The following is a 228116-nucleotide window of genomic DNA, read 5'->3' on the forward strand; positions in this document are numbered from 1 at the left end:
TGGTTCGGTCATAGTCTAACCAAAACCCAACATTTTCAGATGCAAGCCGACTTGCAATGATTGAATTCGGAACGAACATAATCACTCCATACTGTATTAGGTCCAATGCTCATGTGCATCATTTGTACAAAATAACCCCCCTCCTGCGCAAGCAGTCAGCAAAGGCTCTCAAATCGATTTTAAGGGCTTATCTACTTTGATTGACGCGTGATGGCATTGATGCCCTATCGCCTGCCTCGGTGCAGCACGCGGCACCTGCGCATACATGTTTGCCCCCCTCGCGCGCAATGCTATCCCCGCCACGCCTGCCCGCTTCGTAGGCCAGTTTTAATGCAGATGCATGAACCATTAAAAACGGGGCCAGCACTGGCCCCGTAGTGTGTTTTTCGCTGTGTTAAATGTATTCAAATCCATGCACCTTATGCATGCATGGCTTACTCAAGCTTAAAATCGTCCACTGACTCATGCTTAAAAGCGAACATCCCTTCTAACCTATCCATGAATTCCATACCCTGCCTGAGTGAAACGGGATAAGGTATCTCAAGCATAAAAACAAAATCGTAGGTACGTCCGAGCCAGTAACCACCACCGCACTCTTTCGGCCTTTGGAAAAATACCCACTCGCCGGGCTTGTAGTAGGTCAGCACCTCACCTCGGTACACTATCTGGAATTTTTCAGGACTTTTAGCCATAACCTAACGCCTCGCGGTGCTCGTTGTTCAACCTTGCTTACGCCAAAATCAAGATTTTGACGCCAGCAACGTTTACTCAATGCATCCAGCTATCATCTTCCCAGACGTTTTGCAGTAGATCATGCAGGCGGCGCTTGTCTTCATCGAGCGTGAAACCCAGCATTTCAATGTTTGTATTACTACCCTGACGAACCCGCACAATGGTTTCAGGAAATAGCGCGAGAACTCGCTTGCTGACTTCGTCTTGGAAAGCACTCAAAATTGATTGGCTTAGCTTTTGATTTTTATCGAGCATGATTTCAATTCGCATCGCAGCAACCTCAAGGATTATTTATCAAGTGGCACAGCCGAAAACACGACTGAAAATTGTTTATTAGCCATCGCGGTGTTACTCGCGATCTCAGCGATAAGACTGAGCGCAATCTCCCTGTCTCGTTCTTTGCAAATCCCTTCACTAGTTAGCCGAGCAATCAACTCGACACGCTCAAGCATTACCCGCTCTTGTAAGTCGTTATCCACGCGCCCTCCCCATCAAAATCACTGTACATCTATACAGTAGCATAGCATTCAGATTAAGCGGAAGAAAAATGTGGTAGTTGAGAGGGGTTTTTATCTTCATGATATGACACGGCTTTATCTGCATTAACCCAGCGGCTAACAACCACCTAAAATCACTTAATTTTGACTAACAAAATTCTCCGCTTGGTTAACCTTGGCCCATTAATGAGCGTTTTTTGCTCTAACTGAATCAGCCAATCGGTTAAATCTGGCTAATACTCCAGTCCTGCCAGCTTCATTTTTTGGCCTTAACAAGTCGCCATAAGCAGAGCTTCGGATAATTTTTCCTGCGATTTCAGTTTGCGTGCCGCCAATGAGACGCACAGCCAATCCGCGGCTTATTGTTTCGCCGCATAAATCTTTCACCTGGCTGATTACGTTGTCGCAAGCTGCCTCAACCTTGTCTGATCTCCTCAACTTAAGGTGTCGCTTTTTAGGTTGCTCCGCCCTTATTCGGGCCAGAAGTTGCCGCCGCTCTTTCGCACTCAGGCTGTTGATGTCGATTTTTTTGAAACTTTCCGGTGGGTTCGAATCCTCAGATCTCAAAGCCCCCGTACAGTTATTGACAGAACTCCGAGAGGACGCAGACGCGTCCAAAAATTCAAAGGCCAAATCAAGGTCAACATCCAGTACTGAAAGCGGCTTCGGCGCGCTTTCAAAGACGGCATCAAGCGAGCGCTTTGGAACAATTTTCCACTGTGCCAGACGAGTTAAAATTGGCGTGTCTGCCCCAACCTCGGTAGCAAAGACGCCCTTAATGCGCACGGTCTCTTCGCCATACTCATTAACGTCTTCGCCTGGCTGATACCACGTGCGCACCGCCAGATCGTCACGGCGTACAAAGGGCCCACCCTGCGCGTTAACGTAACCAGCCCAATCACCGGCATCTGCTGCATCATGCGCAGCTGCAAATTCAACGCTCAGACCATGGGCGGTTTCGCTGTCGGCCATACGGCGCAGCTCGCGATAAACCGTCACCGGCGCGCCGCCCACAAACTGGAACTGGCGAATGTGCCAGCGTGCAGCCCAAGCGGAAACGGCTGGCGCAGTCTCTTTCAGCTCTTTGCCGCTTTCATCATCCAGCTCGCCATCGAGAGCGTAGCCGTCGATGTTCTTTGAAATATATTTAGCTACGTACCCCGTAGCACTGCCTTTCTCCGGGTCAATAGCTTCTGCATGAAAGCGTGCTTTGCGCGCTTTATCTGTTGTCAGCTCGCCGCTGTCTTCCTGATATGCGTAATCGCGAATTATCTGCCGTACCTGATCCACATTCTCAGGACGCATAAACATCAGCATATGCCAGTGGGGTGTGCCATCGTGATGTGGCTCGGCAACCCGGATGCCGAATATGCGAATTTCTTCGCGGTGTAATTTGGCGCGGATTTTCTGCCAGACGTTGCATAGATAGCGCTGCGTGTCAGCCGGGCTTGCACCGTTCCATTTGCGGTTGCGATGGCCGGTCTTAATCGTTGCGTGATAGCGTGACGGAGCGGTAATCGTGTAGAACTCACCGACGAATCCCATTTCATTGCAGATATTTTCAAAGCCACGGATGCGCGTCATAAGCTCGCAACGACGGATTGCAGGGTTAGCAACGCTTCCGTCATATTTGTCGATCAGGCTGATGCGGTTGCCTTCTTCGTCTTCCAGCTCAAGCGACTTTAGAAATTCACGCGTGCGGCGCTTTTGCTCGCGCCATTCCGCAACGTTCATGCTGCTGGCGTAAGGGGTATGTTTTTTGCTGACGTTTGCCAGCGCGATCTGCAAATGTTCGCGCCATGAAGCTGCAACGCGGCGCAGTCTACCTTTCCACCACTTTTCGGTTTGCATGCGCCTAATCGCCGGGGTGACTTCTTCCGGGTCAAAGAGACGGGAAGTAACTTTTTCCCACAGTGGTGGCGTTTGGCTGAATTCCCGCGTGATGGTGGCAGCGGTCATATATACACGGTGGGTGTACTTATAATCTGACTCTTCCCTTGCTTGCTGATGTGCTTGCACCAGTTCAGCAAGGATAAGATTAGCAATATCGCCAGCAAGCAAATCAACATCAGCGCGCGCCATGTCTGGAAGGCGATTAAAGCGTCGCCTCAAATTAAATAATTGCCCGCCAGCAACAGCGGTGTTTTCCCGGTCAGTGGTATTTTCACCCAGCATATTCAGGGTGCTACCTTTCATTACGCCAAGACGATATTGAGCGCTGACAATCTCAACGCGTGGCAATGTGCGTTCTACGAAAGTCTTCGTAAAATACGCATTGGCACGGGCTAAACCCTGTGTTTTTTCAAGCTCACTGATGCGGCGCTTAACGTCGAGCTGTACCAGCGTCGGCTGCTGCTCAAGTAACTCATGCGCACGCACTAAAGCCGCAATCATTTGATTGCGGCTGTGCATCTCCTCATATGTGGGATAAGGGCTTGCGATGACTTCCCGTGGAGCATTCCACGGGTAAGCAAACTGTTCTAGCATGCCAGTCCCTTAGTTCCAGCAACGGGGCTTATCCCATGACTCACCGCGATAATCTCTGCACCACGCTTTGAAATTCCGGCTTTGCTGCCTATGCTACGGGGCGCATTTACTTGAGATTTATGAAACCCGCTGTAAAGCTGACGGGTGAACTCGTTATCGCTATTCGAGCAAACAACCGCATTCGTTTCGGCAATCCCGGATAACATTGATGACAGTTGGCTGTGCTGTTCTTTGCCGAATCCCTCTCCGAAGTACTGACTGAATGTGCCGTCATACGGAGGATCGCAATAAACAACATCACCACCTTCAACCATTTGAAGGGTTTCTTTGAAGTCGGCACAGATGAAGGTCGCGCGCTGCGCTTTTTCTGCAAAAGCTTCGATTTCAGCCAGCGGAAAATATGCGGTATCGTTTTTGGCGAATGGAGTATTAAATCCGCCTTTCTGGTTGTAGCGGCAAAGCCCTCGGTATCCATGACGATTCAGGTACAGGAAATAAACAGCACGCTGCAAAAGCGTCAGTGAGAGGCAAAGATTAAACTCCGCGCGGATGCGGTAATAATCCTCAAAGTTGGCATTCTGATTAAACATTTGCGTCGCCATAACAATAAACGGGCGCGTATGCTCTTTAACCTGACGATAGAGATTAATAAGATCGGGGTTAATATCAGCGATTAAATATTGCGGATAATCAGTGTTCATCATTACCGCACACGAACCCGCGAACGGCTCAACTAAACGCTCACCCTGCGGCAGATGAACAGAAAGAGTGGGCATAATACCCGCTTTGCTGCCAGCCCATTTCAGAATGGTGTTCATAACGCCGCCCCTTTGTAATGAGTGCTTTTCAGCTCGCTGATCTCTTTGCAGGTAACGCAGAAAGAAACGCCCGGCAGCGCACGGCGGCGGGCTTCAGGAATTTCGGCATCACATGAAAGGCAGAAAAATTCACTTGCGCCGGTAGGGTGCTGCTTTGCATTTGCCAGATTGCGCGCTAGTTCTTCTTCAACACGCTGCTGTACAAGATCCATTGAGTCGGCCATTAGTGCAGCTCCCGTGCTTGGTTCTCATAACGTTCGGCCTCTCTGTCCAGCAGGTCGATAATTTCCGCAGCGTTCATCTCCTTTTTGCGGGCGTGTATTGCCAGTGCGGCAATGTGGATTGATACGGCCAGCGCATCATCACTACGCTGTTCTTTTTTGGCCTTGCTAAGCATTGTGTTTAGCGCATCAGCATCAGCTTTGAAATTACGGGTTTCAGTATTTCGCATATCTAAATCTCCAGAAATTTGGCAAAAGTATGCCCGGCGGGTTTACGCCATTAATTTTTTGAGTCTTATTTATTCAGGTAAAAAACAGTCGGCAGTTGAAAACTGGCGAGGTAATATTCGGCCCCAGCGTGCAACTTTATTCATCGCGATGATTATTAATTCACGGCGGTGCTCATCGAAATATTCAAAAGGCTTTCCTATTTCCTCGGGTTTAAATGACTTCGGATTCTCGCGATTAGCCAGAGTCATTACGCAGAACTTAAATTCATCATTCTGATGATTGAAATAACGCAGTGCCGGGTTTGCGTTGTTATCACGCATCTGGCGCCATTTTTTGCGAAATTCATCAAACGTCATTGGCTGAATTTTATCAACACGCGCGCCCATCAAATGAATTTTGGAAAAACTGGCGGGTTCGTGTTGCTTTGGAACTTCCCATAAAACGCGAGTCATATTAACCACCGATAATTTTACGTAGACGGTTTATTAAACTGGTGCGCTTAGTTGTCAGGTCGCGTAAAAGAGGCCTCTGATCAGCGCATGGATGCCAGCGCTTGCCGTTCACGCCCATAATCCAGCCATTGCCATATGACATTGATGGGCTTTGACGCTTTAATAATGGGGCCACTGAGATTGCCATTTATTAAACCACCCCTAATGATGCGCCAATGCTCGAAAGCACATCAGCAGTGCCTGCCATAGCCGGATTTGCATGTACACGCGCCTGGACGGCTATTGCTGCAAGAGTGAGACAACGGATCCCGGCATTAACGTTCTGAACAAACCCACGACGGCAGGCGGTAGAAAATTTATCCTGGCTGAGCACCCCAGCGGCTAACTGACCAACCTCAGCGGTGGCCTTTAACACATAAGCGGGCAACTTCTCCGCTGCAACCTCATTCACTGGCACACATGGCAAGCACTGCAACTGAGACAATGCGCCATCAATGAGCGTTGCATCTTCGGTCAGATCGGTTAGTAACAGCATTTCCGCAACGGTTAGCTGGTGAATCTGGTCAGGATTCAATTTATTGCGCAGCGTCTGCACCTTCATGCCAGCTTGGTTTGCAAGCAATGACATATTGTGTGCCAGCGCAAACTTGCGGCAAGCCTCGTCAAAATGGTTATGGGTGGAAACCTTAAAATCAAACATGACCTAGTTCCTTCATTCACTTATTGTGAATTATATGCCCACGACAATTTGAAAACGGGAATGGCCTAATGCCTTTCGAACCTGCTGTTCTTTCCACTGCAAATAGAGAATTCGAACTTTGCCCCCAGCCCTTTGACGACCAGGCTTTATTACGCGGCGCTCAATTGGCAAGCAAGGGCAATCACCAGTTGTCCAACGGTAGACTGTTGCCATCGATACGCGTTCCAATTGGGCAAATTCTTTGGGATAGACGATTTCTGAGGGAATCTTGATGATTGTAATTTCGTTAGCCATGTAGGATGATTTCCAGTTTGTTGAACTTCACCATCAATGCTCAAGGTTTATCAGGCGTTGTCATAGATGGTTATCAAGAAATTGGAACTCTACTTAAATTATTGGTAGCGGTCAACAGGACTAATACAAAAATGAGTAATAGCAATGACGACTTCGACCCATTGTCCATCCTGGAAAGGGTTTGCCTTGTTTACGGATTCACTCAAAAAATACAGTTAGCTAACCACTTCAAAATGTCGGCCAGCTCGCTTTCAAACCGCTATACACGCGGAAATGTCTCTTATGACCTCGTCGTTCATTGCTCCCTGGAAACAGGTGCAAATGTTAAATGGCTCATGACTGGTGAGGGGGAACGAAATTCAGATCTAAAGACTGTCGATAAGGAGCATTACGAAGCTATCAAGCTAGAAAAATTCACAATAAGTGAAGGTGAAATGCCGTTAGCTGGATATTTCTATCTAGACGCACAAGTCTTGGCGAACCGCACTACCGATGTTTTTATCCTGCAGGAAGATGATACTTATACAATTGTTGAACGGACTTCAGCTTTAACCGATGGGTGGAAAATTCTTGATATTGATGGCTACATCAGTGCACGAGAAGTTTTGGTTCTACCTGGTAGGAAGTTACGTATCTATGGTGGAAAAGAACCATTTGAGTGCTCAGTTGATGACGTCAAGATTCTCGGCCATTTAACCATAGTCATCAACGAGCTCTCCTCTTAATGACTGTACGAAAACTTCCGGCAGGTGGTTGGCTCAGCGAGCTCTATCCAAACGGTGCTAAAGGTAAGCGCATTCGTAAAAAGTTCGCGACCAAGGGTGAGGCACTTGCTTATGAACAGCATGCAATTCAATTGCCGTGGCATGAAGGTAAAGAAGACAAACGTACGCTGAAAGATTTAATTGATTCATGGTACGGTGCACATGGCATAACCTTGCGGGATGGACTTAGACGGCAGCAGGCGATGACACATGCTTATGAGTGTCTAGGTGAACCATTGGCAAGAGATTTTGACGCACAAATGTTCTCGCGCTATCGAGAACGCAGGCTTAAAGGTGATTATGCACGCTCAAATCGCGTCAAGTTGGTGTCTCCGAGAACGCTAAATTTAGAGTTAGCATACTTCCGTGCGGTATTTAATGAATTAAACAGATTGGGGGAATGGGCTGGAGAAAATCCTTTAAAAAATATCCGTCCTTTCCGAACTGAAGAGTCAGAAATGGCTTGGCTTACACATCATCAGATAAATCTTCTGATGGCTGAGTGCCAAAACAGCGAATACGCAGATCTGAAGGCAATAGTAACAATTTGCCTTGCTACAGGTGCTCGATGGTCTGAAGCAGAAGGGCTAAAAAGAAGTCAGATAGCTAATAATAAAATAACTTTTACTAAAACCAAAGGTAGAAAAAACAGAACAGTTCCTATTACTGCCGATGTTTTTAAAGTTATTCCGAGTGAAAAATCAGGTCGTCTATTCACGGATTGCTACGGCGCTTTTCGTTCAGCTCTTGAAAGAACCGGTATTGAACTTCCTGCAGGCCAGCTGACGCATGTTCTGCGCCATACTTTCGCAAGTCACTTCATGATGAATGGTGGCAACTTATTAGTCTTGCAGCGAGTTCTTGGGCATACAGATATAAAGATGACGATGCGTTATGCGCACTTTGCACCTGACCATCTTGAAGAGGCCGCTAAGCTAAACCCATTAGCAATAAGTGGCGATGAAATGGCGATGAAGATTGATAAGATTGATAATCCTTGATAAAAAAAGACAATCTATCCTATTGAAATAAAACGTAAACCATTGTTTTCTCGATGCGATTCATGATTCTCACAATCGCTTGGTCGCTGGTTCAAACCCAGCAGGGGCCACCAAATTTATCAATAAGTTAGCTTCAACTCTACACCACTCCAAAATATCCGGGGATACCTCGGGGATACTTCAAAATACTCATCTTCTCGCTTGAACCTTGCTTTCCATTTGAATATTGGCAGCCGATGATCGTAGAAAAAATTTAAAATCGGTCAAATTCATTGTATTCATCGCCCTTGCTGCCTGAGCCGCTTCGCAATGAACTGAGCGGATCAAGCCCAAGCATTGAGCCTGCAGGAATGAGTTGACTGAAAGCAATATTTCTAGCGGCGAAGACTCGATTGGTTTTCTCACCACCACTTCCGCCCTCTCCAGCAAGCCCACGGCTTGCCGTCATCACTTTAGCCTTCTCCGCGATGGATCTGTCGGCTTCTACAATGTAATGCCAAGCATTGCAGTAAAGAATCAGCATTAGATGATGTTCAGACTCGAACGTACCGCGTTCAGAGAGAATCCTGGCTTGTTCCACACCTCTTCCGCGACCGGGCTGAGTAATCCTGTTGGCGGATCAATTTGGATTACTCGCTTATTAACTATTGGAACAACATTTTTCTTACGCCCAGCCCCACTTGCTCGTATAGACATATAACCCCCAATCGATAGGTAGAACTTAAGAATTGATTATAATTACGGGGAGAAAGCTAGGATAAAAATTTGATCCTTAATTCGTGTGAAAAAAAACGATGAGGCGGGCAGTCCAATGAATTCCAGGTCAAAAGCTCTCATCCTACCCTACCACGCCAATACCCATAGGAGATAGTTCATAACTTTAGGAATAATAATAAATAGATTATTAGAATATCTGTCTACTTTTGGAAATAACTAATAAATCTCAATAAAAATCAAAAATAACATTTCATAATTTATCCGAGCCGCTCTTCAACTAGAACGGCTCAAGAAAGTTTTACCCTACTTGTTAATTTATAATTTTCTTATTAGCTTTCCTTCATCTTTGTTAAAGGAAACAATTGTATACTCGTAACCGTCTAAAGCATCCACAAGAACACTTTCGTCTTCTGATGTAGCAAAAATAATTTGCCCATCAATTTTTGTGGATTCAGCAGCATCTTTAAGCAATTCTGCGAAGCTAACCTTGTTCGCCTCTTGTTGCCTTGGTTCATCAAATATAATAATTCCAGGATGATTAGTATTGAATGCCTGACCTAAAGTAAACAAACTAATCAAATACCCCCAGATAATTCTAATGCCATCACTAGCAGAGGTATCAAAACCGATATCATAACCTTCTCTATTAGGTAAGTAGTTATCTTCTGAGATACCAATTAATTCCGAGTCAAAACTAGTGAAGTTGTATTTTTTCAACCGATCAACAACACCATTTTTCAAATGATGTAATTTTTTTGCATCTTCTTTTGAAAGAATTCGCTCAGGAAAGGAACGTCTTTCTGATGTTAGCCTTTTATATTTTTTATGTAGTGAATCTAATTCCAGACGAATATTCGTGATATCCCTTACCGCATCATCAATATCATCAATTGAATTCTCTAAATTTATCTTATGTCTCAAATACTCCTCTTGTATTGCTAAGGTTGGGTAATCTGTATTTTTTAATTTATTTATCTCGCTTTTAAGAGTTGCAATTTTAGACTCAGTTCGTCTTTGCTCCGCTTCCTTGAATTTCAACTGACCATTACAATCTGACAATACAAAGTCAAACGCTTTTATCTGCTCTTTAATAAAGACCAAACTACTTTCGTATGTCATAAGATTTTCTTGAGATGAGAAATCTAAGAGATTATCATTATATTGCCCTCCACACGTAGGGCATTCGTTTGATAGTAATCTGGTAGACTCGTACACTGATGAGTCTGAAATTTTCTTTAAGTCTTCATATTTTTTCTTATCATCTAAAAGATTTTCCAGTCTCTTTTGTGTAGACAGTATCTGATAATTTATATAGCTTTTGTGATCACTAATATCTTGTAGAATCTGCTCTAAAGAGTGAACTTCGTCAACTTTAGAGCTAATTTTTCTTTGTACTGACAATTGCAAAGCTTCATCATCAATATTGCTCAACGCATGATTTTCTAAGAGATTTAATTCACTCGAATATTCCGTCCTCAATTCAACTAACGACCTTATTTTGTCACCTTCTTTTATGACAAGATCAATCTTATAATTATCAAATTTTGATTCAGGTTGTTCAGGTATTCCAGTGACTACTGCTGATACTTTTGAAGCAATTATTTCAGCATTACGCCGAATCAGCTTCCAATGATTTGATATATCATCAATGCTATTTTTTAATGCACTTCTCTTCAAAATATTTTCATTAACATTGAGAGCCATCAAAAATTCCAGCGCTCTTTTTTTAGCCTCTTTAATACCAAACTGTGTTGGTATTGTGGCCATTATCGATGCCCATCCTTTCTTTTGCTCTACATACCAAGCAGGGAAAAGTACAGAGGGGTAAAGGATGGTATCTTTGCCACTATGGTTGGGTACCAGAGGAAGCTCCCAACCAATAAATTTTGACAGCCACTTATAAAACCCCATATCACGGTCAGTATCTCCTTCACGATGAAGGAAATATGAGCCACTCTTTATGGAATTATCGTCCTCATTAACTTTATCAATGTAGACTATATTGTCACTTTCAAATCCTATTATGTTGCGCTTTAGAGAACGGATAATACCATCATGATTTTTTATTTTTAACAATACATATGATGATATTACTTTTACTTCTTTCCCATCAGCTGTAGTTAAAGCTCTTGTAAGTGAGGGAGGAAATGGAATTTTCGCAGCACCGACTCCTAACGCTTTTTCCATGCCTAATGCGTAGGCGATCGCGTTCATGCAAGTGGATTTACCATGAGAGTTTTCCACTCTAAGTAAAAATAAACCCTTTGAAAACGGGATGGATACGCCGTAGCATCCATCAGTAGTATTGGCAACAATTTCTAATGAAATTATCTCTAATGACATATCATCCTACCTGAAATATTTTATTAATGTTAGTTTCGGATAACTCTTTTTTATACTTTATAAGTTTAAAACGTTCATCCTTGAATACTTCAATTGCTAGAAGTTTAGCTACGCACAATTCACCTTTCTCGGAAATCTTGAACTTGTCATTATCTCTTATAATAAAACCTTCATCCAATAACAATTCAATTGCTCTATCAAGAGTGGGATCCATACGAACTTCAGGCCTAATACTTTCTTTATTTAACGTCCAAATCTCATAGCTCGTACTATTTTGATCGGATTTTAATGCCCAATTAACCACATGAAGTTTCTTCAAAGAGCAGCAACCGGAACGTCCAACCAGAGAAAAAATTATTAGTATTAAACTACAACGCCACAATGGTCTCATGTCACAAGGCAGAAGCTCAGGCCTTTTTGTAAAAGTAAAAGGTTTATTGATAACCTCTTCAATTGTAATGTTCATATGATTATCCACCTTAAAAATCTAATGGGCAACGTATAAGCCAGTCAGAAATAACGCCCCACGTAATTTTTTCAAGATCTGCCTGTTTGAAAGTTGGAACTTCTTCTTCAATGCATTTCTTAAGCGATTCAATGTGTTCAGTCATAATTCCAGATGGTTGTGCGTCTGAAGGCGCAAGCATGAACATACCAACTAAGTTATTCTCTCGTTGTTGTATGCACTTATAAACTACTTCATAGATATCAACCCAATTTGTCTTGAGCGTATCTAATAAGTTTTGATAGTCGAGAAATTTTTGAATTAAAAAATTCCTAATTTGCTCTTGCTTTGAAATTGAATCATTTATTTTTGGTAGTTTTAAATTTAATTTCTCAAGAAAAGAACTATTACTACTGATGAAATCAATTGCACCTTCAATTGTCGTATCATTAAGTTCTAAACTCAGTTGATAAGACTCTTTGCGTAAAGCAAATGACTCTTGAATGTAATTCTTCTCAGTCTGAACAATTATTTGAAAATCATCAGTTACATATGAAAGTCCTAAATCTCTAACTTTCAATGATTTATTAGTACAATACTGACTGAGTTTAGATGATTTGTTGAAAGGTGTAGCCAAAATCCAACGACTTATTTTTAGGTTACCAAAAAGTTCTTTAAGATCTTTAACATTAGTTTTAGAGAACTTTTCAATATCGTTGTAGATTTTCTTGCGTTGTGCTTTATAAAGCTTATCAATATCACTCGATTGTTCAGGTAAATAACATTGAAAAACGTGTCCTTCCATAGTGTAGCATTCAAGACCAAAATCTCCGCCATGCGAGTCGGGTAGGTCACAACAGTTTGCGGGTTTATAGTGAAGCCAGATAATGCTTTTGAAATATGATTCCCATGCTTTGGGGTCGCTGTGAGGGTCAGTTCGCATTTCCAAGTCCATTGAAAAAATTTTACGCCAGTATAACCCCTTGTTCTTAAGGGCGTAAATAAATGTGGCTATAAATTCGTCACATATGGAAAAGGATTTTAAAACACTAAAGGAGCTGAACTGCTCATCAAAAGCATCAATTTGGCTTACTGAAGATTCCTGATGCAGCATAAAACTTACCCCACGGGTTGATCAGCGGCATTGATGGCACTTGATAGATTAATGATCAATCTCATGCTACTTATCTATCTAAACCTAGCGGAATGCCCTCACCGATCTTTTAAATCAAAGAAATTTTCAAGCGGGTTTAAGTGTCAAGTCACCACATTGAATGCCGCTCATCATATCAAATACTGTATATAAATACAGTTTAAATTTTAATTACTTAGACCGATTAAATTCACACCACAGTTTCATCCATATGATAATTAAGGTAATTTAATGATAAGTTTCCATTCATGCCTCCCAGGACATTTGAGAGTTTGTGACTTACCTCTGACAAAAGATTGGTTATAAAAGCCAATGTGTGATGTAAATTTGACCAATTAACTCTAAAAATTTTCAACTAACCACACAAATACTCGCAACTCATTTGCGCAAAATGTAATCACTAAAATTGATTTTGTTCAGTTGTTAAAAGGTAGTTAGTTTCAAAATATCTATCATTAGGAGCTGTTCCAATGGTCGATTTCGCCGCTTGGAAGAAGAGGATTTAAATTACATTTAGGTGGCTTCGTACAGTTATTGTCAGAACTCCAAGAGGTCGCATTCGCGTCCAGAAGGTCAACTTCAAGACCAACGGCCTGCTTCGGCACAAACTTCCACTTTCTTACACGAGTGAGAATGTGGGAATCACCACCAGCAGTGAAAGTTAGTAAGCCCTTCAGACGCATAACCTCTTCACAAGACTCATTCAGGCAATCCATCAGGTTGATACCAAGGCCGCACCAGCAGCCCATCACGATGCACAAACGGGCCACCTTGTGCTTTGATATAGCCAGCTCAATCGCCTGCATCAGCCGCATCATGTGCCTTAGCAAATTCCGGGCTGATGCGTTGAGCGGCTGCGCTATCAGCCATGCGTCTTAGCTCACGATAAACGGTAACCGGCGCACCACCGATGAACTGAAACTGCCGGATGTGCCAAAGTGAAGCCCATGCCGAAACAGCTGATGCGGTATCCTTCAACGGTTTCCCGCTTTCATCGTCCAACTCGTCATCAAGCGCATAGCCATCAATGTTTTTGGCGATGTATTTAGCGATATAGCCCGTTGCACTTCCTTTACTGGGATCGATGTTCTCAGCATGAAAGCGAGCCTTGCGAGCTTTATCCGTTACTAACTCCTCGGCGTGCTCCTGATATGCGTATTCACGCATGATCATGCGCAAGCGTTCTACATCAGTTGGCAGCATGAACAGCAGCAAGTGCTAGTGCGGCGTTGCATCGTTGACCTGCCCCCAGTATTAGATACAACCTTCAGTTAGTAATGTCGGTTGGTTTTTCTTCATGTTTCCCGTTTCGCCAGCATGCTGCAAATTCAAACGGCGTCTGGTGATTCAGGGATGAATGAGGTCTGGACTCGTTATAGTCCTGCCGCCAGTCATTAATGATCTTCCGGGCATGAAGAATATCGCTGAACCAGTGCTCATTAAGGCATTCATCCCGAAAGCGTCTGTTAAAACTCTCAATAAATCCGTTCTGTGTTGGCTTACCCGGCTCGAGCGCACGGCAGGTAAATTCCGGGCCCTGGTCGGTTCTTATCGTGAGCAGAGGCTAAGCGGCAAGATCACCCGCTCCAGTCGAGTTAAAACGGTCACGCCGCACACGGTAAATCTAGAGCTGGCGTATTTCAGGGCGATGTTTAACGAGCTGCGCCGGTTGGATGAATGGACCGCACCGAACCCGTTAGAGAACGTGCGTGAGTTTAAAATCAGTGAATCGGAGATGGCGTATCTCACCATTGAGGAAATTAGAACCCTCCTCGCCGAATGTGAGAACAGCCGATCTAAAGACCTAACTACCATTGTGAAAATCTGCCTGGCAACTGGCGCACGATGGAGTGAGGCCGAAGGAATGAAGGGAAACCAAATCCGCGCCGGTCAGATCATTTATGTGAAAACTAAAGGCAAGAAAAACCGCGCGGTGCCGATAACTGAAAAATTACAGGCTGATCTGCCATCCAGCAGGAAAGCGCAGGTGCTCTTTAAACCATGCTATTCAGCATTTAGAAAGGCTATGCAACGCGCCGGTATCGAAACACCTGCCGGGCAGTTAACGCACGTTTTGCGACACACCTTCGCGTCTCATTTCATGATGAACGGGGGGAATATTCTTGTACTTCAGCGAATTTTGGGGCACACGGATATTAAGGTAACGATGCGTTATGCACACTTTGCACCAGATCATTTAGCTGAGGCATTGTTACTTAATCCTTTAAATAGAATGGAGTCATAACGAGTGAATAACTCTGAAGAAGGTAAAAAAACTCTAGGTCGAGACCTTATTGAAAGACCAAATATTCTTAAATTAATACTAAGACCAAAAGTATTACTTTCCATCACTTTTATCTATGTGGGCATTGGGGTTCCAGTACTAATGAAATTTGGGCTGGGCTTTTCATATGTCGTTGAAAGTGTTGGACCAGCCACACTTGGTATATGTGTTGCTATTGCAGGACTTGCAATGCTTTCGGGAGAAATGAGCAATTTCACTAAGTTAAAAAAAGAAGAGCGGTTCATTGATGTTGATGATAAGAGAGATAATGAAGATCAGACATTTCAAAAGAACATACTCAAAGAACTCAACTCTCTTAAAGCAAATACAAATAATTTCTCCGAGCAGAACATAGAAGAGATAGTTTCTAAAGTAATTGAATCTAAAACTTTAGAACAGGGGAATATGTTTGATTCATTTGAAAATTATTTCAACGAAATACGCCGCGTATTATTGGACCAAGCTTATACATCAGATAAAAAAGCCTCAATACTTTTAGATAAAGGCACTTCATATTCAAAAGGCGGGATAACATTCTTTGTAATTTCAATCGTTGTGTGGCAAACACTTTCGTGGCTTACAGGTTTTAAGGAACAATATATATATGGAATGGTATCTTGCTCACTGTTATTCATCTTTATAGAGTTCTTATCTGCTTGGTTTCTAAAACAATATCGTCATTTCGTTGATACCTCGACTTACCATATAAAAGTTAAATCCATTTTTGATAAATATATGATGTCATATTTGGCTATTAAAAGCTTTAGTGATGAAAGTAGTAGTAAAGAGATAAAATATCAAGCTATGCTTAAAATACTTGAAGAAGAATTGAAATGGCCAGAGTCTTACCTGTTAAAAAAATCCGAAGTTAGTTTTGCTAAGGAGGCAATCGAAACAATGTCTCACTTTGCGAAAGCAATCAAGTCAGAGGCTAAGAATAAAGGAAACGATTAGAAATCGCTTTTAGCGTGGATAATTTATGGGGAACTTACAAAGCGAGGGCTAAGTTCCCTGACCTTGAGCAATCATCTAAACTCAAATGAAGTATCATGCTTAATCAGTTAAAGCATGAGTCATGCTGATGGTGTCTAATTGAAATGGCAGCAAAGTGGCAGCAGAGCTTAACGCTATGTGTCACTTTTCATCACTATTCGGCCTAAATAAAACATAAAAATCAGTAACTTAATGATTTCACTCGCTTCGAATTGGGGTTGATAATCGCTCAGTCGCTGGTTCAAACCCAGCAGGGGCCACCAAATTTTACCTTTAAAATCATATCAATAAGCCACCTTGCATGAGGTGGCTTTTTTGTTTTTAAGCATCAGCGACGCTTGAGATTTTCATCATAAGCGTTGGAAAATGTACGTAATCCCTCACTTAATCATTAAGAACTAGACAACAGATGTGTCATTTTGTAAACATGTAGCTTCAGATGTTGGGCCAACTCCAGGGAATGCACTGTGATTTACGACTGTTTCTTATATTATGATGAAGATATGCTATTAGATATCAGGCTCAATACTCTTAATGATGTCGTAGATCGCTTTGTGATTGTGGAATCAACCCATACATTCACCGGAAAGCCTAAAAAGTTAAATTTTGATATTAGTAAGTTTGAAAAATTTAAAGATAAAATAATTTATGTAATCTTTAATGAACGACCTATATTTAAGCAGGAACACCCAGGCCAATATGATGCATGGGCGAATGAAGCCGCGACTAGAAATGCAATCATGCGGGGTTTAAAAGATGCTAGCGACACTGATCTTATTTTGATTTCTGATGTTGATGAAATATTTAAGCCAGCAATTATTAAGAAAATAAACCCTAAGCAGCTATGTACAATACTGCATATGCCTTTTTATAATTATCAATTTAACCTTCAGGTTTTCAATCCTGATGGTTCTGCACGTCAGTGCAGACTGCCACGCGCAACCAGCATGCGCAACTTACGAGATCATTTTGATAGCAAGCCAGAAACCTTCAGGAACATCAAAAAATCAGGTTTATTTGACGATTTTATTGCCAGAAATTGGTTTAAATTTCGTAGCAAGGTTATCAAAGATGCTGGCTGGCACTTTTCATGGATTATGACACCAGAAAGAATTTCTGAGAAAATGTCGTCAATTTCACATACCGAATATGATCTGCCGCATTTAAACAATAAAGAGCACATCATTAAATCTTTAATCGATGGAAAGGATTTGTGGAATAGAGATAGAAATCTCGTCAAACAAAAACTATCAGACGACAAGTTTCCAGCCTATTTGGTTTCGAATAAAGATAAATATAAAAAGTTTATTCTATAATGGTTTTAGATAATTCATAACACCAAAAAATAATAATATTAAAATCATATCAAAAAGCCACCTCGCTCAAGGTGGCTTTTTGTTTACTCAATCCAAAAAAACTGGCGTGCAATGATTCAATCGCGCTCCATCTCACTCACCTGCCACCTTACAGAACTCACGCCTTTCTCGAGGCTGATGCGGCTTACCAGGCTTTCCAACTGATCGGTCAGTGTGGGATTCCCCATCACCTCCGCATTGACTTCCATGCGATGCGGCGGATCCAGGTCTTCGCTGTGCAGCGATTGCAGGCGCAGACCGCTGCCGCCCAGCGTATGCAGCATCAGGCTGCGTACCTGTACTTCATCCTGCGCGAGACAGATGATTTGTACTTTGTAGTGCTGGATAGCCTCGGCAGCGGAGACAATGGTTTGGCGATTGATGCCCAGCGCCAGCTCACGCAACAGGATATTGGCGCAAAGGATCACCATGCAGCCAATCGCGGCTTCGAGCAGTAATCCCATGCTGCACAGTACGCCAATCGCGGCGGTGCACCACAAGGTCGCGGCGGTATTCAGCCCGCGAATGTTTAGGCCATCACGCATGATCACGCCGCCGCCCAGGAAGCCGATACCGGAGACCACATAAGCGGCAACGCGTGAGGCATCGCTAGCAATGCCTGGCACGCTTTGCGTCATCAAAACAAACAGGCAAGCGCCGGTGCTCACCAGCGCATTAGTGCGTAAACCGGTCATGCGCTGGCGGAGCTGGCGCTCACAGCCAATTAATGCGCCCAACACCAGCGCGACGGTAACGCGCAGTAAAAAGATTTTCCAATCCATAATAGACCTCACTCCGCCGTGCTTTTGCCTGCGGAACAACGGGGTTAATAATTGGATTACAGCTAAAGCCATTACCGCTGTGGATCAGCAGCAAAACGCTAATGAGAAAGGGAGATTCTGGAAGGAAGTCCGCTGTCTTAACGCGCGGTTAAGACAGCGTGATAGCTATCTTACCGCAAGGGCCTGTTGTAATCGTTCGGGACAAGTGTCCAATGTCGTGATCCTCTTGGGTAAAAATTCGCCGCGATTTTAAAGCGCTCGCCGCCGCGTTGCCAACCGCAAAATCCACTTTGTTTAAGTTGGGTTATGACAACGCCAGCCCGCCACGGCTAATTTAGCGTCCCGTCATCAACCAGTGGCTCAGCGTGCCGGCGTTGGCATAACCGTTAATAATGGCGGCATAGCTATCGAAACGGTTACTGACTTCATTAACCTGATTGTTATAGAGATCGCTTTCTGCACTCAACACATCCAGTAATGAACGACGACCTAAGTGATACCACTGATCAAAAAAGTCTTTACGGATGCGATCGGATTCCACAATCAGGTTTTTATACAGTGCGGCACGTTCTGCGGTGGAATGTGCGTTCTGATTGGCCGTCCGCACGCGGTTTTCCAACTCACGCCGCTGTTCCTGCACCTGCTCGCGATTCGCTTCGGCACGCTTAATGGCGGCAATTTCCTGTGCGGTGGTTGAGCCGCCACGGAATAAACCCCAGCTAACGTTCAAACCGGTTTGCCAGGCTTGCTGACGGCCTAACTGATCTTCACGCGTGTTTTTACTGACCGTCCAGTTGAGCTTCGGCAGGCCCGAGGCTTTGATGGCTTCGGCTTCCTTAAAAGCCGCACGTTCTTCAGCGCTGGCGCGCAAGATCAGCGGATGCCCATCCAGACTCGAAAGCTGGCGATTTACGTCCGCAAAGGGAAGCGCCCACTTGTCGCTGGCCGGCAGAATTACCCGGCTATCACCCAATAGACGATGCAGAGTGATCTCTACATCACGCGCGCGTGATTCCGCGTTTTCCAGATAGCTCTGCGCCTGCAGTAGCCGTCCTTTTGCCTGTGTGAGTTCACTGCGGCGGCCCGCATCCAACTGAACAATGCCGTTGAGCATTTTGGTCAGTTCTGCCATGCGCGCCAGATATTGCTTGCTGATGGCGATAACGTGCTGCTGTTTATCCCATTCAATCAATGCATTACTTACCTGCATGGCGAGCTCTTCGCGCTGAGCCTGTACCGTTTGCCGCGCAGAGGTAACACGTTCCTGACGGCTTTCAATGGTGCTGCGGGTTTGGCCAAAATCGTACAAATTGGTTGCGACTGACAAGCCTAAAGAGGGGGTACTGTCCTGATATTGATAGTTTTTAACGCCGTTACCAAACTCTTTAGTGGCTGATGAGGCCGTAACGTCCACCTGCGGCCAACGCTGCCCCTTCGCATCTTCGACGTTGGCTTCGGCCGCCTCGCCCTGCGCCATATACGCCTTCAACGTCGGACTCAGGCTCCAGCTAATACGCGCAGCGGCAAGGAATTTTTGGCGCAGCTCACTTGCTGCGACCGTTTCATTCTCCGGTCCGCTCAGGCTCACCCGAGCCCCCTCCAGCGAGATATCGCTGGATTCCGCCAACACATTCACTGCGGGAGTCAACAAGGCGGCGATACAAACCGCGCACACGGAGAAGTAACGCACCATCGCACGGTGCATCGTATTCTTTATTTTCATAATTTTAACGCTCGCGGAATGCTTCTTTAGCCTTCAGAACTGGCTTCAACAGATAATCGAGAATGGTTTTCTCACCGGTGCGGATCTCGACGGTGGCGATCATGCCTGGAATGATCGGCAGATCTTTATTGCCGGCGTGCAGCGTGCTTTTATCCGTCAGGATCAGAACGCGATAGTAGGTATCATCCGGGCGGCCACTGGCGGCTTTTTGCTCGTCTTTCAACGTATCAGGGCTGATGTACTCCACATGCCCATCAAGCCCGCCGTAAATGGCAAAGTCGTAGGCGGTGATCTTCACCTTGGCCGGTAAACCGGGATGGAGAAATGCCACGTCAGACGGACGGATTTTTCCTTCAACCAGCAGCTGTTCTTCCAATGGAACGATTTCGAGGATGTGTTCGCCCGGCTGGATCACGCCGCCGATGGTGTTAACGCGCACATTTTTCACCGTGCCGCGCACGGGCGCAGTCAGGGTAGTTCGCTCTACCACATCGGCGCGCCCCACCAGGTTTTCACTGACCTGGCTCAGCTCTAGCTCCAGCCGCGTCAGCTCTGCATGCGCTTCAGATTGATAGCGATTGCGACGTTCAACGATTTGCGCCTGGATGTCATTCGCCTGACGCTGCATGCGCAGCAGCTCGACTTCAGACAACAGCCCTTTTGCAGCCAGCGGCTCCGCCAGGTGAATCTCGCGCAGAGATAAGGCGTAACTACGCTGCAGCGAGGTAATGCTGTCATTAAGCGCGCGCTTACGCGATTCGTAGGCCTGGGTCTCTTGCGCAACGATGGCAGGATCGCTCTTCACCTGCTCATCAAACGCCAGCGGCAGCGAATAAGCCTCGGCGCGCAAACGCGCAATGCTGCCCTTCAGACCCACCACTTTACTCAGGACTTCGCGGTAGCTGGACTGCGCGCGAGTGGGATCGATCTTCAGTAATACATCACCGCGATTTACCACCGAACCCTCATGCACGTTCATCTCCGCCAGAATGCCGCCTTCCAGACTTTGAATGACCTGTTCGCGGCTGCGCGAGATGACTTTGCCATCGCCTTTGGTAATCTCTTCAACCCGGGCGAAGTTGGCCCAGAGAAGCCCTATACCTAACACCGCAATAATCAGCCACATCACCAGCCTGGAACCGGGTGTGGTTTGCGACAGCAGTGAAGCCTGCACATCGTTCATAAACTCAGCGTCAGCAGCAGACAGAGGCTTGACGCGGTTACGCCATGGCAGCAACTTGCTCATACGGCTGCCTCCTGCCCGGCGGCCACCGGCGTGGAAGGCGCTAGCGCCTGGCGCGGCTGCGCTTTATTTTTCCCCTCCAGCGTGGCCAGCACCCGATCTTTGGGACCGTCCGCAACCACTTTTCCCTCTTCCACCACGATGATGCGATCGACCAGCGCCAAAATGGAGGGACGATGTGTCACCACAATCAACGTATGTCCTTCGCTGGCGTGGCGGAGATGCGTAAGAAACTGATTTTCAGTCATGCTATCCATGGCGCTGGTTGGCTCATCCATCAGCACAATTTTGGGACGCGTTAACAAGGTGCGCGCCAGCGAAACCAGCTGTCGCTGCCCGCCGGATAATCCTTCTCCGCCCTCGCCCACCATCAGGTTGATACCGCTCGGATGGCGCGCAGCCACCTGATCCAGGCCGGTAAGTTTTAGTACGCGCAGCAGCTCATTGGCGGTGGCATCCGGGCGGCCAATCATCACATTTTCACGCAGCGTGCCGTAAAACAGACGCGCATCCTGGCTAACAAACCCGACGGCTTTGCGCCAGTCCGCCGGATCGATCTGGTTAACGTCCAGGCCATCCGCCGCCAGCTGGCCTTTAATCGGCTGATAAAGCCGCGCCATCACGCGTAACAAGGTAGATTTACCGCTGCCAATACGGCCAAGAATGGCGACGCGTTCACCCGCGTTAATGCTCAGCGAGATGTCCTGCAAAATCTCTGGATTGGGCTTCATTGGCGGAGCCGGATAAGAGAAGCTCACATTGCGCAGTGAGATCGCACCGCTCAGAGGGGGATCGGTCAGATAGGTTTTGCTGCTATCGCGATCGACAGGCATCTCCATTAATTTGTTCAAGGACATCATCGCGGCTTTCGCCTGTTGATAGCGCACCGCCAGACCCACCACCTGCCCCAGCGGACCGGTTGCGCGGCTGGCTAGCATCACGGTGGCGATCATGGCCCCCATGGTGAACGTGCCGGCATTAATCAGATAGACGCCCGCCACCACCAGCATCACCGTCTGAAACTGTTGCAGGAACGTCACCACGCCGGTTGCCAGCGTCGAATAGCGTTTAGATTTCATGGCATTGGCTGATTGCAGCGCGCTGAAATTTTCCCACCGACGCTGCATATGCGCTTCGCCGCCCACCGCTTTCAGCGTCTCCATGCCTTCGATAGATTCGATCAGCACGCCCTGCTTCAATGAGGCATCGCGCAAGTTCTCTTTCATGATGCGCGCCAGCGGCCACTGGATCGCAGCGCTGACGATGATGATCATCGGGATCATCATCAGCGGAATGATGGCCAGCGGACCGCTAATAAAGAAGATCACGCCAACAAACATCAGGATGAAGGGTAAATCGGAGATAGCCGCGAGGGTTGCTGAGGCCACAAAATCGCGTACGGATTCATATTCGCGAATCTGGTTAGCAAAGGTGCCCGACGATGCCGGCTTATGCTCCATCTGAATCGACAGAGCCTGACGAAACAGCATACTGCCCAGCACCAAATCGGCCTTCTTACCGGCCATATCCAGCAGGTACGCGCGCACAAAGCGCGTTATCGCTTCGAAGATCATCGCAATCGTGACGCCAATCGCCAGCGACCACAGCGTAACGAACGCCTGGTTGGGGACTACGCGATCGTAGACATTCATGGTGAAGAAAATGCTGGAGAGTGCCAGCACATTGATTAATACCGCGGCGATCGCGGCACTGCGATAGTAGCGGCGATAGCGCCACAGCGTGGTAAACAGCCAATGTCCTTTGACCTCCGGCAGTATGGCACTGGCGCGCTCGTCCAGTACCGCTGCCGGTTTGGACAGCACGGCAAAGCCGGCATAGATCTCATTGAGCTCCGCGAGTGTCATCTCCACGGCTTTTTCGCTGACATCTGGCATCACCAGCTGGAAGCGCAGTTCGCGTTGATTCTCCGCATTGGTCTGTATTCGACGCGAAAGCACAATGCAGCCGCCGTAGCCTTTGCGCAGCAAAATCATCGGCATTAACGGCTCTGGCAGCTCTTGCAGGCGGCGTTCAACCATGCCGCCCGTGATGCCGGCGTTTTCCAGCGCAGTCATGGCCTGCGAGGGGCTAAGAAATGTCGCTTTGGGCAAACCCGCCACCAGCGCATCTTCACTTTTTTCACGGTTGTAATGTTTGCAGATCCACGCCACGCTTTTTAACAGCGTGTCATCTACGGTGGTTTCTATTCGAGCAACAGAACGCGCATCCCGCTCCACAGCATCCTGCTTCTGGTCGACCATTTCCCGACTCCTTTAAACCTGACAAAAAAACGGCGGGCACATTGCCCACCGTTTCATCTGTTTGAAGGGGCAAAATTTTGACAGATGTCAGGTTTCAGAAAGTCTAAGGCTTGTCTCAAAGGGATATAACGATTTGTTTAACATTGGGAAGATGGCGTTTTGCAGGGCGAAAACCGGGGACTGTTGATGCTCCTCATCTGCGTGTTATCTTACTGACTCGCTTGATAGCAATCGGAAAATAGCAATGGCAAAACAGCGCGTAGGTATCGTATTTGGTGGCAAATCGGCCGAACATGAAGTGTCGTTACAATCAGCCAAAAATATCCTTGAAGCCATTGATAAGAATAAATATGAAGTGGTGTTACTGGGGATTGATAAACAGGGCGAATGGCATCTGAATGATGCGTCGGGTTTTTTACTCAACGCAGAAAATCCGGCGTTGATTGCCCTCAATCGGTCTGGCGAAAATATCGCGCTGGTACCCGGCAGCGCCTCGCAGCAGTTGATAACACGCCAGCAGGCGCAGCCGCTGTCACAGCTGGATGTGATTTTCCCCATCGTACACGGCACGCTGGGTGAAGATGGCTCGCTGCAAGGTCTACTGCGCATGGCTAATCTGCCGTTTGTCGGTTCAGATGTACTGGGTTCCGCCGTGAGCATGGATAAAGATTTTACCAAACGTCTGTTGCGCGATGCCGGACTCAATGTCGCGCCGTGGCTGAGCGTTACGCAGGCACAGCGCGCCAAGGTCGATGCTCAAGCGGTGATCGCGCGCTTTGGCCTGCCGCTGTTTATCAAACCCGCTAACCAAGGCTCGTCGGTGGGCGTGAGTAAAGTTGATAGCCTGGAACAGTTTGATGCAGCGCTGGATCTCGCCTTTACTTTCGATCGCAAGGTGTTGATTGAGCAAGGCATTAAAGGTCGTGAGATTGAGTGTGCGGTGCTGGGTAATGACACGCCGGAAGCCAGTCCGTGCGGCGAAGTGGTGGTACACGATGCGTTCTACTCGTATGACACCAAGTACATCAGCGAAAGCGGTGCCCACGTGGAGGTGCCGGCGGCAATCAGCGATCAAGAAAGTGATGCCATTCGCGCAGTGGCGATAACCGCTTTCCAGGCGCTGGAGTGTTTTGGTATGGCGCGCGTCGATGTGTTCCTGACGGACGCCGGGGAGATTATTGTCAATGAGGTGAATACGTTACCGGGTTTCACCAATATCAGCATGTATCCGAAGCTCTGGCAGGCAGCAGGCTTGAGCTACAGCGATTTAATATCGCGTCTGATCGTGCTGGCGCAGCAGCGCCATCAGCTCACCAGCCAGCTTAAAAGCAGCGTATAACCGGCATGGACGTGGATCAGGCCACGTCCATGATATTGCGCGGCTCCGTCGCCGGTGAGGTTTGATTGCGGCCGTTGCGCTTGGCGAGGTAGAGATTCTTATCCGCTGCCGATACTAAGCGGTTGATAACCGCCGGCCATTCCCGTTCGCTCTGGGCGCTGCCGCGCGCCAGACCTAAACTGGCCGTCACCGTTACCGTGTTGCCCTGAATCCAGAACTTCTCCTTCACCATAGCCTGACGCACGGTTTCGGCCAGCTGATACAGCTGGCTGTGATTGCAGTCAAATACCACCACCACAAATTCTTCGCCGCCAAAACGACACACCAGACCACGATTGCCAACCACCTGCTGAATACGGCGCGCAATCTCCTCCAGCACACTATCGCCAGCATCGTGGCCGAAGTTGTCATTAATCGCTTTGAAATAGTCGACATCCAGCAGCACAACCCCCGCTTCGCGCTGCAGTGAAAAGGGTTCATTCTTCAGGCTTTCATACAGGCCGGAACGGGAGAGCAATTGGGTGAGGAAATCATAATTAGCGCGCAGTGAAAGACGGTGATTGAGCTGCCTGATCGCATCCATACTCACCGCCACCAGCAACGGGCTGATCGCAACGGTGGCAACGCCAAGGCGTGCTGAGGTGAGATGGCTAATAGGCAACAGCGCATCGTCGCCCTGAATATTCATAACGCCATGCGAAACCAAGACGATCTCGGTGATCCCTGTGATCAGAATAACCAGGCTGGTCAGCGGAATCGGCAACACAATGGCGCACCAGATCAGCGCCGGTACCGGGAAGGTCAGGCTGCCGGCACCACCAATTAATGCCCCAACGATCAACGACACAATGACCGCCGCCAGCGGCAGCAGTTTGCCGGGATGCAGTAAGGTGCGCGGCGCTACCGTGCGCAGCGGGCGCGCCAGCATCACCGGGAGCAACATCAGTGAAGTCGAAAACTGCTCGCTAAACCAGTCGCCCCACGCCACGATAAAGCGCGCGTTGAAGTCGACATCCTGCGCCCAGGCACCCCAGGTGGCGCAGGCCGCCGCGCCGAGGAAACAGGCAGGAAAAATGCGCATGGCATTAAACACCTGGCTATGCGCCGAAGGGCGCTGCAGATGTTTGATCAGCATGCTGACCGCCACGAGAATAAACAAAATATTGGCGAAATTGACGGTGAGCGCAGGCAACGCCCAGCCGGAAAATACCATGTCGTTAAAGACCATGGCACTGAAACACACCAGATAACTGGAGGTGGTGTGCAAAAACGGGTTACGCACCATTAAACCGGCCACCAACGCATTTACCGGCCAGAACAGTGAAAACTCTTCGGGGATGCGTAAATGGCTACCGATAAAACAGAAAAACAGCGTAATGAAGAACAGCGTGAGAGCATTCTTTTTTAAATTATTCTCTTCAAACAGCATAACGCGCATACGTCTGAATCCTGTAACCTGGAAATCGCTGCCATCAGCCATGGGCATCAGCAAGCATTAAACCTGAAATAACCGTGCGATGATTCGGTAATTAAGCAAGTGTTCGTCATCCTACTCTGCGGCTGGATGGCGCTCAATCTGCCATGAAAGCAGGATAGGGGCCAGGTGGTATTGCGGTAACGTCAGAGAAAAAGGATGCAACTGTGGCAATTATGCCCTGTAAATAAAAAAATCGGATATCCGAGATATCCGATTTTAGGGTGAAAAAATGACTTTCCCGCCGGGGATTGTTGCTATTTAACCGCAACGGGCCACTGGCTTAGCCGAATGCCACGTTCAGGGGCGCTTTCACCAAAATCCTGTAATACCGCTTTTACATCCGGATCCATATATTCGGCATTATCGTGTTCGACAATCACTACGCTATTTTCCGGAATCTCCGCCAGTAATCCCTGCAATTTGGGATTATGCATAAAAGTGAGGTTTTGCTGGAAGCGCAATACATAGTGATCGTCATAACGCGTGAGCTGCAAAGCATTACGATGACTTTTATAGATGCTGCAAAGGACCTGGGTGGCGATGCCAATCCCAATCCCCGCGAGCATGCCAAATACGATAATGCCTCCGATGGTGGCAAGGAAAGGCACATATTGCTGCGCGCCCATGCGCATCTGTTCAATGAACAGACGCGGCGTCGCCAGCTTATAACCGGTGTAAAGCAACACCGCTGCCAGGCTGGCAAGAGGGATGGCGTTTAGCAGATGGCTAAACCACAGGCCGCAAATCAGCAGCAGCACACCATGAATCAGAATGGAGAGCTTGGTTTGTGCGCCCGAGCTGACGTTCACCGAGCTACGCACGATCACTGCGGTAATGGGCATCGCACCAAGAAAACCGGCAGTGAGATTACCAATGCCCTGCGCAAACATCTCTTTATTCGGTGACGGCGCAGGATGCTGTGGGCGCAGCTTTTTCAGTGCTTCCTGACTCAGCAAGGTTTCAAGGCTCGCCACTAATGCCAGCGTTAGCGCCACCATCCACACGGAAGGATTTTGCCATGCCTGCCAGTCTGGCGTTTCAAGCTCTGCCGCCAGCGCGGATAGGCTATCGAATGCGGGCAGCGCAATACGCGGTAAACCTTCGGCCAGAGCGGGAAAGAGGCGATCGCCAAACACCGTCGCGACACAACCTATCAGCACGGCGACCAGCGGCCCGGGGATCCAGTTCAGCGCTTTAACTGATTTGATCAGCGGCGTGGTCCACAGCCATAAAATAGTCAGACCCGTGCCAGCCACCAGCATTGCACTGGCTGAGAACGCAAACTCGCCATTCACCAGCGAGATCAGCTCCGCATCACCCTTTGCGCCAAAGGCCACAGGGATTTGCTGCATGATCAGTAAAATACCAATCGCTGCCAGCATGCCTTTAATAACACTTCCCGGTACCAATGAGATGAAGCGCCCGGCGCGTAACACGCCCAACACACACTGCAGCACGCCCGCCAAAATCAGCGCGGTGAGAAAGGCAGAAAAGCTGCCCAGCGTGGCGATGGATGCCACCACAATGGTGACTAATCCAGCGGCAGGTCCACTCACCGCAAAGCGGGATGGGCTGAGCGCAGTGACCAGCAATCCACCGATTACGCCGGTAAGTAAACCCGCAAACGGCGGCAGTCCGCTGGCTTGCGCGATACCAAGACAGAGCGGCAGCGCAACCAGAAATACCACTAAACCCGCGGGAATATCCTGACGAAGGGTGCTCAGATTCATGGCGTAAATTCCTCTGCAGATTGCTGGATTAACTCTTTCAAATGGCCGGATTGCAAATCGTAGACGCAGCCAAAAACGTCCAGCGCTTGTCCGGCTTGCCACGCCTGCCGAACCGGCTCGCTGGCCACGAGCTGCGCATATTGTGCCAGCACATTGGCTTCCACCAACCTGTTGAGCCTGGTCCCCTCTTCCCCGGCATTGCTGGCGTGATACTCCACCAGCCCTTGCTGTAAACTCCTGCGCAGTGCAGCGATACGCCGCGCCAACGCCGAGTTCTCTGTGGCCAGCGGGCTGGCAGGTAAGCCCAGGGCAGCCTGCACGCCGCCACAGCCGTAATGGCCACATAGCACGATGCGCTGCACGCCCAGATAGAAAATGGCGTACTGCATAACACTCATCAGATTATCGTCATCCGGTACCACCATATTGGCGATATTACGGTGCACAAACAGTTCGCCCGGGTGCGAACCGGTGAGCACTTCCGCCGGCACGCGACTATCTGAACAGCCAATCCACAACGAGTGTGGTTTTTGCTGATGCAGGTATTTTTCGAAGTAATGGGGATTGCGCTCGCGGCGCTGCAAAGCCCAGCTGCGATTTTTCGCTAATAAGGGTTTCAGTGTCGTCACAATAATCTTCTCTCTACGTTTAAAATATCGCTTTCAGGCAAATAGCGTCGCTATTAAACGCGGCTATGGAGAATAATTGAGGACGAAAGCAGAACTTCCTCACAGAAATTGTTTATAGACGCTTAAGCATGGCGTTGCATCATGAATATTTTCATGGATGACAAATCGAGACTATTTGTAAAATAAAATTCAGCAAACGTATGTAGCGAGTAAATTTACGCAAGCATCAGGAAAAAGAGAGCGTGAAGTAAAAACGAGGCACAACAAAGCATTAAGCATCTAACTTATTAATATATTCTTAATACCATTACAAAAATATACACGCAATTGCGGCAAGCCTTTAGCCGGGGTGGGAAATTTAAACCATTCGGGCTGGGAAGATTCCTAATTATAAAATTTATGATTAGAACGATTCACTGCTTTTATATTTATTCAGCGCTATTTTTCACTCAGTTCATACGAATAATTAAGCAAGAGATCAGGAATATAATGAGGAGAATAATAGTTTCGCAGAAAAGTAAATAAAGGTGGATCTAAAAAAGACGTTAACGCGCCTGCATTAGCAGGCGCTATTTCGCTTGACGAATTATTTACCGTTCCAGGCTTTCATACGCGCATCGCGCACCTGTAACTGCTGTTCCGGGGAGAGTTTGTTGTAATTCTCTGCCATACCGCTTTCCCAATCGCCATACAGTGGATTCGGCAGCACGATAAATTGCGTACCAAAATGCTGATGGTTAAGGCTGACGAATTGCTGACGCTGGGCATTCCCCTGATGCCAGGTGGCACCACCGAAGTCGTTCAGGTTGTCACCCACATACAACACCACGTTGTAACCCGCATTTTTCACCGCGTCGAAGCGCTCTTGCTTATTAGAATTACCGCTGCTTAAGCGCACGGTTTTGTCGTTCACGCCGGAAAAGCCCAACCTGGTGAGGTTCTCAACGGTCGCGGCATAATCCTTCCGATCGCGATTAGAGATATAGAACATGGTGCCGCCATGGCTGTTCACGTAATTGGCAAATTCCACCGCGCCCGGCACCGCCGTAGCCTGGCGCGCCTGGGTCCACGCTGACCAGGTTTTAGCGGAGAAGGGCTGCCCATTTTTCGCCTGCCACGCGCTATAAGCGCTGTTATCGATCATCGTTTCATCCAGATCGACGATCACCGCTTTCGGTTTTCCTGCCAGGGAGGGCGCCTGATCAAACGCCATGCGCGCGGTGTTAAATGCTTGCCAGCTCAATGCCTGATATTCGCCGGATTGCTGGAACCAGTTCACCGCCAGCACGGATTGCTGGCCGAGCTGCTGTTGGGCCTGCTGTTTTGACGGCTGGGCACAGCCCGCCAGGGCCAGCACGATGAAGCCAGACGCGGCCAGCCAGGTGGTGTTTTTCATCATTTCATCCTTAAGTGATTATGGTCAGGTTTTGTAAAGCTTTAAAAATGTAGCAGTTAACGTAAGCTGTGGGCAGCAGAATACGGCATTCAGGTTATAGGAGACACTTATGGTTCAGCACCTGCACCGCGGTCCACGTTCAGCGCTGTTAGAGGGCCTTACGTGGCTGGAATATGCGTTCCAGCCGGCGGGCCAACCGGCTCCGGCCAATGCGGCGTACGGTCAGCAGCGTCACAGCGCCAACGTGGTGCTGGCGAGTCAAAACCAGCCGCCGAAAAGTTGTGAATCTGATGGAGTGATTGGCGAACATCATCTGCCGGTCGCGGTATATACCGCCGATTGTTTACCGGTATTGTTTGCCGATCCGCAACAGCAGCAGGTTGCAGCGGTGCATGCAGGGCTGAAAGGTACGCTAGGTGGCGTATTAAATAACGCCGTGGATCGTTTGCTGGAACGGGGTGCCAGCCGCGAAACGCTGCGTGTCGCTATCGGCCCAGCCATTGGTCCCTGCTGTTATGAACTGGGCAACGATCTTGTCACACAGATGCGGGATCGTAACGATCTGCCACCGCTACAGTGGTCTACGCAGCAGCCACACAACGCGCAGGCAATTCGCCCACAGGCGCGTGCGCAGCAGCAAGGGATTTGGTTTGATCTGCCACATCTGGCTCGGAGTTTACTGTTACAACGCGGTATTCAGGCGGAACATATTGAGGTCGTGAAGGTTTGTACTTACTGCATGGCGGAGCCGGGATCCAGCTATCGCTATAACACCCATTTTGCCAGCGGCTATCAGTCGCGCTTCTCGTGGATCCGTACCCGCGGCTAGCGGCTTCACGTCCTTGTGAAGCCGGTCGGTCAGTGAATCACTGCATTAAGGGCCAGCACGCCCGCCAAGCCGAGAATCGAGATCAGCGTTTCCATTACCGTCCAGGTCTTCAGGGTTTCCACCACGCTCAGGTTGAAGTAGCCCTTAAACAGCCAGAAGCCGGGATCGTTAACGTGCGATGCGATAACACTGCCGGAGCCCACAGCCAGCACCATCAGTGCGGGATCGGCATGTGTCGCAGCGATAATCGGCGTGACAATACCAGCGGTGGTGATAGCAGCCACCGTGGCCGAGCCCAGCGCCACGCGCAGCATGGCGGCCACTGTCCAGCACATCAACAGCGGCGACAGTGACGATCCCTTCATCATATCGGCAATATAGTTACCCACGCCGCTGTCCACCAACACCTGTTTGAATGCGCCACCGCCGGCGATGATAAAGATGATCATGGCGATGGCAGCAATCGACTCGCCGCACATATCCATCACTTCTTCCATCTTCCGGCCATTACGCAAACCGAGGGTCAGCACCGCAATCACCACCGCAATAAACAGCGCCACCGCCGGGTTGCCGATGAACTCGAAGAACTGGCGCAACGCGTTTTCTTTTGGCGTGGTCAATTCAAAAACAGCGGCAATCGCCATCAGCACCACCGGAATAACGGCGGCAAAGATGCTGATACCGAAGCCCGGCATCTCGTCTTCGGTGAAGATTTTCGGGTTATACAGGCCTTCTGGCGGCGACTTCTCAAAGCTCTTGAGGAATTTGGAGAACACCGGCCCGGCAATGATCACCGTCGGAATGGTGATGATCATGCCGTACAGCAGGGTGGTACCGAGATTGGCGCCAAAGATGGTGGCTATCGCCGTTGGACCCGGATGTGGCGGCAGGAAGCAGTGAGTCACCGACAACGCGGCAACCATCGGCACGCCGACGTACAACAGCGGTAAGCCCGCCGCCGCCACAATGGTGAACACCAGCGGCAGCAGCAGCACGAAGCCGACTTCATAGAACATGGCTAAACCGACAATCAGTCCGGTGACCACCAGCGCCCATTGCAGCCGCTCTTTACCGAAGGCAGCGATGAGCGTGGTGGCAACGCGCTGTGCCGCACCGGTATCGGAAACCAGCCGGCCGAGCATAGCACCAAAGCCGAGAATCATCGCTAATCCGCCCAGCGTCGAACCGATACCTTTTTGAATGGAGGCCATCACATTGAGTGGCGTCATACCTTCGGCAATACCCACCACCGCCGACACAAACACCAACGCAATGAAGCCGTTGACCTTAAATACAATCATCAACACCAGCAGCAGTATCACACCCAGCACAATGATAGTGATTGGCATTTTTTATTATCCTTAGGAATACAGAGGGGTGATTAAGGTTTAGGCGCGAGCTGACGATAATGCCAGCCGCGCCCCAGGCATCACACGGCGACGCGCATGCCACCATCAACGAACAGCAGATGTCCATTAACGAAGTTTGATGCCCCCGAAGCCAGGAACACCGCCGCACCAATCAGCTCTTCTGGCTTGCCCCAGCGCGCAGCAGGCGTACGCTTGGTTAGCCAGCCGGTAAAGGCGGGATCGTCCGCCAGCGCCTGCGTCATCTCGGTAACGAAATAACCCGGCGCGATGGCGTTTACCTGAATGTTGTGACGTGCTAACTCCACGCACATTCCGCGCGTCAGCATGGTGACCGCCCCTTTTGAGGCCGCATAAGGCGTGATGGTGTCGCGTCCTAATTCGCTCTGCATCGAACCAATGTTGATGATTTTACCCTGCTGACGCGCCACCATTTTTTTTGCCACGGTTTGCGAAACCAGAAAGACCGCTGTCTGGTTTACGGCGATGACGTCATTCCAGTCCTGCTCCGGGAATTCGAGGAAGGGGCGACGGCGCTGGATGCCCGCATTGTTTACCAGTACATCAATTGCACCCCACTCGGCTTCAATCTCCTCAACCGCCTGCTTAACCTGCGCTGATTGCGTCACGTCGAACGCTTTGGCATGCGCACGCAGTCCGCGCTCACGCAGCTGTGCCGCGCCCTTCTCAGCACCTTCACGGGTTGTGGCATTGATGATCACTTCGGCACCGGCTTCCGCCAGGCCTTGCGCCAGTAAAAATCCAATGCCACGCGCCGAACCGGTGAGCAGCACACGCTTACCTTCCAGGGAAAATAACTGACTCATCACAACTCCTTAAAAGGTTAACTGGACTTTAGCGGCGCGGGTTTTATCGCCGGCAAACTGCAATGCAGCATCAATGTCCTGCAAGGCATACTCCGCGCTGAACAGCGGCAATGGATCGACCACGCCGTTAGCCAGCCACTCAACGGCGGTGTTGAATTCATGGGTAAAGCGGAAAGAGCCAACCAAATTAATCTCTTTGGCAATCAACGCCATGATCGGGAAATCGGGGATAGTGCCGCCCATGCCAACCTGCACCAGCGTGCCTTTGGCGCACACCACATCCAGGCAACGCTGCAGCGATGCAGGATGACCAGAGGCTTCAAACGCCACGTCGAAATAACCTTTATCGGCGAGATAAGGTGCAAAATCACCTTCGGCGGCATGAATGACCTGCGTCGCGCCCATTTGTTGCGCCATTTGAAGTGAACGCTCGCTGATATCACTGCAGACGATTGAGGCTGCACCGCGCGCTTTCGCAGCTGCCGCAATCAGGCAGCCAATCGGTCCTACGCCAGAGATAAACACGTTTTTACCGCTAAGGTCGCCGGCTTGCTGCGTCGCATGAATGCATACAGCCAGCGGCTCGGCAAACACCATCACCGTTTCATCCGCCGTTTGCGGGAAAGGTACGCATTGCGCGCTATCCACCACTTTGTACTGGGTAAAACCGCCGTCAACGTGTGGAACATACATGGCGCTGCCGAAAAAGCGCATTGAGGTGCACTGATTGCTCTGGTCGCGCTGGCAATATTTGCATTCGCCGCAGGGTCTGGAGGGATTAATGGCCACTTTTTGCCTGGGCTGCAATGCCGGATCATCGCTCTCAACGACATAGCCAATGACTTCATGACCAAGCACCATCGGCATTTTTATGGCAAAACTGCCGACTTTACCTTCCTGATAGTAATGCAGATCGGAGCCGCAAATGCCGCCGCGCGTAATGCGTACCAGCGTGCCCTTTCCGTCCCATTTCACCTGCTGCTGTGCCACGCTGACTTGTTTTTTTCCGGTGATCACGCAGGATTGCGTTTCAATATCCATAACATCCCCCTAAGTGCTGTAACAATAGGGTCATCAGACCGGGTTCTGCGGGTTAGAACTGTGATAAAGATCACTCTAAAACATGTTACGGCAGAGCTGTTACCGAGAACGTGATGTACACGCAGCGAAAGTGGGAAAAGGCGGTCATGGAGTGCCGCCCGGCGAGAAAATCAGTAACCTGACAACAGATCCTGGCTGTACTTGAATAGCTCTGAATCTGAGCGCAAACCGAGTTTTTTCAGCGCAGATTGTTTTTGCCCGCTGACGGTTTTACGACTGCGTTTAAATTTTACCGCGATTTGCGACACGCTGAGGCCATCAAGAAAACAGCGCACCACTTCCATTTCGCGTGGGCTGAGGGTCTTAACCCGTTCATAGATATTGCCTTTGCTACACGTTTCGAGGCTAGTATCCAGCGCGTCTTCACTCATTACATAAAGATTTTCGACTTCGTAAGCCACTTCCTTAGATAAAAACAATCGTCCCAGCGCGACCTGACGAATCGCATGAACAATCTCCGGCATATTGTGGCTCTTGCCGATAAAACCTTTTACGCCTGCGCTCAACACCATTTTGATAATGGCTGGACTTTCCATTGAAGAGGAGATCAAAATCTTTTGCTGAGGATAGTGATTACGCAGTTGCTTAACTAACGCCAGACCATCCAGTTCCCGCTCGCCCAAGAGAAAATCCAGTACCAACACATCAACAACGGTACTTTTTAACTGATTAAAGAGCTCATTACTCGAAGCCCAGGCGCCCACTAGTTGAATGTCGGGCTCATGTTTTAAACATAACTCGAAAACAGTACGGACCATTGGGTGGTCATCAAGGACAGCGACACGCACCTGTTTATTATGTGCATATACCATTTATTCGTTCCTTTATTACTGCATTAACTTTGTCCAATTCTGACTACCTCCTTATTTCAGATGAGCGGGTGAGATTTATAAATCAAAACCGTCATAGCTTTTTATTACCTGCTCACGTAAAAATGCGAAAAGTCTGACGTAACTCATCCAGAAGACCACACAAGAATCGTCTCAAAAAGGCATGATGAAGGTAACCAATTTAATAAGTTAAGTAATCACCTTACGGGTTTCTGACTCATCACTTTAGCTTCCTGTGCATTAATTAATGGCAAGTAAAAAAACACGTAAAGTATTAGCGCGTTATGATATTGCGCATTCCGTCTGGTAATGATGCGCAGGGAAAGAAAAATCAAGACCGTTCTTGGGGATTAATCAGGTTTGTACATGGCATGATGTGCTTCGTCCTCACCCGGGACTGTGTTTAAAAAGGTTGAGTTTTACGAAATTAATAACCATAGAGCTAATTAATTAGCCCCCAACTTCATGCTATTACAGGGCGAGCAAGTTTCTTCCCGTGCCTGGCGAGAGAAATCCACACTTTCGTCTGCGACTTGCCGCCCTGCTTTTTTTTGATGTTTCTCACAGGCTGAACGCCGCACACTTTCTTCCCCGCAAAATCCCGCTAGAGTTCACTCATCCGACCACTTTCAGAGTATGTGATCATGTCTGAGCATTATGCCCATCTCTTCGCCCCGCTCGATCTGGGCTTTACCCAACTCAAAAACCGTTTCCTGATGGGTTCTATGCATACCGGACTGGAAGAACATGCTGATGGCGCAGAGCGTCTGGCTGCCTTCTACGCTGAGCGCGCACGTGAAGGCGTGGCGCTCATCGTTACCGGCGGCATCGCGCCTAACCCACAAGGCGTGGTGGCGCAGGGCGGCGCGATACTCAATCAGGAAAGCCAGTGCGAGTGGCATCGCATCATTACCGATGCCGTGCACGCGGAGGGAGGGAAAATTGCGCTGCAGATCCTGCATGCCGGACGCTACAGCTATCAGCGGGATCTGGTTGCACCTTCGGCATTGCAGGCCCCCATCAATCCCTTTACCCCGCAAGCGCTCAGCGATGCCGATATCCGACAAACCATTCAGGACTTTGCGCGCTGTGCCAAACTGGCGCAGCAGGCCGGCTATGATGGCGTCGAGATCATGGGCTCGGAAGGTTATCTGATTAACCAGTTCCTGGTCGCGCATACCAATCAGCGTGACGATAATTGGGGCGGCGACGTGGCACGACGCCGACGCTTTGCGCTGGGGATCACTCAGGCGGTGCGTGACGCCGTGGGTGGCGATTTCATCATTATTTTCCGTCTTTCGATGCTGGATTTGGTCAACAACGGTAGCTCACTGGAAGAGACGCTAACGCTGGCAGAAGCCCTGGCGCAGCGCGGCGTTACGCTGTTTAACAGCGGCATTGGCTGGCATGAAGCGCGTATTCCTACCATTGCAACCTGTGTGCCGCGCGCCGGTTTTGCCTGGGTCACCCAACATCTACGCGAACGCGTATCGGTACCGGTTATCGCCACCAATCGCATTAACCATCCCGAAGTTGCGGAGCAGCTGTTGCGCGATGGCATTGCCGACATGGTCTCGATGGCGCGCCCCTTTCTTGCCGATGCCGCTTTCGTCACTAAAGCAATGCGCGGCCAGCCCGATGCAATCAACACCTGTATTGCCTGCAATCAGGCGTGTCTCGACCAGATTTTTCTCGGCAAAGTCACCTCATGCCTGGTGAATCCGCGCGCCTGCCACGAAACGCAGATGCCGGTGATCCCGACCGAACAGCCGAAAAAACTGGCGGTAGTGGGCGCCGGACCAGCAGGTATGGCATTTGCCCTTCAGGCGGCACAGCGCGGTCATCAGGTCACGCTCTACGAAGCGGATGCGCAGATTGGCGGACAGTTTACTATCGCCCGGCAGATCCCCGGCAAAGCCGAATTTAGCGAAACGCTGCGCTATTTCCGTCACCAGCTCGCCGCAGCAGGGGTGACGATAAAAACGGAACATCGGGTGAGCGCCGATGAGTTAATCACGGCGGACGACGTGATCATCGCCACCGGCATCGTACCGCGCCAGCTGGCAATCCCCGGCATCGACCATCCCAGCGTGCTGAGCTACCTCGACGTGATACGCGATAAAAAACCGGTGGGAAAACGCGTAGCGATTATCGGTGCTGGCGGCATTGGCTTTGATACCGCGGAGTATCTGCTGCATCAATCCGACCACGAGGATTTTTATCAAAGCTGGGGCATCGATCGCAGCTTGCAGGCACGCGGCGGTTTGATTGCACCGCAGCCGCTGCCTGCCGACCGGCAAATCTGGCTGCTGCAACGTAAATCAGGCAAACCGGGCGCAGGTCTGGCAAAAACCACCGGCTGGATCCACCGCGCCAGTTTGCAGGCGCACGGCGTGCAGTTGTGGGGTGACGTTGAGTATCTGAAGATTGACGATGCTGGGCTGCATTTGCGTCATCAGGGCGAAGATATGACGTTGGCGGTAGATAATGTGGTGATTTGTGCCGGTCAGGAGCCGCTGCGTCAGCTCGCGGACGAGCTTAGCGCGCGAGGTAAAGCGGTGCGGGTGATTGGTGGGGCGGATGTGGCGCAGGAGCTGGATGCTCGCCGCGCCATTGCTCAGGCAACAGAACTGGCGCTGAGCGTATGATCAGCGCAGTTTGACCGAACGCAACACCACAAACTTGGCATTGGACGCCACCAGTTCACAGTTGCCAAACAGCTTTTTCATTTTGACGTGATAACCGAGGTGGCGGTTGCCGACGATGCGCAATTCGCCACCGTACTGCAGGCAGCGCTTGGCATCACGCAGCATTTGCCATGCCAGATGATCGGTCACCGCGTGCTGCTGGTGGAACGGCGGATTACACAGTACCGCATGCAGGCGATCCGACGGGAAACCGCTCAACACGTTGTTAACGCGGAACTGGCAGCGCGCCATATCCTGCGGGCGGTTGACTTCCACATTCAGCTTGCTCGATGCCACTGCCATGTAAGATTCGTCATAAAACAGCACATCGGCGTTAGGGTTTTGTTCCAGCGCCAGTAAGCCAATCACGCCATTACCGCAGCCCAAATCAAGAATCTCACCTTCAATATCATGAGGCAGATGCTGCATAAAGAAGCGCGCGCCCACATCCAGCGAGGCGCGGGAGAAGACGTTGGCATGGTTATGGATCTGATATGGCGAGTCGTCGAGCGGCCAAACGGTGGTCGCAGCCTGTTCCGCTAACGCAGGTGCGCTGTAATGGCTATAAATCAGACGCGCCTTTTTCCACGCCAGCGAGGTTTTACTTTCACCAAGGATGCGCTCAAACAGCTGCAGCGTGGAGTTATGAATATCTTTGGCTTTCGCTGCCGCTAAAATCAGCGTCTCCGGCGTCACCACTTCGCGCAGGGCGCGCAGTTGATGCTCAAGCAGCGCCAGCGCTTTCGGGATTTTGATCATCACCACCGCTGGCGCAGCGGGTAACGGCGCCAGGCTGTCGATAAAGTGCACCTGATCTTCATCCATGTCGTTGAGACGCAGGTTCTGCTTTGCCGCCTGTTCGCTCAGCAGCGAATCGCTCACGTGCCATACCGGACGCGCACCCAGACCGCAGGTCAGTGCACCAAAGCTGTCGTTGAACACCAGCACCGGTCCCTCTGGCAGTTCTTGCTGCAACAGGTATTCATCGGCGGAATCCCACGCCTGTAGCGGGCTTTCCTCGCGCATAGGCGGGAAGCGGTGCAGCGTCAGCGTGCGATTGGTCAGTTCAAGTTGGCTCATGGAATCTCCGGCGTGGTACACTTTGCGCGATTTTCGCCCTAAAAAGGGGGCGCAGTATACTGTCTTTCGTCGGGAATCCCAATGTCATTAATCTATCTGCAGGGTTACCCTGAAAACATCCTCGAACAGGTGCAGACGCTGATCGATCATCAGCGATTAGGCACCTTTCTCCAGCAGCGCTATCCCGATACCCATAATATCGTCAGCGACCGCGCGCTTTATGACTACACGCAAGCGCTTAAAAACCGCTATATGCGCAGCGCGCCGCCGGTAAGCAAAGTGATTTGGGATAATAAAATCAAGGTGATGAAGCACGCACTTGGGCTACACACCGCGATTTCACGCGTGCAGGGCGGTAATCTAAAAGCCAAAGCCGAGATCCGCATCTCGACCTTTTTCCGTCTCGCACCGGAAGCCTTTTTGCGCATGATCGTGGTGCACGAGCTGGCGCATCTTAAAGAGAAAGAGCACGACAAAGCCTTTTATCAACTCTGCTGCCACATGGAGCCGGATTACCACCAGCTGGAGTTCGATGCCCGCTTATGGATGACCGACCAGGCGATGCGCGGCAACGCGGCTTAAAGAAACTCCTGCGCTTTTTGAATCAGGCTGGTTTTCGTCAGTGCGCCCATAAAACGGCGCTCCTGCGGATTATGCAGCACCGGCAAGCGCTCAAGCGTGACGCGGGCAAAAGCCTCCCACCCTTCACGCATGCTTTGATTCTGATAAATACAGGGAAAGTTGTTGTCCATCACCTGACTTACCGGTGAATGCAGGGTGATCTCCTGTGCCAGCACCTTGCGCGAGATGTCATGAATCGACACCACGCCGAGAAATTGCCCTTCACTATTTATGACGTAGACATAACGCTCACGTTTGAGTGAACTCACCGCCAGCGCCTGCCCCACCGACTCTTCCGGCTGCAGCGCCGCGCCGGGAATGATCAGCTGATCAACCCGCATATTATCGAAATCATATTTGGCTTCGGCGCGGCTGAAATGCGTGCTCACCACCGGATAAGTGCTGGAAGACTGCAGGCGATACACCACCATTGATGCCAGCACCGAGGCAATCATCACCGGGAACAAGAGACTACTGTTGAGCGTCATCTCCAGCACCATCAGCATCGCCATCAACGGTGCCTGGCTTACCGCCGCCAGCACGGCCGCCATGCCGATGGCCGCATACAGCAGGGTATCGCCTACCGGTAAATGCAGCATCGCGCCAATCTGGGCTAGCGCCACGCCAAGCAGTGCACCTATCAATAATGAAGGGGTAAACAGCCCGCCGACCGCGCTTGAGCCGACCGAAAGCGTCGTTGCCAGCGTTTTCAGCACCAGCAATCCTAACAACCCCATTAAGACATAGTGACCATCAATGATGTTAACGATCACTTCATAACCGTTACCGAGAATATCGGTGGAAATAAGCGCCAGATAACCCACGGCTAACCCACCCGCGCCTAAACGCAGCGGCAGCGATCGCACGCGACTAAACAACACCTTGCTGCGCGCAATCAGTTTGATCAGTATCCAACCGGCAAATCCGGCAACCAGACCAATCAGCAGCGTCATCAGCAAGCTGCTGATATCCATCTGGAACAGCGCTTCAGATAAGGGATAAAGCGCGCTGCGGAATCCCAGTGACCACATGGTCATTACCGCGACCGCCGAGGAGACAATCAACGGGATCAGCCGTTGCAGCGCCGAGATGCCGAAGGCGATTTCGGCAACAAAAATCGCCGATGCGAGTGGCGCGTGATACACCGAAGAGAGGCCTGCGGCGGCGGCCATCGCCACGATATCGCTATGGCGTAAATTGAGCGATGCGGGCAACCAGCGTCCGATTAAACTGCCGCTTAGCGCCGACAGCTGCACCATCGGCCCCTCTTTACCAATCGACGCCCCGCTGCCGATACTGGCAATTGAGGAAAGCGCACGAAACAGTGAGGTTTTGGTCGGCACCGCATCGAGGCGCGCATTGATCACTTCCAGATAATCGGTTTTTACCGTTTCCTGCTGCTCTATCGCCACCGCATAGCGCAGAAACCAGCCGGCCAGCACGCCGCCTGATCCCACCAGCAGTGGCCAGAAGATCCACGGCCAAACGTGCATCGCCACGGTGATTTCATTATCACTGTTGAACAGCAGGTGGTTGATCAACTCAATCACACCGCGAAATGCCAGCGTGACCAGCGACGCGACGAATCCCACGGGAATGGCGATCAGCAATGTGGTCCAGTTCAGAGCATGTTTACTTCCACTCACCGCGCGTCCCCGCTTAGTCGGTTAAAAAATTGTGCGACATCATCATATTGGAATGCGGATCTCAGGATCAAATTTCGCCTGCCTGCCGATTCGCTGAACATGCTACTCTGCCGCTTTACTTTAGCAGGAGAACAGCTCGTGATTCGTTTCGCTATTGTGGGAACCAATTGGATTACCTGTCAGTTTATCGATGCCGCACATGAAACCGGCAAGATGAAGCTGAGCGGCGTCTATTCGCGTAACCAGCAGCAGGCCGAGGCTTTTGCAGAGGATTATCCCTGCAAGCTCACCTTCACTTCCCTTGAAGCGCTCGCTAGCAGCCGTGAAATCGATGCGGTGTATATCGCCAGCCCCAATGCGTTGCACAGCGAGCAGGCAATACTGTTCATGTCGCACGGCAAGCATGTGATTTGCGAGAAGCCGATGGCGTCCAATCTGCGTGAAGCCGAGGCGATGATTGCCTGCGCACGCCAGCATCAGGTGGTGCTGTTCGAGGCCTTTAAAACCGCCAGCTTGCCCACCTTCCTGCAACTACAAAGCACCTTGCCGCAGCTGGGTAAACTGCGCAAAGCGCTGTTTAACTATTGCCAGTATTCGTCGCGTTATCAGCGCTATCTTGATGGTGAGAACCCTAACACCTTCAATCCGCGCTGGTCGAACGGTTCCATCATGGATATTGGGTATTACTGCCTCGCCGCAGCGGTTACGTTATGGGGCGCGCCGCAGCAGGTTAAAGCGCAGGCTTCGCTGCTGGAAAGCGGCGTTGATGCGCATGGCGTGGTGGTGCTGGGCTATGGTGATTTTGATGTCACCCTGCTGCACTCCAAAGTGAGTGATTCAGTGATCCCGAGTGAGATTCAGGGCGAAGCGGGCGCGCTTGTCGTGGAAAAGATCTCCGAATGCCAGCAGCTGCGCTTTATCCCGCGCGGTGGTGAAAGCCAAAATCTAACGCAGCCCCAGCACATCAACACCATGCTGTACGAAGCAGAGACCTTTGCCAGCCTGGTGGAGGCCGGTGAAGTAGACCATCCGGCGTTAGAAACCTCGCGCATCACCGCCCAGCTGCTCACCGAAATTCGCCGCCAGACGGGCGTCGTGTTTCCGGCAGACCAGGCTGGTGTGTAAATATTGCAGAATATTTCACGTTGCCTCTTGAAACCGCACGCCATACTCCGTATGTTTGCCGCTGCAAAGGGGAGTAACTTGTAAGCTGATTGATCGTCATTACGATGCGTAACGCATCCGGTCGTCAGGCAACCCGGAATCTATTCTGAGTTGTAAGTGAGACCTTGCCGGAAGGCGAGGTTTGCTTGCAGCACGATCAAAGCGGCTGACGTCTTCTGACTTCAGCCGTTTTTTTATGTTCAGAAAAGGATACGCCATGCACTCTGTAGGCACACCGTTACTTTGGGGCAGCTTCGCTGTCGTTGTGCTCGTCATGCTCGCGATCGACCTGCTATTACAGGGCCGACGCGGCGCGCAAACCATGTCATTCAAACAAGCGGCTGTGTGGTCGCTGGTTTGGGTTTCCGTTTCGCTGCTATTCAGTGCGGCCTTTTGGTGGTATCTCGAAGGCACGGCTGGACGTGAAGTCGCTACCGCACAAACCCTCGCTTTCCTCACCGGCTACGTATTAGAGAAAGCGCTGGCGGTCGATAACGTCTTCGTCTGGTTAATGCTGTTTAGCTACTTCGCCGTTCCGGCCAATCTGCAACGTCGCGTGCTGATTTATGGGGTATTAGGCGCGATTGTGTTACGTACTATCATGATCTTCGCCGGTAGCTGGCTGGTGGTACAGTTCAGCTGGATTTTGTATATCTTTGGCGCTTTCCTGCTGTTCACCGGTATCAAAATGGCGCTGGCCAAAGAAGAAGAGGATAGTGCGGTAGGCGATAAGCCAGTGGTGCGCTGGCTGCGCAAGCATCTGCGCATGACGGATAGCCTTGAAGGCGAGAAGTTTTTCACTCGTAAAAATGGCGTACTGTTTGCGACACCGCTGCTGCTGGTGCTGATTATGGTGGAGCTAAGCGATGTGATTTTCGCCGTGGATAGCATTCCCGCCATCTTCGCGGTCACCACCGATCCGTTCATCGTATTAACTTCCAACCTGTTTGCCATTCTCGGCCTGCGCGCCATGTACTTCCTGCTGGCAAATGTGGCGGAGCGTTTCTCAATGTTGAAATACGGTTTGGCTATCGTGCTGGTGTTTATCGGTATCAAGATGCTGATCGTCGAGTTTTATCATATTCCGGTGGCGATCTCGCTGGCCGTTGTCGGTGTGATTCTTGGCGGTACGCTGCTGATCAATGCCTGGGTGAACCACAGAAACGACCAGAAGAAGATCTCACAATAATCGTCTGCAGGGGCGCTAATCGCCCCTGCTTTGTTTCGCCAGTCGCAATCTTCGCCTTTTATATGTCTGTCACACTTCCTATCATCAGCAGATCAAAAAACCGATCTGCTGCGCACGCACAGAATTATCTCTTTCCTCGATAGCTCTTTTCCTTATACTCCGCCGGGCAAACCGTTATGCGCGGCAGAACCGCGCACAACACTCATGACCACAATAAAAAGACCGTACTATGCAAAACAACGTTATTGGACGTCTGGGCGCGCTGTTCGCAGGAAGCCTGGTAAAACAAATCATGATCGGCCTAGTGGCCGGCGTCGCGCTGGCGTGGTTCTCACCCGATGCCGCGCTAGCCGTTGGCCTGCTGGGCGAGCTGTTCGTTCGCGCGCTAAAAGCCGTCGCGCCGCTGCTGGTTCTGGTGCTGGTGATCTCCTCCATCGCTAACCATCAGCAAGGGCAGAAAACCAACATTCGCCCAATTATCATGCTCTATCTGCTCAGCACCTTCTTTGCGGCGGTCGTTGCGGTGATCTTCAGCCATCTGTTCCCACAGACGCTGTCGATGAACGTGGGCGCCACGCAGATCACCCCACCGTCGGGCATTGGCGAAGTGCTGCACGGCTTGCTGATCAGCATGGTGTCGAATCCGATTGAGGCACTGATAAATGCCAACTACATCGGCATTCTGGTGTGGGCATTGGGCTTAGGGTTGGCGTTTCGTCATGCCAGCCCAGGCAGCAAAGCGTTTCTCAATGATGCATCCAGTGCCGCAACCTGGGTGGTGCGCTGTGTGATTCGCTGTGCGCCGCTGGGGATTTTTGGTCTGGTGGCGTCGATCCTCGCTTCCACCGGTTTTGATGCCATTTGGGAGTACGCCAATCTGCTGACGCTGCTGCTCGGCTGCATGCTGATCATGGCGCTGGTGATCAACCCCATGCTGGTGTTGCAGAAGATCCGTCGTAATCCTTATCCGCTGGTGTTTACCTGCCTGCGTGAAAGCGGCGTTACTGCGTTCTTCACCCGCAGTTCGGCGGCCAATATTCCAGTGAATATGGCGCTGGCTAAGCGTCTCAATCTTGATGAAGATACCTATTCCGTGTCGATTCCGCTGGGCGCCACCATCAGCATGGCCGGTGCATCGATCACCATTACCGTACTGACGCTGGCCGCGGTGCATACGCTGGGCATTTCGGTGGATGTGCCAACCGCTATTCTGCTGAGCCTGGTCGCATCGCTATGCGCCTGCGGTGCATCAGGCGTCGCCGGCGGTTCGCTGCTGCTGATTCCGGTAGCCTGTAATATGTTTGGTATTCCAAACGATCTGGCGATGCAGGTAGTTGCGGTGGGCTTTATTATCGGCGTGCTGCAGGATTCCGCCGAGACCGCGCTGAACTCATCGACAGATATTCTGTTTACTGCGGCCGTTTGCCAGGCGGAAGCCGAGCGCGCGCCGCGTCGTACGGTTTCAGAATAACCATTGCTCCAGGTCGCCATACATGGCGACCCTACGTGAATCCGTAGGGTGCGCATTCATGCGCACCTGATTTTAGAGCGTTACACCACTTTTAAAAATCGCCAACTCGCGAAAATCATTGGTTTCATTCCGCGCCGGTTGGCCATTGGCAATCGCCACAATCATATCGACGAAATCTGCCAGCATTTCCGCCATGCTCATGCCTTCAATTAAACGTCCGGCATTAAAATCGATCCAGTGCGGTTTTTTCTCGGCCAACTGCGTATTGGTGGCAATCTTCACCGTGGGTACAAACCCGCCATAGGGCGTGCCGCGCCCGGTAGTAAACAGCACCATATGACAACCTGCGCCCGCCAGCGCGCTGGTCGCCACCGCATCGTTACCCGGCGCACTCAACAGATTGAGTCCCGGCGTGTGCAAGCGCTCACCGTACTTCAACACATCCACCACCTGGCTTTGGCCGGCTTTCTGCGTACAGCCGAGCGACTTCTCTTCCAGCGTCGTGATGCCGCCCGCTTTGTTGCCGGGCGATGGATTTTCGTAAATCGGTTGCTGATGATCGATAAAGTAACGCTTAAAGTCGTTGATCATCGCCACGGTTTTTTCGAAGGTGGCCTCATCGCGGCAGCGGCTCATCAGAATACGCTCCGCACCAAACATTTCAGGCACTTCCGTCAGCACGGTCGTACCGCCGTTGGCAATCATCTGATCGGAGAAACAGCCCAGCATCGGATTGGCGGTGATGCCGGAAAAACCATCGGAACCGCCGCACTCCAGACCAAACTTCAGCTCGCTGAGTTTGCCTGGCTGACGTCGATCTGCACGCATCACCTGGTAGAGCGCGTGCAGACGTTCCAGCCCCGCTTCCACTTCATCATCCTGCTTCTGACACTCCATAAACTGCACGCGATCGCTGTCGAAACCGCCAAGCGTGTCGCGGAATACATCAACCTGATTGTTCTCACAGCCAAGACCAATCACCAGCACCGCACCGGCATTAGGATGGCGCACCATATTTTGCAGCATGGTGCGGGTGTTTTCATGATCCTGACCGAGCTGCGAGCAGCCGAACGGATGGCTGAACAGGTGTACGCCGTCAATACCTTCGGCATCATTGCTCTCTTTCATAAAGCGCGTGAGGATTTGCCGCGCGATTCCATTGACGCAACCAACGGTAGGCAGGATCCACAGCTCATTTCGTATCCCCACTTCGCCGCTGGCGCGACGGTAGATCTGTACCTCACGATCGCCCGCTTGTGGCGGCAATTCGAGGAACTCGGGCCGATAGTCGTACTCATCCACATCGCTCAGATTGGTGCGCGCATTGCTGGAGTGAATCATCTCTCCAGCAGCAATCGGCTGCGTAGCATGGGCAATCGGCAAGCCGTATTTGATCACCAGCGCCTCGCTGGGCAACGGCTGCAGAGCAAACTTATGGCCACGCCCAACGTCCTGTTGCAGGGTAATCAGTTGGTGATTGATTTCGACCTGGGTATTGGCGGGCAAATCGCGCAGCGCCACGGCAACGTTGTCGCGTGAATGTATTCTTATCGCATCTTGCATAGCGTTATCTCAGTTGGGTCAACGCCGTCCGCATCCCGTGGACGATGATGTTTTGCAGGTGTTGGCTTACTGCGGCCACTAATCCTGGCCGCTGGGTGAGATCTTCGCCCCAGTGATGGGCATCGCTAAGTACCGCGCGCACCAATTGTTCCGGGGTCTGTTTATCGTGCTGCACGGCGGGCCACAGCTCAGCGAAACGCTGCAGCCAGTGTTCGTCGTCCTGAAGCGGCCAGTGACGATCGCCCTCTTCACCGCGGTAAAACGCCAGCAGCGCGGCAAAGGCGAAGGTCAGGCGTGCAGGCCATTGCCCATTTTGCTGCTGCGCCAGCAACAGCTGCGGCAGCAAACGGGTGCGGAATTTGGTCATGCCGTTGAGTGCGATAGAGAGCAGCGCATGACGAATAAAGGGATTGCGGAAACGCCGCTGCACCGCATCAGCGAAGGCGTGCAGCTCATCGCGCGGCAGATCCAGCGTTGGGATCACCTCGTCACGCAGCAGGTCATCCACAAAGCCAGCAATCTGCGCGTCTTCCATCGCGTCACCCACGCTTTCCAGCCCGCACTGAAACGCCACCGGCACCAGCGCAGTATGTGCGCCGTTGAGGATCGCCACCTTCTGCGCTTTGTACGGCGTGATGTCATCCACCCGCTTCACTTCCGGCGCCAGCGTGTTGAGCTTCAGCTCCTGCGCTAACGCGGCTGGCCCCTGAATCACAAATTGGTAATAGACTTCGCCCGCCACCAGATAGCGATCCTCATAGCCAAGCTGCGCCTCGATCGCCGCGCTGTCGGCGGGATAACCGGTAACAATGCGATCCACCAGCGTGTTGTAGAAAGCGCAGTGATCCAACACCCAGCGCGCAAACTCCGGCGGCAGCTGCCAATGTTTGATGTAGTGCAGCACCAACTCACGCAGCGTGTCGCCGTTATAGTCAATCAGCTCGCACGGCACGATAAGCCAGCCTTTATCGCTGGCACCGGCAAAGTGGTTAAAGCGCGTCCACAGCAGCTGCGTCAGCTTTCCGGGAAACGAGGATGCTGGCGCATCGTCCAGCCGATCCTGCTCAACAAAAACAATGCCGGCTTCGGTGGTATTAGAGAACACAAAACGCATCTGCGGCGCGCGGGCCAGCGCAAGGAAATCGTCAACCTGTTGATACGGCTGAATTTCACGATTCAGGCTGCGGATCAGGCGGGTTTCACTCACCTGTTCACCTGCCGCGTTGAGACCACGTATCAGCGTAGTGTATAAGCCATCTTGCTGATTCAACGTCTCTTTCACCACGCGGTTGCGGGGCCGTACCACCACCACGCCAGCATCCGTACCTTGATGCTGATTAAGCCAGTCGAGCTGCCAATCGATAAAGGCGCGCAGAAAGTTGCCTTCACCAAACTGAATAACGCGATCGCTATACTGCGCGCCCGGAAAATTGTGACGATTGAGTCGCTGCATCATCAGGCTCCCAGCTCAATGCCGAAGTAATCGCGCGCATTGTTAAAGCTGATGTTCTGTACCATCTGGCCTAATAACGCCTCGTCAGCGGGCGCTTCACCCCGCGCTACCCAGTTGCCGATCATTTGACACAGCAGGCGGCGGAAATATTCGTGGCGGGTGTAGGAGAGGAAACTGCGGCTGTCGGTTAACATGCCAACAAAGCGGCTCAGCAAACCAATTTGTGCCAGCTGCGTCATCTGACGCTGCATGCCATCCAGCTGATCGTTGAACCACCATGCCGAACCGAACTGCATCTTGCCCGGTTCGCCTTCGCCCTGGAAATTGCCCGCCATGGTGGCCAGTACTTCGTTGTCGCGCGGGTTGAGGCAATAGAGGATGGTTTTGGGCAGGGCATTCTGACGGTTTTGCGCATCCAGCAGGCGTGCCAGCGGCATCGCTAGCGGCGCATCATTAATCGAATCGAAGCCAACATCCGGACCGAGGATATCGAACTGGCGGCGATTGGCATTGCGCAGCGCGCCAATGTGATACTGCTGCGCCCAGCCACGGCGTGCGTATTCGCTGCCAAGCCATACCAGCACCGCGGTTTTAAATTGCGCCGTTTCTTCTGCTGAAGGTGCAGCACCTTGCAGGCGACGTGCCAGAATGCCGTCCAGCGTGGCGTCATCGGCCTCGGCAAACACCACCACATCCAGCGCGTGATCGGAGATTTTGCAGCCATGGGCAGCGAAATGATCGAGCCGCTGACTCAGGGCGCGTCGTAAATCTTCAAAGCGTTGCACGCTAACATCCGCCACTTGTTCAAGGCGCTGAATCCATGGCAGGAAGCTCTCCAGCTCAATGTTGAACGCCTTGTCCGGACGCCAGCTCGGCAGCACTTTCACGTTAAAACGGCTGTCTTCAGCCACCGTGCGGTGATGCTGCAAGTCATCAAGCGGGTCATCCGTGGTGCCGACCATCTTTACGTTCATCTGCTGCATGATGCCGCGCGCGCTAAACGCGTCCTGCGCCAGCAATTCATTGCACTGCTGCCAGATACGCTCGGCGCTCTGTTCATTTAGCAGTACATCGGTAATGCCAAAAGGCCGACGCAGTTCGAGGTGCGTCCAGTGATAAAGCGGGTTGCCGATGGTATGCGGCACGGTGCGCGCCCAGGCAGCAAATTTATCCCGGTCGCTGGCATCACCGGTACAGAGCGCTTCCGCGACGCCGTTGGCTCGCATCGCACGCCATTTGTAGTGATCGCCTTTTAACCAGATGTCATAGAGGTTGCTGAAGCGGTAATTTTCGGCAATTTGCTGCGGCGGCAAGTGGCAGTGATAGTCAAAAATCGGCTGATCTTTTGCGTAGTCATGGTACAGACGACGGGCGAACTCGGTGTCGAGAAGGAAATCTTCACTCATAAAACGCGACATACCTGCTTCCTCATTTTGGAGCCATCCGGCTTTTACTAAAAGTTATCATACCAATTTAAGCGACCGGAAAAATTGTTTGCGATCTCACTCACAATAATCACTGTTTTACTGTGGACATATGGACATTCTTGTTGCGGATATTGTGTTAAATGGCTGTTTTATCGATCTTTAACGCTAACACACACTACGGACATGGTTTATGTGATGGCATTCAACTTTTCAAGATGTATAACAAGTTAACCTCTCGCTCCGTTGTAAACGAACTTATGGCACAGGCAAGGAAATGCGGGGGTGAGAAGTACGTTTCACACTATCCCGCTCCAGATAACTACAGCGGCAAACCGCAACGACAAACTGGACGAGGTTAATAATGCGTAAGATCAAAGGGCTACGCTGGTACATGATTGGGCTGGTGACGCTGGGCACCGTGCTCGGTTACCTGACGCGCAATACCATTGCCGTTGCGGCGCCGACGCTGGAAACCCAGCTAGGCATTACCACCCAGCAATATTCCTACATCGTGGCCGCCTATTCGGCGTGCTACACCATCATGCAGCCGGTGGCCGGTTATGTGCTGGACATGCTCGGCACCAAAATCGGCTATGCAGTCTTTGCCATACTTTGGGCGATCTTCTGTGCCGCGACGGCGATGGCCGGCAGCTGGGGCGGTTTTGCCCTGGCGCGCGGTGCCGTGGGCGCAGCCGAAGCCGCAATGATTCCCGCAGGCCTGAAAGCCAGTAGCGAATGGTTCCCCGCCAAAGAGCGTTCGGTCGCGGTGGGCTATTTCAACGTAGGATCGTCAATTGGTGCGATGCTGGCGCCCCCGCTCGTGGTGTGGGCGATCGTGGCACACAGCTGGCAAATGGCATTTATCATCACCGGCGTGCTGAGTATGGTGTGGGCGATCTGCTGGCTGGTGTTTTACAAACATCCTAAGCAGCAAACCAAGCTGAGCGATGAGGAGCGCCACTACATCATTGCAGGACAAGAGTTGCAGCATCAAACCGGCAACAACAAGAAAATGTCGGCCCGCCAGATCTTGCGCAACCGTCAGTTTTGGGGCATCGCGTTGCCGCGTTTCCTCGCCGAACCGGCCTGGGGAACGTTTAACGCGTGGATTCCGCTGTTTATGTTCAAAGTTTATGGCTTCAACCTGAAAGAGATCGCCATGTTTGCGTGGATGCCGATGCTGTTCGCCGATCTTGGCTGCATCGTTGGCGGTTATCTGCCGCCGCTGTTCCAGCGCTGGTTTGGCGTCAATCTGATCGTTTCGCGCAAGCTGGTGGTCACGATGGGCGCGGTATTGATGATTGCGCCAGGCACCATCGGTTTATTCACCAGTCCATATGTAGCAATTGCGCTGCTGTGCGTGGGTGGCTTCGCTCACCAGGCGCTCTCTGGCGCATTGATCACCCTCTCTTCTGATGTATTTGGCCGTAACGAAGTCGCCACTGCCAACGGATTGACCGGCATGGCGGCATGGACGGCGAGCACCATGTTTGCCCTGGTGGTGGGCGCGCTTGCCGATACGCTGGGCTTCAGCCCACTGTTCGCGGCGCTGGCGGTGTTTGATCTGTTAGGTGCGGTTGTCATTTGGACGGTACTGAAAAACCAACCGGTTTCCGAGCTGGATGAGCAGCCTGCCGGACAGGCAGCTCCGGCACGATCCTGATCTCTTCGGGCTGGCGCAGGCCAGCCCATTTCCTCTACGCGGCTGAAGTGGTATAACAACTCAACTTTGATCCCACAGCGGACCCCGTAATGGACCTGACCGAATCTCGTCGCCTGTATCAACAGCTCGCCAGTGAACTCAAACGCCGCATAGAAGCCGGTGACTACGCCGTTGGCGATAAGCTGCCTGCAGAACGTCTGATCGCCGAAGAGATGCAGGTAAGCCGTACCGTGGTGCGTGAGGCGATCATCATGCTGGAAGTGGAAGGTTACGTGGAGGTGCGCAAAGGCTCCGGCATTCATGTCATGAGCAACCAGCAGCAGAACCGCGTGATGACATCCAGCCAACTGGAGTTTGCCAATTTCGGTCCGTTCGAGCTATTACAGGCGCGCCAGCTGATTGAGAGCAACGTTGCCGAGTTTGCCGCCACCCAGGTGACGCGTCAGGATATTGTGGCGCTGATGGCGATTCAGGAAAAAGCGCGTCAGGAAGATCATTCGCGTGACTCAGCATGGGATATGGAATTCCACGTGCGCATTGCGCAATCGACGCAGAATAGCGCGCTTGCCGCCATCGTCGAGAAGATGTGGCTACATCGTTTACACAACCCCTACTGGCTCAAGCTGCACGAACACATTGATGCCAAAAATATCACCAGCTGGTGTGACGATCACGACCAGATTCTAAAAGCACTGATTCGCAAAGATCCCGCCGCCAGCAAGCTGGCAATGTGGCAACATCTGGAAAATACTAAACAGATGCTGTTTAACGCGACGACCGACGATTTTGAATTTAATGTCGACCGTTACATGTTTGCGGAAAATCCGGTCATCCTGCCTGAAGCTAGCGATACGCCGCGCTAAATCTGCTGGTTTTTCCGGCATTTCGCCGCTGAAAAGTCAGTTAGTCTGCAATAGTGTCAGCTCATGTAAAGCTCCTTTGGACCCTCTGCGTGTAAAGGTAAAACTCCTGTGCGGCAGGCACTTTCCCCTGTCTGGATAACGTTATTTTTGTTACAGTTATCGCCCTTTTATTACCCTTTGCGACAGGGCTTTTAAAAGTCGCTGATTTAACAATCAATTCTGGAAGGATCCGGAAACTCCTGCTCAGGCTGCTTATCTAACAATGTATAAACAATGCCAGTCTGCGCCTAAGCCCCTTACGGGCACGATTAACAATGATGTTCAGGAATGATTGATGGATATTTTGCAAGCATTGCTGCATGCCTTATGGCAGCAGGATTACGAAATGCTCTCCGACCCAACATTGGTTTGGGCCATTTATGGCGTGCTGTTTATGATTCTGTTTCTGGAAAATGGGCTGCTACCCGCCGCCTTTCTACCCGGCGACAGTTTGCTCATTCTGGTTGGGGTGCTGATTGCTAAAGGCACCATGGGCTTCCCGCTTACCATTCTGATTTTAACTACCGGCGCTAGCCTTGGATGCTGGGTGAGCTACATTCAGGGCCGATGGCTGGGCAATACGCCCACCGTGCAAAACTGGCTTTCGCATCTGCCGGCGCAATACCACCAACGCGCACATAGCCTGTTCCATCGCCACGGTTTATCGGCTTTGCTGATTGGTCGCTTTATCGCCTTCGTGCGCACCTTGCTGCCGACCATCGCCGGGCTCTCAGGCCTGAGCAATGCACGCTTCCAGTTTTTTAACTGGGTGAGCGGATTCTTGTGGGTGCTGATTCTTACCGTATTAGGCTTCGCGCTGGGTAAAACCCCGATTTTCCGGCGTTATGAAGATGAATTGATGTTGTGCCTGATGCTGCTGCCGCTAGTGCTACTGGTCGTTGGTCTGGTCGGTTCGTTAGTGGTGCTTTGGCGCAAACGTCAGTCAACTCGTAACGGGAATCCATAATCATGTTCAAATTTAATGGATTCCCAAGGCGCTTCCTGCCTTGGGCGCTGGGTGGCGCGCTGGCGCTGCTGGTTGTCTGTTCTGTCCCAACGCTGATGCAGCACGAAACCGTGGTTAAAATCCGCGTGGCAAACAACGGCACCAATCTGCCAGATGGTTTCTATCTTTATCAGCAACTTTCGGCACAAGGCGTGCGTATCAAAAGTATTACGCCTTCTGGCGATGCGTTGGTCATTCATTTTGAGAATGAAGAGCAGAGCCTGGCAGCGCAGAAAGTGCTGAAACGCCTGTTGCCACAAGGGTTCGTCGTGGCTGCTGGGCCGCAGGCTTCGCAGCAATACCCTGACGCAAATCGGCCAACGTACAGTTAATCGTCACCGCCTGACAATAAGCCAGGCGGTGAGTCAATCCTCGCTATCCCCGCGTCTTCTTTGAATTTTTTCGTCTGCTGTCTATCCTTAGAGGTAGCGTAAGCCTAAGACATGCTGGGAAGCTTCTCCTGTCTGCTCTCAGGCAGGTCATCAACAATGGAAGGTCACTACCTGATGAAACATCAATTACTGCTAGGTGCTATTCTTTTCTCACTCTCGGGTTCGCTGCTGGCGGCTGAATCGCTCTGTCAGCAAAAAGAGCAGGATATCCAGCACGAAATCGATATGGCGAAGCAGCATAACAACCAGCGCCGTGTCACCGGCCTGGAACGCGCTTTAACCGAAGTGCGTGCAGGCTGCACCGACGAGAAACTGAAATCTGCGCATAGCGAACGCATCACGGCGCAGAAACACAAGGTTGCTGAGCGTGAACGTGAGCTTAAGGAAGAGCGTCAGGACGGCGACAAAGACAAAATTGAGAAGCGCGAGCGTAAGCTTGAAGAAGCCCAGCACGAATTGAAAAAGCTTGAAGCAGAACCTTATTAATCGGACTTAACTCAATGCTGTAAAAGGAGATTTCCATGGCTAAAGAATCAACATCTGAACATCTGCGCGCTGAATTGAAAAATCTGGCTGATACCCTGGAAGAAGTGCTGAGCAGCTCGGCGGACAAATCCAAAGGTGAGCTGGATAAACTGCGTCACAAAGCGCGCGGCGCTATCGAAAGCTCCCGTGAACGCCTTGGCGATTCTGGCGAACGTATTGCACAAACCACGCGTGAAGCGGCGGAAAAGGCGGATGAATACGTACGCGATAATCCATGGCACGGCGTCGGTATCGGCGCGGCGGTAGGTATTTTAATCGGCATTTTAATCTCACGGCGTTAATGATGAGTGATAGTCAGCAAAGCCACGGCCCCGGCAAAGGGGTCTTTAACATTGGGCAGCGGATAGTTACCACACTGGTGAGCATGGCCGAGACACGCGTCCGTCTCGCCATCGTGGAACTGGAAGAGGAAAAGGCAAACCTGATTCAGATGCTGATGATGGTGGGCCTTACCATGCTGTTTACTGCTTTCGGACTTATGAGCCTGATGGTGCTGATCATCTGGGCGGTGGACGCACAATATCGCCTAATGGCGATTGCCATTACCACCGGCGTGCTGTTTGCGTTGGCGCTGATTTTCGGCTTATGGACGCTCTATAAATCGCGTCAGTCAACGCTGTTGCGCCATACGCGTAAAGAGCTGGATACCGATCGTAAATTGCTGGAGGAGCATCGCTCATGAGCCGCCGCGAACGTGAAGCTCGCATTCACGAGCTGCTAAATCAGGTGCAGCAGCAGCGGCTCGACCTCAGCGCCGATAGCCGCGACTGGCTAACCAGTACCGCACAGTACGATCGTGGCTGGCTCACGCTTATCGGCATGCGCCGCTATCTGGCGATTGGCAGCAGTGCATTGGCGATTTGGTCGATCCGCAGCCCCAACCGTCTCCTGCGCTGGGCCAAACGTGGCTTCGGCGTCTGGAGCACCTGGCGCATGATTAAATCGACGTTAAATACACGCTAATTCCTCTCTCTAAAACCGGATCGGCTTGATTCGGTTTCGTTCCCTCAAATTTCCTGAATAACACTGACAGTTTATCTCGCTTACAACTCTTTCAAGCTGCGATTATCATCTCCCTCCATCAACCCAGAGAACTGAAATAAGCGGTTCAACGGGATTCAAAACCCGCAGGCCAACAACCTGCAACAAAAACCTTGTTGGAGTAGATGATGAAAAAATTCGAAGACTCAGGCCTGCTGGTAGCACGCGTATTAATGACCATTCTGTTTATCACCGCAGGCTGGGGCAAAATCACCGGTTACGCCGGTACCGCGCAGTATATGCAATCCATGGGCGTCCCGAGCTTCATGCTGCCGCTGGTTATTTTGCTTGAGTTCGGTGGCGGCCTGGCAATCCTGTTCGGTTTCCTGACGCGCTTTACCGCGCTGTTCACCGCAGGCTTCACTCTGCTGACCGCGTTCCTGTTCCACAGCAACTTCGCTGAAGGTGTTAACCAGCTGATGTTCATGAAGAACCTCTCCATCGCTGGTGGTTTCCTGGTGTTGGGTCTGGTAGGTCCAGGCGCTTACAGCATTGACCGCCTGATTCGTCAGCGCGTCCAACCGGCGACCGCACGCTAAGCAGCACAAGCGTCACAGAGCACATATACTCAATTGCAGGGGCGGGGATTTTCCTCGCCCTCTTTTTTTATGGAGGGCTTATGGGACAGCTGATTGACGGTGTCTGGCATGACACCTGGTACGATACGAAGTCAACCGGAGGCCGCTTCAAACGCACAGAAGCCGTTTGGCGCAACTGGATTACAGCCGATGGCAGCGCCGGCCCAACCGGTAAAGCGGGCTTCGCCGCCGAACGCGATCGCTATCATCTCTATGTCTCACTCGCCTGTCCGTGGGCGCACCGCACGCTGTTGATGCGCCAGCTTAAAGGATTGGAAGAGATGATTTCGGTTTCAGTGGTGCATCCGCTGATGCTGGAAAACGGCTGGACTTTCGACGATGACTTCCCCGACGCCACCGGCGACTCGCTGTATCAAAATGAGTTTCTCTATCAGCTTTATCTGCACGCCGACGCGCAATACACCGGACGCGTCACCGTACCAGTGCTGTGGGACAAAACGCAGCACACCATCGTTAGCAATGAATCCGCCGATATCATACGCATGCTGAATAGCGCGTTTGATGCGCAAGGCGCACGCGCCGGTGATTACTATCCACCGGCACTGCGCGACAAGATCGATGAACTGAACGGCTGGATTTACGATACCGTGAACAACGGCGTGTACAAGAGCGGCTTTGCCACTTCGCAGGCGGCCTACGATGAGTCGGTGACATCACTGTTCCACTCACTGGCGCGCCTGGAGCAAATTCTTGGCCAGCATCGTTATCTCACCGGCGACAAGCTTACCGAAGCCGATCTGCGACTCTGGACCACGTTAGTGCGCTTCGATCCGGTGTACGTTACCCATTTCAAGTGTGACCGCCATCGCATCAGCGATTACCGTAATCTCAGCGGTTTCCTGCGAGACATTTACCAAATGCCTGGCATTGCCGATACGGTCAATCTGCCGCATATCCGCCATCACTACTATTGCAGCCACAAAACCATCAACCCAAGCGGCGTGATTTCGCTGGGCCCAGCGTTTGACTGGGACGAGCCGCACGGGCGTGGCTGATGCCCTTTTCCTTCTCCCGCTTGCGGGAGAAGTTTCGGATGAGCGGAACGGCTTCACCGATTTCCCCCAAGAGAAACAGGCAATCATCAGGCAGAATCAGACTCACTCCTTCATCCCTTCACTGGCTACAGTTAAACGACTCTCACCGTAAACTGGAGCGACTATGAAAACCTACGGTTATGCTGCACTGAGCGCTGATGCGCCGTTAACCCCGTTCGCCTTTGAACGCCGCGCGCTGCGCAATAACGATGTGGCCATCGAAATCGTCTACTCGGGCGTCTGCCACAGCGATCTACATCAGGCAAGGAATGACTGGCAAGAGTGGGGACCGACCGTTTACCCACTGGTACCAGGACATGAAATCATTGGGCGCGTTATTGATGTCGGCAGCGACGTTCAACGCTACACAACAGGACAATGGGTGGCGGTGGGTACTATTGTCGATAGCTGCCAGATATGCGATCAGTGTCGCCGTCATGAAGAGCAGATGTGCCGCGAATTCCCGACGGTGACCTATAACGGTCGCGATCGCCTCACTGGCGACATCACTTATGGCGGCTATGCCAAACATGTGGTGGTGCGAGAGGAATTTGTCCTCAATCTGCCGGAGGGACTCGATCCTGCTAGCGCCGCGCCGTTATTGTGCGCCGGTATCACCGTATACTCGCCATTACGTACCTGGAACGTCGGGCCGGGATCGCGCGTCGGCGTAGTGGGCATTGGCGGATTGGGGCATCTGGCGGTGCGACTTGCCGCCGGCCTTGGTGCGGAGGTGACAGTAATCACCCGCAGCGCGGGCAAGGCCGAAGAAGCACATCAACTCGGTGCTGAACATGTGTTGCTTTCAACCTCGGACGAGGCAATGCAGCAGGCAGCATCCTCATTTGACGTGATCATCGATACCATTCCGACCCGCCACGATGTCTCGCCTTATGTACAGCTGCTGGATGTGGAAGGCGCATTGGTGATTGTTGGTGCGCTCGGCAATATGGAGGCATTCAGCTCGTTGCCGCTGATTATGGGGCGTCGCCGCATTACCGGTTCGCCGTCCGGTGGCATTGCCGAAACGCAGGAGATGCTGGATTTCTGTGCGCGTAAAAACATCCATCCGGATTGCGAAATCATTAATATGCAGCAGATTAATGATGCGTTTGAACGCATGGAACGCGGTGATGTGAAGTATCGCTTTGTGATTGATATGGCCTCATTAACCGCGGCCTGATAAGCGTCTACTATCAGCCGGTGCATCCGGCTGGTATTAGCGCACCGCCATCGCCAGATTCCCTGTCCCCGCCAGCAGCTGCGCTTTGTCCCTAATCGGGGTGGCGCCAAACATGCGCTTATATTCACGATGAAATTGCGTCACGCTCTCATAGCCGACGCGAATCGCCGCGCTTGATGCATCGATCTCTTCCGCAATCAGCAAACGGCGCGCTTCATACAGCCGTAAATGCTTCTGAAATTGCAGCGGGCTCATGGTGGTCATGCGTCGGAAATGGTGATGGAGCGTCGATACCCCCATTCCTGCCCGCTGTGCCAGCGCCTCGACGCTCAACGGTTGCACATAATTTTCTCGTAACCAGTTAATGGCAATCGAGACGCGCTGGCTACTGGTTCCGGTTAAAACGGTCTCACGAAATACGCTGCCCGCTTCACTGGTTAAGATGCGATAAAGAATTTCGCGCTGAATGAGATCGCTGACATAACTGCTGTTGTGTGATGAATCATGATTAGCGAGATAGCGCAGCACCGCATTCAGCAAAGAACAATCTGCCGCGCCCAACGACATGCCGCTATTCTGCGGATTCACACGGCTGCCGTGCTGCTCCATATCGGCGATCACTTCGCGCGCCAGTGGCAAATCCAGCGTGATGAGTAGCGACAGAAACGGTTCTTCCGCACTCGCCTGCGGCACTTCGGCAATGGTAGGCAAATTAACGGCGGTAAGAAAAAAGCGCGACTCATTATAAGTGTAAGTTGTATCACCAAGTGACACGCGCTTTTCACCCTGAATAATTAGCGAAAGACTGGGTTCATAAATATAGGACATTGGTGGAGTGGGCTCATGCAACTCCGCCATCATCATCCCAGGAAAAGGCTTCACAATATTGGGCCGGCTACCGGTGTACGTCTGCAAGCGAGCGGCAATCTCGCGACGCAACGCTGCGGTTTGCTGGCGCAGCGCGTTTGGCCAGCGATCAATCGGCTGAAGATGCATGCTATTTTCACCTGTGACGAAACAGAGCGGAATGATCGCTAGCCTAAACTATCCCGCCCCGTATGTTGAGGTGGATTGTGCGCCGGTAAGTTATTATGCGAACTTAATTAGCAACATACCGATTAATAACAGTGCCACGCCCAGCCAACCCGTGCGGCTCAGTCGCTGGCCGAATAAAATCCAACCCGCCGCTACCGTAGCAACTAATCCCAATCCGCCCCACAGCGCGTAGGCGACGGTCAGGTCGATACCTTTCACCGCCTGCGCCAGCGCGCTAAACGCCGCCAGCACGGCAACCAGCGATAACACGCCATAAAGGGGACGGCGGAAGCCATTGGAGTATTTCAGAAAGATATTGGCGACAATCTCCAGCCCAATCGCCAGCGCCAACCATGCGATATGCAGCCCATTAAACGTTGCCATGGCGCAGCTCCTTACGACTCAGCGTGCCCGTTTTAATCAAGACGATGCCAGCGATTAATGTCAAAAGCCCGACGACTTTCACCGCAGATAAAGCTTCCTCGAATAGCAGCACGCTAAACAGCGTAATGAACAGAATACCTACGCCTTCCCACATGGCATACGCCACGCCAAGCGCAATACGCTTAATGGCAAAAGAGAGGAGAATATATGAGAGTGCAATCATCACCAGCATAAAAATATAACCGGCATTGCCACCGTTAACGCTGGCCCATTTCATTGAGACAGTACCGATAATTTCCGCGGCGATCGCCAGCGCTAATAAAATCCAATACAACATGATTTCTCTCCTGAACGAGAAATAAACGCCGTCCACGCCAAAAATAAGCGTGTTAGCAAAGTTAAATTAAAAAATCAGAAAAGGAGAGAACGGAACTATAGCGCGAAGCGCCAGTGCTGATCGCAGATTGGGCAGTTTGACTCAGGAAAAGAAGAAGAGATAAAAGTGTTAATTGGCGCAAACATTTTGTCCATAAAATTACAACTTATCCACGTTGTTGCTTCTCGTCAGTGTGGATTAAATTTGTCCTCAGTAGTTAAACACCCGCATATTCTGGCATAGCCGTAATAATGTTTTGCGAGATTTTCATTTCTTTACGTGGGCGAGACTACGTAATTTTTCGCGCATTAATACCCTCACCCATTGGGAGAGGGAACCGTTGGTGGCAGTTTGACAGCTCGCGCGATCGGTCCCCAGAAAACACAAAACCCGCCGAAGCGGGTTTTGTGTTGAAAAAAGTCGAAACTGACCGATAAGCCGGGTTCTGTCGTGGACAGTCATTCATCTAGGCCAGCAATCGCTCACTGGCTCAAGCAGCCTACCCGGGTTCAGTACGGGCCGTACCTTGTGAACCCCTATTTGGCCTTGCTCCGGGTGGAGTTTACCGTGCCACGAACTGTTGCCAGCCGCGCGGTGCGCTCTTACCGCACCCTTTCACCCTTACCTGATCCCATTACTGGGCCATCGGCGGTTTGCTCTCTGTTGCACTGGTCGTAGGCTTGCGCCCCCCAGGCGTTACCTGGCACCCTGCCCTATGGAGCCCGGACTTTCCTCCCCTTTGCCCGTCTCCCCCCGAAAGAGGACGACGACAAAGCGGCGACTGTCTGGTCAGCTTCGGCGCGGGATAATAGGCGATCCGCCGCCGTTTGTCACGCCTCTTGCTGATCCAGCGCGTACTTATAGAGCGCGTTCTTCTTAACGCCATGAATTTCCGCCGTCAGCGCAGCAGCTTTCTTTAACGGCAGCTCTTTTTGCAGCAGCGCCAGAGTACGCAGCGCTTCAGCGGGTAGCGCTTCTTCATCCGCTTTATGGCCTTCAACAATCAGCACCATCTCGCCCTTGCGACGGTTTTCATCTTCCAGCACCCACGCCAACAGCTCGCCCACCGGCGCACCGTGCAGTGACTCCCAGGTTTTGGTCAACTCGCGCGCCAGCACCACGTAACGTTCGGCACCCCACACGCTGACCATATCCTGCAGGCTATCAATCAGGCGATGGGTGGATTCGTAGAAAATCAGCGTACGCGTCTCTTCACCCAGCGCGCGCAGCACATCACAGCGCCCTTTGCTTTTGGCCGGCAGAAACCCTTCGTAACAGAAACGATCGGACGGTAACCCCGCCGCGCTTAATGCTGTAATCGCCGCGCAGGCACCTGGCAATGGCACCACGCGCACGCCGGCTTCACGACAGCGACGCACCAAATGGTAGCCCGGATCGTTGATCAACGGCGTGCCCGCATCGGAGACCAGCGCAATGCTCTGGCCCTCTTGCAGCCTGGCTAACAGCACCTCGGCTTTCTGCTGTTCGTTGTGGTCGTGAAGTGCGAAGAGTCGCGCATTGATGGCGAAATGTTGTAGCAACAGCCCGGTATGACGTGTATCTTCCGCTGCGACTAGATCGACGCTTGAGAGCACCGTCAACGCTCGTTGAGTGATATCACCCAGGTTACCGATCGGGGTAGGAACGATATAGAGCGTGCTGGCAGAAATCTCTGCCCGATCGAGTTGTTTCATTGTTTCATCCGAATTGCCGATTTAATATTGAGCATCTTGAAAAAAACATCACTGGATACAGTATGCTTCCTTCAAAAGTCGTACGTCATAAAGCAGGACGCTTAGTACCTGTTCTTCTCGCTGGGCTGATTTTAGCCGCTTGTAGTGGTCAGGGACCGCAACAAACCTCTAACGTCAATATTCAGGGTCCTGCGACTGGCCGGTCTGACTATTATCTGCAACAGGTGCAGCAAAGCAGCGATGATAGCAAGACCGACTGGCAATTACTTGCCATCCGTGCCCTGTTGAAGGAAGGAAAATATCCACAGGCCGCCGATCAGCTGAAACAACTACCGCAACAGCTCAGCGATGTGCAACAGCAAGAACTGCTGCTGCTGCGTGCGCAGATGCAGATTGGTCAGCAGGATTTCGGTGGCGCGCAACAGTTACTTGGCCAGGTGAAAACCGGCGATCTGTCGCAGGATCAACAAGTGCGCTACTACGCGCTGCAAATTGCCGCAGCGCAGAATCGTCCATCGCTCGCGCTGCTGCGCGCCTATATTGCACAGGAACCGCTGCTCAAAGCGGCCGATCATCAAAGCAATATCGATGCCACCTGGCAAGCGCTGACGCAGATGACCCAGGATCAGATCAACAGTCTGGTGATCAATGCGGATGAAAATACGCTGCAAGGCTGGCTGGATCTGCTGAACACCTGGCGGGCCAATAGCCAGGATCCGCAAATGCTGAAAGCCGCAATAAAGGACTGGCAGACGCGATATCCGCAGAACCCAGGCGCAAAAACGCTGCCAACCCAGCTGAGCCAGGTGCAGAATTTCACCAAAGCCTCCACCAACACCATTGCGTTGCTGCTGCCACTTAACGGCCAGGCGCAGGTATTTGCGAGCGCGATTCAGAAAGGCTTTACGGACGCGCGTAACGGCGTGCTGAATGCTCCGGCACCACAAGCAGCGCCCGCGCCTGCTGCGGCCGATAATAATGCCCAACCGGCTACAGACGCGAATGCCGAGGCGAATAGCGTGGTGAGCCCGGCGATGGCGGGTAACACACCGCAGCAAACGGAACAGCCGCAACCCGCCGCTCAACCGGCAGCAGCCCAAGGCGACAGCAGCGCGCAGGTGAAAGTGTATGACACCAGCAGCCAGCCCATTGCCCAGGTCATGCAGCAGGCCCAGCAGGATGGCGCCACGTTGGTGGTTGGCCCCCTGCTCAAAAACGATGTGGAACAAGTGGTGAACAGCCAAACAGCGCTTAACGTATTAGCGCTGAATGAGCCGGAACAGATCCAGAACCATCCGAATATTTGTTATTTTGCGCTTTCTCCTGAAGACGAAGCGCGCGATGCCGCGCATCATATCTACGAGCAGGGCAAACGTCAGCCCTTGCTGTTGGTACCGCACAGCAGTTATGGCGATCGCATCAGCAAAGCCTTTGCGCAAGAGTGGCAAAAGCTGGGGGGGTCAACCGTGCTGCAGCAGCGTTTTGGCGGCGTCGCGGAGTTGAAGCAAGGCATCAACAGCGGTGCGGGTATTGCGTTAAGCGGTACTCCGCTGAACGTCGAGCCTGATCAATCACAGAGCGTAGCGATTGCCGGCCTGACGATTCCTGCGCCACAAACCAGCACACCGGCGCCTGTGGCGGATACCAGCGGCGGCAGCGTTGATGCTGTCTATATTGTCGCCAGTCAGGATGAGCTGCAGCTGATCAAGCCAATGATTGCGATGCGCACCAGCAGCCGCAGCAATACTGCACTTTACGCCAGCTCGCGCAGTGCCCAGGCTGGCGCTGGCCCGGATTTCCGTCTGGAGATGGATGGCCTGCAGTTCAGTGATATTCCGCTGCTGTCTGGCAATAATCCTGGCCTGATGCAGCAGGCGGCAAAGTCGTTTAACAACGACTATTCGCTGGTTCGTCTTTACGCGATGGGCATTGATGCCTGGACGCTGGCGAATCACTTTAACCAGATGCGTCAGGTGCCAGGCTTTGCCATTGATGGCAACACCGGCAAGCTGAACGCCGACGCGGATTGCGTGATCAACAGGAAGTTGGCATGGAACCAGTATCGTCAGGGACAGATCGTTCCGGTGCAGTAAATCGTCAGCGCATTGGCGCTGAGCAGGAACAACTGGCGCGCCGCTATCTGGAGCGCGCCGGGCTGCAGTGGTTCGCCAGCAATGTGCGCTGTCGCGGCGGGGAAATTGACCTGATTATGCGCGATGCCGATTGCTGGGTATTTGTTGAAGTGCGCTATCGGCGCGATGCGCGCTACGGCGGAGCCGCCGCCAGCGTGACGCGCCAGAAACAGCAAAAGTTGCTGCGTGCTGCCGCGCTCTGGTTGCTGGCACGCGGCGGCAGTTTTGATACGGTGAATTGCCGTTTTGACATCATTGCCATTACCGGGCGTGAGCTGGAGTGGCTACCCGATGCCTTTAATGCCGATGGATAGAACCAGGTGGTCTTGTGCAGGACAGAATTAAAGCGTGTTTTACCGAGAGTATTCAGACACAAATCGCCGCAGCCGAAGCGCTGCCCGATGCGATTTCTCGTGCGGCGATGACGCTGGTGCAGTCGCTGCTGAACGGTAACAAAATCCTGAGCTGCGGTAACGGTGCGTCATCCGCCAACGCGCAGCATTTTGCCGCCAGCATGATTAACCGTTTTGAGACGGAGCGCCCAAGCCTGCCGGCGCTGGCGCTGAGTGCGGATAATGTCATGCTGACAGCGATTGGTAACGATCGTCTGCATGACGAAATTTACGCCAAGCAGGTTCGAGCGCTTGGGCAGGCTGGCGATGTGCTGCTGGCCATTTCTACCCGTGGTAACACCCGCGATATTGTCAAAGCGGTTGAAGCTGCGGTTACTCGCGATATGACCATCGTTGCGCTAACCGGCCATGACGGCGGCGAGCTGGCGGGCCTGCTCGGTCCGCATGATGTGGAAATTCGCATTCCATCACATCGCAGTGCTCGCATTCAGGAAATGCATATGCTGACCCTGAACTGCCTGTGCGATTTGATTGATAACACTTTATTCCCACACCAGGAATGACTGAAGGAGCTCAAATGAAAGCATTGAACGCTGTCGCCATTCTATTAACCGCCATGCTGCTGCAAGGCTGTGTCGCCGTGGTTGCTGGCAGTGCCGCCGTGGCCACGAAAACCGCCACCGACCCGCGCACCGTGGGCACGCAGGTGGATGACGGGACGCTGGAGCTGCGCGTAACTAACGCACTGGCAAAAGATGAACAAATCAAAAGCCAGGCGCGCGTAGTGGTGACAGCCTATCAGGGCAAAGTGCTGCTGACGGGTCAGTCTCCAACGCCGGATCTGGCAAGCCGAGCTAAACAGATTGCAATGGGCGTGGATGGCGCCACCGAGGTGTATAACGAAATCCGTAGCGGCCAGAAAGTCAGCTTCGGCACCTCGTCGTCAGATACCTGGATCACCACCAAAATTCGCTCGCAGCTGCTGGGCAGCGATCAGGTGAAATCCTCTAACGTGAAAGTAACCACAGAGAACGGTGAAGTGTTCCTGCTGGGTCTGGTAACGCCAGAAGAAGCGAAGGCGGCGGCCGATGTTGCCAGCCGTGTGAGCGGCGTGAAGCACGTCACTACGGCGTTCACGATTCTCAAGTAAGCGTTAAAGCACATCATCAGGGCGACTTTGGTCGCCCTTTTTTATGCCGGAAGATCAATCACCAGCGCGCGCAGCGGCGTTCTGGCCTGCAGGCTGATGTGGTGTTCATCTCTGAGAAACGCGCCATCACCGCAGCTGAGCGGCTGCTGCTGCGCGCTACTCGCCTGCACATCCAGCGAACCATGAATCGACTGCAAATAAGCGCGCGGCCCGTGCAATTTCACCGTATGCTGCTCGCCCGGCGCTAATGTCACCTGATGCACCCACACTTGCTGGCGAAGCTGCAGGCTGCCATCCGCGCCATCGGGCGACGCAATCAGCACGCTGGTTTTTTGCGGTAACTCGCGCTTTTGTAACAGCGGATTTTCACGTTCTGGACATGCCGCTAACCACAGCTGCATGCGGGTTAACGGGCGATCTTTACTGATGTTGATTTCACTGTAATTCACGCCCGGGCGCGTAGAGAGCAGCATCGCTTCGCCTTCCCGGGCGATAAGATGATTGCCTTCGCTATCGCGATACTCTGCTTCACCCTGCAACACCAGATTGAGCACATCAACCTGCGGGTAGCTGCGCGGCTGGAAGGCGGCGCCCGGTGCCAGGATTTCCTGGTTAAGCACGCGCAACGAGGCATAGCCCATCAGTTTTGGGTCAAAATAGTGGCCAAACGAGAAGCTGTAACGCGCCTGCAACCAACCGAAATCGGCTTGGCCACATGCGGACGCGCAGCGGGTTGTCATCATGATAATCCTCCGAGGCGCTGCGGTGAGATTCGACCGCAGGCTTAATAGGATCATGGTAAAAGTCTGGACGCCGGATTGTAAGCCAGTTAATCTGCCTGGCATGTTCAAATTTACTGACAGAGAATCGGGATGGCAAAAGACCGCGCGTTAACCCTGGAAGCTTTACGTGTGATGGATGCTATTGACCGTCGTGGCAGTTTTGCCGCCGCGGCCGATGAACTGGGTCGCGTCCCTTCCGCGCTGAGCTACACCATGCAGAAGCTGGAAGAGGAGCTGGATGTGGTGCTGTTTGACCGCTCCGGCCACCGCACCAAGTTCACCAACGTGGGACGTATGCTGCTGGAGCGTGGTCGCGTACTGCTGGAAGCGGCCGATAAACTCACCACCGATGCTGAAGCGCTGGCGCGCGGTTGGGAGACGCATCTCACCATCGTTGCCGAAGCGTTGGTTCCTACCGAACGTCTGTTTCCGCTGGTGGATAAGCTGTCAGAAAAAGCCAATACCCAGATTTCGCTGATCACCGAAGTATTAGCGGGCGCCTGGGAGCGCCTGGAACAGGGGCGCGCAGATATTGTTATCGCCCCGGATCTGCATTTTCGCGCCTCAACCGAGATCAACACCCGCAAGCTCTACAGCGTTATGAGTGTGTATGTTGCCAGCCCGGATCACCCGATTCATCAGGAAGCCGAGCCGCTGTCAGAAGTGACGCGCGTGAAATACCGCGGCATTGCGGTGGCAGACACTGCGCGTGAACGCCCGGTACTCACGGTACAGCTGCTGGATAAACAGCAGCGGCTAACGGTAAGCAACATGGATGACAAACGCCGCGCACTGTTGGCAGGTTTGGGCGTTGCAACCATGCCGTATCCGATGGTGGAACAAGATATCGCAGAAGGCCGTTTACGCGTGGTGAGCGCGGAATATACGCGCGAAGTAGACATCATTATGGCGTGGCGCCGCGACAGCATGGGCGAGGCGAAATCATGGTGTTTGCGTGAGATTCCGAGATTGTTGGCGAAGCGCGGGTAGGATTGCACGTCACGCGTTTTGTAGGGTCGGCATTTATGCCGACCGGGTCAAACGTCGCATAACCATCACAACCGGCTCAAACAATCGATCGCCACCGCTTTAAAGCTGATAAAATCCGCGCAATCGCGTAGCCGCGTTGTCGCTCTTTCACGCAGGAAAGTGACGAACAGATCGTAAATCGCCATCGCCTCTTCGTATTCACTCTTACTGATGGCCAGCAGGAAAATCACCGACGCCGTCTCTTCGCCCCAGCTAACGCCGTGCGGCGCCAGCACCGTATACACCACGGTTTTCTTTGCCAGCAACCCGAGTGAGTGCGGCAGCGCGATGCCTTCGCCAAGCAGCGTGCTGACAATCGCTTCACGCTCCTCAACCGACGGATTGAAATCCGCATCAACATAGCCTTCGCTCTCCAGCTGCTGACACAGTAAACGGAACAGATCCGCCTGCGCCATGGGCTTATCCAGCACCATAAAGTGCTGCGCGTCGAAGTACTTCTCCAGCATGTAGGGCCGCGTACGATCCACCAGCACCAGCTTGCCTACCTGCTCCAGCTGGAATTCGGTGGGGAAAGGCGACATCACGGCAATCGGCTTGTTCTTCTCGGTTAACCGCGCGGTAGAAATCACGAAATCTTCGTCGATTTGCTCTCGTAGCTCGTAATCACGCTGCGACAGCCGCGCCGTTACCACCAGCTGGGGGTATTTACGTAGCAACAGCGCTTCAATCATGCGCAGCGTCGAGTTACCGCTGTCACACACCAGCAGCACCTGCGGATGGCGCTGATAGCCAACGTCATAATGCCTCTCCAGCCCGACGCCGATGTGCAGCACCAGAAAACCGATCTCGTTCTCACTGATGGTGTAAGGCGTGTATTTGCCCCAGCTGGTAACTGCCGCCAGCGTCACATCGTAGGCCATGGGATAGTGCTGTTTGATGTTACTCAACAGCGGATTAGGTATGTGGATTTGGTAGCGCACCCGGGTGATCATGGTTTTGATATGGGTGAGCAGATCGGCGCGCAGCTGCTCATCGTGCTGCAGCCGATAGTTGTAATGGGTGTTGATGTAATTCAGCAGGTAATCGACCAGCGCATCAGCATCATCGGCATTGATGGTGCTGGGTGCCAGCGCCTGAATTTGACGCGCGGCGATGTTAACGCGCAGCCAGTTCTCTTCCGCCTGCGAAATTGGCTTGCCGACCAGCGGACGCATCAGATTAACCAGATCGTGAGCCGCCTCGCGCACCTCATCGCCCACATCTTCCGCACCCGGATCGTTGAGGGGAAAACCTTCGCTGATACGTCGCACCGCCACCGCGCAGTAAATTTGCAGATAGCGATCGCCTTCATCGCTGAGACGAATCGCGTGCTGGGCAAAGCACTGTTGCAGCAAGGGCTCGAGCTGCGCCAGAATGCCGCTGTGTAGCGCCTCCACCGTCAGCAGCGGGCTGTCCGGCGTTTCCTGATCAATCTGCCACAGCAAATCGGTTAAGCAGGTGCGGATCGCCGCCTCGCTGCCAAACAGCTTCATGCCGTAATGCGGTTTGGTTTCGATATTGAGGTGATAGCGGCCGAGCCATTCGCGAACGATCGCCATATCGCTTTGCAGCGTGGCGCGACTGACAAACCACTCCTCCGACAGATCTTCCAGCTTGATGGAATAAGCGGCGGTGAGAAACCGCGTCAGCAGGTAGCGCACGCGTTCCTGCGAGGTGCGCGGCACGCGCAGCGGCGTGGCGCTCTCTTCCTGCAGCCGGCCAAAGCGCGCCGCATCATCAATTTTGAGTTGATATCCCGCGCCGCGCGCCAGCACAAACTGCGCGCCGTGCTGCTCCAGCAGCGCGTTCAGCGCGGTGATATCGGTGCGCACCGTGCGCGTCGAAACGGAAAAGCGGCGTGCCAGCTCATCCTGCGGCAGCGTTTCATTTTGCAGCGCAGCGAAAAGCTGGGTCAGACGCTGATTGGGAAATCTCACGGAGCTCACCTGTTACTCATTTGTTACAGCAGTTTCTTGCACGTTGCCAGAAGCTGCCGCACGTCGTCAATGCGCGTGTCGCCGCTTGCGCTATCAATAATCGAACTGTAGACGTGCGGGATCACTTTGCTTACGCCTGCATCGAGCGCAATACGTACAATCTCTTCGAAGTTGTTAAGATCGATGCCGCCGGTTGGCTCCAGCCAGAAGTCGTGACGCGCACAGGCTTCCGCCACCGCGCGATACTCATTCACCGCCTTCAGGCCGCCCATTGGGAAGTATTTCACCGAGCTGCCGCCCATGTCCTGCAGCATGGCGATGGCGCTGTCGATCGGCACAATCGCGTCGGCGTTCTTTGAGCTGCGCGGTCCGGTGGAGATTTTCACCATGCCAGGCGTGCCGGTGGGTGAAATCAATCCGTTCACCACGGTTTGGCTCTGGCCGAGCAGTGCGCGGCTGGTCGCCACGCCGGTGAACACCTGATTAACGTGCTGCGGCTGCAGCACCGCCGAGATCTCGCTCACCATCGTCGACTGATTGGGATCGCCCGCGCCCAGCCCAACCGACAGCGCGTTGTCGATCAGCGCCGCATACTCACGCATATCGGCAATCGCGTCTTCATTACTGGCATAGTTTTTCGATAACACGCCGACCAAAACATGCCCTTCGGCCGCCTGCCAGATTTCTTTGGCATTCTGTTTGGAACCGGCCAGTACGTTAAGGCACAGGCGATCCTGATAAAAATTCGGGTTCAGACTCATGCGCGTTTTCCTCCGCTGATCAACGCCTGGATAGCGCTAAAGATGATGTGCAGCTGATCGGCGCTGACGCTGCGCACATCGGCTTCGATAATGCCTTCGTTGGCTTTGTAGCCACGGAAATAGATGGCGATGTCGCCGGTTTTCAGCGCCTGTACCAGCTCGCCGGTCGGCCAGCCGGTGACCGCTTCATCGAACTTGATTTCGGCACGCGCAATATCGCGCCCTGCCGCATCCCACACCACGCGCGCGCTCACGCCGTTCAGCGTGTTGAGGTTGTCGATAAACGGCGTCATGTTAGCCACCATCTCGGCACCGCTGGTTTTTGGCTGTACCAGATAGTTTTCAATTGCCTGCGTCAGGCCGAGGATGCCCTCTTTGCCGACTTTCATCGCGCGGCCAATGCCGTTGCTTTGACGTTTCACCCACTCAACGTACTGCGTGCGGCCAATCACCAGACCGCTGGTTGGACCTTCAATCGCCTTGGCACCGCTGTAAATCACTAAATCAGCGCCCATTTGGTAATAGCACTGCAAATCTTCTTCAGCTGCGGCATCCACAATCAGGGGAATACCGTGTTTGCGCGCCACGACGGCCGCCTGCTCAACGCTCAGATGGCTTTTCTGTACGCAGTGGTGCGATTTGATATACATCAGTGCCGCGGTGGTGGGCGTGATCGCCGCCGCCAGCTGCTCTGGCGAACATTCGTTGCTGTAGCCCGCTTCGATCAGGCGACCACCACCCAGCGCCACCATGGTGCCGACCGGTGCGCCGAAGTTCACGTTGTGCCCTTTTGGCACCACGATATCGTGCGGTACGTTGAGCGGCGCGGCGTGCAGATTTTCCAGCAGCCAGTCGTTGTCTTTAACGATCACCGCCGCCACGCTCTGCGCGATGCCCGCCGAGGCGCAGGACACCACTACTGCGCTTTCCACGTCCAGCAATGTGGCGATGTAAGCGCCGGTCTTGTTGACCAGATCTTTCATCTCGAAATAGTGATTCAGACCGTAGCTCACGGTGTCTACCACATCCGCGGACGGCGTGGACACGCCTAAAATCGTCATGCGGCCCGAGGCGTTGATGACCTGTTTCAGGTCATATTTTTCATAAATCGAAGACATGATTGGCTTTCCCTTCATCAGTCAGATGCCAGTGACCGCCGATAACTACGGCCTGCGGCAGCAAATGTTGTTCACCCAAAACCTGGTCGCCTTCAGCATCGACGAACGAGCGGGTTTCCTCTTTGACGGTAAAAATGGTCAGGTCGGCGTCATAACCTTCGGTTAAACGCCCTTTGCCCGCCAGACGCAGGCCAGCGGCGGCATTGGCGGTGACGCACGCAATAATTTGCGGCAGCGTCATGCCAATACTGAAGAATTTCGACATCACGTGCGCCAGGCTATGCACCGGTCCGTTGAGGCGGTTGCGGCAATAAATGTCGGAGCTGATGGTGTCAGGCAGAATGCCCTGCGCGATCGCCTCGCGTGCCACTGCAAAACTGAAGCTGGCGCTGCCGTGACCGATATCCAGCTTCACGCCACGCGCGATGGCATTTTTCACTGCGGCTTTGAGCTCGCCCTGCGGAGACAAGATACGGTTCGGTTTGCCGTTGAAGCAGTGCGTGATGATGTCGCCGGAGGTCAGCAGATCGGCAATCTCCTCCAGCACCGGCGGATTGTTACCGATGTGCACCATCAGCGGCAGATTGCCTGCTGCCTGCTGAATGGCTTTGGCGCGCACCAGCGGCTGAATGCCGTTTTCGCCCACTACGCTGCTGCTCATGCGCGCTTTCAGGCCAACGATAAAGTCGGGACGGCGTTTTACCGCCTGCACCACCGCATCGCCATCGATCTGCGCCATATCGGCCAGCTCGTTTTGCGTCACAATGCCGGTGCGGGAAATGTTAATCAGCGCGCGAACTTCGGTGGTTGCCGTACGCGTGAGCTGATAGAAGTCGTCGATATCATCCGCGCCGGTGCTGCCCGCATCAACCACCGTGGTGACGCCTTGCGCCATGCCAATGCTATCGGCTTCATCGTGATAAATCGGGGATTTGGGATAACAGTGCACGTGGCTATCAATCCAGCCAGCGCTCACGTAGAAGCGCCCCGCCAAATCGCGCTCCTGCTGCGCCGTGCCATTCACTTCACCGACGGCGGCAATTTTGCCGTGCTGGATGGCTATATCCACCAGCTGTTCGTCGCACAGACGTGCGCGGCGCAGAATCAGATCAAACATGCTCACTCCTTTACTGCGATTTTTCAGGTGCGCATGAATGCGCACCCAACATGTAGGGTCGCCATTAATGGCGACCGTCCAATCAGCCGCATTACAGCGAAATCGGGAACAGCGCGCCCAGCACCATGGCACCCAGAATTGCGCCGCCGGTAATCGGCTTGTTCCACAGGTAGAACAGCAGCGCGCCCACCAACGAACCCAGGCCGATAGGAATGGATGCGGCCATCGCAGACAGGATAATCAACGGCCCCAGGAAGCGACCTGAAGCGTTACCCGCGCCCATCATCACGTCCGCACCGTAGGTGGAGTCGCTTTGGTTAATGGTGAACTTACGCGCCAGAATAATCAGATATCCAATCGCTAAACCCACCACCAAACCGGTTGCCAACGACGCGGCGAAGTTCGCCACCGGGAAAACAATACCGGCACCCAGCAGCAGCGCAGGCACACCGAGGCCGACGCCAGTCTGGATCGCACCGCCAATATCGAGAATCCCCACCAGCGAACCTTCGATAATGCGTGCGAACAGGAAGCTGGCGCCAAACGCCGCTACCGCGCCATACACGCCGGTTTCCATACCGGAACGCAGCATCGAAACAAACGCCACTTCGTTGAAGGCACCAATGCCATACAGGTAATACATGTGCGTACCGGCAAATACGCCGGAAGAGAGCAAACCGACAAAAATCGGGAAAGACCAGTCGGCGTACCAGAACCCTTTGTTTACGTTCTCGTTCATGCTGATGGCTCCTTATTTGCCGCTGACGCTGTTGTGGATCATATCCAGCCAGCCCGGAATACCCAGCTGGAAGGATTGCAGCAGTTTCATGTCGAATCCGCGGAAGAAGCCGCTTAACGCAAACAGCAGCACGATGGCGAACATCATCACTTTAGTGACCTTATTCCAGCCGCTCTCTTCCACGCCTTTACCAATCAGAATACCGAGCACCAAACCTGGCACCGCGTTCCCCATAATCAACTGCGCCAGACCGCCAAAAATGGTGGCCCAGAAGCCTGATTTCTTACCGGCATCAATCGCCGCCAGCCAGAAGATCACCGGCATTACGGTGTTCACCAACAGATTCGCTGCCGGTACCAGCACTTTCACTGCCGTAACCTGCAGTGCCGCAGGAACCGCTGAGGCGGTGCTATTGAGGAAGGCCACCACGATCATGCCGATGATGCCGCAGGCAATCGCCATGCGTTTCGGGTTGTGCAACGTTTCCGCTACGTTGCGATTTTTCACCATCAAGGCGGCCGCGCCCCAGTTCGGCAGAATGCGGTGATCGACGTCCTGCGTGAAAGAACCTGCTGCGACGGATGATGCCCAGGCGTTAAAGAAGAAGCCGAGACCAAAGGAGAAGTGCGATGCCGGATCGCCTTCGCAGGAATTGAGTTCACCCAGGGTACGGAACGCGCCCATACCTTGGGTGGTTGGTGCGTGGAACATGCGCGCTGCGCCCGCTCCTACCCCAACGCCAACCAATCCGCCAATGATTAACGACTTAAACAAAATGATTAAAAACATGTTGTTGACCCTTTGTTGTCGTTTTTTTACCCAACACAGTGCGATGCCGGGCAGTTCTTTTAGGTCGCCGTAAATTCAACTTTCTCGGTGTCGATCACGGTGACGCTAACGGTAATTTCCAGCTCAACGCTGTAACTCCGTCGCTCGCGCGCGAGGAAAAAGAACAGAAACTTCTCCCTTCGCACGCTCTCCTGCGCGCGCAGCACCCGCACATCTATGGGTTCAATGCGCAACAGAATCTTTTGGCTGGTGCGCAGCACTTGCTGCTGCACCCTGCTCAGCGCATCGGCAAAGGCTTTTGCTTTACTCTCGCCTTTGCCCTGCACCTTTACCTGCATCTCGTATTGCTGTTTCATACTTAGCTGCCGTGTTTTTTATTCCAGGCCTGTACCAGCCGCTCACCCAGCTCTTCTTTATCCATAAAGCCGAAGCCCAGCACGGTGGCGCCTTCGTTGATGGCGGTAACGCCTTCATCGATAGAGCGCATGCCGTGTTTGGCTTTGTAACCATATTTGTTCTGCGCAGTGATGGCGCCAGCGCCGCCGCTGCCGCAGAAGGAGATGCCGAAGTCGGCATTTTCCGCTTTCATCACATCGCCCAGCTTCATGTCAGCAGCCACGCCCGGCACCACCACCGCACGGCCACCGGCTTTCTCAATACCCGCAGCCACTTTCTGACCTTTACCCAGACGATCGCCAATCACTACAGTTACCATGTTCATTTCCTCGCAATTCATGCTTCGTTCGATTTCGCCACTTCGATATGGACGGATAACAGCCAGGCTTCTTCTTTTGGCAGATTGCCAAATAGATCAACGACCTGCTGCGCCAGCGCCATGGTTTCTGGCGAGATATCTTCAAACAATTCAGCTTCAACATCCGGTAACGCTTCGCCAGTAAGCGATCGCGATGCCATAGCCCGTACATGTGACGCCAACATCTGCTGCTGAACGGCATTGGCCTCAATATGGTGCGCGGCGTAAATCGCCGCTATTTGGCTCATCACCTTATCCGCCAGTGCCTGAATTGCCTCCGGCGTGCTCTGTTTCAGTGGGACAGCTTCACTCCTCACCTTGTTACTCCTGTTTACAGCGGACAATTACAGATAATTCTTGTTGTTAAGAAAGTTACGCGTTCCTCTTAAAGCTGTTGAGACGCTTCTTTTCCACCTGGAAGTGGAAATAGCGCGGGCGAGTGTGCGCCAGATCTCAGGACGCACGAAGTGTGCGAAATGGGTCACAAAATGCGAAAAATGATGGATTTATGCGGGATAAAACGGAGAGGCGGCAGGAAACAATAAGGCCAGCCGCAGGGCTGGCCGGTTTATCAGCGGAATTTCTTATGGTTGGCGTTGCGAATATCTTCCAGTTTCTTCGCTTCGGTTTTGGCTTCGTCCAGTTTGTTGGCTTGCGCCAGCTGATCAACCACATCGATCTGTGCAATCAGTGAATCCAGACCGGCGTGAAAATCCTTAATCTGCGCGCTATCGGCCGGCTGCCCCTGCAGTTTTTCCGGCGTAGATTGCTTCGCATCCGTTGCCGCCTGACGCATCTTGCCCAGCGCGGTGTGCATTTCCTGCGCGTCAGAGGTTTTTTTCACCACGCTCAGACCATCCTTGAGCGTATCCATATCTTTTTCCAGATCGGCCGCAAATACGCTAGCCGAGGAGAACAACAGCGACAAAGACAACATTGCGATCAAATGCTTATTACGCATTGGTATTTCCTTTTATTATTGTCGGGCGAAAAAAAAGCAGCCTCATGGGCTGCTTTCAGAAAGCGATGACTCTTATTGTCCGGCGATTTTCATCTCCGGCAGCAGCACCGAACCGCATTGTATATTGCTGCGCGTTTCAATGTCGTTACCGACAGTTACCATATTGAGCCACATATCCTTGAGGTTTCCAGCGATTGTGATCTCGCTCACAGGATATTGAATCTCACCGTTTTCGACCCAAAAACCTGACGCACCGCGTGAATAGTCCCCGGTCATGCCGTTGATGCTGGAACCCATCATCTCGGTTACCACTAAACCGGTGCCCATCTGCTTCAGCATGTCGTCAAAGCTGTGGCCCTGTCCGGCGATGCGCCAGTTGTGGATGCCGCCCGCATGGCCGGTGCTCTGCAAGCCCAGCTTACGCGCCGAGTAGCTGGTCAATAACCAGTTTTGCAACACGCCGTCTTTGATGATGTCTCGCGACTGGGTGCGCACGCCTTCGCTGTCGAACGGCGTGGAGGCCAGGCCTTTCAGCAGATGCGGATGTTCTTCAATCGTCAGCCACTCCGGCAGAATTTGCTTGCCGAGTGAATCCAGCAGGAAGGTGGATTTACGATAGACGCTGCTGCCGCTGATCATGCCAACCAAATGGCCAAACAGGCCGGTGGCGACTTCCGGCGCGAAGATAACAGGCGCTTTCATGGTGGAGAGCTTGCGCGGTGCCAAACGTGCCAGCACGCGACGCGCGCACTCTGCACCTACCCAATCCGCGCTTTTCAGATCGTCAAATGATCGGCCAATGGTGTACGCGTAATCGCGCTCCATATTGCCGTCCTGCTCCGCAATGACGCAGCTGGAGAGCGAATGGCGGCTCGAGCAATAGCTCTGCAACATGCCGTGGCTGTTACCGAAAACTTTAATGCCGACGTGGCTATTAAAACTGCCGCCTTCGGTATTGGTGATGCGCTTGTCGGCCTGCAATGAAGCCTGTTCCGCCTGCGCCGCCAGTTCGATCGCGCGATCGGCATCGATCTCCCATGGGTGGTAGAGATCGAGATCCGGCGCTTCAAATGCCAGCAGTTCGGGATCGGCAGGGGCGCCAAAAGGATCAACCGAGGTGTAACGCGCAATATCGATCGCCGCCTGCACGGTGCGTTTGATCGCATCCGGGCTAAGATCGGTTGATGAAGCGCTGCCTTTGCGGTTTTGATGGTAGACGGTGATGCCGAGCGCACCATCGCTGTTGAATTCGACGTTTTCCACTTCGCCATAGCGGGTGCTGACGCCGATGCCGGTGGTTTTCGTGACCGCCACTTCAGCGCCATCGGTGCTGGCTTTTGCCAATTCCAACGCCTGCGCGACAGCCTGTTCCAACACTTTACGTTGTTCTGCAACCTGAGTAGATACGTTCATCGACCTGCCGTCTAATCTTAAGTATGAATGAATTGAGTCTATCAGACTCAGAGAACAATTTCGCAGTCGCCCGATAAACTGGTAGGATTAGCCTCTTTTTTTTAGGGAGCCAAGAGATGACCAAGCAGCCCGAAGACTGGCTCGACGATGTGCCGGATAATAATGACGAAGAAGATGAAGAGATTATCTGGGTCAGCAAAAGCGAAATTAAACGCGATGCCGAAGAGCTGAAACGCCTTGGTGCCGAGTTAGTTGACCTGGGGAAAAACTCCCTCGACAAAATCCCCCTCGACGAACAGCTCCGCGACGCGATTGAACTGGCGCAGCGCATCAAGAAAGAAGGCCGTCGCCGTCAGCTGCAGCTGATTGGTAAGATGCTGCGCGCACGCGATGAAGATCCGATTCGTCAGGCGCTGGATAAGCTGAAGAACCGTCACAACCAGCAGGTTGCGCTGTTCCACAAGCTTGAGATTTTGCGCGATCGTTTGATTGAGCAGGGTGATGACGCGGTAGCCGAAGTGTTTAACCTCTACCCGCACGCCGATCGCCAGCAGCTGCGCAGCATGATCCGTAACGCGCAGAAAGAGAAAGCCACCAATAAGCCACCAAAATCTGCACGCCAGATTTTCCAGTATTTGCGCGAGCTGGCAGAAGCGTAAGTTTTCAGCGGACATGAAAAAGGTCGGCATGAATGCCGACCTTACGATGTGCCGTTGTAGGGTGGCCATTGATGGCCATCGCTAAATCAGCGCCCTAACCGCTCCAGCAGTTTCTGGTGAATGCCACCAAACCCGCCGTTACTCATTACCAGAATCGAATCGCCTGGCTGGGCTTTTTTCGCCACCATCTCGACCAGCGTATCAATATCCGCGCTCCACTGCGCCGGTTGAATGCACGCTTCCGCCACATCGGAAACCTGCCACGGAATATGGTGCGGCTGGAACAGGAATACTTCATCTGCGCGCCCTAAAGAAGGCGCCAGCTCATTCTTACTCACGCCCATTTTCATGGTGTTGGAACGCGGCTCCAGTACCGCCAGAATGCGCGCCGTGCCGCCCACTTTGCTGCGCAGCGCCGCCAGCGTAGCCAGAATCGCCGTAGGGTGATGGGCAAAATCGTCATACACTTTGATGGCATTCACTTCACCGCGCAGTTCAAGACGACGACGGGCATTAATGAAGCTGCTCAGCGCTTCACCGGCATCCACCGGTTTCACACCGACATGGCGGGCAGCTGCAATCGCCATCAGGCCATTATGCATGTTGTGTTCGCCAACCAGCGCCCAGTTCACTTCGCCCACTTTCTCGCCATCGAGCCAGATTTCCCAATGTGAGGAGTCAGGCGTGAGCTTTTTCGCCTGCCAGTGACCGTTATCACCCACGGTTTCCTGCTCGCTCCAGCAGCCCATCGCCATCACCTGCTTGAGGTTGTTGTCGTGTTCCGGCAGCAGGATCTTGCCCTGACCCGGCACGATGCGGATCAAGTGATGGAACTGCTTCTGGATCGCACGCAGATCGTCAAAGATATCGGCGTGATCGAATTCGAGGTTGTTGAGGATCAGCGTGCGCGGGCAGTAATGCACAAATTTGGAACGCTTGTCGAAGAACGCGCTGTCGTACTCATCCGCTTCGATGACGAAGAATGGACTTTTTCCTAATTTTGCCGAAACCTCAAAGTTTCCTGGCACACCACCGATGATGAAGCCTGGTTCAAGGCCGCAAGCCTCGAGAATCCACGCTGCCATGCCGGCTGTGGTGGTTTTACCGTGCGTTCCGGCAACGGCCAGCACCCAACGATCGCGCAGCACGAAATCGTGTAGCCACTGCGGTCCAGAGAGGTAAGGAATGTTACGTTCCAGTACCGCTTCCACACACGGATTACCGCGCGTCATTGCGTTGCCAATGATCACAAGATCCGGCTGCGGATTAAGCTGACTAACATCGTAACCTTCAGTTAATTCAATGCCTTGCTGTTCCAGCAACGTGCTCATCGGCGGATAGACATTGGCGTCTGAGCCGGTAACTTCATGTCCCAGCGCGCGCGCGAGCATCGCCAGGCCACCCATGAAAGTGCCACAAATCCCGAGGATGTGAATACGCATAAAGAGATCCATTACTCAAAAGTTCGGCGCACAGTGTAACGCCGAGTTGAGAGGGAAGAAACGGATTAGGACTATGGTTTTTAAAGTTCAATCGGCTAAACTGCGCTCATACGTTGGTAGCTTGTTACAGCTGCTGCCACTCCATCGTAGATTCAGGGAATGTGTTATGAAAACGTTAGGCGAATTCATCGTCGAGAAGCAACACGACTTTCCACACGCCACAGGTGAACTGACGGCGCTGATTTCTTCCATTAAGCTTGGCGCTAAAATTATCCACCGCGACATCAATAAAGCGGGTCTGGTGGATATTCTGGGTGCCAGCGGTGTGGAAAACGTGCAGGGTGAGCAGCAGATGAAGCTCGATCTGTTCGCTAACGAAAAGCTGAAAGCCGCTTTGAAAGCGCGTGGCGTGGTGGCCGGTATCGCCTCGGAAGAAGAAGATGAGTTTGTCATCTTTGAAGGTTCAGAGAATGGCAAATACGTGGTGTTGATGGATCCGCTGGATGGTTCTTCGAATATCGATGTTAACGTCTCCGTGGGTACCATTTTCTCCATCTATCACCGTATCAGCGAGCCTGGCACGCCGATTACCGAAGCCGACTTTATGCAGCCGGGCAACAAGCAGGTTGCGGCCGGTTACGTGGTGTACGGCTCCTCGACCATGATGGTGTATACCACTGGCGTGGGCGTGCATGCGTTTACTTACGATCCGTCACTCGGCGTGTTCTGCCTGAGCCACGAGCGCATGACCTTCCCAGAGAAGGGTTACACCTATTCGATTAACGAAGGTAACTACATTCGCTTCCCACAGGGCGTGAAGAAATACCTGAAGTTCTGTCAGGAAGAAGATATCGCCACCAAGCGTCCGTATACCTCGCGCTACATTGGTTCATTAGTGGCCGATTTCCATCGTAACCTGCTGAAAGGCGGCATCTATCTTTACCCAAGCACCGCCAGCCATCCGCAAGGCAAGCTGCGTCTGCTGTACGAATGCAACCCAATGGCCTTCCTCGCTGAGCAAGCGGGCGGTAAAGCCAGCGACGGTGCCAATCGCATCCTTGATATCCAGCCAGAAACGCTGCACCAGCGCTGCCCGTTCTTCTGCGGCAACGATGCGATGGTAGGCGACGTTGAACGCTTTATCCGTGAGTACCCGGACGACCATTCAGCGTAAGTTGCGAGCCTGATGCAATGAAGCCCGCCTCCGTGCGGGCTTTTTATTGCTGCGTATGAATGCGCCTCCTTACGAAGGCAGAGCAGCAACCACGCGGAAATGCGCCATCGAATCCTGCAACTGCTGCGACTGCGCTTCCAGCGATTGCGTAGCGGCGCTGGCTTCTTCCACCAATGCGGCGTTTTGCTGAGCTGCTTCATCCATCTGCGTCACCGCCTGATTCACCTGCTCAATGCCGCGACTCTGCTCTTGCGAGGCGATGGAAATCTCTTTCATCAGCGAGGTCACGCGCATCACTTCGCTGGAGATTTCATCCATGGTTTCACCCGCGCGCGTAGCCATGTCGCTGCCCTCTTTTACGCGCGATTGCGATTCCGCGATCAGCTCACGAATCTCTTTGGCCGCAGTAGCGCTGCGACCCGCCAGCGTGCGCACTTCATTAGCGACCACGGCAAAACCGCGCCCTTGCTCACCGGCCCGTGCCGCTTCGACCGACGCGTTCAGGGCGAGGATGTTGGTCTGGAAGGCAATGCCATCAATCACGCTGAGGATGTCGCCAATACGGTTAGAGCTTTGCGTGATTTCCTGCATTTTCTCCATCACATAGCCCACCACTTCGGCACCGCGATCGGCGCTGTCGGATACATTGCTGGCAAGCTGATTGGCCTCTTTGGCATTGCTGGCGTTGAGGCGCACGGTGGCCGTCAGCTGCTCCATGCTGGCGGCGGTTTGCTCCAGCGAGGCGGCGGACTCTTCGGTACGCTGGGAAAGATGCACGGTGCCCGCCGCTAACTCGCGACTGCCCACGTCAATTTGCAAGCTGGCTTCACGCACCGAGCTCACCGAGCTGCTCAGGGCCTGCTGCATGTTGGCCAGCGCCTGATTAAGACGACCCAGCTCATTTTTCCCGGCTTCAGGCAGCGGCTGCGATAAATCGCCCGCGGCAATCTGCTCAAGATGCTGAATCGCACCATCGAGCGGCCGTAGCAGTGAACGACGCAACAGTTCCCAGGCCAATGCGATCAGCAGCAATGTCAGCGCCATCGCTACACCAATCATGATCTTCATCTGCGTTTCATTGCGCGCCGCCTGCGCCAGACGGGCAGCGGAGATGCCGTCGGCGTAGAGGCTAAAGTCATTGACGGCTTTGGCATAGTTGCCCGCTAGCATCGAAAGATTGCCCTCCAGCACCTGGTAATACTCATCGGTGTACTGTTTTTCCAGCGCATCCATCATCGGCATAATCGCGCCCTTGTGATACGCCGCAAACGTCGCCGCTACAGCATCGGCGAGGGTTTTTCCCTGCGCCGTCACCGTTCCCGCGTCAATAAAGGCGTTGAGATGGCGCTGAGAGCTTGCCACATCCGCCTGCGCCTGTTTGGTGACGCTGCTGCCTTCATCCAGTAAGCCAATTTCAATTTTGCGCACCGCCAATGCTGCGCTCGCGCGCGCACGCATCAGATCGGCATTGCTTTGGTACAAACTGTTCAACTCAATCCCCTGAATACGATTAATGGTATCAAGTGATTGATTGCCAGAGTTAATAGCAGAAATGCCCATGGCGCTTACCACCAATAACAGCAGCGTCATAAAAGCCAGGAGCGTGAGTAATGCAGTACGAATTGATAGCTTTTTGATCATGATTGTCCCCGTTTGCACGAAAAGGCAGAAATCCGCTGGCCCTAAAACGGAGAGATTATCGGCAGTGTCGCAGGGAAACTTTATCCTTTGTTGATGGTCAATCTGCTCACTAACGCCTACGCTTCACTTTTGTTGAAGTCCGCTGCAGAAAATTAAGGAAGGAAATGATGAAAAAATGGCTCCCGGTCGCGTTGTTACTGGTTAGTGGTTTTGCCTCGGCGCAGCAGCAAAACCCCATCGATCAGCAGCTCGACCAGTGTATGAACAAGGAATCTACCACCCTCGGTATGTCGAAGTGCTACGACACTGCCAGTAAGGCGTGGGACAAAGAGATGAACGTGCAGTACACGCAAGCGATGAAAAAATTAACCGGCGACCCTAAAGACAAATTGCGCAGCGCCCAGCGCGCCTGGCTGGCGTATCGCGACAGCTGGCTTGATGCCAGCCGCAGTTATTTCCTGAGCAGCCAGGGCAGCATGGCAGCGCTATCGGTGGGTGCCCAAGGCGTGAGCCTGGTTCGGAATCAGGCGCTGATGTTGCAATCAATTAACAAAGGCAGTTGCGCCAACCCCGACGATTGTTGATTAATGGAGGCGTTAAAATAACGCTGAGCGCTGGCCACTTGTCAGCGCGCCCATCACTCGTCAGGGAGAAACCATGGCTGCTTATGCCTCCACCATCATTCTTGTTTGCCTCGCCGTCCTCAGTTACTTCGTCCATAACAGCGCCGTTACCATTTCTATTCTGATTCTGCTGGCGATTAAGCTCACGCCGCTGTCGCAGTTCTTTCCCTATGTGGAAAAACAGGGCATTCAGATTGGCATTATTATCCTGACCGTTGCCGTGATGGCGCCGCTGGCTAGCGGTACGCTGCCGGCCTCTTCGTTGCTGAAATCGTTCGCGAATTGGCAATCGATTGTGGCCATTGTGGTGGGCATTTTTGTCGCCTGGCTGGGTGGCCGCGGCGTTAACTTTATGAGCGTGCAGCCGTCGGTAATTGGTGGATTGTTAATTGGCACCGTGATTGGCGTGGCCTTCTTCCGCGGCGTCCCGGTCGGACCACTGATTGCTGCCGGTATCGTCTCGCTGTTTGTCACCGCGAAGTAGCAGGTTGGAGCATTCTGAAACGCCAAAAAGGGGGCATACTTTCAGAGTCAGTTGGCTATAATAGCCGTCACTCAACATATGACTAATGAAGGAAAGCCAGATGAGTTTGAACCAGGTGCCTGCAGGTAAAGAGTTGCCAGAAGATATCTATGTTGTCATCGAGATCCCGGCCAACGCCGATCCGATCAAATATGAAGTCGACAAAGAGTCTGGTGCCCTGTTTGTAGACCGTTTCATGTCTACCGCCATGTTCTATCCGTGCAACTACGGTTACATCAACCACACGCTGTCTCTGGATGGTGATCCGGTTGACGTACTGGTGCCAACCCCGTATCCGCTGGTGCCGGGCTCAGTGATTCGCTGCCGCCCAGTTGGCGTGCTGAAAATGACCGACGAGTCTGGTGAAGATGCCAAGCTGGTTGCGGTTCCGCACACCAAGCTGAGCAAAGAGTACGATCACATCAAAGATGTGAACGACCTGCCAGAACTGCTGAAAGCCCAGATCACCCACTTCTTTGAGCACTACAAAGATCTGGAAAAAGGCAAATGGGTGAAGGTTGACGGCTGGGATAACGCGGAAGCGGCCAAAGCTGAAATCATCGCTTCGTACGAGCGCGCACAGAAGAAATAAGCAAGCCTGGTGCGCATGAATGCGCGCCCTGCTTTCCCTGTAAGGTCGTCATTCATGGTGACCGGTTTGCAGATAAAAAAACACCGTCCAATGGACGGTGTTTTTATTTATGCTTCTGTTTCGTCATCACGCCGTAGCCAGTCGCCGCTCGCGATGCGCGTACGCCCCGCGATTGAGCGTTGATAGACATACAGCCAGGCACTGCCGTAAGGCGTCTGGATGAGTTGGCGTTTGTATTCGCCATTTTTTGTGCGCAAGGCATCAAGCTCGCCGAGCGTGCTGGCGTCGATGCGATAAACCTCGCAAGAGACGTTTCCTTCGCCTGCAACCACGCCCGGATAGTGACCCAGATTGTAGAGATCAAACCCAACAATCTGATGGTCACCTAACCATTGCGCATTCGTCATCCAATGACTGTTTCCCTGTTTGCGCCGTAAACTACCATAGACAATTATTCGCATTGCTAAAACTCAAACTGATAGAGCAAATCCAATGCCTGGTCGAGACCCGACACGGCTTCTAAATAGAGTTTGGGCATCAGGCGATAACGCAAGGTTAAAGTCGCCAGTGAATCAAATATGCCAACACCGTATTTTACTTGTAGACCTGGCAACACATAACCACTGACCTGCACTTGCTGGCTGTCGCCCACGCCTGCGGTGTCAACTGCGAGGTTACTGACGCCGAATGTCTCGCCGATTTTACCCACAACCTGACCACTTTGTGCAACCCCCAAACCTACCAGCGCTGAAGTTAATGCATTACTGTCACCATCGCTGCCCAGTCCCTGACCGCGTAATAAGTAAGAAAGTGCTTCCTGCTGAGACATAGCCGGATCGGAGAACACTTCCACTTTCGGCTCATCCGCCAGCCCCGTCACGCGCAGGCCCGCTGTCACGTCATCCTCGGTGGCTTCCGGATTACGGATCGCTTCCAGGTTGACGTAAGGTTGATCCGGCGGCCCCGCGAATTGCAGCTCACCTTTACGCACCACCAGATCCTGACCATAAGCGTGGAAACGGCCGGATGGAATATTGATTTGCCCGTTCAGACCAAGGCCATTTTTATCCTGCACCAGCTTCAGATCGCCATTCAGCTTGGCTTTCAGGCCAAATGCTGAAAGGCGTACGTCGTTGCCCACGTGGATAATCAGATTGCTGTTGATCGGAATGGCAGCCGTTTTTGGCTGAATCGGTTTGAGATTTTCATCCAGCATCACTTCATCCGAGGAGACGCCGGTGGCGCTTTCTGGCACTTCCTGCACGGTGATGCGCGCCCACGGAATATCCACTTTACCGTCCAGATTGAACGCGGCTGGCGTGGCTTCAAACACCAAATCTGGCGATACATCCATGCGCACCATCGGCGGGACGGTGACGCGTACGCGGCTGCCCTGCGCCGCCACGCGGGCTCGCCAGTTATCCAACTGGCTCCAGTCAGCGTCACCGCTCAGATTGATATTGCCCTGCGCCGTCTGGATCAGGCCGTTGAGCGTTGAGCTCATGCCGTTGAACACCATATTGAGGTTGGCAGCGGTGAGATCGACCGGCATAAAGCTGCCGTCGACATCCACATCCCTGAGCCCCAGCTGGCCAAACACCTGCGGCTGCTGCAGCGTACCGCCAAGGCGCAGATTGCTGTTCAGGTTGCCTTTGATCTTCTCACCTGACATCAGCGCGGGATTGAGCATCGCCAGCGAAATATTGCTGATGCCGATGTTGCCCGACAGCTGACGGCGGTTCTGCGGATCGGCAATTTGTACGTTACCGCTTAGCTGCCCGTTATTAACGATATGGATCAGCCAATCCAGCTGCGCACGACCGTTACGCAGCGCCGCATTCAGATTCAGCGTATCGAAGGCGATGGGTAAGCTGTTGCCTTGAACATCCTGCTCCACCTTCACGCCATTACCTTTCAGCGAAACGGAACCGGTTGGCAACGCGCCGTCAGCCGTCCAGTTGACGCGCGCATCACCGCTGAACACCCCGTTCAGTTTGGTGGCATCAGTGAGGAACGGTTTGATCATCGCCAGATCGAAGCGATTGAGCACAACGTGTGCATGTCCACTGGCGCCTGCTTCAATCGGTTCTGGCACGCACAGCTGCGCATTAGGATTCTGCCAGCAGTGCGGCCCAATGGTCGCCGTCTGCTTACTGTTGAGGTAATCAATGGCCATTGCGCGCGTCAGGCGCCATTCGCCTACCGGCGTGTCAAAGTGGGTGTTGTTAAGATTGCCCTGCCAGCGCTCAGTTTTGCGATCGAAACTGCCGTTAAGCGCCAGCTGACCGGAAACCGGTTCGCCCTCAACATTGAGCTTCAGCTGATGCTGATGCTCATTACCGTCGGCATTCAGCGTCAGCAGATTCACTTTCAAAGCATCTTGCTGCAGCTGTTCCACGCGTAATTGCAGCTTCCCGGCCACCTGATCGCTGGATTTCACATCTCCCAGCAAGGCGATGCGCCGGATTTGCAGCTGCTGCCAGCGCAAGCCGGTTGCCGTGAGATCGGCCAGCAGCTGCGGTGCCTGCAGAGTGCCACGCGCTTTAAGGGTGCCTTTCGCTACGCCGCCAAGGCCAGGTAGCGCGTTGTTCAACTGCGGCGCATCAAGCGTGGCATCAAGGTTGAGGCTATCACCCAGCTCGCCCTTCACGTCCAGATGGTTACGTCCCAGCGCCAGATTCAGGCCGGGAATTTTCCACTGGTTGTAGCTGTTGCCGGTTAACGTGCCGTTGGCACTCAGCGCGTTCTGTTTCACGTTACCTTTCAGCGCTAGCTGCGGCACGCTGAGCTGCCAGCTTCCGCCGTACAGACTCCCGCGCGTGGCTATTTTGCCATCCAATTTCGCTGGCCAATCCGGATACTGTTTGGCGGTGTTAATACCTGACAGCGTCAGCTCGCTGCGCCAGCTGATGGCTTTACTCCAGTCCACCAGCGCGGTCAGATCGATATTGCCCTGCAGCGCCGCGACGCGCAGTTTATCGAGATTGAACTGCTGCTCGTTGCCTTTGCCGTCCAGTGCAATCGTCGCCGGTGGCACTCCTTCGCCTTTCACTGCGGTGCGCAGCGACATCACGTAGTCGGTGGCTTTGCCCTTGAACTGATAATCCAGATTATCGGCCTGATACTGCACCGGGCCGGTTAGCGGCCAGCGCAGCTGCGGACTGGTGAGATGCAACGCCAGCGGTAAACCGGCGACCGCAGGTTGGGCACTGGCATCAAGCTGCGCGCGCACCGGGCCAGAGAGATTGAGCCCCAGCTTCAGCTCCTCGCGCATTGCGCCACCGAGGTTCATTTTGATCTTCTCACCCTTAATGGGATCGAGATTGAGCGTGCCGTTCAGCGCAAAATTCACCGGCCAATTATCGGCAAGGGTGGCTTCACCGCTGGCGTTTACCTGCCCCTGCGGCGAATCAACATCGAAGGTTTCTAACTGCAAATGGCGATCGGCGGTTTTCGCTTTGAGCAACAAGCGTGTAATAGAGACGTCGGTATCGCCGGTAATACGCAGCTGTTCTCCCAGCAGCTCCTGTACGGTGATATCCAGCGGCAGCTGGAAGTCAGGCATTTCGGGCAGCAGCGGCTTAGCAAACATCTCCTGTAGCGTTTCACCGAGGGGTTTTTCCAGCGGCTGTGGCTGCTGCACTTTGGGCTGCACCACTTGCTCATCCACCACTTTGGCCGCTTTCGGTAGCGCAATCAGCAGGCTTTGGATATGGGTGGGCGTTAGCGTCAGCGCACGATCTTGCCACTGCAGGCCGGTGGTAAAATCGAGCAGGGAAATCGCGGTGTCATCGACCTTAACGTTGATGTTATGCAAACCCACTTTGCTTAATGTTATGGGATAAGGCGTGCTGAGATTGGTGCTGCCGCTCTCCTCTTCCGGTGGCGGCGCGCTGGCGGGAGCCATTTTTTTGCTATCCACCACCACGCTAACATCCTGCAAGGCGATATCATTCACACACACAGAGGAGTGCAGCAAACAGTTGAGATTCAGCGCCAGATGGAAGCGCCCGGCATCCACGCTGACGCCTGGCATTTCATACTTCACGCCGCTCAGCGTGAGATCGCGCCAGCCGCCGTCAACCTGTTTGATCGATAAGCCCGGCACCCAGCGATCGGCGCCTTTCAGCAGCAGATGCAAACCGGGCGTGGTGCCAACCAAAAATGCGATGCCGCCAAGCAGCAGCACTAAAAAAATAGCGATACCAATCAGGACCTTTTTCCATAGCTTCATAGTTCAGGCCCCAATCCTACGTAAAATTGCAATCCATGCTCCTTGTCATCGCCAATCGGCCGTGCGATATCAAACTTGATCGGCCCCACCGGAGAAGACCAGCGCACGCCGAAGCCCGCGCCGGTTTTAACGTTGCTCTGCTTAATGTCGTTGACGGCTTCACCGGAATCGACAAACACCGCGCCCCACCATTTTCCGGACACGTTGTATTGATATTCGAGCGAGCCGGTGGCCATTTTTGAGGCACCGGTCAGCTTGCCATTATCATCACGCGGCGAGATGTCTTTATATTTGTACCCACGAATACTGCGATCGCCACCGGCGAAGAAGCGCAGGTCCGGCGGCACTTTGTCGAAATTGTTGGTTTCAATCCAACCGAGATTGCCGCGCGCCACGAAGCGATGCTTGTCGGCGAGGGTACGAATCCAGACGTTTTGCGCTTGCAGGATCATGAAATCAACGTCCGATCCCCAGGTGGTATCCGATACATCCACCGAATAACGCTGTGAATCGCCCCACGTTGGCATCAACCCACCGCGCGAACGGGTGCGGTTCAGACTCACGCCCGGATAGAGCAGCATGGTGGTGTTGGTGACGCTGGCCTGAGTAAAGTGATCGAGGCTCCAGCGCAGGTTGATCGCCTTCTGCCAACCGCTGCTGCTGTCCCAGTTGCGCGACATCGCCAGCGTAGTGGTATCGGCTTTAGTGTCATTGAGATCGGTGCGCTTCACGCCACCGGAGAAGGTGTAATACTGCTCCAGCGGACTTTTCAGCAGCGGCACTTTATAGCTGAGATCGAGCTGCTGCTCAGGTCCGGAGACGTAGGCGCTGGCAGCCAGGCTGTGGCCGCTACTGTTAATCCACGGTTTTTTCCACGTGCCTTTCAGACGCGGACCGACGTCAGTGGAGTAACCCACGCCGGTTTCGATGGTATTTTCCACCCGTGGCGATACGGCGGCGCTGAGCGGCAGGACTTTGGTTTGACGGCCTTTATCAAACTCCGGTGCCACCACCACCGAGTTAAACCAGCCGGTGGCGGATAAACGGCGGTTGAGCTCAGCTAGATCCCGCGAACTGTAGTGATCGCCTTTTTTAAACGGCACCAGATTCTGCAAGTAGGCTTCGTTGATTTGCGAGCCCTCGAAGCTGACGTCACCAAAACGATAACGCGGACCGCTATCGTAATTGATGTCCCAGAACGCTTCGCGGCGCTCGACCGATACGCCAAGCTGGCTTTGCTTAAAGTCACCGTCAAAGTAACCGTTACGCAATGCCAGGCTGGAGAAACCATTTTTGAATTTGTCGTAGGCGCCGTGATTCAACTGCGTGCCGACTTTTGGTGTGCCCTGTTTAACCCAGGCTTGGTAGTCCTCGTCGGTTTTCGCCTCACCTTCTATCACGATGTTACTGCCACCAATCTTTACCGGTTCGCCAGGCGTAACGTGGGCAATCAACACCGGACGACCACCCTGCGGGGGCGCCGGGCGCGATTCGAAATCGATCTGCGGTTCGTAGTAACCTAGCGCGCGCAGGCCTTCTTTAATCGCCACTGAGACACGAGCCTGGAAACGGCCGTCGTTTGACACCTCGTCACTGCCAATGGTGGACAAGCGTGCCCTGACGTTCTTTTGCAAATCCCCGGTCAGGCCTTCCAACTGCAAGCGCACCTTGGCTGCCTCGACGGCAGGTGCAGCAAGCAACAGGCTGGCCAAACAATAAATATGAAATCGTGGCACACGTACTCCTGTTAATAATGCCGGCCCCTATTCCGCAGGGGCGTTTATTCATTCGAAGGGTATCACCACCGCCGTGTACCCATCAGCATAGCCGCTCTTTTTACCCACAACGGCGACGACGCCAAATTGTGGGCTATTGTCGGTAAATGGGGGAAACGATACAACAGCCAGGCACGTCTTCCGCCTCTGGCACGCACGCACTCGGATTAATCCGAGCGCACAGTGCGCCCCTCTGGCGGCATGATAAGCGCTGCTGCTATAATCAGCGACCAGCAGGCTCCGCCTGCACTCTTTTCTGCCCCGACGTTAACCTTATCTTGTCGATATGGCGCAGACATTTTTGGCACGGATAGCCTGTTTGACTGGCGAGTACCGGATGTACGCCCACTCCCGCGCTGCCCAGGCCAAAAATGACAAGTGATTAACCCAACGGATCTCTTATGCTCGATAGCTTACTTGTCATTCTTTTACTGATTCTCATCAGTTCATTTTTTTCTCTTTCGGAGATCTCGCTGGCGGCTGCCCGCAAGATCAAGCTGAAGTTACTGGCTGACGAAGGCAATATCAACGCACAGCGCGTGCTGAAAATGCAGGAACAACCCGGCATGTTCTTCACCGTGGTGCAAATTGGCCTCAATGCCGTGGCTATCCTCGGCGGTATTGTCGGCGATGCGGCTTTCTCTCCTGCCTTCAATGGCCTGTTTAGCCGCTTTGTGGCCCCAGAACTCGCAGAACAACTCAGTTTTATCTGCTCTTTTACCATTGTAACCAGCCTGTTCATTCTGTTTGCTGATCTCACACCAAAACGCGTAGGGATGATTGCACCGGAAGCGGTGGCGCTGCGTATCATCAACCCAATGCGCTTTTGTTTAGTGGTGCTGCGCCCGCTGGTGTGGCTATTCAACGGTTTAGCCAACGTCTTCTTCCGCATGTTCAAATTGCCGATGGTGCGTAAAGACGATATTACCTCTGACGATATTTATGCAGTGGTAGAAGCGGGCGCCCTGGCCGGCGTGCTGCGTAAGCAGGAACATGAGCTGATTGAAAACGTTTTTGAACTGGAATCACGCACCGTGCCGTCATCAATGACCTCGCGCGAGAACGTGGTGTGGTTCGATTTACACGAAGATGAAACGACCCTCAAAACCAAAATCGCTCAGCATCCGCACTCCAAATTTATCGTGTGCGATGGCGATATTGACCATATCGTCGGCTATGTGGATTCGAAAGAACTGCTGCTGCGCGTACTGGGCAACCAGAGTTTGACGCTCAACAGCGGTGTGCAAATTCGCTCGGCGCTGATTGTGCCGGATACGCTGACGCTCTCTGAAGCGCTGGAAAGCTTCAAAACCGCCGGTGAAGACTTCGCGGTGATCATGAACGAATATGCGTTGGTGGTCGGTATCATCACGCTGAATGACGTGATGACCACGCTGATGGGCGATTTGGTCGGACAAGGTCAGGAAGAACAGATTGTCGCGCGTGATGAGAACTCATGGCTGGTAGAAGGCGGTACGCCGATTGATGACGTCATGCGCGTGCTGGATATCGATGATTTTCCGCAGTCTGGCAATTACGAAACCATTGGCGGCTTCATGATGTACATGCTGCGCAAAATTCCTAAGCGTACCGATTTTGTGAAGTTTTCCGGCTACAAGTTTGAAGTGGTCGATATTGACAGTTACCGCATCGATCAGCTGTTGGTGACACGCATTGATGAACGTCCGCCGGTGCTGAATGTTTCGAAGAATGCGGTGGATGAATCGGAGTCGTAGGGTCGCCAGTTATCGCGATCAACACAACACCAACCGCAGAAATACTGAGGGCGCCATCGGCGCCCTTTATTTTGCTTACTTAGTTGTACTCGGCTTGCAGCCGCAGTACCTGGCGGTTGATCTCTGACATCACGCTAAGATGTTGTTTGTCTTTAACGCGAGGCAACATGACTTTGCCTTTATCAAACTCAAACGCGCCAACATCCTTGATATACAACCTTCCTCTAAATAGCGTTTTTACATATTTCGCGATTTGCAGCGGATTATAGCGCTGGAAGATCTTCATGCTGATTAACTCCTGAAAATTTTTTAATACGCTCCGTCGTTACCAAATTTGGCACGAACCCATGAAGCGCAAATGAAGCATAACTATAGAGCATCCTTCGTTGCCGATGTTCCGAAAAAGTGAATTATTTACTGAATTGACACATCATTACAGAATACTCTGTTATCAGCCTCACTAAACCCAGTATAAACCTTCACTCATTATGGAATTGTGGCATAGGTTGCAAACCTGTTAACTCATTGCGACAGACGCATCATCCACGCCTAATATTGCAGGAACATGAACAACTGGTCGGATCACCAAGGAGTTTGACAATGCGTTTGGGACATTCTGTATTAGCACTGGCTCTGCTGCTGCCTGCCCTGGCCTCGGCACATGCATTCAAAACGGGTGAACGCGTGCCTGCCGTGGGCATCAATGACCGGGGAGAGCTGCTTTATCAACAAGATAAGTTTAGCTACAAATCCTGGAATAGCGCGCAGCTGAGTGGAAAAGTACGCGTCATCTTACATATCGCTGGCCGTTCGTCCGCTAAAGAGCAGAATGCAGCGCTGATTGAAGCGATTAAAGCGGCACATCTGCCGCACGATCGTTATCAAACGACCACCATTGTAAATACCGACGATGCCATTCCTGGCACCGGCATGTTTGTACGCAGCAGTATTGAGAGCAATAAGCAGCAATATCCGTGGTCGCAATTTATTGTCGATAGCAACGGCAGCGCTCGGCAGGCCTGGCAATTAGAGAAAGGCGGCTCGGCGATTGTGATATTGGATAACACCGCGCATGTGCGCTATGCCAAAGATGGGCCGCTAACGCAGGATGAAGTGCAGCAGGCGATGAAGCTGATTCATGAGCTGTTGCAGAAGTAAGGATTATCGGGGTCGCCATTCATGGCGTAATGTTCGTCAGTTAAGACATGGAAAACCTCATTACCTAGAGCACACATTGTAGCGGCGCAATTCATTGCGCGATGAATCGCGCCGCTACGGAAGGTGCGGTGATTTGATACGGCGCTGAACCGATCGGCATTACGCCATTTATGGCGGCCCTATCCAATCTTAAAACAGCGAGACGCGGAAACCGGGATTGAGAAACGACTCACGCGGCGTGTAGTCAAGCGTTTTGCCCTGCCAGTCATGCACATGCGCACCTGCAGCGATCGCCACGGCGTGTCCCGCACCGGTATCCCAGATATTTGTCGGTCCAAAGCGCGGATAAAGCTGCGCGGCGCCTTCTGCCACCAGGCAGAACTTCAACGATGAGCCGATGGAGGTAGTTTGATGCTCTCCCAGCTGATGCAGATACTCTTGTAGCTCGGTATCACTATCAAAATGCGAACGGCTCACCACCACCAGTGGCGGACGCGCTTCACGCGCATGGATCTGCATCTGCTGGCCGTTCTCTTCTTTCCAGGCTTTACCTTCCGCAGCGGAATACATCACGCCCAGTACCGGCGCATACACCACGCCCAATACCGGCTTACCGTTTTCGATAAGCGCAATATTTACCGTAAACTCGCCGTTGCGTTTGATGAACTCTTTGGTGCCATCCAGCGGATCGACCAGCCAATATTTCTGCCAGTGCTGGCGCACTTCCCAGCCCGGCGGATCTTCTTCTGATAACACCGGAACATCTGGCGTAAGTGTGTTTAGCCCGCTAACGATGACCCGGTGCGCGGCAAGATCGGCCGCCGTAACCGGCGAATCATCCGACTTACGCGTGACATCCACCGGCTCTGCACCGTTATAAACCTGCATAATGGCTTCACCCGCTTCACGCGCCAGCTGACAAATTTTATCTAACATTCTGCACCTCTTTTCCGCTGATTCTGCCTGTCAGACATCCACCGCCAACCTGTTCTTATTTTAGCAGTTGTCCTTCGACAGCCTGCGGCTGCGCTGTCTGCTACGGCAATCTATATGATTATCAATATCATAGTTCATCAGCTGCGGCTATGGCAGGATGCTGAATGCGCGCTGAGCGCGGCGTATAGCAAGAAATAAGATGGAATTCCGAGCCTCATCACAAATTGAAATGATAATTCGTCATCGTTTTACATTATTTTGAGAGGCCCATTGGACCGAACAAGGAGCAAGCGATGTTCAAAGCGAGCATGTCGTTATTGGCGCTGTGTATTTCTGCCGCTACGGTACAGGCTGCTACGGTGGATCTGCGCATTCTGGAAACCACCGATCTGCACAGCAATATGATGGATTTCGATTATTACAAAGATACGCCCACCGAGAAGTTTGGCCTGGTTCGTACCGCGACACTGATTCAGCAGGCGCGCGCTGAAGCGAAGAACAGCCTGCTGGTGGATAACGGCGATATCATTCAGGGAAGTCCGCTGGGTGATTACATGGCGGCGAAGGGGCTAAAACCGGGCGAAGTGCATCCCGTTTATAAGGCAATGAACACGCTGGATTATGTGGTTGGTAACCTGGGCAATCATGAATTCAACTATGGCTTACCGTATCTGCAAAAAGCGCTGGCTGGCGCACGCTTCCCTTACGTCAATGCCAACATTATCGATGAAAAGAGCGGGAAACCGCTGTTTACGCCCTATCTGATCAAAGAAACGACGGTCACGGACCGTGAAGGCAAGCCGCACACGCTGAAAATCGGTTACATCGGCTTCGTTCCACCGCAGATTATGGTGTGGGATCGCAACAATCTGCAGGGAAAAGTGCGGGTTGATGATATTACGGCAACAGCGAAGCGCTATGTGCCGGAAATGCGCGCAAAAGGTGCTGAAATTATCGTCGCTATTCCGCACTCCGGCTTAAGCAGCGAACCCTATCACGCCATGGCCGAAAACTCGGTTTACTACCTAAGCCAGGTTCCAGGCATCAACGCCATCATGTTCGGCCATGCGCATGCCGTGTTCCCGAGCAAAGAATTCGCCGCCATACAAGGCGCTGATACTGCACAAGGCACGCTGAACGGTGTTCCCGCCGTTATGCCCGGCATGTGGGGCGATCATCTTGGCGTGGTTGATTTGGTGCTGAATAATGACGGCGGCAAATGGCAGGTGGCGCAGGGCAAAGCCGAAGCGCGTCCGATTTATGACAGCACGGCGAAAAAATCGCTGGCCGCTGAAGATGCCAACTTAGTAAAAGTGCTGGAACAGGATCACCGTGCCACGCGCGAGTTTGTTGCCAAACCGATCGGCAAATCTGCCGACGTGATGTACAGCTACCTGTCGCTGGTACAGGACGATCCCACGGTGCAGATCGTCAATAACGCGCAGCGCGCTTACGTTGAGCACTTTATTCAGGGCGATCCCGATCTCGGCCGCTTGCCGGTGCTCTCCGCCGCGGCACCGTTTAAAGCCGGTGGTCGTAAGAACGATCCCGCCAGCTACGTAGAAGTGGAGAAAGGCAATCTTACCTTCCGTAATGCCGCCGATCTCTATCTCTACCCCAATACGCTGGTGGTGATGAAAGTCAGCGGGGCGCAGGTGAAAGAGTGGCTGGAGTGTTCCGCCGCGCAGTTCAATCAAATTGATCCGCATAGCAGCAAACCGCAATCGCTGATCAACTGGGATTTCCGCACCTATAACTTCGATGTGATCGATGGCGTGCAGTACCAAATCGATGTAACGCAACCGGCGCGTTACGACGCGGAATGTACGCTGATCAACAAGCAGGCATCGCGTATTAAAGACCTCACCTGGCAAGGCAAGCCGATTGATCCCAATGCCACCTTCCTGGTCGCCACCAATAACTACCGCGCTTATGGCGGTAAGTTTGCCGGCACCGGCGATAAGTATGTCGCGTTTGCTTCACCGGATGAGAACCGCTCGGTGGTTGCCGCTTATATCAGCAGCGAGACCAAAGCGCACGGCGAAGTGAAACCGCAGGCGGATCACAACTGGCGCCTGGCAACGATTAGCAGCAACACGCCGCTGGATATCCGTTTTGAAACCGCACCCGGCGCGAAAGCCACGCAGTTTATTGAACAGCATGCCGATTACCCGATGAAAGCGGTAGGCAGCGATGAGATCGGTTTTGCGCTGTGGCAGGTGGATTTGCAGAAGAAATAGTTGCTACAACCGGGTGGCCAGATGCGTTGCTGGCACCCGGCTCTGATGCAATATCGCCAAAATAATGATGCCTTTCCCGCCTGGCTGGTAGTAAACCATGTGGCTGACATAGGGAAAGCTCAGTACACCTTCAGCAACATCCAGCGCTCTGCTTTTTCCCAAATTCGGCATATCGGCAAGTGTGCGCAACGTTTCCTGCAAACGCTTGAGATAGCTTTTCGATTGCGCATCGCCCCACTTCTGCAGGGTAAACCGGCGAATATCGACGATATCCTGCCGCGCTTCATCCGTGAGCTGAAAAGTAGCCATTTAGTCCAGCAGTTGGTCGAAAAAGGTTTCACCATCGGTCAGTTGCCCGTTGGCAATGTCATTTCTGGCACGGGCAATTTTTTCCTGCACAAATTGCTGCTTCATGGCCTCTATCGCCTGATACTCCTCCGCGGAAATCACGACTGCTACCGGCTTTCCGTTACGGCTAATCTGGACCGGTTCACGCTGCGCTTTCAGTAGCATATCGCCAAATTGGGTTTTGGCTTCATTGGCAGAAAGTAAATACATACCGCACCTTTCGTGTGAATCGTTCGATTCGCACATTATAAGCGCTGATCATTTTAAAACCAGCGCGAACTACAGATATAAAAAAACCGGCATGATGACATGCCGGCTTTAGAGAAGCGGGTTAGCGGCTTACAGAATTTCCAGCAGCTCAACTTCAAACACCAGGGTGCTGAATGGCGGGATGGATGCGCCAGCACCGCGCTCGCCGTACGCGAGGTTGTGTGGAATCGCCAGTTCCCATTTGGAGCCAACCGGCATCAGGGTCAACGCTTCAATCCAGCCCGCGATAACGCCGCTTACCGGGAATTCCGCCGGCTCGCCGCGCGCCACTGAGCTATCAAACACGGTGCCATCGATCAGTTTGCCGGTGTAATGCACACGGACACGATCCTGACGTGAAGGGATCGGGCCATCGCCTTGGGTGATCACACTGAACTGCAGACCGGTTTCGGTGCTGCTCACGCCTTCGCGCTGCGCGTTCTGCTCGAGGAATTTCTGACCGTCTGCCGCCATGGCTTCTACGCGCTCACGACGCACGCCCTCTGCGCGTTCGTGCACTTCACGCAGCGCGCGATGTACCACGTCAACCGGGACGGCAGGTGAGTTCCCTTCCAGCGCGTCGCGCAGGCCGGCGAGCAGTGCTTCTGGCTGCAGACCCTGCAGTCCAGACTCTTGCAACTGCTGGCCTACCTGTAAACCGATACCGTAACTTGCTTGTGATTCGACGCTGTCGAATGAAGGGGTCGTCATCTTGATTCCTTAATCCCGGAGAAAAATAGAACCGGCAGCATACCAGCGCGGGCGGCTGGCGTAAAATCTCGCGCGCCGCAGATGACATTTTCCAGTGAAAGAGAAACAATACACCGGTCAAATTTTTCAATGCTGCCAGGCACTTCCCGTCCGCATTGCCCATACTATAGCTGTGGCGAGGTTTTCACCTGCCACCGTCGGAACAAGAGAGAATACATGGGCCAGATCGCCCCACGACGTCGCAGGACGCGCGCACCGCGTACTTTATTACCTTGGTTGCAACGTTGGCTGCCGCGCATTCCGCGTAAAGCAGCCAGCGAGGAGGATTCACGAATGGCTTCCGATCACCCTTCCCGCGTTCCCGCCGCATTACAGCGCGTTTGGCATCTGTTGGATGATGTGCGCTGGATGGACCCGCTGCCCGCTTTGCATCGTCGCGGCATTGTGATTGCGCTGCTGGTGCTGCTGCTGGCGTTTCTCTGGCCGAGCAGCACGCCGCAGTATCCGGTGGAGCGTCCAGCGGATAACACCGGCAAAGAAGTGCCAATGCAGGCGGAGATTTACAATAACAATAATCAGCAGCAGAACACCTCGCCCAAAACCGATTCGCAGGGCGAATGGCGCACTTACAGCGTGGCATCAGGTCAGACGCTGGCGCAGCTGTTCCGCGACAATAATCTGCCGGTGAATGATGTGTTTGCCATGGCGCGAGTGGAAGGTGATGGACAACCGCTGAGTGCGCTGCAGAACGGTCAGCAGGTGAAAATCCGTCAGAACGCACAAGGCGTGGTGACCGGTTTAACGGTAGATGGCAGTAACGGTCCGGTGCTGTTTACACGCCAGCCGGATGGCAGCTTTATCCGCGCCCAGTAAAGCATAAAAACAAAAACGCCGGCACAAGGCCGGCGTTTTCGCATTACCGAGTAAAATTACTCAGCAACTACATTCACAACCAGTTTAGCGAAGACTTCGCTATGAACCTGGAAGTCAACTTCGTGCTCACCGGTGGTGCGCAGAACGCCGTTCGGCAGACGAACTTCGCTCTTAGACACTTCAACGCCAGCGGCAGTAACTGCACCAGCGATGTCGCGCGTACCGATGGAACCGAACAGTTTGCCGTCGTCGCCAGCTTTAGACGCGATGGTTACGTTGCCCAGTGCGTTGATTTTCTCTGCACGTGCGTTAGCAGCAGCCAGAACGTCAGCCAGTTTGGCTTCCAGTTCAGCGCGACGCGCTTCGAAGAACTCAACGTTTTTCTTGGTAGCAGGAACAGCTTTACCCTGTGGAACCAAGAAGTTACGAGCATAGCCCGCTTTAACGCTAACCTGATCACCCAGGCTGCCCAGGTTTGCTACTTTATCAAGCAGAATAACTTGCATTACCTTATCCTCTTAAAGTCGTTAATGGACAACTACCGATTACTGATGACGATCAGTGTACGGAAGCAGGGACAGGTAGCGAGCGCGCTTGATGCAACGAGCGAGCTGGCGCTGGTATTTTGCACGAGTACCGGTAATACGGCTCGGGACAATTTTACCGCTTTCGGTAATGTAGTTTTTCAGTGTAGCGATATCTTTGTAATCAATCTCTACAACGCCTTCCGCGGTGAAACGGCAGAACTTGCGACGACGGAAATAACGTGCCATTTGGCTAGTCTCCAGAATCTATCAAATCAATCTGCTCGGCATGTAACACCATTCTACTCTGACCATTGCGTGCCTGATGGCAGCTAATAAAGCCTTCGAGAGTGAGTTGCGTGCCGACCGTTATATGTTGAGTAATCACCTGATGGGTGCTGCCGCTGATAATCACCGGCATTTGACACCAGGCTTGCCGGTGGAAACCGGCCTCCTCCTGCACAGAACGATGCTCAAGCACGAACTGGCAATGAGGTATCCCTGACGGACTGACTTTTCGAACCGGCGTCTTGCACACAGTGCCAGACAGGCGCAGTCGATTTGCCGTCATGACGGATTACTCTTCAGAATCCCCAGCATCTGAGTCATCAGCCGATTCGTTAGCAAAGTCTTCGCGGCGATCACGACGCTCGTCTTTAGCTTTAACCATCGGAGATGCTTCAGTTACCGCGTGCTTAACGCGCATAACCATGCTGCGGATAACGGCGTCGTTGAAGCGGAAGTTAGTTTCCAGCTCGTCAATCACTTCCTGCGGCGCTTCTACGTTCAGCAGAACATAGTGAGCTTTGTGCAGTTTGTTGATTGGGTAAGCCAGCTGACGGCGGCCCCAGTCTTCCAGACGGTGAATCGTGCCCTGTGCACCGGTGATAGCACCAGTGTAACGCTCGATCATACCTGGAACCTGTTCGCTCTGGTCAGGGTGGACCATAAATACGATTTCGTAATGACGCATCGATAGCTCCTTACGGATTATTCAGCCTCCTGTCGGGGTCAGCTGCGGCCCACGGAAGCAAGGAACGTTATAGGTTGTGAATCATTCAATAAATGAAACACACCTCTGAATGCAGCTGAAAAATTGACGCGTAATCATACTGGCGTCCCCGCAGAAACTCAAGCGCACAATTCATCAAATAGCGACTATCGTGCCAGCTGATGCTGCTTTTTGTGCTAAGTGTTGAGATTCATTGCGTTAGCAGATGCTTCATCAAATTCTCTGAAGAAAGCGTTCAGCAGGACGATCTGGCGGCAAGCTGGTTAAGCACTACACTAGTTACAGGCGCAACGATTTAACCATTTCGTAACGTCTGAGAGTGTAATCCCTGGAGTGAGGAGTCGATTATGAAAATCATCATTTTCGCCACTTTACTGGGTCTCTTCCTGTCTACCCCCGCTTTTGCCAGCTCCGCTGACCAGGCGTTGCAGATGAGAAGTCACAACAGCAACGCGGCATCAGGCTATGTCTACGTTAATCGTTTGGATGCGCCTGCAAGCAGTAACCCTGTCAGTGCTAATACCAGCGCCGCCGAACGGTTGTCGTCACAACTTTAGTGCGGCTTATCGCAACGGGTTGGCGTCAATCACGCCAACCCGCTTTAGTTTATAAATGATGTTTAAAGAAGCTGACCAGCGCCGTCAGGGCCGAAGGCGTGATTTTATGGCCGATATGCTTCTCAGAAAGTGAGGTCAAGTGTTGATCGAGCTCCGCGTCACGTAACGCTTTGTCTAGCCGCACCGTTTCGGCAAAGGGCACCACTTCATCCGCTTCGCCGTGCCACAGCAGTAATGGCCGATTCGCCAGTTTTTGTAACTGTTCGCTGGGATCATAGGGTGCCAGCGGAGCTAAACGCGCGGCAAAGGTCTCTTTCTGTTCTGGCGTACGGGCCACCAGCGGCGGAAACAGCGTATGACTGAGCTGCATGAAATAACCGGAGCCCATCAAACACGCCACGCTGTGAATCTGTGGGTAGCGCGCCATTGCGCCGAGCGCGGTCATGCCGCCCATCGATGCGCCCGCCACGGCAAAACGCTCATCGGCAATCCAGTCATTCTCACGCAGCGCCGCTTCCAGCACCGCCACTTCATCAATGTTCTGTTTGAGGATGTCCCAGAAGTGCGTGTTTCGCATTTCGGTATCGCCGTTATAACGCGCACCGTGCATATCTGCATCGGGCATGATGACGCGGAAACCGGCCTGCGCCAGCGCCACGGCAAAGTAACTGTAAACCTCTTTCGAAGAGGTAAACCCGTGGTAGAACAATACCGTCGGTAAACGTGCTTGCCGCTGCCCGGTCGGTGCCGCGTGAATACATTCGATACCGGCCAGATTCTCCGTTGCCAACTCAATCATACCGCCTCCATTGAGAATGATTATCACTGGACTCAGTGTAAGCGCTACCGGACAAAATGCGAGCCACTTCACATTAAGTTGTAATAATTTCTGCCCTAAACATTTAGCGCGCTTTGCCGTTGATCTTGTACCCCTCCAATAATCTCAAAAGGTACTTTATGCAGCGTCTTTCTCTCAGCGCCATGAGTCTCGGAATTAAGCTGTCTGTATTGACGTCTTTGAGCGTGGCAATTGTGCTCTTTACGTTGACCCTTACCCTAAGCCATAACGCGGCCCGTCAGCTGGAACAGCTGGCGACCGATGATATGCAGAATCAGGTGCAGGGCATTAATGAAATGGCCACCATGTTCAACGCCACGCTATCGGAAGAAGTGGCAAATTACACCAAACTGTTCCAGAGCTTTCTGCCAAAACGCTTTAGTCGCGACGAAAGTGAACGCATTCAGGTGGGTGAATTCAGTACGCCAACGCTACGTGCCGGGCTGAAAACCCTCAACCTCGACCAGATTGCCGTGGATGATTTCCTCGATCGCACCGGCGCGGTCTCCACCGTTTTCGTGCGTGACGGCGAGGATTATGTGCGTATTTCCACCTCGCTGAAAAAAGAGGATGGCAGCCGGGCGATTGGCACCAAACTGGATCGCAGCAGTGCCGCCTGGCGCAGTGTGAATCAGGGCGCGGTATATCGTGGCCTGGCAACGCTGTTCGGCCATCGTTACATCACGCAGTATCAGCCGGTGCAGGATAGCAGCGGCGCGGTGATCGCTATCCTGTTCGTGGGCGTGCAGATCGATGCGCAATACGCGCTGATGCGCGACAAAGTGCTGGCGCGTCATTTAGGTGACAGCGGCACCTTCTCGGTGCTCAACGGTGCGCCGGGCAGCAGCCAGGGACACTATCTGTTTGATCGTCAATCTGAAGGCAAACTGCCGCGCTGGGATCAGGCCACACAAAAGCAGCTGCTCAGCCAACCGAAGGGATTAGTCGCGGTTGAACTTGAGGGCGAAACCAAACTGCTGGCGTGGCAGCAGCTGCCGGGCTGGAACTGGATCATCGTTAGTGAGGTGAGCCGTGCCAGCCTGCTGGCGCCCATCACGCACAGCCGTAACCTGTTTATGGCGATTGGCCTGGCGCTGGTGGTTGCGTTTGCGCTTGGCTTTATGTGGTACAGCCGCCGCGCCATTACACGTCCGCTGCAGCAGGTAATTCATCTGGCGGAACAGTACGCCGCCGGTAATTTGCAGGCGCATCTTGACTCCACACGTCGTGATGAGATCGGTCAGCTGGTTAGCGCCATCAACGGCATTGGCGATGGATTGGAAAAAGTCGTCAGCCAGGTGCGCTCGGCCGCGCGTGAGATCAGCAGCGGCACCGACACTATCGCCGCCAGCAGCTCCAGCATTAGCGAGCAGATTGGCCGCCAGGCCAGCAGCGTGGAAGAAACCTCGGCCAGCATGGAGCAGTTTGGCGCTACGGTGGCACAAACCGCCGCCAACGTGCGTCAGGCCATGGCACTGGTGGGTGAAGCAGCCAATACCGTCAATCACGGCGGCAGCACCGTAGCGCGCTCGGTGGAAACCATGTCGGAGATCCGCGTTGCGTCGCAGAGCATCGCCGATATCACCCACGTCATTGAGTCAATCGCATTTCAGACCAACATTCTGGCGCTGAACGCCGCGGTTGAAGCGGCGCGTGCCGGTGAACACGGTAAAGGTTTTGCGGTTGTCGCTGCTGAAGTGCGTGCGCTGGCGCAGCGCAGTGCCAATGCCGCTAAAGAGATTGATGGGTTGATCGCCAGCTCAATCGATAAAGTGGCGGCCGGGCATACGCTGTCGGAGCAAACGCGCGATGCGATGAGCCATATCGTCAATCACATTGAGCAGGTTAAAACGTTGATGGGAGAGATCAATATTGCCGCACAGGAGCAGGCGGCAGGTATTGGCCAGGTGAATCTGGCGATGAATCACATCAGCCAGGCAACCCATCAAAGTAGCGATATGATTAATCAGTCAGAATCCACCGCCAATCATCTGAGTCAGAAAGGTCACCATCTGACCCAGCTGGTGAGCATTTTTCATCTGAAGGACTAAAACTGCTGGGAAGATGGCATACACTTGAACCATCTTCCCCCTTCTGGAATTGCCATGCGTACTCTCTTTCTGGTGTTAACGCTGCTGCTCAGCGGCTGCGCTGCTTTCACCACCACGCCACAAGCCCCGCCGCCGCCAGGTCATCAGGCGCAGGAAATTTCGCGTGCGCAGAGTTATGGATTGCCGAAGCTCGGCACTATCACTGCCACCACGCGCGGCTCGCCGGATGATGCGCAGCGCGCCATCGCCGCCAAAGCCAATCAGGCCGGTGCGGTTTATTATCAGATTCTGATGCTGGATGAGACCACCATTCCCAGCTTCTGGTACGCCACCGCCATTCTGTATGGCGCCCCCTCAACCGGCACTGGCGCGCAGCAGTAAGCGTGCGCAAAGATCGTCACTTAACGCGCGTTTACCGCGCATATCGAGGTGCTGCTGACACCAGCCATCGGCCAGCGGCGGCTCAGCGACTTTCAGCAGAATTGCCGCGCTGGCCAGCAGATACAGCTCACGCGTGATGTCGCGTGCTTGCCCTTCGCGCACGTGAGCAAGCTGCAAACGCAGCTGTCGCCAGCGACGATCGAAATGGCGATTACTGCCTTTTACCGCATCAAACTCATCGTGCAGCATGGTTATCACTTCTGAATGGCGACCCATTACGCGCAGTACATCAAGGCACATCACGTTGCCAGAACCCTCCCAGATGCTGTTGACGGGCATCTCTCGATATAGCCTTGGCAGCTCGCTCTGTTCGCAATAGCCGATGCCGCCCAGCACTTCCATCGCTTCCGCCACAAACGGCATCCCCGCCTGACAGACGGCAAATTTGGCGGCAGGGGTGAACAAACGCGCATATAAGCGTTCATGTTCGCTGGCGGGCGATGACCAGGCACGTGCCAGACGCATCAACAGCGCAGTTTGTCCCTCCAGCTGCAGCGCCTGCTGCGCCAGCACTGCATGCATCAGCGGCTGATCGATAAGGTTTTTGCCCATCACTTGGCGCTGCTGCGCATGGTGTACGGCAATTGACAGCGCGCGGCGCATTTGGCCGTGGCTGCCCAGCGTGCAGTCGAAGCGCGTCATGCCGCCCATTTTCAGGATCAGCCGTACGCCGTCGCCCTCTTCGCCCATCAACCAGCCAATGGCATCCTGAAACTCGACTTCGGCACTGGCGTTGGAGCGATTGCCCAGTTTGTCTTTGAGACGCTCGAGGCGAATAGCGTTACGCGTGCCGTCCGGCAGCAGGCGCGGCAGGAAGAAGCAACTCAGCCCTTGTGGCGTTTGCGCCAGAACCAGATGCGCATCGCTCTGCGGTACCGAGAAGAACCATTTGTGGCCGGTAATACGATACGCCTGACCGGCACCACGCACACCTAACGGCTCAGCGCGCGTGGTGTTGCTCAACACATCGGTGCCTCCCTGTTTTTCCGTCATGCCCATGCCAATCAGCAGGCCGCGTTTCTTATTGCCCGGCAGATGATGCGCGTCATAACGATCGCTGAGCAGCGTTTCGCGCCAGTCAGCATAGGGTTCAGGCAGATGATTTTGCAGCAGCGGAATGGCGGCATGCGTCATGGTGACGGGACAAAGCGAGCCTGCTTCAACTTGCGCATGCAGGATAAATCGCGCGGCACGTGCCACCATCGCATGTGGCTGCACGTCGGGTTGCCAGCTGAGATTGTGCAGTCGGCTGGCACACAATCCCTGCATCAGCAGATGCCAGGCCGGATGAAAGCGCACTTCATCGAGACGTTCACCGCGCGCATCGTAACGCAGCAGCTCCGGCGATTCGACGTTGGCCAGGCGGCCTAGTTCCAGCGATTCAGCGCTGCCAAGTTGCAGGCCCACTGAAGCCAGCCATTCACGGTCCCAGCTAGCACCTTCGCGTGCAACCGCCTCACACAAGGCGATATCACGCGTAAACAGGTTACTGTTGCTGAGCGGATGGGGTTGATTGAATACGGTGTGGGTTGTCCAAATCATAAATATCCCCGTCATACTTCGAGCTACAGGTGCGTTGGCTACGTGTGTTCACCCCAGTCACTTACTGATGTAAGCTCCTGAGGAGTCACGCACTTGCCGCCTTCCTGTAACTCGAATTATTTAGGGTATAAGTATGTAGCTGTTTTGCAGTTATGCTCGGCCTGGAAAATTTTTTGCGGCGGGGATCACGCCTGACGCTGACGAACGGCTTCGAACAGACATACGCCAGTGGCCACTGACACGTTCAGTGACGATACGCTGCCTGCCATAGGGATGCTGATCAGCTCATCGCAATGTTCACGCGTCAATCGACGCATACCTTCACCTTCCGCCCCCATCACCAGCGCCATCGGGCCAGTCATTTTGCTTTGGTAAACGGTATGATCGGCTTCACCCGCGGTGCCGACTACCCAAATGTTGTATTCCTGCAGCAAACGCAGGGTACGTGCCAGGTTGGTGACGCGAATCAAAGGCACGTTTTCTGCCGCGCCGCTCGCCACTTTTTTCGCCGTGGCATTCAGCGGAGCTGCGCGGTCTTTCGGCACGATGACCGCATGCACGCCAGCGGCATCAGCGCTACGCAGGCAAGCACCGAGATTATGCGGGTCGGTAACGCCATCCAGCACCAGCAGGAACGGCTTTTCCAGGCTCTGCAGCAGATCCGGCAGATCGCCTTCCTGGTACTGCTTGCCCGGCTTTACGCGCGCCACAATACCCTGATGTACGCCGCCTTCAACCTGGCTATCCAGCCATTGGCGATTGGCAACCTGCACCGGAATACCCTGAGCTTCCAGTGCGAGGATCAGCGGTTGCAGGCGACGATCTTCGCGGCCTTTAAGGATAAAGACTTCCTGAAAACGCTGCGGATCGCGCTCCAGCAGCGCCTGCACGCTATGAATACCAAAAATTATTTCACTCATTACTTTGCTCAAGGTTGGAGATGAATCATGAAGAGATCGGCCATTATTCAGGTGCGCATAAATGCGCACCCTACGAAAACACGTTGCTGGTGTGTTAGGTCGCCGTTAAAGGCGACCACACAATCAGGCTTCGCCTGTTTGCTTCTTCGACGCGCGCCTGGACTTGGTGGCGGCGGCGATTTTACGGGTTTTCTCCGAGACTTTTTTGCCTTTTTTCTCGGTTTTAGCCGGTTTTTCAGCAGCCGCAGGCTTTTTCTTCTCGCCGCGGAACGCTGAATCAGGTTCAAAAGTCCCCTTCTTACCGGCGTCACGACGGCGTTTGGCCGGTGGCTTGCCGCCGCGTTTCTCACGCTCGCGCTCGGTTTTGCCTTCGCCGCGCGGTACACGCTTGCTGGAGATCAGCGCGAAGTCGATTTTACGCTCATCCATATGCACCGCATCAACGCGCACTTCAACCGCATCGCCAAGACGATAGGTACGACCGCCGGATTCACCAATCAGACGCTGGCCTACCGCATCGAAGCGATAATAGTCGTTATCCAGCGACGAAACGTGCACCAAGCCATCGATAAACAGATCGTTAAGACGGACGAAGAAACCAAAACCGGTCACGCTGGAGATCACACCGCTGAACACGTTGCCGACCTGATCTTGCATGAAGTCGCACTTCAGCCAATCGGCGACATCGCGCGTGGCTTCATCAGCACGACGCTCGGTCATCGAACAGTGTTGGCCAAGCTGCAGCATCTGCTGCATATCGTAGTGATAGCCGCCGGTCGGCGTGGTGATGCCATCCACTTCACCCCGCTCTTTCGCCAGCAAATATTTGATGGCGCGATGCAGCAGCAAATCGGGATAGCGGCGAATCGGTGAGGTAAAGTGCGCATAAGACGCCAGCGCCAGACCGAAGTGGCCACGGTTTTCCGGGTCATAAACTGCCTGCTTCATTGAACGCAGCAGCATGGTTTGCAGCATTTCTGCATCTGGACGATCGGCCACTTGCTTCAGCAGGTCGGCATAATCAGTCGGGTGCGGCTTGGCACCGCCCGGCAGGCTTAAGCCCAGTTCGTTGAGTACGGTGCGGAAACTTTTGATGCTGTCTTCGCTTGGACGATCATGATCGCGGAACAGTGCAGGCTCTTCATTTTTCTCAACAAAACGCGCTGAGGCAATGTTGGCGAGAATCATGCACTCTTCAATCAGCTTGTGCGCATCGTTGCGTGAAGTGCGCTCCACGCGCTCAATGCGACGCTCGGCGTTAAAGATAAACTTGGCTTCATCGGTCTCAAACGAAATGCCACCACGCTGCTCACGCGCGGTTTCCAGCACCTGATACATGTTGTGCAATTCATGCAGATGGGGCACCTGCGCTGCGTATTGTTCACGCAGATCGGCATCACCTTGCAGAATGTTCCACACTTTGTTGTAGGTCAGTCGCGCGTGGGAGTTCATCACCGCTTCATAGTGTTTGAAGCCGGTGAGTTTGCCGCTGGAGGAGATGGTCATCTCGCACACCATGCACAGACGATCAACCTGTGGATTCAGCGAGCACAAGCCGTTGGAGAGAATCTCCGGCAGCATTGGAATAACCTGCGACGGGAAATAGACGGACGTGCCGCGCTGATGCGCTTCATCATCGAGCGGCGTGCCGGGACGGACGTAATAGCTCACATCGGCAATCGCTACCCACAAACGCCAGCCGCCACCGCGCTTCTTCTCGCAGAAAACGGCGTCGTCAAAGTCGCGCGCATCTTCACCATCAATGGTGACCAGCGGCAGGTTACGCAAATCAACGCGCCCTTTCTTCGCATCTTCCGGTACTTCTTCTTTCAGCCTGGCGATCTGCTTTTCCACTTCTTCCGGCCAGCTGTGCGGAATTTCATGGGTGCGCACCGCCATATCCACGGCAAGGCTGGTTCCCATATCATCGCCGAGCAGCTCGGTAATTTTGCCGAGCGCTTTGCTGCGACGCGTGGCGCGTTGCGTGATCTCAACTACCACCACTGAACCCATGCGCGCGTTGAGCGTTTCTTCTTGTGGGATCAGGATGTCGAAGCTCAGACGGCTGTCATCAGGTACCACAAATCCCGTGCCCGCATCGGTGAAGTAGCGACCAACAATTTGGCTGTTGCGCGGCTCGAGAACGCGTACCACACGCGCTTCACGACGACCTTTACGATCGGCGCTGCCCGGCTGCGCCAGAATAACGTCGCCATGCAGGCAGAATTTCATCTGTTCGGCAGAGAGATAGAAATCATCTTTCTGTCCCTCCACGCGCAGGAAGCCATAGCCATCGCGGTGGCCAATCACTTTACCGCGAATGAGATCGAGACGTTCTGGCAGGGCGTAACATTGACGGCGAGTAAACACCAACTGACCATCGCGCTCCATGGCACGTAGACGACGGCGCAGCGCTTCCAGCTGCTCTTCGCTGGTGATATTCAGTTCCTGCGCGATGTCATCGCGGCTGGTCGGTTTTTCCCGTTTCTCTAACAGCGCCAGAATGAATTCACGGCTGGGAATAGGGTTTTCGTATTTTTCAGCTTCTCTATCCTGAAAAGGATCTTTTGACATTACGGTTCCTCCGATGTCATTTAATTTGGATTGCCACCGGCGGTTCGGACAATAAAAGTTGGTACAGCGCATCGTTATCTTTGACCAAATCGGCCAGCGTATATTTATCCAGCTCCTTGAGGAATAACTGGACCGCATCGTGCAATGCTTTACGCAAACGACAAGCTGGCGTGATGACACACTCGTTGCAGTTCACGAGCTGCAGTGGCTCCATTTTTCGTACCACTTCGCCAATCACGATTTTTTCCGGGTTCATGCCTAAACGAATTCCGCCGTTTTTACCGCGTGTTGCGGCGACAAAGCCAGCCCGGCTGAGTTGATTGATGATTTTGACCATATGGTTACGCGACACCCCGTAGGTATCGGTGACTTCGGTAATGTTGGTCTGCTTACCTTCCGGTAACGTCGCCATATAAATCAGCGCACGCAAACCATAATCGGTAAAACTTGTTAGCTGCACATATACCTCAGTGAATCATCGGTCGTTATGACTATGCGCCGGTCGGCGTGATGTTTAAGTATGATGATAAACCAGAGCGTGGTGGCCGGTGCGTTTTTTTCCGGCAAGTATCGATATTTGCAAGAAAAAATAGAGTGAGTGGAGTCAAAGATTAGAAATACAAAGGCCGGGCGATACCCGGCCTTGAGAGATTATGCGTCGAATGGATCGCGCAGAATCATCGTCTCACTACGGTCTGGGCCGGTAGAAATAATATCAATCGGCACACCGGTGACTTCTTCTACACGTTTGATGTAGTCACGTGCAGCCTGCGGCAGACCTTCCAGCGTCTTCACGCCAAATGTCGTTTCGCTCCAGCCTGGCATCGTTTCATAGATCGGCTCAATGCCTTCCCAGCCTTCAGCGGCCAGCGGCGTGGTGGTCATTTCGCGGCCATCAGGCATGCGATAAGCTACGCAGATTTTTACTTCTTTCAGCCCATCCAGCACGTCCAGTTTGGTCATGCAGAAACCAGACAATGAGTTGATCTGCACTGCACGGCGAACGGCAACCGCATCCAGCCAGCCGGTACGACGACGACGACCGGTTGTCGCGCCAAACTCGTGGCCTTGCGCACACAGGAACTCACCCGTTTCGTCAAACAGTTCGGTCGGGAATGGACCTGCACCTACGCGGGTTGAATAAGCTTTAACGATACCCAGCACGTAATCAACGTAGCGCGGACCAATACCTGACCCGGTTGCCACGCCACCTGCGGTGGTGTTGGATGAGGTGACGTACGGATAAGTACCATGGTCGATATCCAGCAGCGTACCCTGTGCACCTTCGAACATGATCAGGTCGCCACGCTTGCGCGCGCCGTCCAGCAGATCAGAGACGTCAACCACCATGCTAGTGATAATATCGGCAACCGCCAGCGTATCACTCAGCACTTTTTCGTAGTCGACAGCATCCGTTTTGTAATAGTTAACCAGCTGGAAGTTGTAGAAATCGACGATCTCTTTCAGCTTCACGGCGAAGGTTTCTTTATTGAAGAGATCGCTCACGCGCAGACCGCGACGGGCAACTTTATCTTCATAGGCTGGACCGATACCACGACCGGTAGTACCGATAGCTTTAGCGCCGCGCGCTTTTTCGCGCGCTACATCCATGGCTACGTGGTATTGCAGAATCAATGGGCAGGCTTCAGAAATCAGCAGACGTTCACGTACCGGCACACCGCGCTCTTCCAGACCTTTCATCTCTTTCATCAGCGCTTCAGGCGACAGTACAACGCCGTTACCGATGATGCTGGTGACGTTTTCACGCAGGATGCCAGATGGAATTAAGTGGAGGACGGTTTTTTCACCGTTGATGACAAGTGTGTGGCCTGCATTATGGCCACCTTGGTAACGCACGACGTAATTCGCGCGCTCTGTCAGAAGGTCTACGATCTTACCTTTACCTTCGTCACCCCATTGGGTGCCCAGTACGACGACGTTCTTACCCATTTTTTCAAAATCACCGATTGCTTAAAAATGGATTCTACCACCTGACTTTTACTCTTTCAGCACTTTTAGCATACGATTGCGCTGTTTTTTGCCTGAGTTTTGATCATCACAACATGTTGGGGGGAACAATGGCCACCAGACACAATTGGGTTGCGAGATATCACGCAAATTTGTGTTTATCAACCTGCGTGCATACTGATCATGGCGTAAATTACCACGCCCGCTACCACCAGTCCGCCACCAAAACGGTGCAGTAGACGATCGGGCAGTTGGGTCATCGCCAGAATCATGCGACGCCAGACGCGTGGCATAAACATGGGGCCAAGTCCTTCCAGCACCAAAACTAAAGCCAGCGCCATCCAGATGGTTGTGTTCATGTTTTTTTCCCAAAAAAAAGGCCGACAACATTGTCGGCCTGGACTTTATATCAGTTCTTAACGCGTGGCGTTAGTCGGCGCTTTCATATAGCGGAAGAAATCGCTATCCGGGCTCAGCACTAACACATCCTGATTGTCAGAGAAGCTATTCTCATAAGCGCGCAGGCTGCGGATAAAGGCATAGAAATCCGGATCCTGACTGAAGGCATCAGCAAACAGTTTTGCTGCTTCACCATCACCTTCACCCCGTGAGATCAGCGCCTCACGCTGAGCTTCTGCCAGAGTACGCGTAACCTGATAATCGGCTTGCGCGCGCAGTTTTTCTGCCTCTTCCTGACCTTGTGAACGCTGACTACGGGCAACCGCTTCACGCTCGGCGCGCATACGGTTGTAGATAGCGTCAGACACTTCCGTTGGCAGGTTGATCTGCTTAATGCGCACGTCGACAACCTGAATACCTAAAGCAGCCATACTGTTCGGGTTGGGTGCCGGTTCGCTGCTATTAGTTTCACGCTCTACGCGTGCCGCTGCATTGGCAATCGCATCATCTGCTGCTGGCGTCTGCACTTCATCGTCATTGCCCGCGCTGCCGGTATTCAAAGCATCTCGAACATCGGTGGTTAAGCGGCCACGTGAATCGGTCACGATGTCTTTCACATCCAGACGACCCATTTCAGAACGCAGACGGTCACTGAACTTACGTTTCAGCAATACTTCGGCCTGAGAAACGTCGCCACCACCGGTTGCCAGGTAGTAACGGCTGAAATCACTAATGCGCCATTTGATATAGGAATCAACGATCAGGTCTTTCTTCTCTTTGGTAACAAAGCGATCCGCCTGGTTATCCATGGTCTGAATGCGCGCATCCAGAGATTTCATGGTTTCGATAAACGGGATTTTGAAATGCAGACCCGGTGCGTACACCAGCGGTTTGTTTTCATCGTCACGCAGAACTTTGCCAAAGCGCAGCACGATGCCGCGTTGGCCTTCCTGCACCACGAACAGTGACGCGTAAAGCACCACCAACACTACAATAATTACGGCGATGATTGGCTTACGCATCGATTACTCCCTCCCTTGACGCTGGGTATCGTTGCGCAGCGCATTGGCGCGACGCTGATCCATGATGCTGTCTGGACTGTATGATGAGGTATCACCACGGCTCGCATTACTTTCGGAAGACGAAGGTGATTTCATGAGATTCGTCATTTTTTGACCGCTCTGGCCCGAGGCCTGACCACCGCGCATCAGTTGATCCAATGGCAGAACCGTCAAGTTGCTGCCACGATCGCTGATCAAAACTTTGCGAGTATGGCTGAGCACGCGTTCCATCGTTTCAATGTAGAGACGCTCTTTAGTGATTTCAGGTGCGGCCTTATATTCTGGCAGCAGGCGCGCAAAACGAGCCACTTCACCCTGCGCTTCTAGCACCGTACGTTCTTTATAGGCGCGACCTTCTTCAAGGATACGCTGGGCCTGGCCATTAGCGCGCGGCTGAACTTCATTCGCATAAGCTTCGGCTTCACGCACGTACTGCTCGCGGTTTTCACGCGCAGCAATCGCATCATCAAATGAGGCTTTAACCTCTTCCGGTGGACGCGCCGCCTGGAAGTTCACGTCTAGCAGGGTAATACCCATGTTGTACGGACGAATGGTTTCGTCGAGCTCACGCTGCGTTTCGCTACGTACCACGGTACGACCTTCCGTCAGAATGCGATCCATGGTTGAGCGACCAATGACGCCACGTAAGGCGCTGTCCGTTGCCTGACGCAGACTATCGTCGGCGCTGGTCACCGCATACAGATAACGCTCCGGATCGGTCACGCGGTATTGCACGTTCATTTCAACGCGCACAACGTTTTCATCCGACGTTAACATCACGCCAGACGCCGCCAGTTCACGCACGGCTTCGACGTTAACGGCGCGAACCTGATCGATAAACGTTGGCTTCCAGTTAAGACCGGGCTCAACCAGATGGCTAAATTTGCCAAAACGCGTTACCACACCGCGTTCTGCTTCTTTGATGGTGTAGAAACCGCTAGCCGCCCAGATAACGACCGCTGCTACGGCAACAATGCCCACTATTTTGCCACCGCTACCGCCGCTGCGTTGGCCATTGTCATTCTGTTTGCCACCGCCCAGTCCACCGAGTTTTTTGCTCAGTTTACGGAAGATATCATCCAGATCAGGTGGTCCCTGATCGCGACCTCCTTTATTTCCCCCAGAGTTGCCGCCTTGATTATTGCTGCTTCCCCACGGGTCGCGGTCCTGTCCGTTATTTCCGGGCTGATTCCACGCCATGTCTCTACTCCATTTATTGTATTTACGGTTTTACCCTTCATCTTTCGGATTGCAGCTGCGTTGGCTGCCTTCACGCACCCCAGTCACTTACAGATGTAAGCTCCCGGGGATTTGCTCAGTTGCCGCCTTGCCGCAATCCGAAATATTCGCGTAAAACCATAATATTTCGGCCTGCAACGATAATTACTACAACCTGAAATCTTTTTTGGGTAAGTGCGATTGGGCAATTTCAAACAATATAACTGGCTAGCGACGGCTCTTGCTTACACAGACGGCGCCAGTCAACGATTGGCATACGCACATGTAAATTCACACAGCCATCCTCTTCATTCCATTCTTTTTCTATAGCATGTAGCTGATAGAAACGGCTGCGTAAACGGCCCGCTTCCGGCGGCAGACGTAAATCGTACTGCGCGATCTCTCCGGCTAAACGCTCTGAAAGCGCCTGCCACAGCAGCGGTAAACCTATGCCGCTCTGTGCAGATAACCACACGCGAATCGGTTGGTTCTCTTCATTGCGATCGATACGCGGCACAAAACCATCCAGCATATCGATTTTATTCATGACCAGCAGAGTCGGAATTTCATCGGCTTCGATTTCTGCCAATACTTCATTTACGGCATCGATGTTGTCATTCACGCGCAAATCAGCAGCATCAATTACATGTAACAACAGCGTTGCCTGGCGGGTTTCCTGCAGCGTGGCTTTAAAGGCCGCCACCAGGTCATGCGGTAAATGGCGAATAAAACCTACCGTGTCCGCTAAAACCACTTCACCGACATCGGCGACATTCAGCCGGCGCAAGGTAGGGTCAAGCGTTGCGAAAAGTTGGTCCGCCACGTAAACATCCGCAGAGGTAATCGCGTTGAATAGTGTGGATTTTCCGGCGTTGGTGTAACCCACCAGCGAGACCGTTGGCACGTCAGCTTTGGCGCGTGCCTGCCTGCCCTGATCGCGCTGCTTTTCAACGCGTTCAAGACGAGAAAGAATCTGACTGATGCGACCACGCAACAAGCGACGGTCCGTTTCCAGCTGAGTTTCACCTGGACCACGTAAACCGATACCGCCTTTTTGGCGCTCAAGGTGTGTCCATCCGCGAACCAAACGGGTTGCTAAATGGCGTAGTTGTGCCAGCTCGACCTGCAATTTACCCTCATGGGTGCGGGCGCGCTGGGCGAAAATATCGAGAATTAAGCCGGTGCGATCGATTACGCGACATTCGCACAGCCGCTCAAGATTACGTTCCTGAGCAGGAGTTAAGGCATGATCGAATAAAACGACCGATGCTCCACTCGCTTTCACCGCATCGGCAATTTCAACTGCCTTTCCTTCACCGACAAAATATTTGGGATGTGGCGCTTTACGGCTGCCCGTAATAACTTGCAGCGCTTCAACGCCCGCAGAAGAGACAAGAGTTTCGAACTCCTGCAAATCTTCCAGCTCTTTGTCTTGGGAGAACCAGATGTGTACCAGTACGGCCTGCTCACCGGCATCATAACGGTCAAACAAGCTATAACCTCGCTTAAATAAAATAACCAGGACAGGAAAACGTTATCGCTCTCCAGCCCTGGCTTTACGGCAGCGCAAAATTATTCTGCGTTATCGCCGTCTTGTTGTGGCTGCGACTGAGCGCCTTGGTTGCTTCCGCTGTGATGATAGTTGCTGCTACCACCGCTGCCGCCCGCGTTATTGCTATGGTGCGACACTGGACGAGAAGGAACCACTGTAGAGATGGCGTGCTTGTACACCATCTGGCTAACCGTGTTTTTTAACAGAATGACGAACTGATCAAAGGATTCAATTTGCCCTTGCAGCTTAATACCATTCACCAAATAGATCGAAACCGGTACACGTTCACGACGCAATGCGTTCAAAAACGGGTCTTGTAAAGATTGCCCCTTAGCCATTCTATCTTTTCCTTATATGCTTGTTGTTTGTTGCTTTAAGAACCGTGGTTCAGAAAAACTGCGTAAAAATTTGCGCACGATAACGAACCAATTGTACACAATCATCCCTGCTACGCACTAACTACCTTGAGCACCGCATTACGCGCTAATTCTGGCTCATCACTGTTTAACCAGTGTACTTCAGGCCAGCCACGTAACCAGGTCATCTGGCGTTTAGCGAGCTGCCGAGTGGCGCAAATTCCCCGATAAACCATTTCGTCATAATCGATTTCGCCTGAAAGATAAGACCACATCTGGCGATAACCGACACAACGAATGGAAGGCATATCCGTATGCAAATCACCTCGTGCAAACAGTGCACGAGCCTCCGCTTCAAATCCTGACGCTAGCATCTGGTCGTAACGCAACGCAATGCGTTGATGTATCAGTTCGCGATTCACAGGTGCAATCGCAAATTGGTACACGTCGTAGGGTAACGCTTCGCCGGAGGTTTTTGTCAGTTCCGTTAAAGTTTTACCCGAAATAAAAAAAACTTCCAGTGCTCGCGAAAGTCTCTGCGGATCATTCGGATGAATACGACTACCGGCGACCGGATCGATTTCACACAGCTGGCGGTGCAGGGCTTCCCACCCTTTCTCCGCCGCCATTTGCTCTATCCGCTGACGCACCTCGGGATCGGCCGAGGGCAACGGTGACAATCCTTCAAGTAACGCCTTGAAATAGAGCATGGTTCCACCAACAAGCAGCGGAATCTTCCCCTTCTGGGTGATTTCCGCCATTTCTGCCAGCGCATCGCGACGAAACTCTGCGGCGGAATACGCTTCCGCCGGATCGCGAATGTCCAGCAAACGATGGGGCGCCAGTGCTAACTCTTCTGCCGACGGTTTCGCCGTGCCAATATCCATCCCGCGATAGATTAAGGCAGAGTCAACGCTAATAAGTTCCACCGGAAGTTGCTGACGCAGCGAAATCGCTAATGCCGTCTTACCGGAGGCGGTAGGCCCCATCAAAAATATTGCCTTTGGCCGGCTAGCCTGGTTTAGTTCACTCATGCTTCAACGCGTTAATCGCGCTCTCAATCTCAATAGTCTGTAATAGACCTGAAGGCGGCGACTTCAGCAGTTGCGGACAAAGCCTTTCCAGCTCTGCCAGCAGCGTAATCGCCTGCGAGTGATTCCAGTGAGCGTCTTCTGCATCATCGCGCCGCGCCAACCATTGGGCTAACGTGGATGCAGAAACCTCTTGCTGCCGGGCCAAGTAGCCTAACAGTTCTGGAATCAAGATTTGTAAATTTTGTGTTCGTAACGGTAAAGGAACGGCACGCAGCGTCACATGCTGTCCTTCTCGTTGTAAATCAATGCCCATTACGCTCAGCAGCATTGAATGGGAATCGATAACGGCGAGCTCTTGCCCGGCAATTTTCAGGCGAACCGGGATCAGCAACGGCTGCGGTTTTAATCCCTCATCCCCTGGCTGCAGCTGGGCCTGTTTTAGCCAGCGAGCCGCAACCGCCAGGGATAATAATTGCAGTTGGTTACCCCGTTCCAACAGCGCGTAGCGATCCTGCAACACGCTTAACACGCGACCAAAACTTTGTGCATGAGCACTTAACGGTGCTTCACGTGGCTCGGGCTGACGAACGGGTGCAGGCGCGGCGCGCGGCGCTTCGGCCGCTGGTGTTTTAATCAGCTGCTTATAGGCAGCGCCTTCGCGCGCACTGTAACTGGGTTCTTTATTCTGCCAATTGGCACTCGCGCCGGCAGCAGATCCGTTGCGCGGCGTGTTGCTCGGCTGGGCAAAGTGATTAGCACCCGCCGCCTGGCGGTTTTCTGGCTGCCATTTGGGTGCGGGCTCTTCAGCGTGTGCAATCGGCAGTTCCGGCGCGCGGCTGGCTTGCAGCGCACTCATCACGCCCTGCCAGATAAAATCATGAACCAGACGCGACTGATGGAAACGCACCTCATGCTTAGCCGGATGGACGTTGACATCCACCTGATGCGGATCGATCTCAAGATACAGCACGTAAGCCGGCTGCTGATCGTCGCCAAGCTGCGTTTGATACGCCTGGCGAATGGCGTGATTGATCAGCTTATCGCGCATCATACGCCCGTTGACGTAACAATATTGCAGATCGGTAACCTGTCGCGAACCGTTTGGATCGGCCACCCAACCACGCAGTGCTAAATCGTCATGCTGCCAATCAATACGTAACGCATGCTGCATAAACGTGGTGCCACAAATCGCGCCTAAACGCCGCTCGCGCTGCGTCTCCTCGCTGACCGCGCGATACTGACGCATCAACTTGCCGTTATGGCTGAGTGAAATGGCAACATCAAAGCGTGCCAGCGCAATACGACGAATCACCTCATCAATATGAGTAAATTCGGTTTTTTCGGTACGCATAAATTTGCGACGTGCGGGCGTGTTGTAGAACAGATCGAGCACTTCTAGCGAGGTTCCCACGGGATGCGCCGCGGGTTTCACCGTCACCTCCATATCGCGCCCTTCGGCATAGGCTTGCCACGCTTCAGTTTGATCGGCGGTGCGTGACGTGAGGGTTAAACGAGAAACCGAGCTGATACTGGCGAGCGCTTCGCCACGGAAACCGAGGCTGACGATCGCTTCAAGATCATCGAGCGAGGCTATCTTACTGGTGGCATGCCGTGCCAGCGCCATGGCCAGCTCGGCTTTCGCGATGCCGCAGCCGTTGTCACGAATGCGGATAAGTTTGGCGCCACCTTTCTCAATATCAACATCAATACGCGTTGCGCCGGCATCGAGGCTGTTTTCCACCAGCTCTTTTACGACCGATGCCGGACGCTCAACCACTTCGCCTGCGGCAATCTGGTTCGCCAGCTGCGGCGGTAAAATCTGTATTGGCATGGTGGTGATCCTTCTGGCTGGTTGGCTCACGCGGAGCCAACAATCAGGATTGCGGAATTTTTAGGTTTTGCCCCAGCATCACATTGCTCGACTTCATATTATTCGCCTGCATGATCGCTTTTGAGCTCACGCCATAGCGCGCGGCAATCGCCGTTAGCGAATCGCCGCGCACCACTTTGTGCCGCGTAGGACGACTTGCCGCCGCAACGCTGACGCTGGATTTCGCCGGCACTTTCAGGCGCTGTCCCACCCAAACGACATCGCGCTTCAGGCTGTTCAGCTCACGTAACGTTGCCATGCTGACGCCATATTTCGCGGCGATACCTGATAACGTTTCGCCACGCGCAACGGTATGACGCTGCGTCGCGCCGGTGTATTGCACCGTGCCGCTCGCCGGATTGCTGGCGACGCTAACCGCTGGTGCGCTGTCCAGCGGCCGGTTTTCCTCCTTTGGGATCGATTGCAGCGGATGCGTAAGGAAATAATTGCGTAGCCCTTTATAAATCGACTGAGCAATCTTCTCCTGATACGCGCTGCTACCAAGCAGCCGCTCCTCCGCGGCATTACTAATAAAGCCGGTTTCGACCAGTAAAGAAGGGATATCCGGGGAACGTAAGACGCCAAGGCTGGCATGTTCCGGCAGACGTTTATGCAGCGGCGTAATACCGCGCAGCTGCTGCAGGACTTTAACCGCGACGTCATAGCCTACGCGCTGTGAATGACCAAACTGCAGATCCAGCACCGCCTGGCTGAGATAGGGATCGGCCTGGCTGTTTGCCAGCAAATCGCCCGCGCCGCCCAGCAGTTCAGACTGTTTCTCTTTCTGTTCAAGCCAGTTGGCCATTTCGTTGTTGGCACGACGATTAGACAGCACCCAAACCGATGCGCCGGTAGCGGAATGGTTGGGCGCGGCGTCGGCGTGGATCGACACTAACAGGTTAGCGTTCTCTTTACGCGCCACTTCGGAGCGGCCCATAACCGAGATGAAATAGTCGCCGCTGCGCGTCAGTACCGGTTTGAACATCGGATCTCTGTCCATTAGCGCCTTCAGCTTACGCGCAATGGAAATGGTGACATTTTTCTCATGCAAACCGTTTTGTCCGGATGCACCTGGATCCTGCCCACCGTGTCCAGCATCAATCGCCACAATCACCACATCATTGCGGCTCAACGATGTGGCTGGACGCACGGTCGTATCGCTGCTGGTAACGGCAGTGACCGGATTGGCGTTGAATGGGTTGCTCGGGCTACTGCTTTGATTCTGACTTTCACGCGCGGTAGTGACTGGCGCAGCGGCAGCGCGTTTTACTGGCTGCGTGCCGCGAATAGTGAACACCACGCGATAATTATTGCCTTCGCGCTGCGTGCTGGCGCGCGTTTGCGCCGGCTGCGTCAACTCAAATACTAAACGCAGGCTTTGCTTATCTTTGGGCTGGCTGTTGCGAATGCGCTGCACAATATTTTCGCCGCTGAAATTCAGCGGCAAGCCTTTAATCGCGCCGCTCTGGCGAATATCCAGCACCACGCGATTGGGATTATGCAGCGGGAAAAAGCCGTAAACCGGCTGACCGTTGAAACTCAAGGTCACTGTGGCCTGGCTGTCGCCGTTTTCAACTTTAATATCGGATAACGTGGCGGCGAGCGCTGAAGCAGAAAACAGACACAGCAATGCCACTATCATGATCTTCATCCGTGACATCATGCCGGATTCCTGCCTTGCTGGAATTGGAGTAACAGCGCTTCGCCAGTGGCGGACACCGCGCTGATTTCGGCTTCACGTGCTGCATCGACATAGCGCAACGTCAACGCTAAATCGGGCTCAGGCAGCACGCCGGTGCCCTGCTGCGGCCACTCCACCAGACATAGCGCATCACCGCTGAAATAGTCGCGGATGCCCATAAACTCCAGTTCTTCCGGATCGGCAAGACGATAAAGATCAAAATGATACAACGTACGCGACCCCAGTTCGTAGGGCTCAACCAAGGTATACGTTGGGCTTTTTACATTGCCTTGATGGCCGAGCGCCTGCAGAAAACCACGGCTGAAGGTGGTTTTACCGGCACCCAAATCGCCATAAAGATAGATCACCAGCGCGCTATTGCAGACGCGCGCCAATTGCGCACCCAGATTCAGGGTTGCCGCCTCATCGGGCAAAGGGATAACACAGCTCTTCATGCTTTATTGTTGGATCATCTCTGGATTAACAAACTGCCACAGCAGCTCGAACAAATCAGTGGCTAACATACCGCGTGTACCGCGCTGATGCGCAACGGCATCGGCTGTTGCCCCATGCGCGACGCAGCCTGCGCAGGCTGCCTCAAGTAATGTCAATTTCTGGCCGATCAGCGCGGCAATAATGCCGCTTAACACATCGCCCATGCCGCCAGATGCCATGCCGGCGTTGCCGACATCTGCAATGGCTAACTCTCCCGCCGCGCTGGCAATCACCGTGCCTGCACCTTTCAGTACCACCACACCGCCGTAGCGTTTCGCCAGGGCGCGTGCTGCATGTAAGCGGTCACTCTCAATCTCACTGGTTTTTACACCCAGCAAGCGCGCCGCTTCGCCGGGATGCGGCGTAATGATGCGATTCTGACGGTTATCCTGCTTGATTGCCAGCAGGTTAAGCGCATCCGCATCCCAAAGCATCGGCTTTTCACTGGCCGCAATCTTTTTCAGTGCCTTCTGAGCCCAGTCCCGCTGGCCAAGCCCCGGTCCAACTGCGATGACATCCGCCCATTCCAGCGCCTGATCGAGGCGTTCGTCACTCAGTGCGTCAACCATCAACTCCGGACGCGCGGTGAGAATCGGGCCAATATTATCTTCATGCGTGAGCACGCGCACAAGTCCGGCACCACTGCGCAATGCTGCTTCTCCCGTCATACGAATGGCTCCCGCCGTGCCGCTATCACCACCGACCACCAGCAGACGCCCCTGATCGCCTTTATGCGATGTGGCACGGCGCGGTTGCAGCCAGCGCGTTAAGTCCGCGGCATCGTAACGTGAAATAGGTGCCTGCTCAGCGGCAAGGTACGGCGACAAGCCCAGCTCATGGTTATGTAAAATACCTACGTAATCACGTGCTTTACCGGTTAATTGCCCGGGTTTAAGTGCAATCATGCTGAGTGTGTGATCGGCAATCACCGTTTTGCCCGGCGCCGTGCCATTAGCCGCGACTAAACCCGAGGGAATATCAATCGCCAGCACCGGCGCGGCATGCATATTGGTCAGCTCAATTAAGCGATCGTAAGGTGACGCCGGTGCTCGGTTGAGCCCGGTGCCAAGCAGCGCATCGATAATCACATCAATCTGTTCCGGCCAGACCGCATCCGCGGCATGGATCACGCCTCCCGCCGCCAGCCATGCATCGCGCGCTTGCTGCGCTTCTTCCGGCAAGGCTTTGCTGCCTTCGCAGGCCAGCAGCGTCACGCTCAACCCAGCCGCCTGCGCCAATCGCGCCACCACATAACCATCGCCGCCGTTGTTACCATGCCCGCACAGCACCAACCAGTGTTTCGCCTGCGGCCACAGCTGGCGGGCAAGTTCATAGCTGGCCTGTCCGGCGCGCTGCATCAGCTCATACAGCGTTAAGCCCAGGCTATCAGCAGCATCACGTTCCAGTTGCGCCATCGCCTGCGCAGGCCACACAGAGTGTGTTAAACTGCGTGCGTTTGCTTCAATTGCCTGGTTTCTCATGTCATACCCTCTCGATCTTCATCAGCTCGCTCAACAAATTAAACAGTGGGGACGCGAACTCGGCTTCCAACAGGTGGGTATTTGCGATACCGATCTGAGCGCCGAAGAGCCCAGGCTGCAGGAGTGGCTGGATAAGCAGTACCACGGCGAGATGGATTGGATGGCGCGCCACGGCATGATGCGTGCTCGTCCACATGAACTGCTGCCCGGTACGCTGCGCGTGATCAGCGTGCGCATGAACTATCTTCCCGCCAAAGCCGCCTTTGCCAGCACGCTAAAAAACCCCCAGCTGGGTTATGTTAGTCGCTATGCGCTGGGTCGCGACTATCACAAAGTATTGCGCAATCGACTGAAAAAGCTCGGAGAAATGATTCAGGCGCACTGTGGCGAACTCAATTTCCGTCCCTTCGTCGACTCCGCACCCATTCTCGAGCGCCCGATTGCCGTTAAAGCCGGATTGGGCTGGACCGGCAAACACTCGCTCGTCCTGAACCGTGAAGCAGGTTCCTGGTTCTTTCTCGGCGAGCTGCTGATCGATCTGCCGCTGCCGGTCGATCAGCCACAGGAAGAACAGTGCGGGCGCTGCGTGGCCTGCATTACTATCTGCCCCACTGCCGCCATCGTCGAGCCTTACGTGGTCGATGCGCGTCGCTGCATCTCTTATCTCACCATCGAATTGGAAGGCGCTATTCCCGAAGAGTTCCGCCCGCTGATTGGTAATCGGATTTATGGTTGCGATGATTGCCAACTGATTTGCCCGTGGAACCGCTATGGCCAGTTAACCGATGAAGATGACTTTTCACCGCGCGCCGTATTACACGCGCCGCCGCTTACTGAATTATTCAAATGGGATGAGGCAAAATTCCTGCGTATTACGGAAGGTTCAGCGATTCGTCGTATTGGGCACCTGCGTTGGTTACGCAACATTGCCGTGGCTTTAGGCAACGCGCCGTGGGCAGAAGAAAATATGGCGGTATTAGCACTGCGCAGCGGCGAACATCCGATGCTGGATGAGCATATTGCGTGGGCAATGGCTCAGCAGCTAGAAAAACGTGCAGCGCAAGCGGTTGAGGTGCAGCCAGCGAAGAAACAGCGGCTGGTGCGGGCAGTCGAGAAAGGTCTGCCACGTGATGCGTGAATGAGCAGTGGCACAGGATAAAACTCTTTTCCACACGCTGTGAATAAAATTATCCAACTGAATAGTGACAGAGATCGTAATTTTGCCTAAAGGGTAAGATTACAGTCTGAAATAGGTTTAACCACTTATAAATCAAACAATTAAGCGATTATTGTAAATATTTGCGTCGCGTTTAGCAGGCAGGGGTTTGTCCAGAGCCTGTGGATAACTCTGTTCAAAACAGTTTTACAGATGAGGGCAAACGCCGTCAGCAGCATGCGGGCACATTGTGGATAACCTGTAAGATAGCTGCAGCAGACAACCAGCATTATCGGTGCGAACAAGGCGTGCAAAATTGCCAGAAAAAAACGGTGTCACATGCGATCAAAAAAGATCTGCAGCAGTTTTAATTCTGATTGCGCCTGAGGGCAAATAACATTAGTGAATATAAAAATCTGGAGCGGGAAACGAGACTCGAACTCGCGACCCCGACCTTGGCAAGGTCGTGCTCTACCAACTGAGCTATTCCCGCATAATCTTCGTATTTTAGTCTGCTACTTCGTTGGCTGCCTTGTCACAAACTCAAATACTCGATTCTGCATCTTTGTATTTTTGTCACAACAACCACATTAACGACTAAATCCGTGATTTGGATGGTTTACTACAAACTCTGGAGCGGGAAACGAGACTCGAACTCGCGACCCCGACCTTGGCAAGGTCGTGCTCTACCAACTGAGCTATTCCCGCATTAGAGGTTTACTGCTTAGCGAAATTTGGAGCGGGAAACGAGACTCGAACTCGCGACCCCGACCTTGGCAAGGTCGTGCTCTACCAACTGAGCTATTCCCGCATAATCTTCGCCTGTTTATTTGCTGCTGCGTTAGCTGCCTTCACTCGCACAGGTCACTTACTGAAGTAAGCTCGCTGTGACTCGTTCAGTTGCCGCCTTGCATCAAATGAACATGCTCGATTCTGTATTTCGCTGTACTGCTCCGTGCCGCATGAAATTCTTCACCGGTACGGGGTGCGCATTATACGAGAAATCCTTTCAGTCGCAAGAGTCTAAAAGCAAAATTTTGCGCTTTCCGCGCGATCGCTGCTTTAATCGACAACCTGATGATTTCCTGCGCACCCACAGTCGATTAAAGCTGCAGGAAGTGTTCGCGGTAGTACGCCAGCTCTGCGACAGATTCACGAATATCATCCAGCGCCTGATGGCTGCCAGACTTTTTAAAGCCTGGGAGAATGTCTGGCTTCCAGCGGCGCGCCAGCTCTTTCAATGTGCTGACGTCGAGATAGCGATAGTGGAAATAGGCTTCGAGTTCAGGCATGTACTTAAACAGGAAGCGACGATCCTGACCGATGCTGTTGCCACAAATCGGTGAGGTATTCGCCGGCACCCACTGTTTCAGAAATTCAATGGTGGCCAACTCCGCCGCGCGGTCGTCGTGCTGGCTGGCCTTCACCCGCGCCACCAAACCACTGTTGGTATGGGTACGCACGTTCCAGTCATCCATCAGCGCGAGCTGCTCGTCAGATTGATGCACGGCGAACACCGGCCCTTCCGCCAGAATATTCAGGTTAGCATCGGTGACGATAGTAGCGATCTCAATAATGCGATCGCGTTCCGGATCCAATCCGGTCATTTCGAGGTCGATCCAAATCAGATTGTTTTCATTGCCAGCTGTCATGCGTTTCCCGCCTGTTGCCAAAGTCGTCATTAAACTCATTTCAGGTGTATCATAGACGTTTTGCCCAACAGGGCGAAGCCTGGCGAAAGCCGTGAGAGGATGCGTGAGTAAAAACAAACTGTCGAAAGGTCAACAACGTCGCGTAAGCGCCAACCATCAGCGTCGTCTGCAGCAACGGAGTGAAAAGCCGGAGCCGGATGATAGCCTGTTTGGAGAAGCGGCTGATGGCGTGGTGATCAGCCGTTTCGGCATGCACGCAGACGTGGAAGATAGCGCGGGCGTTGTCCATCGCTGTAATATCCGCCGCACCATTCGATCGCTGGTCACCGGCGATCGCGTATTGTGGCGCGTGGCGATTGGCGGCGGCAAAGGGATCGTCGAAGCGGTACACGATCGTAAAACGGTACTAACGCGCCCCGACTTCTATGACGGCGTGAAACCGATCGCCGCTAACATCGATCAGATCATCATTGTTTCGGCGATCCTGCCGGAACTGTCGCTCAACATCATCGATCGTTACTTGGTTGCCAGTGAAACCCTCGACGTTGAGCCGCTGCTGGTGCTCAACAAAATCGATTTGCTCGATGCTGAAGGCCGCGCGTTTGTCGACGAACAGATGGAGATCTATCGCAATATTGGTTATCGCGTATTAATGGTTTCCAGCCATGCCAAAGATGGTTTGGTTGAACTGGAAAGCGCCTTAACCGGTCGCGTGAGTATCTTTGCTGGTCAATCCGGCGTCGGCAAATCGAGCCTGTTGAACAATTTGCTTGGCCTGGAGTTAGCGGGCGATGAGATTCTGACCAACGATGTCTCAAACGTTTCTGGTTTGGGTCAGCACACCACCACCGCTTCCCGTCTCTATCACTTCCCGGCAGGCGGCGATGTGATCGATTCACCGGGCGTGCGTGAGTTCGGCTTGTGGCATCTTGAGCCGGAGCAGGTGACGCGCGGATTTGTCGAATTCCGCGAATACCTCGGCAGCTGCCGCTTCCGCGACTGTAAGCATGATACCGATCCTGGCTGCGCCATTCGCGAAGCGGTAGAAGAAGGTAAGATCGATATCTCCCGCTTCGATAACTACCATCGAATTCTGGAGAGCATGGCACAGGTAAAAACGCGTAAAAACTTTTCCTCAGACCAGGATTAACGCGTACAACGGCACATTCGCCAACGAGCTGGGGCGCTGCTACAATCCGCCCCCTTTTTGTTAACGACACGTAATTAAGCCAGGAGGCAACGGTGTTTGATCGTTTTAAACTCGGCCTGAATCATATTTTGCCTAAAAAAGGGCTCACCGAACTCGCCGGTTGGGGCGCTAGCCGTCGGGGTGGCTGGCTCACTAAAGCGGTCATCGATATCTTTGTCTGGTACTACAAAGTGGATATGGCGGAAGCCAGCAAGCCTCATACCAGCAGCTACCGCACCTTTAATGACTTCTTCGTGCGTCCGTTAAAAGAGGGTGCACGTCCCATCGATCCTGATGCCTCCTTGCTGGCGCTGCCAGCCGATGGCGCAATCAGCCAGCTTGGCCGCATTGCTGGCGATCAGATCTTCCAGGCCAAAGGCCACACTTACAGCCTGCAGGCGCTGCTGGCGGGTAATGACGATCTGGCGGATCAATTCATCGACGGCGAGTTTGTTACTACTTACCTTGCTCCGCGCGATTATCATCGCGTCCACATGCCATGTAACGGCATCCTGCGCGAAATGATCTATGTGCCAGGCGATCTTTATTCGGTCAATCCGCTGACCGCACGCAATATCCCCAATCTGTTTGCGCGTAACGAGCGCGTGATCTGTGTATTCGATACCGATCACGGCCCAATGGTGCAGATCCTGGTCGGTGCCACCATCGTTGGCAGCATCGAAACCGTGTGGGCAGGTACCATAACGCCGCCGCGCGAGGGTGTGATCAAACGCTGGCGTTATCCTTCTGCCGATCACGACGGTGCGGTGGTGCTGCTAAAAGGCCAGGAAATGGGACGTTTCAAGTTGGGTTCAACGGTCATCAACCTGTTCGCGCCTAACCGCGTGAAGCTGGCGGAAAGCCTCGAAGCCGAAAGCAAAACTCGCCTCGGTCAGCCGCTGGCCATCGCCCTGCCTCAACCGGGCAACAGCGTCCCTCTTAGCGAATAACCCGGAATCTCTCCCGTGCGCGTTTTTCTCCTTCTGCTGCTGAGCCTGGTGCTCAGCAGTTCTGTATTGGCAGCGACCATTCCGCAATCCAGTCAGCTTCAGCAGGAACTGGATGCGGCTAAATCCGCCAAAAACTCACCTGCGCAAACCGAACAGGTGCAGGCGCTGGAAGCGGCAATCAATTTCCTCAATGAGCGCAATGAGTCTCTGGAGCGCGCAAAGCAATATCAGCAGGTGATTGATGATTTTCCACGCATGGCGCGGGAACTCCGTCAGCAGATCGCCACGCTCACCGACAGCAGCAAGTCGGTGCGTAGCAATATGAGCAGCGCCGAGCTGGATCAGGAGTTACTGCAGGTTAGCAGCCAACTGCTGGAGGAAGGCCGTCAGGCGCAGCAGGAGCAAGACCGCGCGCGCGAAATCAGCGATTCACTTTCGCAGCTGCCGCAGCAGCAAACGGACGCACGCCGCGCAATGACGGAAAGCGATCGTCGGGCGCAGAACACCTCAGCGGCTACCACGCCGCTGGCGCAGGCGCAGATATACGTGCGTCAGGCAGAAAATGCCGCGAACAAGGCGCGCGTTGATGAATTGGAACTGGCTCAGCTCTCCGCCAATAATCGCCAGGAGCTGGCGCGCATGCGTGCCGAAGTACATCAGCGCAAAGCCACCCAGCTGGATAACTATTTGCAGGCGCTGCGTAATCAGCTAAATAACCAGCGCCAGCGCGAAGCCGAACTGGCGCTGGAGCGCACCGAGCAACTGGCTGAAAACAGCGGCGATATGCCGAGTTCAATCAGCGATCAGTTCCGCGTTAACCGCGAGTTGTCCGCAGACCTCAATCAGCAAGCGCAGCGCATGGATCTGGTCGCTTCGCAGCAGCGGCTTGCCACCAATCAGACCTTGCAGGTACGTCAGGCGCTCAGCACGCTCCGCGAGCAGTCGCAGTGGCTGGGAGCATCAAACCTGTTAGGCGAGGCGCTGCGTGCGCAGGTGGCGCGTCTGCCAGAGATGCCAAAATCCCAGCAGATCGATAGCGAGATGGGCCAGCTGCGCGTGCAGCGGCTGCATTACGAGGATCTGCTTGAGCGCCAGCAGGAACTGCGTAAAGCAAAGCAGGATGATGGCTCCCCGTTCAGCAGTGAACAAACCCGCATTCTTGAAGCCCAGCTAAAAACCCAGCGCGAGCTACTGAATTCACTGATTTCTGGCTGCGATACGCTGATTCTGGAAATCACCAAGCTCAAAGTTTCCAATACGCAGCTGCAGGATGCCTTAGCCGAAGTTAAAGATGCGACGCATCGCTATCTATTCTGGACCGCTGACGTTAACACCATCGGCCTGAATTTCCCGGTAGAGATGGCGCAGGATCTTAAGCGTTTGCTGTCGCTGGACACCGCTGGCCAGCTCGGCAAAGCGCTGGCGATGATGTTCACCAACCGCGAAACCGTGTTGCCGATTATTGGTGCGGTGCTACTGGTTGGCTTCAGCATCAGCTCACGCCGTCACTACAACGCCTTTATGCAGCGCTCCGCCAGCCGCGTCGGTAAAGTCACGCAAGACCGCTTCAGCCTGACGCTACGTACCGTATTTTGGTCGATTTTGGTGGCGGTGCCGCTGCCGGTGCTATGGGCGGCACTCGGTTATGGTTTACAGCATGCCTGGCCCTATCCGTTCGCCGTGGCGATTGGCGATGGCATTACCGCCACGCTGCCGTTGCTGTGGGCCTTTATGATCAGCGCCGCCTTTGCCCGTCCGGATGGTTTATTCGTGGTCCATTTCCGCTGGCCACAGGCGCGCGTAGCGCGGGCAATGCGCTATTACTCGCTGTCGGTTGGCTTGATTGTGCCGCTCATCATGCTGCTGATCGCCTTCGCCAATCTCGACGATCCGCAATTCTCAGGCACGCTGGGACGCATCTGTTTCATCCTGATTTGTGGCGCGCTGAGTATTGTTACCGTCAGCCTGAAACGTGCCGGCATTCCGCTTTATCTGGATAAAGAGGGCAACGGCGACAATTTTGTTAACCGCATTCTGTGGAACCTGATGATTGCCTTGCCGCTGGTTGCCGCTTTCGCCTCCTGCATCGGTTATCTCGCCACGGCGCAGGCGCTGCTGGCACGTCTGGAAACGTCGGTGGGCATCTGGTTCTTCCTGCTAGTGATTTATCACATCATCCGCCGCTGGATGCTGATTCAGCGCCGTCGCATCGCCTTTGACCGCGCGCGACAGCGTCGCGCCGATATGCTGGCCAACCGTGCACGCAGTGAAGAAGAGAAAGAGCAGTCAACGCCCGCGAATGCCGACACCATCGAGATTGATGAGCCGAGTATTGACCTGGATGAGATCAGCGCGCAGTCGCTGCGCCTGGTGCGTTCCATTCTCACGCTAATTGCCTTGGTTTCGGTGATTGTGCTGTGGTCTGAAATTCACTCGGCGTTTAGCTTCCTTGATAACATTCCGCTGTGGAACGCCAGCACCACGATTCAAGGTGTTGATAGCGTGCAGGCGATTACGCTGGGCGCGGTGCTGATTGCCATTCTGGTACTGATCATCACCACCCAGCTGGTGCGTAATATGCCTGCTTTGCTCGAGCTGGCGCTGTTACAGCATCTTAGCCTGGCGCCAGGCACCGGCTACGCGATTACCACCCTGACCAAATATGCGCTAATGCTGATTGGTGGCCTGATTGGCTTCTCGATGATGGGGATTGAGTGGTCGAAGCTGCAGTGGCTGGTTGCCGCGTTAGGTCTGGGGTTAGGCTTCGGGATGCAGGAGATATTCGCCAACTTTATCTCCGGCTTGATTATCCTGTTTGAGAAACCGATTCGTATCGGCGATACCGTGACTATTCGCGATCTGACCGGCAGTATTACCCGCATCAACACCCGCGCCACCACCATTACCGACTGGGACCGCAAAGAGATCATTGTGCCGAATAAGGCGTTCATTACTGAGCAATTTGTTAACTGGTCGCTGTCGGATTCGGTTACCCGTGTGGTGCTGACGATTCCGGCTCCTGCCCGCGTAAACAGTGATGAAGTCACCAACATCCTTAAACAGGCAGCCGATCGCTGTACCTATGTGCTTGATATGCCGGCACCGGATGTGTTCCTGGTCGATTTGCAGCAAGGTATCCAGCTGTTTGAACTGCGCGTGCATGCTGCGGAGATGGGACATCGCATGCCGCTGCGCCATGAACTGCATCAGCTGATTCTGCGCGGCTTTGAAGAGCACGGCATTGAGATGCCATTCCCACCGTTCCAGGTGCGTATGGAGACGCTGGGAAAGCAAAACCCCGCCAGCAACGGTGCGCCCGCCAATAAGACCTTCAAATCTGGCGGATTATAAAAACCAAACGCCCGGCTAAAACCGGGCGTTTTTTATTGCCGCTCAGCGTGCATCACTTCACAAACTCTTCGCCCTGCGCGATATCTTTCTTCAGCGTTTCCAGCATGCCGTTCAGCGCTTGCTGTTCGAAAGCACTCAGCGTGCCAAGCGGACGACGCTCAACAATGCCGTTTTTACCCAGCAGCAGCGGCTGTGAGAAGAAACGGGCGTATTCGCCATCGCCTTCTACATAGGCGCACTCCACGACATTGGCTTCGCCTTGCAGCGCGCGAATCAGCGACAGACCGAAACGTGCCGCCGCTTGCCCCATCGACAGCGTCGCCGATCCGCCACCGGCTTTGGCTTCCACCACTTCGGTGCCCGCATTCTGAATACGTTTGGTGAGATCCGCGACTTCCTGCTCGCTGAAGCTTACGCCTTTCACCTGTGACAGCAGCGGCAAAATGGTCACGCCCGAGTGCCCGCCCACCACTGGCACTTCAATCTCGTTAGGTTGCTTGCCTTTCAGCGCCGCCACAAAGGTATTGGCGCGGATAATATCAAGGGTCGAAACGCCAAACAGGCGGTTCTTGTCATATACGCCCGCTTTCTTCAGCACTTCGGCCGCAATTGCCACCGTGGTGTTGACTGGATTGGTGATGACGCCAATCAGCGCTTTAGGCGCGGTGCTGGCAACCTGTTCAATCAGGTTACGTACGATACCGGCGTTAACGTTAAACAGGTCGGCGCGATCCATGCCCGGTTTACGTGCCACACCGGCTGAGATCAGTACTACGTCAGCGCCGTGCAGCGCTGGCGTCGCATCTTCACCGCTGAACCCTTCAACGGTTACGGCAGTAGGAATATGGCTGAGATCCACCGCGACACCCGGGGTTACCGGAGCGATATCATAAAGTGAGAGTGCTGAGCCTGCGGGTAATTGCGTTTTAAGCAGTAGTGCGAGTGCCTGGCCAATACCACCAGCGGCACCGAGAACGGCAACTTTCATCCTGAACTCCTTATTAAGGTGGGGCAGAGATATGCCGAAAATCCATCAGGTTACGAGTTTAATCAACTTCTCAGGCGATAGCGACTAAACCTGTCGCGCACTTAACATCACGCCGCAATCGGCTCCCGAGACATCTCTACTTCAGAAGTCGCCTGAATGATACATTCGCAGCCAGAAGACAATGGACGGCAATGATCATCAATATTTTTGTTACCACCTCAATAATATAACAACATTGCAACCTTCGCTTTGCGCGCCAACCCGCGATTTTGGCGTGCCGAAAAACTCTGGTATGATCTCGCCCCCGCAGGTCATTACCGCGATTCTCTCATCAGATTCATTGCATAAAAATTCATCTAAATGCATAATAATTTATCTGCTGCGGGCCTGTTGCCTGCTGCAACCCTCTTTTTATTGGTAGCTTATGCGAAACCCATCAAAACAAGACGACCTGATTAAGGCGTTCAAAGCCTTATTGAAGGAAGAGAAATTCAGCTCTCAGGGCGAAATCGTGCAGGCGCTGCAGGAAGACGGCTTCGAGAACATCAACCAGTCGAAAGTTTCTCGTATGCTCACCAAGTTCGGTGCAGTGCGTACTCGTAACGCCAAGATGGAAATGGTTTACTGTTTGCCCGCTGAGCTTGGTGTTCCTACTACCACCAGCCCGCTGAAAAATCTGGTGCTTGATATCGACTACAACGATGCGTTGGTGGTCATTCATACCAGCCCGGGCGCTGCGCAGCTGATTGCACGCCTGCTGGATTCGCTCGGCAAAGCCGAAGGCATCCTCGGTACCATCGCCGGTGATGACACCATCTTTATTACGCCCGCACGCACCTTCTCGGTAAAACAGTTGTACGACGCGATTCTGGTTTTATTCGAACAAGAGCTATAAAACCCTGCAGATTACCGGCAGTTCGACTGCCGGTATTATTCCCCTTCTCGCCCCTTATTTAACCAATCTGTCACAAATCCCTTTGTAAATAATAAGTTATCCATATACCCAGCGGTTATCTGCATCTTCCAAAATTGGTACGACCTTTGCTCCTGCTTAACCTAATGCGCTATTTTACACTGCTTTACATTACGTGCTCAGTGTCATTCCCTTCTCATTGCGTATCAGCCAGCGAGATCAACCACGATCTTTCGCACTAAAAGATAATTTGATGTAGATCATTGTTTTTACTTTGAAATAACCGCCTCTGGTTAAGATCCAGGCGTTTTTTATAACTTCAGGTTCTAAAAAAGTGCCATAAGGATAAAGAATTACAACCAAACATTATTAGCTGGATATTAATTTCATGGGTGATTAGATCTATACTTAGTTTCGTGATGCAAATCACACGAAAGAAAAAGATAAAAATAGACGACGAGGAAAAATATCATGAACGTTAAAACTACTATCGCAACTTTAAGTATTCTCTCTGCTCTGTCATTTGGTGCTTTTGCAGCAGATTCTATCAACGCCGAACAGGCCGCGAATCTGCAACCCGCAGGCACCATCAGCGTCAGCGGCGTGGGCGGTTCTCCAATGGATATCCGTCAGCAGCTTAACGATAAAGCCGATCAGCAGGGCGCGAAAGCTTACCGCGTGATCGAGGCGAACACCGGTGACAGCTATCACGCTACCGCTGAATTGTACAAATAAGTTACTGATTCAAGACGCAATGTGAACGGCGACCCGTTTGAGACGCTTTTGCCTCTCAGGTTGCCAGCCCAAATTTCAGGAGAGTGAATCATGAAAACCAAATTAGCTATCGCAGTACTGAGTCTGGCTTCTGTTCTGTCTTTCGGCGCAAGCGCCGCGAGCCTGGTCTCTAACGAGCAAGCTGAACAGCTGCAATCACTGAATCAAACCATTAGCGTGAGCGGTGTAGACGGCGACCAGACCAATGTACGTCAGGAACTGTCACAGAAAGCTGATGCTCAGGGTGCCAGCCATTACCGCATCATTGAGAACAATCGTGGTGATACCTTCCACGTCACTGCTGAACTGTACAAATAATCAATAATCAAACGTCCGGTGCCCAATACGCGCCAGGCAATAGATCGACGACCCGCCTCCCCCTTTTATGCCGCAGGTTGTTGATTAAACGAGGAGAAAATTATGAAAATCAAAACAACCATCGCAACTGCTAGCCTGCTTTCCCTGCTCGCCTTTGGTGCTTCTGCAGCACAACTGGTCACCGAACAACAGGCGCAGAATCTGCAACCTACCGGCAGCACTATTTCAATCAGCGGAACCGGCGGTTCGCCAATGGATTATCGCGCTGAGCTTTCTCAGAAAGCCGATGCGCAAGGCGCCAGCGCTTATAAAGTGATTGAAGCCAAAACCGGCGACAGCTATCACATGACCGCTGAGCTGTATAAGTAATTCCTCGTCAGTTAAGACGAACCCTTTGGCCCCGCTCGCCGGGGCCCTTTTTTACTTTACATTGAAGCGGAGCTGGCCTTCCAGCTCCTCTTCTGCTTCATCAAATAGCAGAATCAAGGCGCCATACCGGCGTTTCTGCCCCTTCCCCAGATTTACAAACTCAATCTCCAGCGGTAGCGGCAGCTGCTCACCGATAATCGCGCCCCAAAGATCGTCGAGATCGTTGATGGCGAGATCGGCAAGAAAAAAACGATCGCTAAACTGTCGGAAGAAATGGGCTTGATCGACGATTTCGTCGAAATCGAAACGCTCAGTTCTCATCATGACGCCCTCATAATTGCAGCGACTAAGCCAGTCCACCCAGATGCAGCGCTTTCACTTCCAGATACTCTTCCATCCCCAGCACCGAACCTTCACGTCCTAGCCCAGACTCTTTCACTCCGCCAAACGGTGCCAGCTCGGTGGAGACCGCACATTCGTTAATACCGATCATGCCCGCCTCCAACGCCGCCGATACGCGGAACACGCGCTGTAAATTCTGCGTGTAGAAATAAGCCGCGAGACCAAATTCAGTATTGTTGGCGCGTTGAATCACCTCTGCTTCATCATCGAAACGGAAGCACGCGGCCACCGGGCCAAACGTCTCTTCCTGGGCCAGCTTCATCCCTTCATGGGCTTCAGTGATAACGGTGGGTTGCCAGAAATTGCCGCCAAGCGGATGGCGTTCACCGCCGACCAGCAGTTTGCCACCTTTACTCAACGCGTCTTTGACGTGTTCCTCGACTTTCTCCAGCGCTGATTTTTCAATCAGCGGCCCGACAATAACGCCCTCTTCCACGCCGTTACCCACTTTGAGTTTGCCAACGGCCTCTGCCAGCTGGTTGACGAAGCGATCGTAGACGGCGTTATGCACATAAAAGCGGTTGACGCTAACGCATACCTGCCCGGCATTACGAAATTTATTGGCAATGGCGCCCTGTACCGCCGCATCAATATCAGCGTCATCAAACACGATGTAAGGCGCATTGCCGCCGAGTTCCATTGAGACTTTTTTCATGGTTTCCGCAGCGTTGCGCATCAGCGTTTTCCCCACGGCAGTTGAACCGGTGAAGGAGATTTTACGCACCACTTTGCTTGCCATAATGGCGTCACTGATCGCATGCGTATCACCCGCGACCGCATTCAGTACGCCATCCGGCACCCCGGCTTTCTGCGCCAGCGCCAGCAGCGCAAAGGCGCTCAGCGGGGTGTTATTGGCAGGTTTGATGATGCCAGTACAACCGGCAGCCAGCGCGGGACCGAGTTTGCGCGTAAGCATCGCCATCGGGAAATTCCACGGCGTGATAGCCGCTACCACGCCAATCGGTTCGCGCGTCGCCAGAATGCGCGAGCCCGCTTTAGCGGGCGGGATAATTTCGCCGTTGGCGCGTTTCGCCTGCTCGGCAAACCACTGAATAAAGCTGGCGGCGTATTCCACTTCGCCTTCGGCTTCTTTGAGCGGTTTGCCCTGCTCGGCCGTCATCAACTGGCCCAGCCAGCTTTTGTTTTCGATAATCAGCTGATACCAGCGATTGAGGATGTCGGCACGCGCCTTGGCGGTTTTATCGCGCCAGGCGGGAAACGCACGCTGTGCGGCGGCAATCGCCTGTTCGGTTTCCTGTTTACCGGCTTTCGCTACCTGCGCTAAAACGTCGCCGGTGGCAGGATTAGTGACCTCAAAGGTTGCGCTAGCGCTGTGCCATTGGCCATCGGCGAAATAGCCCGTCTTGAACAATTCATGTTGTTGCAGGGAGGTGGACATCAGTTTTCTCCAGTCAGTTTACGTCCTGTCAGGAAAGTATAGATGCCAATAAGGGAGGTTTTTGTGTCAGCGTGGGATCAACAAGGCCGCTGCGCGCTGCAGCGGCCAGTTTCAGATTTGTATTAAGGTGTTCTGATACTTATCCAACATCAGCGCCAACCGCTTCACCGGTTCGGTAACGTTGATGGGAGCAGAATAGTGCTGCAGCTTCTCTTGGTAAACATCTAGCTCCTGCAGCAAACGCTGGAAGTAATAGCGGCGCTTATCATCGCTGGTGGCTGAAATGATGCTATCCGCCGTATGGCGTAACTGACGATGATAGGCCGACAGATCAGCATTCACCGGCACTTCCGCATTGCGCAGGCGTTGATGCCCAATAATCAGCGTCAGCGCAATGCGATACTTATCGATATCGCCTGGGAAAAGATTGAGCAGCAAGAACAGTTGCTGATACAGCGCCGGCAGATGATTTTCACGGCGACGCGCCTGATTAGTCGTCAGCGCCGCGACGGCAGCATACATAAAGCGGTTCAGCAATTTACGTCCGGTACGCGCTTTGGATTTATCGCGAATCAGTAAAATCACCATCATCGCCACAAAGCAGCCAATCACCTGGCCCAGCACGTTATCGAGGAACACGTTGAACTCGAACTTCATCGGGTTATCCAGCACCAGCACATTCAGGGTACCAATCAGGGCACCCAGCGTACCAAGCTGGCGACGCTGCACGAAGATGCCGCCGATAAAGCCCAGCGCGCCGATGGCAATACACAACAGCAGTGCACTTTGCTGCGTGGCGGGCAGAATAAAAACGAAGTAGAGCGCGCCAAGCGGCACGGCTACCGTCATTCCGTAGAGGAAGTCTTTGGCCATTAGCAGCGGATTGGGCATGCGCATCGCTAGCGCGGTAATCACCGCCAGCATCACCATACAACCACTTCCCGAGGTCCAGCCGGTATACAACCAGAACAGTGAACCCAGCGCGGTCGCCACAAAAGTGCGCACGCCGTTGATCATTGCATGATGGGTTTCAGCTGAACGCGCCTGAATCACCACTTCACGCTGCAAAATATTCTCTTCTAAGGTGGTGATGCGGCTGTTACTTTTTACCCCATTGATCAGTAAAAGATATTCCGTCGCCGCGCCAACCCAACTCGCCAGCGTCACCGGGACAGCTTTACTGCTGACGCCAATTAAACGCCGCATTACCTTCATGCGCTTATGCACATCGTCGACGCTATTGACCTCTTTTTCGATCAATAAACGGTAGTGCGGTGGAATGTATTCCGGGCGCGAGTTCTGAATCAGGAAGGTTTCGGCGGCCTGAGTGATCATCGTCAGCGATAAGGTGTTGAGCATTTGCAGGCGGCGACTGGCATTTTTCCAGCGTGAAGATTCCATCATCAGCTGACTTCGCATGCCGCTAAGTGCCGTGGTGCGACGCACTAACGCGCTCCAGGCTTTATCGACTTCCTCTTTATCCTCATGCGCTACGCACATTTGCAATAGCTTGTAGTGCGCCACTAGCAGCGCATCCACTTCCTGCTCAATCACTTTTTTGATCGATCGCGGTGAGAACAGCATGTCGGCGAGAATGGCACACAAAATACCGATGACGATTTCACTGCAGCGCTCAACCGCATATTGCGGCGCCAATGTTAAGCCACCGCTGGCATCGGCGGTAACCACGATGATCAGCGCGGTGTAACCGGCAAGACCGAGCGCGTAAGAGTTTTCAACTTTGATCAGCGAAGAGAGCCAGACGCACATGCCCGCCCACATGCAGCAGATCAGCAACATGACCACCGGCGCACGCACCGTGGCAATCATGATAGTAAGCGCAGCGATACAGCCAATGAAGGTACCGATGATGCGCAGGATGCCGCGATAGCGCAGTGCGCCAGAGTAGGGATCGCCCCCCGCAGCAAAAGCGGTACCGCCGGCCACAATGCCAGCGGTCATTACCGCCCAACGCGGCGTTTCCAGATTGAAGTGAAAGCCAATCATCAACGCTGCAACCAGCGCGAAGGTCAGCTTCACCGGGAAACGCAAAAACTCAATCATATCGCCCTCGCTTAACCAAACTCACGCAGGCGATTGAACAACTGCGCCATCGGGGAGACTTTGGTTTCGCGATCCTGGGCGCCAGTGATCACCACCGTCGCGGTAGTCCCCGCTGGGAAGCGATTACCCGGCTGATCGTCAAGACGAATGCGCACCGGCACACGCTGCGCCAATCGCACCCACTCCAGATTCGAGTCGATGGTCGCCATGCCTTTGCTGTCGCTGGTGCTGCTGCTGTTGGTGACGCCCGCAGCAATACTGTCGACGGTGCCGCGCAACACGACATTGCTGCCCAGCGGCGTAATTTGCGCGCGGAAGCCCGGACGCACGCCATCCAGCTTGGTCTCTTCCATGTACGCTAGCACATAGAAGGAGTGCTGCTGTACCAGCGCAACAGCGACGGAACCGCGCGTGATGAACTCACCCTGGTAGACATTGAGGTTGGTGACCCAGCCATCAGATGGCGCTTTGATGGTGGTGCGATCGAGGTCGATCACCGCCAAATCGCGGGTTGCCACCGCTTTGGCCAGCTGATGTTCGCTGGTTTGCAGATCGTTGTTGGATTGCTCGATCGCTTCACGCGACATGGCGCTGGTACCCAACTGATTACGGCGGCTGGCTTCGCGACGTTTTTCACTCACCAGCGCCTGGTAATATTCAACATCCGCCTGGGCTTCATCCAGCGCTTTTTGGTAGCGTGGACGATCCACCACAAACAGCGTGTCGCCTTTTTTCACCAGTTGGTTGTCATGCACCGGCACGTCAGTAATGATGCCGGTGACGTCAGGCGAGATCGCCACGACATCGGCGGAGAATTTAGCATCACGCGTCCACGGTGATTCGGTGTAGAACACCCAGGCGCGGAAGATGATCACGATAGCGATGATAACCAGCAGGAGCGTAATCGCGTATCGCGCGATTTTTCTTATTAGCGCTTTCACTTAAAAACCTCAGACGAATAAACGGGATACAAGGTAAAACACACAGCAATACAACGCTGTGTTAAACAGTGCTGGATGCCAAACCAGATCGTAGATCCCGCTCGGTGTTAGCACGCGTTTCACTAGCCAGAACAGCGCCAGCGAAACCAAGAGTTCAACGAAGATGGGCGGAAAAGACAGCCCGAATACGACAAATACCGGAAGCACACTCATTTCGGATCCTTAGTTCGACCTTGCCGGATTGCACCGATACCGACCCACATGCGGTTGAGCACGTTGGCTTTACGATCAGGGGAAGACGGATAAACTGATGGCAACATTCAGGCCGCGTTGAGCTAATCATAGCGTATCATCGGGTTAACACAGCCGTGTTCAGGTGCAGTGAAGAGACCCAGCGCGCGTATAGTAACGCGCTTGACTATACGTTTTCTACATATTGTGAGCTAAATCACTTTTTAGCCAGAGTAAACAATGGATCGACTTAAAAGCATGTCCATTTTCGCCAAAGTGGTTGAATTGGGCTCATTTACCGCCGCAGCACGTCAGCTTCAGCTTAGCGTTTCGTCGATTAGCCAGATTGTTGCCAAACTGGAAGATGAGCTGCAGGTCAAATTGCTCAATCGCAGCACGCGCAGTATTGGCCTGACCGAAGCCGGGAAAATCTACTATCAAGGCTGCCGCCGCATGCTGGCCGAGGCATCACAGGTGCACGAGCAGCTTTACGCCTTTAATAACACGCCGATTGGCATTCTGCGTATCGGTTGCTCATCAACCATGGCGCAAAATGTTTTATCGGCCATGACCAGCGAAATGTTACGCGAATATCCCGGCTTGAGCGTCAATCTGGTCACCGGCATTCCGGCACCGGATTTGATCGCCAACGGTTTAGATCTGGTGGTACGCGTGGGTGCCTTACAGGATTCAAATCTGTTTTCACGCCGCCTGGGTGCGATGCCGATGGTGGTGTGCGCGGCCAAAAGTTATTTGGCGCAGCACGGTACGCCAGAGAAACCTGGCGAAATTGATAACTTTTCATGGCTTGAATACAGCGTGCGGCCAGATAACACCTTCGAGCTGGTCGCACCGGAAGGAGTGGTGACTCGCCTCACGCCACAGGGCCGTTTCGTGACCAATGATTCGCAAACGCTAATTCGCTGGCTGAAAGCCGGGTGTGGTATCGCTTATGTACCGCTAATGTGGGTGATTGATGAGATTAGCGCCGGCGAAATCGATATTCTGTTCCCGCAATATCATTCGGAGCCGCGCCCGGTGTATGCCCTCTATACCGAGAAGGATAAGCTGCCGCTCAAAGTGCAGGTGTGTATTGATTATCTGACCGAATATTTCAGGCAGGTGGCGCAGCAGTATCAGCAGCATCGCAAGGGGTGATGATGGTTGCCTACCAGGTCGCCATTAATGGCGACCCCGCGGCGTAGGGTGCGCATTTATGCGCACCACATCTCTTTCAGAAGATTAAGCCGTACCACCCACAGTGATTTTATCCAGCTTCAGCGTTGGCTGACCCACGCCCACTGGCACGCTCTGACCTTCTTTACCGCACACGCCGACGCCTTTATCCAGCGCCAAATCGTTGCCGACCATTGAGATCTGCTGCATCGCTTCAATACCGGAGCCAATCAGCGTTGCGCCTTTCACCGGTTTGGTCACTTTGCCGTTCTCGATCAAATAGGCTTCTGACGTCGAGAACACGAATTTACCGGACGTGATATCCACCTGTCCGCCACCGAAGTTAGGTGCATAAATGCCATATTCCACGCTTTCGATGATCTCTTGCGGCGTCGATTTACCGGCCAGCATGTAGGTATTGGTCATCCGCGGCATCGGCAGATGCGCATAGGATTCGCGACGACCGTTGCCGGTTGGATTCACCCCCATCAGCCGCGCATTCAGCTTGTCCTGCATATAGCCTTTCAGCACACCGTTTTCAATCAGCATATTGTACTGACCCGGCACGCCTTCATCATCGACGGCCAGCGAACCGCGCAAACCTTCTAGGGTGCCATCGTCAACCACAGTACATAGCTCTGACGCCACCAGCTGGCCCATTTTGCCGCTAAACACCGAGGTAGCACGGCGGTTGAAGTCACCTTCCAGACCGTGACCCACGGCTTCATGCAGCAGCACACCCGGCCAACCGGCACCCAGTACCACCGGCAACATACCGGCTGGCGCCGCAACGGCAGACAGATTCACCAGCGCCATACGTACCGCTTCACGCGCCCATGCATCGGCACGCACATCGCCGCTCTCATCGGCGAGGAAGAATTCATAACCGGTACGCGCACCGCCACCGCTTGAGCCGCGCTCGCGTTTGCCCTGGTCTTCCACTTGCACGCTGATGGAAAGTCGCACCAGTGGACGAATATCTGCCGCCAGCGTACCGTCGGTTGCCGCGACCAGCACCTGCTCGTAAACCCCGCTCAGGCTGGCATTCACTTCCTGCACGCGTGGATCGGCAGCGCGCGCCACTTTATCGACGCGGTGCAACAACGCAATTTTGTCCTCACGCGTCAGACTATCCAGCGGATTGACCGGCGCATAAAGCGAACGATTCATTACCGCCGACAAGGTATGGGCTTTACCGTTACCTTGCTCGCGCACGATACTGCGCGCGGCCTCGGAAGACTGGCGCAGCGCATTCAGGGAAATCTGGTCTGCATAAGCGAAACCGGTTTTCTCTCCGCTCACGGCGCGCACGCCTACGCCTTGATCGATATGGTAGGAACCATCTTTAATAATTTTGTCTTCCAGCACCCAGGATTCGTGGAAACTGGACTGGAAATAGAGATCGGCATAATCCAGACGACGTTCTGAAAGCTGCCCTAACAGGGAATAAAGGTCCTGCTGATTAATGCTGTTCGCAGTTAGCAACTGCTCACTTACCAGATTCAGAGTCATCGTTTCTCACTCATTATGTGCTCGGATAGTCATAGCCTGCGGCAATTACCCGACGGCGTCAAATTCACTTCTTATCGTCTTCGCGCGGTTTGCGCAGCACTTCATTGATTTCCGGCTTATCCAGCGGTCCGCTAATGTGATAACGCAGCAGTGAAATCTTGTTCCACAGCGGCCCCAGCACTTTACTGGCGGCAAACACTGCAGCACCAATCACCGGATTGACCACGAAGGCGGTTGCCACGCCGACTGAAGCGGAGATTTCGGGTGCGATCACCGCCTCCATATCAATCTGACGCTTGACCAGATCAATATTGCCCTTCATGGCGATATCAGCCTCGAGCCCATCCACCAGCAGGTTATCGGTACGCATCACACCGTTTTCAATCCACGCGGTACCGTTGATTGAATCGAAATAGAAGCCATCATTGAAGGTGTCACTGAAATCGAAACGCAGCTTACGCAGTAAGGCATCAAAACTGAACAGACGTAACAGCTGCCCGGCGCGGCCGGTATTCACATCCGCAATCTGCCCTTTGCCAAAGTGACTTTTCAGCGTACCGCTTAGCGTCTCTTCTGATGGCTGCCACGGCGCAGAACGCCAATGCAGATCGTAATCTACCTTAAACGGCGCATCGCGCAGCGGCGTGTTCATACCAAACCAGTTGGCGGCATCATTAATATTCTTACCGCTCAGGCTACCTTTCAAGGAAGTGCGTTGATCGCCAGGTTTATTCACCCATTCGCCCGCCACATTGAGCTTCGAGCTGCCGGAATCAATTGACCCATTAGTAAGTACTAACGTATCTCCCTGTGGCTGTAGCTTCGCCTGCATGTGGCCAAACTTCTGCCCACGCAGCCAGCACTCATCACAATTGAGCTGCAATGCGGGCCAGCTGCTGAAATTGATGTTGCTGCTGCCACCGCTAAACGGCGAAGATTTATCGTCGTTTTTATCGGCCCATTCAGGATTGTAGTAAAGATAGCTGAGGTCGATCTGCCAGGGGGCATGCTGCGCTGTCTGCAAGCTGCCGCGCGCTTCACGGCTTTCCAGCTGTAAGCGCGTATTACCGCTTGGGCCCTGGGTAATCGTCGCGTTAACGTCGTGCCACTGCTGGCCACCCAGCATCAGCGCCGGCGTGCGGAGAATGAAATCACCCGGCAACAGCGCGCCGCCCACTTCAGGTTCGCCCTGCGCGTTACGTGAACCGCCCGCACCTGCCAGTAATCCCATCCAGGCTTCACCGTCCAGCGCGGGAAGGTTCAGCTCCATGCCACGATTTTCAGGCAGCTTTGGCGTGCTTTTCGCATCGTTAAGCCAAATACCACGATCGACACGCAGCTGCGGTTCCAGCAGCCAGCGACTGTTGAAACGATGCTTATCGTGCACGCTACCGCTGAGGGTAAAGCCTTTCAGGTCACCGTTGGCGTTAATGGTAATCGGCATCGCTTCACCGGCGGGTTTATCCAATGGAGCAGGTAAGTGACTGCTTACTGTTTTGCCATCACCTTTCAGTTCCACCTTGTAACTCGCGCCACCTTTATGCGGCAGCGTGATATCGACATTGCCCTGCCACGGCAATGAGCCGCTCAGCTGTCGCGCAATGCCTGCCGGCAGCATTTTCAGTTTGCCTGGCTGCCAGTCGCCCAACAGCTTAACGTTAACGCCAAAGTCGTCCGGATTTTCCTGGGTACTAAAGCTCACGCCCGTTGGCTGCCCGAACCAGGTTGCCTGCATCTCTTCGCTTTCAAGATTGCCGTTGTTATAACGGAATCGCCCGGTAAGGTTGTTCAGCGTGGTATTTAATGGCTTGATATGCAGACTATTATTGTTCATCACCACGTTACCGCTGGCGTGCACCTCTTCACCATCCAGTGGAATATCAAGGTTCAATGAGCCACGCACCTTGCCGCCAATCTGCAGTTGCTGCAGCGCCGCGCCCAATGTCGATTTCAGCGGCGTTTGCTCGAAATAGTCCGCGATCTGTTGACCTTCCCCACTGATATCGCCATCAATAATCAGCTTCTCTTTCAGGTAATCCGGAATCACCGCACTGACGTTACGTGCATCCACGTCGCCGAGCCGGGTTTTCTCCGCCTTCATCCATAACCCGTTGTTGAGGAAATCGAGATTGATGTCGAGGTTTTCTAATGCTGGCCAGCCGGGCTGGAACGCGAAGGTGGCGTTGCGCAGCGGCACCCAAACTTCAAACATGCCGTCATTGTGCTTGAACGGGAAGAGCGATGGATCACCCGCAAACAGCAGCGTGGCGTTATCCACCTGCCCGCCTTTAATCGCGGTACTGAGATAATGGGTAAGGTCGTGTCCCATTAACTGTTGCGGGAAATAGCGCCAAGCATCGCCAGCATCAGTGACGCGAATCCCAGCGAGAATATCAAGCCGGGGCGCTTTGCCGAGATTTTGCTGATAGCGGAAGTCGCCGCGCGCCCATAGCGAACGCGCCTGCACATCAAGCTGCTGACCGTCCAGCGTTAAGCCGTTAGCATCGCGCTGCCAGTTGAGTTTGCCGGTAATCTGCTTAATCTGCAGCGGCGCCTGGAACATATCACCGTATGGCACGTCGGCCTGGCCCATCGCCACGTCCAGCTGGCCATTATTAAGGCTGCCGCTGGCGCTACCGCTGAGGTTACTGATTCCCGGTAGGAGCTCCCACTGTTGCCAGGCAAGGTCACGCCATTTTACCTGTAAGCGCGTTTGCTCTGGCTGCTGTAAAGGAATATCCAGTGCTAGCGCATCAATGTGCCCGCGCGGCTGCAGCGAACGCCAGTTTTCCAGCAAGGTCGGAGAAAGCGGAGCAAACAGCGGTGCGATAGGCGCCAGACGTTCCAGATCGAGTTGGGTTGCACGCACGCGCACTTCCGGCGAACTGTTAGCGCCGAGCATCTGCTTATCTTCCGGCTTCCAAAGCAGAGAGAAATGCCCTGGCGCCCACGCGATGCCGTCAGTGCTCAAACGCGTTTGCGGCACTGAAAGACTCCAGCCGTTCTGGAAGCGCGATAGATGTGCCGTTAAGCCATCAACCTGCAGCTGATGATCGCCCTGCTCGCCGCGCCAGCGTGCGCCGCCTTTATTCAGCAGCAGATCGCCGGCATAAACCTCACCATCACGCAAATTTACCCACGCGGCGAGACTGAAGCGCGCGCTTTCGAGGCTGGTATTATCGCGCAACCACGGCCCAATCCATGGGCGCACATCTACATCATCGGCTTGCATCCAGATGCGACCATCGCTAAGCAAGCCGTTGTTATCGTTGAGATCGAGCCGTACCTGCACCACGCCATGCTGACCGGTAAAGCTGGAGAGGCTCACTTCGCCTTCGGCACGATGGCGCATATCTTCGTTAAGCCAGGTCAGGCGGGGAATCGCCAGCTCGGCATGTTGGCCGGACGGCGTTAGGAAACGGATGCTGCTATCACGCAGATCGAAGTGGTCAAACTGGCGCAGGAACAGATCGTTAATTTGCCCAGGCTTGAAGCTGTTTTTTTGTTTATCACTGGTGAGCAACGGCTGGTTGGTTGCAAGATGCAGTTGCCAAAAGGTGAGATCGCGGAACTGCCAGCGCCAGTGCAACAGCGATTGCCAGACGTTGAGCGCCAGGTTGACGCGGCCGATGGTAAGTTGGCCATCTTCCTGCATCGAAATGTTGAGATCGCGCACCTGTAGCGTGGGTCCGAAATTCTCCCATTTCCCCTGCAGTTCGCTAGCATCCACCGTAACGCCGCTGACGCGGGAGATCGTCTGCAGAATATCGCTGCGATAACTGTTGAGGTGCGGCATCACGAGGCGCAGCCCGCTGACCAGCAGCGCCACAATAACGATGATTGCGGCGAGCAGCAGTAACAAAATCCTCGGCAACCGCCTCACACACCTCTCCTTGCTGTCCGTTGGCTTACGGAGCGAAACCTCACGATTACATCATAACGACATCAAACTGCTCTTGGGTATAGAGCGGTTCAACATGGACTTTGACCTGCTTGCCGACGAAGATTTCCACTTCCGCCAGCGCGTGTGACTCTTCGCCCTTCAGCGCGTCGCCCACCGCCGGTGAAACGTACACCAGGAAACGGTCAGAATCGTAAGCGTGATGCACACGCACAATTTCACGCATGATCTCATAACACACGGTTTCCACCGTTTTTAGCGTGCCGCGTCCTTTACACACCGGGCAATCCGCGCACAGCACATGTTCAATACTTTCACGCGTGCGTTTGCGCGTCATCTCCACTAAACCGAGCGCAGAGAAGCCATTAATGCCGGTTTTTACCCGATCTTTGCTCAGCGCACTCTCTAACGAATGCAACACGCGACGCCGATGTTCGTCATTACTCATGTCGATGAAATCGATAATGATAATGCCGCCGAGATTACGCAGCCGCAGTTGACGCGCAATAGCTTGCGTCGCTTCAATGTTGGTGTTGAAGATGGTTTCGTCAAGATTGCGGTGTCCGACAAAGGCACCCGTGTTGATATCCACCGTGGTCATCGCTTCGGTTTGATCGATGATCAGATAGCCGCCGGATTTTAACTCCACCTTGCGCTCAAGCGAGCGCTGGATTTCATTCTCAACGTCAAACAGATCAAAAATCGGCTGCTTGCCGCTGTAGAGCTCGAGCTTGCTGGCCATTTCCGGAATGTATTCGCTGGTGAATTCCACCAGCAAATCGCAGGTCAAACGCGAGTCGACGCGAATGCGATCCAGCGCCGCGCCAGCGAAATCACGCAGTACGCGCTGCGCTAACGCCAGTTCACCGTACAGCAGACAGCGCGTCTGATTGCGCTTTTTACGCTCGCTGACTTTGGTCCATAAACGCTTCAGGAAGGCGGCATCCTGCGCCAGCTCTTCGGACCCAATGCCCTCCGCGGCAGTACGAATAATAAAGCCGCCCAGGTCGTCGCAATAAGCCGCGACCACCGCTTTCAGGCGCTCGCGCTCGGCTTCCGTTTCGATACGCTGCGATACGCCAACGTGTGAAGCGCCGGGCATAAACACCAGATAGCGCGAAGGCAAAGTAATGTCGGTAGTAAGACGCGCACCCTTGGTGCCAAGCGGATCTTTAACCACCTGCACCATCAAGTCCTGGCCGGGCCGCACCAGTTCGCCGATGTCGCGCACCACAAAATTTTTCTTCTCATCACCCGCTACGCATTCGGTGTGCGGCATGATATCGGAGGCGTGTAGAAAGGCGGCTTTTTCCATGCCGATATCGACAAACGCCGCCTGCATACCCGGCAAGACGCGACTGACGCGTCCTTTATAGATGTTTCCCACGATGCCGCGTCGTGCTTCGCGCTCAATGTGGATTTCCTGCAGAATGCCGCCATCAATGTAGGCAACACGGGTTTCCGAAGGTGTCACATTTACCAGCAGTTCAGCCGTCATCTTGTCCCCTTAACGCCCGCAGTGACTGAAAATGGCTCAGCAGCTCGCTGGTTTCAACCAGTGGCAATCCCACTACGGCATGATAACTTCCATTAATCTTGCGGACAAAGTTGCCGCCAAGGCCCTGTATTCCGTACGCGCCGGCTTTATCCATCGGCTCGCCGCTGGCAATATAGTGCGAAATTTCTTCCGCTGACATCTTGCGGAAGGTCACGTCGGTGGTCACCAGGCAGTCCAATTCACGCTGGGTATCGGCCAGTGCCACAGCCGTCATCACCTGATGGGTTTGCCCCGACAGCTTGCTCAGCATTGCGGCGGCATGCGCGGCGTCCTGCGGTTTTTCCAGTACTTCGCCATTTAGCACCACAATGGTATCGGCCCCGAGAACCGGTAGATCCTGCGGCGCCACCGCAACGCCCGCGCGCGCCTTATCGGATGCCAGACGACGCACGTAACCCTCAGCCGCTTCTTCTGGCTGGCGCTGCTCTTCGACATGGGTTATCAGGCGTTCAAATTGCAGACCAAGCTGCGTTAACAGCTCACGTCGACGCGGTGAACCGGATGCGAGGTACAGGGTAATCATAGTATTCCTTACTGAACAGCGAACTGGCGGCGAATCTTTCTCATTAATAAGAATAGCCAAGGCCAGAGGATGCCGTCGACCACGCTACTCCAGAAGATTTCCGGGCGGAAAGAGACGTTGATCACCAGGAATTCTGCCCAGAAAACAATCACATCCACCGCAAGGGACAGCACCATAACCATTAATGCCTGCTGCCACAACGCTAAGTTTCGGAATAACTGAAATTTAAAGGCCACCAAATACGCGATGATGCTGAACGCCAGCGCACGTACGCCCAGCGTTGAGCCCGCCACCAGATCCATGATTGCACCAAGAAAAAAACCGGTACCGACATTAACCCGATGCGGCAGCGCCAGCACCCAGTAAATTAAGATCAGTAAGAGCCATGAAGGCCGAAACATATAGATTTGTTCCGGCCACGGCATGATTTGCAGGATGAGGGCAATCAGGAAGGACAGCCAGATAACCCATCGGCCCTGGCTGCGATATCGACTCAAGGCTGGCCTCCGCGTGTGTTCGCAGAATTCCCTTGCGAACGACTGCTATTAGCGGGTTGCGGCGGCCCCATTTGCTGAGCGGGCTGCATCATATCCGGTGCGGGCGGTCCCATTTCACCAGCAGGCGGGAGAACCTGCGGCATCATCTGCATTAAACGCTCGTTGGCGACGCGGTGAACTTCATCCGGCGCCATCGGCGTTAAGCCGTTACGATCCGCACCCCACAGCAGCAGCAAATAGCGCAGACGTTGCAGACCGGCGGCCGGACGCGCCTGAATCACCGTGTAAGCACGTTGTGTATCCACTTTAACCGAGGAGACCACGCCAACCGGATAACCTTCCGGGAAACGTCCGCCAAGGCCAGAGGTCACCAGCACATCGCCCACACGAATATCGGTATTGCCCGGCAGATGCTCAAGTTGCAGATCTTCACTACAACCGTTACCGGCCGCGATGACACGAATATCATTACGCAGCACTTGAATCGGCAACGCATGGGAAGCATCGCAAATCAGCAATACGCGACTGGTTACCTGACCGACGGCAACGACTTGCCCCACCACGCCTTTATCACTGATCACCGGTTGGCCTTCGTAAACGCCGTTTACGCTGCCTTTGTCGATGACCACCTGATCGGTGTAAGGATCGGTACCGGTTGAGATGACCTGGGTCACCATCTTGTGCTCATCCTGACGCAGCGGCGAGCCGAGCAGTTCGCGCAGACGTGCGTTTTCCTGCTTGTATTGCCCCAGCATCAGCAGGTCACTGTTTTTCAGGAAGAGCTCACGGCGCAGCGCTTTATTTTCCAGCTCTAATTGCTGGCGTGAAGCCAACGTATCAGAGACGCCGTCAAGAAGTTGTCGTGGCCCGTTGGCCAAAAAATAAAATGGACTGACCGACGTGTCCAGGTAGTTGCGAATCTGGGAAAAGGAGCTCACGCGGCTATCGGCGATAATAATCGCGATAGCCACAATGACTGCCAGAAAGAGGCGCAACTGCAGGGAAGGCCCCCTGCTAAAAATCGGCTTCATAAATTCTGCGTATTCCTCGACATCAGGGAAGAAGCGTTAGTTTAAATCACCAACGCCTCCAGGGCTGGACGCATCACGCCGTCGTGCGCAGCGTCAGCGTATATCCCTCATCCTTCAAACTTTAGTCGCGTTCGAATAATTTTGGGTATAGGCGCTATTCCCTGCGCAATTTGATCAGGGTCTCAGCCGTTGAGGAATTACTCCTCGCTGAACAAATCGCCGCCATGCATGTCGATCATTTCTAACGCTTTACCGCCGCCGCGCGCTACGCAAGTCAGCGGATCTTCTGCAACGACCACCGGAATACCGGTCTCTTCCATCAGCAGACGATCAAGGTTGCGCAGCAGCGCACCGCCGCCCGTCAGCACCATTCCGCGCTCGGAGATGTCTGAAGCCAGCTCTGGCGGGCACTGTTCCAGTGCAACCATCACCGCGCTCACGATACCGGTCAGCGGCTCCTGCAGGGCTTCCAGAATCTCATTTGAGTTCAGCGTAAAGCCGCGCGGCACACCTTCGGCGAGGTTACGACCGCGCACTTCAATCTCGTGCACTTCATCACCAGGATAGGCCGAACCGATACCATGTTTAATGCGTTCCGCAGTGGCTTCACCAATCAGTGAACCGTAGTTGCGACGCACATAATTAATGATAGCTTCATCGAAGCGGTCACCACCAATGCGTACAGAAGAGGAGTAAACCACGCCGTTCAGTGAGATCACCGCCACTTCAGTGGTACCACCACCGATATCGACAACCATTGAACCGGTCGCTTCAGAAACGGGCAGACCCGCACCAATCGCCGCAGCCATTGGTTCTTCAATCAGGAAGACTTCGCGCGCGCCTGCACCCTGTGCAGATTCGCGGATGGCACGACGCTCTACCTGGGTCGCGCCAACGGGTACGCAGACCAGCACCCGTGGGCTTGGACGCATAAAGCTGTTGCTATGCACTTGCTTAATGAAGTGCTGCAGCATTTTTTCAGTGACGAAGAAGTCGGCGATAACGCCATCTTTCATAGGACGGATAGCAGCGATATTGCCCGGCGTACGGCCAAGCATCTGCTTAGCGTCATGACCGACAGCCGCTACGCTCTTTGGGGAGCCGGCACGATCCTGACGAATAGCAACCACTGAAGGCTCGTTTAACACGATGCCTTGTCCTTTCACGTAAATCAGGGTATTCGCGGTACCCAGGTCAATGGACAAGTCATTGGAAAACATGCCACGAAATTTTTTAAACATACTAAGGGATAATCCTGCAAGCTGGGGGCGGAAAATAAAATCCGCCTACTTTACCAACCACGCGAAGCCGCTACAAGGCGCAAAAACGTTCTGCTTCGGTGAAAAAATACGCTGATTAATTTTTTGGCCTGATAGTCTCGTCTTTCGCCGCCGTTAAATGGCGTTAACACGCCACATCAACCCAAATTACCTCAGTAATTGCGGGGTAATTTCGACATAAAATCTAACATTTCCAGCCGCCAGGATCGCGCGTTCCGGCACAAATAAGCGAGATAAACAGCCTTCAGCCTGCACGTCGCAGGCTGAAGGTTTAAATCCGATAACGTTGTGAGTGTTTTTTCACATTACTGTTGACCGGCAGTGAAGGGGCAAAGAAATCGCCCTGCCCGCCTGAAACGCCCAAGCCTGACAGCATTTGCCACTCCGCGCTGGTACGTACGCCCGCCGCGAAAACCTGCGTCGGCGACGACTTACACACTTCCAGCAGACTCTGCACGAACAGCTGGTTCTCAGTGCGCCGTTCGATATTTCGCACTAAACCCGGCGCGAGCTTGATCACCTCAATTGGGAACTGCTTGATGTAAGCGCTGCTCACCACCGTCAAACCCGCCTGATCCACCGCAATACGACAGCCAAATGCGGTTAACATATGGAAAACCGGTACTAAACGGTTGAGGTGTTGACAAACGTCGGCCTCTGCAAGTTCAAATAAAAAACGTTTTCTTTGCGATTTGCTGCACTGCAACAGCAGTTTTTGCAGCCAGCGCTGGAAAGGCCGCTGCAAAAGTGAATCGAGATTGACCGGCAAGGCCAGCGTTTCATCGGGCCACATCTCAGAGAGGGCAGCAATACGCGTAACAAGTTGGCGATCCCAGCTATCGGTCATGCCTAGCTGCAGCACCAGCGGCATGAATTCGGCCGAAACCACTTCTTTATCGCCGTCATACACCCGCGCCAGCAACTCTCTATGATGGACTTTCCCATCCAATAGCAGTGCTGGTTTCTGATATAACCTCGGGCCGCCGCGATTCAGCGTATTCTCCAGCAAGGTGCGCCAGCGCACGCTGCCGCGTCCCATATCCAGCGTATTCCCTTCACCGACCGACCAGCTATTGCCACCTTGCAATGCCGCGCGTCGCGTTGCCATTTCTACATTTTCCATCACCTGCGCCACGCTTTGTCCGCTGCGCCACGCGCTGATGCCAATGTGAATTAAATCGTCGCGGTCAACCATGCGCATCGGTGGCAGCGAGTCGACGGCATTGATCAGCTGATCGGCGATGCTGTTGGCTTCTTTCAGGGTACGATGCGGCAGCAATACGGCGAAATCGCTACGAAAATATCTAGCCAACAATGCACCCGGATACCTGAGCACAAACGTAGAGAGCATATTGATGAGATCAAACAGGTACTCTTCCACCAGCGTGGGGCCGAGCGTTTCGTGCAGCGTATCGAGATCCGGCAGGCGTACCATCATGACAACCCCATGAGTACCGACATCTTCCTGATCTTCAAGCAAGGTCGCGAGCTGGTTATCAAAGAACAAACGATTGTTCAGACCCGTGCGCGAATCTTGCGCCGCGAAAGTACGAATTAAGGTATCAATACGTAACCGCTGTTCGCCTGCTTCTTTTAAATCACCCAGTAATGCATCCATAGCGCGGCTGGCTTTTGGCGGCCACTCATCGATAGCGTCACTGCGCGTTGTGCGCTCACCGGCCAGAATACGTTCGGCCCGCGCTTCTAACTGCTCCATATTATGCCAGCGACGATTTAGCCAACGATGGGTCATCACCAGCAGCGCAGACATGATGCCCACCACGGTGAGTAGCACAATCAGCGTGTAAGCACCCGTAAAAGAACGGAACCAGGTTTTTGCGGGATCAAGCACTACGATACGAAGTTCGAGCCCGGGTGAATGCTTTAGCGGCAAATCGAACTGAACAAAGCGATTAGGCTCATCTTCCAGCATCGGATTTTCATGGCGGGCTAAACTGAACACGAGTGTCTCGCCATTGATCAATTGCATCTGTTCGGCATTCACCACGGGCATCATGCGCGTCAGCCACTGCGTTAATTCTTGCGGCGATTGTGTCGCCAGCGCTTTATCAACTTCAACGGCTAGCGTATGCATGCGCGTTTCCACGCGTTGCTGCGATAGCCAAATAAAACTAAAAGCGCAGCCCACCAGCATCAGAAGCATTGCCAGTAAGCTTAATAATGTAATAAACGCAGAAAATTTAGTTGTTAATCGCATCCCTGTGCCTGCATTACTGCGGTTATGAACGGAGTTAATCCGTCGACGCCACTCTTACCATTGGCGCAAACCTGAGCAAAATAACACAGATCACTGTGTGATTCAGCGCCAGACTCGCATCAAAATAGCGCTGAACTGAGCTCGATAAGCGCTTCGGCGCGAGTATAGCGTCAATCCTCGATGACCTGACTTTGACGTGGGCCTTTTCGTCTTATTCTCAAAGGCGTGGCAGCACCAGGAAATTTCACATTTTGACCAGTAAGTTAGCGCCCAACGCTGAAGTTAAGCATGCTAACCACAATTCATTATTCGCAGGAGAGCGTCATGAACCTGAAGCACTTGCTCACAGAAGCCGACGTCACGCCAGAAAGCGTCTTTAATATGCGCCGCCGTCAGGTGCTGAAAGCACTAGGATTAGGTGCCGCGGCAGCCAGTTTGCCAGGTACAGCACACGCCGATGTGCTGGGCTGGTTTAAAGGTAACGATCGCCCGCCGGCGCCAGCAGGCAAAGATTTGCAGTTTACTAAACCGGCTGAATGGCAGGCGGATTTGCCGCTGACGCCGTTTGATAAGGTCTCAGGTTATAACAACTTCTACGAATTTGGTCTGGATAAAGCCGATCCTGCGGCCAACGCCGGTACGCTGAAAACCGATCCCTGGCAGCTACGCATTGAAGGCGAAGTCGCCAAACCGATGACGCTGGATATGGATGACATCTTCAAGCGCTTCGCCATGGAACAGCGCATTTATCGTATGCGCTGTGTTGAAGCCTGGTCGATGGTGATTCCGTGGGTTGGCTTCGAATTGAACAAATTATTGAAGCTGGTTGAGCCGAACAGTAACGCGCGCTACGTCGCGTTTGAAACGCTATATGCGCCAGACCAAATGCCGGGGCAGAAAGATCGCTTTATCGGCGGTGGGCTGGATTATCCCTACGTTGAAGGTTTACGTCTGGATGAAGCGATGCATCCGTTGACGCTGCTCAGCACCGGCGTGTATGGCAAGGCGCTGCCGCCGCAGAATGGCGCACCGATTCGTCTGACGGTGCCGTGGAAATATGGTTTTAAAGGCATTAAATCGATCGTGAAAATCACGCTGACGCACGATCGTCCACCTACCACATGGAGCCAGATCGCTGCCAATGAGTACGGTTTCTATGCCAACGTGAACCCGCATGTTAATCATCCGCGCTGGTCGCAGGCCACTGAACGCTTCATCGGTGCGGGCGGGATTTTGAAGGTTGATCGCCAACCGACGCTGCTGTTTAACGGCTATGCGAAAGAGGTGGCTTCGTTGTATCGCGGCCTGGACCTACGGGAGAACTATTAAGTGCGCCTCACTTTACGCCACATCACAGCGTTAAAAGTCGTGCTGCATCTGGCCGCTTTTCTGCCGTTTGTTTACCTTTTTATGGCCGCGAGCCAGGGATGGCTAAGCGCCGATCCGGCGAAAGACATCCAACATTTTACCGGCAGAATGGCGCTGAAATTACTGTTAGCCACGCTGCTGGTCAGCCCGCTCACACGCTATCTTAAACAGCCGTTATTGATCCGTACCCGGCGCTTACTCGGGGTGTGGTGTTTTGCCTGGGCGAGCTTGCATCTAACCAGCTATTACTTGCTGGAACTGGGCTACGATCATCTGCGTCTACTCGGTAGCGAGATCGTTTCACGCCCTTATCTGTTACTGGGCATGATCAGCTGGGTGATGTTATTTGCCCTCGCAGTCACTTCATTTCAACGCATGCAACGCAAGCTCGGCCGTCGCTGGCAAACGCTGCACAATGGCATCTATCTTGTCGCGATCCTCGCCCCCATTCACTATTTATGGTCCGTGAAAGTGCTGTCGCCACAGCCCGTGATTTACGCCGTACTGGCTATGGGGCTGTTAGCGTGGCGTTACAATAAGTTGCGTAAACTTCTCCACAGATAGTCCCCGCAAGGTTGTGTTCCTCCCGCGATATCTGTTAAAACGTGTGGCCTTCGGGCCACATCCGATCAACTTCGCAGATAAGACCAGTATTTTGCTGCGAATGTCGACGAAACGGATATAATGCCCGGCTTTATTGCAGGCGAAGTCTTCTTTTTCATCCGTAAGGGTGACAAACGAAAGATGTCGCGGTATTTTACGCGATGCCTTACTGATTGCAGGAGATAGCAGCAAGATGGCGCACAAATTTCACATACTGCTTTTGAACGGTCCCAATCTTAACTTACTGGGAACGCGTGAGCCTGATAAGTATGGTCATACTACGCTGACGCAAATCGTCGACGATCTGACGCAGCAGGCCGATCAGCACCATGTGAAATTGAGTCATTTGCAATCGAACGCAGAGTTTCAGTTGATTGATCGTATCCACGAAGCACGCGGTAATGTGGATTACATCATCATCAACCCTGCTGCGTTCACGCATACCAGTGTTGCACTGCGTGATGCCCTGTTGGCGGTTAGTATTCCTTTTATTGAGGTGCATCTCTCTAACGTGCATGCACGCGAGCCGTTCCGACATCACTCCTATCTTTCCGATGTATCTGCCGGCGTCATCTGTGGACTTGGCGCTGATGGATACTCTTGGGCTTTACAAACGGCAGTAAAACGCCTGTCACATTCCAATTAAACAGAGTACGGAACCACACTCATGGATATTCGTAAAATTAAGAAACTGATCGAACTGGTTGAAGAGTCTGGCATCTCCGAGCTGGAAATCTCCGAGGGCGAAGAGTCCGTTCGTATCAGCCGTTCACCTGCAAATACCGGCTACCCGATGATGCAGCAGGCTTACGCTGCGCCAATGATGCAGCAACCTGCGCTGGCGACTGCCGTTGCACCAGCAGCACCGGTTGCCGCTGAAGCCGCTAAACCAGAAATCAGTGGCCACATCGTGCGTTCGCCGATGGTTGGCACCTTCTATCGCACCCCAAGCCCGGATGCGAAAGCCTTTATCGAAGTCGGCCAGAAAGTGAATGCTGGCGACACCCTGTGCATCGTTGAAGCGATGAAAATGATGAACCAGATCGAAGCCGACAAATCCGGCGTTGTGAAGGCGATCCTGGTCGAAAGCGGCCAACCGGTTGAATTTGACGAGCCGCTGGTCATCATCGAATAACGAGGCGAAGCATGCTGGATAAAATTGTCATTGCTAACCGTGGTGAGATCGCGTTGCGCATTCTGCGTGCCTGTAAAGAGCTGGGCATCAAGACTGTTGCCGTCCACTCAACCGCGGACCGTGACCTGAAGCACGTGCTGCTGGCAGATGAAACCGTCTGCATCGGCCCGCCACCTTCGGTCAAAAGCTATCTGAACATCCCGGCACTGATCTCTGCCGCCGAAATTACCGGCGCGGTTGCTATCCACCCGGGTTACGGCTTCCTTTCTGAGAACGCCGATTTCGCCGAGCAGGTTGAGCGCTCTGGCTTTATCTTCATTGGTCCAAAAGCCGACACCATTCGCCTGATGGGCGACAAAGTGTCTGCTATCACCGCCATGAAGAAAGCTGGCGTACCTACCGTACCAGGATCGGATGGCTCGCTGACCGACGACATGGAAAAAAACCGTGCCTTCGCTAAGCGCATCGGCTATCCGGTGATCATCAAAGCCTCTGGCGGCGGCGGTGGTCGCGGTATGCGCGTAGTGCGCAGCGACAAGGATCTTGAGCAATCCATCAACATGACGAAAGCGGAAGCCAAAGCGGCTTTCAACAACGACATGGTTTATATGGAGAAGTATCTCGAGAATCCGCGCCATATCGAAATTCAGGTGCTGGCCGACGGCCAGGGCAACGCTATCTATCTGGCTGAACGCGACTGCTCAATGCAGCGTCGTCACCAGAAAGTCGTCGAAGAAGCACCAGCGCCGGGCATCACGCCGGAACTGCGTCGCTATATCGGCGAGCGCTGCTCCAAAGCTTGTATTGATATCGGCTATCGCGGTGCGGGTACCTTTGAGTTCCTGTACGAAAACGGTGAGTTCTACTTCATCGAGATGAACACCCGTATTCAGGTTGAACATCCGGTGACCGAGATGATCACCGGCGTGGATCTGATCAAAGAGCAGCTGCGCATTGCTGCTGGCCAGCCACTGTCGATTAAACAGGAAGATGTGATCATTCGCGGTCATGCGGTGGAGTGCCGTATCAACGCCGAAGATCCCAACACCTTCCTGCCAAGTCCGGGCAAGATCACCCGTTTCCACGCGCCGGGCGGCTTTGGCGTACGTTGGGAATCGCATATCTATGCCGGTTACAGCGTGCCACCGTACTACGATTCCATGATTGGTAAGCTGATTACCTACGGTGAAAATCGTGACGTGGCAATCTCGCGCATGAAGAATGCGCTGGCGGAACTGATCATCGACGGCATCAAAACCAACATTGAGCTGCAGATGAAAATCATGTCCGATGAAAACTTCCAGCAAGGTGGGACGAACATCCACTATCTGGAGAAGAAACTCGGCCTGCAAGAGAAGTAATTGCAGCGCAGAGCAAAGCAGAGGCCGGTTAACTCCGGCCTTTTTCATTTTTGTTGCCTTTGAGGTTGCATAATGGATTGGCGTTTTTTGCAAGCGAACAAAGAGGCGCGCTGGTCGTTTTATCTGACGCTGGCCTACCTCGCCGTATGGGGATTGTCTGCCTGGCTGGGTGGCAATGACATTGGCTTCTTTGGCTTACCGCGGTGGTTCGAGCTCTCCTGCATGTTTGCTCCCCTGCTATTTATCGTGTTGTGTTGGCTGATGGTGCGCGTGTTATTCCGCGACATGTCGCTGGAGGATAACGATGGACTCTGAAATCATCCTTCCACTTCTGGCCTATCTGGTGCTGATTGCCGCGCTGTCGGTATTTGCCATGCGCAAACAGCGTCAGGGCAACTTCCTGAGTGAATACTTCCTCGGCAGCCGTTCAATGGGCGGCTTTGTGCTGGCCATGACCATCACCACCACCTACATTAGCGCCAGTTCATTCATTGGCGGCCCAGGTGCTGCCTATAAATATGGCCTTGGTTGGGTCCTGTTGGCGATGATTCAGGTGCCCGCCGTCTGGCTTTCGCTCGGTGTGCTGGGGAAGAAGTTCGCGATTCTGGCGCGACGCTATAATGCCGTCACGCTCAACGATATGTTGTATGGCCGCTATGGCAGTACGCTGCTGATCTGGCTCTCTAGCCTGAGTTTGCTGGTGGCGTTTATCGGCGCGATGACCGTGCAGTTCATCGGCGGTGCACGTCTGCTGGAGACGGCGGCGGGCATTCCTTATGACACTGGCCTGCTGATCTTTGGCGGCACCATCGCGCTCTATACGGCTTTCGGCGGCTTCCGCGCCAGCGTATTGAATGATGCCATGCAAGGCCTGGTGATGCTGATTGGTACCTTCCTGCTGCTTTTTGCGGTGATCCACCATGCAGGTGGGCTGGAAAGCGCGGTAACCAAACTGCACAACATCGATCCGCAGTTAACTTCGCCGGAAGGCGTCGGCAATGTCATCACCCCTACCTTCCTCAGCTCCTTTGCTGTGCTGGTGTGTTTTGGTGTGATTGGCCTGCCGCATACCGCCGTGCGCTGTATCTCTTATAAAGACAGCAAAGCCATGCATCGCGGCATTGTGCTTGGCACCATCGTGGTGGTGATCCTGATGTTCGGCATGCATCTGGCTGGTGCGCTGGGACGTGTGATTTTGCCCGATCTCACCATTCCCGATCGCGTGATACCCACACTGATGATCACCGTGCTACCGCCGATGGCTGCAGGCGTCTTTCTGGCAGCACCGATGGCGGCTATTATGTCGACCATTAATGCGCAGCTGCTGCAATCCTCCGCTACGCTAATCAAAGATCTCTACCTGCGTATTGCGCCGCAACACAGTGAAAACGAGGCGCGGCTGCGCATGTTATCAGGCACCATCACGTTTGTGCTCGGCGTTCTGCTGCTGCTGGCGGCGTGGAATCCACCGGATATGATTATCTGGTTAAATCTGCTGGCATTTGGTGGACTTGAAGCGGTATTCCTGTGGCCGCTGGTGCTGGGCTTGTACTGGGAACGAGCCAACTCAACCGGCGCGATCAGCGGCATGCTGGTCGGTGCCAGTTGCTACACGCTGTTAGCTAGCCTGAATATTGAATGGTGGGGTTTCCATCCGATCGTTCCTTCCCTGATCTTAAGCCTGCTGGCCTTCCTGGTAGGTAATCTGTTTGGCCGCACGCCCGAAGCACGCGCTGCGGCACTGGAATAAAGAGAAACGCTATGCCTTGGATTCAAATCAAAATTAACAGCACCGGCGCTAACGCCGAAACCTTAAGCGATGCGCTGATGGATGTGGGTGCCGTATCGGTCACTTTCCAGGACACGCATGACAATCCGGTTTATGAGCCGCTGCCAGGTGAAACGCTCTTGTGGGGTGATACCGATGTCATCGGCCTGTTCGACGCCGAAACCGAGATGAGCGATGTAGTGGCTGAGCTGAGCCAGCACCCGCTGCTGGGATCCGCGTTCCGTCACAAGATCGAGCAGATCGAAGATAAAGACTGGGAGCGCGAATGGATGGATAATTTCCACCCAATGCGCTTCGGTGAGCGTTTATGGATCTGCCCAAGCTGGCGCGATGTACCCGATCCTAATGCCGTCAATGTGATGCTGGATCCGGGCCTGGCGTTCGGTACGGGCACCCATCCCACTACCTCGCTGTGTTTAACCTGGCTCGACGGGCTCGATCTGCAAGGCAAGACGGTGATCGATTTTGGCTGTGGCTCCGGCATTCTTGCCATCGCCGCACTGAAATTAGGTGCCGCGCAGGCGATTGGTATCGATATCGATCCACAAGCCATCCAGGCCAGCCGCGATAACGCCGAGCGTAATGGTGTATCTGAGCGTTTGGCACTCTATCTGCCGCACCAGCAACCGGATAATCTACAAGCGGATGTCGTGGTCGCCAACATCCTTGCAGGCCCGCTACGTGAGTTGGCACCGCTGATTAGCGTGCTGCCGAAAACGGGTGGTCATCTTGGTTTATCGGGCGTGCTAGCCAGCCAGGCGGCAGGCGTGTGCGAAGCCTACGAGGAACAGTTCGATCTTGATCCGGTAGCGGAGAAAGAAGAGTGGTGCCGCATTACCGGCATACGTCGCTAGATCCCAGCGTCAGGCATGCCAGACGCATACGCTGGCATGCGTGTAACCAATTGATAGTTTAAGGATTAAGCCTCGTCTGGTTTTTGCCTTAATCCGCTTTGCAAGGTTTTTATTCTCGTAGTGCTACGTATTATCTACTGCACGCCGCTTGCCGGTACCCTTTGTTAGAGATTGAGAATGAAAACCACCCCTTTCTTTGCCGCAGTACTGTTTTTCAGTATGGCTACTCATGCCGCTGTGCCTCACTCTGTTCCACACTGGAGCTATGAAGGCCAAGCGGGCCCGCAACATTGGGGCGATCTGAGCCTGGATTACCAAACCTGCCATAAGGGTAAGTTTCAGTCACCGATTAATATCCGCGATACCGTTGCAGGCCACCTGCCACCACTGAGTCTGGAGTTTCACACCGCAGCAGAAAAACTGGTGAACAACGGCCATACTTTGCAGGTGAACGTTAAAGATGAAGATGACTTCACACTGGACGGGGAAACCTTCCATCTCATGCAGTATCACTTTCACACCCCGAGTGAAAACCAGATCGATGGCCATTCTTACCCGCTCGAAGCGCATTTCGTCCATGCCAATGATGAAGGTGAGTTGGCTGTCATTGCCGTGATGTTTGAGGTTGGTAAAGAGAATACGGCCCTGAATCCGATTCTCGCAGCCATGCCTATGCAGGAAAATCAGGAAGTGGCGGTGAAAGAGCGTATGGATTTAAAGCCGCTTTTCCCGGAAGATCGCCACTATTATCGCTTCAGCGGATCGCTTACCACGCCACCTTGTACCGAGGGTTTGCGCTGGCTAGTAATGAAGCAGCCAGTGATGCTGTCTCAATCTCAGCTCGACGCCTTTAAGCGGGCTTTGAAGCACAGTAACAATCGCCCCCTGCAACCATTACATGGCCGTCAGATTGTAGAATGAGAGTTGATGTACTCAATCCCCCTTTAAATTAGCTCAATTAATAATCACATTACCGTCATTTCTTTGGCTAATTACCAGAAGTGGCGGTTTTTATGTTGTGATTTTCCTCATGTTTTTAGAAAAACTTTTGTTCACAATTTCAGCATATTTTTTTAAGTACATGAATTAAAGGTATTTATAAGCGCTAAGCAGCCTATAAGCCCGATTTCCTTGATCTTTAACGGCGAATTGTTCAAAGTTTGGCCTTTCATCTTCCTGAAAAAATGCGTAATATACGCCGCCTTGCGAACAGTTAGGGTCACTTCTTTTTCATGCGCATTGGACATCATCAGCTACGTAATCGACTCATTGCTGCGCCTATGGCCGGAGTATCCGATAAGCCATTTCGCACCCTGTGTTATGAGAACGGTGCCGGTATGACTGTCTCCGAGATGCTGTCATCTAACCCGGAAGTTTGGGCCAGTGACAAATCCCGTTTGCGTATGGTGCATAGTGACGAGCCCGGTATTCGTGCCGTGCAGATTGCCGGTTGCGATCCTGATGAGATGGCTGCTGCCGCGCGCATTAATGTGGCGTCAGGCGCGCAGGTTATCGATATCAACATGGGCTGCCCGGCCAAAAAAGTGAATCGTAAGATGGCAGGTTCAGCGCTGCTGCAACATCCGCAACTGGTGGAGTCGATTCTCACCGCGGTAGTGAATGCAGTGGATGTACCGGTTACGCTGAAGATTCGCACCGGCTGGGACAAAGAAAATCGTAATTGTGTAGAGATTGCCCAATTGGCTGAACGCTGTGGCATTCAGGCTCTCACCATTCATGGCCGCACACGCGCCTGTTTGTTTGAGGGATTTGCTGAATACGACAGCATTCGGACAGTTAAGCAGAGCGTCTCCATTCCAATTATCGCGAATGGTGACATTACTGACCCGCATAAAGCCAGAGCGGTGCTCGACTATACCGGAGCCGATGCTCTTATGGTTGGCCGTGCCGCTCAGGGAAGACCGTGGATCTTCCGGGAAATCCAGCATTATCTGGACACAGGGGAGCTGCTGGCACCGAAGCCGATGGCTGAAGTCAAGCAAATGCTGATTGGACATATACGGGAGCTGCACGACTTTTACGGTCAGCGCAAAGGATACCGTATTGCCCGAAAACACGTTTCCTGGTATTTGCAGGAAAGTGCTCCTGATGACCAGTTTCGGCGCACATTCAACGCCATAGAGGATGCCAGCGAACAGCTGGAGGCGTTGGAGGCATACTTCGAAAATCTTGCGTAAACGAAATAAAGAGCTGATAGAACTATGTTCGAACAACGCGTAAATTCTGACGTACTCACCGTTTCTACCGTTAACTCTCAGGATCAGGTGACACAAAAGCCACTGCGTGATTCGGTAAAACAGTCATTAAAGAACTACTTTGCTCAACTGAATGGTCAGGATGTGAGTGATCTGTATGAGCTGGTATTGGCTGAAGTTGAGCAGCCTCTGTTGGACATGGTGATGCAGTACACCCGTGGCAACCAGACCCGTGCAGCTCTGATGATGGGTATCAACCGTGGTACTCTGCGTAAGAAGCTGAAAAAATACGGCATGAACTAATTTGTTCGTTGCTGCGATAACGCCAGCCTTAGGGCTGGCGTTTTTGTTTGCGCTGAATGATGATTGCATAACGTTAACAACGCATGAAACAATTGTCACCATAATGGTAACGATAGTTGCAATCGCATCGGTGATATTTCCTCCCTCTTAGCGACTCATCATTCGTTCATCGTCACCCGCATATTCCTACTCTTCTTGCTCTGCAGGCCGCTTTCCCTGTGATCATCAACCGGTTCAACCGTAAGCACGTCAACGTATACATTCTATCCTGAGCGTTAGCTCACACTGCTTCCACATAGTGAAACTTTTTGCACTATTTGTGATCGTGTCGTCTCGTCATGCTGCCTTTTGGTGCGCCATATTAGCCAGAATATTCTGAGTGCTTCCGTTTATTAAAAGATCTTTCCAGAGAATTCAGGATTCTGCAAACCTGGCATCAGGTTTGCAGAGTTGTGGATGGCTAACCACCACAGACATAAAAAAGCGCACAGTAAAGTGCGTGCAAACATAACAACACACGATATCGCCACACAGGATGCTTTATGAAAAAGATGATGCTTTCCACCCTGGTCGCTGCAGCTTCGCTATTCGCTGTTGCTCAACAAGCGCACGCTGGCACCACGTTGGATGCCATTAAGAAAAAAGGTTTTGTACAATGCGGCATCAGCGATGGCCTGCCGGGCTTCTCTTACGCTGACTCCAACGGCAAATTCACCGGTATCGATGTGGATGTATGTCGTGCGGCCGCCGCTGCCGTATTTGGTGACGCAACCAAAGTGAAATATACCCCGCTGACTGCTAAAGAGCGCTTTACTGCACTGCAGTCTGGTGAAGTGGATATCCTGTCGCGCAACACCACCTGGACGTCTTCCCGCGATGGCGGTATGGGCTTCCTGTTTGCTGGCGTGAACTATTACGACGGCATCGGTTTCCTGACCCACAAGAAAGCCGGCCTGAAAAGTGCTAAAGAGTTGGATGGTGCAACCGTATGTATTCAGGCTGGTACCGATACCGAGCTCAACGTGGCTGACTACTTCAAAGCCAACAAAATGCAATATACGCCAGTAACCTTCGATCGTTCTGACGAATCCGCTAAGGCGCTCGACAGCGGTCGCTGCGATACCCTCTCTTCTGACCAGTCACAGCTGTATGCGCTGCGCATCAAACTCGGCAAGCCAGACGATTTCGTGGTACTGCCCGAAGTTATCTCTAAAGAACCGCTGGGCCCAGTCGTTCGCCGCGGTGATGACGATTGGTTCACCATCGTGAAATGGTCGCTGTACGCGATGTTGAACGCTGAAGAGATGGGCATCAGCTCGAAAAATGTTGATGACATGGCCGCTAAACCTACCACTCCTGATATGGCTCACCTGTTAGGTGCAGAAGGCGACTTCGGTAAAGACCTGAAGCTCGATAATAAGTGGGCTTACAACATCATTAAACAAGTCGGCAACTATCAGGAAGTGTTCGATCGTAACGTTGGTAAAGACAGCGCACTGAAAATCGCGCGTGGCCAGAATGCGCTCTGGAATCAGGGCGGCATCCAGTACGCTCCTCCCGTTCGCTAATTCAGTCCTGCCAGTCGGGCGCCGCATCCTGCGGTGCCCACGCGTAATCTTCACTGAGGTTTTAACATGTCGCAACGCCCAACCGTAAAGAGGGATTTTTCGTTCGGTAATCCTACGGTTCGCGCCTGGCTTTACCAGATCATCGCGATTGTGGCCGTGCTTGCTGTGGTGGGATATTTAATTCACAACACGGTAATCAATCTGGCCAATCGTGGCATTACTTCCGGCTTCGGATTTCTTGATCGCAGTGCCGGTTTTGGCATTGTCCAACACCTGATCGATTACTCTGAAGGCGACACCTACGCCCGCGTATTTATGGTGGGGTTAACCAATACCCTGCTGGTTTCCGCGCTTTGTATTGTGTTTGCCTCTATCCTGGGCTTTGCTATCGGCCTTGCACGTCTGTCCGAGAACTGGCTGCTGCGTAAGCTTTCCAACATTTATATCGAGACGTTCCGTAATATCCCACCGCTACTGCAAATCTTTTTCTGGTACTTTGCGGTGTTGCGTAATCTGCCCGGCCCCCGTCAGGCATTGAATGCCTTTGATGTCGCATTCGTCAGTAATCGAGGTTTATATATTCCCTGGCCCGAATACGCGCCCGGTACCTGGCCGTTCCTGATCGCGCTAGCGCTGGCGGTGCTGTGTTGCGTAGCTCTGTTCCGCTTCAACCGTAAACATCAGCTTAAAACCGGGCAACTTCGCCGTACCTGGCCAGCTGCGGTGGGGTTAATTGTTTTGCTGCCGCTGATTGCGCATACCTTGTTCGGCGCTGCGATGCATTGGGATGTACCGGAACTGCGCGGATTTAATTTCCGCGGTGGCTTCGTGATGATACCCGAACTCGCCGCATTAACGTTGGCGCTGTCGGTCTATACCTCTTCGTTTATCGCCGAAGTGATTCGCTCAGGGATTCAGTCGGTACCACATGGTCAAAATGAAGCGGCACGTTCACTTGGCTTGCCTAATCCCGTCACCATGCGTCAGGTTATTATTCCGCAGGCGATGCGGGTGATCATTCCTCCCCTCACCAGTCAGTATCTCAATATCGTGAAAAACTCATCATTGGCGGCCGCCATCGGTTATCCAGATATGGTCTCGCTGTTTGCCGGCACCGTGCTGAACCAAACCGGGCAGGCGATTGAGACCATCGCGATTACCATGGCGGTTTACCTGATTATCAGCCTAATCATTTCGCTGCTGATGAACCTCTACAATCGCAAAATTGCGCTGGTTGAGCGTTAAGAGAACGGGATCATTATGTCTATAACCACACACGAAACCCCACCGATTCCGACCAATCCGCTCAGCAAGGGTTGGCTTTGGGCGCGCAAAAATCTGTTCTCCAGCTGGCTGAATACGCTGCTGACGCTGTTCAGCATCTGGCTCATCTGGAATGTGATCCCACCGGCATTGAACTGGCTGGTTTTTCAAGCCAACTGGATTGGCGAGACGCGCGCGGACTGCACCAAAGAAGGCGCTTGTTGGGTGTTCATCCATGCGCGTTTTGGCCAGTTTATGTATGGGCTGTATCCGCATGAGCTACGCTGGCGCATCAATTTATCGCTGGTGCTCGGTTTGCTATCCATTATTCCGATGTTTATCAAAGCAATGCCGCGCCGCGGCCGTTATATCGCCTGTTGGGCAGTGGTATATCCGATCGTGGTTTGGTTCTTGATGTACGGCGGATACTTCGGTTTAGAGCGTGTAGAAACTCGCCAGTGGGGCGGCTTAACGTTAACGCTGATAATCGCTTCAGTAGGAATCGCTGGCGCATTGCCGTTAGGTATTTTACTGGCGCTGGGACGCCGTTCCGAAATGCCGGTAGTGCGCACATTATCAGTCATTTTCATTGAGTTCTGGCGCGGCGTACCGCTGATTACCGTGCTGTTTATGTCTTCGGTGATGCTACCGCTGTTTATGGCGGAGGGCACCACTATCGACAAACTGGTGCGCGCGTTGGTAGGTGTCATCTTGTTCCAGTCCGCTTATGTCGCGGAGGTGGTGCGTGGCGGTTTGCAGGCATTGCCTAAGGGCCAGTATGAAGCGGCTGAATCGCTTTCGTTAGGATATTGGAAAATGCAGGCGTTGGTGATTTTACCGCAGGCGCTCAAGCTCACCATTCCTGGGCTGGTGAATACCATCATTGCGCTGTTTAAAGATACCAGCTTAGTGATCATTATCGGCCTATTCGATCTCTTCAGTAGTGTGCAGCAAGCCACCGTCGACCCAACCTGGCTGGGGATGTCGACGGAAGGCTATGTCTTTGCTGCCATGGTTTACTGGATTTTCTGTTTTAGCATGTCGCGCTATAGCCAGTATCTGGAGAAGCGTTTTCACACCGGGCGTGCATCGCACTGAGGTTTAACATGACACAAACTATGACTAATGCGGCTGATGCCATGATGATTACACTTGAAAACGTGAATAAATGGTACGGCCAATTCCATGTACTAAAAGATATTAATCTGCAGGTAAAACCTCGCGAACGTATCGTGCTGTGCGGACCTTCTGGGTCGGGCAAATCGACCACCATCCGCTGCATTAACCATCTGGAAGAGCATCAGCAAGGGCGCATCGTGGTTGATGGTATCCATCTGAATCAGGATGTGCGCAATATTGAACGTGTTCGTACCGAAGTGGGTATGGTGTTCCAGCATTTCAATCTTTTTCCGCATCTTACCGTGCTGCAAAACTGTACGCTGGCACCAATTTGGGTGCGTAAAATGCCGAAGAAAGAAGCCGAAGAGTTAGCCATGCACTACTTGCAGCGGGTGCGCATCGCTGAGCATGCGCATAAGTTTCCTGGCCAACTTTCTGGTGGTCAGCAGCAACGTGTGGCAATTGCCCGTTCACTCTGTATGAAACCGAAAATTATGCTGTTTGATGAGCCAACATCTGCGCTCGATCCAGAGATGGTAAAAGAAGTGCTCGATACGATGATTGGCTTAGCAGAAGATGGCATGACCATGCTATGCGTTACCCATGAAATGGGTTTTGCGCGCACCGTGGCGGATCGGGTGATCTTTATGGATCGCGGTGAAATAGTGGAAGAGGCGCCGCCGCTGGAGTTCTTTGCAAACCCACGTTCCGAGCGCACACGGGCGTTTTTATCTCAGGTTATTCATTAATATTTAACGAGTTAGACACGAATAAGCCTCTGCCTGGTGCAGAGGCTTTTTTATGTTCAGTACCAGCGTTTTCGCCACTGTGAAATCGCTACATTACACGTCACACGTCGTTCACGTTGATTTGCGCATACAAAAAAGCCCTGAACAAATGTTCAGGGCTTCTGTGTTTGATGCCTGGCAGTTCCCTACTCTCGCATGGGGAGACCCCACACTACCATCGGCGCTACGGCGTTTCACTTCTGAGTTCGGCATGGGGTCAGGTGGGACCACCGCGCTAAAGCCGCCAGGCAAATTCTTTTAAACCGAACTCATGCCTATAACTGGTGCTGATACCCAGAGTCGAACTGGGGACCTCACCCTTACCAAGGGTGCGCTCTACCAACTGAGCCATATCAGCACGCTAAATTTGATGCCTGGCAGTTCCCTACTCTCGCATGGGGAGACCCCACACTACCATCGGCGCTACGGCGTTTCACTTCTGAGTTCGGCATGGGGTCAGGTGGGACCACCGCGCTAAAGCCGCCAGGCAAATTCTTTTCGCTCTGTCCTGTGTCTTTTACGCTGCTGCTGCGTTGGCCGCTCTCGCACTACTCCGTCACATACCCTCGTATGCTCCCTCGTAGCGTCTCGTTTGCCGCCTTGCTTCAGCGCAAAATCCTTCGGACTTAACTCCGCAGGACAAAACTGAATTCTTTATCCGGTAAAACAAGCTGAAAATCTCTGGTCTCTCTCACCAAAACGCCTCTGGCGTTGTAAGGTTAAGCCTCACGGGTCATTAGTACCGGTTAGCTCAACGCATCGCTGCGCTTACACACCCGGCCTATCAACGTCGTAGTCTTCAACGTCCCTTCAGGACCCTCAAGGAGTCAGGGAGAACTCATCTCGGGGCAAGTTTCGTGCTTAGATGCTTTCAGCACTTATCTTTTCCGCACTTAGCTACCGGGCAGTGCCATTGGCATGACAACCCGAACACCAGTGGTGCGTTCACTCCGGTCCTCTCGTACTAGGAGCAACCCCCCTCAATTCTCCAGCGCCCACGGCAGATAGGGACCGAACTGTCTCACGACGTTCTAAACCCAGCTCGCGTACCACTTTAAACGGCGAACAGCCGTACCCTTGGGACCTACTTCAGCCCCAGGATGTGATGAGCCGACATCGAGGTGCCAAACACCGCCGTCGATATGAACTCTTGGGCGGTATCAGCCTGTTATCCCCGGAGTACCTTTTATCCGTTGAGCGATGGCCCTTCCATTCAGAACCACCGGATCACTATGACCTGCTTTCGCACCTGCTCGAGCCGTCACTCTCGCAGTCAAGCTGGCTTATGCCATTGCACTAACCTCCTGATGTCCGACCAGGATTAGCCAACCTTCGTGCTCCTCCGTTACTCTTTGGGAGGAGACCGCCCCAGTCAAACTACCCACCAGACACTGTCCGCAGCCCGGATTACGGGCCTACGTTAGAACATCAAACATTAAAGGGTGGTATTTCAAGGTTGGCTCCACGCAGACTGGCGTCCACGCTTCAAAGCCTCCCACCTATCCTACACATCAAGGCTCAATGTTCAGTGTCAAGCTATAGTAAAGGTTCACGGGGTCTTTCCGTCTTGCCGCGGGTACACTGCATCTTCACAGCGATTTCAATTTCACTGAGTCTCGGGTGGAGACAGCCTGGCCATCATTACGCCATTCGTGCAGGTCGGAACTTACCCGACAAGGAATTTCGCTACCTTAGGACCGTTATAGTTACGGCCGCCGTTTACCGGGGCTTCGATCAAGAGCTTCTCCTTGCGGATAACCCCATCAATTAACCTTCCGGCACCGGGCAGGCGTCACACCGTATACGTCCACTTTCGTGTTTGCACAGTGCTGTGTTTTTAATAAACAGTTGCAGCCAGCTGGTATCTTCGACTGGCTTCAGCTCCGGGAGCAAGTCCCTTCACCTACGCGCCAGCGTGCCTTCTCCCGAAGTTACGGCACCATTTTGCCTAGTTCCTTCACCCGAGTTCTCTCAAGCGCCTTGGTATTCTCTACCTGACCACCTGTGTCGGTTTGGGGTACGATTTCGTGTTACCTGGAGCTTAGAGGCTTTTCCTGGAAGCAGGGCATCAGTTACTTCACCACCGTGGTGGCTCGTCGTCACGCCTCAGCCTTAAGACACCCCGGATTTACCAAAGGTGTCAGCCTACACGCTTAAACCGGGACAACCGTCGCCCGGATAACCTAGCCTTCTCCGTCCCCCCTTCGCAGTAACACCAAGTGCAGGAATATTAACCTGCTTCCCATCGACTACGCTTTTCAGCCTCGCCTTAGGGGTCGACTCACCCTGCTCCGATTAACGTTGAACAGGAACCCTTGGTCTTCCGGCGAGCGGGCTTTTCACCCGCTTTATCGTTACTTATGTCAGCATTCGCACTTCTGATACCTCCAGCAACCCTCACAGGCCACCTTCAACGGCTTACAGAACGCTCCCCTACCCAACAACGCATACGCGTCGCTGCCGCAGCTTCGGTGCATGGTTTAGCCCCGTTACATCTTCCGCGCAGGCCGACTCGACCAGTGAGCTATTACGCTTTCTTTAAATGATGGCTGCTTCTAAGCCAACATCCTGGCTGTCTGTGCCTTCCCACATCGTTTCCCACTTAACCATGACTTTGGGACCTTAGCTGGCGGTCTGGGTTGTTTCCCTCTTCACGACGGACGTTAGCACCCGCCGTGTGTCTCCCGTGATAACATTCCTCGGTATTCGCAGTTTGCATCGGGTTGGTAAGCCGGGATGGCCCCCTAGCCGAAACAGTGCTCTACCCCCGAGGATGAGTTCACGAGGCGCTACCTAAATAGCTTTCGGGGAGAACCAGCTATCTCCCGGTTTGATTGGCCTTTCACCCCCAGCCACAAGTCATCCGCTAATTTTTCAACATTAGTCGGTTCGGTCCTCCAGTTAGTGTTACCCAACCTTCAACCTGCCCATGGCTAGATCACCGGGTTTCGGGTCTATACCCTGCAACTTAACGCCCAGTTAAGACTCGGTTTCCCTGCGGCTCCCCTATACGGTTAACCTTGCTACAGAATATAAGTCGCTGACCCATTATACAAAAGGTACGCAGTCACCCCATAAAGAGGCTCCCACTGCTTGTACGTACACGGTTTCAGGTTCTGTTTCACTCCCCTCGCCGGGGTTCTTTTCGCCTTTCCCTCACGGTACTGGTTCACTATCGGTCAGTCAGGAGTATTTAGCCTTGGAGGATGGTCCCCCCATATTCAGACAGGATACCACGTGTCCCGCCCTACTCTTCGAACTCACAACCTGTGCACTTTCGTGTACGGGACTATCACCCGGTGTCGTGCGACTTTCCAGACGCTTCCACTAATGCACAAACTGATTCAGGTTCTGGGCTGCTCCCCGTTCGCTCGCCGCTACTGGGGGAATCTCGGTTGATTTCTTTTCCTCCGGGTACTTAGATGTTTCAGTTCCCCGGGTTCGCCTCGCAACACTATGTATTCATGTTGCGATGATGCACTGAGTGCACCGGGTTTCCCCATTCGGACATCGTCGGCTGTAGCGGTTCATATCACCTTACCGACGCTTTACGCAGATTAGCACGTCCTTCATCGCCTCTGACTGCCAGGGCATCCACCGTGTACGCTTAGTCGCTTAACCTCACAACCCACAGGCGTTTTGCAACGCTGCAGACTGTAAGCATTTGAGAGACTCGAACATGTTGTTATTCATTTCTTATTACGGAGAAATGAACCAACACGTCGTTTCAATTTTCAGCTTGTTCCGGATTGTTAAAGAGCATAATACTTCGCAGCACACCGTTTCCGGTTTGCTCTGAAGTATTGTTTTGAGTCACTGTAATGGTGGAGCTAAGCGGGATCGAACCGCTGACCTCCTGCGTGCAAGGCAGGCGCTCTCCCAGCTGAGCTATAGCCCCATACAGTTACTGCAGAGACCATCTACTACCACTCAACCGAGTACATTTCCTGAGAAATGCAATTCGTGCTCAGGCAAGGCATGTTTCCGCGAAGCATAGTGAACTATGCGAGCCGGAGACATAACGCAGCGTGAGTGCGAATTTGGTAGGCCTGAGTGGACTTGAACCACCGACCTCACCCTTATCAGGGGTGCGCTCTAACCACCTGAGCTACAAGCCTGTAGAGGTTTTTTCTGCTCGTTACTTTCTATCAGACAATCTGTGTGAGCACTTCGCGGGAAGGTATCTTCAGGTAAGGAGGTGATCCAACCGCAGGTTCCCCTACGGTTACCTTGTTACGACTTCACCCCAGTCATGAATCACAAAGTGGTAAGCGCCCTCCCGAAGGTTAAGCTACCTACTTCTTTTGCAACCCACTCCCATGGTGTGACGGGCGGTGTGTACAAGGCCCGGGAACGTATTCACCGTAGCATTCTGATCTACGATTACTAGCGATTCCGACTTCACGGAGTCGAGTTGCAGACTCCGATCCGGACTACGACGCACTTTATGAGGTCCGCTTGCTCTCGCGAGGTCGCTTCTCTTTGTATGCGCCATTGTAGCACGTGTGTAGCCCTACTCGTAAGGGCCATGATGACTTGACGTCATCCCCACCTTCCTCCAGTTTATCACTGGCAGTCTCCTTTGAGTTCCCGGCATTACCCGCTGGCAACAAAGGATAAGGGTTGCGCTCGTTGCGGGACTTAACCCAACATTTCACAACACGAGCTGACGACAGCCATGCAGCACCTGTCTCAGCGTTCCCGAAGGCACCAAAGCATCTCTGCTAAGTTCGCTGGATGTCAAGAGTAGGTAAGGTTCTTCGCGTTGCATCGAATTAAACCACATGCTCCACCGCTTGTGCGGGCCCCCGTCAATTCATTTGAGTTTTAACCTTGCGGCCGTACTCCCCAGGCGGTCGACTTAACGCGTTAGCTCCGGAAGCCACTCCTCAAGGGAACAACCTCCAAGTCGACATCGTTTACGGCGTGGACTACCAGGGTATCTAATCCTGTTTGCTCCCCACGCTTTCGCACCTGAGCGTCAGTCTTTGTCCAGGGGGCCGCCTTCGCCACCGGTATTCCTCCAGATCTCTACGCATTTCACCGCTACACCTGGAATTCTACCCCCCTCTACAAGACTCTAGCCTGCCAGTTTCGAATGCAGTTCCCAGGTTAAGCCCGGGGATTTCACATCCGACTTGACAGACCGCCTGCGTGCGCTTTACGCCCAGTAATTCCGATTAACGCTTGCACCCTCCGTATTACCGCGGCTGCTGGCACGGAGTTAGCCGGTGCTTCTTCTGCGGGTAACGTCAATCGGTAAGGTTATTAACCTCACCGCCTTCCTCCCCGCTGAAAGTACTTTACAACCCGAAGGCCTTCTTCATACACGCGGCATGGCTGCATCAGGCTTGCGCCCATTGTGCAATATTCCCCACTGCTGCCTCCCGTAGGAGTCTGGACCGTGTCTCAGTTCCAGTGTGGCTGGTCATCCTCTCAGACCAGCTAGGGATCGTCGCCTAGGTGAGCCATTACCCCACCTACTAGCTAATCCCATCTGGGCACATCCGATGGTGTGAGGCCCGAAGGTCCCCCACTTTGGTCTTGCGACGTTATGCGGTATTAGCTACCGTTTCCAGTAGTTATCCCCCTCCATCGGGCAGTTTCCCAGACATTACTCACCCGTCCGCCACTCGTCACCCGAGAGCAAGCTCTCTGTGCTACCGTCCGACTTGCATGTGTTAGGCCTGCCGCCAGCGTTCAATCTGAGCCATGATCAAACTCTTCAATTTAAGTTTGATTTGCTGCAACAAGTGCAGCGATGCTCATCTGTAAAACGTCATAATGAATTTCATTATGTGTTCACTCGTGAGGCTTGATATTTTGTTGCGTCCGGAGACGCTGATATCAATCCTGCGAGTGCCCACACAGATTGTCTGATAAATTGTTAAAGAGCGTTGCGAGCAGCGGGTTAACCGCCTGTCGCGAGGTGGCGTATATTACGCGTTCCTCCTTCAGAGTCAAACACTTTTTTCAGCGCTTTCCTCCGGCGGGATGAATTTCTTCACTCCCTGCTGAGCCGCCTGCGTTGCCGCTTTGCCGTCTCAGTGGTGGCGCATTATAGGGATCCGAATTTTTTGCACAACCCTTTTTTCGATCTTTTTAATCGACTGGCGAGTTTTCATTCTTTTCGCTGCGATCGCGAGCGATCTGGTCAAAAATCATCTTGTTTATCCGGCTTTTAAACCGCAGGCTTGGGTAAAAATGTAAAAGGAGAAGATCATGTCTACAGCCCTACGACCTTATAAGAACCATTTTCCGCAAACCGGCGATCGCGTCATGATCGATAGCAGCAGCGTGGTGGTCGGTGAAATACAACTTGCTGATGACGTCAGCATTTGGCCGCTGGTAGCGATTCGCGGTGACGTGAATAAAGTGATGATTGGTAAAAGAAGCAATATCCAGGACGGCAGCGTACTGCACGTCACGCATAAATCCACCAGCAACCCGGAAGGTTTCCCACTCATCATTGGCGAAGACGTGACGGTGGGCCATAAAGCGATGTTGCACGGCTGTACTATCGGAAATCGTGTACTGGTTGGTATGGGATCGATTCTGCTGGATGGTGTAATTGTTGAAGATGATGTGATGATTGGCGCTGGTAGTTTGGTGCCGCCAGGCAAACGACTGGAGAGTGGCTACCTCTATTTGGGCAGCCCGGTTAAACAAGTACGACCGCTGAGTGAAGCTGAAATCGCCGGGCTGCTCTATTCATCCAACAATTACGTGAGTTGGAAGAATGAGTATCTCGATCAGGAAAGCAAAGTCCATTCTTGATCGTCAAATTTATCGCTGCTGCATCGCCTGCTTTAGCGTGGTAATCACTGGCGTGATCTGTGGCATCACGCCATGCCACAGTTGGAAAGCATGAGCGGCTTGTCCCACCAGCATGCCAACACCATCTGCCAGCTGCTGTGCGCCCTGCTGCTGGCACCACTGTAGAAATGGCGTCAACCCCTGTTGATAAAACATGTCATAGCAACGCGTTTGTGGATTAATAAGCGATGCAGCTAACGCCGGCACCTTGCCATCGACACCGCTTGAAGTCGCATTAATGATCAGATCAAATTGCTGACCCGCTAATTGCTCGAAGCTGGCCGCTTTGATTTCCCCGTTATGCTGGAAAATATTTGCCAGCTGCTCGGCACGTTCAACCGTGCGATTCACCACCACTAATGAACATCCAAAAGAGAGAAGCGGTAGAATCACGCCTCGCGCTGCACCACCGGCCCCCACCAGCAGGATACGATCGTCCGACTGGATCATCTGCAAGCGTTCCAGATCGCTTAGCAAACCAATACCATCCGTGTTATCACCAAAGATCTTGCCCTGCGCATCTTTCTTTAATGTGTTCACCGCCCCGGACAATGCCGCGCGTTCGCTAAGCTCATCCGCAAATTCCCATGCCTGCTGTTTGAAAGGCAGCGTGACATTGGCCCCTTTACCACCATTCGCAAAGAAGTCTGTGATCGACTGGGGAAAACCCTCTAAGGGTGCACATTCACTGCCATATCGATGATCAATGCCGGTTTGCTCAGCAAAGAGACTATGGATAAAAGGTGATTTGCTGTGGGCAATCGGATTACCAAAAACGGCAAAGTTTTTCATAAATTAACCCTGGCGAATAAGTTCACCGCTAATAACATCGCGGATCTCAGAAGGATTCAGGCGTCCACCGGTTTCAGCGTGTAATACTGGAAACTCAGCACCAAATTGCTGGGCAACTTCTTCCACATTACGACAAGGCGGCTCACCGGAAAGATTGGCACTGGTCGAAACCAGCGGTTTACCAAAACCACGGCATAAAGCCTGGACATCAGGATGATCGCTAACGCGGATCGCCAGTGAATCAAATCGTCCAGTGAGCCAGCGCGGCGTGTGTGGCGACGCGGGCACCACATAAGTCACCGGGCCGGGCCAGCTCGCAAACATACGTTCGCGCTGAAGTACAGTAAGTTCACGATCGGCGATGTAAGGTTCAAGTTGCGCGTAATCAGCTGCAATCAGAATAAGACCTTTATCGACTGGACGCTGCTTGAGCGCCAGAAGCGCCATTACGGCATTTTCACTATCGGGATCGCAGCCCAAGCCGAATACGGCTTCGGTTGGGTAAGCGATAACTTCCTGCTGCTGGAGTTGCTCAATACAAAAATCGAGGCTTCCTGCTAAATACTGACTTGGCTTCATGATGATTCTTGGTCCTGAACGATTGGCTTACCGCAGCGTTTGCTGGCGCAAAAGCGCTTCATGCCCTGTGCGGTTTTCTTCTCTATTAATAAGGGGAACTGACAATGCGGGCAAACACCTTCAATCGGCGTTGCATTAATTGCAAACTGACAATCTGGATAGCGATCGCACGAGTGAAAAGTTTTGCCATATCGCGAGCGACGCTGTACGAGTTTACCGCTCTGACATTGCGGACAAGCAATGGCTGTTTCATCAGGCTTGTCGATGGTTTCTGTGTAATCGCACTCGGGATAGTGACTACAACCAATGAACATGCCAAAGCGTCCCTGCCGCAGAACTTTGTCTGCACCACATTTCGGGCAGGCATGCCCTTCCAGCACTTTAACAACGTGCCCATCGCCATGGCTCTTCAGCGGACGAATGTAATCACAGGTTGGATAATTGACACACCCCAGGAAAGGACCGTGTTTGCCAGAACGTATAACTAATTCTGCCCCGCAAGCGGGGCAGGGATCGTGTTTAGGCACGGAGAATAGTGCTGATTTACTCATATTACCGGTTGCATTAATCGAAGATTATTAATGCAGCATACCTTCATTGACGTCGAATAACAGTTCTTCCATTTGCTGATAGGCGTTTTCACATCCTGGAATGTTAAACAGCACCATCAACACCACCCATTTGAGATCTTCAAGATCGAATTCCAGGGTATCGAGGGCCATTACACGTTCGATGACCATCTCGCGCGTTTCCATATTCAGCACCTGAACCTGCTCCAGGAACAAAATAAAACCGCGACACTCGGCATCTAAACGCTGATTTTCCTCTTCCGTGTAGATTCGCATGGAGAGCGGATCGTTTGCCATGAGCACAGGCGCAACCAAGCCTTCCTGATAATCCGCTAACCGTTCAAGCCAATTCAACGCATTGTAGATATCTTCACGATGAAAACCGGCGTCGGTTAAGTCATCGGTCAATTTATCCTGATCAACGCGCATTTCAGCTTCGTTGTGGATATATGTCTCAAACAAGTACATAAGTACGTCGAACATGGCATGCCCTCCTCAATCGGACATAGCCGCCGGGTACAGCTGCGATCCATCCTGCTAACTCCAGCTCCAGCAAATGGGCTGCGGTAACTGGCACAGGTTGGCCGGCACGTTCAGCGACGACGTCAACAGGTGTAACCTCATCACCTACGTTAGCCAACACAGTTGCAAATGGCAATGGAACATCGTCACTGTCTTGTGAATATATTGTTTCTGAAGTGCTATCGGGCAACCATTGCAGCGTTGAATGTAAGTCCTCAAGAATATTGTTGGGGTGCGCCACCAGAAGCGCCCCTTGCTGGATAAGCCAGTGTGTTCCTTCGCTACCCGGATTGCCAAGCGAACCGGGTAACGCATAAACGTTACGATTTTGTTCCAAAGCATAGCGTGCTGTAACTAACGAACCGCTTTTCAGCGAGGCCTCTATCACCAACACCCCCAAGCTCAAACCACTGATGATACGATTACGTCGAGGAAAGTTGACCGCATGCGGGGCCATATCAAGTGGGAATTCAGAAATCAGTGCGCCGCCACTGCTAATGATTTCTCGCGCCAGCGATTGATGGCTTTTAGGGTAGATATGTTGCAGACCACTCCCCAACACCGCCACGGTTTTGCCCTGTGCTTCTAACGCAGCTCGATGCGCCACGCCATCAATGCCGCGAGCTAAACCACTGGTAATAGTTAATCCACTTAGCGCCAATTGCTGAGTAAACCAGCTTCCCCATTGTTTGCCATAATGGGTGCAATGACGGCTCCCCACCACGCCCAGTTGCGGTGTTTGCAGAGCATTTACACTTCCGGCGACATACAGTAATAATGGACGTCGGCTGATTTCCGTTAACGCCGAAGGATAATCTTCATCTATGCAGGCAACTAAATGATGCTCTTCATGCTCTAGCCATAAATACGTTCTTTCTAATTGGCGCGGACATAGCTCCCTAAACTGTTGCCGCTGTATTTCGCTCAATCCATGATCTGACAAGAGGCCATCATCAACAGGGGCACTATCCTGCAGCGCCAAGGCTAAATGTCTGACAAGCTGACTGCTTAATCCTTTAACATTTGCCAACCTGAGCATCCATTCAATTTTCTCCATGCCAAACTCCCTGTCAGCCGCGCTATCATGCGGTGCAATGCTGTCAATCGGGCATCAAAAAGTCTACAATATGAGGCAGTAATCTTTTCTTTAACGCATACAGATCTGGATATTTATGTCAGTTTTGCAGGTATTACATTTCCCTGATGATCGCCTTCGCAAAATCGCTGCGCCGGTGGCTACCGTAAACGCAGACGTTCAGCGTATTGTCGACGACATGTTCGAAACCATGTACGCCGAAGAAGGTATTGGCTTAGCGGCGACTCAGGTTGATATTCATCAGCGCATCATTGTGATTGATGTTTCTGAAAATCGTGACGAGCGTTTGGTTCTCATCAACCCGGAATTGCTAGAGAAAAGCGGTGAAACCGGGATTGAAGAAGGCTGTCTTTCTATCCCTGAGCAACGCGCGTTTGTACCGCGGGCTGAATGGGTTAAAGTGCGTGCGCAGGATCGCGATGGTAAAAGCTTTGAGCTTGAAAGCGATGGCCTGCTGGCGATTTGTATCCAGCATGAAATCGATCATCTTGATGGCAAACTCTTCATTGATTATCTGTCGCCACTTAAACGTCAGCGTATTAAACAGAAACTGGAAAAGTTGGCCCGCCTTAACGCACGCGAAGATTAAGCGCGAATAGAAGGTTAAACTGTGTCTGCACCGCTCAAAATTATCTTTGCCGGTACACCTGACTTCGCAGCGCGTCATCTTGACGCGCTGCTTACTTCTGAGCATCAGGTTATTGGTGTCTTTACCCAGCCCGATCGTCCTGCCGGGCGCGGAAATAAACTCACACCGAGTCCAGTAAAAGTGCTGGCACAGGCGCATGATGTGCCAGTGTATCAACCGAAATCCTTGAAGCCTGAAGAGAATCAGCAGCTGGTTGCCGATCTGCAGGCCGACATTATGGTGGTTGTCGCATATGGTTTGATCCTGCCGAAAGCAGTGCTGACAATGCCGCGCCTGGGTTGTATTAATGTGCACGGTTCGCTTTTGCCGCGCTGGCGCGGTGCCGCCCCGATTCAACGTTCTCTTTGGGCTGGGGACAACGAAACCGGTGTGACCATCATGCAAATGGATGTTGGCCTCGATACCGGTGACATGCTGCATAAGCTTTCTTGTGCAATTACTGCGGAAGACACGAGCGCTTCACTCTATGAAAAGCTGGCACAGCTCGGTCCACAGGGCATGCTGTTAACGCTGGATTTGCTGGCAAGTGGTCAGGCTCAGCCTGAAGTGCAAGATGAAGCGCTAGTCTCTTACGCGGAAAAACTGAGCAAAGAGGAGGCGCGCCTCGATTGGTCGCTTTCTGCTATACAGTTGGAACGTTGTATCCGTGCCTTCAATCCATGGCCAATGAGCTACTTCATGGTGGATGAACAACCGGTAAAGGTGTGGCAGGCGAGCGTTTTGCCGCATCAAAATAAACAACCGGGTGAGATACTGCATGCCGATAAACAGGGTATTCAGATTGCGACAGCCGATGGCGTGCTCAATCTACTGTCACTCCAACCTGCCGGTAAAAAAGCCATGTCCGCACAGGACCTGCTAAATTCGCGCCGTGAATGGTTCACTCCTGGAACTGTTTTGGCCTGATCCTCCAAGCCCGGTTTAACCGGGCTTTTTGTTTGATAAATGAAAATGAAAAAAACAATCAACCTGCGTAGCCTGGCCGCGCAACTCATCGAACGCGTTGTGGATAAAGGCGAATCGCTTAGCGCTGTTTTGCCTGGTGCGCAAAAAACGTTATCCGATAAAGATGGCGCACTGCTGCAAGAGCTGTGCTTCGGCGTGATGCGCACATTGCCACAGCTGGAAGCCTTGATTGGTAAATTGATGGAGCGCACCTTAACCGGTAAACAGCGTGTGTTGCATTATTTGCTGATGGTGGGGCTTTATCAGTTGCTCTACACCCGCGTACCTGCGCATGCAGCTCTGGCAGAAACCGTTGCGGGTGCTGAAGCTCTTAAGCGCGCAAATTTGAAAGGTCTACTCAATGGCGTACTACGCCAGTTCCAGCGCCAGCAGGAAACACTGCTAGCCGAAGTCGATCAAGGCACACAACGTTACTGGCATCCCGGCTGGTTATTGAAACGTCTGCAGGCGGCATGGCCAGAACAGTGGCAGCACATTGTTGAAGCAAACAATCAGAGGCCCCCGATGTGGCTACGCGTCAATCGCCAGCATCACGATCGCGATGCCTGGCTGGCATTACTGCAGGCAGAAGAGAAAGTGGCTTTCGCGGGCGACGCATCCGATGCCTTGCGTCTTGAGTTTCCCGCTCCAGTTAGCCATCTGCCAGGTTTCGAACAAGGCTGGGTGACGGTGCAGGATCTCTCAGCACAACGTTGCGCGCTGCTGCTGGAGCCTAAGGATGGTGAATCCATTCTCGATCTCTGCGCCGCGCCAGGGGGCAAAACCACACATATTCTTGAAATTGCCCCGCAGGCAAAAGTATTAGCCGTCGATATTGATCAGCAACGTTTGCTCCGCGTGCATGAAAATCTGCAACGCTTGGGTATGCAGGCCGAGGTGCGCCAGGGGGACGGGCGTACACCGGCAGAGTGGTGTGGCGACAGGCAGTTTGATCGCATCTTGCTTGATGCACCTTGCTCAGCCACTGGCGTTATTCGCCGCCATCCAGACATCAAGTGGTTGCGACGCGATCGAGATATTTCTGAGCTGGCGAATTTGCAGCGTGAAATTCTCGAGGCCGTTTGGCCACGCCTGAAGTCCGGCGGCACAATGATTTACGCCACTTGTTCAATCCTGCCTGAAGAGAACCATCAGCAAATCAGTGCCTTTTTAGCGGCACACGGTGATGCCGTAGCAGAGGCAATCCCACAAGGACAAATCAATGGCTGGCAGGTATTCCCAACCGTCGATGGCGGTGACGGCTTCTTCTACGCTAAGCTGATGAAAAAATAGTGCGGCACACTCTGACGAGAGCATCTAAGCCATGAAAATCATTATCCTCGGCGCCGGTCAGGTCGGCGGAACTCTCGCAGAAAATCTGGTGGGGGAAAACAACGATATTACGGTAGTTGATAGCGATGCGGCCCGACTGCGACTGCTGCAAGACAAATTTGACCTGCGCGTTGTACATGGCCATGGTTCGCATCCACGAATCCTGCGCGAAGCGGGTGCCGAAGATGCCGACATGTTGGTGGCGGTAACCAACTCCGACGAAACCAATATGGTGGCTTGCCAGATTGCCTATTCACTTTTTAATACGCCAAACCGCATCGCGCGGATCCGTGCGGCAGAATATTTACGCGATGCTGAGAAATTGTTTGTGCCTGAAGCAGTACCTATTGATCATCTGATTTCTCCGGAACAGTTGGTTATTGATAACATCTATCGTCTTATCCAGTATCCAGGCGCGCTTCAGGTAGTCAATTTTGCCGAAGGCAAAGTGAGCCTTGCGGTAGTAAAAGCTTATTACGGTGGCCCGCTGGTAGGAAACCCTTTATCTATCATGCGTGAGCATATGCCGCATATTGATACTCGTGTCGCCGCCATTTTCCGCCAGGATCGTCCGATTCGCCCGCAAGGTTCCACTATCGTAGAGGCCGGCGATGAGGTGTTCTTTATTGCAGCGAGTCAGCATATTCGCGCGGTAATGAGCGAGATGCAGCGCCTGGAAAAACCTTATAAACGCATCATGCTGGTTGGTGGCGGCAATATCGGCTTTGGCCTGGCGCAGCGTCTGGAAAAACAATATAGCGTGAAGTTAATTGAGCGCAATCAACAACGCGCGGCAGAACTGGCTGAACGTCTACACGATACCATTGTTTTTTATGGCGATGCTTCGGATCAGGAACTGCTGGCCGAAGAGCATGTTGATCAGGTCGATCTCTTCATTGCCGTTACCAATGATGATGAAGCCAACATTATGTCAGCAATGCTGGCTAAGAAAATGGGGGCTAAAAAAGTAATGGTGCTGATCCAGCGCCGCGCCTATGTAGATCTGGTGCAAGGAAGCGTGATCGACATTGCGATCTCTCCACAACAAGCCACTATCTCCGCTTTATTGAGCCATGTTCGTAAAGCCGATATTGTCGGCGTCTCATCACTACGTCGCGGCATTGCTGAAGCTATCGAAGCCATCGCACACGGCGATGAAACCACTTCGCGCGTGGTTGGACGGTTAATAGAAGATATTAAACTACCACCCGGAACGATAATTGGTGCCGTTGTCCGCGGTGATGAAGTCATCATTGCAAATGATAATGTACGTGTAGAACAAGGCGACCATGTAATTATGTTCCTGACAGATAAGAAATTTGTCCCGGATGTTGAGCGTCTTTTCCAGCCGAGTCCTTTCTTCCTCTAAATACTGCGGGTTCTGGCCCGCAGCCAAAAATTACGCTTAATCTGTTGTTATAATGGCAATTGCGCGAAGGTTTGTTAGACTTTAGCAATTGGCCAAGGCAAGGAGATAACAATGAGTTTATTCAAAGAGTTTCGTGATTTTGCAATGCGCGGGAACGTAGTAGATCTGGCTGTCGGTGTGATCATTGGTGCCGCTTTCGGCAAGATTGTATCCTCATTAGTCGCTAACATCATTATGCCACCTCTTGGCTTGCTGATTGGCGGCGTCGATTTCAAACAGTTTAAATGGGTATTAAAACCTGCAGAAGGTGATATCCCGGCAGTGGTTATGGAGTACGGTAATTTTATTCAGACCGTTTTTGATTTTGTAATTGTTGCCTTTGCCATCTTCCTGGCAATTAAAGTAATGAATAAACTGTATCAGAAAAAAGAAGTTGAAAAGGCTGCACCAAAGCCAACGAATGAAGAGTTACTGCTTACTGAAATTCGCGATCTGTTAAAGCAAAATAATCAAGAAAAATTATGATAAAAAGCCGCCTGAATTAGGCGGCTTTTTTGATTGTTAGCAGAAGGCCAGTGATAAACTTTTCTGCTTATCACTGGCCTCCCAGTTACGCCCTTTTGCGTGTTTGTCTTTTCGTTGATAGCTGCCCTTTCCTTTCTCATTCTTTTCAATACGCTGACGAAACAGCGGATCATGTAGCAGTGCTTCAAGTGCATTATCCTTGATTTTACCTTTTTGATGCTGATAGCGGCTCATCTTGTCCTCCGATTAGTAACGGCGCAACTATATTCCTTTCATTACAAAACTCAATCCTTGCTGCAACAAATTTCAGGATGAGGCTCTTCACCCTTTTCCAGGGCTTCCAGAATTGAACAGCAGGCGCTGCTATGCAAATCACCGCAGCAAGTTTCGGCTAAACGGTGCAACGATCGTTGGATCGTCTGCAATTCTGCGATCATGCCATTTACTTCGTCCAAACGCTTCGCAACAATGGCTTTTGATTCCTGGCAGGTATGATGTTCTGGATCGATGCGGATCGACAAAAGACCGCGGATTGAATCCAGACTAAATCCGAGTTGACGTCCATAGCGAATAAAACGCAGGCGTTGTAAGTCGTCCTCGTTGTAAAGACGAAAGCCACCTTCAGTACGTACCTCGTGATTCATCATCTGCTGTTTTTCATAAAAGCGGATGGTATCGGGCGTAACATCCGCCATTTTTGCCAGCTGGCCGATCCGATACATGCTATTCCTCCTGCTGCAAACGTTGATGAATAACGTCGCTATATTCACCGTGCAGGAAGTCGGTACTGATTCCAGCCTGGTGAAGTTTTATTTCAAGCAGCGTTAAACGTTTCGATAATTCCCGCGCTTTTTCATTATCTGGATTTAATTCTCGCAACAAATCATGAAGTGCTAATGCTTCGCGACGCATCTCCAGTTCCGGGGGCAAATAGCCGGAATTTTTCAACAGGCGATAAGCAGTGCGTAGTTCTACCGGCACTCCGCTATCATCCTCTAAATGTAAAGGTGCACCCTCACCGGGCAGATTGCTCAGCTCACCTTTTTCCTGAGCCTCGCGGATGTGCTGCTCAACAAGTTGATCGATTAGCCACATAAGTGAACCCCAGACGGTGATATCTGCCAACAGCATAGCGAAAGAGGAGGAAATGGAAAGGAATTACGGACAATAAAAAACCCGCCGAAGCGGGTCTTTTACGTTACTGCAAATTACTCTGCAGTAGCTTCTGCTTGAGCTTCTGGACGATCAACCAGCTCGATGTAAGCCATCGGAGCGTTGTCACCAGCACGGAAGCCACACTTCAAAATGCGAGTGTAACCACCGGCACGGCTCGCGAAACGCGGGCCCAGCTCGTTAAACAGTTTTGCCACGATCTCGTTATCACGAGTGCGGGCGAATGCCAGACGACGATTAGCTACGCTGTCGGTCTTGGCAAGAGTAATCAGCGGCTCAACTACGCGGCGCAGCTCTTTGGCTTTCGGCAGAGTCGTCTTAATGATCTCATGACGAACCAGAGAACCAGCCATGTTGCGGAACATAGCCTGACGATGGCTGCTGTTGCGGTTCAGTTGACGACCACTCTTACGATGGCGCATGACCTTATCCTTCTCAGTGAAACCTTAACCTGTGATCCGGTTATTCATCAGCAATGCTTGCCGGTGGCCAGTTTTCCAGGCGCATGCCCAGAGACAAACCACGTGAAGCAAGCACATCTTTAATCTCGGTAAGAGATTTTTTACCCAGGTTAGGCGTTTTAAGCAGCTCAACCTCGGTACGCTGTACCAGATCACCGATGTAGTGGATAGCTTCTGCCTTAAGGCAGTTAGCAGAGCGGACAGTCAATTCCAGATCGTCAACAGGGCGCAGCAGGATCGGATCGAATTCTGGTTTCTCTTCTTTCACTTCCGGCTGACGTACATCACGTAAGTCAACGAAAGCTTCCAGTTGTTCTGCCAGGATGGTCGCCGCACGACGAATCGCCTCTTCAGGATCGATTGTGCCATTGGTTTCCATTTCGATGACCAGCTTGTCCAGGTCGGTACGCTGTTCTACACGCGCTGCTTCAACATTGTAGGCAATACGGTCTACAGGGCTGTAGCAAGCGTCAACCAACAGACGGCCGATTGGGCGCTCATCTTCTTCCGAATGAATTCGGGCAGAAGCCGGCACATAACCACGACCACGCTGAACTTTGATACGCATGCTAATAGATGCGTTTTCATCGGTCAGATGGCAGATCACATGCTGCGGCTTGACGATTTCAACATCACCGTCGTGGGTGATGTCGGCTGCAGTCACAGGGCCAATGCCAGATTTATTCAGAGTAAGGATAACTTCATCTTTGCCCTGAACTCTTACCGCCAACCCTTTCAGGTTAAGCAGGATTTCCAGGATATCTTCCTGTACGCCCTCTTTGGTGGAGTACTCATGAAGCACACCATCAATCTCAACCTCGGTCACCGCGCAACCCGGCATGGAAGAAAGCAGAATACGGCGCAGTGCGTTACCAAGAGTATGGCCAAAGCCACGCTCTAACGGCTCAAGGGTCACCTTGGCGTGCGTCGAACTCACTTGCTCGATATCTACCAGGCGCGGTTTTAGAAACTCTGTCACAGAACCCTGCATTGTGTCCTCTCTTTGGTACTAAGCTTTACTTAGAGTAAAGCTCGACGATCAGGTGTTCGTTAATGTCCGCAGACAGATCGGTACGTTCAGGAATACGCTTGAACACACCTTCCATCTTAGTAGCATCAACTTCCAGCCAGGTGGGCTTTTCACGCTGCTCAGCCAGCTCCAGAGCGGCCTTCACGCGAGATTGCTGTTTGGCTTTCTCACGGATGCTTACGACATCATTCGGAGATACCTGATAAGAAGCGATGTTAACAACGCGGCCGTTCACCAGGATAGATTTATGGCTAACCAGCTGGCGTGCTTCTGCACGAGTGGCGCCAAAGCCCATACGGTAAACTACGTTATCCAGACGGCCTTCCAGCAGAGCCAGCAGGTTTTCACCTGTGTTGCCTTTCAGACGTGCTGCTTCTTTATAGTAGTTGCGGAACTGACGCTCCAGCACGCCGTACATACGACGAACTTTTTGCTTTTCACGCAACTGGCCGCCGTAGTCAGACAGACGCGGTTTACGCGCACCATGCTGACCAGGTGGTTGTTCAATTTTGCACTTGGTATCGATCGCGCGAACGCCAGACTTAAGGAATAAGTCGGTACCCTCACGACGGCTCAGCTTGAGCTTAGGACCCAAATATCTTGCCATTTTCTTTCTCCAACTAACCTAAAAACGGGCGTTAAACGCGACGTTTTTTCGGCGGACGACAACCGTTGTGAGGGATTGGAGTCACATCAGTAATATTAGTGATGCGGAAACCAGCAGCGTTCAGAGCACGAATTGTTGATTCGCGGCCTGGACCTGGACCCTTAACCATAACTTCCAGATTCTTAATACCGTAATCTTTCACTGCTTCTGCACAGCGCTCTGCAGCTACCTGGGCAGCAAACGGAGTAGATTTACGTGAACCGCGGAAACCGGAACCACCGGCGGTTGCCCAACCCAGTGCGTTACCCTGACGATCAGTAATGGTAACGATGGTGTTGTTAAAAGATGCATGGACATGAGCCACGCCATCTGAGACTTGTTTTCTTACACGCTTACGTGCACGAACTGGTGCCTTTGCCATTATTTACTCACCCCGATTATTTCTTGATCGGTTTACGCGGACCCTTACGGGTACGTGCATTGGTCTTAGTACGCTGACCGCGAACTGGCAGACCACGACGATGGCGTAAACCACGATAGCAACCAAGGTCCATCAGACGCTTGATGCTCAGGGTGATTTCACGGCGCAGATCACCTTCAACAACGAATTTACCAACTGCTTCACGCAGCTGTTCAATTTGTTCTTCAGACAGCTCTCTGATCTTAACATTTTCAGCGATACCCGTTGAAGCGCAGATGGCTTTAGAACGGGTCTTACCGATACCGAAGATCGAAGTTAATGCGATCACGGTATGTTTTTGATCAGGAATGTTAATGCCTGCTATACGGGCCACTATGCACTCCTATAATTAAACAAATGCGTCCCATGCTGAAAAGCCCGTTTTCAGGATACTCAAATGGTAACGCATCGACATACAAAAGATTGGCTGGCTAATCTAGCCAGCTCAACCCGACTTTGCAAGAAAAATATGTGACAATATCAGCCTTGGCGCTGTTTATGCTTTGGCTCGGCGCTGCAAATCACACGTACGACACCGTCGCGGCGAATGATTTTGCAGTTACGACATAATTTCTTGACGGAAGCACGAACTTTCATTTTTACTCTCCGTAACTTCTCAAGCACCCGAATTAACGGCCGTAGCCCTTCAGGTTAGCTTTCTTCAATGCAGACTCGTACTGACTCGACATCATCAGAGTTTGCACTTGAGCCATAAAGTCCATGATGACGACCACTACAATGAGCAGTGATGTACCGCCAAAGTAGAATGGAACTTTCATAGCATCACGCATGAACTCCGGGATCAGGCAGATAAACGTAATATACAGTGCGCCGATTAAGGTCAGACGTGTCATTACTTTATCGATATACTTCGCCGTTTGCTCTCCCGGACGAATTCCCGGTACGAATGCACCAGACTTCTTCAGGTTATCTGCTGTTTCACGTGGGTTGAATACCAACGCCGTATAGAAGAAACAGAAGAAGATGATTGCAGTCGCATAGAGTAGCACATAAAGCGGCTGTCCTGGTTGCAAATACAGCGAAATTGTTGTCAGCCAGTTCCAACCGGTTCCGCCCCCGAACCATGATGCTATGGTCGCTGGGAACAGAATAATGCTGGAAGCAAAAATAGCTGGGATTACGCCCGCCATGTTCACTTTCAACGGTAAATGTGTGCTCTGTGCAGCATATACACGACGACCTTGCTGACGTTTAGCGTAGTTGACCACAATGCGGCGCTGGCCACGCTCTACGAAAATAACAAAGAACGTCACTGCAAATACTAGAACTGCAACCAACAGCAACAGAAGGAAGTGCAGGTCACCTTGCCGCGCTTGCTCGATGGTATGGCCAATGGCCGGCGGGAGACCCGCAACGATACCAGCGAAGATAATGATCGAGATACCGTTGCCGATACCTCGTTCAGTAATCTGTTCACCCAGCCACATCAGGAACATCGTCCCGGTAACCAGACTTACAACAGCGGTAAAGTAGAATGCAAAGCCTGGATTCATTACCAGTCCTTGCATTCCAGGCATATTCGGTAGACCGGTAGCAATACCGATCGACTGGAATACAGCCAGAACCAGTGTGCCATAGCGAGTGTACTGGCTAATCTTACGACGACCAGCTTCACCCTCTTTCTTAATCTCAGCTAACGCCGGATGAACCACCGTTAACAGCTGGATAATAATAGAGGCCGAAATGTACGGCATAATACCCAGCGCGAAGATTGAGGCACGACTGAGAGCACCACCAGAGAACATGTTAAACATTTCAATGATGGTGCCACGCTGTTGCTCAAGCAGTTTGGCAAGTACAGTGGCATCGATACCGGGGATTGGAATAAAAGAGCCAATGCGGAAGACAATGAGTGCACCGATTACAAACAACAGTCTGCGCTTCAGTTCACCAAAGCCACCTTTGGCACTTTGAAAATCTAATCCCGGTTGCTTTGCCATCTGCTACTTATTCCTCGATTTTACCGCCAGCAGCTTCGATTGCAGCACGAGCACCTTTGGTGACTCGCAGACCGCGAACCGTTACCGGTGCAGAAACTTCACCAGAGAGAATCACTTTCGCGAATTCAATCTGAACACCGATAATATTGGCCGCTTTCAGCGTATTCAGGTCAACAATACCGCCTTCAACTTTCGCCAGATCAGACAGACGAACTTCTGTGGTGATCATTGCTTTGCGAGAGGTGAAACCGAATTTCGGCAGACGACGATACAGAGGCATCTGACCACCCTCGAAACCGCGACGTACGCCACCGCCAGAACGAGAGTTCTGACCTTTGTGACCACGACCACCAGTTTTACCGAGGCCAGAACCGATACCACGACCCAGACGCTTAGTAGCGTGTTTAGACCCTTCGGCCGGAGACAGAGTGTTTAAACGCATCTCTTACTCCTCCACTTTCAGCATGTAGGAAATCGCGTTAACCATACCGCGTACTGCAGGCGTGTCTTCACGCTCTACGGTGTGGCCAATGCGACGCAGACCCAAGCCAACCAGAGTCGCTTTGTGCTTAGGCAGGCGGCCGATTGAACTGCGGGTTTGTGTAATTTTAATTGTCTTAGCCATCGTGATTACCCCAGAATTTCTTCAACGGATTTACCACGCTTGGCAGCGACCATTTCCGGAGAATTCATATTGCCCAGGCCATCGATAGTTGCACGAACCACGTTAATCGGGTTAGTAGAACCATACGCTTTAGCCAGAACGTTATGTACTCCAGCGACTTCTAAAACGGCGCGCATTGCACCGCCGGCGATGATACCGGTACCTTCAGAAGCCGGCTGCATGAACACACGAGAACCCGTGTGAGCACCTTTAACAGGGTGCTGCAGGGTGCCGTGAGTCAGCGCGACGTTAATCATATTGCGACGGGCTTTCTCCATCGCTTTCTGGATCGCTGCTGGAACTTCACGCGCTTTACCGTAACCAAAACCAACGCGGCCGTTACCATCACCCACTACAGTCAGTGCGGTGAAGGAGAAAATACGACCACCTTTTACAGTTTTAGATACACGGTTTACCGCGATCAGTTTTTCCTGCAGTTCGCCAGCTTGTTTCTCGATGTTTGACATCTTAGACCTCTACCTTAGAACTGAAGGCCAGCTTCACGGGCAGCATCTGCCAGTGCCTGGACACGACCATGATATTGGAACCCGGAACGGTCGAAAGAGACATTTTTGATGCCTTTCTCAACAGCGCGCTCAGCCAGAGCTTTACCTACAGCTGCAGCGGCGTCTTTGTTACCGGTATACTTCAGTTGTTCGGCAATAGCTTTTTCTACAGTAGAAGCAGCAACCAGAACTTCGGAACCGTTCGGGGCGATCACCTGTGCGTAGATATGACGCGGGGTACGATGTACCACCAGGCGAGTAGCACCCAGCTCTTTGAGCTTGCGACGTGCACGGGTCGCACGACGGATACGAGCAGATTTCTTATCCATAGTGTTACCTTACTTCTTCTTAGCCTCTTTGGTACGCACGACTTCGTCGGCGTAACGAACACCCTTGCCTTTGTAAGGCTCAGGACGACGGTAGGCGCGCAGATCAGCTGCAACCTGACCAATCAGCTGTTTATCAGCGCCTTTCAGCACGATCTCAGTCTGAGTTGGACATTCAGCAGTGATGCCGGCCGGCAGTGCATGGTCAACAGGGTGAGAGAAGCCCAGGGCCAAGCTCACAGAGTTGCCTTTAACAGCTGCACGATAACCAACACCAACCAGTTGCAGCTTCTTGGTGAAGCCTTCGGTAACACCGATAACCATGCCGTTCAGCAGCGCACGAGCAGTACCTGCTTGTGCCCAACCATCCGCATAACCTTCGCGTGGAGCGAAAGTCAGGGCGTTGTCTGCATGCTTAACTTCTACAGCACTGTTGATAGTACGAGTCAGCTCGCCGTTTTTGCCTTTGATCGAAACTTCCTGACCGCTGAGTTTTACCTCTACGCCCGCAGGAACAACGACAGGTGCTTTTGCAACACGAGACATTTTATCCTCCGATTACGCTACGTAGCAGATAATTTCGCCACCAAGACCAGCTTGGCGCGCTGCACGATCAGTCATGACACCTTTAGAGGTAGAGATTACAGCGATGCCCAGACCAGCCATTACTTTTGGCAGCTCATCTTTTTTCTTATAGATGCGCAGACCTGGACGGCTAACACGCTGAATGCTCTCAACCACAGCCTTGCCCTGGAAATATTTAAGTGTTACTTCCAGCTCAGACTTGATGTCGCCTTCGATTTTAAAATCTTCAATATAGCCTTCTTCCTTCAGCACGTTGGCAATTGCCACTTTCAGCTTGGAGGAAGGCATAGAGACCGCAACTTTGTTCGCGGCCTGACCGTTACGGATACGGGTCAGCATATCCGCGATCGGATCTTGCATGCTCATCTGTGTTACTCCCGTGATTCAAATGGTGACAATTACCAGCTAGCCTTTTTAAGACCCGGGATTTCACCGCGCATTGCGGCTTCACGGACCTTGATACGGCTCAACCCAAACTTCCGCAGGAAACCGTGCGGACGACCTGTCTGACGGCAGCGGTTACGCTGACGTGAAGGGCTGGAATCACGCGGCAGACTCTGCAGCTTGAGAACGGCATCCCAACGGTCTTCGTCGGACGCGTTCACATCAGAAATGATCGCTTTCAGTTCAACACGCTTAGCGAAGAACTTGTCTGCTAATTTCACACGCTTAACTTCGCGTGCTTTCATAGATTGCTTAGCCATTAAGTAACCCTACCTTACTTGCGGAACGGGAAGTCAAAGGCAGCCAGCAGAGCACGGCCTTCATCATCAGATTTCGCAGTAGTGGTAATGGTAATATCCAAACCACGAACGCGATCGACTTTGTCATAATCGATTTCTGGGAAGATGATCTGCTCACGAACGCCCATGCTGTAGTTACCACGACCGTCGAAAGACTTCGCAGATAAACCACGGAAGTCACGGATACGAGGTACAGCAACAGTGATCAGACGCTCAAAGAACTCCCACATGCGCTCGCCGCGCAGAGTTACTTTACAGCCGATCGGATAGCCCTGACGGATTTTGAAGCCTGCAACTGATTTGCGTGCTTTGGTGATCAGCGGTTTTTGACCGGAGATTGCTGCCAGGTCTGCTGCTGCGTTATCCAGCAGTTTCTTGTCAGCGATCGCTTCACCAACACCCATGTTCAGGGTGATCTTCTCGACCCGAGGGACTTGCATGACAGAATTGTAGCCGAACTCTGTCATGAGTTTCTGGACTACTTCGTCTTTGTAGTAATCATGCAGTTTCGCCATCGTACTACTCCAAATTACTTGATAGTTTCGCTATTAGACTTGAAGAAACGGACTTTTTTGCCGTCTTCGAATCTAAAGCCTACACGGTCAGCCTTGCCGGTTGCCGCATTGAAGAGTGCAACGTTAGAAACCTGAATAGCAGCTTCTTTTTCAACGATGCCGCCTGGTTGGTTCAGGGCCGGGACCGGCTTCTGATGTTTCTTAACCAGGTTGATACCTTCAACGATGACCTTACCAGAAGTCAGGACATTCTTTACTTTACCGCGTTTACCTTTGTCTTTGCCGGTAAGCACGATAACTTCGTCGTTACGACGGATTTTCGCTGCCATTGCTCGCTCCTTAGAGTACTTCTGGTGCCAGAGAGATAATTTTCATGAACTTTTCAGTACGAAGTTCACGAGTTACCGGCCCAAAAATACGCGTACCGATAGGTTGCTCGCTGTTATTGTTTAAAATAACGCATGCATTACCATCGAAGCGAATGACAGAACCGTCCGGGCGACGAACACCCTTCCTGGTGCGCACCACTACCGCTTTCAGGACATCACCTTTTTTCACCTTGCCACGAGGAATTGCTTCCTTGATGGTCACTTTGATGATATCGCCGACGCCTGCGTAGCGACGGTGCGAGCCACCCAGAACCTTGATACACATTACGCGACGTGCACCGGAGTTGTCGGCGACGTTCAGCATAGTCTGTTCTTGGATCATTTTAGTGCTCCGCTAATGTCAACTACTACTTCGGGACCCAAACCTCAGGTCGTTAAAAAGCCCCATAATTGAGGGCGCGGCATTATAACACCGGTTCTCGCACATGGGTAGAAAAAATGAACGGCTCAGACGAGCCGTTCATTTTATTTTTTAGAGGAAGCGGATTCTATTACAGAACCGCTTTCTCTACAACGCGAACCAGCGTCCAAGACTTAGTCTTAGACAGCGGACGAGTTTCGCGGATTTCTACCACGTCACCAATACCGCATTCGTTGTTCTCGTCATGGATGTGCAGCTTAGTCGTACGCTTGATGAATTTACCGTAGATCGGGTGTTTCACGACACGTTCGATAGCAACAACTGCAGATTTCTGCATTTTGTCACTAATAACACGACCCTGCAGAGTACGGATTTTATCGGTCATTACGCCGCCTTCTCAGTCAGTAAAGTCTTAACACGTGCAACATTACGGCGCACTTGCTTCAACAGATGGGTCTGCTGAAGTTGGCCGGATGCTGCTTGCATGCGCAGGTTAAACTGCTCACGCAGCAGGTTAAGTAGCTCAGTGTTCAGCTCTTCAACGCTTTTTTCACGCAGCTCATTTGCTTTCATTACATCACCGTCTTAGTAACAAAGGTGGTTTTGATAGGCAGTTTTGCTGCTGCCAGCTTGAAGGCTTCACGGGCCAGCTCTTCCGGAACGCCGTCCATTTCATACAGGACTTTACCCGGTTGAATGAGGGCAACCCAATACTCCACGTTACCCTTACCTTTACCCATACGCACTTCCAGCGGCTTCTCGGTAATTGGTTTGTCCGGGAATACACGGATCCAAATTTTACCTTGACGCTTAACTGCACGGGTCATAGCACGACGTGCTGCTTCGATCTGACGAGCAGTCAGACGACCACGGCCAACAGCTTTCAGACCGAAAGTACCGAAGCTGACATCCGTACCTTGCGCCAGACCACGGTTGCGGCCTTTGTGCACTTTACGGAATTTCGTACGCTTTGGTTGTAACATCAGCGACTCTCCTTACTTACGGCCTTTACGCTGCTGCTTTTTAGGTTGAGCAGCCGGTTCCGGTTGTTCAACAGCAGCCATACCACCCAGGATCTCGCCTTTGAAGATCCATACCTTAACGCCGATTACACCATAAGTGGTGTGCGCTTCAGAGGTGTTGTAGTCAATGTCTGCACGCAGTGTGTGCAACGGTACGCGACCTTCACGGTACCATTCGGTACGTGCGATCTCGGCACCGCCCAAACGGCCGCTGACTTCAACTTTAATACCCTTCGCGCCCAGACGCATTGCGTTCTGTACAGCACGCTTCATAGCACGACGGAACATCACACGACGCTCCAGCTGTGAAGTGATGCTATCAGCAACCAATTTAGCGTCCAGTTCCGGCTTACGGACTTCGGCGATATTGATCTGTGCAGGAACGCCAGCGATTTTCGCGACGACCGTACGCAGTTTTTCTACGTCTTCACCTTTCTTACCGATAACGATACCCGGGCGAGCAGTGTGAATAGTCACACGGATGCTCTTAGCCGGACGCTCGATAACGATACGAGATACAGACGCTTTAGACAGTTCCTTAGTCAGGAACTGACGGACTTTAAAATCGCTGTCCAGGTTGTCAGCGAATTCTTTGGTGTTCGCAAACCAGGTAGAGTTCCATGGTTTTACAATACCCAGGCGAATACCATTAGGATGTACTTTCTGACCCATTGCTAGTCTCCAGAGTCTCAGCGATCGGACACAACCACAGTAATGTGGCTGGTGCGCTTCAGGATGCGATCTGCACGACCTTTCGCACGCGGCATAATGCGCTTCATGCTTGGGCCTTCGTCTACGAAGATTTTCGCGACTTTCAGATCGTCGATATCAGCGCCATCGTTGTGTTCGGCGTTCGCAATGGCAGATTCCAGGACTTTCTTAACCAACACAGCAGCTTTTTTGTTGGTGTAGGTCAGAATATCCAGAGCCTGCGACACTTTCTTACCGCGAATCAGGTCTGCCACCAGGCGAACCTTCTGAGCAGAAGAACGAGCATGGCGATGTTGAGCAATAGTTTCCATCTCTTCCTCCTACTTATTTCTTCTTGGCTTTCTTATCTGCAGCATGGCCGCGATAAGTACGTGTCGGTGCAAATTCACCCAGTTTGTGGCCGACCATTTCGTCGGAAACAAAGACAGGAACGTGCTGACGACCATTATGGACAGCGATGGTCAAACCGATCATGTTAGGGAAGATCGTTGAACGACGGGACCAAGTGCGCAGGGGCTTCTTGTCACCGCTTTCCACCGCTTTCTCTACCTTCTTCAGCAAGTGCAGGTCAATAAAAGGACCTTTCTTGAGAGAACGTGGCATGGCTTATCCTCTAAAATTATTTGCTACGGCGACGTACGATAAATTTATCAGTACGCTTGTTGCTACGGGTCTTCTTACCTTTGGTCTGAACGCCCCACGGAGTTACCGGGTGCTTACCAAAGTTACGACCTTCACCACCACCGTGCGGGTGATCGACTGGGTTCATCGCAGTACCGCGAACGGTAGGACGAACACCACGCCAACGGGTTGCACCAGCTTTACCCAGTACGCGCAGCATGTGCTCAGAGTTGCCGACTTCGCCGAGAGTTGCACGACATTCGGATTCAACTTTGCGCATTTCGCCTGAACGCAGACGCAGGGTAACGTAGGAACCTTCACGCGCAACGATCTGCACGTAAGTACCGGCTGAGCGAGCAATCTGACCGCCTTTGCCTGGCTTCATTTCTACGTTATGAACGGTAGAACCCACCGGGATGTTACGCATCGGCAGGGTATTACCTGCTTTAATCGCAGCATCAACGCCAGATTGAATCTGATCGCCGGCTTTCAGGCCTTTAGGGGCCAGGATGTAACGGCGCTCGCCATCTTTGTACAGAACCAGTGCGATGTTCGCAGAACGGTTCGGATCGTACTCAAGACGCTCAACAACTGCTGGGATACCATCTTTGTTGCGTTTGAAGTCAACAATACGGTAAGCCTGCTTGTGACCACCACCGATATGACGGGTAGTGATACGACCATTGTTGTTACGACCACCGGATTTGCTGTTTTTTTCTACCAGCGGGGCAAATGGTTTGCCCTTGTGCAGCTCTGGGTTCACCACTTTAACTACGTGACGACGACCCGGAGATGTCGGTTTACATTTAACAACTGCCATTGTCTTTCTCCTCCGACTTACTCAGCGCCGCCGACGAAGTCCAGATTCTGGCCTTCCTTCAGGGTGACGTAAGCTTTTTTCCAGTCGCTACGACGACCGATACGCTGTCCGTGACGCTTAACTTTCCCTTTAACGACCAGGGTGTTTACGTCTTTAACTTCTACTTCGAACAGTTTCTCAACAGCAGCAACGATCTCTGCTTTGGTCGCGTCTTTAGCAACTTTGAGAACGATGGTATTGGTTTTTTCCATCGCAGTAGATGCTTTTTCTGATACGTGCGGTGCACGCACTACTTTCAGCAGACGTTCTTCACGGATCATGCCAGCATCTCCTCAACTTGCTTAACTGCTTCCGCAGTCATAACGACTTTGTCGAAGGCGATCAGGCTAACTGGGTCGATGCCCGCTGCATCACGCACGTCAACCTTATACAGGTTACGCGCAGCCAGGAACAGATTCTCATCCAGTTCACCGGTGATGATCAGCACATCTTGCAGCGCCATGTCTTTCAGTTTCTGTACCAGCAGCTTAGTTTTAGGCGCTTCTACAGAGAACGTCTCGACAACGATCAGACGGTCCTGACGTACCAGCTCGGACAGAATGCTTTTCAGCGCGCCGCGGTACATCTTTTTATTAACTTTTTGACTGTGGTCCTGCGGACGCGCAGCGAAGGTCACGCCACCTGAACGCCAGATCGGGCTCTTAACAGAACCTGAACGCGCACGGCCGGTACCCTTCTGGCGCCAAGGCTTTTTGCCTGAACCAGTTACTTCAGCACGAGTTTTCTGCGCACGAGTACCCTGACGAGCACCTGCGGCATAAGCAACAACAACCTGGTGAACCAGCGCTTCGTTGAAATCACGACCGAAGGTAGTTTCGGAAACAGTCAGCGCGCTCTGCGCGTCTTTCAGTACTAATTCCATTGCTATCCCCTTACGCCTTCACAGCTGGTTTAACAATCAGATCGCACCCAGTTGCACCCGGGACGCCACCTTTGACCAGCAGCAGGTTGCGCTCAGCGTCAACACGTACTACTTCCAGGCTCTGAACGGTTACGCGCTCATTACCCAGCTGACCAGCCATTTTCTTGCCTTTGAACACTTTGCCCGGAGTCTGGTTCTGACCGATAGAACCCGGAACGCGGTGTGACAAGGAGTTACCGTGTGTAGCGTCCTGGGTACGGAAGTTCCAGCGCTTAACGGTACCTGCGAAACCTTTACCTTTAGAGGTACCGGTAACGTCTACTTTTTTAACGTCAGCGAAAATTTCAACACTGATGCTCTGGCCAACAGAGAACTCTTCACCTTCGGTGCGGAATTCCCACAGACCACGGCCAGCGTCAACGCCAGCTTTAGCAAAATGACCTGCTTCAGGCTTGCTCACACGGCTTGCTTTTTTAGCACCGGTGGTAACCTGGATAGCTTGGTAACCATCGTTGTCCAGGCCTTTAACCTGAGTAACGCGGTTTGCTTCAACTTCGATAACGGTTACTGGGATTGAAACGCCATCTTCAGTGAAGATGCGGGTCATACCCACTTTTTTACCGACTAAACCAATCATTGTATCAACCTCTCAATCGCTCGATGACCTGATTAACCCAGGCTGATCTGCACGTCAACACCGGCAGCCAGATCCAGACGCATCAGAGCATCAACGGTTTTTTCAGTTGGCTCAACGATGTCTACCAGACGCTTGTGAGTGCGGATTTCGTACTGATCACGCGCGTCTTTGTTAACGTGCGGAGAGATCAGAACGGTAAAACGCTCTTTGCGGGTTGGCAGCGGGATCGGACCACGTACCTGCGCACCAGTGCGCTTGGCAGTCTCAACGATTTCCGCGGTTGATTGATCGATCAGGCGATGATCAAACGCTTTAAGACGGATACGGATTCTTTGGTTCGACATGAGACCAAGGCTCCAAACATTTTATAAACGAAAAGAATTACTACCCGCATCCATTACGATTGATGGAGGAGTGTAATCGTTCAGCATATAACTCCACAATTGGGAGTATTGTCAGGCGATACATAGACAGCTATCCCCTGCGATTCTGCTCGAATCGCGCCGCACCAATATCGGCAGGCCCGCGCATTATACGTAAATCAGCTTAGGAAGCAACCCGTGTTGTGTTTTTAACCACATCATTCTCGTTTTGAAGACGAAAAAACCCGCGACAATCGTTTTAATTGCCGCGGGCTGACGAGACATAGCTTGTTCAACATAAGTCTAATGTTCGTTTTGTTCTTTTAGTTGAGACTGAAGATAGTTTTGCAAACCGATTTTTTGCACTAGCTCGAGTTCCGTTTCCAGCCAATCGATGTGCCCTTCCTCCTCCGTGAGAATCTCAATCATCATGTCCCGGCTGACATAATCATGAACTTTGTCCGCATATGCTATTGCTTCGCGCAAATCCTTTGCGCCTTCAAGTTCTAATGCTAAGTCAGACTGCAGCATTTCCGGGACGTCTTCACCAATACGTAATCGCCCGAGATCTTGCAAGTTAGGAATGCCTTCCAGAAATAAGATGCGTTCGATGTACTTGTCGGCATGCTTCATTTCATCGATTGACTCGTGATACTCAACATCGTTGAGGCGTGTTAAACCCCAGTTCTTAAACATACGCGCATGAAGGAAGTACTGATTAATTGCAACCAGCTCATTCCCCAGCAATTTATTGAGATAACTTATGATTCTACCGTCGCCCTTCATTTTGCTTCCTCCGCTTCCAACTACATAAATCGTAGATGCGGATAGAGGGAAGTCAAAAAAACGCGACAGTTATTGTGGTTATTGCCAGGTGTGTCAGGCTATCTCTTTATACGGTGGTACGTTTTGCAGTTCATCTTCCATAATTTCCCGAGCAAAGCGCACACATTTTCCACACTGCTTACCAATCGGCACTAATTGGCGGAGCTGCTGCATGGATTTAGGTTGATAGCGGCGAACCACTTCGCGGAGGGTTTTATCACTCACGGCATTACACAAGCAGACGTACATTTACTGCGGACTCCCGTACAATTTATGATCAAATTGTAAATGAGAATTGTTTTTATTTCAAACCTGCCTTTTATGTGGATTTAGTCATAACTCAAATTTCAGGTAAAAAAAAGAGCACCTAAGTGCTCTCTTTTGTGCCGCGGAGGCTACCTTAGCAGCCTCCGACATTAACGCAATTAAGCGATAATTGTAGCAACAACACCCGCACCAACAGTACGGCCGCCTTCACGGATAGCGAAGCGCAAGCCTTCATCCATCGCGATTGGGTGGATCAGCTCAACGGTCATCTGAACGTTGTCGCCTGGCATTACCATCTCAACGCCTTCTGGCAGCTCAACGTTGCCGGTCACGTCAGTGGTACGGAAGTAGAACTGTGGACGGTAGCCTTTGAAGAACGGAGTATGACGGCCGCCTTCATCTTTAGACAGAACGTACACTTCTGAAGTGAACTTGGTATGCGGCTTGATGGTAGCCGGCTTAGCCAGAACCTGGCCACGCTGGATGTCTTCACGCTTGATACCACGCAGCAGAACGCCGCAGTTCTCGCCTGCCTGACCCTGGTCCAGCAGTTTACGGAACATTTCAACGCCGGTACAAGTAGACTTAACAGTCGCCTTGATACCAACGATTTCAACTTCGTCGCCCACTTTAACAATACCGCGCTCAACACGACCGGTAACAACGGTACCACGGCCAGAGATTGAGAATACGTCTTCGATTGGCAGCAGGAACGGCAGGTCGATTGCACGTACTGGCTCTGGGATGTAAGTATCCAGATGCTCAGCCAGCTCAATGATCTTAGCTTCCCACTCAGCGTCGCCTTCCAGCGCTTTCAGAGCAGAACCACGAACGATTGGAGTGTCGTCGCCTGGGAAGTCATATGCTGACAGCAGGTCACGTACTTCCATTTCAACCAGTTCCAGCAGCTCTTCGTCATCAACCATGTCGCACTTGTTCAGGAACACGATGATGTAAGGAACGCCAACCTGACGACCCAGCAGGATGTGCTCACGGGTCTGAGGCATAGGGCCGTCAGTCGCAGCAACAACCAGGATTGCGCCATCCATCTGCGCAGCACCGGTGATCATGTTTTTCACATAGTCGGCGTGGCCTGGGCAGTCAACGTGCGCATAGTGGCGAGTCGGGGTTTCATATTCAACGTGAGAAGTGTTGATGGTGATACCACGAGCTTTCTCTTCTGGCGCCTTATCGATTTCATCGAATTTGCTTGCCTTACCACCGTAGGTTTTAGCCAGAACGGTAGTGATTGCTGCAGTCAGGGTGGTTTTACCGTGGTCGACGTGACCGATGGTGCCCACGTTTACGTGCAGTTTGTTACGCTGAAATTGCTCTTTCGCCATGGCGATAATTCCTTACGTTGTGCCTTCATGATTCATGAAGGCATCAGTTAACATTTTTAAACCGTAGCTTATTTGCTACGAGCTTCAATAACGGCCTGAGCGACGTTGTTCGGCGCATCATCGTACTTCAGGAACTCCATGGAGTAAGAAGCACGGCCTTTGGTCAGAGAACGCAGCTGGGTTGCATATCCGAACATTTCAGACAGCGGAACTTCAGCATGGATCTGAACGCCAGTAGCGTTAGATTCCTGTCCTTTGAGCATACCACGACGACGGCTAAGGTCACCGATAACGTCACCGGTGTTCTCTTCCGGAGTCTCTACTTCAACCTTCATGATTGGCTCAAGCAGAACAGGCTGCGCTTTCTTAAAGCCATCTTTAAAGGCCAAAGAAGCGGCCAGTTTAAACGCCAGCTCAGAGGAGTCGACATCATGGTATGAACCGAAGTGCAGACGAACACCCAGATCAACTACCGGATAACCAGCCAGTGGACCTGATTTCAGCTGCTCCTGGATACCTTTATCAACCGCAGGGATGTATTCAGTTGGAATCACACCGCCCTTGATATCGTTGACAAATTCGTAACCTTTCGGGTTCACACCTGGTTCCAGCGGGTACATGTCGATAACAACATGACCGTACTGACCACGACCACCAGACTGCTTGGCGTGTTTACCTTCGATATCGGTAACTTTAGTACGAATCGCTTCGCGATAAGCTACCTGAGGTTTACCGACGTTCGCTTCAACGTTGAATTCACGCTTCATGCGGTCAACGATGATGTCGAGGTGCAGCTCACCCATACCGGCGATGATGGTCTGGTTAGATTCTTCATCAGTCCATACGCGGAATGATGGATCTTCTTTAGCCAGACGGCCCAGAGCAAGACCCATTTTTTCCTGGTCAGCTTTGGTTTTTGGCTCAACAGCGATAGAGATTACTGGCTCAGGGAATTCCATGCGCTCAAGAATGATGACGTTGTCTGGATCACACAGGGTGTCACCAGTGGTCACGTCTTTCAAGCCGATCGCCGCAGCGATATCGCCCGCACGAACTTCTTTGATCTCTTCACGTTTGTTGGCGTGCATCTGTACGATACGGCCCAGACGTTCGCGGTTTGACTTAACCGGGTTGAACACGGTGTCACCAGTGTTAACCACACCAGAGTAAACGCGGAAGAAGGTCAGGTTACCTACAAACGGGTCGGTAGCGATTTTAAACGCCAGTGCAGCAAACGGCTCATTGTCATCAGAGTGACGTTCAGCCGGAGTGTCTTTACCGTCGTCCAGCATACCGTTAATCGCGGTAACGTCAGTCGGTGCTGGCAGGTATTCAACAACCGCATCCAGCATCGCCTGAACACCTTTGTTCTTAAATGCAGAACCACAGGTTACCAGGATGATTTCGTTGTTCAGCACGCGCTTACGCAGAGAAGTTTTGATCTCTTCTTCAGTCAGCTCTTCGCCACCAAAGAATTTATCCATCAACTCATCAGAGCCTTCAGCTGCAGCTTCAACCAGTTTTGCACGCCATTCTTCGGCCAGTTCCTGCATATCCGCTGGGATATCTTCGTAAACGAAGGTGACGCCCTGATCGGCATCGTTCCAGTTAATAGCTTTCATTTTCACCAGGTCAACAACACCGGTGAATTTCTCTTCTGCGCCGATAGCCAGCTGAAGTGGAACTGGGTTTGCACCCAAGCGATCCTTCATCTGACCAACAACTTTCAGGAAGTTAGCACCCATGCGGTCCATTTTGTTAACGAACGCAATGCGTGGAACTTTATATTTGTTAGCCTGGCGCCATACGGTCTCAGACTGTGGCTGAACGCCACCAACTGCACAGTAAACCATTACTGCGCCATCAAGCACACGCATAGAACGCTCAACTTCGATGGTGAAGTCAACGTGTCCCGGGGTGTCGATGATGTTTACGTGGTGTGGTTCAAACTGCTTAGCCATACCAGACCAGTAACAGGTAGTCGCAGCAGAGGTAATGGTAATACCACGTTCCTGCTCCTGCTCCATCCAGTCCATGGTTGCTGCGCCGTCATGAACTTCACCGATTTTGTGGTTTACACCGGTGTAGAACAGAACGCGTTCGGTAGTTGTAGTCTTACCGGCGTCGATGTGCGCACTGATACCGATGTTACGGTAGCGCTCAATGGGTGTTTTACGAGCCATTTGATTCCTCTGTTTCTTAGACGTTCTAAGTTAAAAAAGCCCAGCAGGTGAGTCACTGGGACGCCCGCTGGGTTAATAACAACTACGTTGCTGTTACCAGCGGTAGTGTGCGAACGCCTTGTTGGCTTCTGCCATGCGGTGAACGTCTTCACGTTTCTTAACTGCAGTACCTTTGTTTTCTGCAGCATCAGAAAGTTCGTTCGCCAGGCGGAGAGCCATAGATTTATCACCGCGTTTACGAGCAGCTTCTACGATCCAACGCATTGCCAGGGCATTACGACGAACCGGACGGACTTCAACTGGAACCTGGTAGGTAGAACCACCAACGCGACGTGACTTAACTTCGACAGTCGGACGCACGTTTTCGAGAGCAACCTCGAACGCTTCCAGGCCATCTTTACCAGCGCGTTGAGCCAGGGTATCAAGCGCGGTATAGACGATAGATTCAGCAGTAGATTTTTTACCATCTACCATCAGGATATTTACAAATTTAGCCAGCAGCTCTGATCCGAACTTAGGATCCGGCAGAATTTTACGCTGACCAATGACGCGACGACGTGGCATGGAAATACTCCGTTGTTAATTCAGGATTGTCCAAAACTCTACGAGTTTAGTTTGACATTTAAGTTAAAACGTTTGGCCTTACTTAACGGAGAACCATTAAGCCTTTGGCTTCTTCACGCCGTATTTGGAGCGTGACTGCTTACGGTCTTTAACACCTGAGCAGTCCAGCGCGCCACGAACGGTGTGGTAACGCACACCTGGCAAGTCTTTAACACGACCGCCACGGATCAGGATCACGGAGTGCTCCTGCAGGTTATGACCTTCACCGCCGATATAGGAGGTAACTTCAAAACCGTTAGTCAAACGCACACGGCAAACTTTACGCAGTGCTGAGTTTGGTTTTTTAGGGGTGGTGGTGTACACACGAGTACAAACACCACGTTTCTGCGGGCAAGCTTCCAGCGCAGGCACGTTGCTCTTTGCAACTTTGCGTACGCGTGGTTTGCGAACCAGCTGGTTAACTGTTGCCATTAAATAGCTCCTGGGATTTAGCTTTTTGCTTCGTAAACACGTAATAAATCGCCTCGTATTACTACGAGGAGGCAGAATTTTAGGGCTGTGTCAAAAGGGTGTCAAGAAATAACCAGGTTTTCGCTCTTACCAGGCCACTTGTTGTTGATGCTTCGCTGTCAAGGCAACGAAACCAGTATAGTCCAAACGTGCTACTTTGGTCGAAATTTGCTCAACCAGGCCGCGCGCCACCACATCTTCTTCTAACACCCACAGCATGGCCGGCGTGGCATTGAGCTTGACTAACATCTGGCTGCCTGCAAGAGCCGCAGTCACGCCATCCTGTAATAAAAGCAGATCGTCACCTTCCTGTAATAGCAGCAGCAGGCTATCAATGTCGCATTGCCAGGGAGATTGCAGCAGCGTGAAGAGCATGATTGGTTCTCAGAATCGAATAATACGATGATAAGTAGCAAGCTTTGCGCGAAGCGCTGCGGCGTCCAGCACCTCAGCGGCCAGCACGCGCTCCGCAGTCAGACTTTGTCCACGCGCCTGCAGCGAATCAGCACAAACATAACACTGGTCAATATCGTACAGCGCCAGTACGCCAAAAGTGGCGATATAGTTGCGCGCCAGTATCTGCTCGGGCTGCTGACCAGGATTCAGTTGCATTACCCCATCACCGATAAAGAATAGGCCGATGTCTTCACTTAACGCACCTGTGGCCAAAACAGCATCAAGCCCTTCCCTGCCGGCGCTACTGCCGTGCGGAGCCTGAGTAAAGAGAAAAGCGACACGGTTCATCAGAATTGCACCAGCCGATCGCAGCGAAGCGCGGCTTCCGCCAGGGCACCCAAACCGCTCAGTTCAAATCCCGGCTGCAAATTACTGCCCGGCAGTTGCAGGCGCGTCGCCTCCTGCGCATCGGTTACACCACGGCGCAGCGCGGCCGCTACGCAGATATTCAGTGCGGTACCACTTTCACTACTCAGCTGCTGCCATTCACGCACCATATCGACCTCATCGCTGGCTGGTGCACTCAACTGGTTGGCGTTCAACACGCCTTCGCGATAGAAGAACACGCTCTCAAGCTGATGCCCAGCCTGCACCAGCGCACGTGCAAACAGCAACGCACTGCTGGCATGTTGGGTGCCGTAGGCAGGTCCGGTAACCAGCAAGGTGTAGCGCATTAGCGATCCTGCCCCTGAAAATCACCGCTTTTGAACTGGCGGATATAGAGGTAAACCGTATGCTTCGAGATATTGAGGCGATCGGCAACTTGGTTAATCGCATCTTTAATATCGAAAATGCCCTTTTCATACATATTGAGCACGATCTGGCGATTCTTCGCATTGTTAGAGACGTTACGGTCAGCGCTCACTTCTTCAATCGCGAACTCTAGCGTTTGCATGACCAGGTCTTCTACCGAACTGGCAAAATTAACGTTGGAATCAACCTGCTGCATTTCCGGTGGCATAAAGGTCGACATAATCTGCGAGAACGGCACGTCAAGGTTCATGTTGATACACAGCAGGCCAATCACGCGCTGTTGACGATTACGAATTGCAATGGTGACCGATTTCATCAGCACGCCGCTTTTCGCGCGTGTGAAGTAGGCTCTGGAAACATTGCTGTCTGCGCCATGCATATCGTGCAGCATACGCAGTGCCAAATCGGTAATCGGCGAGCCCACCTTGCGGCCGGTGTGTTCACCGTTAGCGATGCGCACGGCTGAACATTTCAAATCTTCCAGAGAATGCAGCACGATTTCACAGTGCGAGCCAATTAGCATCGCAAGGCCATCAACAACGGCTTCGTAAGATTTGAGGATATCGAAATCGGCTTGCTCGAACGGACGCTGCTCCAGTAAATCGAAGTCAGTCAGTTCACCGGGATTGAATGGATTAGACATCGAAGACATTACCCTAAATGGCTGGAGCCTGTCTCGACAGCTTTGGGGCAGACTCATATGGTGATAGTTATGCAGGCGCTAGTCTGGCAAATGTCGCCCGCTTATGCCACACCTTTACTGTGCCTCTTCCAAATAAAAGACGCCGCCCGGAGGCGGCGTCATACAGCAAGTACAAATTACTGCGCTTTCTGATCGGCTGCGACCGGAGCCTGCGCTTTCTCGTCGGCTTTCGGCGCCGGTTTGATGTCGAGCAGCTCAACATCGAACACCAGCGTGGAGTTTGCCGGAATACCCGGAACGCCATTTTTGCCATAAGCCAGATTCGGTGGGATCACCAGCTTGATCTTGCCGCCTTTCTTCACGTGCTTCAGACCTTCGGTCCAGCCAGGAATCACACCATCCAGACGGAACGACAGCGGCTCGCCACGGGTATAAGAGTTATCGAACTCAGTACCGTCAATCAGCGTACCCTTGTAGTTTACTACGACAGTGTCGCTGTCTTTTGGTGCGTTACCGGTACCTTCTTTCTCTACCTGATACAGCAGGCCAGATTCGGTTTTCTTCACGCCTTTTTCTTTGGCAAATTTATCTGCGTAAGCTGAACCCTTATCTGCGTTCTCTTTCGCATCTTTTTCCATCTTCTCTTGAGCGGCGCCTTTTACGCGACCCTCAAAGGCCTGCAGGGTTTGCTCGATCTCTTGATCAGAGAGTTTGCTTTTGCCACCAAATGCGTCCTGAACACCTGCGATCAACTGATCTTTATCCAGCTTGATGCCCAGTTTCTCTTGTTCCTTCAGAGAGTTGTCCATGTAGCGACCAAGGGAAGCGCCCAGCGCGTAAGCTGACTGCTGGTCTTCATTTTTGAAAGCAGCATTTTTTGGTGCTTGCGGCGCGGCCTGTGCAGCATCTGCTGCTGGAGCTGCGGCAGTTTCTGCTGCCATAGCCAGCGGTGCATTCAGCGCGACAGCCATGGTGGTAGCTAACAATGTGACTTTAAACAGTGATTTCATCCTTTCTCCAAAACCGAAGCCTCTCACCTCGGGAATCATTGCGGACTGAGGCCCACACTATAACTTTACGTGGCAGCGGCGAACACTCCCACAATGTAATTACCCGGTCAACCTCCGACCTTTTTTGCTTCAGGAAGTTTCATCAGAGATATAGGCGCTATGCGGCTTTTCAATGCAGTATGCCACTTAAAGGTAAAATATCAGGTGATTCTGAAGCCAAAGGCCGTAGAATCACGTCCGAAACAGCTTAACGCGTCGTACCGGCAGATGAGGAAAGATCATGCAATCAATAGAATGGGAACAACGCCTCGAGGCGCTGGAAAGCAAACTGGCTTTTCAGGAATACACCATCGATCAGCTCAATCAGACCGTGGTTCAGCATGAGCTGGAGATGATAAGACTGCGCGAGCAGGTTCGTCTGTTAGTGGACAAGGTGAAGGATAGCGCACCGTCGATGATCGCGTCGCAATCAGAAGAAACACCCCCGCCGCATTATTAAAAAAGAAAGGCCACCTAAAGGTGGCCTCGCAAAGCGTTACACTGATTAGTGGCTGCAGCCGCAACCGCCAGTGCCACAGCCGCCCTGGCCGTGATCGTGGCCATGATCGTGGTCATGATCATGATGATGACCATCTGCACCATGCACGTGGCCGTGCGCCAGCTCTTCTTCGGTTGCTGCGCGAATCGCGACAACTTCCACATTGAAGTTCAGATTTTGACCAGCCAGCATGTGGTTACCATCAACCACAACGTGCTCATCTTCAACTTCGGTGATTTCAACCGGTACTGGGCCCTGATCGGTTTCTGCCAGGAAGCGCATGCCTACCTGCAGTTCGTCAACGCCCATAAACACGTCTTTTGGTACGCGCTGTACGAGGTTGTCATCGTACTGCCCGTAAGCGTCATTTGCCGGGATATGCACGTCAAACTTATCGCCTACATCATGATTTTCCAGCGCTTTTTCCAGACCAGAAATCAGGGAACCATGACCGTGCAGATAGTCCAACGGTGCACTCACCGGTGACTCGTCAACCAACACACCGTCTTCGGTACGAACCTGATACGCCAGGCTCACCACCAGGTCTTTTGCTACTTTCATGATATCTCCTAACCGTTGAGAACTAAGATCCCGTCCCATTGGTCAATTTTGCGTGCAATAACCAACCAGAAAGGTTCAAGACTGAGGATGCCAATTGTGTCGTGACATACTGCTCAGCGTTAATGGCGCCGATTGTAGCGGAATTCAATCCCGCTGTAAGTTCAAGCTTAAAAAAAGCTGAGCCAATGCGCTACTCAGGATGAAAAATGCCGATCACTTGCTCATTGCTGCGAACCTGATCGCGCACTTGCTTATCGGCTTCACGCATCTGATGGCCGCACTCGACGCACTCCACCACATCAACATTGTTTTCACGCCACAATGCTAACGTGTCTTTCTCCTGGCAGTGCGGGCAAACCGCACCGGCAATAAATTGTTTACGCATACTGTTTCCTGCCGTCGTTAAGGAACGGATAAATTAAGTATAGATCTACTCGTCATCCCAGCCGTCAAACTGGCGTTTTTCGTGCTGCATTTCGCGCTGGAAAATATCCTCTAACTCACGTCGGGCTTCACGCACACGCGAAACCTGCGCGCTGTCATCGTGGCTCGGCACCAGTTCGCGCAGCATACGCATATCCAGACGGCGGAAATGTTGCTGCGCGCGCTGCGCCTGATGCGGATGCATCCCTAGCGAAATCAACGTCTTGCGTCCCAGCTCAAGCGCACTGGAGAAAGTCTCACGCGAGAACAGCGTAACCCCTGCCTGCAGTAGTTCGTGTGCTTCAACACGACCACGCGCGCGCGCCAGAATTTCCAGCTGCGGAAAATGCTGCTGGCACAGGTGTACGATGGACATCGAATCTTCCGGATCGTTACAAGTAATGACGATGGATTGTGCATTCTCCGCGCCAGCTGCACGCAGCATCTCCAGCTCGGTGGCATCACCATAGTAAACCTTATAGCCATATTTACGCATCAGGCTCACCGCAGAGATATCGCGCTCCAGCACCGTAATGCGTTTGTTATTAGCCATCAACAAACGACCCACTACCTGACCAAAACGCCCAAAGCCAACCACAATCACCTGTGGCTGATCGTCCTCAACAAAATGCTTCTCGGCATTCTCATCGGGCTCGTTAAAGCGGTGCGCGAGTAAACGATCTATGGCGTTCATCAGCAGCGGCGTAGTCATCATGGAGAGCGTTACCGTCACCAGCAGCAGCGGCATTTGGTCGCCGCTAAACATCTTCGCTGAAGATGCCGCAGAGAACAGCACAAAGGCAAACTCGCCGCCCTGGCTTAACACGCCGGCAAACTGTTGACGCTCTGAGCTGCGCAAGCCATAAATGCGCGCGAGCACATACAGCACCAGCGTTTTCACCGCGACCAGAATCACCACGCCCAGCAGAATTTCAACGATGTGGGTATAAAGCACGCCAAGGTTGAGCGCCATGCCTACTGAGATAAAGAACAGCCCCAGCAGCAGCCCTTTGAACGGTTCGATGGCGACTTCCAACTCGTGACGATATTCACTTTCCGCTAACAGAATACCCGCGATGAAGGTACCCAGCGCCATCGACAGGCCGAGCGCGTCCATAAACAGCGCCGATCCCAGTACCAGCAACAGCGACGCTGCGGTAAACACTTCACGCACGCCGGATGCCGCAATAAAACGCAGGATGGGACGCAACAGATAGCGACCACCAATCAGCATTCCGGCAAACGCCAGCACCTTCATGCCCACTTTCAGCCAGTCAACGTGACCGCTGTCGCCGCCTGCCAGCAGCGGCACCAACGCTAAAGCCGGAATCACCGCTAAATCCTGGAACAGCAGCACCGAGAAGCCGAGCTGACCAGATTCACTGCGGTTCATGCCTTTGTCACGCATCAGCTGTAGCGCCATGGCTGTCGATGACATGGCCAGACCAATCCCGCCAATCACTGCCGCCTGCCAGCTAAAGTCGGTGAGCCACAATAATCCCCCCAGAATCGCCGCCGAGATCAGCACCTGTGCTGCACCCACGCCAAATATTGAACGGCGCAGCGACCAGAGTTTCGAGGGATTCAGCTCAAGGCCGATAATGAACATCAGGAACACCACGCCGAGTTCGGAGAAGTGCAAAATCTCCTCAACGTCGCTGATGAAACCCAGGCCCCACGGACCGATGGCAATCCCCGCCAGCAGATAGCCCAACACCGCACCAATGCCGAGACGCGCCGCAATCGGCACGATCAGCACGGCCGCAACCAGATAGATCACGCCGGCCGTGAGTAACGTTTCGCCTTCCATCACACCCCTCCTTGCGGCAGCGGTGAAGCCAGCCAGTCGCCATATGCCCGCGCGAAATTACGCATCACTTCTGGCGTTTGGCGTCGCGCCCAGTAAATCACCATCGGCGTCATCCAGTGCATACGGCACATCTGCGCCGTCAGCTCAAAGGGACGCATAATGTCACTCATCGGATAACGATTCAGACCGCTATGATGATAAGCCGCTTCCGGTTCGCCAGTGGTCACCACGCTGCGCCAGTATTTGCCCTCCAGCGCATTGCCATCCGGGCCGCTGGCAAAACCGCGCGACAGCACGCGATCCAGCCACTCCTTCAGCAGCGCCGGGCAGCTGTAGGTATAAAGTGGATGTTGGAAGACGATGATTTGATGCTCGCGCAGCAGCTGCTGCTCATAGTGAATATCAATAAAAAAATCCGGATAGTGGGCGTATAAATCGTGCACCGTGACGTGGTCCAGTTCCATAGCCGACTGCAGCAAAACCCGATTAGCAATCGAATCCTGTGATTCCGGATGGGCGTAAAGCAGCAAAATTTTGGGTGGCTGCGACATCGTTCCCCTCCAAAGCGTCGTCACGGCACAGGAATTCCGCTACCATGCTCGACGCAACAAACATTATCGAATTATGTTGCCGACAAATTAACATATTCTGACGATACGGCGCTTATGATTGTCTTTTCAGCACTACAAATTCGCCGCGGCACCAACGTGCTGCTGGATAACGCAACGGCCACCATCAACCCTGGGCAGAAAGTCGGCCTGGTGGGCAAAAACGGCTGCGGCAAATCGACGCTGCTGTCGTTGCTTAAGGGCGAAATCAGCAGCGATGCCGGCAACGCCACGTTCCCCAGCAACTGGGCGCTGGCGTGGGTCAACCAGGAAACCCCGGCGCTGAGCAAACCCGCGCTGGATTATGTTATCGATGGCGACCGCGAATATCGTCAGCTTGAATCTGAATTGGCCGATGCCAATGCGCGCAACGATGGCAACGCTATCGCGCTGCTGCACGGCAGGCTCGATGCCATTCAGGCGTGGAGCATACCTGCTCGCGCCTCCAGCTTGTTGCACGGTTTGGGCTTTAGCCAGGAACAATTAATGCGGCCGGTGAGCGATTTTTCCGGTGGCTGGCGTATGCGCCTCAACCTTGCCCAGGCGCTGGTGTGCCGTTCCGATCTGCTGCTGCTGGATGAACCGACTAACCACCTCGATCTCGATGCCGTAATCTGGCTGGAACGCTGGCTGAAAAGCTATGAAGGCACGTTAGTGCTGATTTCGCACGACCGCGACTTCCTCGATCCGGTGGTGGATAAGATCATCCACATCGAACAGCAGACGATGTTCGAATACACCGGTAACTACAGCTCTTTCGAGCGTCAGCGCGGCGCCAAACTGGCGCAACAGCAGGCGCTGTTCCAGAGCCAGCAGGAAAAAGTGGCGCACCTGCAGAAGTATATCGACCGCTTCCGCGCTCAGGCGACCAAAGCTAAGCAGGCGCAGAGCCGTATTAAAATGCTCGAGCGCATGGAGTTGATTGCGCCCGCGCACGTCGACAACCCGTTTAGCTTCAGCTTCCGCGCGCCGGAAAGTTTGCCGAATCCGTTGCTGAAGATGGAAAGAGTCACCGCCGGTTATGGCGAGCGTATCATTCTTGACGCCATCAAACTCAACCTGGTGCCAGGTTCACGCATTGGCCTGCTGGGCCGTAACGGCGCGGGTAAATCGACGCTAATTAAACTGTTAGCGGGCGAATTAGAAGCGCTGGATGGCAAAGTTGGCCTGGCGAAAGGTATCAAGCTTGGCTACTTCGCTCAGCATCAGCTGGAGTATCTGCGTGCCGATGAATCACCGCTGCAACATTTGTCCCGCATTGCGCCGAAAGTGCTCGAACAACAGCTGCGCGACTATCTGGGCGGCTTCGGCTTCCAGGGCGATAAAGTCAGCGAAATCACTGAACGTTTTTCCGGCGGTGAGAAAGCGCGTCTGGTGCTGGCCCTGATTGTCTGGCAGCGTCCGAACCTGCTGCTGCTCGATGAACCGACCAACCACCTCGATCTGGATATGCGTCAGGCACTGACCGAAGCGCTGATTGATTTTGAAGGCGCGCTGGTGGTGGTATCGCACGATCGTCATCTGCTGCGCGCCACCACCGACGATCTTTATCTGGTGCATGACGGCAAGGTCGATGTGTTTGAGGGCGATCTGGAAGATTATCAGCAGTGGCTGAGCGATGTGCAGAAGCAGCAGGCACAACAGGATGCCGCGCCGAAGCAGGATAACGGCAATAGCGCGCAATCCCGTAAAGATCAGAAGCGCCGCGACGCTGAACTGCGCGCACAAACCCAGCCGCTGCGTAAAGAGATCGAGAAGCTTGAGAAGCAGATGGCGAAGTGGCAGAGCCAGTTGAGCGATGCTGAAGCGCAATTGGCCGACAGCGCGATTTACGATCAGAGCCGCAAAGCCGATTTGAATGTGGCATTGCAGCGTCAGGCAGAAAGTAAGGCCGCGCTGGAAGAGGTCGAAATGGCATGGCTCGATGCGCAGGAACAGCTGGAGCAGATGCTGGCACAGTGATGTAAGTTAGCTGGTCAGCATGAATGCTGACCCTACGCGCCCTAAGCGAATTTGTAGGGTCGGCATTCATGCCGACCAAGCTAAATCAAACCGGCTTATCCCCCAACACCGTCGCGCGATGCATCACCCGCCGCGCTGGATAATAGTCCGCGTTCGCATAATGTTGCGTTACGCGGTTATCCCAGATCGCCACATCATTCTCCTGCCAGCGCCAGCGCACCTGAAACTCAGGCTTAGCGGTGTGCCAGAACAGGAAGTTGAGAATCGCCTCGCTCTCTTTTTCGCTCAGTCCCAGCAAACGCGTAGTAAAACCTTCGTTCACAAACAGCGCTTTGCGTCCGCTGACCGGATGCGTGCGAATCACCGGATGCTGCACCGGCGGATTTTTCGCCACCGCCTGCTGCCAGCGCTGGTGCTCCTCTTCCGTTTTGCGGTATTTGTACTCCTGGAACGACTTTTTAAAATCGTGTTCCGCCTGTAATCCACTTAACAGCTGCTTAAACGGCTCAGACAGCGCTTCATACGCTGCAATCCCGCTAGACCACAAGGTGTCACCGCCGCTTGCTGGCAGCAGCTTCGAAGCCAGAATGGCAATTGCCGGCGGCGTTTCAATAAAGGTGACATCGGTGTGCCAGTTGTCGTTATCCGGCGGGTTGTCCTGATGCGTATCCAGCACAATGATCTCTTCCACACCCTCGGCATGTGGATAAACCGGATGGATATGCAGATCGCCAAAGCGAATCGCCAACGCACGCTGCTGCTCAGGGGTAATCACCTGATTACGCAAGAAAAGCACCTGATGGCGCAGCAGGCCGTGATAAAGCTGCTCAAACTGGGCATCACTCAGCGGACGACTGAGATCGACATCGCTGACCTGCGCCCCGATATACGGGCCCAGAGCGGTAAAAGTAAGACGTTCGTTCATTGCTGTTCTCCATTCCAGGGCGTCAGGCGGCGCTGCAACGCGCGCAGACCCAGTTCTAAGCCAAAGGCAATCAGGGCAATTACGGCGATACCGGCCAGCACCACGTCGGTGGCGAGAAACTCACCGGCCGACTGCACCATAAAGCCGAGCCCGCGCGTAGCGGCAATCAGTTCGGCCGCGACCAGCGTTGACCAACCTACGCCGAGACCAATCCGCAAGCCGGTGAGGATTTCCGGCAGCGCGCCGGGCAGAATCACAAAACGCAGCAGCTGCCAGCGCGAGGCACCCAGCGCCTGCGCAGCGCGAATTCGCACCTGCTGCGCATTCTTCACCCCCGCCAACGTCGATAACGTCACCGGGGCGAAAATCGCCAGATAAATCAGTAAAATTTTTGAGGTTTCGCCGATGCCGAACCAAATCACCATCAGCGGTAAATAGGCCAGCGGTGGCACCGGACGATAAAGCTCAATGAGCGGATCCAGCAGGCCGCGAATCGAGGGGCTCAAACCCATCGCAATACCAACCGGAATGCCAATCAGCGCGGCAAAGAATAGCGCCACCAGCATACGCGCCAGGCTGGCACCTAAGTGCTGCCAAAGCGTAGCGTCCATAAAGCCTTGCGGGCTGGCAATCAATATCAGTTTTTGCAGCACCACCTGCGGCGGCGGTAAAAACAGCGGCGCAATTAAACCGAGCGCCGTGATGCCCCACCACAGCAACAGCAGCACGCCTACGCTCAACAAACTGAGAGAGAACTGGCGGGAAAATGGCCAGCGCAGTCTGCGACGACGCGTTTGGGTTTTCTCATCAATCACCGCACTCATAGGAACGCCTCGCGCTGGGAAAAGACCTGATTCAACACATATTCCCGACGTTCGATAAACGCCGGGTCGGATTTAATAGCGCGGCACGGTTCCCCGGCGGCGAAGCGCTGGCCAAAATCGAGCTTCAGGCGTTCCACTACGCGGCCCGGGCCGGGTGACAGCAGAACTAATTCACTGGCAAGGAACACCGCTTCTTCAATGTCATGGGTGATCAACAGAATCTGCTTGCCGGTATCACGCCACAGCGTCAGCAGCAGGGTTTGCATCTGTTCACGGGTAAACGCATCCAGCGCGCCAAACGGCTCATCTAACAGCAGCAGCTGAGGATCAGCTGCCAGCGCACGCGCAATGCCCACGCGCTGACGTTGACCCCCAGAGAGCTGCCAGATAAAACGCTTCTCTGCACCTTCAAGTCCTACTTTGCGGATTAAACGGCGTGCAATGTTATGGCGCTCCGCCTTCGCCATCCCCGCCAGTTGCAAGCCGAACGCAACGTTATCAATCACGTTACGCCACGGCAGCAAACCTTCATTTTGAAACACCACGCCGCGCTCGGCGCCCGGCCCTTGCACCGCTTTGCCATCCAGCGTAATGCTGCCGGATTCAAGCGGCAGAAAGCCGGCGATGAGATTCAGCAGCGTGGTTTTGCCACAGCCGGAGGGGCCCAGCACCACCAGCAGATCGCGGCTGCCCAGCTGCAGATTGATATCCTGCAGCGCGGGTTGACCGGCGTAACGCGCATTGAGATGGGTGATGTTGAGCATACGGCCTCCGTTATTTCGCTAAGGGTGCAACGAATCGCGTGGTGACGAAGCTGCTGTAATCGCTGTCGGCCTCAGGTACTTTGCCCTGCTCTTTCAGGAAGTTTGCGGTATCAACAATCGCTTTGTTTACCGGCTTACCGAGCTGCTCGACCTGCTGTTGCGCAGTCAGGTACGTGTTGCCTTTTACCAGCACCGGCACATCCCCTTCAGGAACGCCGCTCAGGCGCGCCAGCTTGCTCAAATTGTCTGGCTGCTTCAGCCATTGGTCCGGATTCGCGATGTAAGCCTGCTGCGCTTCAACGGCGCTGCGCGCAAAGGCGGTGACGATTTCCGGATGCTGCTGCGCGAAATCTTTACGCACTACCCAGACGTCCAGCGTTGGTGCGCCCCATTTGCCCACCTGCGAAGAGTCGGTCAGGACATTGCCATCTTTCTCCAGCTCATTTACCGCCGGAGACCACACGTAGGCGCCATCAATGTCACCGCGTTTCCAGGCGGCAATAATCGCCGGTGGCTGCAGATTCACTAACGTCACCTGCGAAGGCTTGATGCCCCAATGTTTCAGCGCGGCGAGGAAACTGTAATGGGTGGTAGAGATGAAGGGCACGGCGATGCGCTTGCCGATCAGATCTTTGGGATCCTTGATGGTTTTCTTCACCACCAGCGCTTCGGAGTTACCGAGCTGGGAGGCCAGCAGGAAAGCTTCAATCGGCAGTTTTTGCGTGGCGGCGACAGCCAGCGGGCTGGAGCCGATATTACCGATTTGAACGTCGCCCGACGCCAGCGCACGCAGCACGCTGGCACCGCTATCGAATTTACGCCAGTCAACCGTCGCGCCGCTCTCTTTGGCGAAGGTGTTATCTGCCTGTGCCACTTTGGCCGGTTCAGCCGACGTTTGATACGCCACGGTGACGTTGACCGCCTGCGCCTGGAACGCCATCAGGGCCAAAGCCGCAGCCACCGCCGTTATTGTTTTTTTCGTTGCCATCATCACTCACCCCAATGTGTTTTTGTGAGGGCAGTTTCTCCAGCGACAGTAGTTTCATAAAGGAATTAAAAATTATCCCTAATGACGATCCGTTCTTAGATCAACATCGGGCAAGCCTATGCAAAAAGCGCAAATACAAAGAACAGGCGAAATGATAAATATGTCACGCGCTCACATTAGGACTGTGATATTGATAGACTTCTCATTTTTCCTCATCTCCTACAAACGGTCCTAATCCATGTCGATTGAGAAAGTCGCGCACTTAGCGGGTGTGTCAAAAGCCACGGTTTCACGGGTTTTGAACCACAATCCCGGCGTGCGTCCGGATACGCGCGCCAAAGTGCTCGCGGCCATCGACATTTGTGATTACCAGCCAAATTTACTGGCGCGACAATTGCGCACTGCTCAAAGCCATATGCTGCTGGTACTGATTCCCGACATTACCAATCCGTTCTGCTCCCGCGTGGTTCAGGGCATTGAGGCCGAAGCCGAAGCGCAGGGCTATCACATCCTGCTGTGCAATTCCGGATCGCAGCTGCGGCGCGAAGCGGCCTACATTGCGCTGCTGACCGGTAAAGTGGTGGATGGCGTGATCACCATGGATGCGGCGGCGTGCCTGCAAGAGCTGAAAGAGCTGATTGGCGATGCGCCCTGGGTGCAGTGTGCCGAATACGATCCCTCAATCGCGGCATCCAGCGTGGCGATTGATAATAAAGAAGCCGCATTCGAAACCGTGTGTTACCTGGCGAGCAAAGGCCGCCGGCGTATTGCGCTGGTGAATTGCGATATGCGCTACCTCTATTCACATCAGCGTGAAGAGGGCTATCGCAATGCACTGGAAAAACTAAACCTTAATTGGGGCAGCGTGGCCTATGCGGAAAACGTTTCGTGCGACGCGGGCAGCGCGGCGTTGCGCGAGCTGCTAATGCTGCCTGAGCGCCCTGATGCGGTATTTGCGGTTTCGGATGTGCTGGCGGTTGGCGTGATTCATGCGGCTTTGGAAGCGGGTTTGCGCGTGCCAGAAGACTTAGCGGTGGTGGGATTTGATGGCATCAACTTTACCAGCAGTCTGAATCCGCCGCTGACGACCATCGAGCAGCCGATGAATCGCATGGGCGCGCGTAGCGTACAACTGTTATTGAATCGGATTCGCCAGCCAAACTCGCCGGTGGTGCACGAGGTATTGCCCTGGAAGCGCGTCGAGCGCGCTTCCAGTTAACTCAGCGCCAGATCAGCAACACGCAGGCGGCGGTAAGCAAGCCCATTGCCAGATTGAAGATTTTCCATGCGCGCGGGCTGCGCAGCAGACGTCCAATCAGCGAACCAAAGCCCATCCAAATCACGCCCGAAACCACGTTTACCATCGCCATGCCGATACTAATCGCCACCACTGAATGAAGATATTGGCTACCAGCAAGGCTGAAGCTGGCAACCGCACCCAGCGCCATCAGCCAGGCTTTCGGATTGATCAACTGCAACAAGCCGCCTTGCCAGAACGGCATCTGCTTCACATTGACGTCATCGGTTTCCAGCTTTTCATATTCAGCGGTGGCGATTTTCCACGCCAGCCACAGCAGATAAAGGCTACCGGCAATCTTCAGAATCAGATGAAGCGAAGGATAAAGCAGGATGAGACCGCCGATGCCAAATGCCACCATCAGCAACATGACTTGCATGCCAATCATGATACCAATGAGCAGCGGTATGGTGCGCAGGAAGCCAAAATTAGCACCAGAGGCGGTAAGTAACATATTATTGGGCCCGGGCGTGATGGCTGCGACCCAAAGAAAACCTAACATTGATAAAAAAAGACTCAGTTCCATGTATATTCGGGTGCTCCTCACCCAGTAAAGCGAACAACCCATCGAAGCTATCAGCGACTTATGCATCAGACAAGCCTTTACCCAAGCTATTTTGATCGCCCCAGCGGCGAGCGCTTTAAACCACTGCGCGGATTCACTAACGCGCATCTGCAAACGCTGCTGCCGCGCATTTTACGCCGCCGCGTTACCCTACGCCCGCACTGGCAGCGTCTTGACCTGCCCGATGGTGATTTTGTTGATTTAGCGTGGAGCGAAGATCCGGCGCAGGCACGTCACAAGCCGCGCATGGTGATGTTTCACGGTTTGGAAGGCAGTTTCCGCAGCCCTTATGCGCATGGCTTGATGCAGGCGTGCCAGGCGCGTGGTTGGCTGGCGGTGGTCATGCACTTTCGCGGCTGTAGCGGCGAACCGAATCGCCTGGAGCGCATCTATCACTCCGGTGAAACCGAGGACGCCACCTATTTCCTGCACTGGCTGCGGCGTGAATGGGGAACCGTACCGACCGCTGCGGTTGGCGTTTCGCTGGGCGGTAACATGCTGGCTTGCCTGCTGGGCATGCAAGGTAATGATGTGCCCATCGACGCTGCCATCGCCATTTCGGCACCGCTGGCGTTGGAGCCATGCAGCACCAAGCTGGATGTCGGCTTCTCACGTTTCTATCAACACTATTTACTGACGCAGCTGAAAAAGAACGCCACGCGCAAATTACATGCCTGGCCCGGCACGCTGCCGGTCGATCTCAGCCAGCTGCGCGCTTTTCGCCGTCTGCGTGAATTTGATGATGCAATAACCGCTCGCGCGCACGGTTTTGTTGATGCCAACGACTATTATCAACGTGCCAGCGCCATGCCGCTGCTGACCGGCGTACGCAAACCGCTGCTGATCATCCATGCACAAGACGATCCTTTTATGACCGATGCTGTGATCCCGCGCCCTGAGCAGCTGTCAGCCTCCATTCAATATCAACTGACGCAGCAAGGCGGTCACGTAGGTTTTGTGGGTGGCACCTTACTCAAACCGAAAATGTGGCTAGAACAGCGCGTGCCCGACTGGCTCTCAACTTATCTGGATGTGCAATTGTGATTATTCCGTGGCAAGAACTTGAAGCAGAAACGCTGGAAAACCTGATTGAAACGTTCGTGCTGCGCGAAGGCACCGATTACGGCGAGCAGGAACGAAGCCTGATGCAAAAAGTGGCCGACGTGCGCCGTCAGCTGGAGCGCGGCGACGTGGTGCTGGTATGGTCGGAGCTGCATGAATCCATCAACATCATGCCGAAGGGTGAATTTCGCGGCTGATGCACCCAGCGGCAATTCGTGGTAACAATGCTCATCGCCGGACTTCACAGGGAGCTCTGTTATGTCAGCCAGGCATCCAATTATTGCCGTCACTGGTTCCAGCGGCGCCGGAACCACTACCACCAGCCTCGCCTTCCGCAAGATTTTCCAGCAGCTGAATCTGCATGCGGCGGAAGTCGAAGGCGACAGTTTCCATCGCTACACGCGTCCAGAAATGGACATGGCGATCCGTAAGGCGCGCGACCTCGGTCGCCATATTAGCTATTTCGGCCCGGAAGCGAATGACTTCGGCCTGTTAGAGCAGACGTTCAAACACTACGGTAAAACCGGGCTGGGCGAATCGCGTAAATATCTGCATACCTATGATGAAGCGGTACCGTGGAATCAGGTTCCGGGCACCTTCACGCCGTGGCAACCGCTGCCGGAAAACACCGATGTGTTGTTCTATGAAGGCCTGCACGGCGGCGTTGTCACGCAGCAGCAGAATGTGGCAGAACATGTTGATCTGCTGGTTGGCGTGGTGCCGATTGTTAATCTCGAGTGGATTCAGAAGCTGGTGCGCGACACCGGCGAGCGCGGTCATTCACGCGAAGCGGTAATGGATTCAGTGGTGCGTTCGATGGAGGATTACATTAACTTCATTACGCCACAGTTCTCGCGCACGCACATTAACTTCCAGCGCGTGCCGACCGTCGATACCTCAAATCCGTTTGCCGCACGGGAAATCCCGTCATTGGATGAGAGCTTCGTGGTGATCCATTTCCGTGGCTTAGAAGGGATTGCGTTCCCCTATCTGCTGGCGATGATTCAGGGATCGTTTATCTCGCACATTAATACGCTGGTGGTACCCGGCGGGAAAATGGGATTAGCAATGGAGCTGATTATGCTGCCGCTGGTGCAACGACTGATTGAAGGGAAGCGGATTGAATAAGAGTGATAGGTCGCCATTAATGGCGACACTACGAAATGAGCGCGTTTTGTAGGGTGCGCATTAATGCGCACCTGGAAACATCAACGTTCGATCACTTCATAGCTATGGGTGATTTCCACGCCTTTGCCCAGCATGATCGCCACCGAGCAATATTTTTCCGCTGACAAATCAACCGCGCGGGAAACCGCCTTATCACTCAACGCTTTGCCGCTGACAATAAAATGCAGGTTGATGTGGGTAAAAATGCGCGGTGCTTCTTCGCGGCGTTCAGAGGTGAGTTTCACTTCGCAATCGGCCACATCGCTGCGCCCTTTTTGCAGAATCGAGACCACATCAATGGCGCTGCAACCCCCTGCTGCCATTAACACCATCTCCATTGGACTTGGCGCTTTATCACCGGAATTCCCGTCCATTAACACCTGATGTCCGGATGAGGATTCTCCGAGAAAGGTAAGACCTTCCACCCATTTCACTCGTGCCTGCATGATTCTTTCTCCTGAAGCGGCGGTTTTGCCGCCAGAGTACGCTTTCACCTGATAAACAGCAATCCAGACTATTCCCCCGTTTGCTGAAGCGAGACAACACAAGACAGCTCGCAAAAGCTGTGCTACAAACAGTGCTGAAAATATTTTCGTCGTTACAGACGAAGGCGGGAAGAATCAAAAGCGTAGCTTAAGAATGACCCGGAATAATTTTTCCATTACTGGAAACGCTCGACGATTAAACCGCCTGACAGGGAAAAAATGCCCCCTGTATTTTGGGCACGATTACAACAGAGGATAATAGCGAATGGTTCTCGGCAAACCGCAAACAGACCCTACACTCGAATGGTTCCTGTCCCATTGCCATATTCACAAATATCCGTCCAAAAGCACGCTCATCCATCAGGGTGAGAAAGCGGAAACGCTGTACTACATCGTGAAAGGTTCCGTAGCGGTACTGATTAAAGATGAAGAAGGCAAAGAGATGATTCTCTCCTACCTCAATCAGGGAGATTTCATCGGCGAACTCGGTCTTTTCGAAGAAGGCCAGGAACGTAGTGCCTGGGTGCGTGCGAAGTCTGCCTGTGAAGTGGCTGAAATTTCCTACAAAAAATTCCGTCAGCTGATTCAGGTAAACCCGGATATTTTAATGCGACTTTCGTCGCAAATGGCGCGTCGTCTGCAAGTGACATCAGAGAAAGTGGGCAACCTTGCTTTCCTTGACGTAACAGGACGTATCGCGCAAACGCTGCTTAATCTGGCTAAACAGCCAGATGCGATGACTCACCCAGACGGCATGCAAATTAAAATCACCCGTCAGGAAATTGGTCAGATCGTGGGCTGCTCACGCGAAACCGTGGGTCGTATCCTGAAAATGCTGGAAGATCAGAACCTGATCTCTGCACACGGTAAAACCATCGTCGTCTACGGCACCCGCTAATTTCTTCTCACCCACGGCGTGATGGCAACATCGCGCCGTTTCTATTTGCGATGAGCTGATGTGGCGCCGAATCATCTATCATCCTGAAGTTAACTATGCACTGCGGCAAACGCTGGTGCTGTGCCTGCCTGTGGCTCTCGGCTGGCTGTTTGGCGATCTGCAAAAAGGTCTGCTGTTCTCGCTAGTGCCTGCCTGCTGCAATATGGCGGGTCTTGATACGCCGCACAAACGCTTTTTCAAACGCTTGATTGTGGGTGGTTCGCTGTTTGCCACCGGCAGCTTCCTGATGCAAATTTTGACCGCTTACCAGATTCCGCTGCCGTTGATCCTGCTGGCGCTACCGCTGCTGATCGGCGTGACCGGCGAAATCGGCCCGCTGCATGCACGCCTGCTGCCCGCCACCTTAATCGCTGCTATCTTTACGCTCAGCCTGGTTGGGCGCATGCCGATATGGGTGCCGCCGCTGCTCTATATTGGCGGTACGCTGTGGTACGGCTTGTTCAACTGGTTCTGGTTCTGGCTGTGGAAAGAGCAGCCGATGCGTGAATCGCTCAGCCTGCTGTTTCGCGAGCTGGCGGATTATTGCGATGCCAAATACACCTTACTGACACAGCTGACCGATCCGGAAAAAGCGTTACCGCCGCTGCTGGCGCGCCAGCAGAAAGCGGTCGATCTCATCACTACCTGTTACCAGCAAATGCATATGCTGTCGGCCAGCCGCGATAACAGTCACAAGCGCCTGACGCGCGCCTTCCAGGTGGCGCTGGATTTGCAGGAACACATCTCGGTCAGCCTGCATCAGCCCGAAGAGGTACAGAAACTGGTGGAGGAGAGCCACGCTGAAGCGGTGATCCGCTGGAACGCCAAAATCATCTCCGCACGTTTGCGCGTGCTGGCTGATGCGATTCTCTATCATCAGCTGCCGGATCGTTTTCACATGGAGAAACAGCTGGGTGCGCTGGAGAAAATTGCCCGTCAGCATCCGGATAACCCGGTTGGCAACTTCTGCCTCTATCACTTCAGCCGCATCGCCCGCGTATTGCGCACGCAGAAGCCGCTTTACACGCGCGATCTCATGGCCGATCGTCAGCGCCGCTTACCGCTATTGCCAGCGTTGCGCAGCTATTTATCATTCAAATCTACCGCGTTACGCACCGCGGCCCGCTTCGCCGTAATGCTGATGTTTGGTAGCGCGCTGGCGCTGTTCTTCAACATTCCTAAACCCTACTGGATTCTGATGACCATCATGTTCGTCAGCCAGAACGGCTACAGCGCCACGCGCGTGCGTATTCAGCACCGTGCGCTGGGCACCTTTGCCGGTTTGCTGATTGCCGCCGCCTCGCTGCGGCTGGCGGTGCCGGAGTCGATCACTCTGCTATTTATGCTGGGCATCACGCTGGCGAGCTATCTGATCACGCGGAAATATTACGGCTGGTCGATGATTGGCTTCACCGTCACCGCGGTGTATTCACTGCAGCTGCTATCGCTCAACGGCGCGCAATTCTTGTTGCCGCGCATGATGGACACGCTAATGGGCTGTTTGATTGCTTTCGCCGGTATGATTTGGCTATGGCCACAGTGGCAAAGCGGGCTGCTGCGTAAAAATGCGCACGATGCGCTGGAAGCATATCAGGACGCACTGCGCTTGCTGCTCGGGCCGGAACAGGCGCCGGAGAAGCTGGCTTATCAGCGCATAAAGGTTAATCAGGCGCACAATGCGCTGTTCAACTCCCTGAACCAGGCGTCGAGCGAGCCCGGCTTCAACCTGCAATATTTGCAAGATATGCGCATGTGGGTGACGCACAGCCAGTTTATCGTTGAGCACATCAACGCCATGACGATTCTCGCGCGCGAGCACACCATGTTGACGTCGAAGCTGGCGGAACGGTATCTGCAATCCTGTGAAATCGCGCTGCAGCGCTGTCAGCAGCGGCTGGCGTATGACGGGCCGGGCAACGACAGCAATATTCTGGAAGCGCCGGAAAATCTTAATGAAGGGCCGGTAACGATTGTCGAACAGCACGTGAAGCGGATTTTGCAGCACCTTAACGTCATGCACACTATCTCTTCACTGGCGTGGAGCCAGCGACCGCATCATGGCCGCTGGCTCAAGGCGTTACGCCCGAAAGCGGATTAAGCGGCCAGCACCTTTTCAATCGCCGTAGCGAAACGCGTCATGCCTTCGGCGATGTCGGTTGGCTCAATCACCAGCGACGGCACAAAACGAATCACATCGCTGCCGGCGGTGAGAATCATCAGCCCTTCCGCAGCAGAAGCATTGAGGATGTCGCGCGCCTTGCTGGCGAACTGCGGCTGCAGCGCGGCACCTATCAGCAGACCTTTGCCACGAATCTCGCTGAAGATAGCGAATTTACTGTTGATGGCCTGCAGCGCTTCCACAAACTGCTGGCGGCGCGCTTCCACACCTTCCAGCACTTCCGGAGTATTGATGATATCCAGCGCGGTTTCCGCAATCGCGCAGGCCAGCGGATTGCCGCCGTATGTGGTGCCGTGCACGCCCGGCGCCATCACTGCCGCAATGTCATTGGTGGTCAACATCGCGCTTACCGGGAATCCGCCGCCCAGCGCTTTCGCGGTGGTCAGGATATCGGGCTTGATGCCGTAATGCTCGTAGCTGAACAGCTTACCGCTGCGGCCCATGCCGCTCTGTACTTCATCTAATACCAGCAGCGCATTATGTTCGTCGCACAAGGCACGCAGGCCCTGCATAAATTCCTGCGTAGCCGGTACCACGCCGCCTTCGCCCTGAATCGGTTCTACCACAATGGCGCAGGTGTGATCGTCAATCACCGCTTTTACCGCGTCGAGATCGTTGAACGGCACATGCACGATGTCAGCCGGTTTTGGCCCGAAGCCATCGGAATATTTCGGCTGCCCGCCAACCGACACGGTAAACAGCGTGCGGCCATGGAACGCATTGTGGAAAGCGATAATTTTGCTTTTGAATGGGCTGTGTTTTTTGCAGGCATAATAGCGCGCCAGCTTGAAGGCCGCTTCGTTGGCTTCTGCGCCGGAGTTACCGAAAAACACGCGGTCGGCAAAGGTAGCAGCGATCAGTTTACTCGCCAGACGCAGCGCCGGTTCGTTAGTGAACACGTTGCTGGTGTGCCACAGCGTTTCGCCCTGGGTTTTCAGCGTCTCCACCAGCGCCGGATGACAATGGCCCAATGCCGTCACCGCAATACCGCCTGAGAAATCGATATACTCTTTGCCCTGCTGATCCCACACTCGGCTGCCCTTGCCTTTAACCGGCACAAACTGCGCAGGTGCATAAACAGGCAAAATTACGTTATCGAACGTTTCCCGGGTTACCGCTAGTTTTTCCGCTGCCATTGACGACCTCATCGGGTTATTTGTTGAGCTAATGTGAAATTATAATCACAAAATATGCATAAAAAATCACACCATGGCAAATATAAGTTACGCGCTGAGGAAATTAGCCAGCAGCTGGTGACCTTGTTCACTGAGGATGCTTTCCGGGTGAAACTGCACGCCTTCCAGCGGCAAGGTGCGATGGCGGAAGCCCATGATCTCATCCGGTTCGCCGTCGCGCAGGCTCCACGCGGTAATTTCAAAGTCTGCAGGCAGCGTATCGCGCGCCACAATCAGCGAATGATAGCGCGTCACGGTCAGCGGATTATTCAGGTTGCGGAACACGCCTTGATTGCTGTGCTGAATGCGCGAGGTTTTACCGTGCATCACCTGCCGCGCGCGTACCACCTGCGCGCCATATGCCTGAGCGATCGCCTGATGCCCAAGGCAAACCCCCAGAATCGGCACACGTCCGGCGAAGTGACGAATAGCGGCAAGCGAGATGCCAGATTGGTCCGGCGTACACGGACCCGGCGAAATCACCAGATGCGTCAGCGGCAACGCTTCAATCTCTTGCAGCGTAATGGCATCGTTGCGCACCACGCGCACATCAGCGCCCAATTCGCAGAAGTATTGGTAGAGATTCCAGGTGAAGGAGTCGTAGTTATCGATTAGCAGTAGCATAGCGCCCTCAGGCCAGTAAAAGCGGCGCTATTCTACCCATTTTAGCTAATCGGGCTCACCACTTTCGCAAACTGCGCGGTAAGCGGAGCCAGATCGCCGGCGACGCCCGCCGAGATCGCCGCGCGCCATTCATCGCGCTTGAGCGTGTCCCACGCCAGCTGGTACCCGGCGTGCAACGCCAGCTGTTCGAAGAAGATACGCTGCGCGCGTCCATTGCCAGCGCGGAACGGATGCAGGACGAAAATCTCACAGTAGTAGTGCGCAATCCGTGCCGCAAAGGTTTCCACTGCCAGGTCGGCCAAACCGCGCTCCTCTTCCAACGCCTGCATCAGCGTATTGCCCTCTTTCTCGATATATTCGCAGTGGCAATAGGGCGTTTCATCACGCCAGATATCGATAGTGCGCAGCTCTCCCGCCCAGCTATAAAGATCCTGAAATAGCGTGCGATGAATATGGCACAACCGCGGCAAGCCGATGCTGCGCGGACCCAGTTCTAACGTCGCCAGGCGCGCGCTGCTGAAGGCCAGTTCGGCTTTACGCAGCTGCGCTTCATCGTGAATGTCGAGGCGATTCTTGAGCACGTTGTCGTTTTGCCACAGATAGGGATCGCGCACCGCCAGGCTGTTATCCGCCATATTGCCTCCTCAGCGACGCAAGTCGTTCTTCGGCATGTTCCGCATCGATCAAGGGTTCAGTAGATGTGTATCCGGCCAGACGACAACTGGCTTGATAGCTCGCAGCGCGCTGCTGCTGCCACAAGGTGGCTTTTTGTTTCTCGGTGAGTTTGCTGGTCATAGCGCCTCCGGCTGGCAATGAGCCCTAAGTATAAGCAGCAATTTTTTGCTTTGCCGGAGGGGCAATAACGCGCCCAACAAAAATGGCGCGTTTCGCGATTAAGGCAGGACTTTGGCGGAAAGGATAACAATCGGTTTTGATGGCACATTTTGGTACGGACCCACATCTTTGGTCGGTACCTGAGCAATCTTATCAATCACATCCTGGCCTTTCACAACTTTACCAAACACTGCATAACCGAAATCACGCTGACCGTGATCGAGGAAGGCGTTATCTGCCACGTTGAGGAAGAACTGGCTGGTGGCGCTATCTTTATCTGCGGTACGCGCCATCGAAATGGTGCCACGCAGATTACGTAAGCCGTTGTCGGCCTCGTTTTTGATTGGCGCAACAGTTTGCTTTTGCTGCATATCCGCCGTAAATCCGCCGCCCTGAATCATAAAGCCAGGAATAACGCGGTGGAAAATGGTGTTGTTGTAGAAACCGTTGTTGACGTAATCAACGAAGTTTTTCACCGAAACCGGGGCTTTCTGGTTGTTCAGTTCGAGTTCGATATTGCCCGCAGAGGTGGTGAGCAGCACATGTGTATCCCCTTTTGCTGCCAGCGCGGCAGAAGATACGGAAGAGAGCGCTAACAGGGCAACTGCCGCTGTCAAAGTACGTTTAAGCATGAAAGATTCCTTACCATGGAGAGCTAGCTCAAAAACGAGATTGATTGTAAAGAGCAAGTAATCCAAGAGCCAGCGTTTTACCGATATTTACGTGGATGTTGCGATTGTCATACTTTTGCCGCCGCGCAATCATTTGCGTGATTAAAATCACACTATTAGTGAAATATACCCAGCTTGTTTCACTCGTTGTTTATTAAGATCACAGTTGCACTTACAATTCATGACACTTTTTGCCAATCTCGGCGCTTCACAGGTTCAGAACATGACAAACCGTAATCGGCTCGGCCTTACCTGGATTAGCTATTTCTCCTATGCGCTTACTGGCGCACTGGTGATTGTTACCGGTATGGTGCTGGACAATATCGCACAGTATTTCCAGCGTCCTATCTCAGAAATGAGTAACACCTTTACCTTCCTTAATGCGGGCATTTTGGTGTCAGTGTTCCTGAATGCCTGGCTGATGGTCATTGTGCCGCTGAAGCGCCAGCTGATCTTTGGCTTTGTATTGATGATTCTTGCCGTCGCCGGCCTGATGACCAGCCACGATCTCACCGTGTTCTCGCTGTGCATGTTCGTGCTCGGCGTGGTCAGCGGCATCACTATGTCGATCGGGACCTTCCTGATCACCCATCTTTATGATGGTCGTCAACGCGGCGCACGTCTGCTGTTTACCGATTCGTTCTTCAGCATGGCGGGCACCATTTTCCCGATCATCGCGGGTATCCTGCTGGCGCGCGCGCTGCCATGGTATTGGGTTTATGCCTGCATCGGCGTGATTTATCTCGCGATTTTTGTACTGACGCTGTGCATTGAGTTCCCGGTATTGAAGAGCGAAGCCGCTAAGCCCGGCGTGGAGAAAGAGAAGTGGGGCGTCGGCGTGCTGTTCCTGTCGATTGCAGCACTGTGCTACATCCTCGGCCAGCTCGGCTTCATCTCGTGGGTGCCAGAATACGCCACCAAATCGATGGGCATGGATATTGCCGCTGCCGGGCAACTGGTGGGTAATTTCTGGACCGCCTATATGGTTGGCATGTGGGTCTTCAGCTTCGTGCTGCGCTTCTTCGATCTGCAGCGCATCCTGATGGTGCTCGCGGCACTGGCAACCGGTTTGATGTACTGGTTCGTCACGTCCAACGATGCCAGCATGCTGCACTGGATCATCATGACGCTGGGCTTCAGCTCAAGCGCGATTTACACCACCATCATCACGCTGGGCTCGCTGCAAACCAAGGTCTCTTCACCGAAGCTGGTGAACTTCATCCTGACCTGCGGCACCGTCGGCACCATGCTGACATTTGTGGTAACCGGCCCCATCGTGGCAAAAGGTGGCGCGCATGCGGCACTCTCAACCGCCAACGGTTTGTACGCCGTGGTATTTGTGATGTGTGTTCTGCTGGGCTTTGTGACTAAACATCGCCAGCACGGCCATGTTACCCACTAAGTTCGACGGGCGGAGTTCGCTCCGCCCTGCTCTTCAGCGCTTAAACGTCACCGCCTCTTTCTCTGCTAAATAGATCTCACTGCTGGCTGGCTGCGTCGCTGCCACCACCATCCCTTTGCGCAGCGAATAACGCACCGGCACCTGTCGCCGGACCGCATCAAATCCACTCTCTGCCGGCAGAATAATCAAACTGGCATCGTTGCCCGGTTGAATACCGTAATTTGCCAGCTGCAGGGTTTTGGCGCTGTTCGCGGTAATCAGCTGCAATCCGTTATCGATCTGCTCGTAACCCATCAGCTGACAGACGTGCAGTCCCATATGCAGCACCTGTAGCATGCTGGCGGTACCAAGCGGATACCAGGGATCGAACACGTCATCGTGCCCAAAACAGACGTTGATGTGGGCCTCCAGCAGCTCTTTCACCCGCGTGATGCCGCGACGCTTGGGATAGCTATCAAAGCGCCCTTGCAGATGGATATTCACCAGCGGATTGGCAACGAAATTGATATTGGAAAGCTTAAGCAGGCGAAACAGGCGCGATGTATAGGCATTGTTGTAAGAGTGCATCGCCGTGGTGTGGCTGGCGGTGACGCGTTCGCCGTTGCCATCGCGATGCGCCAGCGCCGCCACGGTTTCGACAAAGCGCGACTGCTCATCGTCGATCTCGTCACAGTGCACATCCACCAGCCGATCGTAGCGATTGGCCAATGCAAAGGCTTTATGCAGCGACTCAACGCCGTATTCGCGGGTGAATTCGAAGTGCGGAATGGCACCCACCACATCTGCCCCCATGCGTAGCGCCTCTTCTAACAGCGCTTCACCATTGGGATAAGAGAGAATGCCTTCCTGCGGAAACGCCACAATCTGGATATCGATCCACGGTGCCATCTCTGCTTTCACTTCCAGCATCGCTTTTAACGCGGTTAGCGTGGGATCGGAAACATCAACGTGGGTGCGCACGTGCTGAATACCGTTGGCGATTTGCCACTTCAGCGTTTGCTGCGCGCGCTGTTTCACATCTTCATGGCTGAGCAGTGCTTTACGCTCAGCCCAGCGTTCAATGCCCTCAAACAGCGTGCCGGATTGATTCCAGGCTGGTTCGCCAGCGGTTTGCGTGGTATCGAGGTGAATGTGCGGTTCGATAAACGGCGCGCTGGCTAGCCCGCCTTCCGCATCCAGCGCATCAGCCTGCTCAACCGTGTGTGGCGGCTGCGGTCGAAGGTGCGCAATCTTGCCGTTGTCGATTTCGATCTGCCACAAGCCTTGCTGCCCTGCTACGCGCAGGTTGTTGATCCACTTCAGTGATGGATTTGCCATGCCGTTCTCCGCTAAAACACAAAATCTAAAGCTAGCATGAAAACCAATGTTACTGCGGGCACATTCCGTAGCGGCGCCATTTATTGCGCGATGAATCGCGCCGCGAGGGAAGCTGCGGCGAAGAAAATGATTGGGTAATTATCAACCAAATAAGCCACTTAACTAATTCGTTCAAAATCAGTTACATACCTCAAAATAGGTATATAAAGGCGCGCTTGATGCATATCAATAAGCGCCAAAAGCGCCGCGCTAAGGTAGGCGCAGATACCGCAATTTTTGAGGCAAGCATGAGCAAGCACAGTGTCGTTATCATTGGCAACGGCATGGTCGGCCACCGCTTTATAGAAGAACTTATCGACAAAGATGAATCGAATCAGTTTGCGATAACCGTTTTCTGTGAAGAGCCCCGGGTCGCCTATGATCGCGTCCACCTTTCCGCCTATTTCTCCCATCACACCGCTGAAGAACTCTCGCTGGTGCGCGAAGGTTACTATCAGAAGCATCAGGTAAATGTATTACTCGGCGAACGCGCCATCACCATTAACCGCGACGAAAAACTGATTCACTCGAATACCGGTCGCACAGTGCATTACGACACGCTGATTTTCGCCACCGGTTCCTATCCATGGATTCCGCCCATCAAAGGCGCGGAAGGCAGCGACTGTTTCGTCTATCGCACCATTGAAGATCTTAACGCCATTGAAGCCTGTTCACGCCGCAGCAAACGCGGCGCGGTGATTGGTGGCGGATTACTGGGGCTCGAAGCGGCGGGCGCGCTGAAAAATCTCGGCATTGAAACCCACGTGATTGAGTTTGCACCGGTGCTGATGGCGGAACAGCTCGATCCCCAGGGCGGCGAGCAGCTGCGACGCAAAATCGAGCAGATGGGCGTACGCGTCCACACCGGCAAAAAC

Annotated in this window: 235 protein-coding genes, 6 tRNA genes, 4 rRNA genes, 1 other RNA gene and 4 pseudogenes (2 of these 250 running past the window's edge); 80 read left to right on the forward strand and 170 right to left on the reverse strand. The window is 52.9% G+C overall.

The window, feature by feature from the left end:
- From AC07WB_RS16745 to AC07WB_RS16800, 12 genes are all read right to left on the reverse strand, one after another.
- Positions 1–79 carry the beginning of a hypothetical protein gene (locus AC07WB_RS16745; RefSeq protein ID WP_494940891.1) on the reverse strand. Its footprint begins 1133 nt before the window's first position, so the window shows 79 of its 1212 coding nt (coding positions 1–79); the start codon lies at positions 77–79; the stop codon falls past the left edge of the window.
- 355 nt (positions 80–434) lie between these two features.
- Positions 435–692, reverse strand: a complete 258-nt coding sequence (locus AC07WB_RS16750; RefSeq protein WP_494940892.1) for a hypothetical protein — start codon at positions 690–692, stop codon at positions 435–437.
- 76 nt (positions 693–768) lie between these two features.
- On the reverse strand, positions 769–1002 hold the full coding sequence (locus AC07WB_RS16755) for a DinI-like family protein (protein ID WP_494940893.1): 234 nt from the start codon (positions 1000–1002) through the stop codon (positions 769–771).
- A 17-nt stretch (positions 1003–1019) separates the two neighbouring features.
- Positions 1020–1211, reverse strand: coding sequence for a hypothetical protein (locus AC07WB_RS16760; protein WP_483816249.1), 192 nt, complete (start codon positions 1209–1211; stop codon positions 1020–1022).
- 201 nt (positions 1212–1412) lie between these two features.
- Positions 1413–3716, reverse strand: a complete 2304-nt coding sequence (locus AC07WB_RS16765) for a replication endonuclease (RefSeq protein WP_494940894.1) — start codon at positions 3714–3716, stop codon at positions 1413–1415.
- Positions 3710–4534, reverse strand: a complete 825-nt coding sequence (locus AC07WB_RS16770; RefSeq protein ID WP_494940895.1) for a DNA adenine methylase — start codon at positions 4532–4534, stop codon at positions 3710–3712. Before AC07WB_RS16770 ends, AC07WB_RS16765 begins: the two co-directional genes overlap by 7 nt.
- Entirely contained in the window at positions 4531–4758 is a 228-nt protein-coding gene (locus AC07WB_RS16775) for a TraR/DksA family transcriptional regulator (RefSeq protein ID WP_336778831.1), read from the reverse strand. Before AC07WB_RS16775 ends, AC07WB_RS16770 begins: the two co-directional genes overlap by 4 nt.
- Complete coding sequence (locus AC07WB_RS16780) at positions 4758–4985, reverse strand: DUF2732 family protein (RefSeq protein ID WP_483816253.1); 228 nt, start codon at positions 4983–4985, stop codon at positions 4758–4760. The genes AC07WB_RS16775 and AC07WB_RS16780 overlap by 1 nt, the downstream gene beginning before the upstream one ends.
- 69 nt (positions 4986–5054) lie before the next feature.
- The gene (locus AC07WB_RS16785) at positions 5055–5372 is read right to left on the reverse strand and encodes a hypothetical protein (protein WP_483817922.1); all 318 of its coding nucleotides are present in this window, start codon (positions 5370–5372) and stop codon (positions 5055–5057) included.
- Positions 5373–5439: 67 nt separating this feature from the next.
- A complete protein-coding gene (locus AC07WB_RS16790) occupies positions 5440–5625 on the reverse strand; it encodes a phage filamentation protein Fil family protein (protein WP_494940896.1) in 186 nt (61 codons plus the stop codon).
- 3 nt (positions 5626–5628) lie between these two features.
- The gene (locus AC07WB_RS16795; protein ID WP_494940897.1) at positions 5629–6138 is read right to left on the reverse strand and encodes a phage regulatory CII family protein; all 510 of its coding nucleotides are present in this window, start codon (positions 6136–6138) and stop codon (positions 5629–5631) included.
- 30 nt (positions 6139–6168) lie between these two features.
- Positions 6169–6432 carry a hypothetical protein gene (locus tag AC07WB_RS16800; protein ID WP_494940898.1) on the reverse strand — a complete coding sequence of 88 codons (264 nt, stop codon included), beginning with the start codon at positions 6430–6432 and terminating at the stop codon, positions 6169–6171.
- Positions 6433–6449: 17 nt separating this feature from the next.
- Between AC07WB_RS16800 and AC07WB_RS16805 the strand changes: the two genes are divergently transcribed.
- Together AC07WB_RS16805 and AC07WB_RS16810 are read left to right on the forward strand one after the other, a co-directional pair.
- On the forward strand, positions 6450–7157 hold the full coding sequence (locus tag AC07WB_RS16805) for a phage repressor protein CI (RefSeq protein ID WP_494940899.1): 708 nt from the start codon (positions 6450–6452) through the stop codon (positions 7155–7157).
- Positions 7157–8197, forward strand: a complete 1041-nt coding sequence (locus tag AC07WB_RS16810) for a phage integrase (RefSeq protein ID WP_494940900.1) — start codon at positions 7157–7159, stop codon at positions 8195–8197. Before AC07WB_RS16805 ends, AC07WB_RS16810 begins: the two co-directional genes overlap by 1 nt.
- A gap of 253 nt (positions 8198–8450) precedes the next feature.
- Here AC07WB_RS16810 and AC07WB_RS16815 read toward each other — a convergent pair whose 3' ends face one another.
- The 6 genes and pseudogenes from AC07WB_RS16815 to AC07WB_RS16840 form a co-directional block, all read right to left on the reverse strand.
- Positions 8451–8777 carry a P27 family phage terminase small subunit gene (locus tag AC07WB_RS16815; protein WP_494940901.1) on the reverse strand — a complete coding sequence of 109 codons (327 nt, stop codon included), beginning with the start codon at positions 8775–8777 and terminating at the stop codon, positions 8451–8453.
- A gap of 452 nt (positions 8778–9229) precedes the next feature.
- Positions 9230–11257 (reverse strand): hypothetical protein, encoded by a 2028-nt coding sequence (locus AC07WB_RS16820; RefSeq protein ID WP_494940902.1) that lies wholly within the window; start codon positions 11255–11257, stop codon positions 9230–9232.
- Position 11258: 1 nt separating this feature from the next.
- Complete coding sequence (locus AC07WB_RS16825; RefSeq protein WP_494940903.1) at positions 11259–11723, reverse strand: serine/threonine protein kinase; 465 nt, start codon at positions 11721–11723, stop codon at positions 11259–11261.
- 13 nt (positions 11724–11736) lie between these two features.
- The gene (locus tag AC07WB_RS16830) at positions 11737–12816 is read right to left on the reverse strand and encodes a hypothetical protein (protein WP_494940904.1); all 1080 of its coding nucleotides are present in this window, start codon (positions 12814–12816) and stop codon (positions 11737–11739) included.
- A gap of 494 nt (positions 12817–13310) precedes the next feature.
- A pseudogene (locus AC07WB_RS16835) lies at positions 13311–14094 on the reverse strand (replication endonuclease); the annotation flags it as partial.
- A gap of 28 nt (positions 14095–14122) precedes the next feature.
- A pseudogene (locus tag AC07WB_RS16840) lies at positions 14123–14410 on the reverse strand (integrase core domain-containing protein); the annotation flags it as partial.
- Between AC07WB_RS16840 and AC07WB_RS16845 the strand changes: the two are divergent.
- From AC07WB_RS16845 to AC07WB_RS16855, 3 genes and pseudogenes are all read left to right on the forward strand, one after another.
- Positions 14396–15100, forward strand: a pseudogene (locus tag AC07WB_RS16845) (phage integrase); the annotation flags it as partial. The pseudogenes AC07WB_RS16840 and AC07WB_RS16845 overlap by 15 nt on opposite strands.
- A gap of 3 nt (positions 15101–15103) precedes the next feature.
- Positions 15104–16093: a hypothetical protein gene (locus tag AC07WB_RS16850; RefSeq protein WP_494940905.1), complete on the forward strand. Its 990-nt coding sequence runs from the start codon at positions 15104–15106 to the stop codon at positions 16091–16093.
- 476 nt (positions 16094–16569) lie between these two features.
- Positions 16570–17448: pseudogene (locus AC07WB_RS16855) on the forward strand (glycosyltransferase family 17 protein); the annotation flags it as partial.
- 116 nt (positions 17449–17564) lie between these two features.
- On the opposite strand, the gene AC07WB_RS16860 reads toward AC07WB_RS16855, so the two are convergent.
- From AC07WB_RS16860 to AC07WB_RS16875, 4 genes are all read right to left on the reverse strand, one after another.
- A complete protein-coding gene (locus AC07WB_RS16860) occupies positions 17565–18269 on the reverse strand; it encodes an MgtC/SapB family protein (RefSeq protein WP_097095959.1) in 705 nt (234 codons plus the stop codon).
- A 334-nt stretch (positions 18270–18603) separates the two neighbouring features.
- On the reverse strand, positions 18604–19992 hold the full coding sequence (locus AC07WB_RS16865; protein WP_494940906.1) for a TolC family protein: 1389 nt from the start codon (positions 19990–19992) through the stop codon (positions 18604–18606).
- Between the two features lie 4 nt (positions 19993–19996).
- The gene (locus AC07WB_RS16870; RefSeq protein ID WP_097095957.1) at positions 19997–21238 is read right to left on the reverse strand and encodes an HlyD family type I secretion periplasmic adaptor subunit; all 1242 of its coding nucleotides are present in this window, start codon (positions 21236–21238) and stop codon (positions 19997–19999) included.
- Positions 21235–23496 carry a type I secretion system permease/ATPase gene (locus AC07WB_RS16875; protein ID WP_494940907.1) on the reverse strand — a complete coding sequence of 754 codons (2262 nt, stop codon included), beginning with the start codon at positions 23494–23496 and terminating at the stop codon, positions 21235–21237. The genes AC07WB_RS16870 and AC07WB_RS16875 overlap by 4 nt, the downstream gene beginning before the upstream one ends.
- Positions 23497–23740: 244 nt before the next feature.
- On the opposite strand from AC07WB_RS16875, the gene ddlA reads away from it, so the two are divergent.
- Positions 23741–24835 carry a D-alanine--D-alanine ligase gene (gene ddlA, locus AC07WB_RS16880; protein ID WP_097095955.1) on the forward strand — a complete coding sequence of 365 codons (1095 nt, stop codon included), beginning with the start codon at positions 23741–23743 and terminating at the stop codon, positions 24833–24835.
- A gap of 16 nt (positions 24836–24851) precedes the next feature.
- Here ddlA and AC07WB_RS16885 read toward each other — a convergent pair whose 3' ends face one another.
- The 4 genes from AC07WB_RS16885 to AC07WB_RS16900 form a co-directional block, all read right to left on the reverse strand.
- Positions 24852–26273 carry a GGDEF domain-containing protein gene (locus AC07WB_RS16885; RefSeq protein WP_494940908.1) on the reverse strand — a complete coding sequence of 474 codons (1422 nt, stop codon included), beginning with the start codon at positions 26271–26273 and terminating at the stop codon, positions 24852–24854.
- A gap of 293 nt (positions 26274–26566) precedes the next feature.
- Positions 26567–28036: a SulP family inorganic anion transporter gene (locus AC07WB_RS16890; RefSeq protein ID WP_400458564.1), complete on the reverse strand. Its 1470-nt coding sequence runs from the start codon at positions 28034–28036 to the stop codon at positions 26567–26569.
- Between the two features lie 2 nt (positions 28037–28038).
- Positions 28039–28677 (reverse strand): carbonic anhydrase, encoded by a 639-nt coding sequence (locus AC07WB_RS16895; RefSeq protein WP_494941082.1) that lies wholly within the window; start codon positions 28675–28677, stop codon positions 28039–28041.
- Positions 28678–29257: 580 nt separating this feature from the next.
- On the reverse strand, positions 29258–30067 hold the full coding sequence (locus AC07WB_RS16900) for a 5'-nucleotidase, lipoprotein e(P4) family (protein WP_097095952.1): 810 nt from the start codon (positions 30065–30067) through the stop codon (positions 29258–29260).
- Positions 30068–30176: 109 nt separating this feature from the next.
- On the opposite strand from AC07WB_RS16900, the gene AC07WB_RS16905 reads away from it, so the two are divergent.
- Positions 30177–30896 (forward strand): purine nucleoside phosphorylase YfiH/LACC1 family protein, encoded by a 720-nt coding sequence (locus AC07WB_RS16905; protein WP_345828221.1) that lies wholly within the window; start codon positions 30177–30179, stop codon positions 30894–30896.
- A 29-nt stretch (positions 30897–30925) separates the two neighbouring features.
- On the opposite strand, the gene AC07WB_RS16910 is transcribed toward AC07WB_RS16905, so the two are convergent.
- The 4 genes from AC07WB_RS16910 to AC07WB_RS16925 form a co-directional block, all read right to left on the reverse strand.
- Positions 30926–32245, reverse strand: a complete 1320-nt coding sequence (locus tag AC07WB_RS16910; protein WP_494940909.1) for a gluconate:H+ symporter — start codon at positions 32243–32245, stop codon at positions 30926–30928.
- An 80-nt stretch (positions 32246–32325) separates the two neighbouring features.
- The gene (gene idnO / locus AC07WB_RS16915; protein ID WP_097095950.1) at positions 32326–33090 is read right to left on the reverse strand and encodes a gluconate 5-dehydrogenase; all 765 of its coding nucleotides are present in this window, start codon (positions 33088–33090) and stop codon (positions 32326–32328) included.
- Positions 33091–33099: 9 nt separating this feature from the next.
- A complete protein-coding gene (idnD, locus tag AC07WB_RS16920) occupies positions 33100–34131 on the reverse strand; it encodes an L-idonate 5-dehydrogenase (RefSeq protein WP_494940910.1) in 1032 nt (343 codons plus the stop codon).
- Between the two features lie 170 nt (positions 34132–34301).
- On the reverse strand, positions 34302–35003 hold the full coding sequence (locus AC07WB_RS16925; protein WP_097095948.1) for a response regulator: 702 nt from the start codon (positions 35001–35003) through the stop codon (positions 34302–34304).
- 662 nt (positions 35004–35665) lie between these two features.
- On the opposite strand from AC07WB_RS16925, the gene AC07WB_RS16930 reads away from it, so the two are divergent.
- Positions 35666–37669 (forward strand): oxidoreductase, encoded by a 2004-nt coding sequence (locus AC07WB_RS16930; RefSeq protein ID WP_494940911.1) that lies wholly within the window; start codon positions 35666–35668, stop codon positions 37667–37669.
- On the opposite strand, the gene rlmG is transcribed toward AC07WB_RS16930, so the two are convergent.
- The gene (gene rlmG / locus AC07WB_RS16935; RefSeq protein WP_097095946.1) at positions 37670–38788 is read right to left on the reverse strand and encodes a 23S rRNA (guanine(1835)-N(2))-methyltransferase RlmG; all 1119 of its coding nucleotides are present in this window, start codon (positions 38786–38788) and stop codon (positions 37670–37672) included.
- Positions 38789–38869: 81 nt separating this feature from the next.
- Here rlmG and AC07WB_RS16940 point away from each other — a divergent pair, with 81 nt between their 5' ends.
- Entirely contained in the window at positions 38870–39370 is a 501-nt protein-coding gene (locus tag AC07WB_RS16940) for a M48 metallopeptidase family protein (RefSeq protein WP_097095945.1), read from the forward strand.
- Here the strand turns inward: AC07WB_RS16940 and AC07WB_RS16945 are convergent.
- Entirely contained in the window at positions 39367–41055 is a 1689-nt protein-coding gene (locus AC07WB_RS16945; RefSeq protein WP_494940912.1) for a chloride channel protein, read from the reverse strand. The two genes, AC07WB_RS16940 and AC07WB_RS16945, sit on opposite strands and share 4 nt — an antisense overlap.
- Before the next feature lie 138 nt (positions 41056–41193).
- On the opposite strand from AC07WB_RS16945, the gene AC07WB_RS16950 reads away from it, so the two are divergent.
- The 3 genes from AC07WB_RS16950 to sstT all read left to right on the forward strand — a co-directional run bounded on the left by AC07WB_RS16950 (position 41194) and on the right by sstT (position 44879).
- Positions 41194–42180 carry a Gfo/Idh/MocA family protein gene (locus tag AC07WB_RS16950; protein WP_097095943.1) on the forward strand — a complete coding sequence of 329 codons (987 nt, stop codon included), beginning with the start codon at positions 41194–41196 and terminating at the stop codon, positions 42178–42180.
- A 256-nt stretch (positions 42181–42436) separates the two neighbouring features.
- Positions 42437–43408, forward strand: coding sequence for a TerC family protein (locus tag AC07WB_RS16955; RefSeq protein WP_494940913.1), 972 nt, complete (start codon positions 42437–42439; stop codon positions 43406–43408).
- A gap of 229 nt (positions 43409–43637) precedes the next feature.
- Positions 43638–44879: a serine/threonine transporter SstT gene (gene sstT / locus AC07WB_RS16960; protein WP_345828212.1), complete on the forward strand. Its 1242-nt coding sequence runs from the start codon at positions 43638–43640 to the stop codon at positions 44877–44879.
- A 72-nt stretch (positions 44880–44951) separates the two neighbouring features.
- Here the strand turns inward: sstT and AC07WB_RS16965 are convergent, their stop codons facing one another.
- From AC07WB_RS16965 to uxaC, 3 genes are read right to left on the reverse strand one after another with little or no spacing between them, the layout of a single operon-like run.
- Complete coding sequence (locus AC07WB_RS16965) at positions 44952–46442, reverse strand: UxaA family hydrolase (protein WP_494940914.1); 1491 nt, start codon at positions 46440–46442, stop codon at positions 44952–44954.
- A gap of 4 nt (positions 46443–46446) precedes the next feature.
- Positions 46447–47895, reverse strand: coding sequence for a tagaturonate reductase (locus AC07WB_RS16970; RefSeq protein ID WP_494941083.1), 1449 nt, complete (start codon positions 47893–47895; stop codon positions 46447–46449).
- Positions 47896–47897: 2 nt separating this feature from the next.
- Positions 47898–49313, reverse strand: coding sequence for a glucuronate isomerase (gene uxaC / locus AC07WB_RS16975; RefSeq protein ID WP_097095939.1), 1416 nt, complete (start codon positions 49311–49313; stop codon positions 47898–47900).
- Positions 49314–49683: 370 nt separating this feature from the next.
- Between uxaC and AC07WB_RS16980 the strand changes: the two genes are divergently transcribed.
- The 11 genes from AC07WB_RS16980 to AC07WB_RS17030 all read left to right on the forward strand — a co-directional run bounded on the left by AC07WB_RS16980 (position 49684) and on the right by AC07WB_RS17030 (position 57688).
- On the forward strand, positions 49684–50985 hold the full coding sequence (locus AC07WB_RS16980; protein WP_097095938.1) for an MFS transporter: 1302 nt from the start codon (positions 49684–49686) through the stop codon (positions 50983–50985).
- Positions 50986–51074: 89 nt separating this feature from the next.
- Positions 51075–51848 carry a transcriptional regulator ExuR gene (exuR, locus tag AC07WB_RS16985; protein WP_097095937.1) on the forward strand — a complete coding sequence of 258 codons (774 nt, stop codon included), beginning with the start codon at positions 51075–51077 and terminating at the stop codon, positions 51846–51848.
- A gap of 334 nt (positions 51849–52182) precedes the next feature.
- Positions 52183–52854, forward strand: coding sequence for a DedA family protein (locus AC07WB_RS16990; protein ID WP_097095936.1), 672 nt, complete (start codon positions 52183–52185; stop codon positions 52852–52854).
- Between the two features lie 2 nt (positions 52855–52856).
- Positions 52857–53225, forward strand: coding sequence for an EnvZ/OmpR regulon moderator MzrA (gene mzrA / locus AC07WB_RS16995; protein ID WP_097095935.1), 369 nt, complete (start codon positions 52857–52859; stop codon positions 53223–53225).
- A 174-nt stretch (positions 53226–53399) separates the two neighbouring features.
- The gene (locus AC07WB_RS17000; RefSeq protein ID WP_141400238.1) at positions 53400–53771 is read left to right on the forward strand and encodes a DUF1090 family protein; all 372 of its coding nucleotides are present in this window, start codon (positions 53400–53402) and stop codon (positions 53769–53771) included.
- Positions 53772–53806: 35 nt separating this feature from the next.
- Positions 53807–54112 carry an ElaB/YgaM/YqjD family protein gene (locus AC07WB_RS17005; protein WP_008103512.1) on the forward strand — a complete coding sequence of 102 codons (306 nt, stop codon included), beginning with the start codon at positions 53807–53809 and terminating at the stop codon, positions 54110–54112.
- Between the two features lie 2 nt (positions 54113–54114).
- Positions 54115–54513, forward strand: coding sequence for a phage holin family protein (locus tag AC07WB_RS17010; RefSeq protein WP_176519205.1), 399 nt, complete (start codon positions 54115–54117; stop codon positions 54511–54513).
- Entirely contained in the window at positions 54510–54794 is a 285-nt protein-coding gene (locus AC07WB_RS17015) for a YqjK-like family protein (RefSeq protein WP_097095932.1), read from the forward strand. The genes AC07WB_RS17010 and AC07WB_RS17015 overlap by 4 nt, the downstream gene beginning before the upstream one ends.
- A 206-nt stretch (positions 54795–55000) precedes the next feature.
- On the forward strand, positions 55001–55411 hold the full coding sequence (locus AC07WB_RS17020) for a DoxX family protein (RefSeq protein WP_097095931.1): 411 nt from the start codon (positions 55001–55003) through the stop codon (positions 55409–55411).
- Between the two features lie 80 nt (positions 55412–55491).
- A complete protein-coding gene (locus AC07WB_RS17025; RefSeq protein WP_097095930.1) occupies positions 55492–56466 on the forward strand; it encodes a glutathione S-transferase family protein in 975 nt (324 codons plus the stop codon).
- 163 nt (positions 56467–56629) lie between these two features.
- Positions 56630–57688 (forward strand): NAD(P)-dependent alcohol dehydrogenase, encoded by a 1059-nt coding sequence (locus tag AC07WB_RS17030; protein WP_494940915.1) that lies wholly within the window; start codon positions 56630–56632, stop codon positions 57686–57688.
- 36 nt (positions 57689–57724) lie between these two features.
- Here the strand turns inward: AC07WB_RS17030 and AC07WB_RS17035 are convergent, their stop codons facing one another.
- The 5 genes from AC07WB_RS17035 to rsmI all read right to left on the reverse strand — a co-directional run bounded on the left by AC07WB_RS17035 (position 57725) and on the right by rsmI (position 61177).
- Positions 57725–58684 carry an AraC family transcriptional regulator gene (locus AC07WB_RS17035; RefSeq protein WP_494940916.1) on the reverse strand — a complete coding sequence of 320 codons (960 nt, stop codon included), beginning with the start codon at positions 58682–58684 and terminating at the stop codon, positions 57725–57727.
- A gap of 93 nt (positions 58685–58777) precedes the next feature.
- On the reverse strand, positions 58778–59107 hold the full coding sequence (mdtI, locus tag AC07WB_RS17040; RefSeq protein WP_494940917.1) for a multidrug/spermidine efflux SMR transporter subunit MdtI: 330 nt from the start codon (positions 59105–59107) through the stop codon (positions 58778–58780).
- A complete protein-coding gene (gene mdtJ, locus AC07WB_RS17045; protein WP_097095926.1) occupies positions 59094–59444 on the reverse strand; it encodes a multidrug/spermidine efflux SMR transporter subunit MdtJ in 351 nt (116 codons plus the stop codon). Before mdtJ ends, mdtI begins: the two co-directional genes overlap by 14 nt.
- Before the next feature lie 457 nt (positions 59445–59901).
- An RNA gene (rnpB, locus tag AC07WB_RS17050) (RNase P RNA component class A) lies at positions 59902–60280 on the reverse strand.
- A 33-nt stretch (positions 60281–60313) separates the two neighbouring features.
- The gene (gene rsmI, locus AC07WB_RS17055) at positions 60314–61177 is read right to left on the reverse strand and encodes a 16S rRNA (cytidine(1402)-2'-O)-methyltransferase (RefSeq protein WP_345828202.1); all 864 of its coding nucleotides are present in this window, start codon (positions 61175–61177) and stop codon (positions 60314–60316) included.
- 62 nt (positions 61178–61239) lie between these two features.
- Between rsmI and AC07WB_RS17060 the strand changes: the two genes are divergently transcribed.
- Genes AC07WB_RS17060 through dolP form a run of 4 tightly spaced genes read left to right on the forward strand, consistent with a single transcriptional unit; the run spans position 61240 to position 64812 of the window.
- The gene (locus tag AC07WB_RS17060) at positions 61240–63270 is read left to right on the forward strand and encodes a penicillin-binding protein activator (RefSeq protein ID WP_494940918.1); all 2031 of its coding nucleotides are present in this window, start codon (positions 61240–61242) and stop codon (positions 63268–63270) included.
- Positions 63228–63623 (forward strand): YraN family protein, encoded by a 396-nt coding sequence (locus AC07WB_RS17065; protein WP_345828198.1) that lies wholly within the window; start codon positions 63228–63230, stop codon positions 63621–63623. Before AC07WB_RS17060 ends, AC07WB_RS17065 begins: the two co-directional genes overlap by 43 nt.
- A gap of 14 nt (positions 63624–63637) precedes the next feature.
- The gene (diaA, locus tag AC07WB_RS17070) at positions 63638–64225 is read left to right on the forward strand and encodes a DnaA initiator-associating protein DiaA (RefSeq protein WP_007890352.1); all 588 of its coding nucleotides are present in this window, start codon (positions 63638–63640) and stop codon (positions 64223–64225) included.
- 14 nt (positions 64226–64239) lie between these two features.
- Positions 64240–64812 carry a division/outer membrane stress-associated lipid-binding lipoprotein gene (gene dolP, locus AC07WB_RS17075; RefSeq protein WP_345828191.1) on the forward strand — a complete coding sequence of 191 codons (573 nt, stop codon included), beginning with the start codon at positions 64240–64242 and terminating at the stop codon, positions 64810–64812.
- A 41-nt stretch (positions 64813–64853) separates the two neighbouring features.
- Here dolP and AC07WB_RS17080 read toward each other — a convergent pair whose 3' ends face one another.
- The gene (locus tag AC07WB_RS17080) at positions 64854–65555 is read right to left on the reverse strand and encodes a pirin family protein (RefSeq protein ID WP_345828189.1); all 702 of its coding nucleotides are present in this window, start codon (positions 65553–65555) and stop codon (positions 64854–64856) included.
- Positions 65556–65684: 129 nt separating this feature from the next.
- Between AC07WB_RS17080 and AC07WB_RS17085 the strand changes: the two genes are divergently transcribed.
- The gene (locus AC07WB_RS17085) at positions 65685–66584 is read left to right on the forward strand and encodes a LysR family transcriptional regulator (protein ID WP_400458236.1); all 900 of its coding nucleotides are present in this window, start codon (positions 65685–65687) and stop codon (positions 66582–66584) included.
- A 65-nt stretch (positions 66585–66649) separates the two neighbouring features.
- Here AC07WB_RS17085 and AC07WB_RS17090 read toward each other — a convergent pair whose 3' ends face one another.
- From AC07WB_RS17090 to pmbA, 11 genes are all read right to left on the reverse strand, one after another.
- Entirely contained in the window at positions 66650–68560 is a 1911-nt protein-coding gene (locus AC07WB_RS17090; RefSeq protein ID WP_097097644.1) for a BglG family transcription antiterminator, read from the reverse strand.
- A gap of 23 nt (positions 68561–68583) precedes the next feature.
- Entirely contained in the window at positions 68584–69321 is a 738-nt protein-coding gene (gene dagF, locus AC07WB_RS17095; protein ID WP_400458234.1) for a 2-dehydro-3-deoxy-phosphogluconate aldolase, read from the reverse strand.
- Positions 69318–70439: a DgaE family pyridoxal phosphate-dependent ammonia lyase gene (locus AC07WB_RS17100; protein ID WP_494940919.1), complete on the reverse strand. Its 1122-nt coding sequence runs from the start codon at positions 70437–70439 to the stop codon at positions 69318–69320. The genes dagF and AC07WB_RS17100 overlap by 4 nt, the downstream gene beginning before the upstream one ends.
- Positions 70423–71556: an amidohydrolase/deacetylase family metallohydrolase gene (locus AC07WB_RS17105; RefSeq protein ID WP_345828182.1), complete on the reverse strand. Its 1134-nt coding sequence runs from the start codon at positions 71554–71556 to the stop codon at positions 70423–70425. Before AC07WB_RS17105 ends, AC07WB_RS17100 begins: the two co-directional genes overlap by 17 nt.
- A gap of 91 nt (positions 71557–71647) precedes the next feature.
- Positions 71648–72295: a DUF4310 family protein gene (locus tag AC07WB_RS17110; protein WP_097095916.1), complete on the reverse strand. Its 648-nt coding sequence runs from the start codon at positions 72293–72295 to the stop codon at positions 71648–71650.
- 12 nt (positions 72296–72307) lie between these two features.
- On the reverse strand, positions 72308–73084 hold the full coding sequence (locus tag AC07WB_RS17115; RefSeq protein ID WP_007892190.1) for a DUF4311 domain-containing protein: 777 nt from the start codon (positions 73082–73084) through the stop codon (positions 72308–72310).
- Positions 73085–73143: 59 nt separating this feature from the next.
- Positions 73144–73440, reverse strand: a complete 297-nt coding sequence (locus tag AC07WB_RS17120; protein ID WP_097095915.1) for a DUF4312 family protein — start codon at positions 73438–73440, stop codon at positions 73144–73146.
- A gap of 2 nt (positions 73441–73442) precedes the next feature.
- The gene (locus tag AC07WB_RS17125; protein ID WP_009087404.1) at positions 73443–73799 is read right to left on the reverse strand and encodes an SFCGS family glycine-rich protein; all 357 of its coding nucleotides are present in this window, start codon (positions 73797–73799) and stop codon (positions 73443–73445) included.
- Positions 73800–73816: 17 nt separating this feature from the next.
- Entirely contained in the window at positions 73817–74155 is a 339-nt protein-coding gene (locus tag AC07WB_RS17130; protein ID WP_097095914.1) for a glycine dehydrogenase, read from the reverse strand.
- Between the two features lie 254 nt (positions 74156–74409).
- Positions 74410–74799 (reverse strand): cytochrome b562, encoded by a 390-nt coding sequence (cybC, locus tag AC07WB_RS17135; RefSeq protein ID WP_097095913.1) that lies wholly within the window; start codon positions 74797–74799, stop codon positions 74410–74412.
- Between the two features lie 72 nt (positions 74800–74871).
- A complete protein-coding gene (gene pmbA / locus AC07WB_RS17140; RefSeq protein ID WP_008103558.1) occupies positions 74872–76212 on the reverse strand; it encodes a metalloprotease PmbA in 1341 nt (446 codons plus the stop codon).
- Between the two features lie 116 nt (positions 76213–76328).
- Between pmbA and yjgA the strand changes: the two genes are divergently transcribed.
- Positions 76329–76871 (forward strand): ribosome biogenesis factor YjgA, encoded by a 543-nt coding sequence (gene yjgA, locus AC07WB_RS17145; protein ID WP_097095912.1) that lies wholly within the window; start codon positions 76329–76331, stop codon positions 76869–76871.
- Positions 76872–76957: 86 nt separating this feature from the next.
- Here yjgA and mpl read toward each other — a convergent pair whose 3' ends face one another.
- Positions 76958–78313 carry a UDP-N-acetylmuramate:L-alanyl-gamma-D-glutamyl-meso-diaminopimelate ligase gene (gene mpl / locus AC07WB_RS17150; protein WP_345828176.1) on the reverse strand — a complete coding sequence of 452 codons (1356 nt, stop codon included), beginning with the start codon at positions 78311–78313 and terminating at the stop codon, positions 76958–76960.
- Positions 78314–78479: 166 nt separating this feature from the next.
- On the opposite strand from mpl, the gene fbp reads away from it, so the two are divergent.
- On the forward strand, positions 78480–79487 hold the full coding sequence (gene fbp / locus AC07WB_RS17155; protein ID WP_097095910.1) for a class 1 fructose-bisphosphatase: 1008 nt from the start codon (positions 78480–78482) through the stop codon (positions 79485–79487).
- Between the two features lie 69 nt (positions 79488–79556).
- On the opposite strand, the gene AC07WB_RS17160 is transcribed toward fbp, so the two are convergent.
- Positions 79557–81125, reverse strand: a complete 1569-nt coding sequence (locus AC07WB_RS17160; RefSeq protein WP_097097643.1) for a methyl-accepting chemotaxis protein — start codon at positions 81123–81125, stop codon at positions 79557–79559.
- A 170-nt stretch (positions 81126–81295) separates the two neighbouring features.
- On the opposite strand from AC07WB_RS17160, the gene AC07WB_RS17165 reads away from it, so the two are divergent.
- The 3 genes from AC07WB_RS17165 (at position 81296) to ppa (ending at position 82866) form a co-directional block, all read left to right on the forward strand.
- A complete protein-coding gene (locus AC07WB_RS17165) occupies positions 81296–81712 on the forward strand; it encodes a lysozyme inhibitor LprI family protein (RefSeq protein ID WP_345828175.1) in 417 nt (138 codons plus the stop codon).
- Between the two features lie 73 nt (positions 81713–81785).
- On the forward strand, positions 81786–82235 hold the full coding sequence (locus AC07WB_RS17170) for a DUF441 domain-containing protein (protein WP_007892168.1): 450 nt from the start codon (positions 81786–81788) through the stop codon (positions 82233–82235).
- Between the two features lie 100 nt (positions 82236–82335).
- Positions 82336–82866, forward strand: a complete 531-nt coding sequence (ppa, locus tag AC07WB_RS17175) for an inorganic diphosphatase (protein WP_007892166.1) — start codon at positions 82336–82338, stop codon at positions 82864–82866.
- Between the two features lie 107 nt (positions 82867–82973).
- On the opposite strand, the gene AC07WB_RS17180 is transcribed toward ppa, so the two are convergent.
- Genes AC07WB_RS17180 through tamA form a run of 3 tightly spaced genes read right to left on the reverse strand, consistent with a single transcriptional unit; the run spans position 82974 to position 88836 of the window.
- Positions 82974–83327 carry a gamma-glutamylcyclotransferase family protein gene (locus tag AC07WB_RS17180; protein WP_345828172.1) on the reverse strand — a complete coding sequence of 118 codons (354 nt, stop codon included), beginning with the start codon at positions 83325–83327 and terminating at the stop codon, positions 82974–82976.
- Between the two features lie 2 nt (positions 83328–83329).
- Positions 83330–87100 carry an autotransporter assembly complex protein TamB gene (tamB, locus tag AC07WB_RS17185; protein WP_494940920.1) on the reverse strand — a complete coding sequence of 1257 codons (3771 nt, stop codon included), beginning with the start codon at positions 87098–87100 and terminating at the stop codon, positions 83330–83332.
- Positions 87097–88836 (reverse strand): autotransporter assembly complex protein TamA, encoded by a 1740-nt coding sequence (gene tamA / locus AC07WB_RS17190; RefSeq protein ID WP_494940921.1) that lies wholly within the window; start codon positions 88834–88836, stop codon positions 87097–87099. Before tamA ends, tamB begins: the two co-directional genes overlap by 4 nt.
- Positions 88837–89276: 440 nt before the next feature.
- On the opposite strand from tamA, the gene paeA reads away from it, so the two are divergent.
- Positions 89277–90611 (forward strand): polyamine export protein PaeA, encoded by a 1335-nt coding sequence (gene paeA, locus AC07WB_RS17195; RefSeq protein ID WP_494940922.1) that lies wholly within the window; start codon positions 89277–89279, stop codon positions 90609–90611.
- Positions 90612–90690: 79 nt separating this feature from the next.
- Here the strand turns inward: paeA and AC07WB_RS17200 are convergent, their stop codons facing one another.
- Positions 90691–90897 carry a DUF1107 domain-containing protein gene (locus AC07WB_RS17200; RefSeq protein WP_007892150.1) on the reverse strand — a complete coding sequence of 69 codons (207 nt, stop codon included), beginning with the start codon at positions 90895–90897 and terminating at the stop codon, positions 90691–90693.
- 314 nt (positions 90898–91211) lie between these two features.
- On the opposite strand from AC07WB_RS17200, the gene AC07WB_RS17205 reads away from it, so the two are divergent.
- Positions 91212–91769, forward strand: coding sequence for a YtfJ family protein (locus AC07WB_RS17205; RefSeq protein ID WP_097095904.1), 558 nt, complete (start codon positions 91212–91214; stop codon positions 91767–91769).
- Between the two features lie 189 nt (positions 91770–91958).
- Here the strand turns inward: AC07WB_RS17205 and cysQ are convergent, their stop codons facing one another.
- Positions 91959–92705 (reverse strand): 3'(2'),5'-bisphosphate nucleotidase CysQ, encoded by a 747-nt coding sequence (gene cysQ / locus AC07WB_RS17210; RefSeq protein ID WP_494940923.1) that lies wholly within the window; start codon positions 92703–92705, stop codon positions 91959–91961.
- A gap of 293 nt (positions 92706–92998) precedes the next feature.
- On the opposite strand from cysQ, the gene AC07WB_RS17215 reads away from it, so the two are divergent.
- Positions 92999–94945, forward strand: coding sequence for a bifunctional 2',3'-cyclic-nucleotide 2'-phosphodiesterase/3'-nucleotidase (locus AC07WB_RS17215; RefSeq protein ID WP_494940924.1), 1947 nt, complete (start codon positions 92999–93001; stop codon positions 94943–94945).
- 3 nt (positions 94946–94948) lie between these two features.
- Here the strand turns inward: AC07WB_RS17215 and AC07WB_RS17220 are convergent, their stop codons facing one another.
- From AC07WB_RS17220 to bamJ, 3 genes are all read right to left on the reverse strand, one after another.
- Complete coding sequence (locus AC07WB_RS17220) at positions 94949–95254, reverse strand: type II toxin-antitoxin system RelE/ParE family toxin (protein ID WP_097095901.1); 306 nt, start codon at positions 95252–95254, stop codon at positions 94949–94951.
- Positions 95255–95503, reverse strand: a complete 249-nt coding sequence (locus AC07WB_RS17225; RefSeq protein ID WP_097095900.1) for a type II toxin-antitoxin system Phd/YefM family antitoxin — start codon at positions 95501–95503, stop codon at positions 95255–95257. It lies immediately after the preceding gene.
- 129 nt (positions 95504–95632) lie between these two features.
- Entirely contained in the window at positions 95633–96253 is a 621-nt protein-coding gene (bamJ, locus tag AC07WB_RS17230; protein WP_097095899.1) for a BamJ family beta-barrel-assembly machinery protein, read from the reverse strand.
- 216 nt (positions 96254–96469) lie between these two features.
- On the opposite strand from bamJ, the gene AC07WB_RS17235 reads away from it, so the two are divergent.
- Positions 96470–97126, forward strand: coding sequence for a LysM-like peptidoglycan-binding domain-containing protein (locus AC07WB_RS17235; RefSeq protein WP_345828162.1), 657 nt, complete (start codon positions 96470–96472; stop codon positions 97124–97126).
- Positions 97127–97182: 56 nt separating this feature from the next.
- Here the strand turns inward: AC07WB_RS17235 and rplI are convergent, their stop codons facing one another.
- Genes rplI through rpsF form a run of 4 tightly spaced genes read right to left on the reverse strand, consistent with a single transcriptional unit; the run spans position 97183 to position 98623 of the window.
- Complete coding sequence (gene rplI / locus AC07WB_RS17240) at positions 97183–97632, reverse strand: 50S ribosomal protein L9 (protein WP_097095898.1); 450 nt, start codon at positions 97630–97632, stop codon at positions 97183–97185.
- Positions 97633–97671: 39 nt separating this feature from the next.
- Positions 97672–97899 carry a 30S ribosomal protein S18 gene (gene rpsR, locus AC07WB_RS17245; protein WP_002210155.1) on the reverse strand — a complete coding sequence of 76 codons (228 nt, stop codon included), beginning with the start codon at positions 97897–97899 and terminating at the stop codon, positions 97672–97674.
- A gap of 4 nt (positions 97900–97903) precedes the next feature.
- Positions 97904–98221, reverse strand: coding sequence for a primosomal replication protein N (gene priB / locus AC07WB_RS17250; RefSeq protein WP_007892027.1), 318 nt, complete (start codon positions 98219–98221; stop codon positions 97904–97906).
- Between the two features lie 6 nt (positions 98222–98227).
- Positions 98228–98623: a 30S ribosomal protein S6 gene (rpsF, locus tag AC07WB_RS17255; RefSeq protein ID WP_007892026.1), complete on the reverse strand. Its 396-nt coding sequence runs from the start codon at positions 98621–98623 to the stop codon at positions 98228–98230.
- 386 nt (positions 98624–99009) lie between these two features.
- On the opposite strand from rpsF, the gene AC07WB_RS17260 reads away from it, so the two are divergent.
- Positions 99010–99219, forward strand: coding sequence for a hypothetical protein (locus tag AC07WB_RS17260; RefSeq protein ID WP_097095896.1), 210 nt, complete (start codon positions 99010–99012; stop codon positions 99217–99219).
- A 49-nt stretch (positions 99220–99268) separates the two neighbouring features.
- Here the strand turns inward: AC07WB_RS17260 and yjfP are convergent, their stop codons facing one another.
- Complete coding sequence (yjfP, locus tag AC07WB_RS17265) at positions 99269–100018, reverse strand: esterase (RefSeq protein WP_345828158.1); 750 nt, start codon at positions 100016–100018, stop codon at positions 99269–99271.
- A gap of 158 nt (positions 100019–100176) precedes the next feature.
- Between yjfP and AC07WB_RS17270 the strand changes: the two genes are divergently transcribed.
- Both AC07WB_RS17270 and bsmA read left to right on the forward strand, forming a co-directional pair.
- Entirely contained in the window at positions 100177–102108 is a 1932-nt protein-coding gene (locus tag AC07WB_RS17270) for a methyl-accepting chemotaxis protein (protein ID WP_345828156.1), read from the forward strand.
- 54 nt (positions 102109–102162) lie between these two features.
- On the forward strand, positions 102163–102489 hold the full coding sequence (gene bsmA / locus AC07WB_RS17275) for a biofilm peroxide resistance protein BsmA (protein ID WP_345828154.1): 327 nt from the start codon (positions 102163–102165) through the stop codon (positions 102487–102489).
- On the opposite strand, the gene AC07WB_RS17280 is transcribed toward bsmA, so the two are convergent.
- The 15 genes from AC07WB_RS17280 to nnr form a co-directional block, all read right to left on the reverse strand.
- Positions 102463–104091 (reverse strand): isovaleryl-CoA dehydrogenase, encoded by a 1629-nt coding sequence (locus tag AC07WB_RS17280; protein ID WP_494940925.1) that lies wholly within the window; start codon positions 104089–104091, stop codon positions 102463–102465. The genes bsmA and AC07WB_RS17280 overlap by 27 nt on opposite strands.
- 185 nt (positions 104092–104276) lie before the next feature.
- Complete coding sequence (rlmB, locus tag AC07WB_RS17285; RefSeq protein WP_097095891.1) at positions 104277–105011, reverse strand: 23S rRNA (guanosine(2251)-2'-O)-methyltransferase RlmB; 735 nt, start codon at positions 105009–105011, stop codon at positions 104277–104279.
- Between the two features lie 123 nt (positions 105012–105134).
- Positions 105135–107585, reverse strand: coding sequence for a ribonuclease R (gene rnr, locus AC07WB_RS17290; protein WP_494940926.1), 2451 nt, complete (start codon positions 107583–107585; stop codon positions 105135–105137).
- A 16-nt stretch (positions 107586–107601) separates the two neighbouring features.
- Positions 107602–108045, reverse strand: coding sequence for a nitric oxide-sensing transcriptional repressor NsrR (nsrR, locus tag AC07WB_RS17295; RefSeq protein ID WP_097095889.1), 444 nt, complete (start codon positions 108043–108045; stop codon positions 107602–107604).
- 191 nt (positions 108046–108236) lie between these two features.
- Positions 108237–109535 carry an adenylosuccinate synthase gene (locus AC07WB_RS17300; RefSeq protein WP_007892015.1) on the reverse strand — a complete coding sequence of 433 codons (1299 nt, stop codon included), beginning with the start codon at positions 109533–109535 and terminating at the stop codon, positions 108237–108239.
- A 179-nt stretch (positions 109536–109714) separates the two neighbouring features.
- Positions 109715–109912 (reverse strand): DUF2065 domain-containing protein, encoded by a 198-nt coding sequence (locus AC07WB_RS17305; protein ID WP_097095888.1) that lies wholly within the window; start codon positions 109910–109912, stop codon positions 109715–109717.
- A 57-nt stretch (positions 109913–109969) separates the two neighbouring features.
- Complete coding sequence (gene hflC / locus AC07WB_RS17310) at positions 109970–110974, reverse strand: protease modulator HflC (RefSeq protein ID WP_097095887.1); 1005 nt, start codon at positions 110972–110974, stop codon at positions 109970–109972.
- Between the two features lie 3 nt (positions 110975–110977).
- Complete coding sequence (gene hflK, locus AC07WB_RS17315) at positions 110978–112213, reverse strand: FtsH protease activity modulator HflK (protein ID WP_097095886.1); 1236 nt, start codon at positions 112211–112213, stop codon at positions 110978–110980.
- 229 nt (positions 112214–112442) lie between these two features.
- Complete coding sequence (hflX, locus tag AC07WB_RS17320) at positions 112443–113723, reverse strand: ribosome rescue GTPase HflX (protein WP_345828146.1); 1281 nt, start codon at positions 113721–113723, stop codon at positions 112443–112445.
- Positions 113724–113803: 80 nt separating this feature from the next.
- Positions 113804–114121 carry an RNA chaperone Hfq gene (hfq, locus tag AC07WB_RS17325; protein ID WP_008103618.1) on the reverse strand — a complete coding sequence of 106 codons (318 nt, stop codon included), beginning with the start codon at positions 114119–114121 and terminating at the stop codon, positions 113804–113806.
- Positions 114122–114231: 110 nt separating this feature from the next.
- The gene (gene miaA / locus AC07WB_RS17330) at positions 114232–115173 is read right to left on the reverse strand and encodes a tRNA (adenosine(37)-N6)-dimethylallyltransferase MiaA (protein WP_345828143.1); all 942 of its coding nucleotides are present in this window, start codon (positions 115171–115173) and stop codon (positions 114232–114234) included.
- The gene (gene mutL, locus AC07WB_RS17335; protein WP_494940927.1) at positions 115166–117004 is read right to left on the reverse strand and encodes a DNA mismatch repair endonuclease MutL; all 1839 of its coding nucleotides are present in this window, start codon (positions 117002–117004) and stop codon (positions 115166–115168) included. Before mutL ends, miaA begins: the two co-directional genes overlap by 8 nt.
- 43 nt (positions 117005–117047) lie before the next feature.
- The gene (gene amiB, locus AC07WB_RS17340) at positions 117048–118706 is read right to left on the reverse strand and encodes an N-acetylmuramoyl-L-alanine amidase AmiB (RefSeq protein ID WP_345828139.1); all 1659 of its coding nucleotides are present in this window, start codon (positions 118704–118706) and stop codon (positions 117048–117050) included.
- The gene (gene tsaE, locus AC07WB_RS17345; protein WP_097095881.1) at positions 118703–119179 is read right to left on the reverse strand and encodes a tRNA (adenosine(37)-N6)-threonylcarbamoyltransferase complex ATPase subunit type 1 TsaE; all 477 of its coding nucleotides are present in this window, start codon (positions 119177–119179) and stop codon (positions 118703–118705) included. The genes amiB and tsaE overlap by 4 nt, the downstream gene beginning before the upstream one ends.
- 3 nt (positions 119180–119182) lie before the next feature.
- Positions 119183–120700: a bifunctional ADP-dependent NAD(P)H-hydrate dehydratase/NAD(P)H-hydrate epimerase gene (gene nnr / locus AC07WB_RS17350; RefSeq protein ID WP_494940928.1), complete on the reverse strand. Its 1518-nt coding sequence runs from the start codon at positions 120698–120700 to the stop codon at positions 119183–119185.
- Here nnr and queG point away from each other — a divergent pair.
- A complete protein-coding gene (gene queG, locus AC07WB_RS17355) occupies positions 120699–121838 on the forward strand; it encodes a tRNA epoxyqueuosine(34) reductase QueG (protein ID WP_400458218.1) in 1140 nt (379 codons plus the stop codon). The genes nnr and queG overlap by 2 nt on opposite strands.
- Positions 121839–122273: 435 nt before the next feature.
- Here the strand turns inward: queG and AC07WB_RS17360 are convergent.
- The 4 genes from AC07WB_RS17360 to orn form a co-directional block, all read right to left on the reverse strand.
- Positions 122274–122349: transfer RNA gene (locus tag AC07WB_RS17360), tRNA-Gly, on the reverse strand.
- 139 nt (positions 122350–122488) lie between these two features.
- Positions 122489–122564: transfer RNA gene (locus AC07WB_RS17365), tRNA-Gly, on the reverse strand.
- A gap of 27 nt (positions 122565–122591) precedes the next feature.
- A tRNA-Gly gene (locus AC07WB_RS17370) sits at positions 122592–122667 on the reverse strand.
- A gap of 292 nt (positions 122668–122959) precedes the next feature.
- On the reverse strand, positions 122960–123508 hold the full coding sequence (orn, locus tag AC07WB_RS17375) for an oligoribonuclease (RefSeq protein ID WP_097095877.1): 549 nt from the start codon (positions 123506–123508) through the stop codon (positions 122960–122962).
- Positions 123509–123611: 103 nt separating this feature from the next.
- On the opposite strand from orn, the gene rsgA reads away from it, so the two are divergent.
- The 3 genes from rsgA to mscM all read left to right on the forward strand — a co-directional run bounded on the left by rsgA (position 123612) and on the right by mscM (position 128998).
- The gene (rsgA, locus tag AC07WB_RS17380) at positions 123612–124658 is read left to right on the forward strand and encodes a small ribosomal subunit biogenesis GTPase RsgA (RefSeq protein ID WP_494940929.1); all 1047 of its coding nucleotides are present in this window, start codon (positions 123612–123614) and stop codon (positions 124656–124658) included.
- A 92-nt stretch (positions 124659–124750) separates the two neighbouring features.
- The gene (gene asd / locus AC07WB_RS17385; RefSeq protein WP_345828131.1) at positions 124751–125647 is read left to right on the forward strand and encodes an archaetidylserine decarboxylase; all 897 of its coding nucleotides are present in this window, start codon (positions 124751–124753) and stop codon (positions 125645–125647) included.
- Positions 125648–125662: 15 nt separating this feature from the next.
- Positions 125663–128998 carry a miniconductance mechanosensitive channel MscM gene (gene mscM / locus AC07WB_RS17390; protein WP_345828129.1) on the forward strand — a complete coding sequence of 1112 codons (3336 nt, stop codon included), beginning with the start codon at positions 125663–125665 and terminating at the stop codon, positions 128996–128998.
- Positions 128999–129050: 52 nt separating this feature from the next.
- Here mscM and mdh read toward each other — a convergent pair whose 3' ends face one another.
- Positions 129051–129986 carry a malate dehydrogenase gene (mdh, locus tag AC07WB_RS17395; RefSeq protein WP_097095873.1) on the reverse strand — a complete coding sequence of 312 codons (936 nt, stop codon included), beginning with the start codon at positions 129984–129986 and terminating at the stop codon, positions 129051–129053.
- A gap of 424 nt (positions 129987–130410) precedes the next feature.
- Between mdh and argR the strand changes: the two genes are divergently transcribed.
- The 4 genes from argR (at position 130411) to yhcN (AC07WB_RS17415) (ending at position 132360) form a co-directional block, all read left to right on the forward strand.
- On the forward strand, positions 130411–130881 hold the full coding sequence (argR, locus tag AC07WB_RS17400) for a transcriptional regulator ArgR (protein ID WP_008101964.1): 471 nt from the start codon (positions 130411–130413) through the stop codon (positions 130879–130881).
- Positions 130882–131370: 489 nt separating this feature from the next.
- Positions 131371–131634, forward strand: a complete 264-nt coding sequence (gene yhcN / locus AC07WB_RS17405; protein ID WP_097095872.1) for a peroxide/acid stress response protein YhcN — start codon at positions 131371–131373, stop codon at positions 131632–131634.
- Between the two features lie 90 nt (positions 131635–131724).
- Entirely contained in the window at positions 131725–131991 is a 267-nt protein-coding gene (locus AC07WB_RS17410) for a YdgH/BhsA/McbA-like domain containing protein (RefSeq protein ID WP_097095871.1), read from the forward strand.
- Between the two features lie 102 nt (positions 131992–132093).
- Positions 132094–132360, forward strand: a complete 267-nt coding sequence (gene yhcN, locus AC07WB_RS17415; protein ID WP_097095870.1) for a peroxide/acid stress response protein YhcN — start codon at positions 132094–132096, stop codon at positions 132358–132360.
- A gap of 51 nt (positions 132361–132411) precedes the next feature.
- Here yhcN (AC07WB_RS17415) and AC07WB_RS17420 read toward each other — a convergent pair whose 3' ends face one another.
- From AC07WB_RS17420 to aaeX, 5 genes are all read right to left on the reverse strand, one after another.
- Positions 132412–132681 carry a barstar family protein gene (locus AC07WB_RS17420; protein WP_097097640.1) on the reverse strand — a complete coding sequence of 90 codons (270 nt, stop codon included), beginning with the start codon at positions 132679–132681 and terminating at the stop codon, positions 132412–132414.
- A gap of 25 nt (positions 132682–132706) precedes the next feature.
- Entirely contained in the window at positions 132707–134161 is a 1455-nt protein-coding gene (locus AC07WB_RS17425) for an NAD-dependent succinate-semialdehyde dehydrogenase (protein WP_494940930.1), read from the reverse strand.
- Between the two features lie 111 nt (positions 134162–134272).
- On the reverse strand, positions 134273–136225 hold the full coding sequence (gene aaeB, locus AC07WB_RS17430) for a p-hydroxybenzoic acid efflux pump subunit AaeB (protein ID WP_400458209.1): 1953 nt from the start codon (positions 136223–136225) through the stop codon (positions 134273–134275).
- A gap of 11 nt (positions 136226–136236) precedes the next feature.
- Entirely contained in the window at positions 136237–137166 is a 930-nt protein-coding gene (gene aaeA / locus AC07WB_RS17435; RefSeq protein ID WP_097095867.1) for a p-hydroxybenzoic acid efflux pump subunit AaeA, read from the reverse strand.
- A gap of 9 nt (positions 137167–137175) precedes the next feature.
- Positions 137176–137379 carry a p-hydroxybenzoic acid efflux pump operon protein AaeX gene (gene aaeX / locus AC07WB_RS17440; protein WP_007891984.1) on the reverse strand — a complete coding sequence of 68 codons (204 nt, stop codon included), beginning with the start codon at positions 137377–137379 and terminating at the stop codon, positions 137176–137178.
- A gap of 258 nt (positions 137380–137637) precedes the next feature.
- On the opposite strand from aaeX, the gene aaeR reads away from it, so the two are divergent.
- Positions 137638–138555, forward strand: coding sequence for an HTH-type transcriptional activator AaeR (gene aaeR / locus AC07WB_RS17445; protein ID WP_345828119.1), 918 nt, complete (start codon positions 137638–137640; stop codon positions 138553–138555).
- An 84-nt stretch (positions 138556–138639) separates the two neighbouring features.
- Here aaeR and tldD read toward each other — a convergent pair whose 3' ends face one another.
- The 8 genes from tldD to csrD all read right to left on the reverse strand — a co-directional run bounded on the left by tldD (position 138640) and on the right by csrD (position 151093).
- Positions 138640–140085: a metalloprotease TldD gene (gene tldD, locus AC07WB_RS17450; protein ID WP_494940931.1), complete on the reverse strand. Its 1446-nt coding sequence runs from the start codon at positions 140083–140085 to the stop codon at positions 138640–138642.
- A gap of 64 nt (positions 140086–140149) precedes the next feature.
- Positions 140150–143968, reverse strand: a complete 3819-nt coding sequence (yhdP, locus tag AC07WB_RS17455) for an AsmA2 domain-containing protein YhdP (protein WP_494940932.1) — start codon at positions 143966–143968, stop codon at positions 140150–140152.
- Positions 143969–144014: 46 nt separating this feature from the next.
- Positions 144015–145484: a ribonuclease G gene (gene rng, locus AC07WB_RS17460; RefSeq protein ID WP_097095863.1), complete on the reverse strand. Its 1470-nt coding sequence runs from the start codon at positions 145482–145484 to the stop codon at positions 144015–144017.
- Entirely contained in the window at positions 145474–146067 is a 594-nt protein-coding gene (locus tag AC07WB_RS17465; protein WP_400458205.1) for a Maf family protein, read from the reverse strand. The genes rng and AC07WB_RS17465 overlap by 11 nt, the downstream gene beginning before the upstream one ends.
- A gap of 8 nt (positions 146068–146075) precedes the next feature.
- The gene (gene mreD, locus AC07WB_RS17470; protein ID WP_097095861.1) at positions 146076–146564 is read right to left on the reverse strand and encodes a rod shape-determining protein MreD; all 489 of its coding nucleotides are present in this window, start codon (positions 146562–146564) and stop codon (positions 146076–146078) included.
- On the reverse strand, positions 146561–147595 hold the full coding sequence (gene mreC / locus AC07WB_RS17475) for a rod shape-determining protein MreC (protein ID WP_097095860.1): 1035 nt from the start codon (positions 147593–147595) through the stop codon (positions 146561–146563). The genes mreD and mreC overlap by 4 nt, the downstream gene beginning before the upstream one ends.
- 197 nt (positions 147596–147792) lie before the next feature.
- Positions 147793–148836, reverse strand: coding sequence for a rod shape-determining protein MreB (gene mreB, locus AC07WB_RS17480; protein WP_007891976.1), 1044 nt, complete (start codon positions 148834–148836; stop codon positions 147793–147795).
- Between the two features lie 310 nt (positions 148837–149146).
- A complete protein-coding gene (csrD, locus tag AC07WB_RS17485) occupies positions 149147–151093 on the reverse strand; it encodes an RNase E specificity factor CsrD (RefSeq protein WP_097095859.1) in 1947 nt (648 codons plus the stop codon).
- A gap of 324 nt (positions 151094–151417) precedes the next feature.
- On the opposite strand from csrD, the gene msrP reads away from it, so the two are divergent.
- The 15 genes from msrP to AC07WB_RS17560 all read left to right on the forward strand — a co-directional run bounded on the left by msrP (position 151418) and on the right by AC07WB_RS17560 (position 165421).
- On the forward strand, positions 151418–152422 hold the full coding sequence (gene msrP, locus AC07WB_RS17490; protein WP_097095858.1) for a protein-methionine-sulfoxide reductase catalytic subunit MsrP: 1005 nt from the start codon (positions 151418–151420) through the stop codon (positions 152420–152422).
- Positions 152423–153025 (forward strand): protein-methionine-sulfoxide reductase heme-binding subunit MsrQ, encoded by a 603-nt coding sequence (gene msrQ, locus AC07WB_RS17495; RefSeq protein ID WP_097095857.1) that lies wholly within the window; start codon positions 152423–152425, stop codon positions 153023–153025. It abuts the gene before it with no gap.
- A 232-nt stretch (positions 153026–153257) separates the two neighbouring features.
- Positions 153258–153710: a type II 3-dehydroquinate dehydratase gene (gene aroQ / locus AC07WB_RS17500; RefSeq protein WP_097095856.1), complete on the forward strand. Its 453-nt coding sequence runs from the start codon at positions 153258–153260 to the stop codon at positions 153708–153710.
- Between the two features lie 21 nt (positions 153711–153731).
- Complete coding sequence (gene accB, locus AC07WB_RS17505) at positions 153732–154199, forward strand: acetyl-CoA carboxylase biotin carboxyl carrier protein (RefSeq protein WP_097095855.1); 468 nt, start codon at positions 153732–153734, stop codon at positions 154197–154199.
- Positions 154200–154210: 11 nt separating this feature from the next.
- Positions 154211–155560 carry an acetyl-CoA carboxylase biotin carboxylase subunit gene (gene accC, locus AC07WB_RS17510; RefSeq protein WP_007891966.1) on the forward strand — a complete coding sequence of 450 codons (1350 nt, stop codon included), beginning with the start codon at positions 154211–154213 and terminating at the stop codon, positions 155558–155560.
- A 72-nt stretch (positions 155561–155632) separates the two neighbouring features.
- Positions 155633–155875 carry a YhdT family protein gene (locus tag AC07WB_RS17515; protein ID WP_097095854.1) on the forward strand — a complete coding sequence of 81 codons (243 nt, stop codon included), beginning with the start codon at positions 155633–155635 and terminating at the stop codon, positions 155873–155875.
- Complete coding sequence (panF, locus tag AC07WB_RS17520) at positions 155865–157310, forward strand: sodium/pantothenate symporter (protein ID WP_097095853.1); 1446 nt, start codon at positions 155865–155867, stop codon at positions 157308–157310. The genes AC07WB_RS17515 and panF overlap by 11 nt, the downstream gene beginning before the upstream one ends.
- Before the next feature lie 11 nt (positions 157311–157321).
- Positions 157322–158203 carry a 50S ribosomal protein L11 methyltransferase gene (gene prmA, locus AC07WB_RS17525; protein WP_400458202.1) on the forward strand — a complete coding sequence of 294 codons (882 nt, stop codon included), beginning with the start codon at positions 157322–157324 and terminating at the stop codon, positions 158201–158203.
- A gap of 219 nt (positions 158204–158422) precedes the next feature.
- Complete coding sequence (locus AC07WB_RS17530; RefSeq protein WP_494941084.1) at positions 158423–159124, forward strand: carbonic anhydrase; 702 nt, start codon at positions 158423–158425, stop codon at positions 159122–159124.
- Between the two features lie 311 nt (positions 159125–159435).
- On the forward strand, positions 159436–160401 hold the full coding sequence (gene dusB, locus AC07WB_RS17535; protein WP_097095851.1) for a tRNA dihydrouridine synthase DusB: 966 nt from the start codon (positions 159436–159438) through the stop codon (positions 160399–160401).
- A 24-nt stretch (positions 160402–160425) separates the two neighbouring features.
- On the forward strand, positions 160426–160722 hold the full coding sequence (gene fis, locus AC07WB_RS17540) for a DNA-binding transcriptional regulator Fis (protein WP_007891954.1): 297 nt from the start codon (positions 160426–160428) through the stop codon (positions 160720–160722).
- Positions 160723–161264: 542 nt separating this feature from the next.
- Complete coding sequence (locus AC07WB_RS17545) at positions 161265–162290, forward strand: amino acid ABC transporter substrate-binding protein (protein WP_097095850.1); 1026 nt, start codon at positions 161265–161267, stop codon at positions 162288–162290.
- Positions 162291–162356: 66 nt separating this feature from the next.
- Positions 162357–163535, forward strand: coding sequence for an amino acid ABC transporter permease (locus AC07WB_RS17550; RefSeq protein WP_400458201.1), 1179 nt, complete (start codon positions 162357–162359; stop codon positions 163533–163535).
- A 15-nt stretch (positions 163536–163550) separates the two neighbouring features.
- A complete protein-coding gene (locus AC07WB_RS17555; protein WP_097095848.1) occupies positions 163551–164651 on the forward strand; it encodes an amino acid ABC transporter permease in 1101 nt (366 codons plus the stop codon).
- A gap of 8 nt (positions 164652–164659) precedes the next feature.
- Positions 164660–165421, forward strand: a complete 762-nt coding sequence (locus AC07WB_RS17560) for an amino acid ABC transporter ATP-binding protein (RefSeq protein WP_097095847.1) — start codon at positions 164660–164662, stop codon at positions 165419–165421.
- 172 nt (positions 165422–165593) lie between these two features.
- Here the strand turns inward: AC07WB_RS17560 and rrf (AC07WB_RS17565) are convergent.
- The 7 genes from rrf (AC07WB_RS17565) to AC07WB_RS17595 all read right to left on the reverse strand — a co-directional run bounded on the left by rrf (AC07WB_RS17565) (position 165594) and on the right by AC07WB_RS17595 (position 171192).
- A 5S ribosomal RNA gene (gene rrf / locus AC07WB_RS17565) occupies positions 165594–165709 on the reverse strand.
- A 33-nt stretch (positions 165710–165742) separates the two neighbouring features.
- Positions 165743–165818: transfer RNA gene (locus AC07WB_RS17570), tRNA-Thr, on the reverse strand.
- A gap of 14 nt (positions 165819–165832) precedes the next feature.
- A 5S ribosomal RNA gene (gene rrf, locus AC07WB_RS17575) occupies positions 165833–165948 on the reverse strand.
- A 227-nt stretch (positions 165949–166175) separates the two neighbouring features.
- Positions 166176–169081: ribosomal RNA gene (locus AC07WB_RS17580) — 23S ribosomal RNA — on the reverse strand.
- A gap of 201 nt (positions 169082–169282) precedes the next feature.
- A tRNA-Ala gene (locus AC07WB_RS17585) sits at positions 169283–169358 on the reverse strand.
- Between the two features lie 143 nt (positions 169359–169501).
- A tRNA-Ile gene (locus tag AC07WB_RS17590) sits at positions 169502–169578 on the reverse strand.
- A gap of 73 nt (positions 169579–169651) precedes the next feature.
- Positions 169652–171192 (reverse strand): 16S ribosomal RNA (locus AC07WB_RS17595).
- Together the 16S, 23S and 5S rRNA genes with 3 tRNA genes alongside form the textbook arrangement of a ribosomal RNA operon.
- Before the next feature lie 490 nt (positions 171193–171682).
- Here AC07WB_RS17595 and AC07WB_RS17600 point away from each other — a divergent pair.
- Positions 171683–172237: a gamma carbonic anhydrase family protein gene (locus AC07WB_RS17600; RefSeq protein WP_494940933.1), complete on the forward strand. Its 555-nt coding sequence runs from the start codon at positions 171683–171685 to the stop codon at positions 172235–172237.
- Between the two features lie 9 nt (positions 172238–172246).
- On the opposite strand, the gene aroE is transcribed toward AC07WB_RS17600, so the two are convergent.
- The 5 genes from aroE to dprA are packed head-to-tail and all read right to left on the reverse strand — an operon-like array spanning position 172247 to position 175795.
- A complete protein-coding gene (gene aroE, locus AC07WB_RS17605) occupies positions 172247–173068 on the reverse strand; it encodes a shikimate dehydrogenase (protein WP_494940934.1) in 822 nt (273 codons plus the stop codon).
- Positions 173069–173071: 3 nt separating this feature from the next.
- Positions 173072–173647, reverse strand: coding sequence for an L-threonylcarbamoyladenylate synthase type 1 TsaC (gene tsaC, locus AC07WB_RS17610; protein ID WP_345828084.1), 576 nt, complete (start codon positions 173645–173647; stop codon positions 173072–173074).
- Positions 173644–174198, reverse strand: a complete 555-nt coding sequence (locus tag AC07WB_RS17615) for a DNA topoisomerase family protein (protein ID WP_097095843.1) — start codon at positions 174196–174198, stop codon at positions 173644–173646. Before AC07WB_RS17615 ends, tsaC begins: the two co-directional genes overlap by 4 nt.
- 27 nt (positions 174199–174225) lie before the next feature.
- Positions 174226–174699, reverse strand: a complete 474-nt coding sequence (smg, locus tag AC07WB_RS17620; protein ID WP_007891699.1) for a DUF494 family protein Smg — start codon at positions 174697–174699, stop codon at positions 174226–174228.
- Complete coding sequence (dprA, locus tag AC07WB_RS17625) at positions 174671–175795, reverse strand: DNA-protecting protein DprA (RefSeq protein WP_494940935.1); 1125 nt, start codon at positions 175793–175795, stop codon at positions 174671–174673. The genes smg and dprA overlap by 29 nt, the downstream gene beginning before the upstream one ends.
- A gap of 115 nt (positions 175796–175910) precedes the next feature.
- On the opposite strand from dprA, the gene def reads away from it, so the two are divergent.
- The 5 genes from def (at position 175911) to mscL (ending at position 180654) form a co-directional block, all read left to right on the forward strand.
- Entirely contained in the window at positions 175911–176423 is a 513-nt protein-coding gene (gene def, locus AC07WB_RS17630) for a peptide deformylase (protein ID WP_064741579.1), read from the forward strand.
- 21 nt (positions 176424–176444) lie between these two features.
- Positions 176445–177389, forward strand: a complete 945-nt coding sequence (gene fmt / locus AC07WB_RS17635; RefSeq protein WP_494940936.1) for a methionyl-tRNA formyltransferase — start codon at positions 176445–176447, stop codon at positions 177387–177389.
- 45 nt (positions 177390–177434) lie between these two features.
- Positions 177435–178721 carry a 16S rRNA (cytosine(967)-C(5))-methyltransferase RsmB gene (rsmB, locus tag AC07WB_RS17640; protein ID WP_494940937.1) on the forward strand — a complete coding sequence of 429 codons (1287 nt, stop codon included), beginning with the start codon at positions 177435–177437 and terminating at the stop codon, positions 178719–178721.
- A gap of 31 nt (positions 178722–178752) precedes the next feature.
- Positions 178753–180129: a Trk system potassium transporter TrkA gene (gene trkA / locus AC07WB_RS17645; protein ID WP_097095839.1), complete on the forward strand. Its 1377-nt coding sequence runs from the start codon at positions 178753–178755 to the stop codon at positions 180127–180129.
- Positions 180130–180240: 111 nt separating this feature from the next.
- Positions 180241–180654 carry a large-conductance mechanosensitive channel protein MscL gene (gene mscL / locus AC07WB_RS17650; protein ID WP_097095838.1) on the forward strand — a complete coding sequence of 138 codons (414 nt, stop codon included), beginning with the start codon at positions 180241–180243 and terminating at the stop codon, positions 180652–180654.
- 36 nt (positions 180655–180690) lie between these two features.
- Here mscL and AC07WB_RS17655 read toward each other — a convergent pair whose 3' ends face one another.
- The 42 genes from AC07WB_RS17655 to fkpA form a co-directional block, all read right to left on the reverse strand.
- Entirely contained in the window at positions 180691–180888 is a 198-nt protein-coding gene (locus tag AC07WB_RS17655) for an alternative ribosome-rescue factor A (RefSeq protein WP_097095837.1), read from the reverse strand.
- Positions 180889–180938: 50 nt separating this feature from the next.
- The gene (gene zntR, locus AC07WB_RS17660; RefSeq protein WP_097095836.1) at positions 180939–181376 is read right to left on the reverse strand and encodes a Zn(2+)-responsive transcriptional regulator; all 438 of its coding nucleotides are present in this window, start codon (positions 181374–181376) and stop codon (positions 180939–180941) included.
- A gap of 1 nt (position 181377) precedes the next feature.
- Positions 181378–181749: a DnaJ family domain-containing protein gene (locus tag AC07WB_RS17665; protein WP_494940938.1), complete on the reverse strand. Its 372-nt coding sequence runs from the start codon at positions 181747–181749 to the stop codon at positions 181378–181380.
- A 113-nt stretch (positions 181750–181862) separates the two neighbouring features.
- The gene (rplQ, locus tag AC07WB_RS17670; protein ID WP_008104728.1) at positions 181863–182249 is read right to left on the reverse strand and encodes a 50S ribosomal protein L17; all 387 of its coding nucleotides are present in this window, start codon (positions 182247–182249) and stop codon (positions 181863–181865) included.
- A gap of 40 nt (positions 182250–182289) precedes the next feature.
- Positions 182290–183279, reverse strand: coding sequence for a DNA-directed RNA polymerase subunit alpha (locus AC07WB_RS17675; RefSeq protein WP_007891688.1), 990 nt, complete (start codon positions 183277–183279; stop codon positions 182290–182292).
- 25 nt (positions 183280–183304) lie between these two features.
- Positions 183305–183925: a 30S ribosomal protein S4 gene (rpsD, locus tag AC07WB_RS17680; RefSeq protein ID WP_007891687.1), complete on the reverse strand. Its 621-nt coding sequence runs from the start codon at positions 183923–183925 to the stop codon at positions 183305–183307.
- 31 nt (positions 183926–183956) lie between these two features.
- Positions 183957–184346, reverse strand: a complete 390-nt coding sequence (gene rpsK, locus AC07WB_RS17685) for a 30S ribosomal protein S11 (RefSeq protein ID WP_004160563.1) — start codon at positions 184344–184346, stop codon at positions 183957–183959.
- 16 nt (positions 184347–184362) lie between these two features.
- The gene (rpsM, locus tag AC07WB_RS17690) at positions 184363–184719 is read right to left on the reverse strand and encodes a 30S ribosomal protein S13 (RefSeq protein WP_034830736.1); all 357 of its coding nucleotides are present in this window, start codon (positions 184717–184719) and stop codon (positions 184363–184365) included.
- A gap of 146 nt (positions 184720–184865) precedes the next feature.
- On the reverse strand, positions 184866–184982 hold the full coding sequence (gene rpmJ / locus AC07WB_RS17695) for a 50S ribosomal protein L36 (RefSeq protein WP_004160566.1): 117 nt from the start codon (positions 184980–184982) through the stop codon (positions 184866–184868).
- A gap of 32 nt (positions 184983–185014) precedes the next feature.
- The gene (gene secY / locus AC07WB_RS17700) at positions 185015–186346 is read right to left on the reverse strand and encodes a preprotein translocase subunit SecY (protein WP_007891686.1); all 1332 of its coding nucleotides are present in this window, start codon (positions 186344–186346) and stop codon (positions 185015–185017) included.
- 7 nt (positions 186347–186353) lie between these two features.
- Positions 186354–186788, reverse strand: a complete 435-nt coding sequence (gene rplO / locus AC07WB_RS17705) for a 50S ribosomal protein L15 (RefSeq protein WP_097095834.1) — start codon at positions 186786–186788, stop codon at positions 186354–186356.
- A gap of 3 nt (positions 186789–186791) precedes the next feature.
- Positions 186792–186971, reverse strand: a complete 180-nt coding sequence (gene rpmD, locus AC07WB_RS17710) for a 50S ribosomal protein L30 (RefSeq protein WP_021186404.1) — start codon at positions 186969–186971, stop codon at positions 186792–186794.
- 5 nt (positions 186972–186976) lie between these two features.
- Entirely contained in the window at positions 186977–187477 is a 501-nt protein-coding gene (rpsE, locus tag AC07WB_RS17715) for a 30S ribosomal protein S5 (RefSeq protein WP_007891679.1), read from the reverse strand.
- Between the two features lie 14 nt (positions 187478–187491).
- Entirely contained in the window at positions 187492–187845 is a 354-nt protein-coding gene (rplR, locus tag AC07WB_RS17720; RefSeq protein WP_007891678.1) for a 50S ribosomal protein L18, read from the reverse strand.
- A gap of 9 nt (positions 187846–187854) precedes the next feature.
- Positions 187855–188388, reverse strand: coding sequence for a 50S ribosomal protein L6 (rplF, locus tag AC07WB_RS17725; RefSeq protein ID WP_008104735.1), 534 nt, complete (start codon positions 188386–188388; stop codon positions 187855–187857).
- A gap of 12 nt (positions 188389–188400) precedes the next feature.
- Positions 188401–188793, reverse strand: coding sequence for a 30S ribosomal protein S8 (rpsH, locus tag AC07WB_RS17730; protein WP_007891668.1), 393 nt, complete (start codon positions 188791–188793; stop codon positions 188401–188403).
- Between the two features lie 32 nt (positions 188794–188825).
- Complete coding sequence (gene rpsN / locus AC07WB_RS17735; protein WP_007891666.1) at positions 188826–189131, reverse strand: 30S ribosomal protein S14; 306 nt, start codon at positions 189129–189131, stop codon at positions 188826–188828.
- 14 nt (positions 189132–189145) lie between these two features.
- A complete protein-coding gene (rplE, locus tag AC07WB_RS17740) occupies positions 189146–189685 on the reverse strand; it encodes a 50S ribosomal protein L5 (protein WP_097095833.1) in 540 nt (179 codons plus the stop codon).
- A 14-nt stretch (positions 189686–189699) separates the two neighbouring features.
- On the reverse strand, positions 189700–190014 hold the full coding sequence (gene rplX / locus AC07WB_RS17745) for a 50S ribosomal protein L24 (RefSeq protein ID WP_097095832.1): 315 nt from the start codon (positions 190012–190014) through the stop codon (positions 189700–189702).
- A gap of 10 nt (positions 190015–190024) precedes the next feature.
- Positions 190025–190396, reverse strand: coding sequence for a 50S ribosomal protein L14 (gene rplN, locus AC07WB_RS17750; protein ID WP_006120590.1), 372 nt, complete (start codon positions 190394–190396; stop codon positions 190025–190027).
- A 169-nt stretch (positions 190397–190565) separates the two neighbouring features.
- Complete coding sequence (gene rpsQ, locus AC07WB_RS17755) at positions 190566–190820, reverse strand: 30S ribosomal protein S17 (protein ID WP_007891663.1); 255 nt, start codon at positions 190818–190820, stop codon at positions 190566–190568.
- The gene (gene rpmC, locus AC07WB_RS17760; RefSeq protein ID WP_084938330.1) at positions 190820–191008 is read right to left on the reverse strand and encodes a 50S ribosomal protein L29; all 189 of its coding nucleotides are present in this window, start codon (positions 191006–191008) and stop codon (positions 190820–190822) included. Before rpmC ends, rpsQ begins: the two co-directional genes overlap by 1 nt.
- On the reverse strand, positions 191008–191418 hold the full coding sequence (gene rplP, locus AC07WB_RS17765; protein ID WP_002438716.1) for a 50S ribosomal protein L16: 411 nt from the start codon (positions 191416–191418) through the stop codon (positions 191008–191010). Before rplP ends, rpmC begins: the two co-directional genes overlap by 1 nt.
- 12 nt (positions 191419–191430) lie before the next feature.
- Positions 191431–192129 carry a 30S ribosomal protein S3 gene (rpsC, locus tag AC07WB_RS17770; RefSeq protein ID WP_007891660.1) on the reverse strand — a complete coding sequence of 233 codons (699 nt, stop codon included), beginning with the start codon at positions 192127–192129 and terminating at the stop codon, positions 191431–191433.
- Between the two features lie 17 nt (positions 192130–192146).
- Positions 192147–192479 (reverse strand): 50S ribosomal protein L22, encoded by a 333-nt coding sequence (gene rplV, locus AC07WB_RS17775; protein WP_007891659.1) that lies wholly within the window; start codon positions 192477–192479, stop codon positions 192147–192149.
- A 13-nt stretch (positions 192480–192492) separates the two neighbouring features.
- The gene (rpsS, locus tag AC07WB_RS17780) at positions 192493–192771 is read right to left on the reverse strand and encodes a 30S ribosomal protein S19 (RefSeq protein WP_001138115.1); all 279 of its coding nucleotides are present in this window, start codon (positions 192769–192771) and stop codon (positions 192493–192495) included.
- Between the two features lie 16 nt (positions 192772–192787).
- Positions 192788–193609 (reverse strand): 50S ribosomal protein L2, encoded by an 822-nt coding sequence (gene rplB, locus AC07WB_RS17785; RefSeq protein ID WP_007891654.1) that lies wholly within the window; start codon positions 193607–193609, stop codon positions 192788–192790.
- Positions 193610–193626: 17 nt separating this feature from the next.
- Complete coding sequence (rplW, locus tag AC07WB_RS17790) at positions 193627–193929, reverse strand: 50S ribosomal protein L23 (RefSeq protein WP_007891652.1); 303 nt, start codon at positions 193927–193929, stop codon at positions 193627–193629.
- A complete protein-coding gene (rplD, locus tag AC07WB_RS17795) occupies positions 193926–194531 on the reverse strand; it encodes a 50S ribosomal protein L4 (RefSeq protein WP_007891650.1) in 606 nt (201 codons plus the stop codon). The genes rplW and rplD overlap by 4 nt, the downstream gene beginning before the upstream one ends.
- A gap of 10 nt (positions 194532–194541) precedes the next feature.
- Positions 194542–195168 carry a 50S ribosomal protein L3 gene (gene rplC / locus AC07WB_RS17800; RefSeq protein ID WP_097095831.1) on the reverse strand — a complete coding sequence of 209 codons (627 nt, stop codon included), beginning with the start codon at positions 195166–195168 and terminating at the stop codon, positions 194542–194544.
- Between the two features lie 32 nt (positions 195169–195200).
- Positions 195201–195512 (reverse strand): 30S ribosomal protein S10, encoded by a 312-nt coding sequence (rpsJ, locus tag AC07WB_RS17805; protein ID WP_006120582.1) that lies wholly within the window; start codon positions 195510–195512, stop codon positions 195201–195203.
- A gap of 321 nt (positions 195513–195833) precedes the next feature.
- A complete protein-coding gene (gene bfr, locus AC07WB_RS17810; RefSeq protein ID WP_097095830.1) occupies positions 195834–196316 on the reverse strand; it encodes a bacterioferritin in 483 nt (160 codons plus the stop codon).
- A 93-nt stretch (positions 196317–196409) separates the two neighbouring features.
- Positions 196410–196604 (reverse strand): bacterioferritin-associated ferredoxin, encoded by a 195-nt coding sequence (bfd, locus tag AC07WB_RS17815; RefSeq protein ID WP_097095829.1) that lies wholly within the window; start codon positions 196602–196604, stop codon positions 196410–196412.
- A gap of 176 nt (positions 196605–196780) precedes the next feature.
- Entirely contained in the window at positions 196781–197965 is a 1185-nt protein-coding gene (gene tuf / locus AC07WB_RS17820) for an elongation factor Tu (protein WP_097095828.1), read from the reverse strand.
- Between the two features lie 68 nt (positions 197966–198033).
- Positions 198034–200148, reverse strand: coding sequence for an elongation factor G (fusA, locus tag AC07WB_RS17825; RefSeq protein WP_097095827.1), 2115 nt, complete (start codon positions 200146–200148; stop codon positions 198034–198036).
- 93 nt (positions 200149–200241) lie between these two features.
- Complete coding sequence (gene rpsG, locus AC07WB_RS17830; protein ID WP_007886246.1) at positions 200242–200712, reverse strand: 30S ribosomal protein S7; 471 nt, start codon at positions 200710–200712, stop codon at positions 200242–200244.
- Positions 200713–200808: 96 nt separating this feature from the next.
- Entirely contained in the window at positions 200809–201183 is a 375-nt protein-coding gene (rpsL, locus tag AC07WB_RS17835) for a 30S ribosomal protein S12 (protein ID WP_006120575.1), read from the reverse strand.
- A gap of 126 nt (positions 201184–201309) precedes the next feature.
- Positions 201310–201597 carry a sulfurtransferase complex subunit TusB gene (gene tusB, locus AC07WB_RS17840; protein WP_097095826.1) on the reverse strand — a complete coding sequence of 96 codons (288 nt, stop codon included), beginning with the start codon at positions 201595–201597 and terminating at the stop codon, positions 201310–201312.
- A gap of 9 nt (positions 201598–201606) precedes the next feature.
- Positions 201607–201966 (reverse strand): sulfurtransferase complex subunit TusC, encoded by a 360-nt coding sequence (gene tusC / locus AC07WB_RS17845; RefSeq protein WP_345827963.1) that lies wholly within the window; start codon positions 201964–201966, stop codon positions 201607–201609.
- Positions 201966–202352: a sulfurtransferase complex subunit TusD gene (tusD, locus tag AC07WB_RS17850; protein ID WP_494940939.1), complete on the reverse strand. Its 387-nt coding sequence runs from the start codon at positions 202350–202352 to the stop codon at positions 201966–201968. The genes tusC and tusD overlap by 1 nt, the downstream gene beginning before the upstream one ends.
- A complete protein-coding gene (locus AC07WB_RS17855; protein ID WP_097095823.1) occupies positions 202352–203074 on the reverse strand; it encodes a helix-turn-helix transcriptional regulator in 723 nt (240 codons plus the stop codon). Before AC07WB_RS17855 ends, tusD begins: the two co-directional genes overlap by 1 nt.
- A gap of 176 nt (positions 203075–203250) precedes the next feature.
- A complete protein-coding gene (fkpA, locus tag AC07WB_RS17860; RefSeq protein WP_097095822.1) occupies positions 203251–204084 on the reverse strand; it encodes an FKBP-type peptidyl-prolyl cis-trans isomerase in 834 nt (277 codons plus the stop codon).
- 280 nt (positions 204085–204364) lie between these two features.
- Between fkpA and AC07WB_RS17865 the strand changes: the two genes are divergently transcribed.
- The gene (locus AC07WB_RS17865; protein WP_097095821.1) at positions 204365–204583 is read left to right on the forward strand and encodes a protein SlyX; all 219 of its coding nucleotides are present in this window, start codon (positions 204365–204367) and stop codon (positions 204581–204583) included.
- 45 nt (positions 204584–204628) lie between these two features.
- Here AC07WB_RS17865 and slyD read toward each other — a convergent pair whose 3' ends face one another.
- The 4 genes from slyD to kefG form a co-directional block, all read right to left on the reverse strand.
- The gene (gene slyD, locus AC07WB_RS17870) at positions 204629–205183 is read right to left on the reverse strand and encodes a peptidylprolyl isomerase (RefSeq protein ID WP_049851962.1); all 555 of its coding nucleotides are present in this window, start codon (positions 205181–205183) and stop codon (positions 204629–204631) included.
- Positions 205184–205373: 190 nt separating this feature from the next.
- On the reverse strand, positions 205374–205568 hold the full coding sequence (locus AC07WB_RS17875; protein WP_007892203.1) for a YheV family putative zinc ribbon protein: 195 nt from the start codon (positions 205566–205568) through the stop codon (positions 205374–205376).
- A 45-nt stretch (positions 205569–205613) separates the two neighbouring features.
- Positions 205614–207416, reverse strand: a complete 1803-nt coding sequence (kefB, locus tag AC07WB_RS17880) for a glutathione-regulated potassium-efflux system protein KefB (protein WP_097095820.1) — start codon at positions 207414–207416, stop codon at positions 205614–205616.
- On the reverse strand, positions 207416–207967 hold the full coding sequence (gene kefG, locus AC07WB_RS17885) for a glutathione-regulated potassium-efflux system ancillary protein KefG (protein WP_097095819.1): 552 nt from the start codon (positions 207965–207967) through the stop codon (positions 207416–207418). Before kefG ends, kefB begins: the two co-directional genes overlap by 1 nt.
- Before the next feature lie 114 nt (positions 207968–208081).
- Here kefG and AC07WB_RS17890 point away from each other — a divergent pair, with 114 nt between their 5' ends.
- On the forward strand, positions 208082–209986 hold the full coding sequence (locus tag AC07WB_RS17890; protein ID WP_097095818.1) for an ABC transporter ATP-binding protein: 1905 nt from the start codon (positions 208082–208084) through the stop codon (positions 209984–209986).
- 85 nt (positions 209987–210071) lie between these two features.
- Here the strand turns inward: AC07WB_RS17890 and tauD are convergent, their stop codons facing one another.
- Genes tauD through tauA form a run of 4 tightly spaced genes read right to left on the reverse strand, consistent with a single transcriptional unit; the run spans position 210072 to position 213490 of the window.
- On the reverse strand, positions 210072–210911 hold the full coding sequence (gene tauD / locus AC07WB_RS17895; protein WP_400458946.1) for a taurine dioxygenase: 840 nt from the start codon (positions 210909–210911) through the stop codon (positions 210072–210074).
- Positions 210908–211735, reverse strand: a complete 828-nt coding sequence (gene tauC / locus AC07WB_RS17900; protein WP_494940940.1) for a taurine ABC transporter permease TauC — start codon at positions 211733–211735, stop codon at positions 210908–210910. Before tauC ends, tauD begins: the two co-directional genes overlap by 4 nt.
- On the reverse strand, positions 211732–212499 hold the full coding sequence (gene tauB / locus AC07WB_RS17905; RefSeq protein ID WP_097095815.1) for a taurine ABC transporter ATP-binding subunit: 768 nt from the start codon (positions 212497–212499) through the stop codon (positions 211732–211734). Before tauB ends, tauC begins: the two co-directional genes overlap by 4 nt.
- Before the next feature lie 10 nt (positions 212500–212509).
- On the reverse strand, positions 212510–213490 hold the full coding sequence (tauA, locus tag AC07WB_RS17910; RefSeq protein ID WP_097095814.1) for a taurine ABC transporter substrate-binding protein: 981 nt from the start codon (positions 213488–213490) through the stop codon (positions 212510–212512).
- A 235-nt stretch (positions 213491–213725) separates the two neighbouring features.
- Between tauA and AC07WB_RS17915 the strand changes: the two genes are divergently transcribed.
- A complete protein-coding gene (locus AC07WB_RS17915; RefSeq protein WP_494940941.1) occupies positions 213726–214706 on the forward strand; it encodes a LacI family DNA-binding transcriptional regulator in 981 nt (326 codons plus the stop codon).
- 1 nt (position 214707) lies between these two features.
- Here the strand turns inward: AC07WB_RS17915 and AC07WB_RS17920 are convergent, their stop codons facing one another.
- The gene (locus tag AC07WB_RS17920; protein WP_097095812.1) at positions 214708–215310 is read right to left on the reverse strand and encodes a LysE family translocator; all 603 of its coding nucleotides are present in this window, start codon (positions 215308–215310) and stop codon (positions 214708–214710) included.
- Between the two features lie 60 nt (positions 215311–215370).
- Between AC07WB_RS17920 and AC07WB_RS17925 the strand changes: the two genes are divergently transcribed.
- The 3 genes from AC07WB_RS17925 to AC07WB_RS17935 all read left to right on the forward strand — a co-directional run bounded on the left by AC07WB_RS17925 (position 215371) and on the right by AC07WB_RS17935 (position 217539).
- Complete coding sequence (locus AC07WB_RS17925) at positions 215371–216393, forward strand: hydrolase (RefSeq protein ID WP_345827946.1); 1023 nt, start codon at positions 215371–215373, stop codon at positions 216391–216393.
- A complete protein-coding gene (locus AC07WB_RS17930; RefSeq protein ID WP_097095810.1) occupies positions 216390–216608 on the forward strand; it encodes a YheU family protein in 219 nt (72 codons plus the stop codon). The genes AC07WB_RS17925 and AC07WB_RS17930 overlap by 4 nt, the downstream gene beginning before the upstream one ends.
- Before the next feature lie 61 nt (positions 216609–216669).
- Positions 216670–217539 carry a phosphoribulokinase gene (locus tag AC07WB_RS17935; protein WP_097095809.1) on the forward strand — a complete coding sequence of 290 codons (870 nt, stop codon included), beginning with the start codon at positions 216670–216672 and terminating at the stop codon, positions 217537–217539.
- Positions 217540–217619: 80 nt separating this feature from the next.
- Here the strand turns inward: AC07WB_RS17935 and AC07WB_RS17940 are convergent, their stop codons facing one another.
- Complete coding sequence (locus tag AC07WB_RS17940) at positions 217620–218024, reverse strand: OsmC family protein (protein WP_097095808.1); 405 nt, start codon at positions 218022–218024, stop codon at positions 217620–217622.
- A 304-nt stretch (positions 218025–218328) separates the two neighbouring features.
- On the opposite strand from AC07WB_RS17940, the gene crp reads away from it, so the two are divergent.
- Positions 218329–218961 carry a cAMP-activated global transcriptional regulator CRP gene (gene crp, locus AC07WB_RS17945; protein ID WP_003852956.1) on the forward strand — a complete coding sequence of 211 codons (633 nt, stop codon included), beginning with the start codon at positions 218329–218331 and terminating at the stop codon, positions 218959–218961.
- Positions 218962–219019: 58 nt separating this feature from the next.
- On the forward strand, positions 219020–221098 hold the full coding sequence (locus AC07WB_RS17950; protein ID WP_097095807.1) for a YccS/YhfK family putative transporter: 2079 nt from the start codon (positions 219020–219022) through the stop codon (positions 221096–221098).
- Here AC07WB_RS17950 and argD read toward each other — a convergent pair.
- The 5 genes from argD to ppiA form a co-directional block, all read right to left on the reverse strand.
- The gene (gene argD / locus AC07WB_RS17955; protein ID WP_097095806.1) at positions 221095–222315 is read right to left on the reverse strand and encodes a bifunctional acetylornithine/succinyldiaminopimelate transaminase; all 1221 of its coding nucleotides are present in this window, start codon (positions 222313–222315) and stop codon (positions 221095–221097) included. The genes AC07WB_RS17950 and argD overlap by 4 nt on opposite strands.
- 87 nt (positions 222316–222402) lie before the next feature.
- Positions 222403–222978, reverse strand: coding sequence for an aminodeoxychorismate synthase component II (locus AC07WB_RS17960; protein ID WP_097095805.1), 576 nt, complete (start codon positions 222976–222978; stop codon positions 222403–222405).
- Positions 222979–223019: 41 nt separating this feature from the next.
- Positions 223020–223613, reverse strand: a complete 594-nt coding sequence (locus tag AC07WB_RS17965; RefSeq protein ID WP_494940942.1) for a putative adenosine monophosphate-protein transferase Fic — start codon at positions 223611–223613, stop codon at positions 223020–223022.
- On the reverse strand, positions 223603–223773 hold the full coding sequence (locus AC07WB_RS17970; protein ID WP_097095803.1) for a YhfG family protein: 171 nt from the start codon (positions 223771–223773) through the stop codon (positions 223603–223605). The genes AC07WB_RS17965 and AC07WB_RS17970 overlap by 11 nt, the downstream gene beginning before the upstream one ends.
- A 98-nt stretch (positions 223774–223871) precedes the next feature.
- The gene (ppiA, locus tag AC07WB_RS17975) at positions 223872–224444 is read right to left on the reverse strand and encodes a peptidylprolyl isomerase A (protein ID WP_097095802.1); all 573 of its coding nucleotides are present in this window, start codon (positions 224442–224444) and stop codon (positions 223872–223874) included.
- A gap of 262 nt (positions 224445–224706) precedes the next feature.
- Here ppiA and tsgA point away from each other — a divergent pair, with 262 nt between their 5' ends.
- Positions 224707–225885: an MFS transporter TsgA gene (gene tsgA / locus AC07WB_RS17980; RefSeq protein ID WP_097095801.1), complete on the forward strand. Its 1179-nt coding sequence runs from the start codon at positions 224707–224709 to the stop codon at positions 225883–225885.
- A 33-nt stretch (positions 225886–225918) separates the two neighbouring features.
- On the opposite strand, the gene AC07WB_RS17985 is transcribed toward tsgA, so the two are convergent.
- Positions 225919–227202 carry a cytosine deaminase gene (locus AC07WB_RS17985; RefSeq protein ID WP_345827936.1) on the reverse strand — a complete coding sequence of 428 codons (1284 nt, stop codon included), beginning with the start codon at positions 227200–227202 and terminating at the stop codon, positions 225919–225921.
- 287 nt (positions 227203–227489) lie between these two features.
- Here AC07WB_RS17985 and nirB point away from each other — a divergent pair, with 287 nt between their 5' ends.
- On the forward strand, positions 227490–228116 hold the 5' portion of the coding sequence (gene nirB / locus AC07WB_RS17990; protein WP_494940943.1) for a nitrite reductase large subunit NirB. The gene runs 1914 nt beyond the window's last position; 627 of the gene's 2541 nt are visible here — the first part of the coding sequence; it begins with the start codon at positions 227490–227492; its stop codon lies off the right edge, out of view.

The sequence above is a fragment of the Pantoea sp. GW821-FHT03E06 genome, from assembly GCF_059420725.1.

Bases quoted from the DNA above. Each gene is read 5' to 3' on its own strand.
- AC07WB_RS16750 (WP_494940892.1), bottom strand. From the start codon at position 692: ATGGCTAAAAGTCCTGAAAAATTCCAGATAGTGTACCGAGGTGAGGTG.
- AC07WB_RS16755 (WP_494940893.1), bottom strand. From the start codon at position 1,002: ATGCGAATTGAAATCATGCTCGATAAAAATCAAAAGCTAAGCCAATCA.
- AC07WB_RS16765 (WP_494940894.1), bottom strand. From the start codon at position 3,716: ATGCTAGAACAGTTTGCTTACCCGTGGAATGCTCCACGGGAAGTCATC.
- AC07WB_RS16770 (WP_494940895.1), bottom strand. From the start codon at position 4,534: ATGAACACCATTCTGAAATGGGCTGGCAGCAAAGCGGGTATTATGCCC.
- AC07WB_RS16775 (WP_336778831.1), bottom strand. From the start codon at position 4,758: ATGGCCGACTCAATGGATCTTGTACAGCAGCGTGTTGAAGAAGAACTA.
- AC07WB_RS16780 (WP_483816253.1), bottom strand. From the start codon at position 4,985: ATGCGAAATACTGAAACCCGTAATTTCAAAGCTGATGCTGATGCGCTA.
- AC07WB_RS16785 (WP_483817922.1), bottom strand. From the start codon at position 5,372: ATGGGCGCGCGTGTTGATAAAATTCAGCCAATGACGTTTGATGAATTT.
- AC07WB_RS16790 (WP_494940896.1), bottom strand. From the start codon at position 5,625: ATGGCAATCTCAGTGGCCCCATTATTAAAGCGTCAAAGCCCATCAATG.
- AC07WB_RS16795 (WP_494940897.1), bottom strand. From the start codon at position 6,138: ATGTTTGATTTTAAGGTTTCCACCCATAACCATTTTGACGAGGCTTGC.
- AC07WB_RS16800 (WP_494940898.1), bottom strand. From the start codon at position 6,432: ATGGCTAACGAAATTACAATCATCAAGATTCCCTCAGAAATCGTCTAT.
- AC07WB_RS16810 (WP_494940900.1), top strand. From the start codon at position 7,157: ATGACTGTACGAAAACTTCCGGCAGGTGGTTGGCTCAGCGAGCTCTAT.
- AC07WB_RS16820 (WP_494940902.1), bottom strand. From the start codon at position 11,257: ATGTCATTAGAGATAATTTCATTAGAAATTGTTGCCAATACTACTGAT.
- AC07WB_RS16825 (WP_494940903.1), bottom strand. From the start codon at position 11,723: ATGAACATTACAATTGAAGAGGTTATCAATAAACCTTTTACTTTTACA.
- AC07WB_RS16830 (WP_494940904.1), bottom strand. From the start codon at position 12,816: ATGCTGCATCAGGAATCTTCAGTAAGCCAAATTGATGCTTTTGATGAG.
- AC07WB_RS16860 (WP_097095959.1), bottom strand. From the start codon at position 18,269: ATGGATTGGAAAATCTTTTTACTGCGCGTTACCGTCGCGCTGGTGTTG.
- AC07WB_RS16865 (WP_494940906.1), bottom strand. From the start codon at position 19,992: ATGAAAATAAAGAATACGATGCACCGTGCGATGGTGCGTTACTTCTCC.
- AC07WB_RS16870 (WP_097095957.1), bottom strand. From the start codon at position 21,238: ATGAGCAAGTTGCTGCCATGGCGTAACCGCGTCAAGCCTCTGTCTGCT.
- AC07WB_RS16875 (WP_494940907.1), bottom strand. From the start codon at position 23,496: ATGGTCGACCAGAAGCAGGATGCTGTGGAGCGGGATGCGCGTTCTGTT.
- ddlA (WP_097095955.1), top strand. From the start codon at position 23,741: ATGGCAAAACAGCGCGTAGGTATCGTATTTGGTGGCAAATCGGCCGAA.
- AC07WB_RS16885 (WP_494940908.1), bottom strand. From the start codon at position 26,273: ATGCGCGTTATGCTGTTTGAAGAGAATAATTTAAAAAAGAATGCTCTC.
- AC07WB_RS16900 (WP_097095952.1), bottom strand. From the start codon at position 30,067: ATGAAAAACACCACCTGGCTGGCCGCGTCTGGCTTCATCGTGCTGGCC.
- AC07WB_RS16905 (WP_345828221.1), top strand. From the start codon at position 30,177: ATGGTTCAGCACCTGCACCGCGGTCCACGTTCAGCGCTGTTAGAGGGC.
- AC07WB_RS16910 (WP_494940909.1), bottom strand. From the start codon at position 32,245: ATGCCAATCACTATCATTGTGCTGGGTGTGATACTGCTGCTGGTGTTG.
- idnO (WP_097095950.1), bottom strand. From the start codon at position 33,090: ATGAGTCAGTTATTTTCCCTGGAAGGTAAGCGTGTGCTGCTCACCGGT.
- idnD (WP_494940910.1), bottom strand. From the start codon at position 34,131: ATGGATATTGAAACGCAATCCTGCGTGATCACCGGAAAAAAACAAGTC.
- AC07WB_RS16925 (WP_097095948.1), bottom strand. From the start codon at position 35,003: ATGGTATATGCACATAATAAACAGGTGCGTGTCGCTGTCCTTGATGAC.
- AC07WB_RS16930 (WP_494940911.1), top strand. From the start codon at position 35,666: ATGTCTGAGCATTATGCCCATCTCTTCGCCCCGCTCGATCTGGGCTTT.
- rlmG (WP_097095946.1), bottom strand. From the start codon at position 38,788: ATGAGCCAACTTGAACTGACCAATCGCACGCTGACGCTGCACCGCTTC.
- AC07WB_RS16940 (WP_097095945.1), top strand. From the start codon at position 38,870: ATGTCATTAATCTATCTGCAGGGTTACCCTGAAAACATCCTCGAACAG.
- AC07WB_RS16955 (WP_494940913.1), top strand. From the start codon at position 42,437: ATGCACTCTGTAGGCACACCGTTACTTTGGGGCAGCTTCGCTGTCGTT.
- sstT (WP_345828212.1), top strand. From the start codon at position 43,638: ATGCAAAACAACGTTATTGGACGTCTGGGCGCGCTGTTCGCAGGAAGC.
- AC07WB_RS16965 (WP_494940914.1), bottom strand. From the start codon at position 46,442: ATGCAAGATGCGATAAGAATACATTCACGCGACAACGTTGCCGTGGCG.
- AC07WB_RS16970 (WP_494941083.1), bottom strand. From the start codon at position 47,895: ATGCAGCGACTCAATCGTCACAATTTTCCGGGCGCGCAGTATAGCGAT.
- uxaC (WP_097095939.1), bottom strand. From the start codon at position 49,313: ATGTCGCGTTTTATGAGTGAAGATTTCCTTCTCGACACCGAGTTCGCC.
- AC07WB_RS16980 (WP_097095938.1), top strand. From the start codon at position 49,684: ATGCGTAAGATCAAAGGGCTACGCTGGTACATGATTGGGCTGGTGACG.
- exuR (WP_097095937.1), top strand. From the start codon at position 51,075: ATGGACCTGACCGAATCTCGTCGCCTGTATCAACAGCTCGCCAGTGAA.
- AC07WB_RS16990 (WP_097095936.1), top strand. From the start codon at position 52,183: ATGGATATTTTGCAAGCATTGCTGCATGCCTTATGGCAGCAGGATTAC.
- mzrA (WP_097095935.1), top strand. From the start codon at position 52,857: ATGTTCAAATTTAATGGATTCCCAAGGCGCTTCCTGCCTTGGGCGCTG.
- AC07WB_RS17000 (WP_141400238.1), top strand. From the start codon at position 53,400: ATGAAACATCAATTACTGCTAGGTGCTATTCTTTTCTCACTCTCGGGT.
- AC07WB_RS17005 (WP_008103512.1), top strand. From the start codon at position 53,807: ATGGCTAAAGAATCAACATCTGAACATCTGCGCGCTGAATTGAAAAAT.
- AC07WB_RS17010 (WP_176519205.1), top strand. From the start codon at position 54,115: ATGAGTGATAGTCAGCAAAGCCACGGCCCCGGCAAAGGGGTCTTTAAC.
- AC07WB_RS17015 (WP_097095932.1), top strand. From the start codon at position 54,510: ATGAGCCGCCGCGAACGTGAAGCTCGCATTCACGAGCTGCTAAATCAG.
- AC07WB_RS17020 (WP_097095931.1), top strand. From the start codon at position 55,001: ATGAAAAAATTCGAAGACTCAGGCCTGCTGGTAGCACGCGTATTAATG.
- AC07WB_RS17025 (WP_097095930.1), top strand. From the start codon at position 55,492: ATGGGACAGCTGATTGACGGTGTCTGGCATGACACCTGGTACGATACG.
- AC07WB_RS17030 (WP_494940915.1), top strand. From the start codon at position 56,630: ATGAAAACCTACGGTTATGCTGCACTGAGCGCTGATGCGCCGTTAACC.
- AC07WB_RS17035 (WP_494940916.1), bottom strand. From the start codon at position 58,684: ATGCATCTTCAGCCGATTGATCGCTGGCCAAACGCGCTGCGCCAGCAA.
- mdtI (WP_494940917.1), bottom strand. From the start codon at position 59,107: ATGGCAACGTTTAATGGGCTGCATATCGCATGGTTGGCGCTGGCGATT.
- mdtJ (WP_097095926.1), bottom strand. From the start codon at position 59,444: ATGTTGTATTGGATTTTATTAGCGCTGGCGATCGCCGCGGAAATTATC.
- rsmI (WP_345828202.1), bottom strand. From the start codon at position 61,177: ATGAAACAACTCGATCGGGCAGAGATTTCTGCCAGCACGCTCTATATC.
- AC07WB_RS17060 (WP_494940918.1), top strand. From the start codon at position 61,240: ATGCTTCCTTCAAAAGTCGTACGTCATAAAGCAGGACGCTTAGTACCT.
- AC07WB_RS17065 (WP_345828198.1), top strand. From the start codon at position 63,228: ATGGAACCAGTATCGTCAGGGACAGATCGTTCCGGTGCAGTAAATCGT.
- dolP (WP_345828191.1), top strand. From the start codon at position 64,240: ATGAAAGCATTGAACGCTGTCGCCATTCTATTAACCGCCATGCTGCTG.
- AC07WB_RS17080 (WP_345828189.1), bottom strand. From the start codon at position 65,555: ATGATGACAACCCGCTGCGCGTCCGCATGTGGCCAAGCCGATTTCGGT.
- AC07WB_RS17085 (WP_400458236.1), top strand. From the start codon at position 65,685: ATGGCAAAAGACCGCGCGTTAACCCTGGAAGCTTTACGTGTGATGGAT.
- dagF (WP_400458234.1), bottom strand. From the start codon at position 69,321: ATGAGTCTGAACCCGAATTTTTATCAGGATCGCCTGTGCCTTAACGTA.
- AC07WB_RS17100 (WP_494940919.1), bottom strand. From the start codon at position 70,439: ATGTCTTCGATTTATGAAAAATATGACCTGAAACAGGTCATCAACGCC.
- AC07WB_RS17105 (WP_345828182.1), bottom strand. From the start codon at position 71,556: ATGTTTGATCTGATTCTGCGCCGCGCACGTCTGTGCGACGAACAGCTG.
- AC07WB_RS17110 (WP_097095916.1), bottom strand. From the start codon at position 72,295: ATGAACGAGAACGTAAACAAAGGGTTCTGGTACGCCGACTGGTCTTTC.
- AC07WB_RS17115 (WP_007892190.1), bottom strand. From the start codon at position 73,084: ATGTTTTTAATCATTTTGTTTAAGTCGTTAATCATTGGCGGATTGGTT.
- AC07WB_RS17120 (WP_097095915.1), bottom strand. From the start codon at position 73,440: ATGAAACAGCAATACGAGATGCAGGTAAAGGTGCAGGGCAAAGGCGAG.
- AC07WB_RS17125 (WP_009087404.1), bottom strand. From the start codon at position 73,799: ATGGTAACTGTAGTGATTGGCGATCGTCTGGGTAAAGGTCAGAAAGTG.
- cybC (WP_097095913.1), bottom strand. From the start codon at position 74,799: ATGCGTAATAAGCATTTGATCGCAATGTTGTCTTTGTCGCTGTTGTTC.
- pmbA (WP_008103558.1), bottom strand. From the start codon at position 76,212: ATGAACGTATCTACTCAGGTTGCAGAACAACGTAAAGTGTTGGAACAG.
- yjgA (WP_097095912.1), top strand. From the start codon at position 76,329: ATGACCAAGCAGCCCGAAGACTGGCTCGACGATGTGCCGGATAATAAT.
- mpl (WP_345828176.1), bottom strand. From the start codon at position 78,313: ATGCGTATTCACATCCTCGGGATTTGTGGCACTTTCATGGGTGGCCTG.
- fbp (WP_097095910.1), top strand. From the start codon at position 78,480: ATGAAAACGTTAGGCGAATTCATCGTCGAGAAGCAACACGACTTTCCA.
- AC07WB_RS17165 (WP_345828175.1), top strand. From the start codon at position 81,296: ATGAAAAAATGGCTCCCGGTCGCGTTGTTACTGGTTAGTGGTTTTGCC.
- AC07WB_RS17170 (WP_007892168.1), top strand. From the start codon at position 81,786: ATGGCTGCTTATGCCTCCACCATCATTCTTGTTTGCCTCGCCGTCCTC.
- ppa (WP_007892166.1), top strand. From the start codon at position 82,336: ATGAGTTTGAACCAGGTGCCTGCAGGTAAAGAGTTGCCAGAAGATATC.
- AC07WB_RS17180 (WP_345828172.1), bottom strand. From the start codon at position 83,327: ATGCGAATAATTGTCTATGGTAGTTTACGGCGCAAACAGGGAAACAGT.
- tamB (WP_494940920.1), bottom strand. From the start codon at position 87,100: ATGAAGCTATGGAAAAAGGTCCTGATTGGTATCGCTATTTTTTTAGTG.
- paeA (WP_494940922.1), top strand. From the start codon at position 89,277: ATGCTCGATAGCTTACTTGTCATTCTTTTACTGATTCTCATCAGTTCA.
- AC07WB_RS17200 (WP_007892150.1), bottom strand. From the start codon at position 90,897: ATGAAGATCTTCCAGCGCTATAATCCGCTGCAAATCGCGAAATATGTA.
- AC07WB_RS17205 (WP_097095904.1), top strand. From the start codon at position 91,212: ATGCGTTTGGGACATTCTGTATTAGCACTGGCTCTGCTGCTGCCTGCC.
- cysQ (WP_494940923.1), bottom strand. From the start codon at position 92,705: ATGTTAGATAAAATTTGTCAGCTGGCGCGTGAAGCGGGTGAAGCCATT.
- AC07WB_RS17215 (WP_494940924.1), top strand. From the start codon at position 92,999: ATGTTCAAAGCGAGCATGTCGTTATTGGCGCTGTGTATTTCTGCCGCT.
- AC07WB_RS17220 (WP_097095901.1), bottom strand. From the start codon at position 95,254: ATGGCTACTTTTCAGCTCACGGATGAAGCGCGGCAGGATATCGTCGAT.
- AC07WB_RS17225 (WP_097095900.1), bottom strand. From the start codon at position 95,503: ATGTATTTACTTTCTGCCAATGAAGCCAAAACCCAATTTGGCGATATG.
- bamJ (WP_097095899.1), bottom strand. From the start codon at position 96,253: ATGACGACCCCTTCATTCGACAGCGTCGAATCACAAGCAAGTTACGGT.
- AC07WB_RS17235 (WP_345828162.1), top strand. From the start codon at position 96,470: ATGGGCCAGATCGCCCCACGACGTCGCAGGACGCGCGCACCGCGTACT.
- rplI (WP_097095898.1), bottom strand. From the start codon at position 97,632: ATGCAAGTTATTCTGCTTGATAAAGTAGCAAACCTGGGCAGCCTGGGT.
- rpsR (WP_002210155.1), bottom strand. From the start codon at position 97,899: ATGGCACGTTATTTCCGTCGTCGCAAGTTCTGCCGTTTCACCGCGGAA.
- priB (WP_007892027.1), bottom strand. From the start codon at position 98,221: ATGACGGCAAATCGACTGCGCCTGTCTGGCACTGTGTGCAAGACGCCG.
- rpsF (WP_007892026.1), bottom strand. From the start codon at position 98,623: ATGCGTCATTACGAAATCGTATTTATGGTCCACCCTGACCAGAGCGAA.
- AC07WB_RS17260 (WP_097095896.1), top strand. From the start codon at position 99,010: ATGAAAATCATCATTTTCGCCACTTTACTGGGTCTCTTCCTGTCTACC.
- yjfP (WP_345828158.1), bottom strand. From the start codon at position 100,018: ATGATTGAGTTGGCAACGGAGAATCTGGCCGGTATCGAATGTATTCAC.
- AC07WB_RS17270 (WP_345828156.1), top strand. From the start codon at position 100,177: ATGCAGCGTCTTTCTCTCAGCGCCATGAGTCTCGGAATTAAGCTGTCT.
- bsmA (WP_345828154.1), top strand. From the start codon at position 102,163: ATGCGTACTCTCTTTCTGGTGTTAACGCTGCTGCTCAGCGGCTGCGCT.
- AC07WB_RS17280 (WP_494940925.1), bottom strand. From the start codon at position 104,091: ATGATTTGGACAACCCACACCGTATTCAATCAACCCCATCCGCTCAGC.
- rlmB (WP_097095891.1), bottom strand. From the start codon at position 105,011: ATGAGTGAAATAATTTTTGGTATTCATAGCGTGCAGGCGCTGCTGGAG.
- rnr (WP_494940926.1), bottom strand. From the start codon at position 107,585: ATGTCAAAAGATCCTTTTCAGGATAGAGAAGCTGAAAAATACGAAAAC.
- AC07WB_RS17300 (WP_007892015.1), bottom strand. From the start codon at position 109,535: ATGGGTAAGAACGTCGTCGTACTGGGCACCCAATGGGGTGACGAAGGT.
- AC07WB_RS17305 (WP_097095888.1), bottom strand. From the start codon at position 109,912: ATGAACACAACCATCTGGATGGCGCTGGCTTTAGTTTTGGTGCTGGAA.
- hflC (WP_097095887.1), bottom strand. From the start codon at position 110,974: ATGCGTAAGCCAATCATCGCCGTAATTATTGTAGTGTTGGTGGTGCTT.
- hflK (WP_097095886.1), bottom strand. From the start codon at position 112,213: ATGGCGTGGAATCAGCCCGGAAATAACGGACAGGACCGCGACCCGTGG.
- hfq (WP_008103618.1), bottom strand. From the start codon at position 114,121: ATGGCTAAGGGGCAATCTTTACAAGACCCGTTTTTGAACGCATTGCGT.
- miaA (WP_345828143.1), bottom strand. From the start codon at position 115,173: ATGAGTGAACTAAACCAGGCTAGCCGGCCAAAGGCAATATTTTTGATG.
- mutL (WP_494940927.1), bottom strand. From the start codon at position 117,004: ATGCCAATACAGATTTTACCGCCGCAGCTGGCGAACCAGATTGCCGCA.
- amiB (WP_345828139.1), bottom strand. From the start codon at position 118,706: ATGATGTCACGGATGAAGATCATGATAGTGGCATTGCTGTGTCTGTTT.
- tsaE (WP_097095881.1), bottom strand. From the start codon at position 119,179: ATGAAGAGCTGTGTTATCCCTTTGCCCGATGAGGCGGCAACCCTGAAT.
- queG (WP_400458218.1), top strand. From the start codon at position 120,699: ATGTCATACCCTCTCGATCTTCATCAGCTCGCTCAACAAATTAAACAG.
- nnr (WP_494940928.1), bottom strand. From the start codon at position 120,700: ATGAGAAACCAGGCAATTGAAGCAAACGCACGCAGTTTAACACACTCT.
- orn (WP_097095877.1), bottom strand. From the start codon at position 123,508: ATGACAGCTGGCAATGAAAACAATCTGATTTGGATCGACCTCGAAATG.
- mdh (WP_097095873.1), bottom strand. From the start codon at position 129,986: ATGAAAGTTGCCGTTCTCGGTGCCGCTGGTGGTATTGGCCAGGCACTC.
- argR (WP_008101964.1), top strand. From the start codon at position 130,411: ATGCGAAACCCATCAAAACAAGACGACCTGATTAAGGCGTTCAAAGCC.
- yhcN (WP_097095872.1), top strand. From the start codon at position 131,371: ATGAACGTTAAAACTACTATCGCAACTTTAAGTATTCTCTCTGCTCTG.
- AC07WB_RS17410 (WP_097095871.1), top strand. From the start codon at position 131,725: ATGAAAACCAAATTAGCTATCGCAGTACTGAGTCTGGCTTCTGTTCTG.
- yhcN (WP_097095870.1), top strand. From the start codon at position 132,094: ATGAAAATCAAAACAACCATCGCAACTGCTAGCCTGCTTTCCCTGCTC.
- AC07WB_RS17420 (WP_097097640.1), bottom strand. From the start codon at position 132,681: ATGAGAACTGAGCGTTTCGATTTCGACGAAATCGTCGATCAAGCCCAT.
- AC07WB_RS17425 (WP_494940930.1), bottom strand. From the start codon at position 134,161: ATGTCCACCTCCCTGCAACAACATGAATTGTTCAAGACGGGCTATTTC.
- aaeB (WP_400458209.1), bottom strand. From the start codon at position 136,225: ATGATTGAGTTTTTGCGTTTCCCGGTGAAGCTGACCTTCGCGCTGGTT.
- aaeX (WP_007891984.1), bottom strand. From the start codon at position 137,379: ATGAGTGTGCTTCCGGTATTTGTCGTATTCGGGCTGTCTTTTCCGCCC.
- aaeR (WP_345828119.1), top strand. From the start codon at position 137,638: ATGGATCGACTTAAAAGCATGTCCATTTTCGCCAAAGTGGTTGAATTG.
- tldD (WP_494940931.1), bottom strand. From the start codon at position 140,085: ATGACTCTGAATCTGGTAAGTGAGCAGTTGCTAACTGCGAACAGCATT.
- rng (WP_097095863.1), bottom strand. From the start codon at position 145,484: ATGACGGCTGAACTGCTGGTAAATGTGACACCTTCGGAAACCCGTGTT.
- AC07WB_RS17465 (WP_400458205.1), bottom strand. From the start codon at position 146,067: ATGATTACCCTGTACCTCGCATCCGGTTCACCGCGTCGACGTGAGCTG.
- mreC (WP_097095860.1), bottom strand. From the start codon at position 147,595: ATGAAGCCGATTTTTAGCAGGGGGCCTTCCCTGCAGTTGCGCCTCTTT.
- mreB (WP_007891976.1), bottom strand. From the start codon at position 148,836: ATGTTTAAAAAATTTCGTGGCATGTTTTCCAATGACTTGTCCATTGAC.
- csrD (WP_097095859.1), bottom strand. From the start codon at position 151,093: ATGCGATTAACAACTAAATTTTCTGCGTTTATTACATTATTAAGCTTA.
- msrP (WP_097095858.1), top strand. From the start codon at position 151,418: ATGAACCTGAAGCACTTGCTCACAGAAGCCGACGTCACGCCAGAAAGC.
- aroQ (WP_097095856.1), top strand. From the start codon at position 153,258: ATGGCGCACAAATTTCACATACTGCTTTTGAACGGTCCCAATCTTAAC.
- accB (WP_097095855.1), top strand. From the start codon at position 153,732: ATGGATATTCGTAAAATTAAGAAACTGATCGAACTGGTTGAAGAGTCT.
- accC (WP_007891966.1), top strand. From the start codon at position 154,211: ATGCTGGATAAAATTGTCATTGCTAACCGTGGTGAGATCGCGTTGCGC.
- AC07WB_RS17515 (WP_097095854.1), top strand. From the start codon at position 155,633: ATGGATTGGCGTTTTTTGCAAGCGAACAAAGAGGCGCGCTGGTCGTTT.
- panF (WP_097095853.1), top strand. From the start codon at position 155,865: ATGGACTCTGAAATCATCCTTCCACTTCTGGCCTATCTGGTGCTGATT.
- prmA (WP_400458202.1), top strand. From the start codon at position 157,322: ATGCCTTGGATTCAAATCAAAATTAACAGCACCGGCGCTAACGCCGAA.
- AC07WB_RS17530 (WP_494941084.1), top strand. From the start codon at position 158,423: ATGGCTACTCATGCCGCTGTGCCTCACTCTGTTCCACACTGGAGCTAT.
- dusB (WP_097095851.1), top strand. From the start codon at position 159,436: ATGCGCATTGGACATCATCAGCTACGTAATCGACTCATTGCTGCGCCT.
- fis (WP_007891954.1), top strand. From the start codon at position 160,426: ATGTTCGAACAACGCGTAAATTCTGACGTACTCACCGTTTCTACCGTT.
- AC07WB_RS17545 (WP_097095850.1), top strand. From the start codon at position 161,265: ATGAAAAAGATGATGCTTTCCACCCTGGTCGCTGCAGCTTCGCTATTC.
- AC07WB_RS17550 (WP_400458201.1), top strand. From the start codon at position 162,357: ATGTCGCAACGCCCAACCGTAAAGAGGGATTTTTCGTTCGGTAATCCT.
- AC07WB_RS17555 (WP_097095848.1), top strand. From the start codon at position 163,551: ATGTCTATAACCACACACGAAACCCCACCGATTCCGACCAATCCGCTC.
- AC07WB_RS17560 (WP_097095847.1), top strand. From the start codon at position 164,660: ATGACACAAACTATGACTAATGCGGCTGATGCCATGATGATTACACTT.
- AC07WB_RS17600 (WP_494940933.1), top strand. From the start codon at position 171,683: ATGTCTACAGCCCTACGACCTTATAAGAACCATTTTCCGCAAACCGGC.
- aroE (WP_494940934.1), bottom strand. From the start codon at position 173,068: ATGAAAAACTTTGCCGTTTTTGGTAATCCGATTGCCCACAGCAAATCA.
- tsaC (WP_345828084.1), bottom strand. From the start codon at position 173,647: ATGAAGCCAAGTCAGTATTTAGCAGGAAGCCTCGATTTTTGTATTGAG.
- AC07WB_RS17615 (WP_097095843.1), bottom strand. From the start codon at position 174,198: ATGAGTAAATCAGCACTATTCTCCGTGCCTAAACACGATCCCTGCCCC.
- smg (WP_007891699.1), bottom strand. From the start codon at position 174,699: ATGTTCGACGTACTTATGTACTTGTTTGAGACATATATCCACAACGAA.
- dprA (WP_494940935.1), bottom strand. From the start codon at position 175,795: ATGGAGAAAATTGAATGGATGCTCAGGTTGGCAAATGTTAAAGGATTA.
- def (WP_064741579.1), top strand. From the start codon at position 175,911: ATGTCAGTTTTGCAGGTATTACATTTCCCTGATGATCGCCTTCGCAAA.
- rsmB (WP_494940937.1), top strand. From the start codon at position 177,435: ATGAAAAAAACAATCAACCTGCGTAGCCTGGCCGCGCAACTCATCGAA.
- trkA (WP_097095839.1), top strand. From the start codon at position 178,753: ATGAAAATCATTATCCTCGGCGCCGGTCAGGTCGGCGGAACTCTCGCA.
- mscL (WP_097095838.1), top strand. From the start codon at position 180,241: ATGAGTTTATTCAAAGAGTTTCGTGATTTTGCAATGCGCGGGAACGTA.
- AC07WB_RS17655 (WP_097095837.1), bottom strand. From the start codon at position 180,888: ATGAGCCGCTATCAGCATCAAAAAGGTAAAATCAAGGATAATGCACTT.
- zntR (WP_097095836.1), bottom strand. From the start codon at position 181,376: ATGTATCGGATCGGCCAGCTGGCAAAAATGGCGGATGTTACGCCCGAT.
- AC07WB_RS17665 (WP_494940938.1), bottom strand. From the start codon at position 181,749: ATGTGGCTAATCGATCAACTTGTTGAGCAGCACATCCGCGAGGCTCAG.
- rplQ (WP_008104728.1), bottom strand. From the start codon at position 182,249: ATGCGCCATCGTAAGAGTGGTCGTCAACTGAACCGCAACAGCAGCCAT.
- AC07WB_RS17675 (WP_007891688.1), bottom strand. From the start codon at position 183,279: ATGCAGGGTTCTGTGACAGAGTTTCTAAAACCGCGCCTGGTAGATATC.
- rpsD (WP_007891687.1), bottom strand. From the start codon at position 183,925: ATGGCAAGATATTTGGGTCCTAAGCTCAAGCTGAGCCGTCGTGAGGGT.
- rpsK (WP_004160563.1), bottom strand. From the start codon at position 184,346: ATGGCAAAGGCACCAGTTCGTGCACGTAAGCGTGTAAGAAAACAAGTC.
- rpmJ (WP_004160566.1), bottom strand. From the start codon at position 184,982: ATGAAAGTTCGTGCTTCCGTCAAGAAATTATGTCGTAACTGCAAAATC.
- secY (WP_007891686.1), bottom strand. From the start codon at position 186,346: ATGGCAAAGCAACCGGGATTAGATTTTCAAAGTGCCAAAGGTGGCTTT.
- rplO (WP_097095834.1), bottom strand. From the start codon at position 186,788: ATGCGTTTAAACACTCTGTCTCCGGCCGAAGGGTCTAAACACGCTACT.
- rpmD (WP_021186404.1), bottom strand. From the start codon at position 186,971: ATGGCTAAGACAATTAAAATTACACAAACCCGCAGTTCAATCGGCCGC.
- rpsE (WP_007891679.1), bottom strand. From the start codon at position 187,477: ATGTCAAACATCGAGAAACAAGCTGGCGAACTGCAGGAAAAACTGATC.
- rplR (WP_007891678.1), bottom strand. From the start codon at position 187,845: ATGGATAAGAAATCTGCTCGTATCCGTCGTGCGACCCGTGCACGTCGC.
- rplF (WP_008104735.1), bottom strand. From the start codon at position 188,388: ATGTCTCGTGTTGCAAAAGCACCTGTCGTTGTTCCTGCGGGCGTAGAG.
- rpsH (WP_007891668.1), bottom strand. From the start codon at position 188,793: ATGAGCATGCAAGATCCGATCGCGGATATGCTGACCCGTATCCGTAAC.
- rpsN (WP_007891666.1), bottom strand. From the start codon at position 189,131: ATGGCTAAGCAATCTATGAAAGCACGCGAAGTTAAGCGTGTGAAATTA.
- rplE (WP_097095833.1), bottom strand. From the start codon at position 189,685: ATGGCGAAACTGCATGATTACTACAAAGACGAAGTAGTCCAGAAACTC.
- rplX (WP_097095832.1), bottom strand. From the start codon at position 190,014: ATGGCAGCGAAAATCCGTCGTAACGACGAAGTTATCGTGCTTACCGGC.
- rplN (WP_006120590.1), bottom strand. From the start codon at position 190,396: ATGATCCAAGAACAGACTATGCTGAACGTCGCCGACAACTCCGGTGCA.
- rpsQ (WP_007891663.1), bottom strand. From the start codon at position 190,820: ATGACCGATAAAATCCGTACTCTGCAGGGTCGTGTTATTAGTGACAAA.
- rpmC (WP_084938330.1), bottom strand. From the start codon at position 191,008: ATGAAAGCAAATGAGCTGCGTGAAAAAAGCGTTGAAGAGCTGAACACT.
- rplP (WP_002438716.1), bottom strand. From the start codon at position 191,418: ATGTTACAACCAAAGCGTACGAAATTCCGTAAAGTGCACAAAGGCCGC.
- rpsC (WP_007891660.1), bottom strand. From the start codon at position 192,129: ATGGGTCAGAAAGTACATCCTAATGGTATTCGCCTGGGTATTGTAAAA.
- rplV (WP_007891659.1), bottom strand. From the start codon at position 192,479: ATGGAAACTATTGCTCAACATCGCCATGCTCGTTCTTCTGCTCAGAAG.
- rpsS (WP_001138115.1), bottom strand. From the start codon at position 192,771: ATGCCACGTTCTCTCAAGAAAGGTCCTTTTATTGACCTGCACTTGCTG.
- rplB (WP_007891654.1), bottom strand. From the start codon at position 193,609: ATGGCAGTTGTTAAATGTAAACCGACATCTCCGGGTCGTCGTCACGTA.
- rplW (WP_007891652.1), bottom strand. From the start codon at position 193,929: ATGATCCGTGAAGAACGTCTGCTGAAAGTAGTGCGTGCACCGCACGTA.
- rplD (WP_007891650.1), bottom strand. From the start codon at position 194,531: ATGGAATTAGTACTGAAAGACGCGCAGAGCGCGCTGACTGTTTCCGAA.
- rplC (WP_097095831.1), bottom strand. From the start codon at position 195,168: ATGATTGGTTTAGTCGGTAAAAAAGTGGGTATGACCCGCATCTTCACT.
- rpsJ (WP_006120582.1), bottom strand. From the start codon at position 195,512: ATGTCGAACCAAAGAATCCGTATCCGTCTTAAAGCGTTTGATCATCGC.
- bfr (WP_097095830.1), bottom strand. From the start codon at position 196,316: ATGAAGGGCGACGGTAGAATCATAAGTTATCTCAATAAATTGCTGGGG.
- bfd (WP_097095829.1), bottom strand. From the start codon at position 196,604: ATGTACGTCTGCTTGTGTAATGCCGTGAGTGATAAAACCCTCCGCGAA.
- tuf (WP_097095828.1), bottom strand. From the start codon at position 197,965: ATGGCGAAAGAGCAATTTCAGCGTAACAAACTGCACGTAAACGTGGGC.
- fusA (WP_097095827.1), bottom strand. From the start codon at position 200,148: ATGGCTCGTAAAACACCCATTGAGCGCTACCGTAACATCGGTATCAGT.
- rpsG (WP_007886246.1), bottom strand. From the start codon at position 200,712: ATGCCACGTCGTCGCGTCATTGGTCAGCGTAAAATTCTGCCGGATCCT.
- rpsL (WP_006120575.1), bottom strand. From the start codon at position 201,183: ATGGCAACAGTTAACCAGCTGGTTCGCAAACCACGCGTACGCAAAGTT.
- tusB (WP_097095826.1), bottom strand. From the start codon at position 201,597: ATGCTCTTCACGCTGCTGCAATCTCCCTGGCAATGCGACATTGATAGC.
- tusC (WP_345827963.1), bottom strand. From the start codon at position 201,966: ATGAACCGTGTCGCTTTTCTCTTTACTCAGGCTCCGCACGGCAGTAGC.
- tusD (WP_494940939.1), bottom strand. From the start codon at position 202,352: ATGCGCTACACCTTGCTGGTTACCGGACCTGCCTACGGCACCCAACAT.
- AC07WB_RS17855 (WP_097095823.1), bottom strand. From the start codon at position 203,074: ATGTCTAATCCATTCAATCCCGGTGAACTGACTGACTTCGATTTACTG.
- fkpA (WP_097095822.1), bottom strand. From the start codon at position 204,084: ATGAAATCACTGTTTAAAGTCACATTGTTAGCTACCACCATGGCTGTC.
- AC07WB_RS17865 (WP_097095821.1), top strand. From the start codon at position 204,365: ATGCAATCAATAGAATGGGAACAACGCCTCGAGGCGCTGGAAAGCAAA.
- slyD (WP_049851962.1), bottom strand. From the start codon at position 205,183: ATGAAAGTAGCAAAAGACCTGGTGGTGAGCCTGGCGTATCAGGTTCGT.
- AC07WB_RS17875 (WP_007892203.1), bottom strand. From the start codon at position 205,568: ATGCGTAAACAATTTATTGCCGGTGCGGTTTGCCCGCACTGCCAGGAG.
- kefB (WP_097095820.1), bottom strand. From the start codon at position 207,416: ATGGAAGGCGAAACGTTACTCACGGCCGGCGTGATCTATCTGGTTGCG.
- kefG (WP_097095819.1), bottom strand. From the start codon at position 207,967: ATGTCGCAGCCACCCAAAATTTTGCTGCTTTACGCCCATCCGGAATCA.
- AC07WB_RS17890 (WP_097095818.1), top strand. From the start codon at position 208,082: ATGATTGTCTTTTCAGCACTACAAATTCGCCGCGGCACCAACGTGCTG.
- tauD (WP_400458946.1), bottom strand. From the start codon at position 210,911: ATGAACGAACGTCTTACTTTTACCGCTCTGGGCCCGTATATCGGGGCG.
- tauC (WP_494940940.1), bottom strand. From the start codon at position 211,735: ATGAGTGCGGTGATTGATGAGAAAACCCAAACGCGTCGTCGCAGACTG.
- tauB (WP_097095815.1), bottom strand. From the start codon at position 212,499: ATGCTCAACATCACCCATCTCAATGCGCGTTACGCCGGTCAACCCGCG.
- tauA (WP_097095814.1), bottom strand. From the start codon at position 213,490: ATGATGGCAACGAAAAAAACAATAACGGCGGTGGCTGCGGCTTTGGCC.
- AC07WB_RS17915 (WP_494940941.1), top strand. From the start codon at position 213,726: ATGTCGATTGAGAAAGTCGCGCACTTAGCGGGTGTGTCAAAAGCCACG.
- AC07WB_RS17920 (WP_097095812.1), bottom strand. From the start codon at position 215,310: ATGGAACTGAGTCTTTTTTTATCAATGTTAGGTTTTCTTTGGGTCGCA.
- AC07WB_RS17925 (WP_345827946.1), top strand. From the start codon at position 215,371: ATGCATCAGACAAGCCTTTACCCAAGCTATTTTGATCGCCCCAGCGGC.
- AC07WB_RS17935 (WP_097095809.1), top strand. From the start codon at position 216,670: ATGTCAGCCAGGCATCCAATTATTGCCGTCACTGGTTCCAGCGGCGCC.
- AC07WB_RS17940 (WP_097095808.1), bottom strand. From the start codon at position 218,024: ATGCAGGCACGAGTGAAATGGGTGGAAGGTCTTACCTTTCTCGGAGAA.
- crp (WP_003852956.1), top strand. From the start codon at position 218,329: ATGGTTCTCGGCAAACCGCAAACAGACCCTACACTCGAATGGTTCCTG.
- AC07WB_RS17950 (WP_097095807.1), top strand. From the start codon at position 219,020: ATGTGGCGCCGAATCATCTATCATCCTGAAGTTAACTATGCACTGCGG.
- argD (WP_097095806.1), bottom strand. From the start codon at position 222,315: ATGGCAGCGGAAAAACTAGCGGTAACCCGGGAAACGTTCGATAACGTA.
- AC07WB_RS17960 (WP_097095805.1), bottom strand. From the start codon at position 222,978: ATGCTACTGCTAATCGATAACTACGACTCCTTCACCTGGAATCTCTAC.
- AC07WB_RS17965 (WP_494940942.1), bottom strand. From the start codon at position 223,613: ATGGCGGATAACAGCCTGGCGGTGCGCGATCCCTATCTGTGGCAAAAC.
- AC07WB_RS17970 (WP_097095803.1), bottom strand. From the start codon at position 223,773: ATGACCAGCAAACTCACCGAGAAACAAAAAGCCACCTTGTGGCAGCAG.
- ppiA (WP_097095802.1), bottom strand. From the start codon at position 224,444: ATGCTTAAACGTACTTTGACAGCGGCAGTTGCCCTGTTAGCGCTCTCT.
- tsgA (WP_097095801.1), top strand. From the start codon at position 224,707: ATGACAAACCGTAATCGGCTCGGCCTTACCTGGATTAGCTATTTCTCC.
- AC07WB_RS17985 (WP_345827936.1), bottom strand. From the start codon at position 227,202: ATGGCAAATCCATCACTGAAGTGGATCAACAACCTGCGCGTAGCAGGG.